General features: G+C 72.2%; 207 protein-coding genes, 4 pseudogenes and 1 riboswitch (2 of these 212 cut by a window edge). Of the genes and pseudogenes, 131 read left to right on the forward strand and 80 right to left on the reverse strand.

Annotated features, from left to right (window positions below; all coding sequences use genetic code 11):
* Positions 1–1,381: the beginning of an AAA family ATPase gene (locus AB5J73_RS26295; RefSeq protein WP_370961339.1), read on the reverse strand. Its footprint begins 1,619 nt before the window's first position; 1,381 of the gene's 3,000 nt are visible here — the first part of the coding sequence; its start codon is at positions 1,379–1,381; the stop codon falls past the left edge of the window.
* Positions 1,382–1,471: 90 nt separating this feature from the next.
* On the opposite strand from AB5J73_RS26295, the gene sthA reads away from it, so the two are divergent.
* The 7 genes from sthA (at position 1,472) to AB5J73_RS26330 (ending at position 11,042) form a co-directional block, all read left to right on the forward strand.
* Positions 1,472–2,884, forward strand: a complete 1,413-nt coding sequence (gene sthA / locus AB5J73_RS26300) for a Si-specific NAD(P)(+) transhydrogenase (protein ID WP_370961340.1) — start codon at positions 1,472–1,474, stop codon at positions 2,882–2,884.
* A 73-nt stretch (positions 2,885–2,957) separates the two neighbouring features.
* Positions 2,958–4,853 (forward strand): intein-containing Rv2578c family radical SAM protein, encoded by a 1,896-nt coding sequence (locus tag AB5J73_RS26305; RefSeq protein WP_370961342.1) that lies wholly within the window; start codon positions 2,958–2,960, stop codon positions 4,851–4,853.
* A 166-nt stretch (positions 4,854–5,019) separates the two neighbouring features.
* Positions 5,020–5,622, forward strand: a complete 603-nt coding sequence (gene merB, locus AB5J73_RS26310) for an organomercurial lyase (RefSeq protein WP_370961343.1) — start codon at positions 5,020–5,022, stop codon at positions 5,620–5,622.
* 96 nt (positions 5,623–5,718) lie between these two features.
* A complete protein-coding gene (gene aspS, locus AB5J73_RS26315) occupies positions 5,719–7,494 on the forward strand; it encodes an aspartate--tRNA ligase (RefSeq protein WP_370961344.1) in 1,776 nt (591 codons plus the stop codon).
* Positions 7,494–8,441: a DUF389 domain-containing protein gene (locus AB5J73_RS26320; RefSeq protein ID WP_370961346.1), complete on the forward strand. Its 948-nt coding sequence runs from the start codon at positions 7,494–7,496 to the stop codon at positions 8,439–8,441. The genes aspS and AB5J73_RS26320 overlap by 1 nt, the downstream gene beginning before the upstream one ends.
* Positions 8,442–8,520: 79 nt before the next feature.
* Positions 8,521–9,705: a phosphotransferase gene (locus AB5J73_RS26325; RefSeq protein WP_370961347.1), complete on the forward strand. Its 1,185-nt coding sequence runs from the start codon at positions 8,521–8,523 to the stop codon at positions 9,703–9,705.
* Between the two features lie 482 nt (positions 9,706–10,187).
* A complete protein-coding gene (locus AB5J73_RS26330; RefSeq protein WP_370973339.1) occupies positions 10,188–11,042 on the forward strand; it encodes an SGNH/GDSL hydrolase family protein in 855 nt (284 codons plus the stop codon).
* Here AB5J73_RS26330 and AB5J73_RS26335 read toward each other — a convergent pair.
* From AB5J73_RS26335 to AB5J73_RS26345, 3 genes are all read right to left on the reverse strand, one after another.
* Positions 11,014–11,742: a metallophosphoesterase gene (locus AB5J73_RS26335; RefSeq protein ID WP_370961348.1), complete on the reverse strand. Its 729-nt coding sequence runs from the start codon at positions 11,740–11,742 to the stop codon at positions 11,014–11,016. The genes AB5J73_RS26330 and AB5J73_RS26335 overlap by 29 nt on opposite strands.
* Positions 11,743–11,804: 62 nt before the next feature.
* On the reverse strand, positions 11,805–13,016 hold the full coding sequence (locus AB5J73_RS26340) for a cytochrome P450 (protein WP_370961350.1): 1,212 nt from the start codon (positions 13,014–13,016) through the stop codon (positions 11,805–11,807).
* Between the two features lie 34 nt (positions 13,017–13,050).
* The gene (locus AB5J73_RS26345) at positions 13,051–13,746 is read right to left on the reverse strand and encodes a TetR/AcrR family transcriptional regulator (protein WP_370961351.1); all 696 of its coding nucleotides are present in this window, start codon (positions 13,744–13,746) and stop codon (positions 13,051–13,053) included.
* A 140-nt stretch (positions 13,747–13,886) separates the two neighbouring features.
* Between AB5J73_RS26345 and AB5J73_RS26350 the strand changes: the two genes are divergently transcribed.
* From AB5J73_RS26350 to AB5J73_RS26360, 3 genes are all read left to right on the forward strand, one after another.
* Positions 13,887–15,263, forward strand: coding sequence for a replication-associated recombination protein A (locus AB5J73_RS26350; RefSeq protein WP_370961352.1), 1,377 nt, complete (start codon positions 13,887–13,889; stop codon positions 15,261–15,263).
* 129 nt (positions 15,264–15,392) lie between these two features.
* Complete coding sequence (locus AB5J73_RS26355; RefSeq protein ID WP_370961353.1) at positions 15,393–15,770, forward strand: VOC family protein; 378 nt, start codon at positions 15,393–15,395, stop codon at positions 15,768–15,770.
* 26 nt (positions 15,771–15,796) lie between these two features.
* Positions 15,797–16,642, forward strand: coding sequence for an NAD(P)-dependent oxidoreductase (locus AB5J73_RS26360; RefSeq protein WP_370961354.1), 846 nt, complete (start codon positions 15,797–15,799; stop codon positions 16,640–16,642).
* Positions 16,643–16,739: 97 nt separating this feature from the next.
* Here the strand turns inward: AB5J73_RS26360 and AB5J73_RS26365 are convergent, their stop codons facing one another.
* Positions 16,740–17,624: a hypothetical protein gene (locus AB5J73_RS26365; RefSeq protein WP_370961355.1), complete on the reverse strand. Its 885-nt coding sequence runs from the start codon at positions 17,622–17,624 to the stop codon at positions 16,740–16,742.
* Between the two features lie 129 nt (positions 17,625–17,753).
* Here AB5J73_RS26365 and AB5J73_RS26370 point away from each other — a divergent pair, with 129 nt between their 5' ends.
* The 7 genes from AB5J73_RS26370 (at position 17,754) to AB5J73_RS26400 (ending at position 26,232) form a co-directional block, all read left to right on the forward strand.
* Positions 17,754–18,140 (forward strand): DUF948 domain-containing protein, encoded by a 387-nt coding sequence (locus tag AB5J73_RS26370; protein ID WP_370961356.1) that lies wholly within the window; start codon positions 17,754–17,756, stop codon positions 18,138–18,140.
* Complete coding sequence (locus tag AB5J73_RS26375; RefSeq protein WP_370961357.1) at positions 18,137–18,439, forward strand: hypothetical protein; 303 nt, start codon at positions 18,137–18,139, stop codon at positions 18,437–18,439. The genes AB5J73_RS26370 and AB5J73_RS26375 overlap by 4 nt, the downstream gene beginning before the upstream one ends.
* A 168-nt stretch (positions 18,440–18,607) precedes the next feature.
* The gene (gene alaS, locus AB5J73_RS26380) at positions 18,608–21,268 is read left to right on the forward strand and encodes an alanine--tRNA ligase (protein WP_370961358.1); all 2,661 of its coding nucleotides are present in this window, start codon (positions 18,608–18,610) and stop codon (positions 21,266–21,268) included.
* Between the two features lie 64 nt (positions 21,269–21,332).
* On the forward strand, positions 21,333–21,761 hold the full coding sequence (gene ruvX, locus AB5J73_RS26385; protein ID WP_315863291.1) for a Holliday junction resolvase RuvX: 429 nt from the start codon (positions 21,333–21,335) through the stop codon (positions 21,759–21,761).
* Complete coding sequence (gene mltG, locus AB5J73_RS26390) at positions 21,758–24,097, forward strand: endolytic transglycosylase MltG (protein WP_370961359.1); 2,340 nt, start codon at positions 21,758–21,760, stop codon at positions 24,095–24,097. Before ruvX ends, mltG begins: the two co-directional genes overlap by 4 nt.
* Positions 24,098–24,113: 16 nt before the next feature.
* Positions 24,114–24,941 (forward strand): shikimate dehydrogenase, encoded by an 828-nt coding sequence (locus AB5J73_RS26395; protein ID WP_370973342.1) that lies wholly within the window; start codon positions 24,114–24,116, stop codon positions 24,939–24,941.
* A 43-nt stretch (positions 24,942–24,984) separates the two neighbouring features.
* Positions 24,985–26,232: a GrpB family protein gene (locus tag AB5J73_RS26400; RefSeq protein ID WP_370961360.1), complete on the forward strand. Its 1,248-nt coding sequence runs from the start codon at positions 24,985–24,987 to the stop codon at positions 26,230–26,232.
* Here the strand turns inward: AB5J73_RS26400 and AB5J73_RS26405 are convergent.
* From AB5J73_RS26405 to AB5J73_RS26415, 3 genes are all read right to left on the reverse strand, one after another.
* A complete protein-coding gene (locus tag AB5J73_RS26405; RefSeq protein WP_370961361.1) occupies positions 26,216–28,966 on the reverse strand; it encodes an NACHT domain-containing NTPase in 2,751 nt (916 codons plus the stop codon). The genes AB5J73_RS26400 and AB5J73_RS26405 overlap by 17 nt on opposite strands.
* Positions 28,967–29,038: 72 nt before the next feature.
* Positions 29,039–29,698 carry a TetR/AcrR family transcriptional regulator gene (locus tag AB5J73_RS26410; RefSeq protein ID WP_370961362.1) on the reverse strand — a complete coding sequence of 220 codons (660 nt, stop codon included), beginning with the start codon at positions 29,696–29,698 and terminating at the stop codon, positions 29,039–29,041.
* Between the two features lie 25 nt (positions 29,699–29,723).
* Entirely contained in the window at positions 29,724–30,128 is a 405-nt protein-coding gene (locus AB5J73_RS26415; RefSeq protein ID WP_370961363.1) for a hypothetical protein, read from the reverse strand.
* A gap of 79 nt (positions 30,129–30,207) precedes the next feature.
* Between AB5J73_RS26415 and AB5J73_RS26420 the strand changes: the two genes are divergently transcribed.
* Both AB5J73_RS26420 and AB5J73_RS26425 read left to right on the forward strand, forming a co-directional pair.
* A complete protein-coding gene (locus AB5J73_RS26420) occupies positions 30,208–31,401 on the forward strand; it encodes an endonuclease/exonuclease/phosphatase family protein (RefSeq protein WP_370961364.1) in 1,194 nt (397 codons plus the stop codon).
* Positions 31,402–31,405: 4 nt separating this feature from the next.
* Positions 31,406–32,338: a D-2-hydroxyacid dehydrogenase family protein gene (locus AB5J73_RS26425; RefSeq protein ID WP_370961365.1), complete on the forward strand. Its 933-nt coding sequence runs from the start codon at positions 31,406–31,408 to the stop codon at positions 32,336–32,338.
* A gap of 190 nt (positions 32,339–32,528) precedes the next feature.
* Here the strand turns inward: AB5J73_RS26425 and AB5J73_RS26430 are convergent, their stop codons facing one another.
* The 5 genes from AB5J73_RS26430 to AB5J73_RS26450 form a co-directional block, all read right to left on the reverse strand.
* Complete coding sequence (locus AB5J73_RS26430) at positions 32,529–34,007, reverse strand: alpha/beta hydrolase (RefSeq protein WP_370961366.1); 1,479 nt, start codon at positions 34,005–34,007, stop codon at positions 32,529–32,531.
* Positions 34,004–34,819: a serine hydrolase domain-containing protein gene (locus tag AB5J73_RS26435; RefSeq protein ID WP_370961367.1), complete on the reverse strand. Its 816-nt coding sequence runs from the start codon at positions 34,817–34,819 to the stop codon at positions 34,004–34,006. Before AB5J73_RS26435 ends, AB5J73_RS26430 begins: the two co-directional genes overlap by 4 nt.
* A gap of 76 nt (positions 34,820–34,895) precedes the next feature.
* Positions 34,896–35,162 carry an HPr family phosphocarrier protein gene (locus tag AB5J73_RS26440; protein ID WP_086856385.1) on the reverse strand — a complete coding sequence of 89 codons (267 nt, stop codon included), beginning with the start codon at positions 35,160–35,162 and terminating at the stop codon, positions 34,896–34,898.
* 41 nt (positions 35,163–35,203) lie between these two features.
* Entirely contained in the window at positions 35,204–36,439 is a 1,236-nt protein-coding gene (locus tag AB5J73_RS26445; RefSeq protein ID WP_370961368.1) for a PTS transporter subunit EIIC, read from the reverse strand.
* Positions 36,436–37,224 (reverse strand): GntR family transcriptional regulator, encoded by a 789-nt coding sequence (locus tag AB5J73_RS26450; RefSeq protein WP_247011673.1) that lies wholly within the window; start codon positions 37,222–37,224, stop codon positions 36,436–36,438. The genes AB5J73_RS26445 and AB5J73_RS26450 overlap by 4 nt, the downstream gene beginning before the upstream one ends.
* A 244-nt stretch (positions 37,225–37,468) precedes the next feature.
* On the opposite strand from AB5J73_RS26450, the gene AB5J73_RS26455 reads away from it, so the two are divergent.
* Together AB5J73_RS26455 and AB5J73_RS26460 are read left to right on the forward strand one after the other, a co-directional pair.
* Complete coding sequence (locus AB5J73_RS26455) at positions 37,469–37,708, forward strand: glucose PTS transporter subunit EIIB (RefSeq protein ID WP_247011672.1); 240 nt, start codon at positions 37,469–37,471, stop codon at positions 37,706–37,708.
* Complete coding sequence (locus AB5J73_RS26460; protein WP_370961369.1) at positions 37,705–38,160, forward strand: PTS glucose transporter subunit IIA; 456 nt, start codon at positions 37,705–37,707, stop codon at positions 38,158–38,160. Before AB5J73_RS26455 ends, AB5J73_RS26460 begins: the two co-directional genes overlap by 4 nt.
* 70 nt (positions 38,161–38,230) lie before the next feature.
* Here AB5J73_RS26460 and AB5J73_RS26465 read toward each other — a convergent pair whose 3' ends face one another.
* On the reverse strand, positions 38,231–38,668 hold the full coding sequence (locus tag AB5J73_RS26465; protein WP_370961370.1) for a ubiquinol-cytochrome c reductase iron-sulfur subunit: 438 nt from the start codon (positions 38,666–38,668) through the stop codon (positions 38,231–38,233).
* Positions 38,669–38,773: 105 nt separating this feature from the next.
* Between AB5J73_RS26465 and AB5J73_RS26470 the strand changes: the two genes are divergently transcribed.
* The 9 genes from AB5J73_RS26470 (at position 38,774) to AB5J73_RS26510 (ending at position 46,297) form a co-directional block, all read left to right on the forward strand.
* Positions 38,774–39,142, forward strand: a complete 369-nt coding sequence (locus AB5J73_RS26470) for a hypothetical protein (RefSeq protein ID WP_370961371.1) — start codon at positions 38,774–38,776, stop codon at positions 39,140–39,142.
* 3 nt (positions 39,143–39,145) lie between these two features.
* Entirely contained in the window at positions 39,146–39,658 is a 513-nt protein-coding gene (locus tag AB5J73_RS26475) for a sigma-70 family RNA polymerase sigma factor (protein WP_370961372.1), read from the forward strand.
* On the forward strand, positions 39,655–40,296 hold the full coding sequence (locus AB5J73_RS26480) for an anti-sigma factor (RefSeq protein ID WP_370961373.1): 642 nt from the start codon (positions 39,655–39,657) through the stop codon (positions 40,294–40,296). The genes AB5J73_RS26475 and AB5J73_RS26480 overlap by 4 nt, the downstream gene beginning before the upstream one ends.
* 178 nt (positions 40,297–40,474) lie before the next feature.
* A complete protein-coding gene (gene aroC / locus AB5J73_RS26485) occupies positions 40,475–41,662 on the forward strand; it encodes a chorismate synthase (RefSeq protein WP_370961374.1) in 1,188 nt (395 codons plus the stop codon).
* Complete coding sequence (locus AB5J73_RS26490) at positions 41,659–42,180, forward strand: shikimate kinase (RefSeq protein ID WP_370961375.1); 522 nt, start codon at positions 41,659–41,661, stop codon at positions 42,178–42,180. Before aroC ends, AB5J73_RS26490 begins: the two co-directional genes overlap by 4 nt.
* An 8-nt stretch (positions 42,181–42,188) precedes the next feature.
* Positions 42,189–43,298 carry a 3-dehydroquinate synthase gene (gene aroB, locus AB5J73_RS26495; protein WP_370961376.1) on the forward strand — a complete coding sequence of 370 codons (1,110 nt, stop codon included), beginning with the start codon at positions 42,189–42,191 and terminating at the stop codon, positions 43,296–43,298.
* Positions 43,295–43,726 (forward strand): type II 3-dehydroquinate dehydratase, encoded by a 432-nt coding sequence (gene aroQ / locus AB5J73_RS26500; RefSeq protein WP_370961377.1) that lies wholly within the window; start codon positions 43,295–43,297, stop codon positions 43,724–43,726. Before aroB ends, aroQ begins: the two co-directional genes overlap by 4 nt.
* Entirely contained in the window at positions 43,723–44,652 is a 930-nt protein-coding gene (locus tag AB5J73_RS26505; protein WP_370961378.1) for a GNAT family N-acetyltransferase, read from the forward strand. Before aroQ ends, AB5J73_RS26505 begins: the two co-directional genes overlap by 4 nt.
* A gap of 169 nt (positions 44,653–44,821) precedes the next feature.
* Positions 44,822–46,297 (forward strand): beta-xylosidase, encoded by a 1,476-nt coding sequence (locus tag AB5J73_RS26510; RefSeq protein ID WP_370961379.1) that lies wholly within the window; start codon positions 44,822–44,824, stop codon positions 46,295–46,297.
* Between the two features lie 69 nt (positions 46,298–46,366).
* Here AB5J73_RS26510 and AB5J73_RS26515 read toward each other — a convergent pair whose 3' ends face one another.
* A complete protein-coding gene (locus AB5J73_RS26515; RefSeq protein ID WP_370961380.1) occupies positions 46,367–46,786 on the reverse strand; it encodes a B-4DMT family transporter in 420 nt (139 codons plus the stop codon).
* A gap of 62 nt (positions 46,787–46,848) precedes the next feature.
* Here AB5J73_RS26515 and AB5J73_RS26520 point away from each other — a divergent pair, with 62 nt between their 5' ends.
* Genes AB5J73_RS26520 through nusB form a run of 3 tightly spaced genes read left to right on the forward strand, consistent with a single transcriptional unit; the run spans position 46,849 to position 49,001 of the window.
* A complete protein-coding gene (locus AB5J73_RS26520; protein ID WP_370961381.1) occupies positions 46,849–47,937 on the forward strand; it encodes a M24 family metallopeptidase in 1,089 nt (362 codons plus the stop codon).
* Between the two features lie 45 nt (positions 47,938–47,982).
* Positions 47,983–48,546, forward strand: a complete 564-nt coding sequence (efp, locus tag AB5J73_RS26525) for an elongation factor P (protein ID WP_370961382.1) — start codon at positions 47,983–47,985, stop codon at positions 48,544–48,546.
* Positions 48,546–49,001 (forward strand): transcription antitermination factor NusB, encoded by a 456-nt coding sequence (gene nusB, locus AB5J73_RS26530; RefSeq protein WP_086856367.1) that lies wholly within the window; start codon positions 48,546–48,548, stop codon positions 48,999–49,001. Before efp ends, nusB begins: the two co-directional genes overlap by 1 nt.
* 100 nt (positions 49,002–49,101) lie before the next feature.
* Here nusB and AB5J73_RS26535 read toward each other — a convergent pair whose 3' ends face one another.
* Positions 49,102–49,590, reverse strand: coding sequence for a transcriptional regulator (locus AB5J73_RS26535; protein ID WP_003096372.1), 489 nt, complete (start codon positions 49,588–49,590; stop codon positions 49,102–49,104).
* Positions 49,591–49,839: 249 nt separating this feature from the next.
* Between AB5J73_RS26535 and pyrR the strand changes: the two genes are divergently transcribed.
* From pyrR to AB5J73_RS26600, 13 genes and pseudogenes are all read left to right on the forward strand, one after another.
* Positions 49,840–50,439, forward strand: a complete 600-nt coding sequence (pyrR, locus tag AB5J73_RS26540) for a bifunctional pyr operon transcriptional regulator/uracil phosphoribosyltransferase PyrR (protein WP_370961383.1) — start codon at positions 49,840–49,842, stop codon at positions 50,437–50,439.
* On the forward strand, positions 50,436–51,368 hold the full coding sequence (locus tag AB5J73_RS26545) for an aspartate carbamoyltransferase catalytic subunit (protein WP_160703076.1): 933 nt from the start codon (positions 50,436–50,438) through the stop codon (positions 51,366–51,368). The genes pyrR and AB5J73_RS26545 overlap by 4 nt, the downstream gene beginning before the upstream one ends.
* Positions 51,365–52,651 (forward strand): dihydroorotase, encoded by a 1,287-nt coding sequence (locus AB5J73_RS26550; RefSeq protein ID WP_370961384.1) that lies wholly within the window; start codon positions 51,365–51,367, stop codon positions 52,649–52,651. The genes AB5J73_RS26545 and AB5J73_RS26550 overlap by 4 nt, the downstream gene beginning before the upstream one ends.
* Positions 52,651–53,145: a transporter gene (locus tag AB5J73_RS26555; RefSeq protein WP_370961385.1), complete on the forward strand. Its 495-nt coding sequence runs from the start codon at positions 52,651–52,653 to the stop codon at positions 53,143–53,145. Before AB5J73_RS26550 ends, AB5J73_RS26555 begins: the two co-directional genes overlap by 1 nt.
* Complete coding sequence (carA, locus tag AB5J73_RS26560; RefSeq protein ID WP_370961386.1) at positions 53,142–54,263, forward strand: glutamine-hydrolyzing carbamoyl-phosphate synthase small subunit; 1,122 nt, start codon at positions 53,142–53,144, stop codon at positions 54,261–54,263. The genes AB5J73_RS26555 and carA overlap by 4 nt, the downstream gene beginning before the upstream one ends.
* Positions 54,263–57,577: a carbamoyl-phosphate synthase large subunit gene (carB, locus tag AB5J73_RS26565; protein WP_370961387.1), complete on the forward strand. Its 3,315-nt coding sequence runs from the start codon at positions 54,263–54,265 to the stop codon at positions 57,575–57,577. Before carA ends, carB begins: the two co-directional genes overlap by 1 nt.
* A complete protein-coding gene (gene pyrF, locus AB5J73_RS26570) occupies positions 57,574–58,422 on the forward strand; it encodes an orotidine-5'-phosphate decarboxylase (RefSeq protein WP_370961388.1) in 849 nt (282 codons plus the stop codon). Before carB ends, pyrF begins: the two co-directional genes overlap by 4 nt.
* 107 nt (positions 58,423–58,529) lie before the next feature.
* Complete coding sequence (gene mihF / locus AB5J73_RS26575) at positions 58,530–58,847, forward strand: integration host factor, actinobacterial type (protein ID WP_003096398.1); 318 nt, start codon at positions 58,530–58,532, stop codon at positions 58,845–58,847.
* Positions 58,844–59,495 (forward strand): annotated as a pseudogene (gmk, locus tag AB5J73_RS26580) (guanylate kinase). The gene mihF and the pseudogene gmk overlap by 4 nt, the downstream one beginning before the upstream one ends.
* Positions 59,492–59,761 (forward strand): DNA-directed RNA polymerase subunit omega, encoded by a 270-nt coding sequence (gene rpoZ / locus AB5J73_RS26585; RefSeq protein ID WP_072480291.1) that lies wholly within the window; start codon positions 59,492–59,494, stop codon positions 59,759–59,761. The pseudogene gmk and the gene rpoZ overlap by 4 nt, the downstream one beginning before the upstream one ends.
* A complete protein-coding gene (gene coaBC / locus AB5J73_RS26590) occupies positions 59,754–60,974 on the forward strand; it encodes a bifunctional phosphopantothenoylcysteine decarboxylase/phosphopantothenate--cysteine ligase CoaBC (RefSeq protein WP_370961389.1) in 1,221 nt (406 codons plus the stop codon). Before rpoZ ends, coaBC begins: the two co-directional genes overlap by 8 nt.
* Positions 60,975–61,067: 93 nt before the next feature.
* Complete coding sequence (metK, locus tag AB5J73_RS26595) at positions 61,068–62,270, forward strand: methionine adenosyltransferase (RefSeq protein ID WP_370973344.1); 1,203 nt, start codon at positions 61,068–61,070, stop codon at positions 62,268–62,270.
* A gap of 104 nt (positions 62,271–62,374) precedes the next feature.
* A complete protein-coding gene (locus tag AB5J73_RS26600) occupies positions 62,375–64,471 on the forward strand; it encodes a primosomal protein N' (RefSeq protein ID WP_370961390.1) in 2,097 nt (698 codons plus the stop codon).
* Positions 64,472–64,478: 7 nt separating this feature from the next.
* On the opposite strand, the gene AB5J73_RS26605 is transcribed toward AB5J73_RS26600, so the two are convergent.
* Positions 64,479–65,357, reverse strand: a complete 879-nt coding sequence (locus AB5J73_RS26605; protein ID WP_370961391.1) for a PaaX family transcriptional regulator C-terminal domain-containing protein — start codon at positions 65,355–65,357, stop codon at positions 64,479–64,481.
* A gap of 128 nt (positions 65,358–65,485) precedes the next feature.
* Between AB5J73_RS26605 and AB5J73_RS26610 the strand changes: the two genes are divergently transcribed.
* Positions 65,486–66,814 carry an MFS transporter gene (locus AB5J73_RS26610; protein WP_370961392.1) on the forward strand — a complete coding sequence of 443 codons (1,329 nt, stop codon included), beginning with the start codon at positions 65,486–65,488 and terminating at the stop codon, positions 66,812–66,814.
* A gap of 34 nt (positions 66,815–66,848) precedes the next feature.
* Here AB5J73_RS26610 and AB5J73_RS26615 read toward each other — a convergent pair whose 3' ends face one another.
* Positions 66,849–68,198 (reverse strand): hypothetical protein, encoded by a 1,350-nt coding sequence (locus AB5J73_RS26615; RefSeq protein WP_370961393.1) that lies wholly within the window; start codon positions 68,196–68,198, stop codon positions 66,849–66,851.
* Positions 68,199–68,277: 79 nt separating this feature from the next.
* On the reverse strand, positions 68,278–69,093 hold the full coding sequence (locus tag AB5J73_RS26620; RefSeq protein ID WP_370973346.1) for a lysozyme: 816 nt from the start codon (positions 69,091–69,093) through the stop codon (positions 68,278–68,280).
* Between the two features lie 204 nt (positions 69,094–69,297).
* Between AB5J73_RS26620 and ggt the strand changes: the two genes are divergently transcribed.
* The 4 genes from ggt (at position 69,298) to AB5J73_RS26640 (ending at position 74,521) form a co-directional block, all read left to right on the forward strand.
* The gene (ggt, locus tag AB5J73_RS26625) at positions 69,298–71,097 is read left to right on the forward strand and encodes a gamma-glutamyltransferase (protein WP_370961394.1); all 1,800 of its coding nucleotides are present in this window, start codon (positions 69,298–69,300) and stop codon (positions 71,095–71,097) included.
* Positions 71,098–71,679: 582 nt separating this feature from the next.
* Positions 71,680–72,606 (forward strand): methionyl-tRNA formyltransferase, encoded by a 927-nt coding sequence (gene fmt, locus AB5J73_RS26630; RefSeq protein ID WP_370961395.1) that lies wholly within the window; start codon positions 71,680–71,682, stop codon positions 72,604–72,606.
* Positions 72,603–74,027 carry an RsmB/NOP family class I SAM-dependent RNA methyltransferase gene (locus AB5J73_RS26635; RefSeq protein ID WP_370961396.1) on the forward strand — a complete coding sequence of 475 codons (1,425 nt, stop codon included), beginning with the start codon at positions 72,603–72,605 and terminating at the stop codon, positions 74,025–74,027. Before fmt ends, AB5J73_RS26635 begins: the two co-directional genes overlap by 4 nt.
* Positions 74,024–74,521 (forward strand): flavoprotein, encoded by a 498-nt coding sequence (locus tag AB5J73_RS26640; protein WP_370961397.1) that lies wholly within the window; start codon positions 74,024–74,026, stop codon positions 74,519–74,521. Before AB5J73_RS26635 ends, AB5J73_RS26640 begins: the two co-directional genes overlap by 4 nt.
* Before the next feature lie 420 nt (positions 74,522–74,941).
* Here AB5J73_RS26640 and AB5J73_RS26645 read toward each other — a convergent pair whose 3' ends face one another.
* From AB5J73_RS26645 to AB5J73_RS26665, 5 genes are all read right to left on the reverse strand, one after another.
* Entirely contained in the window at positions 74,942–76,066 is a 1,125-nt protein-coding gene (locus AB5J73_RS26645; RefSeq protein WP_370961398.1) for a serine hydrolase domain-containing protein, read from the reverse strand.
* A gap of 36 nt (positions 76,067–76,102) precedes the next feature.
* A complete protein-coding gene (locus tag AB5J73_RS26650) occupies positions 76,103–77,203 on the reverse strand; it encodes a serine hydrolase domain-containing protein (RefSeq protein ID WP_370961399.1) in 1,101 nt (366 codons plus the stop codon).
* Positions 77,204–77,306: 103 nt separating this feature from the next.
* Positions 77,307–78,701 carry an alkaline phosphatase gene (gene phoA, locus AB5J73_RS26655; RefSeq protein ID WP_370961400.1) on the reverse strand — a complete coding sequence of 465 codons (1,395 nt, stop codon included), beginning with the start codon at positions 78,699–78,701 and terminating at the stop codon, positions 77,307–77,309.
* A 157-nt stretch (positions 78,702–78,858) separates the two neighbouring features.
* Complete coding sequence (locus AB5J73_RS26660) at positions 78,859–79,518, reverse strand: response regulator (protein ID WP_370961401.1); 660 nt, start codon at positions 79,516–79,518, stop codon at positions 78,859–78,861.
* Positions 79,515–80,714 carry a sensor histidine kinase gene (locus AB5J73_RS26665; protein ID WP_370961402.1) on the reverse strand — a complete coding sequence of 400 codons (1,200 nt, stop codon included), beginning with the start codon at positions 80,712–80,714 and terminating at the stop codon, positions 79,515–79,517. The genes AB5J73_RS26660 and AB5J73_RS26665 overlap by 4 nt, the downstream gene beginning before the upstream one ends.
* A 122-nt stretch (positions 80,715–80,836) precedes the next feature.
* Between AB5J73_RS26665 and rpe the strand changes: the two genes are divergently transcribed.
* The 5 genes from rpe (at position 80,837) to AB5J73_RS26690 (ending at position 84,500) form a co-directional block, all read left to right on the forward strand.
* Positions 80,837–81,508, forward strand: a complete 672-nt coding sequence (rpe, locus tag AB5J73_RS26670; protein WP_370973348.1) for a ribulose-phosphate 3-epimerase — start codon at positions 80,837–80,839, stop codon at positions 81,506–81,508.
* Positions 81,509–81,587: 79 nt separating this feature from the next.
* Positions 81,588–82,217 carry a riboflavin synthase gene (locus AB5J73_RS26675; RefSeq protein WP_370961403.1) on the forward strand — a complete coding sequence of 210 codons (630 nt, stop codon included), beginning with the start codon at positions 81,588–81,590 and terminating at the stop codon, positions 82,215–82,217.
* Positions 82,214–83,542 (forward strand): bifunctional 3,4-dihydroxy-2-butanone-4-phosphate synthase/GTP cyclohydrolase II, encoded by a 1,329-nt coding sequence (locus AB5J73_RS26680; RefSeq protein ID WP_370961404.1) that lies wholly within the window; start codon positions 82,214–82,216, stop codon positions 83,540–83,542. The genes AB5J73_RS26675 and AB5J73_RS26680 overlap by 4 nt, the downstream gene beginning before the upstream one ends.
* Entirely contained in the window at positions 83,539–84,045 is a 507-nt protein-coding gene (gene ribH / locus AB5J73_RS26685; RefSeq protein ID WP_086862982.1) for a 6,7-dimethyl-8-ribityllumazine synthase, read from the forward strand. The genes AB5J73_RS26680 and ribH overlap by 4 nt, the downstream gene beginning before the upstream one ends.
* Positions 84,042–84,500, forward strand: a complete 459-nt coding sequence (locus AB5J73_RS26690; RefSeq protein WP_370961405.1) for a PH domain-containing protein — start codon at positions 84,042–84,044, stop codon at positions 84,498–84,500. The genes ribH and AB5J73_RS26690 overlap by 4 nt, the downstream gene beginning before the upstream one ends.
* A 41-nt stretch (positions 84,501–84,541) precedes the next feature.
* On the opposite strand, the pseudogene AB5J73_RS26695 reads toward AB5J73_RS26690, so the two are convergent.
* From AB5J73_RS26695 to AB5J73_RS26705, 3 genes and pseudogenes are all read right to left on the reverse strand, one after another.
* Positions 84,542–84,814 (reverse strand): annotated as a pseudogene (locus AB5J73_RS26695) (protein translocase subunit SecD); the annotation flags it as partial.
* A 258-nt stretch (positions 84,815–85,072) separates the two neighbouring features.
* Positions 85,073–85,849 carry an exodeoxyribonuclease III gene (locus AB5J73_RS26700; RefSeq protein ID WP_370961406.1) on the reverse strand — a complete coding sequence of 259 codons (777 nt, stop codon included), beginning with the start codon at positions 85,847–85,849 and terminating at the stop codon, positions 85,073–85,075.
* 68 nt (positions 85,850–85,917) lie between these two features.
* Complete coding sequence (locus tag AB5J73_RS26705) at positions 85,918–86,640, reverse strand: trypsin-like serine protease (protein WP_370961407.1); 723 nt, start codon at positions 86,638–86,640, stop codon at positions 85,918–85,920.
* Between the two features lie 164 nt (positions 86,641–86,804).
* Between AB5J73_RS26705 and uvrC the strand changes: the two genes are divergently transcribed.
* Genes uvrC through whiA form a run of 4 tightly spaced genes read left to right on the forward strand, consistent with a single transcriptional unit; the run spans position 86,805 to position 91,645 of the window.
* On the forward strand, positions 86,805–88,760 hold the full coding sequence (uvrC, locus tag AB5J73_RS26710; RefSeq protein ID WP_370961408.1) for an excinuclease ABC subunit UvrC: 1,956 nt from the start codon (positions 86,805–86,807) through the stop codon (positions 88,758–88,760).
* 41 nt (positions 88,761–88,801) lie between these two features.
* On the forward strand, positions 88,802–89,659 hold the full coding sequence (gene rapZ, locus AB5J73_RS26715; RefSeq protein ID WP_014466867.1) for an RNase adapter RapZ: 858 nt from the start codon (positions 88,802–88,804) through the stop codon (positions 89,657–89,659).
* Position 89,660: 1 nt separating this feature from the next.
* Positions 89,661–90,653, forward strand: coding sequence for a uridine diphosphate-N-acetylglucosamine-binding protein YvcK (gene yvcK, locus AB5J73_RS26720; protein WP_370961409.1), 993 nt, complete (start codon positions 89,661–89,663; stop codon positions 90,651–90,653).
* Positions 90,653–91,645, forward strand: a complete 993-nt coding sequence (gene whiA, locus AB5J73_RS26725; protein ID WP_370961410.1) for a DNA-binding protein WhiA — start codon at positions 90,653–90,655, stop codon at positions 91,643–91,645. Before yvcK ends, whiA begins: the two co-directional genes overlap by 1 nt.
* 76 nt (positions 91,646–91,721) lie before the next feature.
* Here whiA and AB5J73_RS26730 read toward each other — a convergent pair whose 3' ends face one another.
* Positions 91,722–92,252 (reverse strand): hypothetical protein, encoded by a 531-nt coding sequence (locus AB5J73_RS26730; protein WP_370961411.1) that lies wholly within the window; start codon positions 92,250–92,252, stop codon positions 91,722–91,724.
* A 136-nt stretch (positions 92,253–92,388) separates the two neighbouring features.
* Between AB5J73_RS26730 and AB5J73_RS26735 the strand changes: the two genes are divergently transcribed.
* Entirely contained in the window at positions 92,389–93,363 is a 975-nt protein-coding gene (locus tag AB5J73_RS26735; RefSeq protein WP_370961412.1) for a glucosyl-3-phosphoglycerate synthase, read from the forward strand.
* Positions 93,364–93,366: 3 nt separating this feature from the next.
* Here the strand turns inward: AB5J73_RS26735 and AB5J73_RS26740 are convergent, their stop codons facing one another.
* Positions 93,367–94,227, reverse strand: a complete 861-nt coding sequence (locus AB5J73_RS26740) for a sterol desaturase family protein (RefSeq protein WP_370961413.1) — start codon at positions 94,225–94,227, stop codon at positions 93,367–93,369.
* A gap of 70 nt (positions 94,228–94,297) precedes the next feature.
* Here AB5J73_RS26740 and AB5J73_RS26745 point away from each other — a divergent pair, with 70 nt between their 5' ends.
* Entirely contained in the window at positions 94,298–94,906 is a 609-nt protein-coding gene (locus AB5J73_RS26745) for a TetR/AcrR family transcriptional regulator (protein WP_370961414.1), read from the forward strand.
* Here AB5J73_RS26745 and AB5J73_RS26750 read toward each other — a convergent pair.
* Positions 94,881–95,411, reverse strand: coding sequence for a hypothetical protein (locus AB5J73_RS26750; RefSeq protein WP_370961415.1), 531 nt, complete (start codon positions 95,409–95,411; stop codon positions 94,881–94,883). The genes AB5J73_RS26745 and AB5J73_RS26750 overlap by 26 nt on opposite strands.
* A 162-nt stretch (positions 95,412–95,573) precedes the next feature.
* On the opposite strand from AB5J73_RS26750, the gene AB5J73_RS26755 reads away from it, so the two are divergent.
* Complete coding sequence (locus AB5J73_RS26755; RefSeq protein WP_370961416.1) at positions 95,574–95,942, forward strand: hypothetical protein; 369 nt, start codon at positions 95,574–95,576, stop codon at positions 95,940–95,942.
* A 48-nt stretch (positions 95,943–95,990) separates the two neighbouring features.
* On the opposite strand, the gene AB5J73_RS26760 is transcribed toward AB5J73_RS26755, so the two are convergent.
* The 3 genes from AB5J73_RS26760 to AB5J73_RS26770 form a co-directional block, all read right to left on the reverse strand.
* Positions 95,991–98,552, reverse strand: a complete 2,562-nt coding sequence (locus tag AB5J73_RS26760; protein ID WP_370961417.1) for a PQQ-dependent sugar dehydrogenase — start codon at positions 98,550–98,552, stop codon at positions 95,991–95,993.
* A gap of 251 nt (positions 98,553–98,803) precedes the next feature.
* Positions 98,804–99,619: a coproporphyrinogen III oxidase gene (locus AB5J73_RS26765; protein WP_370961418.1), complete on the reverse strand. Its 816-nt coding sequence runs from the start codon at positions 99,617–99,619 to the stop codon at positions 98,804–98,806.
* A gap of 38 nt (positions 99,620–99,657) precedes the next feature.
* Positions 99,658–100,095, reverse strand: a complete 438-nt coding sequence (locus tag AB5J73_RS26770; protein ID WP_370961419.1) for a PPOX class F420-dependent oxidoreductase — start codon at positions 100,093–100,095, stop codon at positions 99,658–99,660.
* A 62-nt stretch (positions 100,096–100,157) separates the two neighbouring features.
* On the opposite strand from AB5J73_RS26770, the gene AB5J73_RS26775 reads away from it, so the two are divergent.
* Genes AB5J73_RS26775 through AB5J73_RS26795 form a run of 5 tightly spaced genes read left to right on the forward strand, consistent with a single transcriptional unit; the run spans position 100,158 to position 108,057 of the window.
* Entirely contained in the window at positions 100,158–101,633 is a 1,476-nt protein-coding gene (locus AB5J73_RS26775; RefSeq protein ID WP_370961420.1) for a hypothetical protein, read from the forward strand.
* Positions 101,633–102,433 (forward strand): hypothetical protein, encoded by an 801-nt coding sequence (locus AB5J73_RS26780; protein ID WP_370961421.1) that lies wholly within the window; start codon positions 101,633–101,635, stop codon positions 102,431–102,433. Before AB5J73_RS26775 ends, AB5J73_RS26780 begins: the two co-directional genes overlap by 1 nt.
* Before the next feature lie 11 nt (positions 102,434–102,444).
* Positions 102,445–106,905 (forward strand): hypothetical protein, encoded by a 4,461-nt coding sequence (locus tag AB5J73_RS26785; RefSeq protein WP_370961422.1) that lies wholly within the window; start codon positions 102,445–102,447, stop codon positions 106,903–106,905.
* 37 nt (positions 106,906–106,942) lie between these two features.
* Complete coding sequence (locus tag AB5J73_RS26790; protein WP_370961423.1) at positions 106,943–107,734, forward strand: TIGR03620 family F420-dependent LLM class oxidoreductase; 792 nt, start codon at positions 106,943–106,945, stop codon at positions 107,732–107,734.
* Positions 107,731–108,057 (forward strand): ArsR/SmtB family transcription factor, encoded by a 327-nt coding sequence (locus tag AB5J73_RS26795; RefSeq protein ID WP_370961424.1) that lies wholly within the window; start codon positions 107,731–107,733, stop codon positions 108,055–108,057. The genes AB5J73_RS26790 and AB5J73_RS26795 overlap by 4 nt, the downstream gene beginning before the upstream one ends.
* On the opposite strand, the gene AB5J73_RS26800 is transcribed toward AB5J73_RS26795, so the two are convergent.
* The gene (locus AB5J73_RS26800) at positions 108,038–108,682 is read right to left on the reverse strand and encodes a LysE family translocator (protein ID WP_370961425.1); all 645 of its coding nucleotides are present in this window, start codon (positions 108,680–108,682) and stop codon (positions 108,038–108,040) included. The genes AB5J73_RS26795 and AB5J73_RS26800 overlap by 20 nt on opposite strands.
* A gap of 71 nt (positions 108,683–108,753) precedes the next feature.
* Here AB5J73_RS26800 and AB5J73_RS26805 point away from each other — a divergent pair, with 71 nt between their 5' ends.
* From AB5J73_RS26805 to AB5J73_RS26830, 6 genes are all read left to right on the forward strand, one after another.
* Entirely contained in the window at positions 108,754–109,935 is a 1,182-nt protein-coding gene (locus AB5J73_RS26805) for a winged helix DNA-binding domain-containing protein (RefSeq protein WP_370961426.1), read from the forward strand.
* 925 nt (positions 109,936–110,860) lie between these two features.
* A complete protein-coding gene (gap, locus tag AB5J73_RS26810; RefSeq protein ID WP_370961427.1) occupies positions 110,861–111,862 on the forward strand; it encodes a type I glyceraldehyde-3-phosphate dehydrogenase in 1,002 nt (333 codons plus the stop codon).
* A gap of 5 nt (positions 111,863–111,867) precedes the next feature.
* Positions 111,868–113,082, forward strand: coding sequence for a phosphoglycerate kinase (gene pgk / locus AB5J73_RS26815; RefSeq protein ID WP_370961428.1), 1,215 nt, complete (start codon positions 111,868–111,870; stop codon positions 113,080–113,082).
* Positions 113,082–113,867 carry a triose-phosphate isomerase gene (tpiA, locus tag AB5J73_RS26820; protein ID WP_370961429.1) on the forward strand — a complete coding sequence of 262 codons (786 nt, stop codon included), beginning with the start codon at positions 113,082–113,084 and terminating at the stop codon, positions 113,865–113,867. Before pgk ends, tpiA begins: the two co-directional genes overlap by 1 nt.
* Positions 113,868–113,994: 127 nt before the next feature.
* A complete protein-coding gene (gene secG / locus AB5J73_RS26825; protein WP_003071471.1) occupies positions 113,995–114,225 on the forward strand; it encodes a preprotein translocase subunit SecG in 231 nt (76 codons plus the stop codon).
* A gap of 104 nt (positions 114,226–114,329) precedes the next feature.
* The gene (locus tag AB5J73_RS26830; protein WP_086856717.1) at positions 114,330–114,674 is read left to right on the forward strand and encodes an RNA polymerase-binding protein RbpA; all 345 of its coding nucleotides are present in this window, start codon (positions 114,330–114,332) and stop codon (positions 114,672–114,674) included.
* 99 nt (positions 114,675–114,773) lie between these two features.
* Here AB5J73_RS26830 and AB5J73_RS26835 read toward each other — a convergent pair whose 3' ends face one another.
* Both AB5J73_RS26835 and AB5J73_RS26840 read right to left on the reverse strand, forming a co-directional pair.
* On the reverse strand, positions 114,774–115,973 hold the full coding sequence (locus tag AB5J73_RS26835; RefSeq protein WP_247011520.1) for a sensor histidine kinase: 1,200 nt from the start codon (positions 115,971–115,973) through the stop codon (positions 114,774–114,776).
* A 291-nt stretch (positions 115,974–116,264) separates the two neighbouring features.
* Positions 116,265–117,335 carry an FAD-dependent oxidoreductase gene (locus AB5J73_RS26840; protein WP_370961430.1) on the reverse strand — a complete coding sequence of 357 codons (1,071 nt, stop codon included), beginning with the start codon at positions 117,333–117,335 and terminating at the stop codon, positions 116,265–116,267.
* Between the two features lie 125 nt (positions 117,336–117,460).
* Between AB5J73_RS26840 and AB5J73_RS26845 the strand changes: the two genes are divergently transcribed.
* Positions 117,461–118,024 carry a TetR/AcrR family transcriptional regulator gene (locus AB5J73_RS26845; RefSeq protein WP_370961431.1) on the forward strand — a complete coding sequence of 188 codons (564 nt, stop codon included), beginning with the start codon at positions 117,461–117,463 and terminating at the stop codon, positions 118,022–118,024.
* A 72-nt stretch (positions 118,025–118,096) separates the two neighbouring features.
* On the opposite strand, the gene pgl is transcribed toward AB5J73_RS26845, so the two are convergent.
* The 6 genes and pseudogenes from pgl to tkt all read right to left on the reverse strand — a co-directional run bounded on the left by pgl (position 118,097) and on the right by tkt (position 126,242).
* On the reverse strand, positions 118,097–118,876 hold the full coding sequence (gene pgl / locus AB5J73_RS26850; RefSeq protein WP_370961432.1) for a 6-phosphogluconolactonase: 780 nt from the start codon (positions 118,874–118,876) through the stop codon (positions 118,097–118,099).
* Positions 118,873–119,868 carry a glucose-6-phosphate dehydrogenase assembly protein OpcA gene (gene opcA / locus AB5J73_RS26855; RefSeq protein ID WP_370961433.1) on the reverse strand — a complete coding sequence of 332 codons (996 nt, stop codon included), beginning with the start codon at positions 119,866–119,868 and terminating at the stop codon, positions 118,873–118,875. Before opcA ends, pgl begins: the two co-directional genes overlap by 4 nt.
* Positions 119,865–121,388 carry a glucose-6-phosphate dehydrogenase gene (zwf, locus tag AB5J73_RS26860; RefSeq protein WP_370961434.1) on the reverse strand — a complete coding sequence of 508 codons (1,524 nt, stop codon included), beginning with the start codon at positions 121,386–121,388 and terminating at the stop codon, positions 119,865–119,867. The genes opcA and zwf overlap by 4 nt, the downstream gene beginning before the upstream one ends.
* An 818-nt stretch (positions 121,389–122,206) precedes the next feature.
* Positions 122,207–123,007: pseudogene (locus AB5J73_RS26865) on the reverse strand (glucose-6-phosphate isomerase); the annotation flags it as partial.
* Between the two features lie 8 nt (positions 123,008–123,015).
* Positions 123,016–124,128, reverse strand: a complete 1,113-nt coding sequence (tal, locus tag AB5J73_RS26870; protein WP_370961435.1) for a transaldolase — start codon at positions 124,126–124,128, stop codon at positions 123,016–123,018.
* 14 nt (positions 124,129–124,142) lie between these two features.
* On the reverse strand, positions 124,143–126,242 hold the full coding sequence (tkt, locus tag AB5J73_RS26875) for a transketolase (protein WP_370961436.1): 2,100 nt from the start codon (positions 126,240–126,242) through the stop codon (positions 124,143–124,145).
* A gap of 285 nt (positions 126,243–126,527) precedes the next feature.
* Between tkt and AB5J73_RS26880 the strand changes: the two genes are divergently transcribed.
* The 4 genes from AB5J73_RS26880 to AB5J73_RS26895 all read left to right on the forward strand — a co-directional run bounded on the left by AB5J73_RS26880 (position 126,528) and on the right by AB5J73_RS26895 (position 130,988).
* Positions 126,528–127,508, forward strand: coding sequence for a heme o synthase (locus AB5J73_RS26880; protein WP_370961437.1), 981 nt, complete (start codon positions 126,528–126,530; stop codon positions 127,506–127,508).
* A gap of 194 nt (positions 127,509–127,702) precedes the next feature.
* Complete coding sequence (locus AB5J73_RS26885) at positions 127,703–128,104, forward strand: hypothetical protein (RefSeq protein WP_370961438.1); 402 nt, start codon at positions 127,703–127,705, stop codon at positions 128,102–128,104.
* 57 nt (positions 128,105–128,161) lie between these two features.
* Complete coding sequence (locus tag AB5J73_RS26890; protein ID WP_370973350.1) at positions 128,162–130,411, forward strand: ATP-binding domain-containing protein; 2,250 nt, start codon at positions 128,162–128,164, stop codon at positions 130,409–130,411.
* 10 nt (positions 130,412–130,421) lie between these two features.
* Positions 130,422–130,988, forward strand: a complete 567-nt coding sequence (locus tag AB5J73_RS26895) for an FKBP-type peptidyl-prolyl cis-trans isomerase (protein WP_370961439.1) — start codon at positions 130,422–130,424, stop codon at positions 130,986–130,988.
* A gap of 61 nt (positions 130,989–131,049) precedes the next feature.
* Here the strand turns inward: AB5J73_RS26895 and AB5J73_RS26900 are convergent, their stop codons facing one another.
* Positions 131,050–132,018, reverse strand: coding sequence for a quinone oxidoreductase (locus AB5J73_RS26900; RefSeq protein WP_370961440.1), 969 nt, complete (start codon positions 132,016–132,018; stop codon positions 131,050–131,052).
* A gap of 140 nt (positions 132,019–132,158) precedes the next feature.
* Between AB5J73_RS26900 and AB5J73_RS26905 the strand changes: the two genes are divergently transcribed.
* Together AB5J73_RS26905 and AB5J73_RS26910 are read left to right on the forward strand one after the other, a co-directional pair.
* Positions 132,159–132,458, forward strand: a complete 300-nt coding sequence (locus AB5J73_RS26905) for a hypothetical protein (protein ID WP_370961441.1) — start codon at positions 132,159–132,161, stop codon at positions 132,456–132,458.
* Positions 132,455–133,315 carry a RimK family alpha-L-glutamate ligase gene (locus AB5J73_RS26910; RefSeq protein WP_370961442.1) on the forward strand — a complete coding sequence of 287 codons (861 nt, stop codon included), beginning with the start codon at positions 132,455–132,457 and terminating at the stop codon, positions 133,313–133,315. Before AB5J73_RS26905 ends, AB5J73_RS26910 begins: the two co-directional genes overlap by 4 nt.
* On the opposite strand, the gene AB5J73_RS26915 is transcribed toward AB5J73_RS26910, so the two are convergent.
* On the reverse strand, positions 133,316–133,492 hold the full coding sequence (locus tag AB5J73_RS26915) for a hypothetical protein (protein WP_370961443.1): 177 nt from the start codon (positions 133,490–133,492) through the stop codon (positions 133,316–133,318).
* A gap of 101 nt (positions 133,493–133,593) precedes the next feature.
* On the opposite strand from AB5J73_RS26915, the gene AB5J73_RS26920 reads away from it, so the two are divergent.
* Positions 133,594–134,757: a hypothetical protein gene (locus AB5J73_RS26920; RefSeq protein WP_370961444.1), complete on the forward strand. Its 1,164-nt coding sequence runs from the start codon at positions 133,594–133,596 to the stop codon at positions 134,755–134,757.
* 214 nt (positions 134,758–134,971) lie between these two features.
* Here AB5J73_RS26920 and AB5J73_RS26925 read toward each other — a convergent pair whose 3' ends face one another.
* The 5 genes from AB5J73_RS26925 to mptB all read right to left on the reverse strand — a co-directional run bounded on the left by AB5J73_RS26925 (position 134,972) and on the right by mptB (position 140,417).
* On the reverse strand, positions 134,972–135,889 hold the full coding sequence (locus AB5J73_RS26925) for an acyl-CoA desaturase (RefSeq protein ID WP_370961445.1): 918 nt from the start codon (positions 135,887–135,889) through the stop codon (positions 134,972–134,974).
* A 64-nt stretch (positions 135,890–135,953) separates the two neighbouring features.
* On the reverse strand, positions 135,954–136,919 hold the full coding sequence (locus AB5J73_RS26930) for a heme A synthase (RefSeq protein ID WP_370961446.1): 966 nt from the start codon (positions 136,917–136,919) through the stop codon (positions 135,954–135,956).
* 160 nt (positions 136,920–137,079) lie between these two features.
* Positions 137,080–137,862 carry an ABC transporter permease gene (locus AB5J73_RS26935; RefSeq protein WP_370961447.1) on the reverse strand — a complete coding sequence of 261 codons (783 nt, stop codon included), beginning with the start codon at positions 137,860–137,862 and terminating at the stop codon, positions 137,080–137,082.
* Entirely contained in the window at positions 137,859–138,785 is a 927-nt protein-coding gene (locus AB5J73_RS26940; protein ID WP_370961448.1) for an ABC transporter ATP-binding protein, read from the reverse strand. The genes AB5J73_RS26935 and AB5J73_RS26940 overlap by 4 nt, the downstream gene beginning before the upstream one ends.
* Positions 138,786–138,791: 6 nt before the next feature.
* Positions 138,792–140,417 (reverse strand): polyprenol phosphomannose-dependent alpha 1,6 mannosyltransferase MptB, encoded by a 1,626-nt coding sequence (mptB, locus tag AB5J73_RS26945; protein WP_370973352.1) that lies wholly within the window; start codon positions 140,415–140,417, stop codon positions 138,792–138,794.
* Positions 140,418–140,582: 165 nt separating this feature from the next.
* Between mptB and AB5J73_RS26950 the strand changes: the two genes are divergently transcribed.
* From AB5J73_RS26950 to AB5J73_RS26980, 7 genes are read left to right on the forward strand one after another with little or no spacing between them, the layout of a single operon-like run.
* Positions 140,583–141,359 carry a helix-turn-helix transcriptional regulator gene (locus AB5J73_RS26950; protein ID WP_370973353.1) on the forward strand — a complete coding sequence of 259 codons (777 nt, stop codon included), beginning with the start codon at positions 140,583–140,585 and terminating at the stop codon, positions 141,357–141,359.
* A complete protein-coding gene (gene sufB, locus AB5J73_RS26955; protein WP_370961449.1) occupies positions 141,356–142,804 on the forward strand; it encodes a Fe-S cluster assembly protein SufB in 1,449 nt (482 codons plus the stop codon). Before AB5J73_RS26950 ends, sufB begins: the two co-directional genes overlap by 4 nt.
* Positions 142,805–142,806: 2 nt before the next feature.
* Positions 142,807–143,979, forward strand: coding sequence for a Fe-S cluster assembly protein SufD (sufD, locus tag AB5J73_RS26960; RefSeq protein ID WP_370961450.1), 1,173 nt, complete (start codon positions 142,807–142,809; stop codon positions 143,977–143,979).
* A gap of 32 nt (positions 143,980–144,011) precedes the next feature.
* Entirely contained in the window at positions 144,012–144,782 is a 771-nt protein-coding gene (gene sufC, locus AB5J73_RS26965; protein ID WP_370961451.1) for a Fe-S cluster assembly ATPase SufC, read from the forward strand.
* A gap of 43 nt (positions 144,783–144,825) precedes the next feature.
* On the forward strand, positions 144,826–146,115 hold the full coding sequence (locus tag AB5J73_RS26970) for a cysteine desulfurase (protein ID WP_370961452.1): 1,290 nt from the start codon (positions 144,826–144,828) through the stop codon (positions 146,113–146,115).
* Positions 146,112–146,561, forward strand: a complete 450-nt coding sequence (gene sufU / locus AB5J73_RS26975; RefSeq protein ID WP_086856744.1) for a Fe-S cluster assembly sulfur transfer protein SufU — start codon at positions 146,112–146,114, stop codon at positions 146,559–146,561. The genes AB5J73_RS26970 and sufU overlap by 4 nt, the downstream gene beginning before the upstream one ends.
* Entirely contained in the window at positions 146,558–146,959 is a 402-nt protein-coding gene (locus AB5J73_RS26980; RefSeq protein ID WP_013224702.1) for a metal-sulfur cluster assembly factor, read from the forward strand. Before sufU ends, AB5J73_RS26980 begins: the two co-directional genes overlap by 4 nt.
* On the opposite strand, the gene AB5J73_RS26985 is transcribed toward AB5J73_RS26980, so the two are convergent.
* The gene (locus AB5J73_RS26985; protein ID WP_370961453.1) at positions 146,949–147,734 is read right to left on the reverse strand and encodes a DUF4184 family protein; all 786 of its coding nucleotides are present in this window, start codon (positions 147,732–147,734) and stop codon (positions 146,949–146,951) included. The two genes, AB5J73_RS26980 and AB5J73_RS26985, sit on opposite strands and share 11 nt — an antisense overlap.
* A 17-nt stretch (positions 147,735–147,751) precedes the next feature.
* On the opposite strand from AB5J73_RS26985, the gene AB5J73_RS26990 reads away from it, so the two are divergent.
* Both AB5J73_RS26990 and lepB read left to right on the forward strand, forming a co-directional pair.
* Positions 147,752–148,084 carry a YnfA family protein gene (locus AB5J73_RS26990; protein ID WP_370961454.1) on the forward strand — a complete coding sequence of 111 codons (333 nt, stop codon included), beginning with the start codon at positions 147,752–147,754 and terminating at the stop codon, positions 148,082–148,084.
* A 29-nt stretch (positions 148,085–148,113) separates the two neighbouring features.
* Positions 148,114–148,884, forward strand: coding sequence for a signal peptidase I (lepB, locus tag AB5J73_RS26995; RefSeq protein ID WP_370961455.1), 771 nt, complete (start codon positions 148,114–148,116; stop codon positions 148,882–148,884).
* Here lepB and AB5J73_RS27000 read toward each other — a convergent pair.
* On the reverse strand, positions 148,808–150,742 hold the full coding sequence (locus AB5J73_RS27000) for an ABC1 kinase family protein (RefSeq protein WP_370961456.1): 1,935 nt from the start codon (positions 150,740–150,742) through the stop codon (positions 148,808–148,810). The two genes, lepB and AB5J73_RS27000, sit on opposite strands and share 77 nt — an antisense overlap.
* Positions 150,743–150,911: 169 nt before the next feature.
* Here AB5J73_RS27000 and AB5J73_RS27005 point away from each other — a divergent pair, with 169 nt between their 5' ends.
* Entirely contained in the window at positions 150,912–151,445 is a 534-nt protein-coding gene (locus tag AB5J73_RS27005) for a snapalysin family zinc-dependent metalloprotease (RefSeq protein WP_370961457.1), read from the forward strand.
* Here AB5J73_RS27005 and AB5J73_RS27010 read toward each other — a convergent pair.
* Entirely contained in the window at positions 151,442–152,125 is a 684-nt protein-coding gene (locus AB5J73_RS27010) for an SDR family NAD(P)-dependent oxidoreductase (protein ID WP_370961458.1), read from the reverse strand. The genes AB5J73_RS27005 and AB5J73_RS27010 overlap by 4 nt on opposite strands.
* 103 nt (positions 152,126–152,228) lie before the next feature.
* Between AB5J73_RS27010 and AB5J73_RS27015 the strand changes: the two genes are divergently transcribed.
* Genes AB5J73_RS27015 through AB5J73_RS27030 form a run of 4 tightly spaced genes read left to right on the forward strand, consistent with a single transcriptional unit; the run spans position 152,229 to position 155,206 of the window.
* Positions 152,229–152,582 carry a winged helix-turn-helix transcriptional regulator gene (locus AB5J73_RS27015; protein WP_370961459.1) on the forward strand — a complete coding sequence of 118 codons (354 nt, stop codon included), beginning with the start codon at positions 152,229–152,231 and terminating at the stop codon, positions 152,580–152,582.
* A gap of 50 nt (positions 152,583–152,632) precedes the next feature.
* Positions 152,633–153,856, forward strand: coding sequence for a sensor histidine kinase (locus AB5J73_RS27020; RefSeq protein WP_370961460.1), 1,224 nt, complete (start codon positions 152,633–152,635; stop codon positions 153,854–153,856).
* Positions 153,853–154,497 carry a response regulator gene (locus AB5J73_RS27025; protein WP_370961461.1) on the forward strand — a complete coding sequence of 215 codons (645 nt, stop codon included), beginning with the start codon at positions 153,853–153,855 and terminating at the stop codon, positions 154,495–154,497. The genes AB5J73_RS27020 and AB5J73_RS27025 overlap by 4 nt, the downstream gene beginning before the upstream one ends.
* A gap of 4 nt (positions 154,498–154,501) precedes the next feature.
* Entirely contained in the window at positions 154,502–155,206 is a 705-nt protein-coding gene (locus tag AB5J73_RS27030; protein WP_370961462.1) for a class I SAM-dependent methyltransferase, read from the forward strand.
* On the opposite strand, the gene cysC is transcribed toward AB5J73_RS27030, so the two are convergent.
* Both cysC and cysD read right to left on the reverse strand, forming a co-directional pair.
* Positions 155,203–157,011, reverse strand: a complete 1,809-nt coding sequence (gene cysC, locus AB5J73_RS27035; protein WP_370961463.1) for an adenylyl-sulfate kinase — start codon at positions 157,009–157,011, stop codon at positions 155,203–155,205. The genes AB5J73_RS27030 and cysC overlap by 4 nt on opposite strands.
* On the reverse strand, positions 157,011–157,943 hold the full coding sequence (gene cysD / locus AB5J73_RS27040) for a sulfate adenylyltransferase subunit CysD (protein ID WP_370961464.1): 933 nt from the start codon (positions 157,941–157,943) through the stop codon (positions 157,011–157,013). Before cysD ends, cysC begins: the two co-directional genes overlap by 1 nt.
* 39 nt (positions 157,944–157,982) lie before the next feature.
* On the opposite strand from cysD, the gene AB5J73_RS27045 reads away from it, so the two are divergent.
* From AB5J73_RS27045 to AB5J73_RS27060, 4 genes are read left to right on the forward strand one after another with little or no spacing between them, the layout of a single operon-like run.
* Positions 157,983–158,462 carry a nuclear transport factor 2 family protein gene (locus tag AB5J73_RS27045; protein ID WP_370961465.1) on the forward strand — a complete coding sequence of 160 codons (480 nt, stop codon included), beginning with the start codon at positions 157,983–157,985 and terminating at the stop codon, positions 158,460–158,462.
* Positions 158,459–159,649, forward strand: coding sequence for a hypothetical protein (locus AB5J73_RS27050; protein ID WP_370961466.1), 1,191 nt, complete (start codon positions 158,459–158,461; stop codon positions 159,647–159,649). The genes AB5J73_RS27045 and AB5J73_RS27050 overlap by 4 nt, the downstream gene beginning before the upstream one ends.
* Entirely contained in the window at positions 159,646–160,434 is a 789-nt protein-coding gene (locus AB5J73_RS27055; protein ID WP_370961467.1) for an SDR family oxidoreductase, read from the forward strand. The genes AB5J73_RS27050 and AB5J73_RS27055 overlap by 4 nt, the downstream gene beginning before the upstream one ends.
* An 8-nt stretch (positions 160,435–160,442) precedes the next feature.
* Entirely contained in the window at positions 160,443–161,600 is a 1,158-nt protein-coding gene (locus AB5J73_RS27060) for a sulfotransferase (protein WP_370961468.1), read from the forward strand.
* Here AB5J73_RS27060 and AB5J73_RS27065 read toward each other — a convergent pair.
* Complete coding sequence (locus AB5J73_RS27065) at positions 161,591–162,178, reverse strand: helix-turn-helix domain-containing protein (RefSeq protein ID WP_370961469.1); 588 nt, start codon at positions 162,176–162,178, stop codon at positions 161,591–161,593. The two genes, AB5J73_RS27060 and AB5J73_RS27065, sit on opposite strands and share 10 nt — an antisense overlap.
* Positions 162,179–162,428: 250 nt before the next feature.
* Between AB5J73_RS27065 and AB5J73_RS27070 the strand changes: the two genes are divergently transcribed.
* Positions 162,429–163,016, forward strand: coding sequence for a class I SAM-dependent methyltransferase (locus AB5J73_RS27070; RefSeq protein WP_370961470.1), 588 nt, complete (start codon positions 162,429–162,431; stop codon positions 163,014–163,016).
* Positions 163,016–163,450 (forward strand): DinB family protein, encoded by a 435-nt coding sequence (locus AB5J73_RS27075; RefSeq protein WP_370961471.1) that lies wholly within the window; start codon positions 163,016–163,018, stop codon positions 163,448–163,450. Before AB5J73_RS27070 ends, AB5J73_RS27075 begins: the two co-directional genes overlap by 1 nt.
* On the opposite strand, the gene AB5J73_RS27080 is transcribed toward AB5J73_RS27075, so the two are convergent.
* Positions 163,447–165,117 (reverse strand): GGDEF domain-containing protein, encoded by a 1,671-nt coding sequence (locus AB5J73_RS27080; RefSeq protein WP_370961472.1) that lies wholly within the window; start codon positions 165,115–165,117, stop codon positions 163,447–163,449. The genes AB5J73_RS27075 and AB5J73_RS27080 overlap by 4 nt on opposite strands.
* A gap of 146 nt (positions 165,118–165,263) precedes the next feature.
* On the opposite strand from AB5J73_RS27080, the gene AB5J73_RS27085 reads away from it, so the two are divergent.
* From AB5J73_RS27085 to AB5J73_RS27115, 7 genes are all read left to right on the forward strand, one after another.
* Positions 165,264–165,614 carry an ArsR/SmtB family transcription factor gene (locus AB5J73_RS27085; RefSeq protein ID WP_370961473.1) on the forward strand — a complete coding sequence of 117 codons (351 nt, stop codon included), beginning with the start codon at positions 165,264–165,266 and terminating at the stop codon, positions 165,612–165,614.
* Positions 165,611–166,249 carry an SRPBCC family protein gene (locus AB5J73_RS27090; protein WP_370961474.1) on the forward strand — a complete coding sequence of 213 codons (639 nt, stop codon included), beginning with the start codon at positions 165,611–165,613 and terminating at the stop codon, positions 166,247–166,249. The genes AB5J73_RS27085 and AB5J73_RS27090 overlap by 4 nt, the downstream gene beginning before the upstream one ends.
* Before the next feature lie 141 nt (positions 166,250–166,390).
* Positions 166,391–167,953: a deoxyguanosinetriphosphate triphosphohydrolase family protein gene (locus tag AB5J73_RS27095; RefSeq protein ID WP_370961475.1), complete on the forward strand. Its 1,563-nt coding sequence runs from the start codon at positions 166,391–166,393 to the stop codon at positions 167,951–167,953.
* A gap of 297 nt (positions 167,954–168,250) precedes the next feature.
* Positions 168,251–171,121 (forward strand): S8 family serine peptidase, encoded by a 2,871-nt coding sequence (locus AB5J73_RS27100; RefSeq protein WP_370961476.1) that lies wholly within the window; start codon positions 168,251–168,253, stop codon positions 171,119–171,121.
* Between the two features lie 73 nt (positions 171,122–171,194).
* Positions 171,195–171,845 (forward strand): acVLRF1 family peptidyl-tRNA hydrolase, encoded by a 651-nt coding sequence (locus AB5J73_RS27105; protein ID WP_370961477.1) that lies wholly within the window; start codon positions 171,195–171,197, stop codon positions 171,843–171,845.
* Between the two features lie 135 nt (positions 171,846–171,980).
* Complete coding sequence (locus tag AB5J73_RS27110; RefSeq protein ID WP_370961478.1) at positions 171,981–173,609, forward strand: ABC-F family ATP-binding cassette domain-containing protein; 1,629 nt, start codon at positions 171,981–171,983, stop codon at positions 173,607–173,609.
* A 178-nt stretch (positions 173,610–173,787) separates the two neighbouring features.
* Positions 173,788–173,997 (forward strand): helix-turn-helix domain-containing protein, encoded by a 210-nt coding sequence (locus AB5J73_RS27115; protein ID WP_003071237.1) that lies wholly within the window; start codon positions 173,788–173,790, stop codon positions 173,995–173,997.
* Here AB5J73_RS27115 and AB5J73_RS27120 read toward each other — a convergent pair.
* Both AB5J73_RS27120 and AB5J73_RS27125 read right to left on the reverse strand, forming a co-directional pair.
* On the reverse strand, positions 173,984–175,324 hold the full coding sequence (locus AB5J73_RS27120; RefSeq protein WP_370961479.1) for a glycosyltransferase 87 family protein: 1,341 nt from the start codon (positions 175,322–175,324) through the stop codon (positions 173,984–173,986). The genes AB5J73_RS27115 and AB5J73_RS27120 overlap by 14 nt on opposite strands.
* A gap of 33 nt (positions 175,325–175,357) precedes the next feature.
* On the reverse strand, positions 175,358–176,167 hold the full coding sequence (locus tag AB5J73_RS27125; protein WP_370973355.1) for an LLM class flavin-dependent oxidoreductase: 810 nt from the start codon (positions 176,165–176,167) through the stop codon (positions 175,358–175,360).
* A 113-nt stretch (positions 176,168–176,280) separates the two neighbouring features.
* Here AB5J73_RS27125 and AB5J73_RS27130 point away from each other — a divergent pair, with 113 nt between their 5' ends.
* Both AB5J73_RS27130 and AB5J73_RS27135 read left to right on the forward strand, forming a co-directional pair.
* On the forward strand, positions 176,281–176,721 hold the full coding sequence (locus AB5J73_RS27130; protein ID WP_370961480.1) for a MarR family winged helix-turn-helix transcriptional regulator: 441 nt from the start codon (positions 176,281–176,283) through the stop codon (positions 176,719–176,721).
* Positions 176,722–176,819: 98 nt separating this feature from the next.
* Complete coding sequence (locus tag AB5J73_RS27135; protein WP_370961481.1) at positions 176,820–178,691, forward strand: ABC transporter ATP-binding protein; 1,872 nt, start codon at positions 176,820–176,822, stop codon at positions 178,689–178,691.
* Between the two features lie 102 nt (positions 178,692–178,793).
* Here the strand turns inward: AB5J73_RS27135 and AB5J73_RS27140 are convergent, their stop codons facing one another.
* Together AB5J73_RS27140 and AB5J73_RS27145 are read right to left on the reverse strand one after the other, a co-directional pair.
* Positions 178,794–179,960, reverse strand: coding sequence for a serine hydrolase domain-containing protein (locus AB5J73_RS27140; protein ID WP_370961482.1), 1,167 nt, complete (start codon positions 179,958–179,960; stop codon positions 178,794–178,796).
* A gap of 124 nt (positions 179,961–180,084) precedes the next feature.
* Positions 180,085–180,813, reverse strand: coding sequence for an SIS domain-containing protein (locus tag AB5J73_RS27145; RefSeq protein ID WP_370961483.1), 729 nt, complete (start codon positions 180,811–180,813; stop codon positions 180,085–180,087).
* 117 nt (positions 180,814–180,930) lie between these two features.
* Between AB5J73_RS27145 and AB5J73_RS27150 the strand changes: the two genes are divergently transcribed.
* From AB5J73_RS27150 to AB5J73_RS27165, 4 genes are all read left to right on the forward strand, one after another.
* Positions 180,931–181,623, forward strand: a complete 693-nt coding sequence (locus AB5J73_RS27150) for an alpha/beta hydrolase (RefSeq protein WP_370961484.1) — start codon at positions 180,931–180,933, stop codon at positions 181,621–181,623.
* Between the two features lie 88 nt (positions 181,624–181,711).
* A complete protein-coding gene (locus AB5J73_RS27155; RefSeq protein ID WP_370961485.1) occupies positions 181,712–182,965 on the forward strand; it encodes a class I SAM-dependent methyltransferase in 1,254 nt (417 codons plus the stop codon).
* Positions 182,966–183,060: 95 nt separating this feature from the next.
* Positions 183,061–184,266 carry an LCP family protein gene (locus AB5J73_RS27160; RefSeq protein WP_370961486.1) on the forward strand — a complete coding sequence of 402 codons (1,206 nt, stop codon included), beginning with the start codon at positions 183,061–183,063 and terminating at the stop codon, positions 184,264–184,266.
* Positions 184,267–184,307: 41 nt separating this feature from the next.
* A complete protein-coding gene (locus AB5J73_RS27165) occupies positions 184,308–184,838 on the forward strand; it encodes a GNAT family N-acetyltransferase (RefSeq protein WP_370961487.1) in 531 nt (176 codons plus the stop codon).
* 195 nt (positions 184,839–185,033) lie between these two features.
* Here AB5J73_RS27165 and AB5J73_RS27170 read toward each other — a convergent pair whose 3' ends face one another.
* The 4 genes from AB5J73_RS27170 to AB5J73_RS27185 all read right to left on the reverse strand — a co-directional run bounded on the left by AB5J73_RS27170 (position 185,034) and on the right by AB5J73_RS27185 (position 190,092).
* Positions 185,034–185,495: a peroxiredoxin gene (locus AB5J73_RS27170; RefSeq protein WP_370961488.1), complete on the reverse strand. Its 462-nt coding sequence runs from the start codon at positions 185,493–185,495 to the stop codon at positions 185,034–185,036.
* A gap of 89 nt (positions 185,496–185,584) precedes the next feature.
* Complete coding sequence (locus AB5J73_RS27175; protein WP_370973357.1) at positions 185,585–187,402, reverse strand: putative bifunctional diguanylate cyclase/phosphodiesterase; 1,818 nt, start codon at positions 187,400–187,402, stop codon at positions 185,585–185,587.
* A gap of 237 nt (positions 187,403–187,639) precedes the next feature.
* On the reverse strand, positions 187,640–189,100 hold the full coding sequence (locus AB5J73_RS27180) for a cytochrome P450 (protein WP_370961489.1): 1,461 nt from the start codon (positions 189,098–189,100) through the stop codon (positions 187,640–187,642).
* 17 nt (positions 189,101–189,117) lie between these two features.
* Complete coding sequence (locus tag AB5J73_RS27185) at positions 189,118–190,092, reverse strand: AraC family transcriptional regulator (protein ID WP_370961490.1); 975 nt, start codon at positions 190,090–190,092, stop codon at positions 189,118–189,120.
* Between the two features lie 75 nt (positions 190,093–190,167).
* On the opposite strand from AB5J73_RS27185, the gene AB5J73_RS27190 reads away from it, so the two are divergent.
* Entirely contained in the window at positions 190,168–190,572 is a 405-nt protein-coding gene (locus AB5J73_RS27190; protein ID WP_370961491.1) for a pyridoxamine 5'-phosphate oxidase family protein, read from the forward strand.
* Between the two features lie 354 nt (positions 190,573–190,926).
* Here AB5J73_RS27190 and metE read toward each other — a convergent pair whose 3' ends face one another.
* The 5 genes and pseudogenes from metE to AB5J73_RS27215 form a co-directional block, all read right to left on the reverse strand.
* Entirely contained in the window at positions 190,927–193,167 is a 2,241-nt protein-coding gene (gene metE, locus AB5J73_RS27195; RefSeq protein ID WP_370961492.1) for a 5-methyltetrahydropteroyltriglutamate--homocysteine S-methyltransferase, read from the reverse strand.
* Positions 193,168–193,264: 97 nt separating this feature from the next.
* A riboswitch (cobalamin riboswitch) is annotated at positions 193,265–193,462 on the reverse strand.
* 244 nt (positions 193,463–193,706) lie between these two features.
* Positions 193,707–194,783: pseudogene (locus AB5J73_RS27200) on the reverse strand (ribonucleotide-diphosphate reductase subunit beta); the annotation flags it as partial.
* Positions 194,784–194,796: 13 nt separating this feature from the next.
* Positions 194,797–197,700 carry a ribonucleoside-diphosphate reductase subunit alpha gene (locus tag AB5J73_RS27205; protein ID WP_370961493.1) on the reverse strand — a complete coding sequence of 968 codons (2,904 nt, stop codon included), beginning with the start codon at positions 197,698–197,700 and terminating at the stop codon, positions 194,797–194,799.
* Positions 197,701–197,968: 268 nt separating this feature from the next.
* Positions 197,969–198,574 (reverse strand): acetoacetate decarboxylase family protein, encoded by a 606-nt coding sequence (locus tag AB5J73_RS27210; protein WP_370961494.1) that lies wholly within the window; start codon positions 198,572–198,574, stop codon positions 197,969–197,971.
* Positions 198,571–199,410: an enoyl-CoA hydratase-related protein gene (locus AB5J73_RS27215; RefSeq protein ID WP_370961495.1), complete on the reverse strand. Its 840-nt coding sequence runs from the start codon at positions 199,408–199,410 to the stop codon at positions 198,571–198,573. The genes AB5J73_RS27210 and AB5J73_RS27215 overlap by 4 nt, the downstream gene beginning before the upstream one ends.
* A 141-nt stretch (positions 199,411–199,551) precedes the next feature.
* Between AB5J73_RS27215 and AB5J73_RS27220 the strand changes: the two genes are divergently transcribed.
* From AB5J73_RS27220 to AB5J73_RS27255, 8 genes are read left to right on the forward strand one after another with little or no spacing between them, the layout of a single operon-like run.
* Positions 199,552–200,343, forward strand: a complete 792-nt coding sequence (locus AB5J73_RS27220; protein WP_370961496.1) for a TIGR03084 family metal-binding protein — start codon at positions 199,552–199,554, stop codon at positions 200,341–200,343.
* Complete coding sequence (locus AB5J73_RS27225) at positions 200,340–202,028, forward strand: acyclic terpene utilization AtuA family protein (RefSeq protein ID WP_370961497.1); 1,689 nt, start codon at positions 200,340–200,342, stop codon at positions 202,026–202,028. Before AB5J73_RS27220 ends, AB5J73_RS27225 begins: the two co-directional genes overlap by 4 nt.
* The gene (locus AB5J73_RS27230) at positions 202,025–203,173 is read left to right on the forward strand and encodes an acyl-CoA dehydrogenase family protein (RefSeq protein WP_370961498.1); all 1,149 of its coding nucleotides are present in this window, start codon (positions 202,025–202,027) and stop codon (positions 203,171–203,173) included. Before AB5J73_RS27225 ends, AB5J73_RS27230 begins: the two co-directional genes overlap by 4 nt.
* Positions 203,170–204,768 carry an acyl-CoA carboxylase subunit beta gene (locus tag AB5J73_RS27235; RefSeq protein ID WP_370961499.1) on the forward strand — a complete coding sequence of 533 codons (1,599 nt, stop codon included), beginning with the start codon at positions 203,170–203,172 and terminating at the stop codon, positions 204,766–204,768. Before AB5J73_RS27230 ends, AB5J73_RS27235 begins: the two co-directional genes overlap by 4 nt.
* 7 nt (positions 204,769–204,775) lie before the next feature.
* On the forward strand, positions 204,776–206,725 hold the full coding sequence (locus AB5J73_RS27240) for a biotin carboxylase N-terminal domain-containing protein (RefSeq protein ID WP_370961500.1): 1,950 nt from the start codon (positions 204,776–204,778) through the stop codon (positions 206,723–206,725).
* Complete coding sequence (locus tag AB5J73_RS27245) at positions 206,722–207,888, forward strand: acyl-CoA dehydrogenase family protein (RefSeq protein WP_370961501.1); 1,167 nt, start codon at positions 206,722–206,724, stop codon at positions 207,886–207,888. The genes AB5J73_RS27240 and AB5J73_RS27245 overlap by 4 nt, the downstream gene beginning before the upstream one ends.
* A 10-nt stretch (positions 207,889–207,898) precedes the next feature.
* Positions 207,899–208,732: an SDR family oxidoreductase gene (locus tag AB5J73_RS27250; RefSeq protein ID WP_370961502.1), complete on the forward strand. Its 834-nt coding sequence runs from the start codon at positions 207,899–207,901 to the stop codon at positions 208,730–208,732.
* On the forward strand, positions 208,729–209,340 hold the full coding sequence (locus AB5J73_RS27255) for a TetR/AcrR family transcriptional regulator (RefSeq protein ID WP_370961503.1): 612 nt from the start codon (positions 208,729–208,731) through the stop codon (positions 209,338–209,340). Before AB5J73_RS27250 ends, AB5J73_RS27255 begins: the two co-directional genes overlap by 4 nt.
* Here AB5J73_RS27255 and fxsT read toward each other — a convergent pair.
* The 3 genes from fxsT to AB5J73_RS27270 are packed head-to-tail and all read right to left on the reverse strand — an operon-like array spanning position 209,324 to position 213,974.
* Positions 209,324–212,503, reverse strand: a complete 3,180-nt coding sequence (gene fxsT, locus AB5J73_RS27260) for an FxSxx-COOH system tetratricopeptide repeat protein (protein ID WP_370961504.1) — start codon at positions 212,501–212,503, stop codon at positions 209,324–209,326. The two genes, AB5J73_RS27255 and fxsT, sit on opposite strands and share 17 nt — an antisense overlap.
* On the reverse strand, positions 212,500–213,240 hold the full coding sequence (locus AB5J73_RS27265) for a purine phosphorylase (protein ID WP_370961505.1): 741 nt from the start codon (positions 213,238–213,240) through the stop codon (positions 212,500–212,502). Before AB5J73_RS27265 ends, fxsT begins: the two co-directional genes overlap by 4 nt.
* Positions 213,237–213,974: an NUDIX domain-containing protein gene (locus AB5J73_RS27270; RefSeq protein ID WP_370961506.1), complete on the reverse strand. Its 738-nt coding sequence runs from the start codon at positions 213,972–213,974 to the stop codon at positions 213,237–213,239. The genes AB5J73_RS27265 and AB5J73_RS27270 overlap by 4 nt, the downstream gene beginning before the upstream one ends.
* Positions 213,975–214,180: 206 nt before the next feature.
* Here AB5J73_RS27270 and AB5J73_RS27275 point away from each other — a divergent pair, with 206 nt between their 5' ends.
* Entirely contained in the window at positions 214,181–215,749 is a 1,569-nt protein-coding gene (locus AB5J73_RS27275; RefSeq protein ID WP_370961507.1) for a helix-turn-helix domain-containing protein, read from the forward strand.
* A gap of 226 nt (positions 215,750–215,975) precedes the next feature.
* Positions 215,976–216,233 (forward strand): hypothetical protein, encoded by a 258-nt coding sequence (locus AB5J73_RS27280; protein ID WP_370961508.1) that lies wholly within the window; start codon positions 215,976–215,978, stop codon positions 216,231–216,233.
* Positions 216,234–216,261: 28 nt separating this feature from the next.
* Here the strand turns inward: AB5J73_RS27280 and map are convergent, their stop codons facing one another.
* Positions 216,262–217,047: a type I methionyl aminopeptidase gene (map, locus tag AB5J73_RS27285; protein WP_370961509.1), complete on the reverse strand. Its 786-nt coding sequence runs from the start codon at positions 217,045–217,047 to the stop codon at positions 216,262–216,264.
* A gap of 122 nt (positions 217,048–217,169) precedes the next feature.
* On the opposite strand from map, the gene murJ reads away from it, so the two are divergent.
* Together murJ and AB5J73_RS27295 are read left to right on the forward strand one after the other, a co-directional pair.
* A complete protein-coding gene (murJ, locus tag AB5J73_RS27290) occupies positions 217,170–218,951 on the forward strand; it encodes a murein biosynthesis integral membrane protein MurJ (RefSeq protein WP_370961510.1) in 1,782 nt (593 codons plus the stop codon).
* A 127-nt stretch (positions 218,952–219,078) separates the two neighbouring features.
* The gene (locus AB5J73_RS27295; RefSeq protein ID WP_370961511.1) at positions 219,079–219,567 is read left to right on the forward strand and encodes a hypothetical protein; all 489 of its coding nucleotides are present in this window, start codon (positions 219,079–219,081) and stop codon (positions 219,565–219,567) included.
* Here the strand turns inward: AB5J73_RS27295 and AB5J73_RS27300 are convergent.
* Together AB5J73_RS27300 and AB5J73_RS27305 are read right to left on the reverse strand one after the other, a co-directional pair.
* Positions 219,531–220,904 carry a cytosine permease gene (locus tag AB5J73_RS27300; protein WP_370961512.1) on the reverse strand — a complete coding sequence of 458 codons (1,374 nt, stop codon included), beginning with the start codon at positions 220,902–220,904 and terminating at the stop codon, positions 219,531–219,533. The genes AB5J73_RS27295 and AB5J73_RS27300 overlap by 37 nt on opposite strands.
* A gap of 163 nt (positions 220,905–221,067) precedes the next feature.
* A complete protein-coding gene (locus AB5J73_RS27305; protein WP_370961513.1) occupies positions 221,068–222,018 on the reverse strand; it encodes a chitinase in 951 nt (316 codons plus the stop codon).
* A gap of 240 nt (positions 222,019–222,258) precedes the next feature.
* Between AB5J73_RS27305 and AB5J73_RS27310 the strand changes: the two genes are divergently transcribed.
* Entirely contained in the window at positions 222,259–223,539 is a 1,281-nt protein-coding gene (locus AB5J73_RS27310) for a diguanylate cyclase (RefSeq protein WP_370961514.1), read from the forward strand.
* Positions 223,540–223,636: 97 nt separating this feature from the next.
* Positions 223,637–224,095 (forward strand): hypothetical protein, encoded by a 459-nt coding sequence (locus AB5J73_RS27315; RefSeq protein WP_370961515.1) that lies wholly within the window; start codon positions 223,637–223,639, stop codon positions 224,093–224,095.
* A 3-nt stretch (positions 224,096–224,098) separates the two neighbouring features.
* On the opposite strand, the gene AB5J73_RS27320 is transcribed toward AB5J73_RS27315, so the two are convergent.
* Entirely contained in the window at positions 224,099–225,061 is a 963-nt protein-coding gene (locus AB5J73_RS27320) for an isopenicillin N synthase family dioxygenase (protein WP_370961516.1), read from the reverse strand.
* A gap of 25 nt (positions 225,062–225,086) precedes the next feature.
* The gene (locus AB5J73_RS27325; RefSeq protein ID WP_370961517.1) at positions 225,087–225,545 is read right to left on the reverse strand and encodes a nucleoside deaminase; all 459 of its coding nucleotides are present in this window, start codon (positions 225,543–225,545) and stop codon (positions 225,087–225,089) included.
* 111 nt (positions 225,546–225,656) lie between these two features.
* Between AB5J73_RS27325 and AB5J73_RS27330 the strand changes: the two genes are divergently transcribed.
* A complete protein-coding gene (locus AB5J73_RS27330) occupies positions 225,657–226,613 on the forward strand; it encodes a helix-turn-helix transcriptional regulator (protein ID WP_370961518.1) in 957 nt (318 codons plus the stop codon).
* On the opposite strand, the gene AB5J73_RS27335 is transcribed toward AB5J73_RS27330, so the two are convergent.
* The 3 genes from AB5J73_RS27335 to AB5J73_RS27345 form a co-directional block, all read right to left on the reverse strand.
* A complete protein-coding gene (locus tag AB5J73_RS27335) occupies positions 226,610–227,698 on the reverse strand; it encodes a winged helix DNA-binding domain-containing protein (RefSeq protein WP_370961519.1) in 1,089 nt (362 codons plus the stop codon). The genes AB5J73_RS27330 and AB5J73_RS27335 overlap by 4 nt on opposite strands.
* Positions 227,695–228,258, reverse strand: a complete 564-nt coding sequence (locus AB5J73_RS27340) for a DinB family protein (RefSeq protein WP_370961520.1) — start codon at positions 228,256–228,258, stop codon at positions 227,695–227,697. Before AB5J73_RS27340 ends, AB5J73_RS27335 begins: the two co-directional genes overlap by 4 nt.
* 69 nt (positions 228,259–228,327) lie before the next feature.
* Positions 228,328–228,871: the 3' portion of a TetR/AcrR family transcriptional regulator gene (locus tag AB5J73_RS27345; RefSeq protein WP_370961521.1), read on the reverse strand. Its footprint extends 86 nt past the window's final position; only the last 544 of its 630 coding nucleotides appear in the window; its start codon lies off the right edge, out of view; its stop codon occupies positions 228,328–228,330.

The raw sequence follows: 228,871 nt of genomic DNA on the forward strand, positions 1-228,871 counted from the left end.
CGAGGCGGGCCGTTCCGCCGGCGTCGAACGGGCGCAGTGGCAGCTCGGTCAGCTTGCCTTCGTCGCGCAGGTGCGCGGTCCACGACTCGACGCGGGGGTCGACGTCGCCGTCGCGCAGCGTGCCGGCGACCAGCAGCGGCGCGTCCGGCAGGAGACCGAGGCAGAAGGCGAGGAAGGCGCCCGTTTCCTCGTCGCACCACTGGACGTTGTCGAGCACCAGCAGGACCGGCCGCCCGCCGGCGGTCAGCGCGCGGGCCAGCCCTTCGAAGAACCGCAGGCGCTGCCACGCGTCGACCGTCGGGTGCCCGCCCGCGGCCGGGCCCGGCGCGGGCCCCAGCCGGTCGACCTCGGCGCGCCACACCGGGTCGAGGGCCGCCGCCGCGCGCTGCACCGCGGGCGTGCGCAGCCAGTCGGCGACCGGGGCCAGCGGGAGCCGCCCGGCCGAGCCGAAGCAGCGTCCGGTGGCCACCACGGCGCCTTCCGCGCGCGCCAGCCCGGCGAGCTCGGTGACCAGCCGCGTCTTGCCGACCCCGGCGTCGCCGCGGACGAGGACGACCCCGGCCCGGCCCGCCGCGGCCGCGCGCCACGCGTCGCTCAGCCGGGCCAGTTCGGCGGCCCGGCCGACGAGCCCGGGTGCCGCCGCGCGGCGGACCTCGGGTCCGGACCGGGCGAGCAGCCGCCGCAGCGCCGCGCGGGTCGGCTCGGCCGGGCCGACGCCGAGCTCGCGCTCGAGGACCGACGCGCACCGGTGGTAGGTGCTCACCGCGCCCGCCCGGTCGCCGGCGTCGGCCTGCAGCCCCATCAGCGTCCGGTAGCCGGTCTCCTCCAGCGGCCGAAGCCGGATCCGGCGGCGGGCCGCGGCGAGCGCGGCGGCCGGGGCGCCCGACGGCGTCCGGCAGATCAGGTCGCACAGCTCGACGCACTGGCGGTCGAGTTCGGCGCGGGCCGCCAGTACCCAGTCGTCGGCCAGGCCCGGCAGCAGCTCGCCGCGGTAGGCGGCCAGCGCGGCGTGGGCGTTGGCGAGCGCGTCCCCGGCGTTCCCGGCGGCCAGCGCGGCCCGGTGGGCGGCGGCGAACTCCCGCACGTCGACCCGGCTCGACGGCGTGTCGTGCCAGCACAGGTCGCGCCCGGTCACCGCCAGGGACGGCGGGTCGCCCAGCACCCGGCGCAGCTGGTGCAGCTCGCGGCGGAGGTTGGTGAGCGCCTGCGCGTCGGTGGAGTCCGGCCAGAACAGCCCGGCGATCCGGCGCCGGGGCTGCGCCAGCCCGGCGTGCACGACCAGGTAGGCCACCAGCGCGACCGACCGCGGCGACCGCGTCAGCACGGCGCCGGACTCGTCGTCGGCGATCACCTGCTCGCCCAGCAGCGAAACCCGCAGCACCCGGCCACGCTAGCCCCGGGACGGGGTCGTGCGCGGATCTTCACCGGCGAGGGGTTGCGCCGGGGCGCCCGGGTGCGCAGGCTCGACGTCGTGAGCGAGCACGAGTACGACCTCATCGTCATCGGTTCGGGCCCCGGCGGCCAGAAGGCCGCGATCGCCGCGGCGAAACTGGGCAAACGGGTGGCGGTCGTGGACCGGCACGACATGGTCGGCGGGGTGTGCGTCAACACCGGCACGATCCCGTCCAAGACGCTGCGCGAAGCCGTGCTCTACCTGACCGGGATGAACCAGCGCGAGCTGTACGGCGCGAGCTACCGCGTCAAGCAGGACATCACGATCGCCGACCTGCTCGCGCGCACCCAGCACGTCGTCGGGCGCGAGGTCCAGGTCGTGCGCGCGCAGCTGATGCGCAACCACGTCGACCTCATCCCCGGCACCGGCTCGTTCGCCGACGCGCACACCGTGGTCGTCGAGAGCAAGCACCCGGGCGACCGCCGCACGCTGAGCGGGGACCACGTCGTGATCGCCACCGGCACCCGCCCCGCGCGGCCCGCCCACGTCGACTTCGACGCCGCCCGCGTCCTCGACTCCGACGAGATCCTGCGGCTCGAGCAGATCCCGTCGTCGCTCGTGGTGGTCGGCGCGGGAGTGATCGGGATCGAGTACGCGTCGATGTTCGCCGCGCTCGGCTCGCGCGTCACCGTGGTCGAGCAGCGCGACCAGATGCTCGACTTCTGCGACCCGGAGATCGTCGAGTCCCTCAAGTTCCAGCTGCGCGACCTCGGCGTCACGTTCCGCTTCGGGGAGAAGGTCGCGGACGTCGCGGTGTCCGACGACGCCACGATCACCACCCTGGTCAGCGGCAAGCGCATCCCGGCCGACGGCGTCATGTACTCCGCGGGCCGCCAGGGCCTGACCGGCGAGCTGAACCTGGAAGCGGCGGGCCTGACCGCGGACGGGCGCGGCCGGCTGGTGGTCGACGAGAACTACCGCACCGAGGTCCCGCACATCTACGCGGTCGGCGACGTGATCGGCTTCCCGGCGCTGGCGGCGACGTCGATGGACCAGGGCAGGCTGGCGGCCTACCACGCGTTCGGCGAACCGGCGAACGGCCTGGGCGCGCTGCAGCCGATCGGCATCTACACCATCCCGGAGATCTCCTACGTCGGCGCGACGGAGGCGCAGCTGACGTCGTCGTCGGTGCCGTACGAGGTCGGGATCGCGCGCTACCGCGAGCTGGCGCGCGGGCAGATCACCGGCGACAGCTACGGGATGCTCAAGCTGCTGGTGTCCACGACGGACCGGAAGCTGCTGGGCGTGCACGTCTTCGGCACGGGCGCGACCGACCTGGTCCACATCGGACAGGCGGTGATGGGCTGCGGCGGGACGGTCGACTACCTGGTGGACGCGGTGTTCAACTACCCGACGCTGTCGGAGGCGTACAAGGTGGCGGCGCTGGACGCGACGAACAAGATCCGGGCCCTGGCCCGCTTCTCGTCCTGAACCGCGCGCGCCGTCGGTACGCCTGCCGCGAACCCGTTTGACACCCCGCTAGAACATATGTTCGACTGGCGCCGTGCGATGGGATCGGCAGCGAGCAGGGGAGGGTGAGCCGGCACTGCCCGGGCTGGAAGGCCTGGTGCGGTCCGTGCGGTCACCGGAGTTCGACGGCGTCACCTTCCACGAGGTGCACGCGCGCTCGGTGCTGAACAAGGTGCCCGCCGGCTCCGGCGTTCCCTTCGGCTGGACCGTGAACCCCTACCGCGGCTGCTCCCACGCCTGCACCTACTGCCTCGAAGGCGGCACCCGGATCCTCCTGGCCGACGGCCGCACCAAGGCCCTGTCCGAGCTGAAGGTCGGGGACGCGATCTACGGCACCCGCGGCCACGGCGCGGCCCGGCGGCTGGTGCCGACCCGCGTCGAAGCGCACTGGACCACCCTGCGCGCCGCGTACCGGGTGACCCTGGAGGACGGCACCCGGCTCGTCGCCGGCGGCGACCACCGGTTCCTCACGAGCAAGGGCTGGAAGCACGTCACCGGCAGTAAGTTCGGCGCGGCGCAACGGCCGCACCTCGAGCCCGGCACCGAGCTGATCGGGGCCGGCCGGTTCGAGCCGACGCCGGACGAGACGCTCGGGTACCGCGCCGGCTACCTCTGCGGGATGCTGCGCTCCGGCGGGTTCGCCGCGGAGCCGGACGCCGCCGCCCGCGCGCTCGCATACCTGCCCGATTTCGGGTCGTCCGTCGGCTTCCTGAAGGTGCCGCCCGACCCGGACGCGCACTGGCAGCGCGGCTTCCTCGCCGGCGTCTTCGACCTCGCGGGCGGCTACGGCCGCGGCATCCTCACCATCGCGCACGACGAGCCCGAGATCACCGACGCCGTCGCCGCCGCGCTCGCCCGGTTCGGCTTCGCCCGCCAGCTCGACGAGGTGCCGAAGTTCCCGTCGCGCCAGGAGGTCCGGCTGCTCGGCGGCGCCGGTGAGGTCCTGCGGTTCCTGCACGTGAGCAACCCGGCCGTGGCGTGGAAGCGGTCGCTGGACGGCACCGTGATCGGCGCGAGCCGCCGCCGCGTCGAGGCGATCGAGCCGCTGGGCCTGCAGCTGCCGCTGTTCGACATCACCACCGGCACCGGCGACTTCATCGCCGACGGCATGGTGTCCCACAACTGCTTCGCCCGGAACACCCACACCTACCTCGACTTCGACGCCGGCCGCGACTTCGACACCCAGGTGGTCGTCAAGGTCAACGCCCCGCAGGTGCTGACCGCGCAGCTGAAGAAGCCGTCGTGGCGGCGCGAGCACGTCGCCATGGGCACCAACACCGATCCCTACCAGCGCGCGGAGGGCCGCTACCGGCTGATGCCGGGCATCATCACGGCGCTGGCGCGATCGGGCACCCCGCTGTCGGTGCTCACGAAGGGCACCGTGCTGGCGCGGGACCTGCCCCTGCTGCAGGACGTCTCCGCCGACGTGCCGGTCGGGCTCGCGGTGTCGATCGCGCTGCTCGACGGCGAGCTCCAGCACCGCCTGGAACCCGGGACGCCGAGCCCGCGGGCGCGGCTCGAACTGGTCCGCAAGGCGCGGGACGCCGGGCTGCCGTGCTCGGTGCTGGTGGCGCCGGTGCTGCCGTGGCTGACCGACTCCGCCGAGGCGCTCGACGCCCTGTTCGCGCAGCTCGCCGACGTCGGCGCGTCGAGCGTGACGGTCTTCCCGCTGCACCTGCGGCCGGGCGCCCGCGAGTGGTTCGGCCGCTGGCTGGCCGGCTCGTACCCGGCGCTCGTCCCGCGGTACCGGGAGCTGTACGCGCGGGGCAGCTACGTCCAGAAGGCGTATCGCGAGCGGCTCGCGGAGCGCGTCGCGCCCTTGCTGCGGCGGCACGGGCTGGCCCCGAAGACCGGGTACGACCCGCGCGACCCGGAACCGGCACCCGCCGGGGAACCGGCCGCGCCCGCCGAGCAGCTGCGCCTGCTCTGAAAGTCCATTGTGGACCACCCGGGTGACGCGCTGCGCCGTTCGACGTAATCGCGGGCCCGGCGCACCGCGCTGTCCTGGGCTTGCGGGAAAATGTCCGATCGTGTCGTTGTCGTCCCGCGTCACCGGCGCCTAACGTCGAAGGGATGGACCCGGGAAGGAGCGGACGGTGACGACCTCGCAGACCGATCGCGTCGCGGCCGCCCGGCTCGCCTGGGCCGCGCTGAAGCTGACCCGGGCCGGCCGGCACCCCGTCGGCGTCGACCGGCTGGCCGCGATCGTCGGCGTCACCCCCGGGGAAGCCCGGCGGCTGGTCGAGCTGATCGGCTTCACGCTGCACCGCGACCTCGTCTCGACCGGTCCCGCCCCGCGCGGCGCCCACCACCGGCTGGAGCCCGCCGAAGGCACCCTCGGCGCCGGCCCGGACGGTTCGGTCGACATGTTCCTGCTGGCCATCGCCACCGGCGAGCGCGTGCACGCGGCCGCGGTCTGCCCGGTCACCGGCACCCACATCCGGATCGACCTGATGTCCCACGGGATCCTGCAGGCCGACCCGCCGGCCGCGGTGGTGGCCGCGGTCGACCTCGGCTTCGGCCTGGAGAACGTCGACGCGGTGGCCTGCGCGGGCCAGCCGTTCTTCGCCTCGGCGTCGGCCGCGGCGAGCTGGCTGGTGGCGCACCCGGGTGGCCGGATCTACCAGGTGGCGGCCTACCTGGCGCAGGCGCACCGCCTGGTCGCGGCGCTGGAGGCCCGGCCCAAGTACGTGCTCTGAAGCGAGCGCCCGCCGACGTCGTAGGCTGGGCGGTTCGTTAGCCTTGCGGTGGCGACAACCGCCGCTCGCAGCCCATCTCGAAGGAGAGCAGTCGCAGTGCTCCGCACCCACCAAGCCGGCACCCTGCGTGCCGGACAGGCCGGACAGACCGTCACCCTCACCGGATGGGTGGCCCGGCGGCGCGATCACGGCGGCGTCATCTTCATCGACCTGAGGGACGCCAGCGGTGTCGCCCAGGTCGTCTTCCGCGAAGGCGAGATGGCCGAGCGCGCGCACGCGCTGCGGTCGGAGTTCTGCGTCAAGATCGTCGGCGAGGTCGCGAAGCGCCCCGAGGGCAACGCGAACGCCGAGATCCCCACCGGCGAGATCGAGGTCCTCGCGACCCAGCTCGAGGTGCTCTCGGAAGCCGCGCCGCTGCCGTTCCCGATCGACGACCGCGTCGACGTCGGCGAAGAGGTCCGCCTCAAGCACCGCTACCTCGACCTGCGCCGCAGCGGCCCGGCCGCCGCCATGCGCCTGCGCAGCGAGGTCAGCCGCGCCGCGCGCGAGGTGCTGCACGCGCAGGACTTCGTCGAGATCGAGACCCCGACGATGACCCGCTCGACGCCCGAAGGCGCGCGCGACTTCCTGGTGCCGGCGCGGCTCAAGCCCGGTTCCTGGTACGCGCTGCCGCAGTCGCCGCAGCTGTTCAAGCAGCTGCTCATGGTCGGCGGCATGGAGCGGTACTACCAGATCGCGCGCTGCTACCGCGACGAAGACTTCCGCGCCGACCGCCAGCCCGAGTTCACCCAGCTCGACATCGAGATGAGCTTCGTCGAGCAGGACGACGTCATCGCCATCGGCGAGCAGATCGTCTCGGCGCTGTGGAAGCTGATCGGGCACGAGATCCCGCGGCCCATCCCGCGCATCACCTACCACGAGGCGATGGCCAAGTACGGCTCGGACAAGCCGGACCTGCGCTTCGACCTCGAGATCACCGACATGACGGAGTTCTTCGCCGACACGCCGTTCCGCGTGTTCCAGGCGCCCTACGTCGGCGCGGTCGTGATGGCCGGTGGCGCCGACCAGCCCCGCCGCCAGCTCGACGCGTGGCAGGAGTGGGCGAAGCAGCGCGGCGCCCGCGGCCTCGCGTACATCCTCGTCAACTCCGACGGCACCCTCGGCGGCCCGGTCGCGAAGAACCTGTCCGAGACCGAGCGCGAAACCGTCGCCGCCGCGGCCGGCGCCAAGGCCGGTGACTGCATCTTCTTCGCCGCCGGCAAGGCCGCGTCGACGCAGCCGCTGCTCGGCGCCGCGCGCGACGAGATCGGCAAGCGCCTCGGCCTGATCGACGAGGACGCCTGGTCGTTCGTGTGGGTCGTCGACGCGCCGCTGTTCGCGCCGGTCGAGGACATCGGCGACGACGTCGCGGTCGGCTCCGGCAAGTGGACCGCCGTGCACCACGCCTTCACCTCGCCGACCCCGGAGTGGATCGACAAGTTCGAGCAGGACCCGGGCAACGCGCTGGCCTACGCCTACGACATCGTCTGCAACGGCAACGAGATCGGCGGCGGCTCGATCCGTATCCACCGCGGCGACGTCCAGAAGCGGGTCTTCAGCCTGATGGGCCTCGGCGAGGAAGAGGCGCAGGAGAAGTTCGGCTTCCTGCTCGACGCCTTCCAGTTCGGCCCCCCGCCGCACGGCGGCATCGCGTTCGGCTGGGACCGCATCGTCATGCTGCTGGCCAAGGCCGACTCGCTGCGTGACGTCATCGCGTTCCCGAAGACCGGCGGCGGGTACGACCCGCTGACCGCGGCGCCGGCGCCGATCACGGCGCAGCAGCGCAAGGAGGCCGGCATCGATGCGAAGCCGGCCCCCGCGCCCCAGAACTAGTGCTGCACCTGAGGGCCGTGTGCCCGCCGGACAAGACCGCCGAGGCGCTCGACGTCCTGCGGGCGCACGCCGGCACCGCGCACCTGGTCGTGCACCGCGGGGCCGCCGTGTCCCCGGAAGGCGACCTGGTCGAGGCCGACATCGCGCGCGAGGCCGCGGACGAGATCGTGGCCGCGCTGTGCGGGCTCGAGCTCGACCACACCGGCGGGATCACGCTCGAAGCGCTCGACACCGCGCTGTCGGACGCCGCCGACGAGGCGGAGGAAGCCGCGCCGGGCGAAGGCGCGGACGCCGTCGTGTGGGAGGAGCTGCTCGCCCGCACGGGTGAGGAGTCGCGGCTCAACGTGACGTTCCTGGCGTTCCTCACCATCGCGTGCCTGCTGGCGGCGGTCGGCGTGCTGACGGACTCCGCGGTGACGATCGTCGGCGCGATGGTCGTCGGCCCGGAGTTCGGCCCGCTGGCCGCGCTCGCGGTGGGCGTGGTGCTGCGGCGCTGGGACCTCGTCCGGCTGGCCGGTGCGGCGCTGGGGGTCGGCTTCCCGCTGGCCATGGTCGTCACGCTGGGCGGTGCGCTGCTGGTGCGGGTGACCGACGTCTTCGGGGAGAAGGCGTTCGAGCTGAAACAGCACAGCGAAGTCGACTTCGTCTTCTCCGTCGGCGTACCGTCCCTGGTCGTGGCGATGCTCGCGGGCGCGGCGGGAATGCTCGCCATGACGTCGGCGAAGTCGGCCGCGCTGGTGGGCGTGTTCATCTCCGTGACCACCGTGCCCGCCGCCGGTTACGCGATGGTGGCGGCCGTGGCGGGGGAGTGGGGACGATGCCTCCAATCGGTGGGTCAGCTGCTCGTGAACCTTCTCGGAATCGTTGCAGCAGCGGCCATTGTGTTGATCGTGCGCCGGAATGGGCAACGTTCACCGGTGGGGATGCGTCCGCTTTCACGCGGGTGACCCGTATCCGGGTGGGATGCGTCTTCTTGTCCGGATGTCAGTAGTCATGGTTGCTCAGTCACGAGTAGGGTCGGTGACAATGACAGTCGACACCTCCTCCACCGGCGACGCTGGGGTCGGGGCAGGAGCCGAGCAGCTCGCCGTCGCCGCGGCGGTCGCGGCGGGCGAGTCCGTTCTCTCGCGCCGGTTCGGCAGCGCGATCACCCTGGTCGCCCCCGAGGACCTCGCGGGGAGCGGGCCGGCGACGGTGGTCCGCGCGAGAGTGGTGTCGTCGTCGTTCGCGCTGCCGCGCACGGTGGTCGTCAAGCACTACCCGGACCCGCCGGGCCCGGGCGCCGACCCGTTCGCCCAGGAGGCGGTCAGCTACCAGCTGTTCACGGCGCTGGCCCCGGACGAGCGGATGTGCCCGGAGCTGCTCGCCCACGACGGCCGCGACCGCGCGCTGGTGCTGGAGGACCTCGGCCGCACCCCGACGCTGGAGGACAAGCTCTACGCGCGCGACTCCCGCGCGGCCGAGCGCGCGCTGCTGTCCTGGGCCCGGTCGCTGGGCAGGCTGCACGCGAGCACCGCGGGCCGCGAAGCGGATTTCAACGCCCTGCTGCGGCGCCTCGGCGGCCCGGCGAAGGGTGACGAGAGCGGTGTCGACGAGCTGTGCGCGGGCGTGCCGGCCCTGATCCAGGAGCGCCTGGGCATCCCGGTCCCGGACGCGGTCCGCGCCCAGGTGACGGCGGCGCTGGAGCAGTCCCGCTCGGCGGGCTTCCGCGCGTTCAGCCCGGTCGAGCTCAGCCCGGACAACAACCTGGTGACCGGCGAGGGCGTCCGCTTCCTGGACTTCGAATACGGCTGCGTCCGCTCGGCCCTGGTCGACGCGGCCCACCTGAGGCTCCCGTTCGCGAGCTGGCCGGACGCGCTCGCCCTCCCGGCGGGCATGAGCGAGGCGATGATCGCGGCCTGGCGCGCGGAGGTGGTGGGCGTCTGGCCGGCGTTCGCTGATGACGACGCGCTGGCCGGGCACCTGACGACCAGCGAGTTGTTGCGGGTGTGGCTGATCACGGGCGAGGAGCTGGCGTCGCTGGACCTGTCCCGCCACGCGGCCCCGGTGAGCCGCGAGGCGGCGTTCGTGACGTGGTGGCGGGACCTGGCGAGGCACGCGGGGTACGTGCGCATGACGGCGGTGTCGGAGTTCGCGGCCCGCGTGGCGGCGGCCCTGGCGGCGCGGCTGGGCCCGCACGCGGACCTGGCGTTCTACCCCGCGTTCCGCTGAGCCTGAGCGCCCCGCCCGGTCCCGTCGCGTCGCGTCGCGGGTTGGTGATGGTCGCGAATGACTCATTCGCGTCCTTGGTGGTCCCGAATGAGTCATTCGCGGCTTTCCGTGGCGGTCACCGGGTGCTGGCGGCGGTGGGCGAGCGCGGCGCGAGCTGCTGGGCCCACTCTGCGCTGAACAGGCCATTTCCGGGTTGGTGGCGCGGCTGAGCCCGCACGCTGACCCCCCCGGTCCGCTGACCCCCCGGCCCGGTTGTCCACAGCCGCGCCATGATGGGGACAACTCGGGCGGGCGGCGCGTTTTCCGCCCGGATTTGTCCGACCTGGCCGATACGCTGGACGAGGGCAGCCCCAGGGAGGGCGGGGGAAGGCGCTTCGCCGCCAAAAGGACATTTCCGGCACCTGTGAGGTGAGCGTCAAGAATTAGGCGCCGTGTCGGAGTCGCGTTACCTCGTCCTCACCGGCCGTGAGTCTCCGTGGCCGATGGTCGGGGGCGTGACCGTGATCAGTGTCGAAGTCACTCCCGAACCCTCCCGGCCCGTGCTCGCCGTCGTACCGGAGCCGCAAACCGAGCTCAAGCAGGCGCGGCGGCTCGTCGTGCTCGGCGATTCCACCGCTGTCGGGCTGGGGGATCCGCTGCCCCGGCGGGGTGGGTGGCGCGGGGTCGGGCCGCTGGTGGCCGCCGCGCTGGGGGTGGAAGCCGGTGGGTACCTCAACCCCTCCTTCACCGGCGCGCGGATGCGGTGCGTGCTCACCGAGCAGGTGCCCGCCGCCGTCGCGCACCGGGCGGACGTGGCCCTGCTCGTCGCCGGGATGAACGACACCCTCCGGCCGGACTTCGACGCCGGCCGCATCGCCGGCGACCTCACGGAGGTGATCCACCGCCTCCGCGAAGCCGGGACCACCGTGGTGCCGGTCCGGTTCCACGACCACAGCAAGGTCTTCCGCCTCCCGCCGTCGCTGAAGCGCGCGCTCAGCGCCCGGGTGGCCGAGCTCAACGCGGCCATCGACGAGGTCGTCGCCCGCGAAGGCGTGCCCTGCCTCGACCTCGACCGGCTTCCCGGCGCCTACGAGCTGGCGTCGTGGAGCGTCGATCGCCTGCACCCCTCCGAACTCGGCCACCGCATGCTCGCAGAAGGCTTCACCGGGCTGCTGGCCGGCGCCGGGTTCGCCGTGCCGGAACCGGTGAGCCTCACCTGCAGCGGCGGTGTCGAGCCGAGCGCCGCGGGGCACGTGGGGTGGCTGGTGCTCAAGGGCATCCCGTGGCTCTGGCGCCGCGGCCGCGAGTTCCTGCCCTACGCCGCGGTCATCATGTGGAACTCGTTCCGCGCCCGCTGAACACGCGCAGCGCTTCGGCATCCGAAGCCGGGTTGCGGACGAAGAAGTCCGCCCACTCCTCGATGTCCGGGTACGCGCAGTGCTCCGCGAGGAACCGGCACGCCGCTTCGGCGTCGTACTCCGTGCGCCGCAGTTCGACGCCGTCGCCGAGCAGCGCCCAGTGCGCACCCCGGGCGCCGTAAGGCATTCCGACGCTGCCGGGGTTGACGATCAGCCGCCGGTCGGCCGGCCGCACGAACGGCATGTGCGTGTGGCCGCAGACCACGGTGCCCGCCGTGACGCCGTCCAGCACTTCCGCCCAGCGTTCGAGCGGGCTGTCGACGAGCACGATTTCGCTGTCGTCGCGCGGGGTCGCGTGGCAGAACAGGACGTCGCCCAACGTCACCGTCAGGGGCAGCGCGTCCAGGAACGCCAGGTGGTCCGGACGCAGCTGCCGAGCCGCCCACGGGAAGATCGGGTCCGGGACGAAGTCGCTCGCCCCGCGCGCGGACGCCGCCAGCTCCCGGTCGGCGTTGCCGCGCACCCACACCGCCCGCGAGCCGAGCGATTCCAGGCGCGACAGGGTCTCGACCGGCATCGGGCCGGCGAGCGCGTCGCCGAGCAGCACGATCCGGTCCGCCGCCACGACGTCCGGCTCCGCCAGGACGGCCTCCAGCGCGGGCAGCACCCCGTGGATGTCGGACAGGACCGCCACCGTCATCGGTTCACCATCGGGCACGGCGGCGCCCCGGGCGAGCGGTTTCGCCCAGGGCGCAACCGGCGCTACCCGATGGTGAGGGGCAGCTCGCGCACCCCGGTCATGTTCGGGTTGATCTGGAACTTCGGCGGTTCACCCGGGATCGTGCGCAGCGCCGGGTAGCGGTCGAACAGGATGTCCAGCGCCACGCGCCCCTCCAGGCGGGCCAGCGGCGCGCCGATGCAGAAGTGGATCCCGCGGCCGAACGCCAGGTGCGGGTTGGGGTCGCGCAGCGGGTTGAACGTGTCCGGGTCGGCGAACACCCGCTCGTCGCGGTTGGCGGCCGCCACCCACACCAGCAGCATCTGGTCCGGGGGCACGGTCGCCCCGCCCAGTTCCACCTCGCGGGTCGCCGTGCGGGCCACCGCCGCGAACGGCGAGAGGTAGCGCAGCGACTCCTCGATCGTCGCCGGCAGCAGCGACCGGTCGGCGCGGACCCGGGCGTCCCACTCCGGGTGGGTGTCCAGGCACAGCACCGCGTTGCCGAGCAGCATCGTGGTGGTGATGTGCCCGGCCAGCAGCAGGATGTTCGCGAAGTTGACGACTTCGTTGCGCGTCAGCCGTTCCCCGTCGACCTCTGCCTCGACGAGCTTCGTCAGCAGGTCCTCCCGCGGCTGCTTCCGCCGTTCGTCGACGTGCGCGCCGAGGTATTCGGCAAGCGCTTTCTGGCCCTCCAGGGATTTCGCGACCGACTCCTCCTGGGTCTTCGTCTGCTCCTTCAGCGAGAACTGTTCCGAGGAGTCGAACAGCTTGTCCACCCAGCCCTTGAACAGGTACCGGTCGCTCGCGGGGACCCCCAGCAGCTCCGCGATCACGATCACCGGCAACGGGTAGGCCAGGTCTTCGACCAGTTCGAGCCGGCCGTCGCCGCCGGCCGCGTCGAGCATCTCGTTCGTCACCGCGGCGATGCGCGGCTCCAGGTCCGCGACGACCTTCGGGGTGAACGCGCGGCTGACGAGCTTGCGCATCTTGTTGTGCAGCGGCGGGTCCAGCTGCAGCAGGTTGCCCGCCTGCATTTCCTTGAGGTCGGCGTCCTTCATCATCTCCTGCGGCACCAGCCGGGTGGTGTCCGAGGAGTACGTCGCCGGGTCGCGGAGCACCTCTTCGGCCTCCGGGTGCCCGTAGACGCTCCAGAAGCCGAGCTCGGGCGCGTGCTGCACCCGCGCCTCCGGTTGCTTCCCCCGCAGCCAGAACTGGGATTCGTGGAGGCCCCAGGTGTCGGCGAGTGTGGTGGTCATGTCCGCCCCTTCTTTCCCCTGTGCGGCCCCGGGATCAGCCGGGTGCCCTGGTGGGATCGTGTGCGTAGATCCCTTTCCGGTAGCCCGAGACGAGCGCCTCGAGCGCCGAACTCAGTTCCGCGGCCACGTCCGCGACCGCCAGGGGATCGGGTTCCCCCGCCGGCTCGAACGCGGTGCGGATGATGTGCGCGAGGACGGCCGCCTTCTCCTCGAGGGCGATCCCCTCGAACTCGTCGGACAGCGTGTCGCCGAGGTAGAAGCCGAGCGTCGCGGCGTGCAGCGCGTAGGTCACGTTCGGGACGTCCGCGCGGATCAGCCCGCGCCGGAGCATCGCGTCCTCGAACTGCCCCCGCAGCTCGTCCTGCTGCTTGCGCAGGGCGAGGTCGCCGAGCGAGCCGAACATCTCGGCGTTGCCGCGCAGCATCGCCATCACCAGCGGACGGCGGTGCGTGACGAGGAACGACGACGAGATCATCTTGTGCGGCAGGATCATCGCCGGGTCGGCCTTGATCGCGGCCAGGATCTCGTCGGTCAGGTCGGCCGACTCGCGCATCATCAGCGCCTGGAACAGCAGTTCCTTGTTGCGCCAGTGCAGGTAGACGGTGCCCTTGCCGATGCCGACCGCGCGCGCGATGTCGTCGATCGCCACCTTGCGGTAGCCCATGCGCAGCAGCAGCTCGCCCGCCGCGTCCAGGATGCGGTCGGCGCGTTCGCGGTTCGGATGACTCATGCGGTTCACCTGCGGATTCGTTGAGCGTTTGACCTATTGACCAGAATCGCACTTTCGGTCAACCGGTCAGCACGACGGTAGCGCGGCCGCCGGTGCCACGGCAAGCGGTCTTGTCGGTGCCGTCGGTTAACGTCATCGGTGTGGCACAGGACGAGCTCTTCACCGTGAACGCCGATCTGGCGCCCCCGCCGGAACCGACGGGGGCGAACACGGGCGAACCGCAGGCGGACCCGGCGAGCTCGCCCCTGGCGGTCCGGATGCGGCCGCGGTCGCTCGACGAGGTCGTCGGCCAGCAGCACCTGCTCCGCGAAGGTGCCCCGCTGCGGCGCCTGGTCGAAGGGGCCGCGCCGGCTTCCGTGCTGCTCTACGGCCCGCCCGGCACCGGCAAGACCACCCTGGCCAACCTCGTCTCCATCGCCACCGGCCGCCGGTTCGTCGCGATGTCCGCGCTTTCGGCGGGGGTCAAGGAGGTCCGCGGGGTCATCGAGGAGGCCCGGCGGCGGCGCCAGTACAACGCCGAAAACACCGTCCTGTTCATCGACGAGGTGCACCGCTTCTCCAAGAACCAGCAGGACGCGCTGCTCGGCGCGGTCGAGGACCGCACCGTGCTGCTGGTCGCGGCGACCACCGAAAACCCGTCGTTCTCGGTCGTTTCCCCGCTGCTGTCGCGGTCGCTGGTGCTGCAGCTGCGCCCGCTGACCGACGAGGACATCACCGAGCTGATCGAGCGCGCGCTGGCCGACGAACGCGGCCTCGGCGGCGAGCTGACGCTGAGCGAGGACGCGCGCGCCCACCTCGTCCGGCTCGCGGGCGGGGACGCGCGCCGCGCGCTGACCGCCCTCGAAGCGGCGGCGGACGCGGCCTCGGCCACCGAGGCGAAGGCGATCGACCTCGCCATCGTCGAGTCCACTGTGGACAAGGCGGCGGTGCGCTACGACCGCGACGGCGACCAGCACTACGACGTGATCAGCGCGTTCATCAAGTCCATCCGCGGCTCCGACGTCGACGCGGCGCTGCACTACCTGGCCCGGATGATCGAGGCGGGGGAGGACCCGCGGTTCCTCGCCCGGCGGCTGGTCGTGCACGCCAGCGAGGACATCGGGATGGCCGACCCGACGGCCCTGCAGGCGGCCGTCGCGGCCGCGCACGCCGTGCAGTTCATCGGCATGCCGGAGGGCCGGCTCGCGCTGGCGCAGGCGACGATCCACCTGGCCACCGCGCCGAAGTCGAACGCGGTGATCACGGGCATCGACGCCGCGCTGTCCGACGTCCGGGCCGGGCTGGCGGGCGCGGTGCCGCCCCCGCTGCGTGACGGGCACTACGCGGGCGCCAAGAAGCTCGGCAACGCCCAGGGGTACCGCTACCCCCACGGCGTCCCGGAAGGCGTGCTGGCGCAGCAGTACCCGCCGGACGAGCTGGTCGGCCGGGACTACTACGAGCCGACCCAGCGCGGGGCCGAACGGACGCTCGCCGAACGCGTCCCCAAGCTGCGCCGGACGATCCGCGGGGAAAAGTGACCGCGGCGGAACAAAACCCGGGTGGTTGATCACCGGACGGGCCGGGGTGTTCGAGATCATCGGGTTTCGTAAGCTTCGCGCCTCGACGTGACCCGAACCCGGGTCCCGGTGACGGCAGGAGGCGAACCCGTGCCCGCGACGCTGCAGTGCATCGTCCTGGATTGCCCGGAACCGGTCGCGCTCGCCCGCTTCTACCAGGCTGTGGCCGGCGGCGACGTGGACCGGCCCGATCCGCGGTGGCGGGTCGACGAAGACTTCGCGACCCTGCACCTCGACGGGCTGGTCCTGGGCTTCCAGCGGTCTTTCGACCACCGGCCGCCGCGCTGGCCGGACCCGGCGTTCCCGCAGCAGTTCCACCTCGACTTCGAGGTGGACGACTTCCGGGAGTCCCACCACGTCGTCCTGGCGAACGGGGGCCGGCTGCTCGACCCCGACCTCGGCGGCCGCGGCTGGCGCGTCTACGCCGACCCGGCGGGTCACCCGTTCTGCCTCCTCGGCGATTACTGAGCGCGCCCGCTGGGCACGATGAGGGCATGACTGTCGCTTTCCTGGGAACCGGGATCATGGGCGCCCCGATGGCGGCGAACATCGCGAAGGCGGGCCTCGACGTCCGGGTCTGGAACCGCACCCGCGCCAAGGCCGAACCCCTCGCCGACGTCGCCACCGTCGCCGATTCGGCGGCCGCGGCCGCGGCGGGCGCGGACACCCTCGTCACGATGCTCGCCGACGGGCCCGCGGTGGCCGAAGCGTTCGAAGCCGCTTCGCCCGCCTCAGGGACGTTGTGGCTGCAGATGAGCACGGTCGGCCTCGACTGGACCGACCGCCTCGCCGCGGCCGCCGGGAAGGCCGGCGTCGTGTTCGTCGACGCCCCCGTGCTCGGCACCCGGCAGCCCGCCGAGCAGGCGCAGCTCCAGGTCCTGGCGTCCGGCCCCGAGGAAGCCCGGCCCAAGGCCACCCCGGTGTTCGACGCGGTGGGCAGCAAGACGCAGTGGCTGGGGCCGGCGGGCGGGGGCAGCCGGCTGAAGCTGGTGGTGAACGCCTGGGTGCTCGCGCTGACCAACGCGACCGCCGAGAGCCTCGGCCTGGCCAAGGCACTGGGCCTCGACCCGGCGCTGTTCCTGGAGACGATCTCGGGCGGCGGCCTCGACGTCGGCTACGCGCACGTCAAGGGCGGCGCGATGCTGTCGGGCGAGTACCCGCCGTCGTTCCCGGCCGGGCTGGCGGCGAAGGACGCCCGCCTGGTGGTGGCCGCGGCGGGCGACGACGTCGACGTGGCGGGCGCGAAGGCGGTCCTCGCGCACTTGGAGGCCGCCGTCGAATCGGGCCACGGCGACGAGGACATGGCGGCCCTCTACCGCGCGGTGCTCAAGGAAGCTTGACCCGGCCCCGAGCGCCCCAATGTGGCGTTGGTTGCGTCCAGCGCACCGAACGCCACATTGGGTGCGCTGGACGCACCGAACGCCACATTGGGGTGCTTCAGGCCGGGAGGAGCGTTGCCAGGCGGTCCACGCCCAGGCCGCTCGTCATCAGCCGCTCCTTCGCGTTGCCGAGCAGCCGCCGCGTCCACGGCGTGAAGCCGCCGTCGCCGACCTCGGCCAGGTCGCCGCCGAAAGCCGCGTACACCTTGAAGCAGAGGCCTTCGTAGTAGCCGCCACGGCCGCCTTCGCGGTCCGGGAACGGGTGGACCGGCACGCCGGCGCCGTCCAGCAGGCCCTCGAACCGCGGATCCAGCACCGTGACCCCGAGCGAGACGTCCGTCGCGCCCAGCGCCCGGCAGCCCGCGGCCAGCAGCCGGGCGTGCTCGGCGGCGTGCTCCCGCTCGAACCCCAGGTTGCCGCGGTCACGGCCCGCCGTCACCGCGCCGAACAGCGAGAAGTGCGCGAACAGCCCCGCGGTGACCTGCTGGGCGCGCACCACCCGCTGCACCGTCGCCAGGCGGACCGGGCCGGGGCCGGTGCGCCGGACGGCCGCCTCCAGGGCCAGGCCCGCGGTGGGGTCCGCGGCGACCTCGGTGCCGCGGCCGGTCGGGACGACCCGGTGCTGCGCGAGGCCGGTCACCGCCGAGTGCGTGCCGAGCGGCGTCAACGGCGAGAGCGTGACCAGCTCGAACGACGAAGCCGCGGCGAGCAGGGCGTCCTCGACGCGCCGCAGCAGCCCGGCCGGCAGCGGGCTCGGTGCCACGAACCGGTCGGCCCGGTGCCGGCGAAGCACGTCGGGACCGGCCAGGCGGGCCGCGCGGCGGCGGGCCACCTCCAGCTGCACCGTGGTCAGGTCGGCGCCGGGCAACGCGGCCAGCACGTCGGCCGCCGCGCCGCCCGGCCCGGCGAGCACGCGGCGGCCGGGTCCGTCGTCGTCGGCCATCGCCCAGGTGTACCGCCCCGCGGCGGCCCGGCGCGAGGCGTTTTCCGGGCGCGGCGGGGTGACACGGTCGGGGACCCGGCCAGGCGGTAACCTCACCAGCACCCAAGACCTGTGAACCGAGGAGGGCCCGTGTCGGCAGGGCAGATCGCCGCGTTGATCGCCGCAGGAGCATTCGTGGTGCTGGTCGTCCTGCTGGCGATCCCGCTGATCAAGCTCGGCAAGACGCTGGACGCGGCCACCGAAGCGATCGAGCGCACCAACAGCAACACCGACCCGCTGCTGATCGGCGCGAACCAGACGATCACGCACGTCAACACCCAGCTCGAGCGGGTGGACGGGATCACGTCGAACGCGCAGGCCGTCACCGGCAACGTCTCCGCGCTGACGTCGGTGTTCACCGCGACGCTGGGCGGCCCGCTCGTCAAGACCGCGGCGCTGTCCTACGGCCTGTCCAAGGCGATCCGCGCGCGCAAGAAGAAGAGCGCCGCGAAGGCCGCGAAGAAGGCCGCGAAGTGAAGCGGCTGTTCTGGCTCGGCGTCGGCGTGGTCGCCGGGGTCGTGCTGTCGCGCAAGGCCGCCGAAACGGCTCGTCAGGCCACTCCCGCGGGGTTAGCATCGAACCTGGGCGACGCCGTGCGCGAGCTGGCCGGCGCCGTGGGTTCGTTCGGCGCCGAAGTGCGCGCGGGCATGAACGAGCGGGAGCAGGAGTTGCACGACATGGTCGAGGAGCGGACGGGCGTCACGGCGCCCCGCGCCGAAGGACGGCACGCCGCCGCCCGGCGCCCGGTCCGGCGAGCTCGCCGGGCGGAGGGCTGATCCGGGCCCGCCCGGAACCCTTCCGCCGCCGTCGTCCCCCTCTTCGCCACCACTCACCAATCCGACCAAAAGCAGGCCGCCCCTCGAGCGGAAGCAACCGTTGCCGCGAAAGCCATCGGCCGTGACTGTGGTTGGATTGGTGACGAACAGCACAGCAAGGACTGACCCGTGGACACACACGAAATCACCGATCGTTTCCTGCGCCATTTCGAGGCCAAGGGCCACACGCGCGTGCCCAGCGCGCCGCTGATCCTCGACGACCCGAACCTGCTGTTCGTCAACGCCGGCATGGTGCAGTTCAAGCCGTACTTCCTCGGTGAGGCGCCGCCGCCGTACCCGCGCGCGACCTCCGTGCAGAAGTGCGTGCGCACGCCGGACATCGACGAGGTCGGCAAGACCACCCGGCACAACACGTTCTTCCAGATGGCCGGCAACTTCTCCTTCGGCGACTACTTCAAGGAAGGCGCCATCGAGAACGCCTGGGAGCTGATCACCAAGCCCCAGAGCGAAGGCGGCTACGGCCTCGACCCGAACCGCATCTGGGCGACGGTCTACGAGGACGACTCCGAGGCCGCGGGCCTGTGGCGCAAGCTCACCGGCCTGCCCGGCGAGCGGATCCAGTCGCGCGACGGCAAGGACAACTACTGGGACATGGGCGTGCCCGGTCCCGGCGGCCCGTGCTCCGAGATCTACTACGACCGCGGCCCGGCGTACGGCCGCGAGGGCGGCCCGGTCGCGGACGAGGACCGCTACATCGAGATCTGGAACCTCGTCTTCATGCAGGACGTCCGCGGCGACCTGAGCCCGAAGCTGGGCCACAAGCCGATCGGCGAGCTGCCGAAGAAGAACATCGACACCGGCATGGGCGTCGAGCGCGTCGCGACGATCCTGCAGGGCGTCGAGAACGTCTACGAGACCGACCTCGTGCGCCCGGTCATCGGCCGCGCGGAGGAGTTCTCCGGCCGCCGCTACGGCTCGAACCACGCCGACGACGTCCGCTTCCGCGTCATCGCCGACCACGCCCGCACCGGCGTCCTGCTGATCGGTGACGGCGTCACCCCGGGCAACGACGGCCGCGGCTACGTGCTGCGCCGCCTGCTGCGCCGCATCATCCGCTCCTCGCGCCTGCTGGGCGTGCACGAGCCGGTGCTGCAGGCGTTCGCGGCGGTCGTGCGCGACACCATGGGCCCGACCTACCCCGAGCTGGTCGACGGCTTCGACCGGATCAACGAGGTCGTCCGGATCGAGGAGGAGGCCTTCCTCTCGACCCTGACCAGCGGCTCGCGCATCTTCGACCTCGCGGCCGAGGAGACCAAGCGCGGCGGCGGCGACGTGCTGGCCGGCGACAAGGCGTTCCAGCTGCACGACACCTACGGCTTCCCGATCGACCTGACCCTCGAGATGGCGGCCGAGCAGGGCCTCTCCGTCGACGAGGAGGGCTTCCGCACGCTCATGAACGAGCAGCGGACCCGCGCGAAGGCGGACGCGGCGGCCCGCAAGACCGGCCACGGCGACCTCTCGGAGTACCGGAAGGTCCTGGAGCAGCACGGCGAGACCGAGTTCCTCGGCTACACCGACCTGCAGGCCGAGGCGAAGGTCGTCGCGCTGCTCGAAGACGGGCAGCCGGTCCGCAGCGTCGCCGCGGGCAAGAAGGCGGAGCTGGTCCTCGACCGCACGCCGTTCTACGCCGAAAGCGGTGGCCAGGTCGCCGACACCGGTGTGCTGCTGGGCGACGGCGTCGAGCTGAAGGTCCTGGACGTCCAGAAGATCGTCCCCGGCCTGTTCGTGCACCGCGTCGAGGTCGTCGACGGCGAGGTCGGCCTCGACACGAAGGTCACCGGCTCGGTCGACGCGCACCGCCGCCTGTCGATCGAGCGCTCGCACTCCGCGACGCACCTGGTGCACGCGGCCGTCCGCGGCGCGTACGGCAAGCGCGCGGCGCAGGCGGGTTCGCTGAACTCGCCCGGCCGCATGCGGTTCGACTTCACCACCCCGGGCTCGGTGTCGGCGGACGTGCTGACCGAGGTCGAGCAGGAGGTCAACGACTACCTGCAGACCAACGTCGAGGTGCAGAGCTTCACCACGACCAAGGACAAGGCCCTCGAGCTGGGCGCCGTCGCGCTGTTCGGCGAGAAGTACGGCAACGACGTCCGCGTGGTCGACATGGGCGAGTACTCCCGCGAGCTCTGCGGTGGCACGCACGTCGACCGGATCGGCCAGCTCGGCCTGGTCAAGCTGGTCTCCGACGCCTCCATCGGCTCCGGCGTGCACCGCGTCGAGGCGCTGGTCGGTTCGGACGCGCTGAAGTACGTCCGCAAGGAGCAGCTGCTGGTCTCGCAGCTGGCGAACACCTTCAAGGTGCCGTCGGAGGAGCTGCCGGGCCGCATCGAGGACGTCCTGACCCGGCTGAAGAACGCCGAGAAGGAGATCACGCAGCTCAAGACCCAGCAGGTGCTGGGCTCGGCGGGCTCGCTGCTCGACAAGGCGCAGGAGATCGGCGGCGTCACGGTCGTCGCCGAGGTCGTCCCGGACGTCGACGGCAACGGCCTGCGCGCGCTCGCGTCGGACATCCGCGGCCGGCTCGGCGCGCGACCTGGCGTGGTGGCGCTGTTCTCGCCGGCCGGCGAGAAGCTGAGCTTCGTCGTCGCGACGACCAAGGCAGCCCAGGACAAGGGCATCGCCGCGGGCAAGCTCGTGCCGTCGTTCGCCGAGAAGATCGGCGGCCGGGGCGGCGGCAAGCCCGACATGGCCCAGGGCGGCGGCACCAACCCGGCCGGTGCGGCCGAGGCGGTCACCGCCCTGCGTTCGGCGATTGCCGGCATTGGTTAACCGCGGAAACCGCGGCCCGGACCGGCCTGGCGAAGGCGATCCGGGCCGCGGCCGTCGGCTCGGGGTGGATGTCGGATCCGTCCGGGTCGGGGTGGCGCTCAGCGATCCGGCCCCCGTGCTCGCCTCGCCATTGGTTACCCTCTCCCGCGATGCGACCGACGACAGTGATCTGGACCAGCTGGCCGCCCTCGTCACCGAGCACGAGGTGGTCGAGGTGATCGTGGGGTTGCCGAGAACGCTCGCCAACCGGCAGGGTCCGGCGGCCGAGCTGGCGATCGCGTATTCTGAACGCCTGGCCGGGCGGATAGCGCCCGTGCCGGTCCGGCTGGGCGACGAGCGGCTGACCACGGTCACCGCATCCCGCATCCTCTCCCAGCGCGGGGTCAAAGGCCGCAAGCAGCGTGCGGTGGTCGACCAGGCCGCCGCCGTCGAGATCCTGCAGGCCTGGATCGACGCCGCCGCTGCGCACCGCGCCCGGGAGGGAGACCGATGAACGAGCAGCACCCCGAGCTGCCCCGCGGGCGCAGGCGCCTGCGCGAACCGGGACCGGCCACCCCGCCGCCGTCCCGTCCCGCACCACGCCGCGAAGACCCGCGCGCGAGCGGGTACCACGAGCTCCCGCAGGCTTCGCGGCACAGCGGCGAGTACGACCTGCCGCAGCCGTCCCGCCGCGGCCGCCCCGCCGACCCGGGCCAAGACGCCCCGCCGACCGGCCGGCGTCGCCGGCTGGAACCCCCGGCCGCGCTGCCCCCGGCCGAAGCCGACTTCGACCCCCGTGACGCCGAGCGCGCCGGCCCGGCCCGCGCCCGCCACGGCCTCGACGCGGGCGCCGACACCCCCGCCCCGCGCCGCCGTCGCGCGGCCCCGGACCCCGCCGAGCCCCGTCGCCGTCCCGCGCCGGACGAGGGCGCGCCGCCGCGCCGCCGCCGGCCGAGCCCGGAGGAGCTGGTCGAGGCCGAGGCTGCTCGTCGTCGCCGGCCGAGCCCGGAGGAGCTGGTCGAGGCCGAAGCTGCTCGTCGTCAGGCGATGCCCGAGCCGGAGCCGGATGAGGGGCGCCGTCGCCGGCCGAGCCCGGAGGAACTGGCCGAAGCCGAGGCCGCGCGCCGGCACCAGGCGATGCTCGACCTCGAAGAAGCCGCCGAAGCGCAGGCCGCCCGGATGCGGAGCGGCCCCGTCGACGAGGGCGCCGAGGCGCCGGTCGCCCGCTTGCGCGGCGTGCCCGACGAACCTCCGCGGCGCCGCCGCCGCGGCGAACCCGAGGCCGGGGAGCTTCCGCCGGGGCGCCGCGGTCCGGCACCCGACCCGGCCGAAGGCGCCGATCCGCGCCGCCGGCGGGCCGCCGATCCCGACGTCGAGTCACGCCGGCGGCGGGCGGCCCTCGATCCCGAGGCCGAGTTCGACCCCCGGCTCGCGGCTCCCGAACCCCCGCGGCGGCCCCGCCAGCCGGGTGACCGCTCTGTCGGCGTGCCCGAAGCCGGGGCCGAGCCGCCGCGGCGCCGCCGTCCGCCGCCCCCGCCGGTGCGCGACGACCCGCCCACCGACATCATTCCCGCGCAGGCCCCGGCCGAGCCGGCCCACGAAGAACCCGACGAGTTCTTCGCCGAGGACGACGAGTACGCGGACTACGACGAGTACGAAGACGGCTACGACGAGTCCGAGTACGACGAGGAGTACGACGACTACGAGGACGAACCGGCGAAGCCGCGCAAGAAGAAGGGCAAGCGCTTCCTGGGCTGGGTCGCCGCGATCGCGGTGATCGCCCTGCTCGCCGGTGGCGCCTACTACGGCTTCACCAAGTTCTTCGGCTACGAGGACTTCGACGGCGCCGGCGACGGGGACGTGCTGTTCCAGGTCGACGACGGCGACTCGACGTCGGCGATCGGCGCGAAGCTCGCCACCGCGGGCATCGTCGCCAGCGGCAAGGCGTTCGTGAAGGCCGGCGAGGACAACCCGAAGCTGGCCCGGATCCAGCACGGCTTCTACGTGATGAAGTCGCACATGTCCGGGGCCAGCGCGGTCGACCGGATCACCGCGCCGGCGTCGCGCGTGGGCCAGCTGGAGATCCGGCCGTACACGCAGTTCGACGACATCACCCAGCCCGACGGCAAGGTCACGCCCGGCGTGTACAGCCTGATGGCGAAGGCGTCGTGCGCGCAGCTCGACGGCAAGAGCACCTGCGTCTCCGCCGACGACTTCCGCAAGGCCGTCGACGGGGCGGACCTGAAGACGCTGGGCGTGCCGGACTGGGCGATCGAGCCGGCGAACAAGGCCGACCGCAAGGACCGCAGGCTGGAGGGCCTGATCGCGCCGGGCCTCTACGACGTCAAACCCGGGGCGAACGCGCAGGAGATCCTCGGGCAGCTGGTGAAGAGCTCGACCGAGGCGATCCAGAACGCCGGGCTGAGCCCGCAGTCGACCGGTCCGGGCATGACGCCGTACCAGACGCTGATCATCGCGTCGATCATCGAGCGCGAGGCGGTGAAGGCCGACTTCGGCAAGCTCTCGCGGGTGATCTACAACCGGCTGGCGATCAACATGCGCCTGCAGATGGACTCCACGGTCAACTACGTCCTCGACCGGCCGACGCTGCTGACCAACGAGGGCGACCGCGTGAAGTCCGGCGCGTACAACACGTACAAGAACGCCGGGCTGCCGCCGACGCCGATCTCGGTGCCGAGCGCGGACGCGATCCAGGCCGCGGTGCACCCGGTGGCGGGGGACTGGGTCTACTTCGTCAAGTGCGAGAAGAACGGCCTGTCCTGCTTCGCGGTCACCAACGACGAGCACAACAAGAACCGCGACCTGGCCAGGGAACGCGGTGTCATCTGAGCCCCGCAAGGCCGGCGTGCTCGGCAAGCCGGTGGCGCACTCGCTGTCCCCGGTGCTGCACGGCGCCGCGTTCGCCGCGCTCGGCCTGACCGGCTGGACGTACGAGCGGATCGAGACGGGCGCCGACGAGCTCCCGGCGCTCGTCGACGGCCTCGGCCCGGAGTGGGCGGGGCTGTCGGTCACCATGCCGGGCAAGCGCGCGGCCCTGGACCACGCCACCGAGGTGACCCCGCGCGCGGCCGCCGTCGGCGCGGCCAACACCCTGGTCCGGACGTCGAAGGGCTGGCTCGCGGACTGCACGGACGTCGAAGGCGTCACCGGAGCCCTGCGCGCGGCCGGCGGCTACGAGCCGGCCGCCGGCGACACGGCGGTGGTGCTCGGCGCGGGCGGCACCGCGGCGGCGGCGGTCGTCGGCCTGGCGGCGCTCGGCGTCCGCCAGCTCCGCCTGGTGGTGCGCGAACCGGCCCGCGCGGCGGAAACCCTCGACGCGGCGAAGCGCGCTTCGCTCGACGTCGATGTCCTTCGCTGGGCCGAGACGGATTTCGCCGCGCTGGCGTCGTCGGCGGTCCTGGTGAACACCGTCCCGCCCGCCGCGGTGGCCCCGCACGTGGCGGAGCTGGCGGCGATCGCGCACGTCCTCGACGTCATCTACCACCCGTGGCCGACCCCGCTGGCCGAAGCGGTGGCGGCGCGGGGAGGCCGCCTCGCGACAGGGCTCGACATGCTGCTGCACCAGGCGTTCGGCCAAGCGGAGCACTTCACCGGCCGCCCGGCCCCGCGCGCGGCCATGCGGGACGCGCTGCGCGAAGCGACCGGAAACCTGCTGCCGCTGCCGATCGACTGACGCTATTCTGGCGGACTGCCCAAAAGAAGGGGGTCTGCACGGGATGAGCAGCCAGGAAGCGCAGAGCGAGGCCGAGATCGCCGCCGCGTGGGTCGGCGAGCCGCCGAAACTCGACTCCACCGTCACGCTGGTGGACTACGACCCGGAGTGGCCGGCGCTCTTCGAGCGCGAAGCCACGCGGATCAGGGAAGTGCTGGGGGATCGGGTCGTGGTGCTGGAGCACGTCGGCTCGACGTCGGTGCCCGGCCTGTGCGCGAAGCCGATCGTCGACATCCTCCTGGAGGTCCCGGATTCCGACGACGAGGCCGCGTACGTCCCGGCCCTGGCGGCGGCGGGGTACCGGCTGGTGATCCGCGAGCCGGATTGGGAGAAGCACCGGTGCTTCAAGGGGCCGGACACGAACATCAACCTGCACGTGTACTCGCCGGGCAACGGCCAGACGCCGCGCTACCGCCTCTTCCGCGACCGCCTTCGGGCACATCCGCCGGAACTGGAGCTGTACGCGGCGAAGAAGCGGGAGCTCGCGGCGAAGACGTGGAAGTACATCGGTCAGTACGCCGACGCGAAGACGGAGGTGGTGGAGGAAATCCTCGGCCGGGCCCGCGCGGCGCAGTACGACGCCTTCAGCGAGGCTTACGCGGCGCACGCGGAAAAGTCGGTGACGAACGCTTACTACGACCGGCCGGCGATCGTGTCCCTGGCGGGTGAGGTGTCGGGCCGGCGCGTACTGGACGTCGGGTGCGCCGCCGGGCACTTGAGCGGGTTGCTGGCCGCGCGGGGTGCGGACGTCCTGGGCGTGGACGCGAGTGCGGGGATGGTCGCGGTCGCCCGCCGCGAATTCGGTGCGGTGGCGCGGTTCGAGGTCGCCGACGTGACCCAGCCGCTGTCGTTCGAGTCCGGTTCCTTCGACGTGATCACGGCTTCGCTGGTGCTGCACTACGTGAAGGACTGGGGCCCGACGCTGGCGGAGTTCCGGCGGGTGCTCAAGCCTGGTGGGGTGCTGGTGTTTTCGGTGCACCACCCGGGTGAGGATTGGCGGTGGTTCTCGAAGGAGAACTACTTCGAGCTGGAGCTGCTGGAGGACGAGTTCCCGGCGGGTCAGGTGGTGCGTTTTTACCGGCGCCCGTTGAGCTGGACGTTCACAGCGGTTCGGGAGGCGGGGTTTTCGGTGGACCGGCTGGAGGAGCCGATGCCGACCGCGGAGGCGGAGGAGGCCGACCCGAAGTGGGCGGCGAACCTGCGGACGAAGCCGCGGTTCCTGTACTTCCGGGCGGTCAGCCCCACGGCGTGACCGGTTGCGGGAGGGGGCTTCGCCCGTAGTCCCCCTCCGCGATTTCCGGTTCTTCCCCATCCACCTCCAGCGCGACCATGGCCGGTTGCACCATGTCGAAGAGGTCGAGCCGGGTGACGGGGTTCAGCGTCATGAAGGTCGGAAGCGGAAGACGGAACCGCTGCAGGAAAGATCTGATCACCGCCTGGTGTTCGCGGCCGGACCTGCGTGCCATGACCGCGAGTTCGTACGTGCTCGACTCGGGGTCCCGGACGACTGTGTCGATCAACTGCCGGGCGGCCGGAAGCGAGGTGTTCCGGGAAACGGCTCTGAACGCGTCACGGAACTGCCAATCCATGTGGTCGAAGCGTCGGGGCAGGAAGGAGAGCAGGTAGGTGATCGAAGCCAGGCCCGCGGACACCGCCGACACCACCGGACCGACGAAGCCGAACCACGCGAGCAGGTGAGCGACGATCACGATGAAAACCAGGGTCACGAGGGAGGACAGCGAAAGGGCGTTGCGGATCCTCGTGCTGCGGACTGAGCGGTAGATCGGCATGGTGCCGAGGAATTTGAGGCAGGCTGACGACCCCGGCCACCGGCAGCCGGCTTCGAACACGGCACCGGTGATGGCTCCGCGGTCGATGTAGCTGGTGTGCCAGCACCGTTTCTTCCCCTCCCTGGGCGGGAGCCACTCGGAGACCGGGAACGTCGCGGCGGTCGAGGTGAGCCGGCGGCTCACGCTGGCGTGGTAGAGCGTCCCGAGCGCCAAGATCCGGGCCCAGTCCCGCATGCCTTCCCGGCTCGCCTGGAATTCGGCGAGCGCCTGAGCCAGCACCGCCGGTTCGTCGAGGACCTTGATCAGCAGCTCCGGGCGCACCCTGGCGATCTCGAGCCCGAGCGAGCCGGCCAGTTCGAGGGCGGCGGCGGGGTCGAGCCGCAGGTACGAGAGGAAGAGCGGGTCGAACCCGCCCTCGGCGCCGGCTGTGACGTCGACGAAGAACGGTTCGAGGTAGCTGGGTTTGGCGCCGGTGATCGAGCTTTCGGCCAGCTCCCGGTCGCGCAGGGCGATGGCGGCCAAGCGGAACAAGTGGAACCAGTTCTCGTCGCGCTTCGTCCCGCGGGCGATGGAGCCGGTGAGTCCGGCCAGTTCCGCCATCACGACTTCGTCGTCGTAGGGCTGGCAATCCGCGATGGCACGCAGACCCAGTTCGAGGCCGCTGCGGATGGCCCAGAGCAGGCATTCCCGGCGGACCCGGTCGTTCTTCTGCAGTGCCACGGAGAAGACGATCACTTCCGCCAGCCGTTCGCCGAACCGCAGGCGGTCCGCGCCTTCTTCGTCGCCGCCGTCGACGGCCGTGGCGATCCGCTGCCAGGCCTGGTCGTCGCCGCGGTCGACCGCGTCCGCGGCGAGGAACTCGCAGAAGGTCAGGTGGACGAACCGGAGGGTTTCCTCCCGGCGCTCCTCGGTGAACAAGCCGGTGTCGCGGGACAGTTCGCGGAGGCGCTGGCCGGCCGCGGCCTCCGAAAGCCCTTCCTCCTCTTGGACGATGGTCACCGCCTTGCCCCAGTCCAGCGCATTCCGGGACTGGCTGCCGTCGAGCAGGTGCTCGAGCGCGACCCGGCCGAGTACCTGCCGGCGGGTCCGGCGCAGGACGTTGAGCCCGGTCGTCAGACCGAGCTGGCGGCCTCGGCGCCGCACGAGCAGCTCGTCGACCACCGCGCGGTAGAAATCGGGCCGCGTTTCCGGCAGGCCCTCCCCGCCGGTGATCTGGTCGGTCGCCACGTACATCGCGAGGATCAGCGGTGTCTCGCACATGCTCCGGATGTTCGGCTGCGCCGCGAGATTGCCGAAGATGCGCGACAGGTGGCGTTCCGGCGTCGCCCGATAGGGCCACTTGCGCAGGAACTCGTACATGTCGTCGGCGGTGAACGGTTCCAGCGTCAGGTGCGCGTCGAAGGTCTCGGTGAACTCGGGTGCCAAGTTCACGTAGAGCTGGCGCCGGGTCGTCACGATCACCTGGTTTCGCGCGTGCCGCTTCGCCAGGTGATCGCAGAGTTCCGTGATCTGCGCGGAGACCGCGTCGAACTCGCTGGTGTTGACTTCGTCCAGGCCGTCCAGCAGGACGGTGATCCGGCCGGTGTCGGCGAACGAGTCGTAGAGGTCCTTGCTCGCGTAGGTGTTGATCGAGGTGACCTGGTGTTCGACCGACTCGACCAGTCCGGTGCCGCCGGTCTTCACCGACGTGAGGTTCTTGAGCTCGACCACTACGGGGATGCGGGCGGAGGGGGCGTCGGCCGCGATGGCCGCCCGGCAGATGTCGCGGTAGATCCGCTTCACGAGGGTCGACTTGCCCGAACCCGGGTCACCGACGAGCAGGATCCGGCGGTGTTCGCCGTCCCGGATCGCGGCCGCCGAAATCCGGCTCCGGTCGGAGGCGAGCGCCGTCAACGGCACGAACATGTCGTCCAGCACCAGCTCGACCGGCACCGCGGCCGGGACGAGGAGCCGGTTCGAGCTCGCCGCCAGCCGGTTCAGTGCGAAGTCCCGCAAGCTCAGGCGGGCCGCCACCGCCGGTCGCAGCCGGCGGACCAGCCGTGAGCCGATGCCGCGCACGATGTACTGCGGGAACGTCTCCAGTCCGAGGTCCCGCGTCAGTGACTTGAGGTACTTCCGCTTCTGGTAGACGTACCCGGTCACCGCGACGGCCAGACCGGCGACGATGCTGACGATCTGGGTGAGACTCAGCGGCACCCGAGCCACCTCTCCGCGGGCGTACAAGGCCGTGAGAAGGGTCGCGCGCCGACCGCGGAGTGTTACGGCAAGTCAGTCCCGCCGTGCCAGGTCCTGGATCAGCTCCACGATCTCGCGGCTCACCGGCCGGAAGATCCGCAGCCGCGACAACGCCGCCACCCGCGCCAGCAGTGGCACGCTCCGCTCCACCAGCATCCGGCTGCGCTTGGTCCCCGCCGACCGGTCGTGGACCCAGAACAGCACCACGCCCATCTGGTAGAGCCACAGCAACTCCGGCAGCTGCTCCCGCAACTCCGGGTCCAGCTTGACGTCCGAACCGTCGACGACCTCGCGCATCAGGCCGATCGACGCCTCCCTCGCGGCCGACGAGTCGTCGCTGAAGGGGCTCAGCGGCGACTCGGGGTCGGCCGCGTTGACGAAGAACTGGGTGCCGAAGCGGTGGTAGGGCTCGGCGACGTCGAGCCAGCAGAGCAGCACCGCGCGCAGGCGGGCCGCGAAGGCCGGTTCGGCGTCCAGCAGAGGGCGGGCCTTCGCCAGGTGCTGCCGCGCGATCTCGTCGTAGAAGCCCTGGATCAGCTGTTCCTTCGACGAGAAGTAGTAGTACGCGTTCCCGACGGAGACGCCCGCCTCGGCGGCGATCGCGCGCATCGTCGTGCGGTCGTAGCCGTTCTCGGTGAACAGCCGCATCGCGGTCGTGACGATCAGGGACCGCGTTTCCTCGCTCTTGGCCACAGACTGCACGTTAGCGCCGGTTCCGTCAGTGCTGGGGGAAGGGCGGCATCCCTGGATAGGGGACGGGCGCCGGCACGGGCTTCGGGGCCAGGTGGCGGCGGCGGATGCCGTTGAAGACCAGCACGTTCGTCAGGTGCATCGCCCCGAGGATGAGCGCCACCGTGCCGACCTTCACCGAGAGCAGCTCGAACACCTCGCGCGCGCTGAGCACCGTCGCCCGGCTGGTCAGGAACAGCGTCACGAACCCGAGGCTGATCAGGTAGAAGCCGACGACCAGCAGCTGGTTGACGGCGGTGGCGAGGCCCGGGCTGTCGGCGAAGACCTCGGCCAGGAAGGTGCGGCCGTGCTTGCTCAGCGTCCGCGCCACGAGGACGGTCAGCGGGATGCTGATCAGCAGGTAGAGCGCGTACGCGAGGACTATCCGGTCCATGGTTCCTCCAAGTTTTGAACGTGTTCAAGGAGACGGTAGCGCGCTTTTTGAACACGTTCAAGAGGGTAGGGTCACCACCGTGAAACGCATCGCCGCCGGGCTGTCGATCGCCGCCCTCGCCGCGCTCTTCGTCCCCGCGACCGCCGACGCCGGCTTCGGCACCGACGTCCGCTTCGCCACCTTCAACGCCTCGCTGAACCGCGCCACTGCCGGCCAGCTCGTCACCGACCTCTCGACGCCGGGCAACGCCCAGGCGCAGGAGGTCGCCGAGGTTGTCCAGCGCAACCGCGCCGACGTCCAGCTGATCAACGAGTTCGACTACGTGCCCGGCAACGCCGCCGCCGACCTGTTCCGGAAGAACTACCTGGCCGTCGGCCGGCACGGCGCGAAGCCCATCGACTACCCGTACGCCTACACCGCGCCGGTCAACACGGGCGTGCCGACCGGCTTCGACCTCGACCGCAGCGGTACCGTCGGCGGCGGCAACGACGCACAGGGCTTCGGCGCCTTCGAGGGCCAGTACGGGCTGCTCGTGCTGTCGAAGTACCCGATCGACCTCGCGCACGTCCGGACGTTCCAGCACTTCCTGTGGCGGGACATGCCCGGCGCCCTGCTGCCCGACGACCCGGCCACGCCGGCGCCGCACGACTGGTACAGCCCCGCCGAGCTGGCGGTCCTGCGGCTGTCCTCGAAGTCGCACTGGGACCTGCCGCTGAAGATCGGGCGGTCCACCGTGCACTTCCTGGTCTCGCACCCGACGCCGCCGAGCTTCGACGGCCCGGAGGACCGCAACGGCACCCGCAACAACGACGAGATCCGCTTCTGGGCCGACTACGTGACGCCGGGGCAGGGCCGCTACATCCACGACGACCGCGGCCGCCGCGGCGGGCTCACCGCCGACGAGCGCTTCGTCGTGGCCGGCGACAACAACTCCGACCCCCTCGACGGCGACAGCGTTCCCGGCGCCATCGACCAGCTGCTCGGCGCGCGCCGGGTGCTCGAGACGCACCCCGGCAGCCGCGGCGCGGTGCTCGCCGCCCAGGCCCAGGGCGGCACCAACGCGACCCAGAAGAGCGACCCGTTCTTCGACACCGGCGACTTCAACGACGTCGCCCCGGGCAACCTGCGGACCGACTACGTGCTGCCGTCGAAGGGCCTGCGGCCCGGGCACGCGGAGGTGTTCTGGCCGGTGCCGGCCGACCCGCTGGCCCGGCTGAACGACGCCTCCGACCACCACTTGGTCCGCGTGGACGTCTTCGTGCCACTACGGTGAGATCATGCGCATCGCGATCCTCGACGACTACCAGAACGTCGCGCTCACCTTCGGCGACTGGGATTCGCTGAAGGCCGACATCACGGTCTTCACCGAGCCCCTCGCCGACGTCGTGGCGCAGCTCCAGGGCTTCGAAGTGATCGTCGCGATGCGCGAGCGCACCCGGTTCCCGGCGGACGTGCTCGACCGGCTGCCGGACCTGAAGCTGCTGGTCAGCACCGGCCCGCGCAACGCGGCCATCGACGTCCCGGCCGCGCGGCGCAACGGCGTCGTCGTGTCCCGGACCGGCTACCTGGGCGAGCCGACCGCCGAGCACACCTGGGCGCTGATCCTCGCCGCGGCGCGGAACCTGCCGCGCGAGTTCCGGTCCATGCGGGAGGGTGGCTGGCAGACGACCGTCGGCACCATGCTGCACGGCAAGACGCTGGGCCTGCTCGGCCTCGGCAGGCTCGGCGCGGGCGCGGCGAAGATCGGGCAGGCCTTCGGGATGGAGACCATCGCCTGGAGCCAGAACCTGACCCAGGAGAAGGCGGACCCGCACGGCGTCACGGCGGTGTCCAAAGCGGAGCTGTTCGCGCGGTCGGACGTGCTGTCGATCCACCTGGTGCTCAGCGACCGCACCCGCGGCCTGGTCGGCGCGCCCGAACTCGCCGCGATGAAGCCGAGTGCGATGCTGGTGAACACCTCGCGCGGCCCCATCGTCGACGAGGCCGCGTTGGTGGATGCGTTGCGGCGCGAGGAGATCCGGGTCGCGGCGCTGGACGTCTACGACGTCGAGCCGTTCCCGGCCGACCATCCACTGAGGACGCTCGACAACGCCGTCCTGACGCCGCACCTCGGTTTCGTCGCGCGCGAGACCTACGAGATCTTCTACGGCGACGCGGTCGAAGACATCGCGGCTTACCAGGCGGGGGAACCGATCCGGCTGATGGAGTAGCTTGGCGTGCGGCCCGCCGGGGCCCGAGGTCCCCGCACCGGCCCGGCGGCGGGCCCGCACGAGAACCATGACACCACCCGCGTGGCGCACCCGGCAGGGTCCAAAGACCCTGCCGGTGTCGGCCGTTCGGCTGAACGACGAGCGCGCCCGGGTCGTGAGTGAGAAACAGGGTCGGAATACTGTTTCCCGCTCACGAGAACGGGACCACGTCCGGCGCGCACGTGGTCCCCTCGGCCGGCGCCGCCAGTTCCGTCAGGTACCGCACCACCGCCGCCGAAGCGCACGCGCTGGGTGCGTCGAGCGACGTGTGGCCGTACCCCTCGACGACGAGCACCCGGCCGTCGCCCAGTTCCGCCGCTGTCGCCTCCGCGTTGTGCAGCGGGGTGGCCGGGTCGAAGCGGTTGTTCAGGACCAGGACCGGGTTCTTCCGCGGCCGGTTCCACGGCCCGGGGTAGCGGTCGGCGTCGTGCGCCGGCCAGCCCACGCACTGGGCCATCGAAAACACCGGCCCCAGCCCGAAATACGGCTGACGCGCGCTCTCGCGAGCGGCCAGCGAGGTGTAGTCGGCGACCGACGAAGGGTTGTCGCTGTCGACGCACTGGACGGCCAGGAACCCGGGGGAGTGCGTCGGCACGTACGGGTCCAGGACCGGCGCCGCGGGACCCGGATCCGCCGGCATCGCCGCCAGCGTCTGGGCCAGCCGCTTCCACCGGCCCGACTGGTACAGCGCGCTGTCGACCGTCCGCATCAGCGAACCCACGCCCGGCCCGTGGGAAGCGCGGGAGAAGATCCCGGCGAACCGCTGCTTCGGGTCGCCCGCGGAGAACGCGCACTTCGGCCCGGCCGCGGCGCACGCGGCGAAGAACTGGTCCAGCTCGAGCTGCTGCGCCCCGGCGACGTCGGCGCGGACGTCCACCGGCTGCTTCTCCTGGCCGGGTTTCCCGGTGGCGTTCGCGACGAGGTCGAGGGTGCCGTCAAGGGTCATCGCGCGCACCTTGTCCGGGAACAGGTTCGCGTACGTGCCGCCCAGGTACGTGCCGTAGGAGTAGCCGTAGAAGTTCAGCGCCGGGTCGCCGACGGCCTGGCGCAGCAGCTCCAGGTCCCGCGCCACGTTCGCGGTCGACAAATGGCTCAGCAGGGCACCGGAAGCGGCGCAGGCCCGGCCGGTGGCCGCGCTCGCGGCGAAGAACGCGTCCGGCTGCCGCAGCGGCGACCCGGCGGGCGGCAGGTGGTCGGCGCCGGGGCAGCTGACCGGGGACGACCCGCCGATCCCGCGCGGGTCGAAGCTCACCAGGTCGAACCGGGCGCGCAGCTCTTCGGGGTAGCGGGCGGCGAACCGCGTCAGCTCACCGACGCCGTCGGCGCCCGGGCCGCCGAAGTTGAAGAACAGCGAGCCGAGCCGCCGTCCGGGGTCGCTCGCCGGCAGCCGGATCACCGAGAGCGTGATCGAGGCGCCTTTCGGCTCGCGGTAGCTCAGCGGCACGGCCGCGCCCGCGCACTGGAACTGCCCGTGGCACGGCGTCCAGCGCAGCGCGGGCACGGCGGCGCCGTTCGTGCCCAGCGCCGGGGGAGCCTCGGCGGCTTTCGGTGGGGCTACGGGCGCCGGCGCGGCTTGGGGCGCGCTGCAGGCGGCGGCCAGCAGGACGGCCGCGAGGAGGACCCGCTTCACGCGCTCAATTCCGCCAGCACGGCGTCGGTGTAGCGCGGCCAGACCTCGGCGGCCCACGGGCCGAACGCGCGGTCGGTCAGCGCCACGCAGGCCGCGCCCGCGTCGGGGTCGACCCAGAGGAACGTACCCGACTGGCCGAAGTGCCCGAAGGTGCGCGGCGAGCTGTTCGCGCCGGTCCAGTGCGGGCTCTTGTGGTCGCGGATCTCGAAGCCGAGGCCCCAGTCGTTGGGCTTCTGGTGCCCGAACCCGGGCAGCACGCCGGACAGGCCGGGGAAGACGACGTTCGTGGCCCCGGCCACGGTCGCGGGGTCGAGCAGCTTGGGCGCCTGCAGTTCGGCGGCGAAGGCCGCCAGGTCGTCCACAGTGGATTCCGCGCCGGAGGCGGGCGAACCCGTCAGCGTGGTCGAAGTCATGCCGAGCGGGGCGAACAGCGCTTCGGCCTGGTACTGCGCGAAGGGGATGCCGGAGTGCTCGGCGAGCGCGTCGGCCAGCTGCTCGAACCCGGCGTTGGAGTAGAGCCGCCGCGTGCCCGGCTCGGCCATCGCCTTGTGCGCGTCGAACGCGAGCCCGGAGGTGTGGGCCAGCAGGTGCCGCACGGTCGAGCCTTCGGGCCCGGCCGGGGTGTCGAGCTCGACGACGCCCTCTTCGATCGCGATCAGCGCGGCGTAGGCGGTCAGCGGCTTGCTGACCGAGGCCAGCCGGAACTTCCGGGCGGTGTCGCCGTGGCGGCCCGCGACGGTCCCGTCGGCGGACACCACGGCCGTCGCGGCGTTGTCCACCGGCCACTCGTCGATCAGGCGCAGGCTCTCCATGCCCCCACCCTACGAAACGAAGGCCCCCGCACCGGTGTCGGGGACCGGTGCGGGGGCCTTCGCGGGTTTCGCCGTCTCAGGCGTCGAGGTCGGTGGCGACGAGCTCCGCGACCGCTTCCACGGCCGCTTCGGCACCCTCGCCCTCGGCGCTGATGATGACCTCGTCGCCGTACCCGGCGGCGAGCGTCATCAGGTTGAGCACGCTGCCGGCGGCCACCGGGCTCCCGCCGGCCTTGGCGATCTGCACCGCGACGGGTTGCGCCGCGGCCGCCTTCGCCACCAGCGCGGCCGGCCTGGCGTGCAGGCCCACCTTGCTCGCCACGGCGACGCGTTTCTCCGGCATGTTCGTCCTCTCGCTAACGGGGTTCTACGTCGGTACGGATGTTACGCGGCGGCGGTCCGGTCGAGGTCGGCCTCGATCGAGTCGTCCTCGCGGCCGGGGGTGCGCAGGTTGAACTTGACGATCGCGAACCGGAACACGAAGTAGTAGATCACCGCGTAGACGAGGCCGATCGGGATGAGCAGCCACGGCTTCTGCGCCGCCGGGGCGCCGAAGTTGAGCAGGTAGTCGATCGCGCCGGCCGAGAAGTTGAAGCTCTGGTGGATGCCCAGCGCGTTGCAGATCGCCAGCGAGGTGCCGGTCATGATCGCGTGGAACAGGTACAGCGGCCACGCGACGAACATGAACGAGAACTCGATCGGCTCGGTGACACCGGTGAGGAACGAGGTCAGCGCGCCGGCGATCATCACACCGCCGACGACCTTCTTCTGCGCCGGGCGGGCCGTCTGCCAGATCGCCAGCGCCGCGGCGGGCAGCGCGAACATGAAGATCGGGAAGAAGCCCGTGGTGAACGCACCGGCCGACATCTTGCCCGCGACGAAGTTGTTGATGTCGCCGCCGTCGAAGATGAACCAGACCGGGACGTTCAGCAGCTGGTGCAGACCGACCGGGATGAGCAGCCGGTTCAGCGCGCCGTAGATGCCGCCACCGACGACCGGGGCGGCGGTGACCGCGTCACCGGCGGCCTCGATGCCGCTGTTGACCCAGTGGAAGACCAGGCCGAAGAGCACGCCGAGGATCACCATGACGCCCGCGGTGATGATCGGGACGAACCGGCGGCCGCCGAAGAACGCCAGGTAGGCGGGCAGCTTGATGCGGTGGTACTTCTGCCACAGCAGCGCCGCCACGACGCCGACCACGACACCCGCGAGCACCGAGTACGGCCACTTGATCGGCTGGAGCTCGGTGACCCCGGCCGTGTACTTCGGCAGGTCCGCCAGCGGGGCGAACACCTGGACGACGGAGCTGAAGACGAAGAAGCCGACGACCGCCGCGACGGCCGTGGAGCCGTCGCCCTTCTTGGCGAAGCCGACCGCGATGCCGACCGCGAACAGCAGCGGCAGCCAGTTGAACAGCGTGCCGCCCGCGGCGCCCAGCACCGAAGCGACCTTGTTCCAGCCGAGGCCGTCCTTGCCGAGCATGTCGTCCTGCCCGAACCGGAGCAGGATGCCCGCCGCCGGGAGCACGGCGATGGGGAGCATGAGGCTACGGCCGAAGCGCTGAAGACCGGCGAGACCGCTGCCGCTCTTCTTCGCCCCCTCCGCGGTGGTGGAGCTCATCTGGATCCTCCATAGTGGGGTGGTTGACCGGGTTCCGGGGTGTTCCGGTCCAACTGCATGGTCACCTGGTAGTGATCTCCCCGGTACCAGGAAGTGATGTCTTCGATCGGGTCGCCGTTCGCGCTGGAGACCCTGCGGAACACGAGCAGCGGGCTGCCGGCGCGCATGCCGAGCAGCCGGGCCGTCTCGCGGTCCGCCCCTTCCGCCCAGACCGTCTGCCACGCCTGGTCGGGACGCACGTCGTACGTCTCGGCCAGCTGCGCGTAGAGCGACTGGGTCAGGTCGAGCTCGAGCAGGCCGGGAGCCCGGCCCGCGTGGTACCAGCCGCGCTCGACGGCCAGGGGCACGCCGTCGGCGTGGCGCAGCCGCACCAGGTGGTGCGCGGGAGTGCCCTCGGCCAGGCCGAGGGCGTGCGCGGAGGCGGTGGGCGGAACCTCGGTGGCGGCCGACACCACCTCGGTCGTCGGGGTCAGCCCCCGCCGCCGCATGTCGTCGGTGAACGACATGAGGTAGAGCTGCAGTTCCATCCGCCGGGCCGCGGTGAAGGTGCCCTTGCCGCGGACCCGGGCGAGCAGACCCTCTTCGACCAGCTTGCCGATCGCCGATCTGACCGTGAGCCGCGACACGCCGTAGCGCTGGGCCAGCTCGCGTTCCGACGGGATCGGCGCACCCGGCGGGAGCTCCCGCTCCACCGTGCGGCGGAGGATTTCCCGCAGCTGGGCGTGCTTGGGCGTGGGCCCGTTGACGACCCGGTCGGGTGGCGGGACGTGCGCGGCCGCGCTCATCGGCGTCACCCTCCTCGTTCTCGTGTCACCGGGGGACCGGTGCTCGCGTCCGGCCCGGAACATTGGTACGTTCCGGTCTAGACCAATGATCTGATGGGGCAGGATGCTCCGCCGCGCGGACGGGTGTCAACCCACCGTTATCCGTTCGTGGCCCGCGGCGGGGTGCATGCCGACGAACGGCGTAGTACAGGTGGACACGCGGTTCGCGTCAGGTTGGGAACAAACAGTGATCAAGGAGACCGCGATGGCGGATGACAGGCCCGAAAAGATCCTCGCGGCACTCGGCGGCGCGGGCAATCTCACCGAGGTCGAGGGGTGCATCACGCGGCTGCGTTGCGAGGTCGAGGACATGAGCCTCGTCGACGAAGCGGCGCTGAAGAAGGCCGGCGCGATGGGCGTCGTCAAGATGGGGTCCTCGGCCCTGCAGGTGATCGTCGGGCCGGAGGCGGACACGATCGCCAGCGACATCGAGGACCTGCTGTGAGCCTCGAGGTCCTCAGCCCGGTCGCCGGGCGCGTGGTGCCGATCACCGAGGTCCCCGACCCGGTGTTCGCGCAGGCCATGGTGGGCCCCGGCATCGCGGTGCAGCCCTCGGGCGGGCGTTCGGACGCGGTCGCGCCGGTCGACGGCACGGTCGCCACGTTGCACCCGCACGCCTACGTCATCGCCACCGAGGACGGCAAGGCCGTGCTGGTCCACCTCGGCATCGACACGGTCAAGGAGAAGGGCGAGGGCTTCACGCTGCACGTCGTCAAGGGCGAGCAGGTGCGGGCCGGCCAGCCGGTCGTCAGCTGGGACCCGGAGGCGGTGACCGCCGCGGGCTACTCGGCGATCGTCCCGGTCGTCGCACTGGACGCGTCGGCGGACGTGCTGTCCGCTTTGGACGCCGAGCGCGACGTCGAGGCGGGCGGGAAGCTGTTCGCCTGGGACGCTTGAGTTCTTTTTGTCACGCGTTGGGCCCTTGCGGACGACCGTCCACAAGGGCCCTTCGCGTGCGCCCGGCTCGTCAGCCGGTCACGACCTTCCCGTTCTCCACCTTCACCGGCACGCTGGGCAGCGGCTTGTTCGCCGGGCCCTGCTTGACCTCGCCGGTCAGCGCGTTGAAGACCGAGCCGTGGCAGGGGCAGACCAGATCGGCGCCCTTGGGGGTGACGGTGCAGCCCTGGTGCGTGCAGATCGCGCTGAACGCGGCGCAGGCCGACTCGGACGGCCGGGCCACGATCACGTCGGAGCCGTCCGGGGCCTTGGCGGCCTTCGCCTCCCCGACCGGGACGTCGGCGAGCGCGACCAGTGGCGTCCCGGCGGCGATCGGGGCCTGCGCGGTGCCGGACTTGGCGTCGTCGGAGGAGCCGCAGGCGGTGAGCGCGACGGCGCCGACGGCGGCACCGGCGACGGCGGCACCCGTGGTGAGGACGGTGCGGCGGGAGTGCAGTTCGGCAGTCATGCCCTTATCAACGAGATCGACACCGCTTCGGTTCAATCCGCGGTGAACCGGATCGGCCCCTGTTCCGTGTATCTACCCGAGTGGGTGTGGAGTGGAGGAACGATCATGGTGGGTTGGGTTCTGCGCATCGTCGTGGCGGCCGCGTTGCTGGGCTCGGCGGGCGTGCACTACTTCCTGTGGACCGAGGACTACCCGGGCATCGTCGGCCCGCTGTTCCTGCTGGACGCGATCGGCGGCCTGGTCATCGCGATCGCGGTGCTGGCCTGGCGGCACTGGCTGCCGGCCCTGGGCGCGATCGGGTTCGGCGTGCTGACGCTCGGGGCGTACGTGCTCGCCGCGACGGTCGGGTTCGCCGGCAACCACGACCAGTTCAACAGCCAGCCGGAGTACTGGGGCGTCATCACCGAGGCGGTCTGCATCCTCGGCGGCCTGGCCCTGCTGTTCGTGAAGGACCGGCGCCGGGTCACGGCCTAGTCCGTGGGAGAAGTCGCCGAAGAAGCGCTGATGCGCGCGCTGCACGAGGAACACGCGGCCGCGCTGTGGTCCTACGCGCTCCACCTGACCTCCGGCGACCGGATCCGCGCCGAGGACGTCGTCCAGGAGACGCTGCTGCGCGCCTGGCGCTCGACGGCGGTGCTGGACCAGTCGCAGGGCTCGGCCCGCGCGTGGCTGTTCACGGTGGCGCGGCGGATCGCGATCGACGGCTGGCGCTCGGCGTCGGCCCGGTCGGAGGTGGTGACGGATGAGCCGCCGGAGCTCGCCGTCGCCGACGGGACGGACCGCGCGGTCCAGGGCTGGCTCGTGGCGGAGGCGCTCGCGGAGCTGTCCGAACGGCACCGCGAGGTCCTGCTGCTGTGTTACTTCCAGGGCTATTCCGTAGCGGACGCCGCACTGCGCCTGGGTGTGGCCGAAGGAACGGTGAAGTCGCGCACGCACTACGCGTTGCGCGCGTTGCGGCTGGTGCTCGAGGAGAGGGGGGTGACCCAGTGAGCGAAGACCCGTTCGCGACGTTCGACGCCGCGTACGTGCTGGGAGCGCTGGCTCCCGAGGACCGCCAGCGCTTCGAGGAGCACCTGCGCACGTGCGACCGCTGCGCGGCGTCGGTCCGCGAGCTGGCGGGGCTGCCGGGGCTGCTGGCCAGGGTCGACACCCCGGCGGTCGTGCCCGATCCCGGGCCGCCCCCGCCGGACCTGCTGCCCGCGGTGCTCGCCCGGGTCCGCCGCGGCCGCCGGATCCGCCTCGCGGTGACGTCGGTGTCGGCGGCGCTGGCGGTGTCGGCGTGCGTGGCGCTGGCGGTGGTGGCGTCGTGGCCCGCGCCGGCCCCGCCCCCGTCGATCGCGATGACGGCGCTGGGCCAGTTCCCGGTCCGCGCCGACGCCCGCCTGGACGCGTTCGAGTGGGGCACGCAGGTCGACATGTCGTGCAGCTACACGGGCGGCCGCAGCGGCGGGGACTACGTGCTGGTGGCGATCTCCCGCACGGGCACGGAGACGCAGCTGGCGACGTGGAAGGCGGTCCCGGACAACACGGCCCGCATCGTGATCGGGACGGCCCTGCGGCGCTCGGACCTGGCGGCGCTCGAGGTGCGCGGGGGGAGCGGGCGGGCCCTGCTGCGGCTGACGCTGTGAGGGCTCGTCCGGGCCGCAGGGGGTCCCGGACGAGCCACCCGGAGAAGGGCGGGGCGCAGATGTCGCGAATGACTCATTCGGGACCTCCGACGCCCCGAATGAGTCATTCGGGACCCCGGGCGCGGGCCCACCGGAGGCACGTCCCGGCCCGCCCCGCGCCCGTGACAGGATTGAGCCCATGTTGCGCTGGATCACCGCAGGTGAATCGCACGGACCCGCGCTGGCCGCCGTGCTCGAAGGGATGCCCGCCGGCGTCGCCGTCACCACCGCCGACGTCACCGAGCAGCTGGCCCGGCGCCGCCTCGGCTTCGGCCGCAGCCCGCGGATGGGCTTCGAGACCGACCACATCGAGTTCCTCGGCGGCGTGCGGCACGGCCGCACCCAGGGCGGCCCGGTCGCCGTGCAGATCGAGAACGCCGAGTGGCCCAAGTGGGAGCAGGTCATGGCGGCCGACCCGGTCGACCCGCAGGTGCTCGAGGGCCTCGCGCGCAACGAACCGCTCACCCGGCCCCGCCCGGGCCACGCGGACCTGCCCGGCATGCAGAAGTACGGCTTCGACGAGGCCCGTCCCGTCCTGGAGCGCGCCAGCGCCCGCGAGACGGCGTCGCGGACCGCACTCGGCACCGTCGCGCGCAACTACCTGAAGCAGCTGCTCGGGGTCGAGATCCTCAGCCACGTCGTCTCGATCGGCGGCGCGGACGCCCCCGAGGGCCCGCTGCCGGTCGCGGCCGACCTGCCCGCCATCGACGAGAGCCCGGTGCGCGCCTTCAGCCAGGAAGGCACCGACGCGATGGTCGCCGAGGTCGACGCCGTGCGGAAGGCGGGCGACACCGTCGGCGGCGTGATCGAGGTCCTCGCCTACGGCCTCCCGCCGGGCCTCGGCTCCCACGTCCACTGGGACCGGCGGCTCGACGCGCGGCTGGCCGGCGCGCTCATGGGCGTCCAGGCGATGAAGGGCGTCGAGGTCGGCGACGGCTTCACCACCGCGCGCCGCTGGGGCAGCCAGGCGCACGACGAGATCGACCGCGGCACCGGCCCGGTCGGCGTCACCCGCCGGTCCAACCGCGCGGGCGGCCTCGAAGGCGGCATCACCAACGGCGAGCCGCTGCGCGTGCGCGTGGCCATGAAGCCGATCTCGACCGTCCCCAAAGCACTGTCCACAGTGGACGTCAAGACGGGCGAGCCCGCGGTGGCGATCCACCAGCGGTCCGACGTCTGCGCCGTGCCGCGCGCCGGGGTCGTGCTGGAGTCCGTGGTGGCGCTCGTCCTCGCCGACGCCGCGCTGGAGAAGTTCGGCGGCGACTCCCTCGTCGAGGGCAAGCGCAACGCCGAGGCGTACCTGAAGGCCCTCGAGGAGCGGTGGTGAGCCCTCGCGCGGTGGTCGTCGGCCCGCCCGGCTCGGGCAAGAGCACCGTCGGGCCGCTGCTGGCGGCCGCGCTCGGCGTCGCGTTCCGGGACAGTGACGACGACATCGTCGCGCGGGCCGGGCGCAGCATCTCCGACATCTTCGCCGACGACGGCGAACCCGCTTTCCGCGCGCTCGAAGAAGAAGCGGTCGCCACCGCGCTGGCGGAGCACGACGGCGTGCTCTCCCTCGGCGGCGGCGCGCCGCTCACCCCCGGCACCCGGGCCCGGCTGGCCGGGCACACCGTCGTGTTCCTCAACGTCGGCCTCGCCGCGGGGGTGCAGCGCACCGGCCTGTCGAGCGCGCGGCCGCTGCTGGCCGGGGTGAACCCCCGCGCCACGTTCAAGAAACTGCTCGACGAGCGGGTGCCCGTCTACCGCGAGGTCGCCACCGTCGAGATCGTCACCGACGAGCGGACCCCGGCCGAGATCGTCGCGGATCTCGCCGCGCGGCTCGCCCCCGCCGAAGCCAAGGAGTGAGTCACCCCGTGTCCGATCCGGTGCGCATCCCCGTCGCCACCGCCCACCCGTACGACGTCGTGGTCGGCCGCGGCCTGCTCGGCGACCTGACCGCGCAGCTGGCCGACGCCTCGAAGATCGCGCTGATCCACCCGCCGACGCTGACCACCACGGCCGAGGCCATCCGCGAGGAGCTGATCGCGGCGGGCCTGGACGCGCACCGCGTCGAGATCCCGGACGCCGAGGACGGCAAGGCGCTGACCGTCGCCAGCTTCTGCTGGGAGGTGCTCGGCCGGATCGGGCTGGACCGTCGCGGGGTCGTCGTCGGCCTCGGCGGCGGCGCCGTCACCGATCTCGCCGGGTTCGTCGCCGGTACGTGGATGCGCGGGGTCCGGCTGGTCAACGTGCCGACCACGCTGCTCGGCATGGTCGACGCGGCGGTCGGCGGCAAGACCGGCATCAACACCGAGGCGGGCAAGAATCTCGTCGGGGTGTTCCACGAGCCGAGCGCGGTGTTCGTCGACCTCGCGACGCTGGAGACGCTCCCGCCGAACGAGCTCGTCGCCGGCATGGCCGAGGTCGTGAAGACCGGGTTCATCGCCGACCCGCGGATCCTCGAACTGATCGAGGCCGACCCGGCCGCGGCGCTCGACGCGACCGGCGACGTGCTGGCCGAGCTGGTCCGCCGCTCGATCCGGGTGAAGGCGGACGTCGTCGCGGCCGACCTGCGCGAATCCGACCTGCGGGAGATCCTCAACTACGGCCACACCCTCGGCCACGCCATCGAACGCCGCGAGCGCTACCGGTGGCGCCACGGCGCCGCGGTCAGCGTCGGGCTGGTGTTCGCGGCCGAGCTGGCGCGCCTGGCCGGCCGGCTCGACGACGCGACGGCCGAGCGCCACGCGTCGGTGCTCAAGCTGATCGGCCTGCCGACGACGTACGACGCCGACGCCCTCGCCCAGCTGCTCGAGACGATGAAGGGCGACAAGAAGACCCGGTCCGGGGTGCTGCGGTTCGTCGTCCTCGACGGGCTCGCGAAACCCGGCCGGCTCGAAGGCCCGGACCCGTCGCTGCTGGCGGCGGCCTACTCGGCGATCGCGGCGGACGCCCCTTCGAGCGGGGGGAGCGTCCTGCTGTGAAGGTGTTCGTGTTCAACGGCCCCAACCTGGGGCGGCTCGGCAAGCGCGAGCCGTCGGTCTACGGCTCCACCACCCACGACGACCTCGCCGCGCTGTGCGTCGAGACCGGCGAGGAGCTGGGGATCGAGGTCGAGGTCCGGCAGACCGACCACGAGGGCGAGATGGTCGGCTGGCTGCACGAAGCCGCGGACGGCGGCACCCCGGTGGTGCTCAACGCCGGCGCGTGGACGCACTATTCGATCGCGGTGCGCGACGCCGCCGCGCAGCTGTCCGCGCCGCTGATCGAGCTGCACATCTCGAACGTGCACAAGCGGGAGGCGTTCCGGCACCACAGCGTCCTGTCGGACATCGCGACGGCGGTGATCGCGGGCCTCGGCGTCGACGGCTACCCGCTCGCGCTGCGCTGGCTCGCCGCGCACCCGGGGTGACGCTGCCGGCCACCCCGCGCTTGACGCTGCGGCCGCTGACCGAGGCGGATCGCGAGGCCGTGGTGAAGGTGTTCGCCGACCCGGAGATGAGCCGCTTCTTCGCGGCGGACTTCTCGGACCCGGCGGCGGCGAGCGCGATGGTCGATCGGCGCCTGGCTTTTCACGGCCCGCCCGGCCAGGGCCACTGGGTGATCGAGCGCGACGGCGAGGTGATCGGCGTCGCGCACCTGCGCCCGTCGTCGGAACTGCCCGGCGGGGTGCCGGAGCTGGGCTACTACGTGGCGAGCGCGCACGCCGGGCAGGGCCTGGCCACCGAGGCCGCCCGGGCGGTGCTGGACCACGGCTTCGGCACGCTGGGCCTCCCGGCGATCTGGGCGCTGGTGCACGAAAACAACGCGGCGAGCCGCAAGGTGGCCGCCCGCCTGGGTTTCCTCGACGTCGGCACCGGCGTCCACTACGGCGACCTGCACCGGGTCCTGGTCGCGCTGCCGTCCGGCCACGGCCGCCCGCACCACCTCGAGCTGTGGGTCCCGGACCTCGCCGAGGCGGAGCGGAGCTGGGGCTGGCTGCTGGGCGAGCTGGGCTGGCGGGAGTTCCAGCGCTGGCCCGCGGGCGTCAGCTGGCGCCTCGGCGGGACGTACCTGGTGGCGGAGGCTTCACCGGCGCTGAGCGCGGCGGAGCACGAGCGCACCCGACCGGGCCTCAACCACCTGGCCCTGCACGTGGCCACCCGCGCGGAGGTCGACGACCTGGCGGCCCGGGCCGGTGCCCACGGTTGGCGGCCGTTGTTCGCGGACCGGTACCCGTACGCGGGCGGAACCGCGCACTACGCGGCTTACCTCGAGAACGACGCGGGCTTCGAGGTGGAGCTGGTGGCGCTGGAGGGCCCGCCACCGCCGGGAGTGACGCCGGGCCGCCACCGCTGAGGGTGACACCCGGTAGCCGGTTCTCGATCTTCCTCGCCCGCAACGCATCCCGCCTTTGCGCGATCGGGGGACCGTCGACCGGAGCGCCGTCACCCGGGTGGTGTTGCTCTCGCTACACTCCGATGTCGTGCGCCCGTTTCGTCGTGGGGGTCGGCGACCCGCTCGTGCCTTGCTCGCCAGTGTCCTGGCGGGGCTGCTGGTCGCGGGCTGCACCGAGGGGTACGCGCAGCCGCAGGCGGCGGGGGAGCAGCCCGCCATCGCGGGTGGCGAAACCGCGCCGCGGCCGGCCGATGTCCAGCTCGCTTCCGGTGAGCCGCGGCAGAGCGGCGGGGTGGTCGCCGCCGGGGGTGCCGACGCCGTCTACAACTACGGGCCCACCGTGATGCTCGACCGCGGGCAGACCCGGATGTGGTGGTGCAGCCAGTACGGCGGGGCCGGGCCGGCGGGCGACGACATCCTCTACGCGCAGGCGCAGTCGATGGACGGCCCGTTCACCGGGCCCGGCGGCGGGATCCCGGCGGCCGTCTTCTCCGGCGCGCCCGGGCAGTTCGACGGCATGCACACCTGCGACCCGTCCGTGCTGCGTGTCGGCTCGACCTACTACCTGTACTACACCGGCGCGGCGGGCGACCACGCGCTCGGCAACGCGATCGGGCTCGCGACCAGCCCCGACGGCGTGCACTGGACCCGCGCGGCGGGCGGGAAGCCGATCCTCGGCCCGTCGCACGACGTGCACCGCGCGAACGTCTACGGCGCCGGCCAGCCGTCGGTGGTCTACCTCGACGGCTGGTTCTACCTGATGTTCACCGACACCACCGGCCGCGCCGCGGGCTGGAACGGGGCCGGCCAGTTCGTGCTGCGCTCGCCCGATCCGGCGTTCGGCTCCGGGGTGCAGGCGCTCGACGTCGGCGGGTTCGTGCCGGTGGCGTCGACGTCGGCGCCGCGCGGGCGATCGGTCGTCGACGGGTTCAGCGCGGACCTGATGTGGGTCGGGGCGCTGGACGCGTTCGTCGTCGCGCACGAGACCGACGGCGGCACGACCCTCACGTTCTGGACGCCGGACTTCACCGAGAGCCCGTTCCGGCCGGTGCTGATCCCCGGGCCGTGGAAGGAAGGGCCGGGCCTGGTGCGCCGGGCCGACGGCCACGCGCCGCTGTCGTCGGCGGACCCGTGCGACCGGGTGCCGTTCGACGTGGTCCGCGCGACCGCGATCGGCGGCGCGAACGCCCCGACCGACCTGCGCCACTTCGGGCTCGACCTGCTGGGCAGCCAGGCGTGCGGCAACCCCGGCCGGACGGCGGCGACCTTCGACGGCGTCACGATGCCGTCGCCGGAGCGGACGATGGACCTGGTCCGCGCGGGCGTGCGGGTCCGGGTGGACCGGCGCGCCGTGGCGGTGGCGCTGGCCGGCGAGGTCCTGGAGAAGACGCCCCCGGCGGTGACGGCCCTGCCCCTCGCGGCGCGGCTGCGCTCCGGCGCGGAGGCGGTGCAGGCGCCGGGCAAGGGGTTCGCGTTCGTGCTGGACGACAAGAAGCGCTGGCGGGTCCCCGACGGCGGCATCGTCGGCAACAACGGCTCGGCCGCCCACCCGGTCACGACGGCCCAGTGGGACGGCTACCCGAAGGGCCGCTCCCTGGTGGGCTGAAGGGGACGTTCCTCGCATCAGATGCGAGGAACGTCCCCTTCAGCCCACGACATGCGCTGAACGTCCCCTTCAGCCCGCGCCGTTCTCGCCCGAAGACCGGGAGTGCCCGATCCGGCCGCCCACGAAGAGCCCGAGCCCGGCCGGGACCAGCACCAGCAACGCCGAGAACGCCGCGCCGCCGGTCAGCGCGCCGCCGAGCTCCGACACGCCCGTCTGGTCGACGAACACCGCCCGCCCGATCACGTACAGGATCCCCGACACGACCCCCGTGACCAGCGCGGCGATGAACCACGCGCGGCCGCGGTCGGGCACGCCGCGCCAGGCGTCGAGCGCGCTCCACAGTGCCGCCGCGCCGACCAGGACGGCCAGGGTCAGGGACACCACCAGGGTCTGGTCCGTCGGGTGGTAAACGGCGTACTTCGCCAGCAGCGTCAGCGCGACGCCGTGCAGCACCGCCATCCCGAGTCCGCGGATCACCCAAGCGCTCATCCTGCGGAGTGTAGGCCAGGTTACTGACGAGTTGCTCGGCCAGCGCGCACTAGGCTGGGCCCGTGCCTGAAACCCATGGACGACGTCGCGCGGCGCTGCGTGGGCTCCTGACCGGAGCCGGCGTGGACGCGCTGCTGGTCACCGATCTGCTGAACATCCGCTACCTGACCGGGTTCACCGGTTCCAACGCCGCCGTGCTGCTGCACGCGGGCGGGGACGGCCAGACCCTCTTCTGCACCGACGGCCGCTACACCACGCAGGCCGCGGGGGAGGTGCCCGACCTCGAGACCGTCGTCGACCGGGCCAGTGCCGCCGCTCTCGTCGCGAGGGCCGCGAAGGATCCCAAGACGTATTCGCGGGTCGGGTTCGAGAGCCAGCACGTCAGCGTCGAAGAGTACGAAGCGCTCCAGCGGCGGGTGAAGCTCGAACGCACCCCCGGCCTGGTCGAGCAGCTGCGGGTGGTCAAGGACGAAGCCGAGATCGAAGCGCTGCGCCAGGCGTGCGCCGCCGCCGACCGGGCGCTGGACGACCTGGTCGCCGCCGGCGGCCTCCGGCCCGGGCGGACCGAGCTGGAAATCGCCCGTGACCTGGAGAACCGGATGCTGGAGCACGGCTCGGAGGCGCTCAGCTTCGCCTCCATCGTCGCCGCCGGCGCGCACTCGGCCATCCCGCACCACCGGCCCACCCACGCCACCCTCGAGCGCGGCGACTTCGTCAAGCTGGACTTCGGTGCCACCGTCGACGGCTACCACTCCGACATGACCCGCACGTTCGTCCTCGGCGAACCCGCGGCGTGGCAGCGGGAGGTCTACGACCTCGTGCACGCGGCCCAAGCGGCCGGGGTCGGCGCCGTCGTGCCGGGCGCCGAGGTGTCCGAAGTGGACGCCGCGGCGCGGACGGTGATCGCGGACGCGGGGCACGGCGAGCACTTCGCCCACGGTCTCGGCCACGGCGTCGGCCTGCAGATCCACGAGGCGCCCAGCTTCGCCGCGACGGGCGTCGGTACACTGTCCGCCGGTATGGCGGTCACCGTCGAGCCCGGCGTGTACCTCGCGGGGCGCGGTGGCGTGCGCATCGAGGACACGCTCGTCGTGCGGGCTGGGGAGCCCGAACTCCTCACCCTGAGCACCAAGAACCTCGTGGTCGTCTGACAGCGGCCCCGAACCCGAAGATTCGACACAGGAGACTGCAAGCTCGTGGCCACGACCAACGACCTGAAGAACGGGCTCGTCCTCAACCTCGAGGGCCAGCTGTGGACCGTCACCGCGTTCCAGCACGTCAAGCCGGGCAAGGGCGGTGCGTTCGTGCGCACCACGCTCAAGCACGTGCTCACCGGCAAGGTGGTCGACAAGACGTTCAACGCGGGCACGAAGGTCGAGACGGCCACGGTGGACCGCCGGAACATGACCTACCTGTACAAGGACGGCCAGGACTTCGTGTTCATGGACGGCGACACCTACGACCAGATCACCGTGCTGGCCGCGGTCGTCGGCGACAACGCCAACTACATGCTCGAGAACACCGAGGTCCAGGTCGCGGTGCACGAGAACGAGGCGCTCTACGTCGAGCTCCCGACCTCGGTCGAGATCATCATCCAGCACACCGACCCGGGCCTGCAGGGCGACCGCTCGACCGGCGGCACCAAGCCGGCGACGCTGGAGACCGGCGCGGAGATCCAGGTCCCGCTGTTCCTGTCCACCGGCGAGAAGATCAAGGTCGACACCCGCGACGGCCGTTACCTGGGCCGCGTCTCCAGCTGATGCCGACTTCGAAACCCCACCCGAACCGCGGCGGCGCGATCAGCCGCAGGCAGGCACGCCGCCGCGCGGTGGAAATGCTGTACGAGGCCGCGCAGCGCGACACCGACGCGGTGACGCTGCTGGCCGACCGGGTCGGCGCGACCGAGGTCGACCCGATCGCGGACTACACGATCAGCCTGGTCGAAGGCGTGACCGGCCGGAAGCCGCAGATCGACGAGCTGCTGGCCGAGCACGCGCAGGGCTGGACCCTGGAGCGGATGCCGAAGGTCGACCTCGCGGTGCTGCGGGTCGGTGTCTACGAGCTGCTCTGGGCCGAGGACGTGCCGGACCCGGTCGCGATCGACGAGGCCGTCGGCCTGGCGAAGGAACTGTCCACGGACGATTCGCCGCGGTTCGTCAACGGCGTGCTGGGCCGGATCGGCACGATCGCCGACCGCCTCCGCGCCGTTCTCTGAGTCGCTGTTCTCCCGTACTGCAAGCCCCCCGACGGCTCAGTGAGCGTCTCCAGGTGCCCCACTGGAAACGCTCACTGCGTCGGTGCAGTACATCGTGCGATCAGTCTTCCTTGGAGGGACGCGCCTCCGGCGGCAGGACACCCCAGTCGATGAGCTGCTCGGTGAGCTCGCCCGGGGTCATGTCGTAGATGATCGCCAGGGACCGCAGGTCCTCGGTGCGGATCGAGAGCACCTTGCCGTTGTAGTCGCCGCGCTGGCTCTGGATCGTCGCCGCGTAGCGGGCCAGCGGTCCCACCTTTTCGGCCGGCAGCTGCTGCAGGCGCTCGAGGTTGATCACGATCTTGGTGGCGGGCTCCGCACCGGAGGGGACCCGGCCCTCGGGCAGCAGCTCGACCACCGGCACGCCGTAGAAGTCGGCCAGCTCGGCCAGCTTCTGCACGGTGACGGCACGGTCGCCACGCTCGTACGAGCCGACGACGACGGCCTTCCAGCGCCCACCGGACTTCTGCTCGACCCCGTGCAGGGACAGGCCCTGCTGCTGGCGGATCCCGCGGAGCTTGGCCCCGAGCGCCTTGGCGTAATCGCCCATCTGGTCGTTCTCCGTTCTTCACCCCCCGACCGGTCGGGGTGACCGGTCCAGGGGACTCGCTGAGTCGAATACTCAGAGTAATGGTTACGCATTGTTGTCACCAGGTCAAGCAGAAGCTTGCCGCGAATCACGCCACACCACCCGTAAGACTGAGCAAAGTGCCTGCTACTGTCGGTGGGAAAGCCCCGACCAGCAGGGGAACAGACGTCCTTTAAGGACCCGTCCGGTGAGGCGGGGAAGGAGTCCGAAGTGTCGTCACGTCCGCGTGGCGCGGCTGGTTCGGCCGGGGAGCGCGAGCTCCTGACGGCCGGCGATGTCGCGCGCACGATCGCCCGAATGGCCCATCAGGTCATCGAAAAGACCGCGAACGGTGCGGAGAGCACTACCCCGCCCGTGTTGCTCGGCATCCCGTCCCGCGGAACGCCGCTCGCGGCCCGCCTGGCCGACAAGATCGGCGAGTTCTCCGGGGTCCGCCCGCCGACCGGCGCCCTTGACGTCACCCTCTACCGGGACGACCTCCGCCGCCGCCCGCCGCGCGCGCTCGAACAGACGCAGCTGCCCGCCGACGGCATCGACGACCGGGTGGTGATCCTGGTCGACGACGTCCTCTTCTCCGGCCGCACGATCCGGGCCGCGCTCGATGCCCTCCGTGATCACGGCCGCCCCCGCGCGGTGCAGCTGGCCGTCCTGGTCGACCGCGGTCACCGCGAGCTGCCGATCCGCGCCGACTACGTGGGCAAGAACGTGCCGACCGCGCGCACCGAGGGCGTGTCCGTCCTGCTGGCCGAGATCGACGGCCGCGACGCGGTTCTGCTGCGCCCGTCCGACGCACCGGGAGAAGAGTCTTGAAGCACCTGCTCGCCACCGACGGGCTCGACCCGGCGCTGGCCACCGCCGTGCTCGACACCGCCGACGAGCTCAAGCACACGCTGCTCGGCCGCGAGGTCAAGAAGCTGCCGACGCTGCGCGGCCGCACGGTGATCACCCTGTTCTACGAGAACTCGACGCGCACGCGGGTCTCGTTCGAGATCGCCGGGAAGTGGATGAGCGCCGACGTGATCAACGTCTCCGCGTCCAGCTCCTCGGTGAACAAGGGCGAGTCGCTGCGGGACACGGCGTTGACGCTGGCCGCCGCGGGCGCCGACTGCGTGATCGTCCGGCACCCCGCCAGCGGCGCCGCCCAGCGGCTCTCGGAGTGGCTCGCCGAGCCCGGCACGTCCGTGGTCAACGCCGGCGACGGCACCCACGAGCACCCGACGCAGGCGCTGCTCGACGCGGCCACGCTGCGGGAGCGCCTCGGCTCGCTCAAGGACCGCCGGATCGCGATCGTCGGGGACGTCCTGCACAGCCGCGTCGCGCGCTCGAACATCCACCTCCTCGCCGCCCTCGGCGCCGAAGTGGTGCTCGTCGCGCCGCCGACGTTGCTGCCTTACGGAGTCGAAAGCCTGCCGGTGACCGTTTCGCACGACCTGGACGCCGAGCTGCCCGCGGTCGACGCGGTGATGATGCTGCGCGTGCAGGCCGAACGGATGCACGGCGGGTTCTTCCCCTCCGCCCGCGAGTACTCGATCGCCTACGGGCTCTCGGAAAAGCGGCAGAAGCTGCTGCCGGACCACGCGGTCGTACTGCACCCCGGTCCGATGCTGCGCGGGATGGAGATCGCGAGCGCGGTCGCCGACTCCCCGGCCTCGGCCATCACCGAACAGGTCCGCAACGGCGTCCACGTGCGCATGGCGGTCCTCTACCACCTCCTGGCCAGTGAAGGAGCCGCCGCGTGACCACCGTGATCAAGGGCGCCCGCCCCTACGGCGAAGGCGACCCGGTCGACGTCCTGGTCGAGGACGGCGTGATCACCGCGATCGGCGCCGTCGACGTCCCGGAAGACGCCGAAATCGTCGAAGCGAACGGCCAGGTGCTGCTGCCGGGCTTCGTCGACCTGCACACCCACCTGCGCGAACCCGGCCGCGAAGACACCGAGACGATCGACACCGGCTCGGCCGCGGCGGCGCTCGGCGGCTACACCGCGGTGTTCGCCATGGCCAACACCGACCCGGTCGCCGACAACGCCGTGATCGTCGAACACGTGTGGCGGCGCGGGCAGGAGGTCGGCCTGGTCGACGTCCACCCGGTCGGCGCGGTCACCGTCGGGCTCAAGGGCGAGAAGCTCGCCGAGCTGGGCACGATGGCGAACTCGCAGGCGCGGGTCAAGGTGTTCTCCGACGACGGCCTCTGCGTCGCCGACCCGCTGCTGATGCGCCGCGCGCTCGAGTACTCGACCGCGCTCGACGTCGTCATCGCGCAGCACGCCGAGGAGCCGCGGCTGACCGTCGGCGCTCAGGCGCACGAGGGCGAGCGCGCGGCCCGGCTCGGCTACACCGGCTGGCCGGCCGCGGCGGAAGAGTCCATCGTCGCCCGCGACTGCCTCCTGGCGCGGCACGCGAACGCGCGGCTGCACGTCTGCCACGTGTCCACTTCGGGCACCGCCGACGTGCTGCGCTGGGCGAAGGACCGCGGCACGAAGGTGTCCGCCGAGGTCACGCCGCACCACCTGCTGCTCACCGACGAGCGCCTGGCCACCTACGACCCGATCAACAAGGTGAACCCGCCGCTGCGCACGGAATCCGACGCCGAGAAGCTGCGGGCGGCACTGGCCGACGGGACCATCGACTGCGTCGCCACCGACCACGCGCCGCACGCCGTGCAGGACAAGGACACCGAGTGGAGTGCGGCCCGGCCGGGCATGCTCGGGCTCCAGACGGCACTGTCCATCGTGGCCGGGACCATGGTCCGCACCGGCCTGCTCGACTGGCGCGGCGTCGCCCGCGTGATGAGCGAGCGCCCGGCGGAGATCGGCAACCTGGCCGACCAGGGCCGGCCGATCGAGGTCGGCGAGCCGGCGAACCTGACGCTGGTCGACCCGGACGCCGAGTGGACGGTCCGGGGCGCGGAGCTGGCCAGCATCGCCGCCAACACCCCGTACGAGGGAATGCGGCTCCCCGGTGTGGTGACCGCGACCCTGCTGCGCGGGCGGCTCACCGCGCGGGACGGGAAGGTCTGCTGATGGAGCGCTTCTGGCTCGTGCTGGCGATCGCCGCCTTCTTCCTGCTCTGCCTCTGGGGCATGTACGTGGGCTGGCGGCGCAAGGCGCGCACGCAGAGCGTGCAGGTGCCGCCGTTCCCCGCCATCCCCGAAGACGCGGGCGAGGCGCTGCTGGAGTCCACCGGCGTCTACGTCGCCACGACGTTCGCGGGGCAGTGGCAGAACCGGGTCGTCACCCGCGGCGCGGGGCTGCGCACCGGCGCGGTCCTGCGGCTGCACGGCGGCGGCGTCGCGGTCGAACGCGGGGGAGCGCCCGACTTCTGGATTCCCCGCGACGCGGTCACCGGTGTCCGGCGCGACTCGAAGATCGCCGGGAAGGTGATGGGCACCGACGCGCTGCTGGTGCTCACCTGGCGGGCCGGGGAGACCGAGCTCGACACCGGCTTCCGCGGCGACGACCTCGACGACTACCCACAGTGGATCGAACAGCTCAAGATCAAGGGAGGTGCCCAGTGAACGCGCGCGCTCAGGCCGCACTGGTGCTCGAAGACGGCCGGGTGTTCCGCGGCGCTGCCTACGGCGCGCAGGGGCGAACCCTCGGCGAGGCGGTGTTCTGCACCGGCATGACCGGCTACCAGGAGACGCTGACCGACCCGTCCTACCACGGGCAGATCGTGGTGCAGACCGCCCCGCAGATCGGCAACACCGGCTGGAACGACGAGGACGACGAGTCCTCGAAGATCTGGGTCAACGGCTACGTCGTCCGCGACCCCGCGCGCACGCCGTCCAACTGGCGCTCGAAGCGCACGCTGGACGAGGAGCTGGTGCGCCAGGGGATCGTCGGCATCGCCGAGGTCGACACCCGCTCGCTGACGAGGCACCTGCGCGAACTCGGCGCGATGCGCGCCGGGGTGTTCTCCGGCGACGCGCTGGGCACCGTCGACGACATGGTCGCCGAAGTCCTCGCGAGCCCGAAGATGGCGGGCGCCGACCTGGCCGGTCAGGTCAGCACGCCGAAGCCGTACGTGGTGTCGCCCTCCGGCGAGGTCCGCTTCCGCGTGGCCGCGCTGGACCTGGGCATCAAGTCCAACACCCCGCGCCAGATGGTCAAGCGCGGCATCGAGGTGCACGTGCTGCCCTCTTCCGCGTCGCTGGAGGAGGTCTTGGCGATCGAGCCGGACGGCGTGTTCCTCTCGAACGGCCCCGGCGACCCGGCCACGACGACGCACGCCACCGAGCTGACCAAGCAGGTCCTGGGCCGCGAGATCCCGCTGTTCGGCATCTGCTTCGGCAACCAGGTCCTCGGCCGCGCGCTCGGCCTGTCGACGTACAAGATGCGCTACGGCCACCGCGGCATCAACATCCCGGTGATCGACGTCGCCACCAAGCAGGTGGCGATCACCGCGCAGAACCACGGCTTCGCCCTCGAAGGCGAGCCCGGCCAGCGCTTCGAGTCGCCCTTCGGCGCGGCTCAGGTCAGCCACTACTGCGCCAACGACGGCGCGGTCGAGGGCCTGCGGGCCTTCGACGTCCCGGCGTTCTCGGTCCAGTACCACCCCGAAGCCGCGGCCGGCCCGCACGACGCGGCCCCCCTGTTCGACGATTTCGTTTCGCTCATGGAGAAGAAGGCCTGATGCCGAAGAGGACGGACATCCAGCACGTGCTGGTGATCGGCTCCGGGCCGATCGTGATCGGGCAGGCCGCGGAGTTCGACTACTCCGGTACCCAGGCCTGCCGGGTGCTGCGCAGCGAAGGCCTGCGCGTGTCACTGGTGAACTCGAACCCGGCCACCATCATGACCGACCCCGAGTTCGCCGACGCGACCTACATCGAGCCGGTGACGCCGGACTTCGTCGAGAAGGTCATCGCCGAAGAGCGGCCGGACGCGATCCTGGCGACGCTCGGCGGGCAGACCGCGCTCAACTGCGCCGTCGCCCTGCACGAGCGCGGCGTGCTCGACAAGTACGGCGTCGAGCTGATCGGTGCCGACATCGACGCCATCCAGCGCGGCGAGGACCGGCAGAAGTTCAAGGACATCGTCCGCACCGTCGGCGCCGACGTCCCGCGCTCCCGCGTCTGCCACGACATGGACGAGGTCCGCGACACCGTCAAGGAGCTCGGCCTGCCGGTCGTCATCCGGCCGTCGTTCACCATGGGCGGGCTCGGCTCCGGCATGGCGCACACGCCCGAGGACCTCGAGCGGCTCGCGTCGACCGGGCTCACCGAGTCCCCGGTCACCGAGGTGCTCATCGAGGAGAGCGTGCTCGGCTGGAAGGAGTACGAGCTCGAGCTGATGCGCGACAAGAGCGACAACGTCGTGGTCGTCTGCTCGATCGAGAACGTCGACGCGATGGGCGTGCACACCGGCGACTCCGTCACCGTCGCGCCGACCATGACGCTGACCGACCGCGAGTACCAGGTGATGCGCGACGTCGGCATCGCCGTGCTGCGCGAGGTCGGCGTCGACACCGGCGGCTGCAACATCCAGTTCGCGATCAACCCGGCCGACGGCCGGATGGTCGTCATCGAGATGAACCCGCGGGTGTCGCGAAGCAGTGCCCTCGCGTCGAAGGCGACCGGCTTCCCGATCGCCAAGATCGCCGCGAAGCTCGCGATCGGCTACACCCTCGACGAGATCACCAACGACATCACCGGCGAGACGCCGGCGGCGTTCGAGCCCACTTTGGACTACGTCGTCGTGAAGATGCCGCGGTTCGCCTTCGAGAAGTTCCCGGGCGCGGACCCGACGCTGACCACGACCATGAAGAGCGTCGGCGAGGCGATGTCGTTCGGCCGCAGCTTCCCCGAGGCGCTCGGCAAGGTGATGCGGTCGATCGAGACCAAGGCGACCGGCTTCTGGACCCTGCCCGACCCCGATGGCGCCACGCTGGAGTCCACTTTGGACGCTCTGCGCGTGCCGCACGAGGGCCGGCTGTACGAAGTGGAACGCGCGCTGCGCCTCGGCGGCACCGTCGAGCAGGTGCACGAGGCTTCCGGCATCGACCCGTGGTTCATCGACCAGATCGCCCTCATCGGCGAGGTCGGCGCCGAGGTCCGCGACGCGCCGGTGCTGAACGAGGACCTGCTGCGCCGCGCCAAGCGCACTGGCCTGGCCGACCGCCAGATCGCCGCCCTGCGGCCGGAACTGGCCGGCGAGGACGGCGTCCGCGCGCTGCGCCACCGCCTCGGCGTGCGGCCGGTGTTCAAGACCGTCGACACCTGCGCGGCCGAGTTCGCCGCCAAGACGCCGTACCACTACTCGGCCTACGAGTCCGACCCCGACGCGCAGTCCGAAGTGGCCGCCCAGTCGGACAAGCCGAAGGTGCTCATCCTCGGCTCCGGCCCGAACCGGATCGGGCAGGGCATCGAGTTCGACTACTCCTGCGTGCACGCGGCGATCGCGTTGCGGGAGGCCGGGTTCGAGGCCGTCATGGTCAACTGCAACCCGGAAACCGTGTCCACCGACTACGACACGTCCGACCGGCTGTACTTCGAGCCGCTGTCCTTCGAGGACGTCCTCGAGGTCGTGCACGCCGAGCAGGCGTCCGGCACGGTCGCCGGCGTCATCGTCCAGCTCGGCGGGCAGACCCCGCTGGGCCTGGCGAAGAAGCTCGCCGACGCCGGTGTCCCGGTGGTCGGGACGCCGCCCGAGGCCATCCACCTGGCCGAGGACCGCGGCGCGTTCGGCGAGGTGCTCACCGAAGCCGGCCTGCCCGCGCCGCGCTACGGCACGGCGACGTCCTTCGAGGGCGCCAAGCGGATCGCCGACGAGATCGGCTACCCGGTGCTCGTCCGCCCGTCGTACGTGCTCGGCGGGCGCGGCATGGAGATCGTCTACGACGAGGAAACCCTGGCCGGCTACATCCACCGCGCCACCGAGGTCACCCCCGAGCACCCGGTGCTGGTCGACCGCTTCCTCGACGACGCCATCGAAATCGACGTCGACGCGCTGTACGACGGCGAAGAGCTCTACCTCGGCGGTGTCATGGAGCACATCGAGGAAGCCGGGATCCACTCCGGCGACTCCTCGTGCGCGCTGCCGCCGATCACGCTCGGGCACACCGACCTGCAGGCCGTCCGCCGCTCCACCGAGGCGATCGCCCGCGGGGTGGGCGTCCGCGGCCTCCTGAACGTCCAGTACGCGCTCAAGGACGACGTCCTGTACGTCCTGGAAGCCAACCCGCGCGCGTCGCGGACGGTGCCGTTCGTGTCCAAGGCGACGGCCGTGCCGCTGGCCAAGGCCGCCGCGCTGATCATGACCGGCTCGACGATCAAGGACCTGCGCGACACCGGCGTCCTCCCGGCCGAAGGCGACGGCGGGCAGATGCCGGCCGACTCGCCGGTCGCGGTCAAGGAAGCGGTGCTGCCCTTCCACCGCTTCCGCACCCCCGAGGGCCACGGCGTGGATTCCTTGCTGGGCCCGGAGATGAAGTCCACCGGCGAGGTGATGGGCGTCGACGTCTCCTTCGGCAAGGCCTTCGCCAAGTCGCAGAGCGGCGCGTACGGCTCGCTGCCGACTTCGGGCCGCGTGTTCGTCTCGGTCGCCAACCGCGACAAGCGCTCGCTGGTGTTCCCGGTGAAGCGCCTCGCGGACCTCGGGTTCGAGATCCTCGCCACGTCCGGCACCGCGGAAGTGCTGCGGCGCAACGGGGTCGCGTGCACGGTGGTGCGCAAGCACTACGAGGGGTCGACCGAAGCCGAGCCGAACATCGTGGACGTGATCCTGAACGGCGACGTCGACATGGTGATCAACACGCCCTACGGGAACAGCGGTCCGCGCGTCGACGGCTACGAAATCCGCACCGCCGCGGTGTCCCGCGACATCCCCTGCGTGACGACCGTGCAGGGCGCCGCGGCGGCCGTGCACGGCATCGAGGCGCTCATCCGGGGTGACATCGGGGTCAAGTCCCTGCAGGAGCTGCAGGCGGCGCTGAAGGCGAAGTCGTGACGGCGGGGGAGCGGTTCGGGGCGCGGCTGGCCAAGGCCGTCGCGGCCCGCGGCCCGCTGTGCGCCGGCATCGACCCCCACCCGGGCCTCCTCGAGGCCTGGGGGCTCCCGGTGGACGCTTCGGGCCTGGAACGGTTCGCGCTGTCCGCCACGGAGGTCCTGGCGGCCCGCACGGCGATCGTGAAGCCGCAGTCGGCGTTCTTCGAAAGTTTCGGGTCCGCCGGTGTCCGCGTGCTGGAACGGGTGGTGGACACCGCCCGGGACGCGGGCGCGCTGGTGCTGCTGGACGTCAAGCGCGGCGACATCGGCTCCACGATGGCGGCGTACACGGCCGCCTACGTGGCCGACGGCGCCGCGATCGCGGCCGACGCCATCACCGTCTCGCCGTACCTCGGGTTCGGCTCGCTGGAGCAGTGCGCCGCCACGGCGGTCTCGGCGGGGCGCGGCATCTTCGTGCTTGCTCGGACTTCGAACCCCGAAGCGGCCGCGGTGCAGAACGCGAAGCTGCCCGACGGGCGCACGGTGGCGCAGGCGATCGTGGACTCGGCGGCGGCGCTCAACGACGGAGCGGAACCGCTCGGCGATGTGGGTGTGGTCGTCGGGGCCACCATTTCGCCGGGGGAACTCGATCTCTCGCGGCTGAACGGACCGGTGCTGGCGCCCGGTTTCGGGGCCCAGGGAGCCACTGCGGCCGATTTGAAGGCCCTTTTCGGCCCTTCGCTGCCCGGCGTGCTGCCCGCGTCGTCCCGCGACATCCTGAAGCACGGTCCGGAGCAACAGGCTTTGCGCCAAGCGGTCGAACGGGTCGCCGAAGTGCTGGCCGACCCGCAGGAAAACGGCCAATAGCAGGGCCCGGAACGGGGTCCCACCAGGCACCCCCGCATTGTGGCCGGTGCTCACGGGTGGGTACCGTCGCGTCACCCACCCAGATTTGAGAACTACCGGAGGAAAACGTGGCACTTCCCCAGCTGACAGAGGAACAGCGCGCTGCGGCGCTGGAGAAGGCCGCCGCCGCTCGCCGCATCCGTGCTGAGCTGAAGGAGCGGCTGAAGCGGGGCGGTACCACTCTGGTCGACGTGCTGAAGCAGGCCGAGGAGAACGAAGTCCTCGGCAAGATGAAGGTTTCGGCTCTGCTCGAGGCCCTTCCGGGCGTCGGCAAGGTCCGCGCGCAGCAGACCATGGAACGACTGGAGATCGCCCCCAGCCGTCGCCTCCGCGGCCTCGGCGACCGGCAGCGCAAGGCGCTGCTGGCCGAGTTCAGCGGCGAGTGAACGGCGCCGGTCGTGACTACCCGGTGAACCGGGGCGCCGACCGCGGCAGTGAGCCGGTGCCGGGGACCTCCCCGGCACCGGCTCACCGTCGTATCGGGGCCTTCGGGGGTCGGGAAGTCGAGCGTGGTGGGCGAGCTGCGGAAGCTGGAGCCCGACATCTACTTCAGCGTCTCGGTCACCACGCGCAAGCCCCGCCCCGGCGAAGTCGACGGGGCGCACTACCACTTCGTCGACCGCGCCGAGTTCGACGCGATGGTCGCCGACGGCAGGCTCCTGGAGTGGGCCGAGTTCGCCGGCAACTGCTACGGCACCCCCCGCGAGCCGGTCGAGAAGGCGCTCGCCGAGGGCCGCCCGGCCATCCTGGAGATCGAACTGCAGGGCGCCCGCCAGGTCCGCGCGGCGATGCCGGAGGCCCGGCTGGTGATGCTGATGCCGCCGTCCTGGGAGGAACTGGTCGGCAGGCTCACCGGGCGCGGCACCGAAAACGAGGCCGCCGTGCAGGCCCGGCTGGCCGAAGCGGAGCGCGAACTGGCGGCGGCGGGGGAGTTCGACCACCGCGTCGTCAACGCCGACGTGCGAGAGGCCGCCGAGCACTTGCTAAACTTGGTCACTGATCAGTCTTCCGAAGATGCGGAGCACCACGCGTGACCAGCCAGGTAGCCTTGACCGAAGAACTCGAGGGCATCACCAACCCCCCGATCGACGACCTGCTCGAAAAGGTCAGCTCGAAGTACGCGCTGGTGATCTACTCGGCCAAGCGCGCCCGCCAGATCAACGACTACTACGCCCAGCTGGGCGAGGGTCTGCTCGAGTACGTCGGCCCGCTCGTCGAGCCGGGCCCGCGCGAGAAGCCGCTCTCGATCGCGCTGCGCGAGATCCACGGCGGCCTGCTCGAGCACACCGAGGGTGAGTAAACCCCGCGTCGTCCTGGGCGTGGGCGGTGGTATCGCCGCCTACAAGGCCTGTGAGGTGCTGCGCGGGCTGACCGAATCCGGTCACGACGTCCGCGTGGTCCCCACCGAAGCCGCGCTGAACTTCGTCGGCGCGGCGACCTTCGAGGCCCTCTCGGGGCACCCGGTGCACACCGGCGTGTTCACCGAGGTGCCCGAGGTCCAGCACGTCCGCGTCGGCAAGGAAGCCGACCTCGTCCTGGTCGTCCCGGCCACGGCGAACCTGCTCGCCAAGGCCGCCCACGGCCTCGCGGACGACCTGCTGACGAACACCCTGCTCACCGCCCGGTGCCCGGTCGCCTTCTTCCCGGCGATGCACACGGAGATGTGGGAGCACCCCGCGACCCGCGCCAACGTCGCCCTGCTGCGCTCGCGCGGCACGATCGTCGCCGAGCCCGATTCGGGCCGGTTGACCGGCGCCGACACCGGCAAGGGCCGCCTGGCGAACCCGGCCGAGATCGTCGACCTCGCCAAGCTGCTGCTGGCCCGCCCGGACGCCCTCCCGCGCGACCTCGAAGGGGTCCGCGTCGTGGTGTCCGCGGGCGGCACGCGCGAGCCCCTCGACCCGGTCCGCTACCTGGGCAACCGCTCCTCGGGCAAGCAGGGCTACGCGCTGGCCCGCGTCGCCGCCCAGCGCGGCGCCGACGTCACCCTGGTCACCGCGCACACCGTCGCGCTGCCGGACCCGGCGGGCGCGACCGTGCAGCACGTCTCGACCGCCGAGGAGCTGCGGCAGGCCGTGCACGCGGCGTCCCAGTCCGCGGACGTCGTCGTGATGGCCGCCGCCGTCGCCGACTTCCGGCCGGCGAACCGGGCCGACCACAAGATCAAGAAGTCCGACGACCAGCCGGACCCGGTGATCACCCTGGACCGCAACGCGGACATCCTGGCCGAACTGGTGCGGAACCGGCGGGCCGGGCAGGTCGTCGTCGGGTTCGCCGCCGAAACCGGGGACGAGCGCGGCAGCGTCCTCGACCACGCCCGCACGAAGCTCAAGCGCAAGGGCGCGGACCTGTTGGTCGTCAACGCCGTCGGGGACGGCAAGGCGTTCGGCACCGAGGACAACTCGGGCTGGCTCCTAGGGGCCGATTCCACTGAAAAACCCCTACCTCTTGTGCAGAAAGCGGAACTGGCGTCCATGGTGTGGGACGCTGTTGTGAGCTTCATGAAGCGTTGACCGTCCCTGGAGCGATAGTCAGTACGCTTGCACTGGTAAGGGGTGCCTAACTTTCCGGGCATCCGACGTCTAGGTGAGGAAGTGACGGCCACCGTGACCGCGTCTAGCAGCAGATTGTTCACCTCGGAGTCGGTGACCGAAGGGCACCCCGACAAGATTTGCGACGCCATCAGCGACTCGATCCTCGACGGCCTCCTGTCGAAGGACCCGCGCAGCCGCGTCGCGGTCGAGACCCTGATCACCACCGGCCAGGTGCACGTGGCCGGCGAGGTGACGACCGAGGCCTACGCCGACATCCCCACGATCGTCCGCGACGTCATCCTGAAGATCGGCTACGACTCCTCCGCCAAGGGCTTCGACGGCAACTCCTGCGGCGTCAACGTCGCGATCGGTTCGCAGTCGCCCGACATCGCGCAGGGCGTCGACACCGCGTACGAGTCGCGGGTCGAGTCCGACGAGGACGAGATCAACCGCCAGGGCGCCGGCGACCAGGGCCTGATGTTCGGCTACGCCTGCTCGGACACCCCCGAGCTGATGCCGCTGCCGATCGCGCTGGCCCACCGGCTCTCCAAGCGGCTGACCGCGGTCCGCAAGGACGGCGTGCTGCCGTACCTGCGCCCGGACGGCAAGACCCAGGTGACCATCGAGTACGCCGGCGACCAGCCGGTCCGCCTCGACACGGTCGTCGTGTCCTCCCAGCACGCCGACGGCATCGACCTGGAGAAGATGCTCAGCGTCGACGTCAAGGAGCACGTCGTCGGCCCCGAGCTCGAGGGCCTCGGCATCGACACCTCCGGCGCGCGCCTGCTGGTCAACCCGACCGGCCGGTTCGTCATCGGCGGCCCGATGGGCGACGCCGGCCTGACCGGGCGCAAGATCATCGTCGACACCTACGGCGGCATGGCCCGCCACGGCGGCGGCGCGTTCTCCGGCAAGGACCCGTCCAAGGTCGACCGCTCTGCCGCGTACGCGATGCGCTGGGTGGCCAAGAACGTCGTCGCCGCGGGCCTGGCCCAGCGGACCGAGGTGCAGGTCGCGTACGCGATCGGCAAGGCGGCCCCGGTCGGCCTGTTCGTCGAGACGTTCGGTACCGAGACGGTCGACCCGTCGAAGATCCAGCAGGCCATCACCGAGGTCTTCGACCTCCGGCCGGCGGCGATCATCCGCGACCTCGACCTGCTGCGCCCGATCTACGCCCCGACCGCGGCGTACGGCCACTTCGGCCGGCCCGAGCTGGGCCTCCCCTGGGAGAGCACGGCCCGCGCCGAGGCACTGAAGGCCGCCGCGGGCGCCTGACGCGTTCGTCATGAAGGGCACCCTCATGGTCTTTACGGCCATGAGGGTGCCCTTCACGGCGTTCGGCGTCGGGGCTGTCGGAGGGGTCTGGTAGAGATCACGGCGTGAGTAGTCCCGAGCCCGCCGCTCTCTGGGATCTTCCGGAGAAGCCGCCTTCGCCGAAGGCGGCGCCCTCGCGCGCCCGGAAACCGCCGAAGCCGGGCCAGAAGGCCAAGGGCGCCCAGTCGCCCGCGCCGGAGAAGCCGGTCGCGCGGATCGTCGTCGACATCCCCCTGGCGCACCTGGACCGCACCTTCGACTACCTCGTGCCCGAGAAGCTGCACGAGACGGCCGTGCCGGGCTGCCGCGTCCGCGTCCGGTTCGCCGGCCAGCTCGTCGACGGCTACCTGGTCGAGCGCGGCGAGTCCAGCGAGTACGACCGGAAGCTGGCGTTCCTGGACCGCGTGACGTCGGCCGAGCCGGTGCTGCCGCCGCCGTTGCACGCGCTGTGCCGGGCGGTGGCCGACCGCTACGGCGGCACGCTGTCGGACGTCCTGCGCCTGGCGATCCCGCCCCGCCACGCGAAGGCCGAAGGCGAGCCGCCGCTCGCCCCCTCAGCCCCGCCGGACGCGCCGGACACCGAAGCCTGGGCGCGCTACCAGCGCGGTCCGGCGTTCCTGGAAGCCCTCGCCGAGGGGAAGCCCGCGAACGCCGTCTGGCAGGCCCTGCCGGGCGAGGACTGGCCGCGCCGGCTGGCCGAGGCGGCCGGTACGGTCGCGGCCGCGGGCCGCGGCGCGGTGCTGGTCGTGCCGGACCACCGCGACCTGACCCGCGTGCACGACGCGTGCGCCGCGCTGCTGGGCGAAGAAGCCGTGGTGGCGCTGATCGCCGGGCTCGGGCCCGCGGAGCGCTACCGGCGCTGGCTGGCGGTGCTGCGCGGCGCGGTGCGGGTGGTGGTCGGCACGCGCGCGGCGATGTTCGCGCCGGTCCACGACCCCGGCCTGTTCGTCGTCTGGGACGACGGCGACGACCTGCACCTCGACCAGCACGCGCCGTACCCGCACGTCCGGGACGTGCTGATGGACCGCGCGCACACGACGAAGTCGTCCCTGCTGGTCGGCGGCTTCGCCCGCACGGCCGAGGCCCAGCTGCTGGTCGAGTCCGGCTGGGCCGCGCCGGTCCTGGCCGACCGCGCGACGCTGCGCTCGGCCGCCCCGCGCGTCACCCCGGTCGGCGAGGACTTCGACGTCGCCCGCGACGAGGCCGCCCGCGTGGCGCGCCTCCCGGCGGTGGCGTTCGAGGCCGCGCGCCAGGCGTTCGCGGCGGGCCACCCGGCGCTGGTCCAGGTCCCGCGCCGGGGGTACGTCCCGGGCCTGGCCTGCGGCAACTGCCGCACCCCCGCCCACTGCCGCCGCTGCGCGGGCCCGCTGTCGTTGCCGGGCGGCTCGATCGACGGCCGCCCGAAACCCCCGGCGTGCAGCTGGTGCGGTGTCCCGGAAACGGCGTTCCGCTGCACGGCGTGCGGTTCGGTGCGGTTGCGCGCGGTGGTCGTCGGCGCCAAGCGCACGGCGGAGGAGCTCGGCCGCGCGTTCCCGGGCATCCCGGTCCGCACCTCCGGGGCGGCGGAGGTCCTGACCACGGTCCCGGCCAAGCCGGCCCTGGTCGTCTGCACCCCGGGCGCGGAACCGGTGGCCGAGGACGGCTACGGCGCGGCGCTGCTCCTGGACGGCTGGGCGTTGCTCGGCCGCCAGGATCTGCGAGCGGCGGAGGAAACCCTGCGCCGCTGGATGGCCGCGGCCGCCCTGGTCCGGCCGTCCTCCGAGGGCGGCCGGGTCATCGTCGGCGCGGAGGCCGGCCTCCCGGTGGTCCAGGCCCTGGTCCGCTGGGACCCGGCCTGGCACGCGAGCCAGGAGCTGGCCGAGCGCCGCGAGCTGGGCTTCCCGCCCTCGATGCGGATGGCGAGCGTGGAGGGCACCCCGGACGCGGTCGCGGGCTTCCTGGACGACCTGCCGCTGCCGGAGTCCGGTGAGGTGCTGGGCCCGGTCCCGCTGGGCGAGGTCGACGAAGAGGGCAACGCGGAGCGGGAGCGGGCACTGGTCCGGGTGTCCCGCGCGGACGGCAAGGCGTTGTCGGCATCGATCCACGCGGCCGCGGCCCGGCGGGACGCGAAGAAGGCGACGGAACCGATCCGCATCCAGGTGGACCCGCTGAAGCTCATCTGACGGGCCGTCAGCCGTCCTGCCCGGCCGGCTCTTCGGGGATCGTGTCGAGGATGCCGGCGGCGATCTCCCGGGCCGCGCGCTTCAGTTCGGTGCTCGCGCCGCGGAAGAGGTCCTGGGCCGGTTCCGCGGGCCAGCCGGGCGGCAGCAGGTCGCGGGGGAGCCGGGGGTCGGTGCGGATCGTCTGCAGCCAGTCGGCTTCCAGCCGGAGGTGGCGGGCCAGGCTGTCCGGGGCCTGCGCCGCCGCTTCGCCGGTTTCGTTCCAGCGGCCCAGGAAACCGCGGTAGTGGCTCGCGATGCGCTCGAGGTCCCACGCCTCCTGCACGAGCTCGGCGACCTCCGTCGGCGGCAGGGCGCGGGCCTGGAACACCTTGACGTGGCCGTCGGTGCCCAGGCCGTCCAGCAACGGCGTCGTGTCCACTGTGGAGGGTGCGATCCACAGGCCGCTCTGGAGGCTGCCGAACCCGGCCCACAGCAGGCGTGAGCGCAGCACGTGGCGCTGGCGCTGCCACGACTCCGGCATCGAAAAGCCGAGCAGGGTCCAGGTGCCGTCCCAGTGGTGGTTCACCGCGCCGAGGTGCCAGATGCGGTGCGCGCCGTCGAGCAGGATCGCCCGCGACCGCTCGGTCAGTCCGATGTAGACGTTGCGGCCGCGGCGGGTGCGCCGCAGCAGGTCGCGCCGGGCCATCCGGCTCAGCGTCGAACGGGCCGCGTGCTCGGAGACGCCGGCCCGGCCCAGTACCTCGAGCACGCTCGCCGTGGCCACCTGGACGTCGTGGCCGAGGACGTGCGCGCCGAGGAACGCGAGCAGCAGGGCCTGCGGGCGCGGTGCCCCGCCGGGGGAGAGGTCGTCGCCCTCCTCGGTCGCGTGCTCGGCCACGGTGGTCACCGAGCCAGCATAAGCGAGTCGATGTTGGGCACAGTATTGACCGCGGTCATCGATGTGCTTAATGTTTGCGCCGGATGTGGCGCAGGCCACGTCCGCATCCGGCGGTCGGCGACGAGGCGGGACACGCGATGACGGACACCCACGGCCCCCACCATTCGCCCGTGCAGCTGCGCAGGGCGGTGCTGTCCAGCTACCTGGGCAGCGTGATCGAGTACTACGACTTCCTGCTCTACGCCACGGCGTCGGCCGTGGTGTTCTCCAAGGTCTTCTTCTCCGGCTTGGACCCGGTGGTCGGCACGATCGCGAGCCTGGGCACCTTCACCACCGGCTACCTGGCCCGCCCGCTCGGCGGGATCGTGTTCGGGCACTTCGGGGACCTGCTCGGCCGCAAGCGGATGCTCGTGATCACCATGACGATGATGGGCATCGCGAGCACGCTGATCGGCGTGCTGCCCACCTACGCCCAGGCCGGCGCGCTGGCGCCGATCCTGCTGGTCGTGCTGCGCGTGCTGCAGGGCATCGCGGTCGGCGGGGAGTGGGGCGGCGCGGTCCTGATGTCGGCCGAGCACGCCACCACCCGCCGCGGCCTGTGGGCGAGCTTCACCAACGCCGGCGCCCCCAGCGGCATGGTCGTCTCCACGCTGATGCTCACGCTCATGGCCGCGGTGACGACCGACGCGCAGTTCCTGGCGTGGGGCTGGCGGATCCCGTTCCTGCTCAGCGTGGTGCTGCTCGCCATCGGCCTGTTCGTGCGGCTGAAGGTGACCGAGACACCGGTCTTCGCGGCGGCGACCCGCCCGTCGCGCGCCCCGCTGGTGGAGGTGCTGCGGCGGCACCCGAGGAACCTGCTGCTGGCGGTGGGCGTCGGCTTCGGCGCGTTCGTCGCGCAGGGCACGCTCACGACCTACGTGCTCGCCTACGCGGTCGGCCAGGGCTTCTCGCGCCAGACCGTGCTCAACGCGATCACCGTGTCGTCGGTGGGCGCGGTGTTCGGGATCATCGGGTTCTCGGCGTTGTCGGACCGGATCGGGCGCCGCCCGGTGGTCGTCGGCGGCGCGGTGGCCACGGCGATCGTCGGGTTCCTGTTGTTCCCGATGGTCGACAGCCGCTCGGCGGGGCTGCTGGTCCTGGCACTCGTGCTCGGGCAGTCGATCGCGCACCCGGCGATGTACGGGCCGCTGGCCGCGCTGTGCACCGAACTGTTCGGCACCCGCGCCCGCTACACCGGCGCGTCGCTGGGCTACCAGGTGGCCGGGCTCGGCGCCGGCGTCGCCCCGGTCGTGTTCGCGAGCATCGCCGGCGCCGGCACCCTGCTCATCTCCGTGGTGATCGCCGCGTGCTGCCTGGTCACCGTGCTCAGCGTGCTCGCGCTGGCCGAAAGCCACCGCACCGACCTGACCGACGACCCGGACGGCGTGGTGGCGCCCGCGCCGGAGGGGATCCGCGGGACCACGTGAGCCGGGAGCGCGGGAAAAGGAGCCCGCGCCGTGCTCAGCGGCTCACCACCGTGCCCGGCAACGACTCCAGCGCCGCTCGCGGGGATTCCGCCTGCCGCGGCGGGATTCCCGCGGCCGGGCCACCCGCCGCCGCTGTCGTCAACGCGATCACCTGGGCCGCGATCGCCTGGCGGCGGGACTCGAACGCCGGGTCCGTCAGCGCTGCCGGGTCGGCCGGCTGGCCCAGCACCGGCGTGTGCAGGTGCCCGCCCGCCACCGACGTCAGGCCCAGTCCCAGCCGGAGCCGGTTCGCCCGGAACATGGACTCGTTCGACAGGTAGTTCCCGCCGCCGCCCGAAGCCGCGATTTCGCCGGGGGCCGGGGCGTCCGAACGGCACACCGGCGTCCCGGTGCCCCGCTGGGAAGAGTCCGGCCACACGCAGAACGCCTGGTTGAAGTTCACCGGGTACGCGCCCGGCACCGCGAGCATCCGCGAGTACGGCAGCGTCGTCTCGATGAACTGGACGGCCGGCTGCGGCCAGCCCGCGGCGGGCGGGATCCCGCCGGTCACCGAAGCGTTGTCGTTGTCCGGGAAGCCGCCGCGCCAGGCGCCCGCCCAGCGTTCGACGTCGAAGCGGCCCGGGCGGCCCTGGCTGATCGTCAGCACGACATCAGGCCGCCGCGCGCGATCACGCAGCGCCGAGCCGTACGCCGCTTCGACGATGCCGTCGTCGAAGTAGCCCCACACCACCGGGAAACTCACCGCTCGGACCACCGCGGGGCCCGCCGGGGTGTCGAGGACGCGGCCGTCGAGCTGCAGCGCCGATGCCCCCGCCGGGTTCGAAATCGAGAGGCCGCGGCCGTCCAGCTGGAACGGGTCGAAGCCGCTCACCATGACCCGCCGCGTTTTGCCGAGCGGGAAGCGGACGTCGTCGAGGCCGCGGGAGCCGCGGTCGAACGCCGTGAGCAAGGCCGCGCGGTCGGGCAGTCCGAACGCCGGCCGCCACTGCCGGATCGCGCTGCTCAGCTGCAGCCTCGCCCAGTACAGCGGCCGGTCGTCGAAGCGGTCGAGCGTGCCCAGGCCGGGGCGGCGGCCCTGCGCGCGGTCGACGGCCGTCCGCCACAGCCGGTCGCCCGCCTGCGTGACCAGGCGCTCGGCCCGGCGCGGGGTGCGCGCCGCGCAGAGATCGTGCTTCACCTCGGCGACGAGCGGGTCGAGCCCGGCCAGCCGGACGAGTTCGGGACCGGCCGCGGGGCCGCCCGCCGGCAGGGTCGCGGTCAGGCGTTGTTCTTCCACGGTCAGCGTCGCGGCCGGGTCGAAGCAGCCGGGCGCGGCCACCGCCGTGCCGGGGAGCGCGAAGAGCGGGACGGTGGCGAGCAGGGGGAGCAGGGCGGTCAGGCGCACGGGTTTCCCTCCACGGCGTGGGTGACGCGGTCGAGTCTTCCGCCGACCGCGCCACCCGCGTAACCCGCGTAAGTCGGGATCAGCCGGTCGCGAGCACCTTCAGGCGCGAGATGTCCGCGCTGAACGTGTCCTGGTCGATCGGCGAGGAGCTGTACTGCCAGAACGTGTAGAAGCCCCAGTTGTACGGCAGCGTGCCCGCCGAAGACGCGTACCGCGCCACCCACAACGGGTTCGTCGAGCTGAAGTCGCCCGTGTTGCCGGTGCACTGGCTCCACCAGCTCGTCGCCGTGTAGATCACCGGCCAGCGGGTCGTCTTCGCGTGGTATTCGTCGCTGAACGCCTTGATCCACGCCACCATCTGCGCCGGCGTCTTGCCGTAGCAGGCGTTGTTCGGGCCCCACTCGATGTCGAGCGTGCCGGGGAGCGTCTTGCCGTCCTTCGACCAGCCGCCGCCGTGGGCGACGAAGTAGTCGGCCTGGGCCGCGCCGCCGGCACCGTCCGGGCGGCCGTAGTGGTAGGCCCCGCGGATCATGCCGACGTTGTACGAGCCCGTGTACTGCTGGCTGAAGTACGCGTTCTGGTAGCTGGTGCCCTCGGTCGCCTTGACGTAGGCGAACTTCTTGCCCGCGCTCCAGTACGACGCCCAGTTCACGTTGCCCTGGTAAGCGCTTACATCGATGCCGGGGACGCTCGCGTCCACCGACGCCGGCGCCAGGCCGGCCGGTGGCACGCCGTCGTGGGCGCGGATCGCCGCCCCCATTTCGTGGTTGCCGGTGGCGTCTTGCTGGGGGAGCGGCGGCGAGGCTTCGGCGCCGGGGGCGGTCGCGACCAGCAGGGAGGCCGAGACCGCGAGTGCGGCGCCGAGCAGGCGGCGCCACCGTCGTGGTGCGTTCATCTTGAGTTGTTCCTTCCGATTGCCCTCGCGGTGCGCGGTGTGCAGGCCGCGCCGCACGATTCTGTTACAGGGAGACCGGTAACGTCACTGCTCCATGTGATTTAATTTCCGGAACCCCTGAACTGTGTGAAAAGCTGACGAAACGGGTGTATCGGCCCTGTTGGCGTCTTGTTACGGGGGAAGCCAAGAGGCAGACTCGCCCGCATGCCCGCGCTCAGATGCCGCCGAACCCTCGTCATCGCCGCTGCCGCCGCGCTCGTCACCACCGTCGCGAGCGGGCCCGCCACCGCGGCCACCCCCACCCCCAAGTCGCCGGTCGCCGTCGGCTTCGGCGGGGCCGTGGCCAGCATCGACGCCGACGCGACCGCGATCGGCACCCAGGTCCTGCGCGACGGCGGGAACGCCGTCGACGCGGCGGTCGCGGTCGCCGCCGCGCTCGGGGTCACCGACCCGTTCTCCGCCGGGGTCGGCGGCGGCGGGTTCTTCGTCTACTACGACGCCCGAACGCACCGCGTGCACACCTTGGACGGCCGCGAGACCGCGCCGAAGACCGCCGACGAGAACCTGTTCGTCGAGAACGGCAAGCCGCTGCCGTTCGCCGACGCGGTCACCAGCGGGCTCAGCGTCGGGGTGCCCGGCACGCCGGCGACCTGGTCCGAGGCGCTGCGCAAGTGGGGGACGCGCTCGCTGGCGAAGTCGCTGAAGCCGGCGGAAAACCTCGCGCGGAACGGCTTCGTCGTCGACTCGACGTTCCAGACGCAGATCGCGAACAACGCCGCGCGGTTCTCGGCGTTCCCGTCGACGCGCTCGCTGTACCTGCCGGACGGCGCCCCGCCCGCGCCCGGCACCGTCTTCAAGAACCCCGACCTGGCCGCGACGTACGCGCAGCTCGAACGCCAAGGCGTCGGTGCGCTGTACCGGGGCCCGATCGGCGCGGACATCGCCAAGACCGTGCAGCGGCCGCCGGTCGACCCGGCCTCGACGCTGAACGTCCGGCCCGGCCAGCTCACCACCGGCGACCTCGCCGCCTACGACGTCATCGAGCGCCGCCCGACGCAGACCAGCTACCACGGCCTCGACGTCTACGGCATGCCGGCGCCGTCGTCCGGCGGGCTGACGGTCGCCGAGGCGCTCAACGTCCTCGAGAACTTCGACCTGAAGCACGCGAGCAAGGCCGACTACCTGCAGTACTTCCTGGAGTCGACGCGGTTCGCCTTCGCCGACCGCAACCGCTGGATCGGCGACCCGGCGTTCGTCGACGTCCCGGCCAGGGAGCTGCTCAGCCAGCGCTTCGCCGACTCGCGGGCCTGCCTGATCTCGAAGGACAAGGCCGCGACCAGCCCGGTCGCCCCGGCCGACCCCCGCCACCCGGCACCGTGCGCCGCCGGGACGACGGCCGCGCCGACGCCGTACGAGGGGGAGAACACCACCCACCTGACGGTCGCCGACAAGTGGGGCAACGTCGTCGCCTACACGCTGACGATCGAGCAGGAGGGCGGCAGCGGCATCGTCGTGCCGGGCCGCGGGTTCCTGCTCAACAACGAGCTGACCGACTTCTCGTTCACGCCGGTGACGCCGGGCGTGCCCGACCCGAACCTGCCCGGCCCCGGCAAGCGGCCGCGCTCGTCGATGGCACCGACGATCGTCCTGGACCACGGCCGCCCGTTCTTCGCGACCGGATCGCCGGGCGGCGCGTCGATCATCACGACGGTCCTGCAGGTGATCCTCGGCCGCCTCGACCGGGGCCTGTCCCTGGAGGACGCGATCGCGGCCCCGCGCGCATCCCAGCGCAACTCGGCGGCCGCCCAGGTCGAGCAGGCGTTCCTCGACCAGCCCGAGACGGCGGAGCTGCGGGCTCGTGGCCAGGGCTTCTCGACGGCGCCGGCGGAGATCGGCGCGGCAACGGGCGTCGAGCGCTTGCGCGACGGCCGCTGGCTGGCCGCGGCGGAACCGGTGCGGCGCGGCACGGGAGCGGCGCAGGTGGTGTGGCCCACGCGCTGGTAGGTCGCTCGATCGCGGGTTCGGCGGGCGGGTACCGAGGTGCCTGCCGCCGGAACCCGGACCGGCCGCGCCACTCGCCCGGTCGCCCGCGCGAGTGGTGGGCGGCACCGCGGCCCGGTGAAGGCACCTTCACCGGGCCTGGTGCCGGATCCGGCAAAGTGGCCTGGCCAGGCGACTCCGTCGCCGATGATCGGCTCGCCCGCTGTCTCGAATGAGTCATTCAGGTCTTCGGAGGTCCTGAATGACTCATTCAAGACGTCCGCGGACTGCGCCGGCGCGACTTTGCTGCAGCCCTGGCACCTAGTTGCCCTGAAGGTGGCCTTCAGAGACTTCCGACTCGCCCCGAGGTGCAGCTCCCGGTCCCCAGCGCAGCCCCCGCCCTCCCTGGGGGCGTGCCCTTGTCCAGCCTATCGGCGCCGCCCGACGAAATGGCGGGGAAGTGGGCGGCCGGGGCCTGGTTGTCCACATCGCGGCCGTGCTGTGGACAACCAGGCCGAGCTGAGCGCGCCCGGGGGGAGGGGGCCTTCTAGACTCGGGCCCGATGTTCCAGCCACCTGAAACCCCGCTCCCGCCGGGGGTGGGCCGATGAAGCTCGTCTTCGCCGGCACGCCCGACCCGGCGGTCCCCGCGCTGCGCGCCCTGCTCGACTCCGGACGGCACGAGGTCGTCGCGGTCGTCACCCGTCCCGATGCGCAGGCCGGGCGCGGCCGCCGCGTCGTGCGGTCGCCCGTCGGGGCGCTCGCCGATGAGCACGGCATCGAGGTCCTGACGCCCGCGCGGGCGTCCGATCCCGCCTTCCTCGCCCGGCTCGCCGAGCTCGCGCCCGACGCCTGCCCGGTCGTCGCCTACGGGGCGCTGCTGCCGCAGGCCGCCCTCGACATCCCGCGGCTGGGCTGGGTCAACCTGCACTTCTCGCTGCTGCCCGCCTGGCGCGGCGCGGCGCCGGTGCAGGCCGCGATCCGGGCCGGTGACGAGATCACCGGGGCCTCGACCTTCCGGATCGTCAAGGAGCTGGACGCTGGCCCGGTCTACGGCGTCGTCACCGAGGCCATCGGGTCCACCGACACGGCGGGCGGGCTGCTCGGGCGGCTCGCGGAGTCCGGGGCGAAGCTGCTGCTGTCCACCATGGACGGTCTCGCCGACGGCAGCCTGGTCGCGCGCGAGCAGCCCGCCGAGGGCATCAGCTACGCGCCGAAGGTGACGGTCGAGGACGCGCGGGTGTCCTTCGCGGACCCGGCGTCGGCGGTCGACCGGCAGATCCGGTCGGTCAGCCCGGACCCGGGCGCGTGGGCGGAGTTCCGCGGCGAGCGGTTCAAGCTCGGCCCGGTCACGGTGCTCGACGAACCCGGCCCGCCGCCGGGCGAGATCGTGGTCGAACGCAAACGGGTGCTGGTCGGGACGGCGACGAAGCCGCTGCGGCTCGGCGAAGTCCAGGCACCCGGCAAGAAACGGATGGCGGCCACCGACTGGGCGCGCGGTACGAGGATCGACCAGGGAGAGCGCCTCCGGTGAACGACCACAGGGAACGACGTCCGTCACGACCGCAGCGGGGCCGCCCGGCACCGCGCAAGGAAGGCCCGCGCCGCCCGCCGGCGGTGGACCCGGCCCGGCAGGCCGCGTTCGACGTCCTCGCCGCCGTGCGGACCAAGGACGCCTACGCCAACCTCGTCCTCCCGGACCTGCTGCGCGAGCGGCGGATCACCGGCCGCGACGCCGCGCTGGCCACCGAACTCGCGTACGGCGCTTCGCGGGCCCAGGGCCTGCTCGACGCCGTCATCGAGTCCTGCGCCGAGCGCCCGCTCTCGCAGACCGACCCCGCGGTGCTCGACGCGCTGCGCCTCGGCGTCTACCAGCTGTTGCGCACGCGCATCCCCGAGCACGCCGCCGTGACGTCCACAGTGGACCTCGTGCGCGCGGAAGGTGGTTCGTGGGCAACGGGTTTCGCGAACGCCGTCATGCGCAAGGTGTCCGAAAAGGACGAAGCGGCGTGGCTCGACGAGCTCGCGCCGGACGACGCGGCCGACCCGATCGGCGCCTACGCGCTGCGGACCGCGCACCCGCGCTGGATCGCCCGCTCGTTCGCCGAAGCGCTGGGTGACAAGGGCGCCACGCTCAAGGCGGCTCTGGAAGCCGACGACGCGCGGCCCGAGGTGCACCTCGTCGCCCGGCCCGGCGAGATCAGCGCCGACGAGCTCGCCGCGATCACCGGCGGCGACCCGGCGCCCTACTCGCCCTACGGCGTGCGCCTGCCCGCCGGCGCCGGCGACCCGGCCGACGCCGAGCCCGTCCGCGAGCGGCTGGCCGCGGTCCAGGACGAAGGCAGCCAGCTCTGCGCGATCGCCGCGACGAAGGTGCCCGTCGAGGGCACCGACGAGCGCTGGCTCGACCTGTGCGCCGGACCCGGCGGCAAGGCGGCCCTGCTCGGCGCGCTGGCGGCGTTGAGCGGGGCGAGCGTCGACGCCGTGGAGAAGGCGCCGCACCGCGCGAAGCTCGTCGAGAAGGCCACGAGCGGTTTGCCGGTGAAGGTGCACGTCGCCGACGGCCGCGAGTCCGGGCTGGAGCCCGGCTACGACCGGATCCTCGTCGACGCGCCGTGCAGCGGCCTCGGCGCCCTGCGGCGGCGGCCCGAAGCGCGCTGGCGCCGCAAGCCCTCGGACGTCGCGGACCTGACCAAACTGCAGGGCGAGCTGATCACCGCGGCGTACGGGCTGCTGCGGCCGGGCGGCGCGCTCACCTACGTCGTCTGCTCGCCGCACTTGGCCGAGACGGAAGGCGTGATCGGCGAGACGGCGCGGCGGCTGAAGGCCGAGGTGCTGGACGCGCGCGAGCTGTTCCCGGGTGTGCCGGAGCTGGGCGACGGGCCGTACGTCCAGCTGTGGCCGCACCGCCACGGCACCGACGCGATGTTCTGCGCCGTGCTGCGCAAGCCGTGAAGGACCTCGGGCTGGTCGCCGGCTCGTGCGGCGGGCTGGACACCCGGTTCGCCGCCGAGCTGGTCCGGCCCGCGGCCGAGCGCGGCTGGCGCCCGGCGATCACGCTGACGCCGACGGCGCACCGCTGGCTGGAGTCGACGGGCGGCCTGGCCGAGGTGGCGGCGTGCACCGAGTTGCCGGTGCGCAGCGTCTCGCGGCTGCCGGGGGAGCCGCGGCCGCACCCGGACCCGCCGGTGTTCCTGTTCGCGCCGGCTTCGGCCAATTCGGTGGCCAAGCTGGCGCTGGGCATCGCGGACAACCAGGCCCTGACGGTGGTCGGCGACGTGCTGGGCGCACCGGGGATCACGATCGTGGTGGCGTACCAGATCCAGGACACGCGGGTGCACCACCCGGCGTGGCAGCGCCACCTCGACACCCTCGCGGGCGCCGGGGTGACGCTGCACCGGCTGGACGTCCGGCGCCCGTGGACCGAGGCCCTGGACCTGCTGCCCTGAGCGGGCGGCCGGCCGGTCGGCCGGTCGGCTCGCCGGTTGGTCGGCCCGGCGGCCGGTCGGTCGGTCGGCCGGTCGGCTGAGCTGCCCTGAGCGACCTGCTGCCCTGAGCGGGGGTCGGCCAGCCGGCCGGTCGGCTCGCCGGTTGGTCGGCCGGTCGGCCCGTCGGCCGGTCGGCCCGTCGGCCGGTCGGCCCGTCGGCCGGTCGGCCCGTCGGCCGGTCGGTCAGTCGGGCGGCCGGTAAGTCGGTTGGGCGGTTGGGTGGTCGGCTCGCCGGTTGGCCAGCCGGTTGGCCAGCCGGTCGGCTCGGCGGTCGGTCGGTCGGGCGGCCGGTAAGTCGGTTGGGCGGTTGGCTCGCCCGCGGGGGCGCCCCCCGTTTTCCACGTTACCGGGCGGCACCGACAGTTCCGGCCTGCCGCGCGCCTACCTCCGGTCCAGCGCGACCTCGAACGCCGTTTCGGTGGCCTCCCGCGCCGCGTCGGGCAGCGGGTCCTCGTTGGCCGAGACCGTGGCGCTCCGGCCGCTGTCGGTGGCTCCGGACAGGGTCGCGAAGCCGAAGATGTCGCCGCCGTGGCCCCAGTACCGCGTGCCGTCCGGCAGGGTCCGGTGGAACAGTCCGAGGCCGTAGTCCGTGCCGGGCTCGCCCGGCACCGGGACCGTGCGCTGCATCTGCGCGAGCTGCGCGGGGCGCAGCAGGCGGCCCCCGAGCAGTGCGCCGAAGAACGTGTCCAGGTCCCGGCCGGTCGACACCAGCGCGCCCGCGGCGCCGGCGATCGACGGGTCGAACTCGGTGAAGTCGACCAGCTTCTCCGCACCCGGCACGTACCCGCGCGCGTGCGGCGCGGGCAGCCGTTCCTCGCCGCGGCCGGGCAGCGACGTGCCGCGCAGGCCGAGCGGCCGCGTGATCCGGTGGGCGATCTCGGTCGCGAGGCTGTGCCGCGTGACCTTCTCGACGAGCATCCCGGCGACGATGTAGTTGGTGTTGGAATAGGACCAGGAGCTGCCGGGCGCGAACAACGGCGGGTGGTCCAGCGCCAGTGCGACGAGTTCGCCGGGTTCGGCGCCGCGGTGGCGCAGCGGCTCGAGGTCGCCCGTCGCCAGCAAGTCGTCGGTGTAGCTGTAGAGCCCGCTGGTGTGCTGCAGCAGGTTCCGCACGGTGATCTGCCGGCCGTCGTTGCCGTTCCCGGTGATCAGCCCGGGCAGGTAGCGCCCGATCGGCGCGTCGAGGTCGACCTTCCCCTCGGCGACGAGCTGGAGCACCACGGTCGCGACGAACGTCTTCGTGATGCTCCCGGCGCGGAACTTCGCGTCCCGCGGGTACGGCGTCCCGGTGGTCACGTCGCCGGTGCCGCTGCGCGTCTCGGTGACGCGTCCGTGGTCGGTGACCACCGCCGCGGCACCGGGCGCGCCGCCCTGGGCGGTGACCCGGTCCAGCGCCCGCTGCAGCGGGTTCGTGGTGGCGAGCGCCGGTGCCGCCGTGGTCGCCGCGAGGAGCGCGACGAGCGTGCCGCAGGCGACGATCCGCCTGCCGCGCAAGGATTTCCGCATGAACAACCCCCTGGGGTTCTCGGTGTTTCCGTGGACCTACTGCCCTGAGCAGACCGCCGCGTCGGTGGCGGCCAGCAGGTGTTCGTTCGCCGCGACCGGCGTGGGGTTCTCGTTCAGCACCACCGTCACGCGACGGCCGCCCGGACCCACGCCGGCGAGGTTGGTGAAGCCGAGGATCCCGCCTTCGTGACCCCAGAACTCCCCGCACGACAACGGGATGCGGCCCACGCCCAAGCCGTAGCGGGCGCCCGGGACGCCGAGCTCGGCCGGGACCGTGCGCCGCATCTCGGCGAGCTGGGCCGGGCGCAGGAGCTGCCCGCCGAAGAGCGCGCCGTAGAACCGGTCGAGGTCGGCCGGGGTCGAGACGAGCCCGCCGGCCGCCCACGCCATCGTCGTCTCGTAGTCGCTGAAGTCGGCCGGTTCCCCGCCGATCGGCACGTAACCGACGGCGTGCGGCGCGGGCAGCTCCTCGTCGCCGCGGCGGGGCAAGTACGTGTCACGCAAGCCCAGCGGCCGGGTGATGCGGTGTGCGATCGATGCGTCCAGCGGAAGTCCCGTGACGCGTTCGGCGAGCATCCCGGCGACGACGTAGTTCGTGTTGGAGTACGACCAGCTCGTGCCGGGCGCGAACAGCGCGGGGTGCTTCAGCGCCATCGCCACCAGCTCGGCCGGGGCCGCGCCGCGGTGGCGCAGCTGCTCCGGATCGTCCAGGGGCAGGTCGTCGGTGTAGTTGTAGAGCCCGCTCGTGTGCTGCAGCAGCTGACGCACGGTGATCCGCCGGTCGGGCAGCAGCCCGGGCAGGTACCGCTCGACGGGGGCGTCCAGGTGCACCCGGCCCTCGCCGGCGAGCTGCAGGACGACGGTCGCCACGAACGACTTGGTGACGCTGCCCGCGCGGAACGAACCGTTGCGCGGGAACGGTTTCCCGGTCGTGACGTCACCCGCGCCGCTGCGCACCACCCGCGTCCGGTGGCCGTCCTGGAGCACCGCTTCGGCGCCCGGCACGCCGTCCTGCGCGGTGAGCACGTCCAGGCTCGCTCGCACCGGATCGGCGGCCGCGAGCGCCGGTGCCGCGGTGGTCGCCGCGAGCAGCACGACCAGCGTGCCGGCGGCGACGGTCCGCACTGACTTCCGCATGGGAAAACCCCCTGGTGTCTCGGTCTTCCCCACGCTAGGGAGCCGGGACGCCAGGGGGCATGGGGCAGGCCGCCGGACCGGACCGGGGGCCTGCCCTACCGGGTCAGCGCAGCTTCAGGGCCCGCTTCAGGGTCCCGAACAGGTCGGTCTGGTTGGTCAGCCCGACGATGTTGGCCGCCTGCGGGCCGAGACCCGCGATGCGCACCTGGGTGCCGGTGTGCGACTGCGAGCCGCCGGTCTCCGCGGTGCCGTAGGCCAGGGTCATGTTCGCGCCCTCGTTGGTGACGAGCGTCGCGGTCAGGCCCGGGGTGGCCGTGGGCTCGACGATCTGGCTGCTGTGGCCGTGGTCGGCGGTCACCAGCACCAGGGTGTCGGGGTGGCTGCGGGCGAACGCCGTGCCCGCCGCGATCGCCGCGTCGAAGTCGACCGTCTCGCCGATCTGGCCGCACGGGTCGGCCGCGTGGTCCTGCTTGTCGATGCTCGCGCCCTCGACCTGGAGGAAGAAGCCCTTGTCCGCGCGGCGGTCGTCGAGCAGCTCCAGCGCCTTGCGGGTCTGGTCGGCCAGCTTCGGCTGGGCCGCCGGCAGCTTCGGGTTCGGGGTGCAGCGGGCCGGCGCGGTGCCGCCGTGGACGGCCGCCGGGCCGGTCCAGTTGACCGGCATGTTGCCGTCGGCGAACAGGCCGAGGACCGGCTTGCCCTTCGGCGCCTTCGCCAGGTCGGCCGCGGTGTTGACGACGGTGTAGCCGGCCGCCTTGGCCTGGTCGAGGACGGGCTTGCCCTTGAACTTGCCCGCCGTCACCGGCTGGTTGAAGTACTTCGCGCCGCCGCCCAGCAGGACGTCGGGGCGGGTCTGCACCAGCTGCTCGGAGATCGAGCCGAGGCCGCCGTTCTCCTTGGCGTTCTTCGCGCACTTCGCGGTCGTCTCGACCGGGCCCTTGCAGTCGCGGTTGACGACGTGCGAGCCGAGCACGGCCGGGGTCGCGTCCTGGACCTCGGCGGTGGTGACGTCGCCGGTGCGCAGGCCGTTGCGCTTGGCGATCTCGAGGATCGTCGGGACGTCGTTGCCGTACGCGTCGACGGAGATCGCGCCGTTGTAGGTCTTGGTGCCGGTGGCCCAGCCGGTGCCGGACGCGGCCGAGTCGGTCACGTAGTTCGGCTTGGCCGGGTTGTTCTGCTCCACGGCGTACGTCGTGTAGTCGCCGGTCAGCGGCAGCTCGTCCATCGCGAGCCGGCCGGCGGCGCCGCGCTCGTAGTTGCGGGCCGCGGTGATCTCCGACTGGCCCATGCCGTCGCCGATGAACAGGATCACGTTGCGGGCGTGCCCGCCCTGGATCGCCGAACGGACGTCGTTCGTGCGGTCACCGGTGCCGGCGGACGAGCGCGCGTCGGCGTTGTCGGAGCCGTTGGTGGCGAGGGCGACGGGGGCGGCGGCGACCAGCGCGGCGCCGAGTGCGCCCGCGACCAGCCACCGGCGGCGGCCGGTGAACAGCGAAGCCATGTTTCTCCTCATTGGGGGACTTCGGGAGGTAAGCGCCCGGATTCCGGACACGCGCTATTAGTCCTTCCGCATGTGTGGTGCGCAGGGACTGAAGGTGACGGCCGGGTGTCCGCTGGCCGAACTCCTGACTTCCCGCGGGTGACCGGGCGCACGTCGGTTATTGACCGGCGAGGTGTCCCGGCCGCACGACGCCCGATTCGTACGCTATGACCACTGCTTGGCTGCGGTTGCCCGCGCCGAGCTTGGCGAAGATGTTGCCCACGTGGGTCTTCACCGTCTCCAGGCTGATCACCAGCGCCGCCGCGATGTCCTGGTTGGACAGTCCGCCGGCGATCAGCCGGAGCACTTCGGCTTCGCGCCGGGTAAGCGTTTTCGCCGCCCGCGCGTGCTTCCCGCCCGGCGGCCGCGCGGTCACCAGCCGCCGGATCGCCTCGGGGAACAGCAGCGAATCCCCGGCGGCGACGGTCCGGACCGCGTGCGCGATCTCCTCCTTGCGCGCCCGCTTCAGCAGGAACCCGCTGGCCCCGGCCAGCAGCGCTTCGCGGACGTAGTCGTCGTTGTCGAACGTCGTGACGACCAGGATCTTCGGCGGGTCCTCGATCGCGGCGAGCACCTGCCGGGTGGCTTCGATGCCGTCGGTACCGGGCATCCGGACGTCCATCAGCACGACGTCCGGGCGGCTCCGGCGCACCTCGGGCAGCACGGCGGCGCCGTCGGCCGCTTCGCCGACCACGGGCAGGCCCTGCTGCTCCAGCAGCGCCCGCAGCCCGGTGCGGACCAGCGGTTCGTCGTCGGCCAGCAGCACCGTCGGCGTCATGCGCCGGCCCGCAGCGGGATGGTCGCGCGCAGCCGCCACCGCTCGCCGTCCGGGCCCGCGGCCAGCTCGCCGCGCAGGGCTTCGACGCGCTCGGCGAGCCCGGTCAGCCCGTGCCGCCCGGTCCGCGGCTGATCACCGGCCAGCGCGTTGACCACGGCGATGGCGAGGTGGTCCGGCCCGGCCTCGACGCGGACGTCCACCGCGCCGGGACCGGCGTGGCGCAGCGCGTTCGTCAGCCCCTCCTGGACGATCCGGTAGCCCTCGCGCGACACCGCGGCGGGCAGCGCGGTGACCGGCCCGGTGACGGCCAGGCGGACGTCGAGCCCGGCCTCGCGGGCACGCACGGCGAGGACGTCGACTTCGGCCAGCGTGCGCTGCGGCTCCTTCGCCGCCGGTTCGTCTCGGAGCAGGCCCAGCACGTGGTCGAGGTCCTCCAGCGCGGTGCGGGAGGCTTCTTCGATCGTGCCGAGTGCGCGCCGCGCCTGCGCCGGGTCGGTCTCGACCAGACCGGCCGCGGCCGCCGCCTGGATCGTCGACGTCGTGAGCGTGTGCCCGATCGAGTCGTGCAGCTCGCGGGCCAGCCGGTTGCGCTGGGCGAGGACGGCCGCGCGGCGCTCGGCCAGCGCCGCGCGTTCGGTGTCGGACGGCCCCAGCAGCGCTTCCGCACCGGCGCGGAAGGCGCGGGTGGCGCCCGCGACCAGCACGAGCGCGCCGAAGAGCAGCACGACGCCGAACGGGACGGTCCACGCGCCGAGCGGGACCTCGTCCCAGAACAGGCTGATCCGGTCCTGGCCGCCGGCCAGCCAGACCGCGGGCACCAGCAGCCCCAGCCCGAGGAAGGCGAGCACGGTCAGCAGCACCCCGCTGAGCAGCGTGTGCAGGGCGAGCCACAGCCCCGAGCGCAGCCGCGCGCCGGTGCCGGGACGCCCGGTGGGGGCGGGGACGGTGGTGCCGAGCAGCAGGTTCGCCAGCCCGATGCCGCCGCGCCGCACCGGTCCCAGCAGACCCAGCAGTCCCGTGAGCACCGCGAGGGCGAGCAGGGCGAGCAGCGCCCGCACCCGCGAATCGGTTTCGACGGACACGGCCGCCGCGAACGCGAACGGGGACACCGGCACCATGAGGAGGGCGCCCGCGACGGCGAACGGAAGGCCGCGGTAGCTGCCGATCCGCGCCAGGGACGGGAAGAATCCGGACATGGCGGCGAGCCTATTGCGGCCGGAGTGGCGCACACCTCCCTCCGCGGAGCCAGATCCTGGTCACAACCGGTTAGCGACCGTTAGCACCGGCCTCCTACACTCGGGACGTGGCAGACCGACCCCTGATCGCCCCCAGCATCCTGTCCGCGGACTTCGCCCGGCTCGGCGAGGAGATCGCCGCCGTGGCCGGTGGCGGGGAGACCCGCGCCGACTGGGTCCACGTCGACGTGATGGACGCGCACTTCGTGCCCAACCTGACCCTCGGCCTGCCCGTGGTGAAGGCGCTGCTGAAGAGCACCGACGTGCCGATCGACTGCCACCTGATGATCGAGGACCCGGACCGCTGGGCGATCGGGTACGCCGAAGCCGGCGCCTACAACGTCACCGTGCACGCCGAAGCCGCGAAGGACCCGATCGCGCTCGCGAAGAACCTGCGCGCCGCCGGGGCGAAGGCCGGCCTGTCGATCAAGCCGGGCACCGCCCTCGAGCCGTGGCTCGACGCGCTCAAGCACTACGACACGCTGCTGGTGATGTCGGTCGAGCCGGGCTTCGGCGGGCAGTCGTTCATCGCCGACGTGCTGGAGAAGGTCCGCACCGCGCGGCGGCTGGTCGACACCGGCCACCTGAAGCTGGTCGTCGAGATCGACGGCGGCATCAACACCGACACCATCGAGCAGGCCGCGGCGGCGGGCGTCGACTGCTTCGTCGCCGGGTCCGCCGTCTACGGCGCCGGCGACCCGGGCAAAGCGGTCGCCGCGCTGCGCGAGCGGGCGGCCCGCGGCCGGGCCGGCTGACCTGCCGGGCGGCACCGGAGAAGCCACCGGGCCGCGGCGGGTGTTGGATGGGGAGCAGCGGCTCACAAGGAGGCAGGACGTGTTCACCGGCATTGTCGAGGAGATCGGCGAGATCACCTCGGTCGAGCAGCTGACCAACGCGGCGCGGCTGCGCGTCCGCGGCCCGCTGGTCACCAGCGACGCCGGGCACGGCGACTCCATCGCGGTCAGCGGCGTGTGCCTCACGGTCGTCGAGGTGGCCGGCGGTGAGTTCACGGTCGACGTCGTCGACGAGACGCTGCAGCGTTCGAGCCTGGCCAAGGTCGCGACCGGCGACCGGGTCAACCTGGAACGCGCGACGCCGGCGGGCGGGCGGCTCGGCGGGCACATCATGCAGGGCCACGTCGACGGGACGGGCGTGTTCCTCTCCCGCGACGACAACGGCGTGACGACGTTCTCGCTGCCGGCGCACCTGTCCCGGTACGTGGTCGAGAAGGGCTCGATCGCGGTCGACGGGATCTCCCTCACCGTCGCGGCGGTCACCGCCGACCAGTTCAAGGTGGCGTTGATCCCGACCACGCTCGAGGCGACCACGCTCGGCGGGCGGGAAGCGGGCGACCTGGTCAACCTCGAGGTCGACGTGGTCGCGAAGTACGTGGAGAAACTGGCCGAAGCGCATATCCGCGACCAGGTGCACAATCGGGACGGCGGCACGGAGGAGCGGTCATGAGTGAGACGAGTGCGGCAGAGCCCGAGGCGGGCTGGACCCCGTGCGGCGCCGGGGCGGTGTTCGACGCCGACGCCATCGAGCGGGCGATCTCGGACATCGCGGCCGGCCGCCCGGTCGTCGTGGTCGACGACGAAGACCGCGAGAACGAGGGCGACCTCATCTTCGCCGCCGAGAAGGCGACGCCCGAGCTGCTGGCCTTCATGGTCCGCTACACCTCGGGGTACGTCTGCGTGGCGCTGACCGAGTCCGAAGCGGACCGGCTGGACCTGCCGCCGATGTACCACACCAACCAGGACGCGCGGGGCACCGCGTACAGCGTCACGGTCGACGCCGCCGACGGCATCACCACCGGCATCTCGGCCGCCGACCGCGCGCACACGATCCGGCTGCTGGCCGACCCGGCGTCGACGGCGAAGGACTTCCGCCGCCCCGGCCACGTCGTGCCGCTGCGCGCCAAGGAAGGCGGCGTGCTGCGCCGCCCCGGGCACACCGAAGCGTCGGTCGACCTGTCCCGGATGGCCGGGCTCGCCCCGGCCGGCGTGCTCTGCGAGATCGTGTCGCAGAAGGACGAAGGCGACATGGCGCGCCGCGACGAGCTCGAGGTGTTCGCGGCCGACCACGACCTGGCGATCATCACCATCGCCGACCTGATCGCCTACCGCCGCCGCACCGAGAAGCAGGTCGAGCGGGTCGCCGAGGCCCGCATCCCGCTCGCCGCGGGCACGTTCCGCGCGGTCGGCTACGACTCGCTCCTGGACGGCATCGAGCACGTCGCGTTCGTCTACGGCGAAATCGGCGACGGCCAGGACATCCTGGTGCGCGTGCACTCCGAGTGCCTCACCGGCGACGTCTTCGGCTCGCTGCGCTGCGACTGCGGCCCGCAGCTGGAAGCGGCGCTGGAAGCGGTGGCCACCGAAGGCCGCGGCGTCGTGCTCTACATCCGCGGCCACGAGGGCCGCGGCATCGGGCTGCTGCACAAGCTGCAGGCCTACCAGCTGCAGGACGACGGCGCCGACACGGTGGACGCGAACCTCGCCCTCGGGGTCCCGGCCGACGCCCGCGACTACGGCACCGGCGCGCAGATCCTCTGCGACCTCGGCGTCCGCACCATGCGGCTGCTGTCGAACAACCCGGCCAAGCGGATCGGCCTCGAGGGCTACGGCCTGCGCGTCACCGGCCGGGTGCCGCTGCCGATCTCGCCGAACCCGGAGAACCTGCGCTACCTGCGGACCAAGCGCGACCGGATGGGCCACGACCTGGCCCAGCTGGAGCACTACGACCAGGTCGGCGCGGGCACCGAGCACCCCGACGGAGGAGCACTGTGAGCGGCGAAGGCCGTCCCGACGTTTCCCTGGACCTGACCGGCTGCAAAAGCCTGAAGCTCGGCATCGTGGCGACCCGCTGGAACGCGGACATCACCGACGTCCTGCTGGAGCGGGCCCTGGTCGCGGCGCGCGAGGCGGAGCTGGAGGAGGACCCGACCGTGGTCCACGTCGCGGGCGCGGTGGAGCTCCCGGTGGTGGCGCAGGCGCTGGCCCGCAACCACGACGCGGTGGTCGCGCTCGGCGTGGTCATCCGCGGCGGCACCCCGCACTTCGAGTACGTGTGCGACGCGGTGACGGCGGGCCTGACCCGGGTGGCGCTCGACGAGAGCACGGCGGTCGGCAACGGCGTCCTGACGTGCGACACGCATGAGCAGGCGGTCGACCGGTCGGGCCGGCCGGGCGCCAAGGAGGACAAGGGCTACGAGGCGACGGTCGCGGCCCTCGACACGGCGCACGTGCTGAAGAGCCTGCGCCAGCCGTGGACCGAGCGGGGTTTCGTGTGACCGTGAAGACTCTCCTGGTGATCCGCCCGCGGCGCGCCCTGATCATGTGCAGCGTGCTGTCGGTGGCGCTGCTGGCCGTGTTCGTGGTGGTGGCGGTCCTGCTGCGCAACGGCGACACGGGCGTCCGCTTCCAGCGCTCCGACCAGGCGGCGATGGTCGGCATCGGCATCCTGCTGGCGTGCGGCGTGATGCTGTTCGCGATCGCCAGGGTCCGCGCCGACGAAACGGGCATCGAAGTCCGCAACGTCCTGGTGACCCGGCGCTTCGAGTGGAGCGAGGTCCTGTCGGTGAGCTTCCCGGACGGCGCTTCGTGGGCCCGGCTGGAGCTGCCGGACGACGAGTACCACGCGGTGATGGCGGTGCAGGCGGTGGACCGGGACCGGGCGGTGGAAGCGGTGCGGGCACTGCGGAAGCTGCACCGGGCCGCGACCGGAGGCTGGCCGCCCCTGAGCTGACGGGCCAGCTCGCGAGCGCGCTCTTCGGTGAACTTCCCGGTGATCTGGGTGTTCCCGTCAAGGATCGCAACCTGGATGGCGGGCGCCGACAAGACCTGGCTGTCCAGGACGAACGCGGCTTGCTGACCGGTGTTCTGGCTCGTGAAGCCGGCCCAGACCTTCGTACCCTCCGCGTTGAACGTGAGGCTCACGACCCATTGCCCGCGCTGCTGGTCGTAGCCGGCCGCAGCGTCGGTCACCTGGCTCCCGGGGAGGAACTCGGGTTCGAGGACGTAGGCCGTGTTGTCGGTCTGCCCGCAGGTGACCAACGGCATGGAACGGTCATCGTGTCCCGCAAGCGGGTCGGGCCTTCCGGGCGTGCAGTCGATCGCCTGCACGGCCGCGGTCTGCCGGGCGGTGTCCCGGCTTTGCCGGTCCGCCTGCGAGAGGGCGCGCCGCTCCCGGTACCGCCGACCCGCGATACGCCGGTCACGACTTTGCGAAACTCCAGCGACTTCGCGCCGCTGACCGGTGCGGCGGACGACGGCGTCGCCGGTACGGGCATGGCCTGTCCGCCGATGACGCCGCCGGGCTCAGAGGTCCAGGTCCACCACGATCGGCGCGTGGTCCGAAGCCCCCTTGCCCTTCCGCGCCTCCCGGTCCACGTAGGAATCCGTGACGGCGGCGGTGAACGCCTCGTTCCCGTACACCAGGTCGATCCGCATCCCCTTGTTGTTCGGGAAGTTCCCCGCCCGGTAGTCCCAGTACGTGAACGGGTGGTCGTACTTCAGCGGCCGCGGGAAGACGTCCGACAGCCCCAGCTTGCGCAGCCGGGCCAGTGCCTCGCGTTCCGGGGGAGTCACGTGCGTCGACTCCGCGAACACCGCGATGTCCCACACGTCGGCGTCCGTCGGCGCCACGTTGAAGTCGCCGAGCACCGCGAACGGGCCGGTGGAAAGCTCCGAGGAAACCAGCGCCCGCAACGCCTCCAGCCACTCCAGCTTGTACGCGTAGTGCGGGTTGTCCGGCTCGCGCCCGTTCGGCACGTACACCGACCACACCCGCACGCCCCCGCAGCCGGCGCCGATCGCCCGGGCCTCCGCGGCGCCGTCGAACCGCGGCTCGCCGGGCAGCCCGCGGACCACGTCGGAAAGGCCCACGCGCGACACGATCCCCACGCCGTTCCAGCGGCCCAGCCCGTACGCGGCCACCTCGTACCCGAGCGCCTCGACCTCGGCGAAGGGGAACTTCTCCGTCGTGTTCTTCAGCTCCTGCAGGCACAGCACGTCCGGCGCCGTCTTCTCCAGGAAGCCCAGCACGCGCGGGAGGCGGGGGACGATGGAGTTCACGTTCCACGTGGCGATCCGCATGCCCGCGAGCATCCCACACCCCACCGACGGAAACGGGGCGGCGCCGGAGCGCCGCCCCGCCGGAAGCCTCAGACGCCCGCGGTCGTCCGGATCCAGGAGCGGCTCGAAGCCACGCTCGCGTAGTTGTTCGTGCCGCGCGTGTTCGACCCGCTCTGGTTCTGGACCGTCGACGCGACGCCGACCTGGACGCCGTTGGCCACCTCGGGGCCGCCCGAGTCGCCCTTCCACGCCGAGCCGTTGATGCCGACGCTCTGGATCGCGCGGCCGCCGTAGGCGTCCGTGGACCGGCCGGTCACCTGGACGTTCGCCGTCTTCAGCGCCGTCGCCGGCGGGCCGGTCGGGGTGGTGCGGCCCCAGCCGTAGATCTGGTTGGTGCTGCCGGTGGCCGGGTCCGAGCTGCCCAGCGAGATCGGCGAAGCGCTCGTCGCCGACGCCAGGTGCAGCAGCGCGATGTCGCCGTTCGGGGACTCGTACTCGTTGTCGACGGCGATCTTCGTGCCCGAGAGCAGCGTGTTGCTGCCGACCCGGACGAACATGCCCGAGCCGTCCTGGTCGAGGCAGTGCACCGCGGTCAGCACCCAGCGCGCCGCGATGACCGTGCCCGAGCAGTTGAAGCCCTGGTAGTCGCGCCCGGGGGTGTTGACGTACACCTGGGCGCCCCACGACACGGTGGGGGCGGTGGTGCCGCCGACGATGTTCGGCTGGACGCCGGCGGAGGCCACGGCGCCACCCGCGAGAGTCAGCGCGACGGCGGCCGCCGAGGCGGCGCCGAGGAGACGAAGAGAGCTCACGGTGGTGATCCTTTCGGACGGGGGCCGGATCGGCCGGTCGGAAAGTAACCACCGGCTCACCCCGGGCGACACCTACCGAAGTCGGAACCGGACTAACACCCTACTTCCGGCGGGGCGCTCGGGGGCGCGCGAGAACTGTCGGTGCCGACCCATAGTCTTGGGAGGTGGCTGACCCGACCACCTACCGTCCCTCGCCGGGGAGCATCCCGGATGCCCCTGGCGTGTACAAATTCCGCGACGCGACCAAGCGGGTCATCTACGTCGGCAAGGCGAAAAGCCTCCGCAGCAGGCTGAACTCCTACTTCGCCGACCTCTCCGGCCTGCACCCGCGCACGCGCCAGATGGTCACCACGGCCGCGAGCGTCGAGTGGACCGTGGTCACCACCGAGGTCGAGGCGCTGCAGCTCGAGTACAACTGGATCAAGGAGTTCGACCCCCGGTTCAACGTCCGCTACCGCGACGACAAGAGCTACCCGGTGCTCGCGGTGACGCTGAACGAGGAGTTCCCGCGCCTGCACGTCTACCGCGGCGCGCGCAAGAAGGGCGTCCGGTACTTCGGCCCGTACGCGCACGCGTGGGCGATCCGCGAGACGCTCGACCTGCTGCTGCGCGTGTTCCCGGCGCGCACCTGCTCGGCCGGGGTGTTCCGGCGCCACGGCCAGATCGGGCGGCCCTGCCTGCTCGGCTACATCGACAAGTGCTCGGCGCCGTGCGTCGGGCGCGTCTCGGCCGGCGAGCACCGCGACATCGTCGAGGACTTCTGCGACTTCCTGGCCGGCAAGACCGACGTCATGATCAAGCGGCTCGAAACCGAGATGGCCACGGCCGCCGAGGAGCTCGAGTTCGAGCGCGCCGCCCGCCTGCGCGACGACCTGGGCGCGCTGCGCCGCGCCATGGAGAAGCAGGCCGTGGTGCTCGGCGACGGCACGGACGCCGACGTCGTCGCGTTCGCGCACGACGACCTCGAAGCCGCCGTCCAGGTCTTCCACGTGCGCGGCGGCCGGGTCCGCGGCCAGCGCGGCTGGGTGATCGACAAGGCCGAGGAGATGGACGTCCCGGCGCTGGTCGACCACTTCCTCACGCAGTTCTACGGCGACGAGGCCGACCTCGACGCGCGCGACGAGGTCGACGCCGGCCCGGTCGTCCCGCGGGAGGTGCTGGTGCCGGAGCTGCCGGCGGACGCCGAAGCGGTCGCGGAGTGGCTGAGCGGGCTGCGCGGCTCGCGCGTGCAGCTGCGGGTGCCGCAGCGCGGCGACAAGAAAGCCCTGGCGGAGACCGTGGAGCGCAACGCGGGGGAGGCGTTCACCCAGCACAAGCTGCGGCGCGCCGGCGACCTCACGGCCCGCTCGGCGGCGCTGACCGAGCTGCAGGAGTTCCTGGCCCTCGACACCGCGCCGCTGCGCATCGAGTGCATCGACATCAGCCACATCCAGGGCAGCGACGTCGTGGCGTCGCTGGTCGTCTTCGAGGACGGGCTCGCGCGCAAGTCCGAGTACCGCCGCTTCGCGCTGCGGGAGGCGGCCACCGAGGGCGACGTCGCTTCGATCGCCGAAGTCGTGCGCCGTCGGTTCCACCGCTACCTCAAGGAAACCGCGGAGGAGTCGAGCCGGCCCGGCCTCGACCCGGAGACCGGGCGGCCGAAGAAGTTCGCCTACCCGCCGAACCTGCTGGTCGTCGACGGCGCGGGCCCGCAGGCCACCGCGGCCGCCGACGTGCTGGCCGAGCTGGGCATCACCGACATCGCGGTGGTGGGGCTGGCGAAGCGGCTCGAAGAGGTGTGGCTGCCGGCGGACCCCGACCCGGTGATCCTGCCGCGCACGTCGGAGGGGCTGTACCTGCTGCAGCGGCTTCGGGACGAGGCCCACCGGTTCGCCATCGCCTACCACCGCGAGAAGCGCTCCAAGCGGCTGGTGACGTCCGAATTGGACAGTGTGCCGGGGTTGGGGCAGGCTCGCCGGACCGCGCTGATCAAGCACTTCGGCTCGGTGAAGAAGCTCAAGCAGGCCAGGGTCGAGGAGATCGAGGCGGTGCCCGGCTTCGGCAGGCGCACCGCGGAGGCCGTGGTCGCCGCGCTGGCCGGGGAGTCCGGCGCGAGCAACGGCACGAAAGCAGGGGAGTAGGGAACACAGTGAGTGCGCAAGAGGAGATCCGCGGGTCCGGCATGGAGGTCGCGGTCGTGTCCGGGTTGTCCGGGGCGGGCCGCAGCACGGCGGCCAAGTGCCTGGAGGACCTGGGCTGGTTCGTCGTCGACAACCTGCCCCCGGAGCTGATCGCCACCATGGTCGAGCTGGGCGCGCAGGCGCGCGGCGCGATCACGAAGGTGGCCGTCGTCATGGACGTGCGCTCGCGCGCGTTCACCGACGACCTCGCCTCGGTCATCAAGGACCTGGACGCGCGGGGCTACAAGCCGCGCGTGCTGTTCCTCGAGGCGACCGACGCGGTGCTGGTGCGCCGCTTCGAAGCCGTCCGCCGCGGCCACCCGATGCAGGGCGACGGCCGGCTCGCCGACGGCATCACGGCGGAGCGGACGCTGCTGGAGCCGCTCCGCGAAGAGGCCGACCTCGTGCTGGACACGTCGTCGCTGTCGGTGCACGACCTGCGCGCCAAGATCGAGGACGCGTTCGGCTCCGAGGCGAGCACCCAGACCCGGGTCACGGTGCTGTCCTTCGGCTACAAGTACGGCCTGCCGATGGACGCCGACCTGGTGATGGACGTCCGGTTCCTGCCGAACCCGTTCTGGATCCCGGAGCTGCGCGAGCACACGGGCCTCGACGGCGAGGTCCGCAACTACGTCCTTTCGCAGGAGGGCGCCGAGGAGTTCCTGGACCGCTACCACCAGCTGCTGCGGCTGATCGGCGCCGGCTACAAGCGTGAGGGCAAGCGGTACCTGACGCTGGCCGTCGGCTGCACCGGCGGCAAGCACCGCAGCGTGGCGCTGTCCGTGGAGCTCGCCGAGCGTCTGTCCAAAGAGGACGGAATGGCCGTGAAGGTGGTGCACCGCGACCTTGGTCGTGAATAACGTGCGCGCGGTCGCCCTCGGGGGCGGCCACGGGCTGCACGCCACGTTGTCCGCGGTGCGGCGGGTGACCCCCGACGTCACCGCGATCGTGACCGTGGCCGACGACGGCGGATCGTCCGGCCGGCTGCGGCGCGAACTCGGGCTGCTGCCACCGGGCGACCTCCGGCAGGCCTTCGCGGCCTTCGCGGCGGAGGACGGCGGCACGCTGTGGGCCGAGGTCTTCCAGCACCGCTTCGGCGGGGACGGCGCGCTGGCCGGGCACGCGGTCGGGAACCTGCTGCTCGCCGGGCTGTTCGAGGTGCTCGGCGACCCCGTCGCCGCGCTCGACGAGGCCTGCCGCCTGATGGGCGTCTCGGGCCGCGTGCTGCCGATGTCGCCGGAGCCGCTGGAGATCGAGGGCGAGGTCAGCGGCCTCGACAGCGAGGACCCGTCGGCGCTGCGCCGGATCCGCGGCCAGGTCGCGGTGGCCTCGACCCCGGGGCAGGTGCGGCGGGTCAGCCTGCGCTCCCCGGGCGCCTCCGCGCGGCCGCCGGTGGCGTGCGAGGAAGCGGTCGAGGCGGTGCTCGCCGCCGACGTCGTCTTCCTCGGACCCGGCTCGTGGTTCACGAGCGTTTTACCGCACCTGCTCGTGCCGGGGCTGCACGACGCGCTGGTGCGCACGACCGCCACGAAGGCGATCGTCCTCAACCTTGTCCCCCAGCCGGGGGAAACCGCGGGATTCTCTCCCGAGCGGCACCTGGACGTACTCTCCGAGCACGCGCCCCTGCTGCGGGTCGACGCGGTGATCGCGGACCGCGATTCGGTGCCCGACCCGGCGAATCTCCGGCGCGCGGCGGCCCGGCTGGGCGCGCGGGCCCACCTGGGGGCGGTGGCCGACCCGGAAGTGGCGGGACGGCATGATCCTGATGCGCTCGCGCGGTGCATGCGGGAGGCTCTCGGTCTCGGCAGGGACGGGGAGCACGGGGGAGGAGCGAAAGGCAGGGAGGGGCAGTAATGGCGATGACCGCCGCGGTGAAGGACGAACTGAGCCGGCTGGAGATCACGAAGATCGGGCCGCGCCGGGCGGAGATCGCGTCGCTGCTTCGCTTCGCCGGCGGGCTGCACATCGTGGCCGGCCGGGTGGTCGTCGAGGCGGAGCTGGACACGGGCTCGGTCGCGCGACGGCTGCGCAAGGAGATCCACGAGCTGTACGGGCACCATTCCGACGTCCACGTCATCACCGCCAGCGGCGGGCTGCGCAAGGGCACCCGGTACGTCGTGCGCGTGGTGAAGGACGGCGAGGGCCTGGCCCGCCAGACCGGGCTGATCGACCAGCGCGGCCGCCCGGTGCGCGGGCTGCCCGCGGCCGTGGTGTCCGGCGGCGTGGCCGACGCGGAAGCGGCGTGGCGGGGCGCGTTCCTCGCGCACGGGTCGCTCACGGAACCCGGGCGTTCGTCGTCGCTCGAGGTGACCTGCCCGGGCCCGGAGGCGGCACTGGCGCTGGTCGGCGCGGCCCGCCGGATGGGCATCCAGGCGAAGTCGCGCGAGGTCCGCGGCGCGGACCGGGTGGTGGTCCGCGACGGCGACGCGATCGGCGCGCTGCTGACCCGCCTGGGCGCGCACACGAGCGTCCTGCAGTGGGAAGAGCGCCGGATGCGCCGCGAGGTCCGCGCGACGGCCAACCGCCTGGCGAACTTCGACGACGCGAACCTGCGCCGTTCGGCCCGCGCGGCCGTGGCGGCGGCGGCCCGGGTGGAGCGCGCCCTGGAGATCCTCGGCGAAACGGCCCCGGACCACCTGCTGGCGGCGGGCAAGCTGCGCCTGTCGAACCGGCAGGCGTCGCTGGAGGAACTGGGCCAGCTGTCCGAACCGCAGATGACGAAGGACGCGGTGGCCGGCCGCATCCGCCGCCTGCTGGCGATGGCGGACAAGCGGGCGAAGGACCTGAGCATCCCGGACACCGAGTCCGCGGTCACCCCGGAGATGCTCGAGGAAGAAGACGCCTGACCGCGCGAGCCCCAAGCGCCCCAATGTGGCGTTGGGTGCGCTGGACGCACCGAACGCCACATTGGGGTGCGGTGGGTCAGCTGTCGTCGGTGGTGTGGCGGGGGTGCTCGCAGCCGGCCGCGTGCCGCGCGTTCGAGGCCTGCCGCATCGACTCGTGGCGGGCGCTGTCCTGCGCGTCGCGGCGGGCCTGCCAGACCGACGGCGTCAGGCGGCGGGTCACCAGCAGTTCGCCGGGTGCGTAGTCGTTGCCGCTGCTGCCGACCTCGAGGCCGGCGGCGCTCAGGATCTTCCGCATCGCCTCGCTCATCGCCGTGTCGATCTCGCGGAACAGCCGTGAGAACGCGGCGGCTTCGGCGCCTTCGCGGTGCGGGTCGTCGCCCCAGGCCTGCTGGCCCAGGTCTGCGAGCACGGTGTGCTCGCGCCACTCGACCAGCACGCCGCGCAGGTCCGGCACATCCACCGACACGAGGGCACCGGCCACACCGACCGGGCGCTCGCCGGGACCGACCGGCAACCCGGCCGCGGCCAGTTCCGCCTGGACGACCCCCAAGAGGGCGTCGAGCCGGTAGCGCAGTTCCGGGTCGTGCCCGGGGGATTCCGCCGTCATGTTCCTCCCCTTTCGAACGGCGGCAGCGTACGCGGTTAACGAGAACCGCCATCTCGTAACACCGCGGTAGCACCGGGGAGCGGTGCCCGAAACGCGGCGCCTCGAACCTCGGAAGCGACCGAGGGAAGGGGAAAGCATGCGCAACGCACGCCTGCAGGTGTCGCCTGAGGTCGGCACCTGGCTCGACCGGCGCAGCAGCAAGGCCGGGGACCGCACGTTCGCGGAGCTGGCCGCGGCGAAACGCGGCACCACCGTCTCCGTCGTCATCCCGGCGCGGAACGAGGAAGCCACCGTCGGCGCGATCGTCGGCGCCATCCGTGACGAGCTCGCGGGCACGCTGGTCGACGAAATCCTCGTCGTCGACAGCCATTCGACCGACGCCACCGCCGAAGTCGCCGCGGCCGCGGGGGCCGACGTCGTCGCGCAGGACGCCGTCTTCCCGGGGCTCGCCGGCCTGCCGGGCAAGGGCGAGGCGCTCTGGAAGGGCGTCGCGGCGACGACCGGCGACCTCGTCGTCTTCGTCGACGGTGACCTGCACGACTTCACCACGGACTACGTCACCGGGCTGCTCGGCCCGCTGCTCACCGACCCGTCCGTGGCCTACGTCAAGGGCTTCTACCACCGCCCGCTCGGCGCCGAAGCCGACGGCGGCGGCCGCGTCACCGAGCTCGTCGCGCGGCCGCTGCTCAACATGTTCTGGCCGGAGCTGGCCGGCTTCGTCCAGCCCCTCGCGGGCGAGTACGCCGGCCGCCGCGAGGTGCTCGAGAGCATCCCGTTCGTGGTGAACTACGGCGTCGAGATCGGGCACCTCATCGACCTGCTCGAGCTGCGCGGCCTCGACGCGCTCGCCCAGGTCGACCTCGGCCACCGCGTCCACCGGCACCAGAGCACGCAGGCGCTGGGCCGGATGTCCGGGCAGATCATGCAGACGCTGTTCGACCGCTTGCAGCGCTACGACCGCCTGGTCACCGCGGTCCCGCCCGCGACGATCCTCGCCCAGTTCCAGCGGGGCTCGTCGGACAGCGGGGTCGAGCGCGAACTCGTCCTGACCGACGTGACCTCGCCGCAGCGCCCGCCGTTGAACAGCCTCGCGCTGCGGCACACGGCGTAGGCCTCAAGCGGGTACGTGTTCCGGCTGCCACCCGGGCGGCCCGAACACGTACCCCGCCCGCTCGCGCCAGGTCCGCGCGCCGCGGAGGTCGCGCAGGATCGAGCCGTACTCGTGGAAGCCGACCCGCAGCAGGTTGTACGTGCCGATGTTGGTCGTCAGCCCGTACGTCGGCCGCTTCCCCTCGGGGACGAAGCTGCCGAACAGCCGATCCCAGATGATCAGGATCCCGCCGTAGTTGGCGTCCAGGTATTCGGCGTCGCTGCCGTGGTGGACGCGGTGGTGCGACGGGGTGTTGAAGACGTACTCGAACCAGCGCGGCAGCTTGCCGACCTTCTCCGTGTGCACGAAGAACTGGTAGACGAGGTCGATCGAGAGGCCGGTCAGGATCATCCACGGCGGGATCCCGCACAGCGCCAGCACCGACCAGAACGGCAGCTGGAAGTACGGGGTCCACTTCTGGCGCAGCGCCGTCGAGAAGTTGTAGTGCTCGCTGGAGTGGTGCACCTGGTGCCCGGCCCACAGCAGCCGCACGCGGTGGCTGGCCCGGTGGTAGGCGTAGAAGACCAGCTCCTGGCCGAGCAGCATGAGCACCCACGTCCACCAGTCGCGCGGGTCGAACTTGACCGGGGCGAGCTCGAACAGCGCGGCGAAGACGACGAGCATCACCAGCCGGAACAGCGCGTTGACCCCGACCGCGACGGTGCCCATCAGCATGCTCGTGCGGGTGTCGGCCGGGCTGTAGCCGATGACGTTGTCGTCGTGCCCGAGCACGTGCACCGCGACGATCTCGATCGCCACGAACAGCACGAACACCGGGATCGCGAACAGCACGGGGTCGCGCAGGTGCGCCAGGAACTCGGCCACGTCGCCTCCTTCTATCTGACCATGCGGTAACTTACCCAAGGGTCACTTTACGCACGGTAGGCTCTCGGGCGTGACGGAGTCAAGGGCGGTCGGGACCAAGGGGATGCCCCGCGAGGAACGCGAGGCCCAGCTCGTCGTGGCCGGCACCGAGGAGTTCGGCCGGGCCGGGTACGCGGGCGCGTCGATGGTCGAGATCGCGCGCCGCGTCGGGGTCACGAAGCCGTTGCTGTACCAGTACTTCGGCTCGAAGGACGGGCTCTACCTGGCCTGCCTGCACCGCGCGGGCGACCGGCTCACCGAGGGCGTCGCGACGACCATGGCGGGCGGCGGCGAGCCCGAGAAGATGCCGCTGAAGGTCCTGGCTGCGATCTTCACGACGTTCGACCACGACCGGTACGCGTGGCGCCTGCTGCGCGACGCGACGGTGCCGGCGACGGGTGACATCGCCGCCGCGGCCGCGGACTACCGGCGCCGCCTCGACGCCTTCGCCCTGCTGGGCGCGACGGAGCTGATGACCTCCCGCGGCCTGGCCGACCCGGCCGACATCGAAGCCATCGCGCAGGTCTGGACCGGTGTGGTCGACTCGCTGATCAGCTGGTGGATCGACCGCCCGGACGAGGACGCGGCGGCGATGACGGTGCGCTGCGCCCGCATCATGGGCGGTTTGTTCGGCTGGTGACCCCGTCCGGCGCGGGCAGCTTGCGCGCGAAGTCGTGCCAGTACGCGGCGGCCGCGCTGCGGTGGCGGATGACCGCGTCGGGTGCGGGTGGCGCGGCCCAGAACTGGAGCAGGTAGTGCTCCGGCCCGGGACCGTCGCCGGCGTCCATGCCCGTCCCGCTGTAGCGGACGCGGTAGTCGCCGGGGGTCAGCTCCAGATCCCACCAGTCCTCGCCGCCCCAGGTCACGAGCCTCGCCGGGCCCGCCACATGGAACGGCGCCTCCACGACGTCCGCCCCGCCCGCGTCCGGCGGCTCGGTCTCGTGCACCTCGGCGGTGAACCCGACCTCCCCGGTGTGCAAGCCGGTGAGCAGGAACAACGTCCCCGCCACGGCGGCGCCGCACAGCCCGTTGCGCTGACCGGCGAAGCACGCCGAAAGATCGCCTTCGAACGGATCGCCGCCCGCGCTGTGGACGTAGATCTGTCCATAGTGGACGGGAACCTCGCCGTGGACCACGGTTCGCATGCCGGTCATCATGGCAGGGGACACCGACAGTTCTCATTTACCCCTTTTGTCCGTTATTCTCGCCACGGAGAGTGGTATTTCCAGATTGCCTTCCCGAACGGCGTAGCGAAACGGGTGCCGTTCGCGATTAATCAGGGAAGCCGTCCCGTCGAGAGGTGCCTGATGCCCGAACCCGCCACTCCCGTCCCGGCCGATCCCCGCCTCGCCGCGCGGTTCACCGAGGACCTGCTCGACGGCTGCCGGGTCCTGGCCAAGGATTACGGCTACCGGCCCGCCCAGTTCGAGCGGATGGTGCGCGAGCACGGCGGGGTCGAGGCGGCCCGCCTGCTGCTGCGCGGCGCCGGGACCGCCGGCGGGTTCACCGTGCTCTGGGAGAAGAACCAGCTCGGCCGCAGCTCGGAGGCGACCATGCTCCGCGCGGAGTACTCGGAGCTGTTCACCTCGGACGAGCTCCTGCTCGCCCGGCGGCGGCTGGAGGAACACGGCTTCGACGTCGACGCGCACCTGCGCGGCCTCGCCGAACAGGCGTGAGGGCGGCAGGGGTGACCGGCGCCGCTCCGGTCACCCCCGCCGCGGCTTCTAGGCGGCCGCGCTGGACTTGCCGCGCAGCACCACACTGGCCGTCGAGGCGCCCTTGATCGCCGTTTCGATCTGGGCCATCGTCGAGGACGACGAGAGGCCGGGGACGGTCGCGGTGTTCAGTGCGTAGAGCGTGAACGCGTACGGGTGGCTGGAGCCGCCCGGGCAGGGACCGAAGTACTTCTGGGCGTTCGCCCCGCTGCCCATCGCCTTCTGCTTCGCGCCGCCCTGGTCCGGCACGCTGTACCCCGCGCCGAGGCCTTCGGGCAGCGACGCCGCCGACGCCGGCACGTCCCAGATCGCCCAGTGCAGCTTGGTGCCGCCGTTCGCGGTGTCGGCGAAGACGATCGCGTAGCCCTTGGCGCCCTGGGCGGCACCCCACGCCAGCGGCGGCGACGGGTCCTGGCCCGCCGTGCCGTCCCCGGCGCAGGTGTACTTGTCCGGGATGGTGGCGTTGTCGGCGAACGCGGAGCTCGTCAGCTTGAAGGCGCCCGGGGTGCTGCCGCCCGGGAACTTCAGCCGCACGATGACGTTGTCCAGCACCGACGGCGTGCCGCCGTTCTTGTCGTTGTTGGTCGAAGTGAGCCACAGCCCGCCGTCCGGGGTCTTCGTGACCGAGCGGAGGCGGCCCCAGCGGCCGGAGAACAGCGTCGACACCGTGCCGATGCCCGTGCCCGCCGCGTTGATCTGCGTGGCGAACATCTGCTGGCCGGTGACGCCGGCGATGTAGATCCAGTCGTTGACGATCTCCAGCCCGCTCGGCCCGGCCTGCGAAGTCGGCCAGGTCTTCTTCGGGGCGATGAAGCCGCTGCAGCTGCCCTGCGTGCCTTCGCAGCTGGGCCAGCCGAAGTTGCCGCCCTTCTGGATCAGGTTGAGCTCGTCCTGGCTGCTCTCGCCGAACTCCGCCGCCCACAGCTGGCCGCGGGAGTCCCAGGCCAGGCCCTGCGGGTTGCGGTGGCCGTAGCTCCAGACGTACCGGGCGTTGCCGCCGGTGGCGTAGAACGGGTTGTCGCTCGGCGCCGAGCCGTCCGGGTTCAGCCGCAGGATCTTCCCGTTGAGGGAGCTCTTGTTCTGCGCGTTGTCGCTGTTCTTCGCGTCGCCGACGGTGGCGTACAGCTTGCCGTCCGGACCGAACTTGATCCGCCCGCCGTTGTGGTAACGGTTCTTCGCGATCCCGGTCAGCACCGGCGTCGACGTCGGGGACAGCGTGGTGCCGTCGTAGGTCATCTTCACGATCCGGTTGTCCCCGGACGCGGTGTGGTAGAGGTAGATCGCGTGGTCGGTCGTCCAGTTCGGCGAGATCGCGAGGCCGAGGAGGCCGCCTTCGCCGCTGGTCGTGACCGCGCCCGGCACCTTGCCCAGCGTGGTCTTCTGGCCGGACGGCGTGACGAGCACGAGCTCGAACCGGTCCCGCTCGGTCACCAGCGCGTTGCCGTTCGGCAGGAAGTCCACCGACCAGCCGAGGTCGACCTTCGCGATGTCCTTGTCGTACTCGGGGATCCCGCCGCCCCCGGTCGCCGCGGTCTTCGCTGTGACGGCGTTGCTCGCGGCCGAGCTGTTGCCGTCGGGGTCGCGTGCCTTGACGGTGAACGTGTACGACGTGTTCGGGGCCAGACCGGTGATCGTCGTGCCCAGCGACGTCGTCGTGGCCACCTTCGCGGTGCCCTGGAAGACGTCGTAGCCCGCGACCGTGCCGCTGTTGTCGGTGGCCGCGTTCCACGCCAGCGAAACGCTGTTCGCGGTGACGCCGGTGGAGCGCAGGTTGCCCGGGACGGAGGGCGGGGTGGTGTCGTCGCTCGGCGGCGTGGTGAAGGTGACCACGTTGCTCTGCTGCGACGGGTTGCCGGCGGCGTCGAACGCGCCGACCGAGATGTCGTAGGCCGTGTTCGGCGTCAGGTTGTCGACGGTCGCGCTCGTCGTCGTCCCGTCCACGGTCTTGAGGATGTTCCCGCCGCGGTTGATCTCGTAGCGGACGACGCCGACGTTGTCGGTCGCGGCGGTCCAGCTGAAGGTCGCCGCGGTCGGCAGGACGTTGCTCGCCTTGAGGTCCGACGGCGGCGACGGCGGCACGCTGTCGGACGGCGCGGTGAAGGTGTCGGTGAGCTTGTCCGCGTTCGGGCCGCCGTTGGCGGTGGTCGCGGTGGTGCGGACCTTGTTGATCCCGGCGGTCAGCTGCACGGTCGCGGTGGCGGTCTTCCACGTCGTCCAGGCGCCGGTGCCGGGGAAGTCGACGGTGCCCTTGTCCCCGCCGTCGACGGTGAGCTTCACCGGCCGGTTGTCGGCGGTTCCGTTGGCGTAGCGGAAGGTCAGGGTGTGCGTGCCCGCCTGGGCGGCGTTCACGGCGTACTCGACGTAGCTGCCTGCGACGTTGTCGAAGTTGACGAACCCGGTGCCGGAGTACCCGGCGTGGTTCGACTCGACGGCGCCTTGGGAGATCACGGCGGATTCGGACTCGTAGTCGGTGTCCGCGGCGAAAGCGCTTACCGGGCTGAGCGCGGTGAGGCCGAGCGCCGCGGCTGCGGTACCGGCCAGTACCACGCGCCACGGTGGACGGGGTGCCACTGGGAGCCTCCTGCGTGGGTCGGGGGACAGGGGGTGACCGGGGCGGGGATGGTTCGGCGGACCACCGGTGTAAATAGTTAGGAAAGTTTCCTATCTATGGGACAGATCACACACCCTCCGGGCGCGGTGTGTCAATACTCGACCCGGTCACTCACCCTTGGTGAACAAGGGTTTCCCGCTGACCGGTGCGCTTTCGCCCTCGGCCGGCTCCGGACGTGGTGAAAGGGTCGTTCATGACGTCCGGGCCGGGGTCAGCTCGCCGCCACCGCGGTCTCGGCGGCCCAGTCGCGGGGCACCAGGAACGAAGCCAGCTCCGCCTCCGCGCTACCCGGCTCCGGCGGGCCGCCGGTTTCCCACCGCGCCAGCGGCGGCAGCGTCAGGAGCACCGCCTCGGCGTCGGCCGCCGGGGTGGGGACGAGGGCGGACTCCACGTACCGGCCGCGGCGGTGCAGCTGCCACTGCCGTTCGCGGTCGCCGTGCTGCAGGTCCTTGCGGCGCCGCACGATCGGGAGGTAGGCGGGCGCGAGGGCGGCGATGCCCGCCGCGGTGAACGCGGCCGCGCGCCGCCAGCCGTCCGGGCCCGGCGGGCGCAGGTGGTCGAACGCGATGCCGCCGATCCCGCGCGGCTCGTCGTGGTGGGGCAGCCGGAACAGGTCGTCGCAGGCGCGCTTCGCCTGCGCGTGGAACGCCGGGTCGAGCGTGTCGCAGCAGGCTTTGAGCGTCCGGTGGAAGTGGGCCGCGTCCTCGGCGAAGCCGTAGCAGGGCAGGAGGTCCGCCGCGCCACCGAACCACCACGACCCCGCGTAGTCGCAGTACCGGAACCGGGCGTGGAACGCCGGGACGTACGGGTTGCGCGGGTGGACCGCGACGGTCAGCCCGACGGTCTCGCCGCCCTCGGCCACGACGACGCAGGCCCGTTCGAAGACGGCACCGTTCTCCAGCAGCCGCGCCCCGCCCGACCGGCCGAAGCGGGCTTCGCCGTCGAGGCGTTCCAGCTCGGCCACGAGCTCACGCTGCCCGGCCCGCACCATCGCCTTGACGGCGTCGCGTCTGTCCCCTGAAGGCATGCCCCCACCCCCGGGGGCAGATTACCAGCGAACGGCGCTCAGCCGGCGATGTCGGCCCGCGCGATCACCTTGGTGATCTTCGCCCGGACGAGGGATTCTTCGGGCACGGCGTTGCGCTTCCCGTACTCCTCGGCCCGCTCGGCGCCCATGTACCGCGCCCCCAGGCGAGTCGCCCACTCGAGCATGTCGTCGAAGTCGTGGGTGAGCCGGGCCTCGGCGGTGAACTGGACGTACGAATACGGCGGCCGCTGGTCGTCGACGGCGAGGGAGATCCGCCCGTCGCGGGCGATGGCCTTCCCCTTCAGCGTCTCGGTGCCGGTGGTGAAGATCAGCTCGTCGCCGTCCGGGCCCTCGTTCAGCAGGAACCAGATCGGCGTCACGATCGGCGCGCCGTTGGCCCTGACCAGGCCCAGCATGCCGGTGCGGGTGCCTTCCGAAGCGAACTGCCACCATTCTGAACGGCTCATCTCACGCATGTGAGCGACGTTAGACCGTCACCCGCGCGTGCGCAGAGGGTGGCCGACTAGCCTGGCCTGCTGTGCGAGACGACGAGACCGGCGGCCCGGGCCTGGCCGACGAGGGGCTGACGCGCCGCCTCAAGGCGCTGGCCTGCACCGCGCCGCTGCACGACCTGGACGCGCGGAAGGCGAAGCTCGACTGGGCCGACGCCACGATCTACCAGATGGCCGAGATCGCGCTGCACACGATCGACCAGGTCACCATCGCGATGGACTTCGACACCGGCGCCGGCCACGACGAGGTCATCGACCGGCTGCTGCCCTTCATCGCGCAGCAGGCGCCGTCGCGGATGCCGGAGGAGCACGTCCGCGTGGCCAAGTGGGTCCTCGACAACCTCATCAACGTCGGCACCACCGAACGCGGCTTCCGGCGCGTCTACGGCTCGATGGGCCCGGGCGGCTACCAGCGCCGCCAGTTCGACTTCAAGCTGCTCGTCGAGCTGGCCGCCCGCGACGGCGAGGTCTACCTCCGGGCCACCGACGAGGCCATCAACGTCCTCGTCGGCGCCCTCGACACCGACGTCGAGTCGGCGCAGATCGCCGCCGAGGTCAAGCTCGAGAACCTCATCAACCGCGGCCGGCTGGCCGACGCGAAGCTCGCCGCCGAGCAGGCCCGCTACCGGACCGTCCAGTACGGCGAGACGCTGCGCGCGAAGCTCGACGCGACCCGCCGCGACGTCCGGTCGGTCGACTGGGAGCGCGAGGTCCCGGAGCTCCTGGACAGCGCGCTCAGCCACATCGAAGCCCGCTTCCGCGCCGAGAACGCCATCCTCAAGAACATCACCACCGCCCGCGACGAGACCGAGGACCTCGACCGCAAGCGCCGCGCCGCCGAGCTCGTCGACATCGTCGGCGACTGCATCCGCCGCCACACCCGCCTGCAGTCCCGGCTCGCCGACGCGGGTGCGGTGTTCCGCGCCGAGCAGGACCGCCAGCAGTTCTCCGGCCCGCCCCAGCGCGCCACCCTCGACCTCTTCGGCCAGCTCCTCGTGCCCACCCTGGGCCTGCCGCTGGCCGACGCCATCGCCCCGGCCGAGCACTTCTTCCACGCCGTCGCCGGGATCACCCCGCCGGTCGTGCCCTCGCTGTCGTCGCTGGTCTCGCTGCTCCTGCGGCCCGCGCCCGAGCGCGACCAGCTGATCGGCGAGGTCCCCGAGCCCGAGCTGATGCCCGCCGAGGTCACCGACAAGTTCGGCGACGACGTCTGGCGCGCCGCCGACGAGCTGCTCGACCTGCCCGAGGTGCCGCGGCGCCTCTCCGGCCTCCTGGAAGAGGCCCGCCGCAGCCGCCAGCCGGGACTCGCCGCCCTGGTCGCGCTGCGCGCCGTGCACGCCTACAGTCCCGGGGTCGGCGCGGCCCGCCGCCAGGGCGACCGCCAGGTGCTGCTCGCCGTCGACGACGGCACCCTCCTGGACGACCCGGACTTCGGCGGCGCCGACCTGCTCCTGTCCACCGCCGCCGTAGAGCGGGCCGACGAAGAAGAGGAAGTCGCGTAATGGCGCTGTCCCACAGCAGCGTGGACGCCGAAGCCGCGGCCCGGCTGGTCGCCTTCGGCATGCGGCCGAAGCAGCTGCCCGCCCGCGACGTCGTCTACGGCGACCTCGTGCGCCGCTACGGCGAGGACAACGCGTTCAAGGCGCTCACCCACGCCGTCGCCGCCGGGCTCGGCCTGATGGTGCTCGAGGTCAACCAGCAGGCCGGCGCGGTGCTGGCGGCCACCGACGAGTCCGTCTTCGAGATCAAGATGGACTCCTACGCCCGCCAGGCCAAGATCCGCGAGCGCCGCGAGACCGAGAAGGTCCTGCACGGCCTGATCCACCTCGCCGCCGCGGCGCTGGGCTACCCGCGCCCGGACGACCTCGCCAACGACACCTACATCGGCCGCGTCAGCGTCGAGCAGGTCGACGCGATGGTCCGCGAAGCCGCCCGCATGCTCGACGAACGCGCCGCGGCGGCCGAAGCCAACAACGACCCCCTCGCCGACGCGCCCGAGCTGGAACAGGCGTGGCGCGCCTACGCCCGCCGCCCGGCCGCGGCCGCCACCAAGGACGGGCGCCTGGCCGCCGACACCACCCGCGGCATGGTCAGCCGCGCCCTGCGCTTCCTCGCCGACCAGGGCTTCCTGGTCCCGGTGAGCGACGAGCAGGGCGGCACCTACCGGACCACGCCGCGCTACCAGATCCAGGTCCGCGAGCTCGCGGCCGACGCCGCCTTCGACGACCTGCTCGCGCTCGACGTCGTCGCCGTCGCTAACGCCGGGGGAACGCTGCGCGCGACCTCGTCGGACACGCTGTAAAAGGGGAGTAGATGTACGAGCTTTCGCGGGTCCGCCTGCATTCGGTGGGCCCGGCGGGTGCCCGCTACCAGGACGTCGTGCTCGACTTCAGCGGCGTCGGCGCCAAGATCACCGCGCCCCAGCAGGACGCGCTGTTCAGCGCCGGCATCCACGCGACCGGGCCGGCCGAGCTGCGCCGCCCGTCGCCGGCGAGCGTGCTGTTCCTGGAGAACGGCGGCGGCAAGTCCGTGCTCATCAAGCTGATCTTCTCGGTCATGCTGCCCGGCCGCCGCCAGGTCGTCGGCACCACGAGCACGAAGGTGCTCGAGAAGTTCGTCGCCGCCAAGGACGTTTCGCACGTCGTGCTGGAGTGGCTGCACGTCGAGAGCGGCCACCGGATCATCACCGGCAAGGTCTCCGAGTGGCGCGGGCACGTCGTGTCCGCCGACTCCGAGAACCTCGTCGACTCCTGGTACTGCTTCCGCCCGACGTCGGCGCTGGGGCTCGATTCCCTGCCGATGACCCAGGACGGCCGGCTGCTCACCATGTCCGGCTTCCACGACAAGCTCACCGCCGCGCAGCTGGCCGAGCCCGAGCTGGAACTGTCCTGGACGCGGCGCCACCACGAGTGGACCGGCCGGCTCGACGGCCTCGGCCTCGACACCGAGCTGTTCCGCTACCAGCGCGCGATGAACGCCGGCGAAGGCGAAGCGGCGGACGCGTTCGCCTTCGGCACCGACGACGCGTTCGTCGAGTTCCTGCTGCGCGCGGTCGTTTCCGAGGACGAGCCGAAGGACCTCGCCGAGGTCGTCGCGACCTACGCGCACAACCTGGCGCAACGCGGGGACCTGTTGTCCGAGCGTGACTTCGTGGCGGGGGCCTTGGAGCTACTCGGGCCGCTGGCCGCCGAAGAAGGCGTCGCCGCGGAGTCGCGGAAGATCGCCGAATCGGCGAAAGCCGACATGGCCGCGCTGGCCGGGCGCGTCGTCGCGCGCAACGAGCTGGAGAACGCGCGGCTGTCCGGGCTCGAAGAGCACGTCACCGAGGTCAAGTCGGCGGAGAAGCTCGCCGAGGGCGACCACCGGCGGCTCGCCGCGGCCGTCACGGAGCTGCGCCGGCTGGTCGCCGTGCTGCGCCTGGACGAAGCCCAGGAAGCCCGCAAGCGCGTCGACGCCGAACTGGCCGCGGCGAAGACCGAGGCCGAGGCCTGGCGCGAGACGGCGACGGTGCTCAACCAGCTGAACGCGGCCCGCAAGGCGAAGGACCTGCGCGAGCTCGTCGGCAGCCGCGAAGAGAAGGCGCGGCCGGCGCTCCAGGCGCGCAACGACGCCGCGTCCGCGCTCGCCCGCGGGTTGCACGCGCTGGCGCAGGACGCCCAGCGCCAGGCGGACAAGGCCGAGGCGCACGCGGGCGCGTTGCGCGCCGAAGCCGAGAAGGCGCAGACCGAACGCGACGAAGCCGCCAACCTCGCGGCCGCCCGCCGGGCCGAGGCACGCGGGCTGACCACGCGGATCACCGAGCTGCGCGAAGAGGTCCAGAACGCCGTCCGCGCCGGGCTGCTGCCGTCGGGCGCCGACGTCGCCGAGGCTTCGCGGACGGCGCGGTCGGCGGCCGAGCAGGCCGCTTCGGAGCTGACCCGGCGCGAACAGGAACTGGACCGCGCCGCGACGGACCTCCAGGCGGCGCAACGGGCCGTCAACGAGGCCCACCAGCTCGCGGGCACCACCCAGGACCGCTTCGAGCGCTCCACCGAGGACCTCGACCGGGCGCACCGCCGCACGGACGCGCTGGCCGCCGAGGGCCGCCTGGTCGAGCTGCTCGGCGCGGACGACGTCGCCCTCGAAAGCGACCTGCCGGTGCTGCTGGAACGGCTGCGCGAGGCGAGCGCGGCCGTCGAGAAGGAGCAGACCGCGCTGCGGATGGAGGAGTCCGCCGACGAGCGGGCCCTCGCGGCGTTGGGGTCGGGCGGGCTGCTGCCGCCGCCCGAAGACGTCCAGGCCGCGCTGGACGCCCTGGAAGAAGCCGGGATCACGGCGTGGTCCGGCTGGCGTTATCTGTCCAAATTGGACTCCGACCGGCGGGCCGAAGTGCTCGAAAGCCTGCCGCAGCTGGTGTCCGGCGTCCTGCTCAACGACGCCGCGCACGTGGACCGCGCCCGCGAAGTGCTCACGAAGCGGCGGCTGCTGCCGTCCGCGACCATCGCCGTCGGCACCACCGAAGCGCTCCTGGCCGAGGCGCCCACCGCGCCCGGCGTCGAGTTTCTCGTGCCGCCGAACCCCGCGATGTACGACGAAGAAGCCGCCGACGCCGAGCGGGAAGCCGTGGCGCGGCGGCACACCGAGCGGCAGCGGCGGCTGGAAGCGTTGTCCGCCAAGCTGTCCGCCGACGGCGCGCTGACGTGGAAGCTCACCACCTGGCGCGAGGACTACCCGCCCGGTGCCGTCGCGACGCTGGCCGAGCAGGCCCAGGCGGCCCGCACCGCGCGGGAGACCGCCCGGACGGCGCTGGCGCAGGCCGACGCGGAATTCGCGCGGCTGAGCGAGAAGGCGGCGTCGCTGCGCGAGCGCGTCCCCGAGCTGCGGGCGGCCGCGGCCGAAGCGGAAGAACGCGCGCGGCGGCTCGGCGAGCTGGGCGCCCGCAGCGCGCGGATCGCGGAGTGGACCGAGGAGGTCGAACGCGCGACCGAGATCGCCGAGCGCGCCGACCTCCAGGCGTCCGACGCGGCGGGCAAGGCCGCGCGGCTGCGCGAGCAGGCGGGGGAGGAGCAGCGCACCGCCGACGGGCACCGCCGGACCGCGACCACCGCGCGGGCGGAGCTGGCCGAGGTGCCGGGCGCGGCCGAAGCGGCCGACGGCCCGGTGCCGTCCGAGCCGGTCGACGCGCTGCGGCGGACGTACCTCTCGGCGTCCGAGTCGTACGCGAAGGTCGAGGTCGGCAGCGACCTGCGGGCCGAGCTGGAGCAGGCCGAGTCGGCCGAAGCGGCCGCGGGCTCGGCGGTCGAGTCGCTCGACGCGGCCGTCCGGGCGCGCGCGGCCGAACTGCTGGAGACGCCCGACGGCTCCGACGCCTCCGCCCGCGCGGCGGCCCTGGCGCGCGCCCGCCGCGTCGTCGACGGGTGCGAAGACGAGCGCACCGAGGCCATCGGGCTCGTCTCGACGCGGCGCGCGGAACTGGACTCGCTGCCGACGCAGACCGGCGCCACGGGGGAGAAGCCGCGCGACATCGAGCACGGCCTGGAGCTGATCGACGCGGCCGGGCTGGAGGCGTCCGCGGCCGCCCGGAAGTGGGAAGAGCTGCAGGAACGCCGGGCGGCGGCCGAAGCGACGCTGGAGTCGGCGCGCACTTCGGCGTCCGGCTTCTCGCTGCTCGCGGAGTCGATGGCGCACCTGGTGACCGACACCGACGCGGCCGCCTACGACGGCGACGTCGACACCGCGCGCGCCCAGCACACCCGCCTGAACGCGACGTTCACCGAGGCGCAGGATGCCGCCGACGCGGGCGACCGGCGGGTGCGCGCGGCCGCGGACCAGCTGGCGCAGTACGCGACCGAGAAGCGGTTCGAGAAGCTGAGCACGCCGGTGCGCCAGCAGGTCATCTCGGTCAAGCGCGACCAGCTCCCGGCGCACGCCGGGGAGTGGGCCGAGGCGCTGCGGCCGCGGCTGCGATCGCTCACCGACGACCTCGCCCAGATCGACCGGCACCGCGGCGGCATCATCACCCGCCTGCAGGGCATGGTCGACGGCGCGCTCCGGACGTTGCGCTCGGCCCAGCGCGTCTCGCGGCTGCCCGACGGCCTCGGCGACTGGTCCGGGCAGGAGTTCCTCCGCATCCGCTTCACCGAGCTGGAGGACAACGCGCTCACCGAGAAGCTCGGCGAGGTCGTCGACGAGGCCGCCGTCGGCAAGACCGCGGACGGCCGCGACGTCAAGCGCGACGGGCTTTCCCTGGTGCTGCGCGGGGTCCGGGCCGCGGCGCCCAAGGGATTCCGCGTCGACATGCTCAAGCCGGACTCGGTGCTGCGGACCGAACGCCAGCGCGTCTCGGAGATCCGGGACGTCTTCTCCGGCGGCCAGCAGCTGACCGCGGCGATCATCCTGTACTGCACGCTGGCGGCGTTGCGCGCGAACAACCGCGGCAAGGTCCGCAACCGGCACTCGGGCGTGCTGTTCCTGGACAACCCGATCGGCCGCGCGTCGGCCGGGTACCTCCTGGAGCTGCAGCGGGCGGTGGCCGAGGCGCTGGGCGTGCAGCTGATCTACACGACGGGCCTGTTCGACGCGGGCGCGCTGTCGGAGTTCCCGCTGATCGTGCGGCTGCGCAACGACGCGGACCTGCGCGCGGGCCGGAAGTACCTGTCCGTCGACGCCACGATCCGCACCTCGCTGGACGACCTGGGCGACCCGGACGGCGTCGCGCGGCTCTCGGCCACGCGGATGTTCACGCGGCCGGCCGAAGAACCCGCGGATTCCGCTGAGGACGAACAGCCGGCGTGACGGGAACATCCGGCGGCGCCCGGTGGTTCCCCCGCGCATGACGAAGCTGGGGCCGCTGGGGGCCACCCACACCGCACTGGACACCGACGCCGCCGTGGCGACCGCGGCCGAGCTGGAGGAACTGGGCTACGCCACGCTGTGGCTGCCCGGCGGGCAGGGCAACAACCTGCCCCGCATCGCCGAGGTGGTCCGCGGGACCTCGCGGGTCCAGGTGGCGAGCGGGATCCTGTCGGTCGACCGGGTGCCGGCCGCCGCGGTCGCCGCGACGTACGCGGACCTGCCCGCCGGCCGGTTCGTCGTCGGCCTCGGCGGGGCGCACGGGGCGCGTCCGCTGGCGGCGCTGAACGACTACCTCGACGAGATCGAGGACGTCGTGCCGCCGGCCGCGCGGATCCTGTCGGCGCTCGGGCCGCGGATGCTCGGGCTGGCGCGCGACCGCGCTTCGGGCGCGTACCCGTACCTGGTCACGACGGACTACGTCGCGTCGGCGCGGGAGATCCTCGGTGCCGGCCCGCAGCTGTCGGTGCTGCTGAACGTGGTGGCGGAGACCGATGTCGCCGCGATGCGGGAAACCGTGCGCGGCGGGTCGCTGAAGTTCCTGGCCGGCGTGCCGGGCTACGCGGCCAACCTCCGGCGGATGGGCTTCTCCGACGCGGACGTCGCGGACCTGTCGGACCGGCTGGTCGACGGCGTCACCGTGTGGGGCGACTTCGACGCGGTCGTGGCGCGGCTGCGGGAGTTCCGGGCCGCGGGGGCGGACCAGGTGGTCGTACCCCTCGCCGAGCTGCCGCGCGAGTGGTGGCCGGAGCTCGTGGCGGCGGTCCGGTGAGCACGGCCCGGGCCCGGGGGCTCTCGCACGCGCCCCCGGCGGAGGTCTCGCTGCAGGACGCGCTGGCCGCGGTCGCCGATCCGGTGCGCCGCAGCATCCTGCGCGAGCTGGCCGCCGTGCCCGAGTGGACGAAGGCGTGCGGCACGTTCGACCTGCCGGTGGCGAAGGCGACCCGCAGCCACCACTTCGCGGTGCTGCGCGCGGCGGGCCTGATCGAGCAGCGCGACGACGGGCCGCGGCGGCTGAACCGGTTGCGGCGTCCCGAATTCGACGCGGCCTTCCCCGGTTTGCTCGACCTGGTGCTCAGTCACCCCGGCCGGTGAACGCCAGTCCGGTGCCGAGGCCGATCATGACGAGGCCGCCGGTGCCGCCGACCAGCTCGAGGCGCTTCGGCGAGCGGGCGAACCAGGCGCGCGCGGTGCCGGCGACCAGCGCCCACGCGCTGTCGGTCGCGAGCGCGATCGCCGGCAGGCAGAGCCCGAGGACCAGCATCTGCGCGGGCACGGACCCGGCCTCGGGGTCGACGAACTGGGGGAGCAGCGCCGCCAGGAACACGATCGACTTCGGGTTCGCGAAGCCGACGACGAAGCCGTCGCGCAGGACGGCGAGCACGCGGCCCGGCGTGGCGCGCACCTTGGCGGCCATCGCGTCGGTCAGCTTCCGCCGGTGCCGGACCGCCTGGACGCCCAGGTAGACGAGGTAGGCGGCACCGGCGATCTTGACCGCGGTGAACACCGCGGCCGACGTCGTCACGAGCGCGCCGAGCCCGAACGCGACCGCGACGACCTGCGTGTACACGCCCGCGGAGTTGCCGAGGACGGTGAGCAGCGCCTCGCGGCGCCCGACGGTGAGCGCGCGGCTGATGGTGAACAGCACGCTCGGCCCGGGGACCACGACCATGAGGAACGTCAGCGCGGCGAACGCCGCCAAGTGCGCACCGGAGACCATGGCGCGAGGCTATCCCGTGGTCGCGGGGACGACCAGGCGTTTTTGTCGGTGCCGGGTGGTAGGAAAACGGGGTGCCTCCGAAGATCAGCACCGAGCAGCGCCGGGCCCGCCTCGCGGTCCGCCACCACCTCGCCGCGCCCGCCCCGACGGTGGCGGACGCGGTGGCGGGGATCGTCGCCCTGCACGCCACCGACCCGGCGACCGTCCACCTGTCGGCGTCGGCCCGCCTCGCGGCACCGGCGGTTTCCGGGGTGGAGCAAGCGCTTTACGACGACCGTTCGCTGCTGCGGCTGCTCGGCATGCGGCGCACGGTGTTCGTGACGGATCTGGAAACGGCGGCGCTCGTGCAGGCCGGGTGCGCCGCGGACATCGTCGTCAAGCAGCGGAAGCTCCTGGAGCAGCACCTCGGGGCGCAGGGGCACCCGGAGAACGTGCCGGAGCCGGCGAAGTGGCTGGCTTCGGTCGAGGCCTCGGTCGAGGCGGCGCTGCGGGCCCGCGGTTCGGCGACGGCGCAGCAGCTGAGCGAGGACGAGCCCCGTCTGCGCCAGCAGCTGCTGATGGCGGCGGGCAAGCCGTACGAAGCGATCGGCAACGTGACGAGCCGGGTGCTGTTCCTGCTGGCGGCGGGCGGCCGCATCGCGCGGGGGAGGCCGCGCGGGAGCTGGCTCAGCACGCAGTACGTCTGGCACCCCCTGGACGAGTGGGTCACCGGCGGCCTGCGCGCATGGGAGCCGGCCGCGGCGCGAGCCGAGCTGGCCCGGCGCTGGCTGCGCGCGTACGGCCCGGCGCCGGTGTCCGACCTGAGGTGGTGGACGGGCTGGACGGCGGGGCAGGCGAAGCAGGCGCTGGCCGCGGTGTCCCCGGTCGAGGTGGACCTCGACGGCGTGCCGGGGATCGCGCTGCCGGCCGACCTGGAGCCGGTGCCGCCACCACCACCGTGGGTGGCGTTCCTGCCGGCGCTGGACCCGACCCCGATGGGCTGGCAGGAGCGCGACTGGTTCCTGGGCCCGCACCGGACAGCGCTGTTCGACCGCAGCGGCAACGTCGGCCCGACGATCTGGTCCTCGGGCCGCGTGGTGGGCGGCTGGGCCCAGCGCCCCTCGGGCGAGATCGCCTGGCGGCTGCTGGAGGACGTGGGCACGGAGGTGACGAGCGCGGTCGAGACCGAGGCGGAGAGGTGCGCGTCCTGGTTCGGCGAGGTGCGAGCGGTGCCGCGGTTCCGGACACCGCTGGAACGGGAGCTGTCGGCTTAGCGCGGAGGGTTGGTGGGGTCGCTCCGTGCTCCGTGCTCCGTGCTCCGTGCTCCGTGCTCCGTGCTCCGTGCTCCGTGCTCCGCGGGCCCCGTGCCCCGCGGGCCCGCCGGCTCGGGCCGGGATGGCGGGCGCCTGCCCGGCCGCTCTGCGGCTTCCGCATCCTCCGGCACCCCGGGAGCCTTCGGTACCCAGATCCTGCGCCGCTGGATCCGGCCCGCTGATCCGGCGGCGACGCTGGGATCCCCCGGCTCGGGATCCCGCGGCCCTCACGTCCTGCGACCTCGCAGCCCATCTCGCTCCCGGCTCCCGGCTCCCGGGTGCCCTGTGCCCGCGCCCCTCATGCCCCGCGCCATGCGCATGCGACCCCGGCTCCAGGCGACCCTCGCCCCCGCGGCCTCTCAGCACGCCCGCGACCCGTCGCGCCCCGCGCCCGCCGACCCCGGGCTCCCGGCAACCTCCCGAACCGCACCCGGCCGCGAGCCGACCGGCGCAGTGAAGGCCGCCCACCCGGGTGCAACCGCCGCGACCGCCGTCGCTGGATCGGTCGAGCCGCCGACCTCACACCCGACCCGGAAGCCGCCCCACCCGCCCCCGGAACCACCCCCGCAAGCCACAGTCAGCTGAATCGTTCCAGCAGCCAAACCGGCCCCGCCGAAGATCACCCGACGGCACCCGCCGCACCCCGCACTCCCAGCCGGAACCGGTCCCGCGCCCCGAACCTCCCACCCCCACTGGTCCGCCGTGGTCCGCCCCCGAGAACTCCAGCAAAAACACCAGGCTTCTTAATCGATTCTTGACCCGTTCGCCAAGTGGTGGAAGTCTCGTCAGGGCAGTCAGGGACGCGCATGCCCGCACGCTAGGGTGACCGCGAGCCCGCAAGTCACGGCCGGGGGTGTTCCGGCCGATCCTCAGAGGAGTGGCAGCAGTGACCGTTCGCGTAGGTGTCAACGGCTTCGGCCGCATCGGCCGCAACTTCTTCCGCGCCGTGCAGGCCAGCGGCCACGACATCGAGGTCGTCGCCTTCAACGACCTCGGCGACGTCGCCACCATGGCCCACCTGCTGAAGTACGACTCCATCCTGGGCCGGTTCCCGGGTGAGGTCAGCGTCAGCGACGAGGGCATCGTCGTGGACGGCAAGACCATCAAGGCCCTCGCCGAGCGCGACCCGGCCAACCTGCCCTGGGGCGACCTGGGCGTGGACGTCGTCGTCGAGTCGACCGGCTTCTTCACCAACGCCGACGCCGCCAAGGCGCACATCGCCGGCGGTGCCAAGAAGGTCATCATCTCCGCGCCCGCCAAGGGCGAGGACCTGACCGTGGTGCTCGGCGTCAACGACGACAAGTACGACGGCTCGCAGGTCATCATCTCCAACGCGTCCTGCACCACCAACTGCCTCGGCCCGCTGGCCAAGGTGCTGAACGACGAGTTCGGCATCGAGCAGGGCCTGATGACCACGATCCACGCGTACACCCAGGACCAGAACCTGCAGGACGGCCCGCACAAGGACCTGCGCCGCGCCCGCGCCGCCGCCCTGAACGTGGTGCCCGCCTCGACCGGTGCCGCCAAGGCCATCGGCCTGGTGCTGCCGGAGCTGCTGGGCAAGCTGGACGGCTACGCGCTGCGCGTCCCGGTGCCGACCGGCTCGGCCACCGACCTCACCGTGACCCTGAAGAAGTCCGCCACGGTCGACGAGATCAACGCCGCCTACAAGGCCGCCGCCGAGGGTCCCCTCGCCGGCATCCTGCGCTACTCGGTCGACCCGATCGTGTCCTCGGACATCGTCACCGACCCGGCGTCCTGCATCTACGACTCGCCGCTGACCAAGGTCATCGGCAACCAGGTCAAGGTCGTCGGCTGGTACGACAACGAGTGGGGCTACTCCAACCGACTCGCGGACCTGATCAAGCTCGTCGGCTCGAAGCTCTGAGCCGGATGACCGTCAAGAACCTCGACGACCTGCTGGGCGAGGGCGTTCAGGGCCGGTACGTGCTCGTGCGGTCCGACCTGAACGTCCCGCTCGACGGGGAGCGCATCACCGACGACGGCCGCGTCCGCGCGGCGCTGCCGACGATCAAGAAGCTCGCCGACGCGGGCGCGAAGGTCGTCGTCACCGCGCACCTCGGCCGCCCCAAGGGCGAGCCGGACCCGAAGTACACCCTCGCGCCCGTCGCCAAGCGGCTCACCGAGCTGCTCGGTGCCGAGGTCGCGCTGGCCGGTGACCTGGTCGGCGAGTCCGCGAAGGCGCTGACCGGCGACCTGGTCAGCGGCAGTGTCGTCCTGCTGGAGAACGTGCGCTTCGACGCGCGCGAGACCAGCAAGGACGCCGTGGACCGCTCCGAGCTGGCCGCCGAGCTGGGCGCGCTCGTCCCGGGCGGCGCGTTCGTCTCCGACGGCTTCGGCGTCGTGCACCGCAAGCAGGCCTCGGTCTACGAGGTCGCGTCGGTGCTCCCGGCGTACGCGGGCGGCCTGGTGCTGGCCGAGCTGGACGTGCTGAAGAAGCTGACCGACGACGTCCAGCGGCCCTACGTGGTCGTGCTCGGCGGCGCGAAGGTGTCCGACAAGCTCGGCGTCATCGCGAACCTGCTGACCAAGGTCGACCGGCTGCTCATCGGCGGCGGCATGGCGTACACCTTCCTCAAGGCCCAGGGCCACGAGGTCGGCCAGTCGCTGCTGCAGGCCGACCAGCTCGACCAGGTCAAGGGCTTCCTCGCCGAGGCCGAGAAGCGCGGTGTCGAACTGGTCCTGCCGGTCGACGTGCTCGCCGCGACGGAGTTCTCGGCCGGCGCCGAGCACGAGGTCGTCGAAGCCACCGCCATCCCGGCCGACCGCCAGGGTCTGGACATCGGCCCGCGCAGCCGCGAGCTGTTCGCGAGCAAGCTGGCCGACGCCAAGACCGTGTTCTGGAACGGCCCGATGGGCGTGTTCGAGTTCGAGGCGTTCTCCGGCGGCACCCGTGCCGTCGCCGAAGCCCTGGTCGCGAGCGACGCGTTCACCGTGGTCGGCGGTGGCGACTCGGCCGCCGCGGTGCGGCAGCTGGGCCTGCCCGAAGACGGCTTCTCGCACATCTCCACCGGCGGCGGTGCCTCGCTGGAGTACCTCGAAGGCAAGGAACTGCCGGGCGTCGTGGCCCTGGAGGAGAAGAACTAGTGGCACGCAAGCCGTTCATCGCCGGCAACTGGAAGATGAACCAGAACCACCTCGAGGCGATCGCGCTCGTCCAGAAGATCGCCTTCGCGCTGCCGGAGAAGTACTACGCGAAGGTCGACGTGGCGGTGCTGCCGCCGTTCACCGACATCCGCAGCGTGCAGACCCTGGTCGACGGCGACAAGCTGTCGCTCACCTACGGCGCCCAGGACATCGCGCCGCAGGACTCGGGCGCCTACACCGGGGACATCTCGGGCCTGATGCTGGCGAAGCTGGGCTGCAAGTTCGTCGCCGTCGGGCACTCGGAGCGGCGCGAGTACCACGCCGAGACCGACGAGCTGGTCAACAAGAAGGTCAAGGCCGCGCTCAAGCACGGCATCACGCCGATCCTCTGCATCGGGGAGAAGCTCGAGGTCCGCGAGGCCGGCGAGCACATCCACCACACCACGACGCAGCTGATCGAGGGCCTGAAGGGCCTCAAGGCCGAGCAGGTCTCGGGCGTGGTCGTCGCGTACGAGCCGGTCTGGGCGATCGGCACCGGCAAGGTCGCGTCGTCGGCCGACGCCGAAGAGGTCTGCAAGGCCATCCGGGCCACCCTCCAGGAGAAGTACGGCGACGAGGTCGCTTCGTCCGTCCGGGTGCTCTACGGGGGATCGGTGAAGTCGGGCAACATCAGCGAGCTGGTGGGCTGCGAGAACATCGACGGTGCCCTGGTCGGCGGAGCGAGCCTCGACGGCGAGGAGTTCACGAAACTCTGCGCACTCGCCGCGGGCGGGCCGCTGCCCTGATCGAGGCCACGACCGGGTAACCTGTGTATCCGGTCCGTCACACAGCAGTGGACGAGTCCAGGGGTACGGTGGGGGTCGGAAACGACCATGCCGTACCCCTGCATTCTCCTAGAGCCCAGAGGATGACATGAAGCTGTTCCTGCAAATCCTGTTGATCGTCTCCAGCGTCCTGCTGGTGGTCGCTGTGCTGCTGCACCGTGGCCGGGGCGGTGGCCTGTCGTCGCTGTTCGGCGGTGGGATGCAGTCGAGCCTGGCCGGGTCGAGCGTGGCCGAGAAGAACCTCGACCGGATCACCCTGCTGCTGGGCGCGGTCTGGCTGATCAGCATCGTGGGCTTGGGTCTGCTGCTCAAGGTGTGAGGCGTCCGGCGTCCCGCCGCGATCGCGACCGGATCCGACGGCGGAACGCGCGATTCGGCGTGCCTATAGGGGGGCGCGCCGCCGATTCCTAGGTGTGAGGATTCATGGTTGGCGGTAACGCGATTCGGGGCACCAGGGTGGGTGCCGGACCTACGGGCGAATCGGAACGGGGTGAGTCGGCGCCACGGCGCCGCGTAGCTTATTGGTGTGCCAACGGCCACGAGGCCCGGCCGTCGTTCGCGCTCGACGCGGAAATCCCGGACGAGTGGGACTGCCCACGCTGCGGGCTTCCGGGCGGGCAGGACGAGAAGAACCCGCCGGCCGCGCCGCGGACGGAGCCGTACAAGACGCACCTGGCCTACGTGAAGGAGCGCCGCAGCGACTCCGACGGCGAGGCCATCCTGGCGGAGGCGCTGGAGCGCCTGCGCAAGCGGCGGGAAATCCTCTAAGGGCTCGAACCGGAAACCACCCCGAGGGAAAGCGGACCCCTCGAGGTGGTTTTTCGCGTGTCCGGCGGGGTCGCCCCGGTGGGATGACCCCGTCCGTCCTCAGCGGTCCAGCGGGTACCGGGCCCGCACGCGGAACCCGCCGTCCTTCGACTTCGACGTCTCGAAACTGCCGCCCAGCAGGCGCGCCCGCTCGGCCAGGCCGGTCAGGCCGTGGCCACCCGAGGGGAGCGATTCACCGGGCCGGCTCGCCCGCTCGTTCCGGACCTCGATCTTGAGCGCGCCGTGCTCACCCTGGATGCGGATCGTCGCGGTGGCGCCCGGGGCGTGCTTGTGGACGTTCGTCAGGCACTCCTGGACCGTCCGGTAGGCCGCCGCCGAGACCTGGTTGGGGAGGGCCTCCGGGAGGTGCTCCACGGACAGGTGCACCGGGACCTCCGACGTCCGGATCAGCCGGTCGAGGTCGTTGATCCCCGGCCGCGGGCCGTCGTCGTCCGCGCCCGCGCGCAGCACGCTCAGCAGGGAGCGCAGCTCCTCCAGCGTCCGCTTCGACAGCGTCCGGATGACCTGCGCGGTCTCCTGGGCCCGGTCGTCGGTCGTCTGGGCCTGCAGCGCGCCGGCCTGCATCGCGATCAGCGTGATCTGGTGGGACACGACGTCGTGCATCTCGCGGGCCAGCCGGGCGCGCTCTTCGGCGCGGACGGCGTCGGCGTGGAAGCGGCGCTCGCGGTCGCGGCTCGTGGCCAGCTCGGCGAGCTTGTTCGCGACCTCGGCCCGCGCCCCGATGAGGAGGCCGATCGCGATCGGCATGCCGGCGACGAGGACGCCGTAGATGCCGTCGAGGATGTGCTCACGCCAGCTGAGCTCGGCGAAGTCCTCCAGGGGCCACTGCACGAACCGGCAGATCCACACCAGCGCCGCGCCGACCCAGACCTGCCAGTGCAGCTGACGGCGGGTGGCGAGCATGCCGAGCGTGATCATCGACGCGAGCTGCGCCCAGCCGGCCAGGAAGCCGGGGACCGCGACGAGCACGGCGAGGAACGGGAACTTCCGCCGGAACACCACCGCGAGGCAGGCGGCGCCGGAGAGCCAGATCGAATAGGGCTGGGCCTTCTCGGGGATCACCAGCCAGACGTCGAGCACCGCCAGGATGACCGCGGCCGCCTCGATGGCGAACGTGACCACGGCGGGCCGGGGTACCGAGCCGAACACGCTCAGCCCCCGCTTTCGCACCCGCTCGGCGGCCGACGGCCCCGAGCTCGCGATCGAGATGCCTGGAATCGAGAGTCCCTCTGTACTCATCGCTGGCGACCCCATTCGTCTTGTGGACTTGTTGGTGAGAGGTGCTCAGGGCCCGATCGGGACGCGCAGCAACGGACAAATGTGCGGATGCTAACGAGGTCGCGTACGAAGACGGTAAGTTTCACCCGCCGTCGGTGTTCCGGCGTCCGGATTTCGCAACGGCTTGGTCCGAAAGGGGGATAGCCGTGTGAGGGTGCTACTCAGAGTGGGAGTGGTGTTCCCCTGCGTGTACCCGGACGACCACATCGTGGGAATCATGTTACCCACGTGTGGCCGCCCGGCGGTAGTTCTTCAGGCCGCCATCGAGTTGAGGTCGTCGCTGAGCAGGTCGTCGAGACCGCTCTCGCACGCCTTCGCCGTTTCGATCGACCGCGGCAGCATCCCGGCCTCGTACGCCATGACCGCCTCGTCCACGCTCGGCGCCGTCGCCAGCGCGGTCGCGAGCTCGGTGCCGTCGAGGAGGGCGAGGTTCGCGCCGACCCCGAGCGGCGGCATCAGGTGGGCCGCGTCGCCGAGCAGGGTGACGCCCGGCGTGTGCGTCCACGCGTGGGGGACCGGCAGGACGTGCAGCGGCCGGTGGGTGAACCCGCAGTCGACGTCGGCGAGGAACCGGAGCACGTCCGGGTGCCAGCCGGCGTAGCGTTCGAGCAGGTTCGCGCGCACGGCGGCGGTGTCGGCGAAGTCGAGGCCGGCGTGCCAGTCCTCGGGGGCGTAGAACACGGCGTAGCAGCGGACGTCGCCGTTGCTCGTGCGCTGCGCGAAGAGGGCGCGCCCGCCCGTCTTGGTCACCATCGTGCCCCGGCCGGTCAGCGCCGCGAGGTCCGAGGAGGCGGCGTGGCCGAACTCGACGAACGTGACCCCGCTGTAGACCGGCCGGACGCCGGTCAGGGCCTGGCGGACGCGGGACCAGGCGCCGTCCGCGCCGACGACCAGGCCGAAGTCCCGGGTGTCGCCGTTCCTGAACGTCAGCCGGGCGCCGGTGACGCCGGTGATCGCCTGTCCCCACCGGACGGTGCCCGGCGCGAGTGAATCGAGGAGGAGGCCGCGGAGCTGGCCGCGGTCGATTTCGGGGCGGAAGTCGCCCTCGGGGGTTTCGTCGATGACGACTTGGGCGGTGTGCGGGTCGAGGGCGCGCATCTGCTGGCCCTCGGGCCGGGCCAGTTCGCGGAACCGCTCGTGCAGGCCGGCGGTGCGGAGGGCGACCTGGCCGGTGTCGCCGTGCATGTCGAGCGTGCCGCCTTGGGGGCGGGCCTCGGCCGACGCTTCTTGTTCGAAGACGGTGACGTCGAGGCCGTGGAGCTGCAGGACGCGGGCACAGGCGAGGCCGCCCAGGCCGGCGCCGACGATGGCGATGGAGTTCATGACTTCCCCCTGGAAGTTCGGTGCCCCCGGCTGGTCCGGCGGCCTGAAGCCAGAAAAGCACAGTGACTCAAAAAGTGCAACGACTCAACTTTTGAAGTGAGTCCACCATCACGTAGGCTGGCGGCATGACCGAAGTGATCGGGCGCCGCGAGCGCAAGAAGGCGCAGACGCGGCAGGCACTGGCCGACGCCGCGCTGAAGCTGTTCCTCGAACGCGGCTACGACGAGGTCGGGGTGAAGGAGGTCGCGGACGCGGCCGACGTCTCGGTGACGACGTTGTTCAAGTACTTCCCCAGCAAGGAAGCGCTGCTGTTCGACCAGGACGACGACATCGAGGCGGCCCTGGTCGCCGCGGTCCACGGCCGCCCGCCGGGCCACACGATCGTGGACGCGCTGCGCAAGCACATCCTGCGAGACGTCTCCGACGGCGGCCCGGACGAGGAGTTCCTGCGCCTGATCGAGAGCACCCCGGCGCTGCGCGAGTACGGCAGGCGCATGTGGATGCGCCACGAGACGGCGCTGGCCCAGGCGATCGCGGAGGAGTCGGGCGCCCCGGCAGGCGACGTGCGGTCCGCGGCGCTGGCGAGGTTCGCGCTGGCCTCCCGCGACCTGATCACGGTCCACGAAAACCCGCGCTGGGCCGCGGAGGAGATCTTCGGCTGCCTGGAGCGCGGCTGGCGCACGGAATGAGCCCGGAAACACGTGAAGGCCACCTCGAGGAACTTCAAGTTCCTCGAGGTGGCCTTCACGAACCACCGGAAGCTAGGCCGTGGGTGGCTGGTAGACCTTCGTCAGCTTCCCCGCCGCGGCGCGGTCCAGCAGCCACAGCGTCCGCCGGTGCCCGCGGGCCCCGGCCACCGGCAGCTGGACCTCCCCGGCACCCGACAAAGCCAGCGCGACCGCGTCCGCCTTCGCTTCGCCGGCCGTCAGCAGCCACACGTCACGGGCGCGGCGGATGGCCGGGAGCGTCAGCGACACGCGGGTCGGCGGGGGCTTCGGGCAGCTGCGCACCGCCACCACCGGACGCTCGGTCTCGTACACCGCCGGGGACTCCGGGAACACCGAGGCCGTGTGGCCCTCGCCGCCCAAGCCCAGCAGCATGATGTCGAACGTCGGCACGTCGCCGTGGTCCTCCGGGCCCGCGTTGTCCGCCAGCACCGAGGCGTACGACGCGGCGGCGGCGTCGGGGTCGTCGCCGAACTCGCCGTCCGACGCGGCGATCGCGTGGACGCGCTTCGGGTCCAGCGGGACGTGGTCCAGCAGCGCCTCGCGGGCCTGCTTCTCGTTCCGCTCGTCCGAATCCGCCGGGACGAACCGCTCGTCGCCCCAGTAGATGTCCAGGCGGGACCAGTCGATCGCGTCGCGGGCCGACGAAGCCTGCAGCTCCGACAGCACCGCGATGCCCGTTCCGCCGCCGGTCAGCACCAGGGACGCCGTGCCCTTGGCCGCCTGGACGTCCACCAGCCGCGTGACCAGCCGGGCGGCCGCCGCGGCCGCCAGCAGGTCCTGGTTCGCGTAGACGACTACTTCCGTCTTGCTCATTTCTTGGCACCGGCCGCGGCGGCGGCAGGGGATGTGACGTCGGCCTTCGGCGGGGCTCCCGTCTTGCCGTTCGTGCCCGTCGCGATCTTGCCGAGGCCGTGCAGGGCCGCCTCGTAGATCTCGTCCGGGTCGAGCCGGCGGAGCTCCTCGATCAGGCAGTCCTGGTTGTTGCGGCGCTGGAGGGCGATGCGGCGGGTCGGCTGGCCCGGCTGGGTCAGCGTGCCGACGCGGCCGTCCGGGCGGTGCAGCTCCACCGGGCCGGACCGGCGGTCCAGGGTCACCGAGATGATCCCGGCCGCGCCCGCGCTCTTCACGCGCTTCACCGGCGCCTTCAGGTACTCCGCCAGCCAGCCGGCGAGCAGCTCGGTGGACGGCGAGTCGGCCTCGCCGGTCACCGTCGCGCCGGTGATCTTCTCGAACGGCGGGAGGTCCAGCGCCGACACCAGCTGCGCCCGCCAGCGGGTCAGCCGGGTCCACGCCAGGTCGGTGTCGCCCGCGGTGTACGCCTTCGCGCGCGTCGTCAGGGCCCGGACCGGGCTCTTCTCCGCGGCGGAGTCGGTGATCCGGCGCTGCGCCAGCTGACCGAGCGGGTCGTTCGCCGGGTCCTTCGGGCCGGCGCCCGGCCACCAGCAGACGATCGGCGCGTCCGGCAGCAGCAGCGGCACCACCGCGCTCTGGCCCTGCGCGGCCAGCGGGCCGTAGAGCCGCAGCACGATGACCTCGCTCGCGCCGGCGTCGCCGCCGACGCGGATCTGGCCGTCGATGCGCGGGGCCGCGGTGCGGGCGCCCTTGGCCACCACGATCACCCGCGACGGGTGCTCCCGGCTCGCGCCGTTGGCGGCTTCGATCGCCTCTTCGAGCTTGGCGTCGTCGTCGGCCACGATCACCAGCGTCAGGACGCGCCCGAGCGCGACCTGCCCGCCCTGTTCGCGGATCTCCACCAGCTTCTTGTTCAGGGCCGACGTCGTGGTGGACGGCAGGTCGATGATCACGGGCGCCTCCATTTCCGGCCGGTGCGCTCCAGCATTTCGTCGGCGGACGGCGGGCCCCAGGTACCCGGCGGGTACTGCTCCGGCGACCCTTCCTTGGCCCAGTGCTCGAGGATCGGGTCCAGGATCTTCCAGGACAGCTCGACCTCTTCGTTCACCGGGAACAGCGACGGCTCGCCGAGCAGGACGTCGAGGATCAGGCGCTCGTAGGCCTCGGGGGAGGACTCGGTGAACGCGTGCCCGTAGCCGAAGTCCATCGTGACGTCGCGGACCTCCATCGTGGTCCCCGGTACCTTCGAGCCGAACCGCAGCGTGATGCCCTCGTCCGGCTGGACCCGGATGACCAGCGCGTTCTGCCCCAGCTCCTCGGTCGACGTCGAGTCGAACGGCAGGTGCGGCGCCCGCTTGAACACGACGGCGATCTCGGTGACGCGGCGGCCGAGCCGCTTGCCGGTGCGCAGGTAGAACGGCACCCCGGCCCAGCGGCGGTTCTGCACCTCGAGGGTCACCGCGGCGTAGGTCTCGGTCTTCGAGTCCTTCGCGAAGCCCTCTTCCTGCAGCAGGCCCGGCACCTTCGTGCCGCCCTGCCAGCCACCCGCGTACTGGCCGCGCGCGCTCGTCTTGTTCAGCGGCCCGAGCGGCTTGGTGCCCGAAAGCACCTTGATCTTCTCCGCGCGCAGGGCCCGCGGCTCGAACGACAGCGGCTCCTCCATCGCGGTGAAGGCCAGCAGCTGCAGCAGGTGGTTCTGGATGACGTCCCGGGCGGCGCCGATGCCGTCGTAGTACCCCGCGCGGCCGCCGAGGCCGATGTCCTCGGCCATGGTGATCTGCACGTGGTCGACGAAGTTGGCGTTCCAGATCGGCTCGAACAGCTGGTTCGCGAAGCGCAGTGCCAGGATGTTCTGCACCGTCTCCTTGCCGAGGTAGTGGTCGATGCGGAACACCGACTCCTCGGGGAAGACGTCGTTGACGATGGCGTTCAGCTCTTCGGCGCTCTTCAGGTCGTGCCCGAAGGGCTTCTCGATGACCACGCGCCGCCACGTCTTTTCGTCGGCGTTCGCCAGCCCGGAGCGGGCCAGCTGCTTGGTCACCACCGGGAACGCGCTCGGCGGGATCGACAGGTAGAACGCGGTGTTGCCGCCGGTGCCGCGTTCCTGGTCGAGGTCCTTCACCGTCTGCGCGAGCCGGTCGAACGCGTCGTCGTCGTCGAAGGTGCCCTGCACGAAGCGGATGCCTTCGGCGAGCCGGTTCCACACCGACTCCTTGAACGGCGTCCGCGCGTGCTCCTTGACCGAGTCGTGCACGAGCTCGCCGAAGTCCTGGTGCTCCCAGTCGCGGCGGGCGAACCCGACGAGCGAGAAGCCCGCGGGCAGCAGGCCGCGGTTGGCCAGGTCGTAGATGGCGGGCATCAGCTTCTTGCGGGCCAGGTCGCCGGTGACACCGAAGATCACCAGGCTGGAGGGCCCGGCGATCCGGGGGAGCCGCTTGTCCCGCGGATCGCGAAGGGGGTTGCTCCACGTCATGCGCCGACCTCCTGTACCGCGCGGACGACCGCCGCGAGACCCGCGGCCCGGTCGGTCAGGTGCAGGCGCAGCACCGGGCGGCCGTGCTCGGCGAGGACCTGCCCGTCGCCGAGGGCCTGCGCGTGCTGCAGCTGGCCCAGCGTGTAGGGCCGGTCCGGCACGTCGAGGTCCTGCTCGACGGCGCCGGTCAGCTGCAGGAACACGCCGTTCTGGTGCCCGCCCTTGTGGTACTGGCCGGTGGAGTGCAGGAACCGCGGGCCCCAGCCGAACGTCGTCTGCTTCCCGGTGCCCTTGGCGATCTCGCCGCGCAGCAGCTCGGTCGAGGCGTCGTCGAGGCGGTCGAGGTAGGCCTGCACCGCGATGTAGCCCGCGTCCGGCGCCGAAGCGAAGAACGCGCGTAGAACGTCGGTGAGGCTGCCGTCGGTGGAAACCCCGTCGCTGCCGAAGATCTCGACCGGACCGTCCACAGTGGCCGGTTCCTCGCCGCCCTTCAGCTTCTCCGGGTCGTCCAGCAACGCGCGGGCCGCCTTCTTGGCCGCCTCGACGTCGGGCTGGTCGAACGGGTTGATCCCGAGCAGCCGGCCGGCCAGCGCCGTGGCGAACTCCCAGAGCAGGAACTGCGCGCCCAGCGAGCCGGTCACGGAGATCTTCGCCGCACCCTGCGGGGCGCCGACCGCGGTGGGGGTGGCGTCGGTCTTGGCGTCGGCGAAGCCGGCCGCCTCCGCACCCTCGACCGCGACCGGCAGCAGGCCGGTGCCCTGCTTGCCGGTGGACTCGGCGATCAGCTGCTCCGCCCAGTCCGGGAAGCCCTTGATGCCGGAGCCGGTGTCGGCCAGCACGACCTTCTCCGCGCCCGCCTCGTGCGCGGCGGCCCACGCGGCGGCCAGCTTGACCGCCGGGTTGGCCGCGTCGTCCGCGGCGAGCTCTTCGGCCACCGAAGCGGCCTGGTCGAGCAGCCGGGCGACGTCCGCGCCGGCGAGCCCGGCCGGGACGAGCCCGAACGCGGTCAGCGCCGAGTAGCGGCCGCCGACGTGCGGGTCGGCGAGGAAGACCTTGCGGTAACCCTCCTTTTCGGACAGTTCCTGGAACGGCGAGCCCGGGTCGGTGACGACCACGATCCGCCGCGCCGCGTCGATGCCCGCGTCGGTGAAGGCCTTCGCGAAGATCCGCCGGTGGCTGTCGGTTTCGACGGTGCCGCCCGACTTCGACGACACCACGATCACCGTGCGCTCGAGGTCGCCGGCGAGCGCGTCGGCGACCTGGCCGGGGTCGGTGGTGTCGAGGACGGTCAGCGGGACGCCGTCGGTCGCGGTGATCACCTCGGGTGCCAGCGACGAGCCGCCCATGCCGGCCAGCACGACGCGGTCGACGCCCTCGGACCGCAGCTCGGTCCGCAGCGCGTCGATCTCGCCGATCAGCGGCCGCGACGACTTGTGCAGCGTCGTCCACGACAGCCGGATCGACGCCTCGGGCTCGGCGTCCGGGCCCCAGAGCGTCGCGTCCTGCGCCGCCAGCTTCGACGCGGCCCGGTCGGCGACCAGCCGGTCGGCCAGCGGCGCGGCGCGCTCCGCCAGTGCGGCGTCCACGATCTCGACGCCGGTCTTTTCCCCTGTCGTCATGTCGTGCTTCAGCCCTTCGCCTGCTCGAGCTGCCCGTTCACGGTCTCCAGAAGCTCGGTCCAGGACTTCTCGAACTTCTCGACGCCTTCGTTCTCCAGCACCAGGAACACGTCGGTGATGTCGATGCCGACGGCCTCGAGCTCGTCGAAGACCTCCTGCGCTTCGGCGCCGCGCCCGGTGACCTGGTCGCCCTTGAGGTCAGCATGCTCCGCGACGGCGTCCAGGGTCTTCTCCGGCATGGTGTTGACGGTGTCCTTGACCACCAGGTCGTCGACGTAGAGCGTCGGCGAGTAGTCCGGGTTCTTCACCCCGGTCGAAGCCCACAGCGGGCGCTGCGCGTGGGCGCCGTCGGCCGCGAGGGCCTGCCAGCGGTCGGAGGCGAACAGCTCCTCGAAGGCCGCGTAGGCGAGCCGGGCGTTGGCGACGGCGGCCTTGCCGCGCAGGGCCTTGGCCTCGTCGGTGCCGATGGCGTCCAGGCGCTTGTCGATCTCGGTGTCCACGCGGGAGACGAAGAACGACGCCACCGAGTGGATGCCGCGCAGGTCGTGGCCGTTGGCCTTCGCCTGCTCCAGGCCGGCGAAGTAGGCCTCGATGACCTTCTTGTACCGCTCGACGGAGAAGATCAGCGTGACGTTGACGCTGATGCCCTCGGCGAGCGTGGCGGTGATCGCCGGCAGGCCCTCTTCGGTGGCCGGGATCTTGATCAGCACGTTCGGCCGGTCGACGGTCTTCCACAGGTCCTTCGCCTCGGCCACCGTCTTCTCGGTGTCCTTGGCCAGGCGCGGGTCGACCTCGATCGAGACGCGGCCGTCGACGCCGTCCGTGGCGTTGTAGACCTCGCGGAACAGGTCGGCGGCGTTGCGCACGTCGGTCGTCGTCAGGTCGCGGATGGTGGCCTCGACGTCGGCGTTCTGGGCGGCGAGCTCGCGCGTCCGCTCGTCGTAGGCGTCACCCTTGGACATCGCGTTGGCGAAGATCGTCGGGTTGGTCGTGACGCCGACGACGTGCTTGTCGCGGATCAGGCCGGCGAGGTTGCCGGTGTTCAGGCGTTCGCGCGAAAGGTCGTCGAGCCAGATCGATACGCCGGCGTCGGACAGCGCGGCGAGCTTGTCGGTGCTCATTACTGTCATCCCCTTCAGTTCTTGGTGTTGGCGATCGAGCGGCGGGCCGCGTCGACGACTGCTTCCGCGGTGAACCCGAACTCACGGAACAGTGTGGCGGCATCGGCGGAGGCGCCGAAGTGCTCGATCGAAACGTTCACCCCGGCGTCACCGGTGAAGCGGTGCCACGACTGGGCGATGCCCGCCTCGACGGACACGCGGGCCTTCACCGACGGCGGGATGACCGAGTCGCGGTACTCCTTGTCCTGCGCGTCGAACCACTCGACGCACGGCATCGAGACGACGCGCGCCTGGACGCCGTCGGCCTCGAGGGTCTTCTTCGCCTCGACGGCGAGCTGGACCTCGGAACCGGTGGCGATGAGCACCACGTCCGGCGTCCCGTCGGAGTCGGCCAGGACGTACCCGCCCTTGGCGACGCCCTCGGCGCTGGTGCCCTCGAGCACCGGCACGTTCTGGCGGGTGAGCGCCAGGCCGGACGGGTGGTGGATGTCCTCCAGCACGGCCTTCCAGGCGTACGCGGTCTCGTTGGCGTCCGCCGGGCGGACGACGTTGAGGCCCGGGATCGCGCGCAGCGCGGAGAGCTGCTCGATCGGCTGGTGCGTCGGGCCGTCCTCGCCGAGGCCGATCGAGTCGTGCGTCCACACGTAGGTGACCGGCGCCTTCATCAGCGCGGCCAGCCGGACCGGCGGGCGCATGTAGTCGGAGAAGATGAGGAACGTCGCGCCGTACGGGCGGGTGCCGCCGTGCAGCGCGATCCCGTTGAGGATCGAGCCCATGGCGTGCTCGCGGACGCCGAAGTGCAGCGTCCGGCCGTACGGGGTGGCCTGCCACATCTCGGTGGCGGCCTTCTCGGGACCGAACGAGTCGGCGCCCTTCATCGTGGTGTTGTTGCTCTCGGCCAGGTCGGCCGAGCCGCCCCACAGCTCCGGCAGCGGCTCGGCGAGGGCGTTGAGCACCTCACCGGAGGCCTTGCGGGTGGCGATGCCCTTGGCGTCCGGCTCCCACTTCGGGAGGTTGTCGGCGAAGCCCTCGGGCAGCGTGCGGGTCGAGAGCCGGTCCGCCAGCTTCTTGCGCTCCGGGTTCGCGGCGCCCCACGCCTCGAACTTCTTCGTCCACTCGGCGTGCTCGCTCTTGCCGCGGTCGAGCGCCTGGCGGGTGTGCTTGAGCACCTCGTCCTCGACCTGGAACGACTGCTCCGGGTCGAAGCCCAGGATCTTCTTGACCCCGGCGACCTCTTCGGCGCCCAGCGCGGCGCCGTGCGCCTTGCCGGTGCCCATCTTCTTCGGGGCCGGGTAGCCGATGACGGTCCGCAGCGCGATGAACGACGGGCGGCCGGTCTCGGCCTTGGCGGCCTTGATGGCCTCCTCGATCGCGACGACGTCTTCGCCGCCCTCGACGACCTGGGTGTGCCACCCGTAGGCCTCGTAGCGCGCGACGGTGTCCTCGGACAGCGCGATGTTGGTGTCGTCCTCGATCGAGATCTTGTTGTCGTCCCAGAAGACGATGAGGTTGCCCAGCTCCTGGCGGCCCGCGATGGACGAGGCCTCGGAGGTGACGCCCTCTTCGATGTCGCCGTCGGAGGCGATCACGAAGATGTGGTGGTCGAAGATGCTCTCGCCGGGCGCGGTGTCCGGGTCCAGCAGGCCGCGCTCGCGGCGGGCCGCCATCGCCATGCCCACGGCGTTCGCCAGGCCCTGCCCGAGCGGGCCGGTGGTGGTCTCGACGCCGTCGGTGTGGCGGTACTCCGGGTGCCCCGGGGTCTTGGAGCCCCACTTGCGCAGCTGCTTGAGGTCCTCGAGCTCGAGGCCGTAGCCGGCGAGGAACAGCTGGATGTAGAGGGTGAGGCTCGAGTGGCCCGCGGAGAGCACGAAGCGGTCGCGGCCCGGCCAGTTCTGGTCCGCCGGGTCGTGACGCAGCGTGCGCTGGAAGAGCGTGTAGGCCAGCGGCGCCAGGCTCATGGCGGTGCCGGGGTGGCCGCTGCCACAGTTTTCGACCGCGTCGGCCGCGAGCACCCGGACGGTGTCCACGGCGCGGGTGTCGGCGTCGGTCCAGTCGGCGGGCGTGTTGCGCCGGAGGAGTGGGTTGTTCTCGCTGGTAGTGGCGGTTTCGGACACTGAACTCCAACTCCCGGTCATGATGGTTGCGGCTGGTCTTCCTCGTTCCGGTTACCCGTGCGCACGGCTACCTATCTCAATCGATCCCGAAGGGACGATATTCCTGCTCGCGGCCATGCGCAGGGGCAATCGCGGCCCGTCGCGGCCAGCCTAGTGCTTCGGCCGGTCGAGGACCCGCGATCACCCACGGGATTCACCACGTCTAACATCGTTCGAGGGTTCAGACCGGCGTTCCACCACGGCCTTCCGGCACCGGACCCGCCCGAACCTGACGCAGGGAGTGAAATGTCGTTGGTGAACGCTGCGCACGGACGCAGTGAAGACACCAGCGCCGTGCACCCGACCGGTGAACGACCGCACGGTGACCGGCGAAGCATCCGCCGGGTCGTCGGCGCCTACGCCGCGCTGGCGAAGCCGCGGGTGATCGAGCTCCTCCTGGTCACCACCATCCCGGCGATGTTCCTCGCCGGCCGTCAGATCCCCTCGCCGTGGCTGGTGCTGGCCACGCTGGTCGGCGGGACGATGGCCGCGGGCAGCGCGAACGCGCTCAACTGCGTGATCGACGCGGACATCGACAAGGTGATGAACCGCACGAAGCGCCGCCCGCTGGTGAAGGACTCGGTGCCCCGCCGCGGCGCGCTGGTCTTCGGCCTGGTCATGGGGGTCGCCTCGGCCGCCGTGCTGTACCTCACGGTGAACCTGCTGTCGGCGATCCTCGCGGTCGCGACGATCCTCTTCTACATCTTCGTCTACACGCTCGGCCTCAAGCGGCGCACGTCGCAGAACGTGGTCTGGGGCGGCGCGGCCGGCTGCATGCCGGTCGTGATCGGCTGGGCCGCCGTCACCGGCACCGTGCAGTGGCCGGCGTTCGTGATGTTCGGCGTCATCTTCTTCTGGACGCCGCCGCACACCTGGGCGCTGGGCATGAAGTACCGCGACGACTACGAGCGCGCCGGCGTCCCGATGCTGCCGGTGGTCGCCACCGCCCAGCACGTCGCCCGCCAGATCGTCATCTACTCGTGGGTGATGGTGGCGTGGACGCTGCTGCTGCTCCCGGTGACGTCGTGGCTGTACGGCACCTTCGCGATCCTCGCCGGCGGCTGGTTCCTCTTCTACGCGCACAGCCTGCAGGCCGCGGTGCGGCGCGGGGAAGAGACCAAGCCGATGGCGCTGTTCCACCGCTCGAACACGTACCTGATGATCGTGTTCGTCGCGCTGGCCGTCGACTCGGCGATCGGCCTGCCCACCCTCGGCCTGCCGTTCTGAGACGGATCGGGACCGCGGTCGCCGCGGTCGTCGTCCTGGGCCTGCTCGTCCTCCTCGGCCGCGGCAAGCTGCCCGCCCTGGACGAGTCCCTGCTCACCGGCGGGTGCGCCATCCCGTCCCGGATCACCGCGCTCCCGGGCCCGGCCCCCGACGGGGGCGCCGTCCGCGTCACCGAGCAGGGACCGGGTGTCGCGGTGCTCGAGAACACCGGCACCCTCGCGGCGTACCGGATCCCCGTGACCGCCGGTTCCCGGACCGTCGAAGTGCCGCTGCTCACGCCGGGGCAGCGGGTCGGCGTCGTCCTCGACCGGCCCGTGGTCGGCCCGGTGATCTGGCTCGCGCCCGAAGCGCTGGGCGGCTTCACCCCGGTCACCGCCACCGCCGTGCCGGGCGGTGTCCGCTACCGCTCGGCCAACTGCCGCGCGCTGACCAGCCGGGGTGGCGCGGTGCTCGTGCGCGACGCGGCCGGGCGCCTCGCCGGCGGCGAGCAGCTGCCGCCGCCGGGCGTGTCGTGCGCGCCGGGCGAGCGGGACCTGCCCGGCGCTCTCCCGCCCGGCGGTGAGGTCTTCCCGTACTGCGCCCTCGGCGCGGAATGATCGCGCCGCGGCGGCCGTTAGACTGATTCGGCTCTTTTTCCTTGAGGCGAAAGCAGGATCCTCTTGTCCTCGTCTTCGGACGGCTTCTCCGCCGAGCTCGCCCGCGAGCAGGCGTACGTCACCACCCTCTTCGCGAAGCTCGACGCCGAGCGCGCCGACGCCCAGCGCCGCCTCGACGAGACGCTGCGCCAGACCGGCGGCACCCCGCAGGCCCGCACCGAACGCGACGTCGCGACCACCACGTACACCGACCGGCTCGCCCAGCTCGGCTCCGTCGAGCAGGGCCTGGCCTTCGGCCGGCTCGACTTCGTCCCCGAGAGCGCCGAAGAGACCACCTACATCGGCCGGCTCGGGCTGTTCGACGAGGACGACGACTACAAGCCGCTGCTCGTCGACTGGCGGGCGCCGGTCGCGCGGCCGTTCTACCTCGCCACCGCGGCGTCGCCCGAAGGGGTGCGCCGGCGGCGGCACCTGCGGTCGCTGACCCGCAAGGTCACCGGGTTCGACGACGAGGTCCTCGACCTCACCGCCGCCGACCAGGGCCAGGACCTCGGGCTGGCCGGCGAAGCCGCGCTGCTGGCAGCGCTGGAGCAGCGGCGCACGGGTGAGATGAGCGACATCGTCGCGACCATCCAGGCCGAGCAGGACCGCATCATCCGCGCGCCGCTGGGCGGGGTCATGGTCGTGCAGGGCGGGCCGGGCACCGGCAAGACCGCCGTCGCCCTGCACCGCGCGGCCTACCTCCTCTACACGCACCGGCAGCAGCTCACCACCCGCGGCGTGCTGGTCGTCGGGCCGAACAGCACATTCCTGCGCTACATCGGCCAGGTCCTGCCGTCGCTCGGCGAGACCGGCGTGCTGCTCGCCACCATCGGGCAGCTCTACCCGGGCCTGGACGCCGACGGCGTCGAATCCCGCGAGACGGCCGAGGTCAAGGGCCGGCTGGTGCTGGCCGACGTGCTCGCCAACGCCGTCCGCGACCGCCAGCGCGTGCCGGAGCCGGTGCTGGAGATCGAGTACGAGCACGACGTGCTGCGGCTGGACCGCAAGACGTGCGCCGACGCCCGGACCCGGGCCCGCCGCTCGCGCCGCCCGCACAACCCGGCGCGGCGCCTGTTCGTCTCCGACGTCCTCGACGCGCTGACCCGGCAGGCCGCGCGGAAGCTGGGGGAGGACCTGCTCGACGGGCAGGACCTGGCCGACATCCGGGCCGAGCTCGCCGCGGACCAAACCGTCGCGGCGGCGATCGACTCGCTGTGGCCGGTGCTGACCCCGGAAGGCGTGCTCGACGACCTGTTCGCCGACCGCGAACGGCTCTCGAGCGCGGCCCGGAAGCTGCTGTCCGCCGAGGACCGCGCCCTGCTGGAGAGCGGCCGCGACGCGAAGTGGACGCCCGCCGACGTGCCGCTGCTCGACGAGCTGGCCGAGCTGATCGGCGTCGACGACACCGAGGCCCGCGTCGAGCGCAAGCGCCGTGAGCGCGAGGACCGCGCGTACGCCGAGGGCGTGCTCGACATCCTCGAGCAGGACGAAGAGATCATCGACGAGGAGCTGCTGCGCGTCTCCGACGTCCTCGACGCCGAGCTGTTCGCCGAGCGCCAGGTCGCGCGCAGCGAGCTGACCGCGGCCCAGCGGGCGGCGCAGGACCGGACCTGGACGTTCGGGCACGTGATCGTCGACGAGGCCCAGGAGCTCTCGGCGATGGACTGGCGGCTGCTCATGCGCCGCTCGCCCAACCGCTCGATGACGCTGGTCGGCGACGTCGCCCAGACCGGCGCGGCGGGCGGGGCGCGGTCGTGGGGCGAGGTGCTCTCGCCGTACGTCGCGGACCGGTGGCGGCTGGAAGAGCTGACCGTGAACTACCGGACGCCGGCCGAGATCATGGCCGTGGCCGCGCGGGTGCTCGCGGAGATTTCGCCGGAGCTGGCGGTGCCGTCGTCGGTGCGGGAGACTGGGGTGCCGCCGTGGTCGGTGCGCCCGGCGTCGCCGGCGTCTGCGCTGCCGGAACTGGTGGCGGCCGAATTGTCCGCTGTGGACGGTGGCACGGTCGCGGTACTGGTGCCCGCGTCCCGGCTCGACGAGGTCTCGGAGCTGCTCGGGGCGCCGGACGAACGGCTGAGCGTGCTGACCGTCGAGCGGTCGAAGGGGCTGGAGTTCGACTCGGTGGTGCTGGTGGCGCCGGACGAGGTCGTGGCGGGCTCGCCGCGCGGGCTCAACGACCTGTACGTGGCCCTGACGCGCGCGACCCGGCGGCTCGGCGTGGTCCGGACCGGTGACGAGGTACCGGCACTCTCCGTGCTTGGCTAGGGTGCCTCGCATGCAGAAGATCGGGAAGTTCGTGGTCGTCGCCGCGGCGGCGCTGTCCCTGGCCGCGTGCGGCCAGGACGCCAAGACCGAAACGGCGGCCCCGGCGGGCCCGGCCGTCCCCTCGTCCGACGCCGCCCAGGCGACCCGGAGCAAGGGCCGCGAGTGCACCGCGGACGACATCAAGACGACGGGGAAGTTCGGCGAAAAGCCCGAAATCACCATCCCGGACGACTGCGACCCGCCGAAGAAGCTGATCACCAAGGACCTGTCCGAGGGCACCGGCGGCCCGGCCAAGGCCGGCCAGCAGCTCAAGATGAACTACCTGCTGGTGACGTGGTCGGACAAGAAGGTCCTGGACAACTCCTACGACCGCGGCGAGACGTTCGACCTGAACCTGGGAGCGGGCGAGGTCATCCCGGGCTGGGACCAGGGCCTGGCCGGCATCAAGCAGGGCGGCCGCCGCCTCCTGATCATCCCGCCCGACCTGGCCTACGGCGAGGGCGGCCGCGGCATCAAGCCGAACGAGACGCTGGTCTTCGTCACCGACGCCGTCACGGTGCCCGCCAACCAGGGCTGAAAGGCGGCACTTTCACGTGAAAGTGCCGCCTCCAGGTGGGCACTTTCACGTGAAAGTGCGGTCAGGGGATGAGCAGGAGCTTGCCGGTGGTGCGCCGGGCTTGGAGGTCCTCGTGGGCCTTGCGGGCGTCGGCGAGGGGGTACTTGCCGCCGATCCGGACGGTCAGCTCGCCCGCGAGGATCGCGTCGAACAGCTCCTTCGAGCGCCAGTCGATCTCCTCGCGCGTGCGCGTGTAGTGCACCGACGTCGGGCGGGTCAGGTACAGCGAGCCGCCGGAGTTGAGGCGCTGCGGGTCCAGCGGCGGGACCGGGCCGCTGGAGGCGCCGAACAGCGCCAGCAGGCCGCGGACCTTGAGGCTGGCGAGGCTGCCGTCCACGGTGTCCTTGCCCACGCCGTCGTAGACGACGTCGACACCCTCCCCGCCGGTCAGCTCGCGGGTGATCTTGGCGAAGTCGTCGCGGTCGTAGCGGATCACCTCGTCGGCACCGGCCTCGCGGGCGAGCTTCTCCTTCTCCTCGGTCGACACCGTGCCGATGACCCGGGCCCCGCGCGCCTTCGCCAGCTGGACCAGCAGCAGTCCGACGCCGCCGGCGGCCGCGTGCACCAGCACGACGTGGCCCGCCTTGACCTCGAAGGTCGAGGCGACGAGGTAGTGCGCGGTGATGCCCTGCAGCATGGTCGCGGCGGCGGTCTCGAGGGAAACACCCTCGGGCACCCGGACGGCCACCGACGCCGGCACGAGCTTGCGGGCCGCGTAGCTGCCGATCGACCCCTGCCAAGCGACGCGGTCCCCGGCCGCGAAGCCCGTGCCGGCACCCGCCTCGACGACCGTGCCGGCACCTTCGAGGCCGAGCACGAACGGCAGCTCCATCGGGTAGATGCCCTGGCGCTGGTAGGTGTCGATGTAGTTCACCCCGGCCGCGGCGACGTCGACCAGCAGCTCGCCGGCCTGCGGGGCCGCGACGTCCACTTCGGCCGGTTCGAGCACTTCCGGGCCGCCGGTCTTCGTCACCTGCACTGCGGTGGGCATGCGTCCTCCTCGGGTCGGGTTCTCCCGGTGCAACTATGGCCGACGCCACGCTGTTCCGCGTTCCGGCGGGTTGTTGCTCCACCTTCCTCCCCGCCACCGCCCTCAAAGGAGGAGCTTCGCTCCGCTGTATCGTCGGGGACGTGGCTGAAACTTCTGAGACCGTGGCCCCCACGTCGTCGCAGCTGAGCGCGGCACGCAAGTTCGTGAAGGCGCACGGCAAGCCGTCCCGCGCGGTGGTGGAGAACATCGGCCGGGCGGGCGCCCGCGTCGTGCTCGTCGGCACCGACGGCGCACTCGGCGACGTCGTGGTCCCCTCGGTCGAGACCGGCGAGGCGCTGATCGAGGCCGTCGAGGACCTCGAAGCCGCTGCCTGGGACGCGGAGACGGTGAACCAGGCGAAGATCGGTCCGGAGCACCGCCGCAAGATGGCGGGCCGGTGAGCCCCACCGCGGTCCTGGTCAGCTGTTCGGAGCTTCCTTCGGGTGACGGCGACGACGACGCCGTGGTGCCGGCGCTGTCCGCGCTGGGCTTCTCGGTGTCGTGGGCACCGTGGGACTCTTCGTTCGACTTCTCGTCGGCGGACGCGGTGATCCTGCGCGCGACGTGGGACTACGCGTCCCGGCGCCCGGAGTTCCTGGCGTGGTGCGAATCGGTGCCTTCGCTGCTGAACTCCGCGGATGTCGTCCGGTGGAACACGGACAAGTCGTACCTGGGCGAGCTGCTCGACGCGGGCCTGGCCGTGGTGCCCACTGCGCTGGTCGCGCCCGGCGACGAGGCTCGTTTCCCGTCGTCGGACTTCGTGGTGAAGCCGTCGGTGGGCGCGGGTTCTCGCGGCGCGGCCCGGTTCTCTGCGGCGGAGGATGCTTCCGCACACGTGGCCGCCTTGCATGCCGAGGGGCACACGGCGCTGATCCAGCCGTACCAGTCCAGTGTGGACACCGCGGGCGAGCTGGCTCTGGTCTACCTGGGCGGGATCTACTCGCACGCCTTCTCGAAGGGTGCGATGCTGGGCTCCACAATGGACGCTTCGGGGCTGTACCTGTCGGAGGAGCTGGCCGCGGCTTCGCCACCGGCGGACGCGGTGGCGCTGGCCGAGGACGTCCTGGACGCGGCTTCGGCGTTGCTGGGGATCCTGCGGGCGGAGCTGCTGTACGCGCGGGTGGACCTGGTGCGCGGCGCGGACGGGAAGCCGCTGCTGCTGGAGCTGGAGCTGACGGAGCCGTCACTGGGCTTCCGCCAGACGGACCCGGCCGCGGCGACGCGTTTCGCGTCGGCGGTGCGGCAGCAGCTGGCGTAGTCACCTGGCGGCTCGCTGCACGACGGCGAGCACCAGGGCGACGACCGCCCCGATCGAGGTCACGGCGATCGAGCCGGTGATCAAATAGAGCCCGCCGATTCCGGTGAGTCCGGCTTTGATCAATTTCCGCAGGCCTCGGGAATCGTCCCGGCCGGGCGAAAGCTCGCCATTGCCCACTGTACTACCCCTCTCTATGGTGTACTAGTACGCCTGTCTTCAGGGTGCCGCGCGGGGGCGGTGATCGGAAATGATCTTTGGTGGTGCGGAGGTGTTTCTGCTTGCCGGACTTTTCTGCGGATTGTCGATCTTTACCGGGGCTTCCCGAAAAGGCGGCGCTGGGATCGCTGGCCCGGCGCCGGGACGAAGACCTGCTCGGAGCGCTCCGGCGCGCGGCCGAATCGTCGCCGGGCGGCCCCGCGACCGTGCTCGGCTGCCTCGTCGGACCGACCGCTTCCCTGCCGTCGGCCACTCCGGATTCGCGCGCGTACGCGATCTGGGGACTCGTCGTCGACGAAATCGGAAAACTGGGCTCGGTGGTGGAACCGCGGGAGCACTTCGTCCTGCTGGCGGCGTTCCGGCTGCCGCCCGTTCCGGACAGCGGCTGGGCGTCGACCCTCGGCGAGCGGTTCGGTCAGCTGGCCGAAGTGCGAGGTCTTTTCGGGGGCCGGAAACCGCTGTCGAACACGCCGATGAACAAGGCCTGGGCCGGCGCGCTCGAGATGCTCGCCGCCGCCGTGGCGGGCAAGCTCGAGCACCTGAAGGGCGAAGACTGGCTGCCCTACGTCGAAATCGGGCGATCGGCGATGGCGGGGACGTTGCCCGGCGACGCAGACCGGGACGGCTTTCGCGCGCCGTCCGAAGGCGCGCAGCCGGTGTTCGTGGAGCGGATGCTCGTCACGGTCGTCATGCACCGGCGGACGGCGTTGCGCCGCATCACCGAGCGGGACGTCGTTGCTCGGAAGGAAGGTGTCGACGGGTACGACGTCCACGCGGAGACGGGGTGGACCGGGAACCTGGCCGAGCTGCCCGTGGTCGCCCTCTGGAACTGCCGCCTGGTCGCGGTGCCCGGCGAGGACCCCGGCGACCCCGTGCTGGCCAGACTGCGCTTCCGGCGGAAGCTGCGGCTGGACGAGCCCTATGCGTTCGTTTCCGAGGCGCTGGACGGGAAACTCGACGAAGAGCGGAGGTGGATCAGCGTCAAGGTCGATCACCACGGGGTGGCGCCGGGCGGGCTGACGATCCGGGTCAAATTCGACGAGATGTGCTTGCCGGCGACCTGCTGGTGGTTCGCCGAGCAGCTCGAAGTGGAGCGGCTGCGGCGGCCGGCGGCGGGTGACCCGCGCTCGCTCGACGTCGGCGACGGGTTCGTGCAGCACACCTTCGAAGGGGGCTGCCAGCCGAGGGAGGAGTACGGGATCGCGTTCCGGTGGCCGCGGGGGTGAAAACGAAGCCACATCACGCCAACGTGGCTTCATTCCCTTCCCTGGAGAGCGCCTGGCGCCGAGCCAGATCAGTTGCCGGTGTTGCCGCCGCCTTCGCCGCCGCCACCAGCGTGGTCGTGGTGCACCACGCGCTCTCTCCCTCTATGTATTTGTTCGGACGTGCGAGTCACGATCCGCGAGAGAAGATTACCCTGGGTGAACGGTGGGCCTGCACTCAGGCTCGCTTCGCCGCCAGCCGGTCCGCCCGCGGCCACCGCACGTCCGTCGCCCAGCCCAGCTGCTCGAACGTCCGGATCACCCGTGCCGAGATATCGACCTGCCCCCGCAGCACCCCGTGCCGAGCGCAAGTCGGGTCCGCGTGGTGCGAGTTGTGCCAGGACTCGCCCATCGAAAGCACCGCCAGCGGCCAGAAGTTCGCCGCCTTGTCACGGCTCGCGAACGGCCGCTCGCCAATCAGGTGGCACACCGAATTCACCGACCAGGAAACGTGGTGCAGGAACGCGATCCGCACCAGCCCGGCCCAGAAGAACGCCGTCACGAAGCCCCACCACGACCACGAAAGCAGCCCGCCCAGGACCGCCGGCAGGGCCAGGCTCAGCGTGATCCACAGCCAGAAGTACCGGTTCACCCACCGCAGGTCGTCGTCCGCCACCAGATCCGGGGCGAAGCGGTCCGCGTTGGTCACCTCGCGGCCGAACATCCAGCCCATGTGCGCGTGCCAGAAGCCGCGCAGCAGTGCTGACGGCGACGTGCCGAACAGCCAGGGGGAGTGCGGGTCGCCCTCGCGGTCGGCGAACGCGTGGTGGCGGCGGTGGCTGGCCACCCAGAAGATCACCGAACCCTGGACGGCCATGCTGCCCGCGATGGCCAGCGCCACCCGCAGTGGGCGCGAGGCCTTGAACGCGCCGTGGGTGAAGTAGCGGTGGTAGCCGACCGTCACGCCCAGGGTCGCGAAGACGTAGAACACCGCGGCGAGGATCAGGTCGAGCCAGGTCATGCCCCAGCCCCAGACCAGCGGGACCGCGACGAGCAGCGCCGCGAACGGCACGAGCAGGAACGTCTTGAGCACGATCATCTCGCCCGTGCCGCGGCGATGGGAGATCAGCGGCTTCGGGGCGGCGCGCGAGGTCATGGCGCGAACAGTAACCCACGGGCGTAAACGGGCACGCCGACGCGGAGTTAAGCCCGCGTTGCGCTCAGGCGGCCGCGAGTTCGCGCGGAGCCGGTTCCAGCGAGACCGCCGGGCCGCGGTCGCGGCTGCCGGTCCACAGGGACGCCGTCGCGACGATGACCGCCATCGCGCCGAGGACGTGGAACGACACCATCGCCTCCGGCACGCCCAGCGCGTACTGCAGCGAACCGAGACCGCCCTGCGCGAGCGCGACGACCCAGACCACCGTGTAGCGCTGCCACAGGTTCTTCGGCGCGCCGACGCGCATCAGCTGCAGGCCGAACACCGCGAGCAGCAGCAGGTAGAGCACCAGGAGTCCGCCGTGGACCTGGGCGAGCGCCTCGACCGGGGCGTTCAGGCGGTGGGTGTTGATGTCGCCGCTGTGCGGGCCGGCGCCGGTGACCGTGGTGCCCGCCGCGAGGACGAGCCACATCACGACGGCGAGCGCGACCAGGATGCCCCGGCCGGAAGCGGGGACCAGCGGCCGCGCGGGCTCGTCGCCCTCGCGGAAAGCGCGCAGCAGCAGGACGGCGAGCCAGACGAGCGGGGTCGTGGCGAGGAAGTGGATCGCGACCGTCCACCACTCCAGCTTCGCGAGCACGGTGAGGCCGCCGACGACGGCCTGCAGCACGACGCCGCCGGGCATCGTCCAGGCGAGTTTCACCAGGCGCTTGCGGCCCGGGTGGTCGATCTGCACGCGCCACGCGGTGACGACGGCGACGGCGGCGACCAGGATGACCACTCCGGTGAGCAGCCGGTTGCCGAACTCGATCCACTGGTTGAGCGCGTCGATGCCGGAGTCGTGCTTCGGCACGAGGCTGCCGGCGACGCACTGCGGCCAGGTCGGGCAGCCGAGCCCGGACCCGGTGACGCGCACGATGGACCCGGTGACGCCGATCAGCGCCTGCGCGAGGACCGCGGCGATCCCGACGGCCCGCTGCACGGCGGCGGACGGAAACGGCAGACGGGCGACGAGGCTGGTGAACGGCACCCAACGATGGTAGAGCGCACCGAAACGCGGCTTTCGGCAGGTCCCGGCGCCCAGAACGGCGCCGCGGCCGCAAGGGACCTAGGTCACGCGCGCCCCGGGACTCGTGAGTGTTCAGGGCGGTTAGAACCGCCCTGAACACTCACGACAACCTGCGCCGGACTCAGGTGAGTTTCGTGGTCCGCGAGGCCAGCCCGCCCGCCAGCAGTGCCCAGACGGCCAGGACCGCGAGAGGACCGGGCGCGAACGACCCATCCACCAACGCCGCCCGCATGCCCTCCGCCAGGGCTCCCGAAGGGAGCAGCTCGACGACCGTCGCCAGCCCCGGAGGCAGCGACGACGGCGCCAGCAGGATGCCGCCCGCCAGTAGCAGCACGAACCACACCACGTTCGCCAGCGCCAGCACCGCTTCCGCGCGCAAAGCGCCGCCCAAAAGAACCCCGAGCGCCCCGAACGCCAACGTCCCCAGCACCAGCAGCAGCACCGCCGAGAACAGGCCGGAGAGCGAGGGCGACCACCCCAGGAAGGCCGCCACCACGCCGATGATCACCGACTGCAGCGCCACCACCAGGAGAGCAGCCGCAAGGCGGCCGGCCACCAGCAGCCACCGCGGCAACGCCGTCGCCGACAGCCGCTTCAGCACCCCGTAGCGCCGGTCGAAGCCCAGCGCGATCGCCTGGCCCGTGAACGCCGACGACATCACCGCCAGCGCCAGGATCCGGGGCGTGATCCAGTCCACTTTGGACGTCGAGCCCAGCGACGACGCGGGCAGGATGTCCAGCAGCGACAACCCGATCAGCAACGCCAGCGGGATGAGCAGCGTGAGCAGCACCTGCTCGCCGTGGCGCAGCGTCAGGCTCGCCTCGACGCGGGCGTGCGTCCGCAGCATCCGGCCCAGGGAGCCGCGGCCGGGGGCCGGGGTGAACGTCCCAGGAGCGAAAGTCATGCCCGCAGCTCCCGTCCGGTCAGCTCGAGGAAGACCTCTTCGAGCGTTCGCTTGCCCACCTGCAGCTCCTCGGGCAGCACGCCCTGCTGCGCGCACCACGCCGTGACCGTCGAGACCACCTGCGGGTCGATCGAACCGACCACCACGTACGTCCCGGGCGCCGACTCGCGGACCGTGTAGCCCTCCGGCAGCGCCGCCGTCAGCAACGCCGTGTCGAGCCTCGTGCGGGCCTTGAAGCGCAGCCCGGCCGCGCCGGTTTCGTCCGTCGTCAACGACTGGGGAGCCCCGGAGACGACGACCTTGCCGTGGTCGACGATCACCACCGTGTCGGCCAGCGCCTCCGCCTCCTCCATCAGGTGCGTGGTCAGCAGCACCGAGACGCCGTCGCGGCGCAGGGCCGCCAGCAGGTCCCACACCAGGCGGCGCGCTTGCGGGTCCATGCCCGCCGTCGGCTCGTCGAGGAACACCAGCTCGGGGCGGCCGATCAGGGCGCACGCCAGTGACAGCCGCTGCTGCTGGCCGCCGGAGAGGCGCTTGAACGGGGTGCGGCGCACCGACGACAACCCGAGGGTCTCCAGGAGCCAGGCCGGGTCCAGCGGGGACGCCGCGCAGGAAGCCACCAGGCGCAGCATCTCGTCGGCGCGGACGCCGGGGTACGCGCCGCCGCCCTGGGGCATGATCCCGACGCGGGGGCGCAGCGCCGCGGACTCGCGCACGGGGTCGAGGCCGAGCACGCGCACCTCGCCCGCGTCAGGCTTCAGGAAGCCTTCGCAGACCTCGACGGTGGTGGTCTTGCCGGCCCCGTTCGGGCCGAGCAGGGCGAGCAGGCCGCCGCGCTCCATCCGCAGGTCGAGACCGTCGACCGCGCGGGTGGAGCCGTAGCTTTTGACCAGCCCGGTGATCTCGACGGCGGGGGCACTCACATCGGGTCACGATACGGCGTCGGCCCGCGCGGGCAGCCGCGGGGACGGCCTGGAGAGCAGCACGGGCGCCAGCCGCCGCACGATCAGCATCCCGCCGCCGCAGACGACGATCGCCGCGACGTAGGCGAACGGCAGCACGTACGGGCGGCCGTCGAAGGTGCTGCCGGTGGGCGGGAGCAGGAACGGCAGCGCCGCGCTGACCACCGTCGCGGCCACCCGGAAGCGGGACGTCCCGGCCGCGGCGGCCAGCGGGATCACCGCCCACAGCAGGTACCACGGCTGCAGGTTGATCTGCAGGATCATCACCGCGCCCAGCGACACGCCCAGCCCGATGATCGGCCGGTAGCGCCACTTGAAGCTGTCCCACAGGAACTTGAAGGTGATGGCGACGGCGACGAGGTAGCCGAGCGCCCCGAGGATCGGCACCAGGGCGCTGGTGTGGTTGCCGAGCCCGAGCGCGATGCCCAGGACACCGGACAGGTTGGCCAGCTCGGCGGTGGGGGAGATCCAGGAGCGGACCAGGCCGGGGGTGTTGAACGTCGCCCCGAACCAGCCGAAGCCGAGCCCGGTGCCGAAGCAGACGGCGACCAGCACGACGCCGAACCACGCGGCCATCGGCGCGCCCGCCAGGAACAGGTCCTTCAGCCGGCCGTGCCAGCGCCGCGCGACCATCACGGCGAAGAACGGCAGCGCGAACACCGCGGGCAGCTTCACCGCCACACCGAGCGTGATGATCGCCACCCCGAGCCCGATGTAGAGCAGTTCGCCCCGCGCCAGCGGCGGGGGCGTGTCGCCCTTCACCCGGATCGGCAGCTTCCGGATGCCCACCTCCAGCCCGGCGAGCATCAGGCCGACCGCGAGCGCGTCGTTGTGGGCGCCGGCGACGAAGTGGAAGATCAGCAGCGGGTTCAGCGCGCCGAGCCACAGCGCGGTCGCGGGCTGGACCCCGAACCGGCGCGCCAGCCGCGGCAGCGCCCAGACGATGAGGACGACGCCGGCCAGCGCGAGCACGCGCTGCAGCAGCACGCCGACCGCGATGCTGTTGCCCGCCAGGGGCGCCAGCCAGCCGCCGAGGCGCAGCACCAGCGGCCCGTACGGCGCCGGCGTCTCGCGCCACATGTTGGAGACGCCCGACGTGTACGGGTCGGCGACGCCGAGCGCCTGCGCCGGGCCGAGCACGTACGGGTCCATCCCGCGGTGCACGATCTCGCTCTGCGCGAGGTAGCTGTAGACGTCGCGGGAGAACAGCGGCGGGATCACCAGCAGCGGCAGCACCCACAGCGCGATGGTGCGCGCGAGCTGGCCCTGCGACGCGAGCCGGGCGCGGTCGGGGCGGGCGAACCGGCCGAGCATCAGCCAGCTCAGCACCAGGATGCCCATCCCGGAGATGGCGATGGCCAGCGACACCGTCGGGATCCGGGTGAACAGCCGCAGCACCGGGATCTCCTGCACCGGGTTGATCACCGGGGCGGCGCCGGCGCCGAGCGAGCCGAGCGCGAGGAAGAGCGAGCCGACCGTGCCGAACCGGCGCACGACGTTCAGCCCGCGCTGCTCGTCGGCCTCGAGGGGGAGCGGTTCGCGGGGGTGGACGGGCGAAAGCGTCACGGGGTGGGCACGTTCGGTCGCGATCACCGTCGCCTGCTGATCCTGTTCACCCACTGCCACGGATGCAGGGTATCGGTCCGCCCCGGAGTGAGTCGGGTCACTGCCGGACACCCCGCCTTTGCCGACCGCGGGGAAATAAGACACACTTGTGTTGTGAAAAAGACGGAGGCGGGTGACCAGGCGGGCGGCGACATGCCCCGCGCCACGCACCCGCACGTCCCGTCGCAGGTCAGCGCCGACGGCAAGACCCGGCAAGAGGTCGCCCGGCTGCTCCTGGAACAGGGTCCCATGACCGCCGTCGTGGTCGCCGAGCAGCTCGGGATCAGCCCGGCGGCCGTCCGCCGGCACCTGGACGCGCTGCTCGCGGACGGCGAAGCCGAGACGCGCGACGCGCCCCGCCGAGGACCCCGGGGCCGGGGTCGTCCGGCGAAGCTGTTCCTGCTCACCGAGCCCGGCCGCGCCCGCTTCGGCCACGCCTACGACGACCTCGCCGTCTCCGCCATCCGCTTCCTCGCCGAGCACGCCGGCGAAGACGCCGTACGCGCCTTCGCCGAGCAGCGCGTCGAGAAGCTGGTCGGCCCGCACCGCCCCGCGATCACCGGTTCGAGTGATCCGGCGGCACGCGCGGAGGCCTTGGCGACCGCGCTGAGCAGGGAGGGCTACGCTGCGTCGACCCGTCAGGTCGGCGCGCCGGCTCCTGGCCAGAACGTAGGAGCGCAGCTCTGTCAGCACCACTGTCCCGTCGCCCACGTCGCCGCGGAGTTCCCGCAGCTGTGCGAGGCCGAGACGGAGGCGTTCGCGCGGTTGCTGGGCACCCACGTCCAGCGGCTGGCGACCATCGCACGCGGTGATTCCGCGTGCACCACACACGTGCCCGTCACGACGGGTAACCCGGCCCATCCCGAGCCGGGAAGCACGGTGCCCACAGGGCGCGAAGCACGGATCCCGAATGGAGGGAAACCCGCATGACTGCCGCTGCCGAGCAGCGCACTCCCACCACCGCGCCACTGAGCCAGGAAGAGACCATCGAGTCCCTTGGCAAGTACGCGTTCGGCTGGGCCGACTCCGACGAGGCGGGCTCGACCGCCCGCCGCGGGCTGAACGAGGACGTCGTCACCGACATCTCCTCGAAGAAGTCCGAGCCGGAGTGGATGCGCGAAGCGCGACTCAAGGCGCTCAAGCTCTTCGAGAAGAAGCCCATGCCCAACTGGGGGGCCGACCTCTCCGGGATCGACTTCGAGAACATCAAGTACTTCGTGCGGTCCACGGAGAAGCAGGCCACCTCCTGGGAGGAACTGCCCGAGGACATCAAGAACACGTACGACAAGCTCGGCATCCCCGAGGCGGAGAAGCAGCGCCTCGTCGCCGGTGTCGCCGCGCAGTACGAGTCCGAGGTCGTCTACCACCAGATCCGCGAGGACCTGGAGGAGCAGGGCGTCCTGTTCCTGGACACCGACTCCGCGCTCAAGGAGCACCCGGAGCTGTTCCAGGAGTACTTCGGCTCGGTCATCCCGGCCGGCGACAACAAGTTCTCCGCGCTGAACACGGCGGTGTGGTCCGGCGGCTCGTTCATCTACGTGCCGAAGGGCGTGCACGTCGAGATCCCGCTGCAGGCCTACTTCCGGATCAACACCGAGAACATGGGCCAGTTCGAGCGCACCCTGATCATCGTCGACGAAGACGCCTACGTGCACTACGTCGAGGGCTGCACGGCGCCGATCTACCAGTCCGACTCGCTGCACTCGGCGGTCGTGGAGATCATCGTCAAGAAGGGCGCCCGCTGCCGCTACACGACCATCCAGAACTGGTCGAACAACGTCTACAACCTGGTCACCAAGCGCGCCAAGTGCGAAGCGGGCGCGACCATGGAATGGATCGACGGCAACATCGGTTCCAAGGTGACGATGAAGTACCCGTCGGTGTTCCTCATGGGCGAGCACGCCAAGGGCGAGGTCCTGTCGGTCGCGTTCGCGGGCGAGGGCCAGCACCAGGACGCGGGCGCCAAGATGGAGCACCTCGCGCCGTACACGTCCTCGACCATCGTGTCGAAGTCGGTCGCGCGCGGCGGCGGCCGGACCTCCTACCGCGGCCTGGTCAAGGTCGCGAAGCGGGCGCACCACTCGCGCTCCAGCGTGGTCTGCGACGCCCTGCTCGTCGACACCATCTCGCGGTCGGACACGTACCCGTACGTCGACATCCGCAACGACGAGGTGTCGATGGGCCACGAGGCCACGGTGTCCAAGGTCAGCGAGGACCAGCTGTTCTACCTGATGTCGCGCGGCCTCGACGAGGCCGAAGCGATGGCGATGATCGTGCGCGGCTTCGTGGAGCCGATCGCCCGTGAGCTGCCGATGGAGTACGCGCTCGAGCTGAACCGCCTGATCGAGCTCCAGATGGAAGGGTCCGTCGGCTAGTCATGTCGGTTACCGAGAACAACGTTTCCGAAGCTCTTCGCGAGGGGGCCGTCATTCCGGCGGCCTCCCGCGCGGAGCGCTTCACCTCCTACGACGTCGAGGCCTTCGAGGTCCCGGGCGGCCGTGAGGAGAACTGGCGCTTCACGCCGATGAAGCGCCTTCGCGGCCTGCACGACGGCAGCGCGACCGCCACCGGCGAGATCACCCTGGACGCCGACGCGGCGGACGAGCTGAAGATCGAGTCGGTCGGCCGCGACGACTCGCGCCTCGGCGAGGCCGGCGTCCCGAGCGACCGGATCGCCGCGCAGGCGTACTCGGCGTTCACCACGGCCACCGTCGTGACGGTGCCGAAGGAGACCAAGGCGTCGAAGCCGTCCGTGCTGCGGATCCACGGCCCGGGCGAGGGCGAGGTCGCCTACGGGCACCTGCAGGTCCGCGCCGAGGCGTTCGCCGAGGCCGTCATCGTGCTCGACCACGTCGGCTCCGGCACCTACGCCGACAACGTCGAGTTCGTCATCGGCGACGGCGCCAAGGTCACCGTGGTCAGCGTCCAGGACTGGGCCGACGACGCGGTGCACGTCTCCGAGCAGCACCTGAAGCTGGGCCGCGACGCCGCACTGCGGCACACCGTGATCACCCTCGGCGGCGACCTCGTCCGGATCTCGCCCACCGCGACCTTCGCGGACAAGGGCGGCGACGTCGAGATGCTCGGCGTCTACTTCGCGGACAAGGGCCAGCACCAGGAGCACCGCCTCTTCGTCGACCACGCGGTGCCGAACTGCAAGTCGCGCGTGATGTACAAGGGCGCGCTGCAGGGCGAGGGCGCGCACGCGGTCTGGATCGGCGACGTCCTGATCCGCGCCGCGGCCGAGGCCACCGACACCTACGAGCTCAACCGCAACCTGGTGCTCACGCCCGGGGCGCGCGCGGACTCGGTGCCGAACCTCGAGATCGAGACCGGCGAGATCGAAGGCGCCGGCCACGCGAGCGCGACGGGAAGGTTCGACGACGAGCAGTTGTTCTACCTCCAGTCGCGCGGGATCGCCGAAGAAGCCGCGCGGCGCCTGGTCGTGCGCGGGTTCTTCCACGAGATCCTGGTGAAGATCGACGTCCCCGAGGTGCGCGAGCGCCTCGAAGCCGCGATCGAGGCCGAGCTCGAAGCCGTTGGCGCCTGACGCCGTCCACCACAGACTTTAGGAAACGAAGAATGGCTACCCTGGAAATCAAGGACCTCCACGCTTCGGTCACGACCGACGAAGGCGCCAAGGAGATCCTCAAGGGCGTCAACCTGACCATCAAGTCGGGCGAGACGCACGCGATCATGGGCCCGAACGGCTCGGGCAAGTCCACGCTGTCCTACGCCATCGCCGGCCACCCGAAGTACGAAGTCACCTCGGGCGAGGTCCTGCTCGACGGCGAGAACGTCCTCGAGATGAGCGTCGACGAGCGCGCCCGCGCCGGCCTCTTCCTGGCCATGCAGTACCCGGTCGAGGTGCCCGGCGTGTCCATGTCCAACTTCCTCCGCACCGCGGCCACCGCGGTCCGCGGCGAGGCCCCCAAGCTTCGCCTGTGGGTCAAGGAGGTCAAGGAGGAGATGGGCAAGCTCGAGATCTCGCAGGAGTTCGCCGAGCGCTCGGTCAACGAGGGCTTCTCCGGTGGCGAGAAGAAGCGCCACGAGATCCTGCAGCTGGCGCTGCTCAAGCCGAAGTTCGCCATCCTCGACGAGACCGACTCCGGTCTGGACGTCGACGCGCTGCGCGTCGTCTCCGAGGGCGTCAACGCGTACAAGGCGTCGAGCGAGGTCGGCGTCATGCTGATCACGCACTACACCCGGATCCTGCGGCACATCACGCCGGACTTCGTGCACGTCTTCGCCGGCGGCAAGATCGTCGAGTCGGGCGGCAAGGAGCTGGCGGACGAGCTCGAGGAGCACGGTTACGTCAAGTACGCGGGCAAGCCCGAGCCCGCCGCGCTCTGACGTTTTTCCCAGCACCACACCGAGAACGAGAGGAGTCGGCCCGATGACCACCACCTCGGCCAGCTCTGTGCCACTGGACGTGGCGGCCCTGAGGGCCGACTTCCCCATCCTGTCGCGCACCGTCCGCGACGGGAAACCCTTGGTGTACCTGGACTCCGGCGCGACCTCGCAACGCCCGACGGCGGTGCTCGACGCCGAGCGCGACTACGTCGTGACGTCGAACGCCGCCGTCCACCGCGGCGCGCACCAGCTGTCCGAAGAGGCGACCGACGCCTACGAGTCCGCCCGGGCGAAGATCGCCGAGTTCGTCGGCGCCGACCCCGAGGAGCTGGTGTTCACCAAGAACGCCACCGAGGGCATCAACCTGGTCGCCTACTCGTTCGGCAACGCCGCCACCGCGGGCCCGGAAGCCGCGCGCTTCGTCGTGGGCCCGGGTGACGAGATCGTCGTCACCGAGATGGAGCACCACGCGAACCTCGTGCCGTGGCAGCAGCTGTGCCAGCGCACCGGGGCGACGCTGAAGTGGTTCAAGGTGACGCCGGAAGGCCGCCTCGACCTGTCCGATGTGGACGAGCTGATCACCGAGCGCACGAAGGTGGTCGCGTTCGCGCACCAGTCGAACGTGCTCGGCACGGTCAACCCGGTCGAGCTGCTCGTCGAGAAGGCCAAGGCCGTCGGCGCGTTCACCGTGCTCGACGCCTGCCAGTCGGTGCCGCACTTCCCGGTGAACTTCCACGCCCTCGGCGTCGACTTCGCCGCGTTCTCGGGCCACAAGATGCTCGGCCCGTCCGGCATCGGCGTCCTCTACGGGCGCACCGAGCTGCTGGCGGCCATGCCGCCGTTCCTGACCGGCGGGTCGATGATCGAGATGGTCCGCATGGAGGGCTCGACCTTCGCGCCGCCGCCGCAGCGGTTCGAGGCGGGTGTCCCGATGACGTCGCAGGCCATCGGCCTCGGCGCGGCCGTCGACTACCTCTCGGCCATCGGCATGGACCGCATCGCGGCGCACGAGCACGAGCTCGCCGCGGCCGCCATCGAGGGCATCTCCGCCATCCCGGGCGTCCGGATCATCGGGCCGACCGACCTGAAGGACCGCGGCGCGACCGTGTCGTTCGTGATCGACGGCGTGCACCCGCACGACGCCGGCCAGGTGCTCGACAGCCTCGGCATCGCCGTCCGCGTCGGCCACCACTGCGCGTGGCCGCTGCACCGGGCCTGCAACGCGCAGGCGACCGTGCGCGCGTCCTTCTACCTCTACAACGACCTGTCCGAAGTGGACGCCCTGGTGGCCGGGGTGCGTGAGGCGCAGAAGTTCTTCGGAGTGGCGCAGTGAACCTGGAGAGCATGTACCAGGAGATCATCCTGGACCACTACAAGCACCCGCACGGGCGCGGCCTGCGCGACCCGTTCGACGCCGAGTCGTTCCAGGTCAACCCGACCTGCGGCGACGAGGTGACGCTGCGGGTGAAGCTCGACGACGGGAAGGTCACCGACGTCTCCTACGACGGCCAGGGCTGCTCGATCAGCCAGGCCTCGACGTCGGTCTTGACGGATCTCGTCGTCGGCCACACGCTTGAGGAGGCGTTCACCACCATGGACGCCTTCGTGGAACTGATGCAGGGCAAGGGAAAGATCGAACCGGACGAGGACGTGCTGGAGGACGGGGTCGCCTTCGCGGGCGTCGCCAAGTACCCGGCCCGGGTCAAGTGCGCCCTCCTCGGCTGGATGGCTTTCAAGGACGCCGTCGCCCGGACCACCAACGGAGCTGAGAAAGCATGACCGAAGACACCGCCACCGACGCTCGCGAGGGCCGGACCGCCGCCGACCTCGACGCCGAGACCACGGCCACGCAGGACCTCGACCTCGCCAAGCTCGAGGACGTCGAGGAAGCCATGCGCGACGTCGTCGACCCGGAACTCGGCATCAACGTCGTCGACCTCGGCCTCGTCTACGACATCCGCGTCGAGCCGGACAACACCGCCACCATCGACATGACGCTCACGTCCGCGGCCTGCCCGCTGACCGACGTCATCGAGGACCAGACGTCGGCCGCGCTGACCAGCGGCGGGCTGGTCAAGGACTTCCGGATCAACTGGGTCTGGATGCCGCCGTGGGGCCCGGAGAAGATCACCGAGGACGGCCGCGAGCAGCTGCGCGCCCTCGGCTTCACCGTCTGAGTACCTTCGCGCCGAGCGGGTCACCCTCCGGGGTGGCCCGCTTTGTGTATAACGCCCTATACCAGGCGGCCGCGTAGAGGACGAGCGCGGCGAGGAACCCGCTGCCGGCGCCGGTGACCGCGAGGTAGGTCGCGTTGCCGAAGACGCCCGCCCCGGTCATCGGGTCGTGGTGGGCGAGGAACGGCACCACCTCGATCGCCACGCCGGCCACCGCGCCGGCGGCCAGGAACGTGAGCACGGGCTTGCGGTGCCGGGTGCCCCGCGGCGCCGGTCCGGTGGGCGCGGTGCGGTACCAGCGGCGCAGCCACCAGGCGAGCACCGCGGCGCCGGCGATCGTGCTGACCAGCTGGATCAGGCGCCCGACGTCGACCCCGGTGACCAGCGGGATCCGCAGAAACGGAAAACCGCCGCTTTCGTGGGTGAAGGCGTCCCACCCGACGTGCGTGGCGGCGCCGAGCACGAGTGAGAGGGCGATCCACCCCGGCCGCTTCCAGCTGAAGTGGCGGGGTATGCGTTCGGCCAGCGGTCGTGGAGCCAGCGCGAGCAGCGGCCGCTTCAGGAAGCCGTGGAAGACGGCCAGGATCGCCAGGGCGAGAAGCGGGTCGAGCCAGAGGACCGAAGCGAGCTCGTGGGTCTTCGTCAGCCCGATCCCGGGCAGCCGCGGCACGAACCAGAAGACGTCGGGAGCGACCGACCCGGCGACGAGCGCGGAGGGCACCAACGGCCGTTTCGCCAGCGGCAGCACGGCGGCGGGATGACTCAGCGTGAACGGCACCCGGTTAGTATCCCGGGGTGGTCCTGCGGTCGATCCTCCTGTTCCTCGCGGCCGCGATCTGCGAGATCGGCGGCGCGTGGCTGATCTGGCAGGGCGTCCGCGAGAACCGCGGCTGGCTCTGGATCGGCGGCGGCATCGTGGCCCTGGGCGTGTACGGCTTCGTGGCGACGCTCCAGCCGGACGCCCACTTCGGCCGCATCCTGGCCGCTTACGGCGGGGTGTTCGTCGCGGGTTCGCTGGCGTGGGGGATGGTGGCGGACGGTTACCGGCCGGACCGGTACGACGTGATCGGGGCGTTGCTGTGCTTGGCCGGGGTCGCGGTGATCATGTACGCGCCGCGGACGGGGTAACGGCGCAGGTCGGGACTCGATAGATCACCGTGACCGAACCCGCGTTCCCCGCCGCGCCGCCGAAGCGCCGCCGGATCCCCCCGGTCCTCGTCGGGTGGCTCGTCGTGCTGCTGCTCGGGTTCGGGGCCACCGGTTACGGCCTGGGCACGGATTTCCGCGACTACCGGGCCTACCGGGTCCCGGGGATGGCGATGAGCCCCACCCTGAAGCCGGGGGATTCGGCCGTCGTGCGCGTCCGCCACGGCGAGGACGTCCACCGCGGGGATCCGGTCCTGTTCGACCGCGGTGCGTTCGCCCACCCGGATTCCGCCGGGCCCTCGGCGTTTCGGGTCGTCGCGGTCGCCGGGGATGTCGTCGCGTGCTGCACCGGCGGGCGGCTGTCGGTCGACGGCGAGCCGATCACCGAGACCTACCTCAGCCAGGACGAGTACGCGCACGATCCGGCCGCCACCACGCCGTACCTCACGCGCCTGCACGAGGGCACGGTGTTCGTGCTCGGGGACGAGCGGGGGCGGGCCCGCGATTCACGCTTCCTCGGGGTCGTCCCGCTTTCCGCGGTCACCGGGTTCGTGGTCGGCACCGGATCGGTGCTGCGCCCGGCACCGCTGGCCCGCACGAACGCGTTCACCGACGCGGGCCTGCCGGGAACCCCGTACGCCGACGGAACCCTGACCGGTTTGCGGTGGTGGGTCGTGGGCGGGGCGGCGCTGTCCGTCGCCGGGCTCACCGGGCTGATCGTGGCCGCCTTCCGGCGCGCCGGAAGACGACGAAGAGCAGTCGCAGGCCCACCAGTGCGCTGATCACCAGCAGGTTGTAGCCGAACACCTGGTGCAGCGTCAGGTCCGGCAGGATCCGCGGCCCGCCGCTGCCGCTCAGCAGCAACACCGCCATCAGGCCCGTCGCCGCGCCCACGAAGGCCAGCAGGACCTCGTGGACCAGGCCCGTCACCACGTCGCGGTCGCGCTCGTCCGAGAACAGCCGGACGTTGACCGACAGCCGGCCTTCCTCCAGGGCCGCGCCGATGCGGTCGACGCGGCGGGGGAGGCGGCGCAGCACCGGCAGCAGCGCCAGCACCTCGTTGACCGCCGTGCGGCGCAGGGGTTCCGGGCGCAGGCCCGCGCCGACCTGCTCGGCGGCGAACGCGCGGGACTCGGCCATCACGTCGAAGCCGGGGTCGAGGGCGGCGAGCGTGCCTTCCACCGTCGCCAGCGCGCGGAAGACCGCGGCCACCGGGGGTGGCACGCTCAGGCGGAAGTCCGCGACGACCCGGAACAGGCTGGTGAACAGGTCGATGCCGGGGGTGCGGCCGGGGCCGAAGTGGCGGGCGACCAGGGCACCCAGCGCGCGTTCGAGGCGCTGCTCGTCGATGTCGCCGGTGCGGTCGACGATCTCCAGCAGCCCGTCGCTCAGGGCCGCCGGGTCGCCGCGGTCCAGGGCCAGCACCAGGTTCTGCAGGCCGCCGCGGAGACCGGCGTCGAGGCGGCCGACCGAGCCGAAGTCGAGCAGGCCCAGGCGGCCGCCGGGCAGGAGCATGAGGTTGCCCGGGTGCGGGTCGGCGTGGAAGACGCCGCCGATCATCACCTGGTCGAGCAGGCAGCGCAGCAACGACCGCGCGAGCCGCTTGCGTTCGGCGGGCGGCGCCGTCTCCACGGGCGCGCCGGCCAGCCGGGACATGACCAGGACGCGCTCGGTGGACAGTGCTTTGTGGACGGACGGCAGCACGACGTCCGGGCCGGAAGTGGCGGCCACGGCGGCGATGTTGCGTGCCTCGATGGTGAAGTCGAGCTCCTCGGCCAGCGCCTCGGCGAACCCGTCGGCCAGCTCGGCGACGCCGAGCGAGCGCGCCCAGTCCGCGCGTTCCTCCAGGGCCGCGGCCACGCGCCGGACGATGTCGATGTCGCGCTCGGCCTGCTCCCGCACGCCGGGGCGCTGGACCTTCACCACGACGTCCTCGCCGCCGCGCAGTTTCGCCCGGTAGACCTGCGCGACCGACGCGGCCGCGAGCGGTTCGGGGTCGAACTCGGCGAAGACTTCGTCGGGGGAGCCGCCGAGTTCGGCGGTCAGCACGGCCCACACGGCGTCGGCGCGGGCGGGCGCGACCTTGTCCTGCAGCTTCGCGAGCTCGTCGACGAACACCGGCGGCAGCAGGTCCGCACGCGTCGAAAGCAGCTGGCCGAGCTTCACGAACGTCACGCCGCCCTCTTCCAGCGCCTGGCGCAGGGAGCGGGCGAGCTTGGCGTGCCGCCCCGGCGCGAGGTCGGGGTCGCGGCGGCCGGCCAGGAAGCGGCCGAGGCCGTGCTTGATGGCGATCCGGCTGATCTGCGAGTACCGGCGGGCGCGCGTGGTCTTGGCGCGCAGGGCGCGCAGCCGGAGCCCGTCCGGCAGCGCCATCTCCGCGACGAAGAGGAACAGCAGCGTCGCGAGGAAAGCGCTGCCCGCCAACGGGATCAGCAGGCCGAGGGCCGCGCCGCCGTTGCGCAGCAGGGAAACCGGGAACGCCTGCGCGATCCCGCCCGCGACGAGCCAGCCGAACGCGGCGCCGCACAACGCCCGCGCGGTGCCGATCCGGACGCCGAGCACCCGCCGCGACGCCACCACGAGCGGCCACAGCACCAGCGCGTACAAGGGGAGGGTCAGCAGCCCCAGCAGGATGTCCACGCCGGAGAGCAGACCACGCCGGCGGGGCCGGGCGGCTCACGCGGCGGCGGGACCCGGCTCCCTCCCGCGAGGGAACTACTTTCGGCCGTGGCCGCCGCCGTTGGTGGACTTCTAACCTGATCGCTCGAACCACGGTGAAGTGTTCTCTGAATCGGACGAAGGAGACACGATGGACGCACGCGTGATCGCCCGGATCGCGGCACTGGCCCTGGCGGCCCCGCTGGGCCTGGGGCTCGCGGCCGCGCCCGCTTCGGCGGCCGCAGTCACGACGTTGTACTACAGCTCGTCGGGCGCGCCGGACTACCTCGCCCAGATCGACCAGGGCGCGGCCAACTGGAACGCCGCCGTCACCGACGTGAAGCTGGTCAAGCGGAACACGAGCGCGACGATCAAGTTCCACGAGATCCACAGCGGCGGCTCGTACACCACCACGAACGGCCACGGCCGCGGCGACATCTACCTCGACACGAGCCAGGTCGCCGAGGGCTACGACCCGACCCGGATCGCGGCGCACGAGCTCGGCCACAACCTCGGCCTGCCCGACCACTACAGCGGCCCGTGCACCGAGCTGATGTCCGGCCACGGCCCGGGCACGGCGTGCAAGAACGCCAAGCCGGACGCGACCGAGGCGGCGAAGGTCCAGTCCCTGTGGGTGAACGGCTTCGCCGCGGCCCGCGCGGAAACCCGCGCGGTCGCGTTCTAGCCGGACCGGGCGACCAGCGCGCGGAAGGCGTCGAGATCGCCGACGACGTCTTCCGCGCGCCCGGCGTCCCGGTGCAGGCGGTAGTAGCGCTCGCCGATGACGTCCGGGTCCGCGAGGGGGTCGCCGGGAATCACCCCGGACGCGATCGTGACCGCCGCCGCGTGGATCCCGGCCGGGGCGAGTTCGCGGTGCAGGCCGAGCGCCCAGTTGCGGAGGCCGGCCATCGCCAGGCCCACGTTGGCCAGGAACGGCGCCGAGACCGTGGACGACACGCCCGTCGTCAGCAGCAGCGTGCCCGTGCCGCGGGCGCGCATGTCCGGCAGCACCGCGCCCACGGCGGTGATCGCGCCCAGCACGTGGAGCTCGAACTGCGCGCTCGCCGAGGCGACCGTCGTCCGCGCGGCGCCGGTGATCTCCCCGGTCGGGCTGGGGCTGTAGCTCAGGACGTCCGCCGGGCCGAAGGCGCGCTTGGCCGCGGCGAGGGCGCCGGTCAGGGCGGCGCGGTCCCGGATGTCGGCTGAGAACGCTGCGGCGGTCACACCGGCGCCGGTCAGCTCGGCGACCAGCTTTTCCGCGGTGCGGGCGACGAGCCCGACCCGGTAGCCGCGCCGGCCGAACGCCCGGGCCACCCCCAGGCCGAGCCCCGGCCCGGCGCCCACGACGACGAGTGTTCCGGACATCCGCGGTCCTTCCCGTTGGTTACTGTTCGTCCGCAGTCTCGTGACCGGTGCCCGCCGGGACAAGACGGCACATTCCTGTCGGTCACGCACACGGAGGTAACCCATGGCAGGCGAAGCGGCGTGCCGCCAGGTGCTGCGGAACCTCGCGCTGCTCGGGGACAAGTGGAGCCTGCCGGTCCTTGGGCACCTGCGCGCCCGGACGCTGCGGTTCGGCGAGCTCCACCGCGCGGTCGCCGGCATCTCCCAGCGCATGCTGACCTTGACCCTGCGGCAGCTGGAGCGCGACGGCCTGCTCACCCGCACCGTGCACGCGAGCGTCCCGCCGCGGGTGGACTACGCGCTCACCTCGCTCGGCACGAGCCTGCTGGACTCCGTCGCGGCGCTCGGCGGGTGGGCCGAAACGCACCAGGGGGAGATCGCGGAGAACCGGCGCCGCTACGACGCCGCCCGGTCCTGATCCACCGCGAGAGGGAGGCGCGCGCGGGGCGTGGCTGCGAAGATCGGCCGGTGCGCGTACTCCGCCCCCTGACGGCCAAGGCGACCTACCGCCGCTGGGTCTACCTCGTCCTCGGCGGCGCGATCAGCGTGCCCTACCTGCTGTTCTCCGCGATCGCCGTGCCGTCGGTGCTGCCCTTCGTCACGACGATGGAGCGGGCGACCGTGATCGGCGGCGGGCTCACGCTGCTCGTCCTGGCCGGGACGGCGTTCCTGCCCGCGGTGCACGTGCTCGAATCCACCGCCGTCCGCGAGCTGCTGGACGACCCGGTGCCGGACGCCCCGGCGAAACCGCACACCCGCCGCGGCCGGTGGCAGGCCGCCGGGATGTTCGTGCTGCACGTCGTCGCCGGGTTCGTCGTCAGCTTCTTCAGCCTGCTCGCCCCGGTCGCGATCGGGCTGTCGGTGAGCGCGGTGTTCACCGGGCGGCTCGTCGAGACCACCGAGGGCGGGATCGCGGTGCCGGTGGGCTGGGCGTCGGCGTGGCTGCCCGCGGTGTTCGTGCTCGGCGGGGTGCTGCTGGTGTACGCGGTCTGGGCGGTCGGTGGCCTGCTGCGCCGGGCCGCGGCGGGCCTGCTCGGGATGAGCGCGGCCGACCGCATCGCCCGGCTCGAACGGCGGACTGAGCAGCTCGCCGAGCGCAACCGCCTGGCCAGGGAGCTGCACGACTCGGTGGGGCACGCGCTGAGCGTCGTCACGCTCCAGGCGGGCGCGGCCCGCCGGACGCTGCGCACCGACCCGGCCTTCACCGAGCGCGCGCTGGGCGCGATCGAGGACTCGGCCCGGACGGCGCTCGACGACCTCGACCATGTGCTCGGCCTGCTGCGCGAGGAATCGGCGAGCCGGACGCCGCAGCCGCTGCTGACCGAGCTCCCTACGGTGCTGGAGACGACCCGGCTGGCAGGCACCCCGGTGACGGCCGAGATCGACGGCGACCTGGCCGCGGTGCCGGCGGTGGTGTCCCGGGAGGTGTACCGGATCCTGCAAGAATGCCTGACCAACGCGGTGCGGCACGCCGCCGGTGGCCCGGTGGCGGTGGTCGTCGGGGTCGCGGCGCACGGGCTGGTCGCGCGGGTGGCGAACCCGCTCGGTGCCGGCGCGGGCCGTGCGGGTGGCGGCCGGGGCGTGCGCGGGATGGCCGAGCGGACGGCGGTGCTCGGCGGTGAGCTGTCGGCGGGACGGGTGGACGAGCGGTGGGAGGTCGTGGTGCGGGTGCCGTGGGGGAGCGGGCGATGAGCGTCGGGGTGCTGCTCGTCGACGACGAGCCGCTGATCCGGGCCGGGCTGCGGGCGATCGTCGACAGCGAGGACGGCCTCTCCGTGGTCGGCGAGGCCGCCGACGGCGCCGAGGTGCCCGGGCTCGTGGCCCGGCTGCGGCCGGACGTCGTGCTGATGGACGTGCGGATGCCCGCCGTGGACGGGATCGCCGCCACCGCGCACCTGATGTCCACTGTGGACCCGCCGAAGGTGGTCGTGGTGACCACCTTCGAGAACGACGACTACGTCTACGACGCCTTGCGCGCCGGGGCCAGCGGGTTCCTGCTCAAGCGGGCCCGGCCGGAAGAGATCGTGACGGCGATCCGGACCGTGGTGGCAGGGGAATCCCTGCTGTTCCCGGCGGCGATCCGCCGCCTGGCCGCCGGGCGCGCCCCGGCCGGTGACGGGCTGGCGGGTGTCAACCTGACCGAGCGGGAACGCGAAGTCCTGCGCCTGATGGCCGCCGGACTGTCCAATGTGGAGATCGCGGGACAGCTGTACCTGGGCGTCCAGACGGTGAAGACCCACGTGGGCAACGTCCTGGCGAAGCTGGGTGCCCGCGACCGGACCCAGGCGGTGATCCGCGCGTACGACTCGGGCTTCGTGATTCCGGCAGGATGAACGGATGACCGCCGAATACGACGACTTCGCCGGGGCCTACGCGGCCGAGAACGAGACCAGCCTGATGAACGCCCACTACGAACGGCCCGCCGCGCTGGAGCTGGCCGGGGACGTCGCCGGGCGGCGGGTGCTCGACGCCGGGTGCGGCTCCGGTCCGCTCTTCGCCGCGCTGCGGGACCGGGGTGCCGTCGTGTCCGGGTTCGACCAGAGCGCCGGGATGGTCGCCCTCGCCCGGGAGCGGCTCGGCGACGACGCCGATCTGCGGGTCGCCGATCTCGCCGAGCCGCTGCCCTTCCCCGACGGGGAGTTCGACCTCGTCACCGCCTCGCTCGTGCTGCACTACCTGCGCGATTGGGCGCCTCCGCTGGGTGAACTGAAAAGGGTGCTCAAGCCCCGGGGCCGGCTCGTCGCCTCGGTCAACCACCCGCTCATGGTCAACCTCACGCACCGCCAGGAAGGACCGCGGCCCGACTACTTCGCGCACTACACGTGGACCGACGAATTCCCGATGCACGGCCGGATCGCCCGGATGACCTTCTGGAACAAGCCGCTGCACGCGATGACCGACGCCTTCACCGCGGCGGGGTTCCGGATCGCCGTCGTCCACGAACCCCGGCCCACGGCGGCGGCGCGCGAGCTGTTCCCGGACGACTTCCCGATCCTCGACACCTTCCCGAGCTTCCTGTTCTTCGTGCTCGAAGCCGGTTAGCCGAGGTCGTCCAGCAGGGCCTGGATCGCCGCCGCCATCGCGGCCGGGTCGCCGTCACCCGGGCGCAGCACCAGATCCGGCGACGACGGACGCTCGTAGGGCGCGTCGATGCCGGTGAACCCCGTGATCTCCCCGGCGCGCGCCTTCGCGTACATCCCCTTCGGGTCGCGGGCCTCGCAGACCTCCAGGGGCGTGTCCACGAAGACCTCCACGAACGGCAGGTCCGCGTGCACCTCCCGCGCGCGAGCCCGGTCCGAAGCGTACGGGCTGATCAGGGACGCGATCGCCACCACGCCCGCGTCCGCGAACAGGCGGGCCACCTCCGCCACCCGACGCACGTTCTCGGCGCGATCCGAAGGGCTGAAGCCCAGACCGGCGTTGAGGCCGTGGCGGAGGTTGTCGCCGTCGAGGAGGTACGCCGGGCGGCCGGCCGCGACCAGGCGGCGCTCCAGTTCCACCGCCACCGACGACTTGCCCGACGCCGAGAGGCCGGTGAGCCACACCGTCGCGCCGCGGGTCGGACGGTCCTCGCGGCGGACCGCCGCGGTGTGCCAGACGACCGGGGACGCGACCGCGCCGGTGATCATGCCCGCCGCGACCGTGTCGCCGGTGTGCTCGTCCACCAGCAGGAAGCCGCCGGTGGCGCGGTTGCGGCGGTACGGGTCGAACAGCAGCGGCGCGCGCGTGCGCAGCCGGATGCGGCCGATGTCGTTCAAGGACAGCGAATCCGCCGCGGAGCGGTGCAAGGTCGTCACGTCGAGGCGGTACTCCAGCCGTTCCACCGAACCGCGCGTCTCGGTCGTCGTGTGCCGGACGGCGAACGTGGCACCCGGTGTCAGCGACGACCGCTCGGAGAACCAGCACACCAGCGCGTCGACTTCGCGGGCCGACTCCGCGCGGTTGCCCGGGCGGCACAGCATCGCGCCGCGCCCCAGATCCAGGTCGTCGGCCAGCTCGACCGTCACCGCCTGCCCGGTGAACGCTTCCGCGAGCGGCGTTCCGCCGGGGCCCCGGACCGCCCGGACGCGGGACGTGAACCCCGACGGCAGCGCCACGACCTCGTCGCCCGGCTTGAACACCCCGCCCGCGATGGTGCCCGCGTAGCCGCGGAAGTCCGGCCGGCGGATCACGTACTGCACCGGGAACCGGGCGTCGATCAGGTTGCGGTCGGAGGCGACGTGCACCTCTTCGAGCTGGTGCAGCAGGGAAGTCCCTTCGTACCACGGCATGCTCGTGCTGCGGTGGACGACGTTGTCGCCGTGCAGCGCCGAAACCGGGACGAACGTCAGGTCGGCGACGTCGAGCTTCATCGCGAACCGCCGGAAGTCCTCGCGGATCTCGTCGAACCGCTCGCGCGACCAGCCGACCAGGTCCATCTTGTTCACGCACACCACGAGGTGGCCGATCCCGAGCAGCGACGCGAGGAACGCGTGCCGCCGCGACTGTTCCAGCACGCCCTTGCGCGCGTCCACGAGGATCAGCGCCAGGTCCGCCGTCGACGCGCCGGTCACCATGTTCCGCGTGTACTGCAGGTGGCCCGGGGTGTCGGCGATGATGAACTTCCGCCGTGGTGTGGCGAAGTAGCGGTGGGCGACGTCGATCGTGATGCCCTGCTCGCGTTCGGCCCGCAGGCCGTCGGTGAGCAGCGCGAGGTCCGGGTAGTCCTCACCGCGTTCGCGGCTGGCGCGTTCGACGGCGGCGAGCTGATCGGTGAAGATCGCCTTCGAGTCGAACAGCAGCCGCCCGATCAGCGTGGACTTCCCGTCGTCCACGCTGCCCGCCGTGGCGATCCTCAGCAGCTGCATCAGAAGTAGCCCTCCCGCTTGCGATCTTCCATGCCCGCCTCGGAAATCCGGTCGTCCGCGCGCGTCGCACCGCGTTCGGTGACGCGGGTCGCGGCCACCTCGGCGACCACTTCGGCCGGGGTCGCCGCCGACGACTCGACGCAGCCGGTGCACGTCGCGTCGCCGACGGTCCGGAAGCGCACGGTCGCCTCGTACGGCGTCTCGCCGTCCACAAGGGACAGGTGCCGGGTCGCCGCCAGCAGCATGCCGTCGCGCTGCACCACGGACCGCTGGTGCGCGTAGTACAACGGCGGCAGCGCGATCCGTTCGTCGAGGATGTACTGCCAGATGTCCAGCTCGGTCCAGTTCGACAGGGGGAAGACGCGGATGTGCTCGCCGCGGCGGTGCCGCCCGTTGTAGAGGTTCCACAGCTCCGGACGCTGGGCCCGCGGGTCCCACTGGCCGTGCTCGTCGCGGAAGCTGAAGACGCGTTCCTTCGCGCGGGCTTTCTCCTCGTCGCGGCGCGCCCCGCCGAACACGGCGTCGAACCCGCCCTCGCGGATGGCCCGCAGCAGTGTCACGGTCTGCAGCCGGTTTCGGCTGGCGCCGGGGCCGGTCTCTTCGACGACACGGCCGGCGTCGATGTCGTCCTGCACGCTCGCGACTTCGAGGCGCAGGTTCAGCGCGGCGACGGTCTCGTCGCGGAAGCGCAGCACCTCGTCGAAGTTGTGACCGGTGTCGACGTGCAGCACCGGGAACGGCAGCGGCGCCGGCCAGAACGCCTTGGCGGCGGCGTGCAGCATCACCACGGAGTCCTTGCCGCCGGAGAACAGCAGGACCGGGCGCTCGAAGGTCGCCGCCACCTCGCGGAAGACGTGCACGGCCTCCGCTTCGAGCGCGGCCAGGTGCGAGAGCTCGTACGAGGTCACGGACACCGGAAAAAAGTAGAACATGTTCTTGTCATCGGTCAAGCGGTGCGGGACCCTAGGACGATGGACCTGGTCGTACTCGAAGAGATCCGACGGCTGAAGTACCGCTACCTCCGCGCGGTCGACCTGAAGCAGTGGGACGAGGTGGCGGACACGTTCACCGCCGACGCCACCGCCGACTACGGGACCCGCGCGACCGGGGCGGACGGGAAGCACTTCGAGGGCCGTGACGCCATCGTCGCGTTCCTCACCGAGAGTCTCGGCAACGGCATCATCACCGTGCACCACGCAGGTCAGCCCGAGATCGAAGTCGACGGCGACACCGCGACCGGGCGCTGGGCGTTCACCGACAAGGTCATCGTGCCCGAGCACAAGGTGATCATCGAAGGCGCCGCGTTCTACGAGGACACCTACCGCCGCGAAGCCGACGGCGCCTGGCGGATGACGCACATCGGGTACGTCCGGACCTACGAGTCGATGGTTTCCTGGGCTGACAACCCGGGCTTCCGGCTGCTCGCCAACCGCTGGGCCGTGTCGGCATGATCGAGAACGAGTTCTCGTTGACTCGGCCGTTCGCCGATGCCATCGCCGAAGCCGAGAAGCTGATCGCCGGAGCCCCGCACGTGAAGACCGAGCAGGACCTCCTCGAGGGCTACGACTACCTGGCCGGCAGCATCCGCGCGTCCCTGCAGATGGCCTGGGCCTACCAGCGCGACTTCCCGTACTTCACCGCGTCCACGGGGCCCTACACGAAGATGGGCCTGGACAACCCGGACACCCTCTACTTCAACGCGAACATCCGCGACGACCGCGAGTACCTGGTCACCGGGGTCCGCGGGACGACCGCCGACCTGAGCTTCCAGGTCCTCAACGGCGACTACTCACCCGTCGTGGTGCCCGACAGCCTGACCGCGTTCGACGACCGGGCCCTCGAAATCGGCGCCGACGGCCGGTTCGAGCTGCGCTTCGGCCCGGCTCGCGAGAACCCGGGCCCGAACTACTTCACCCTCGGCCAGGGCTCGTCGATGCTCGTGGTCCGCGAGGTGCACAGCGACTGGGCGACCGAACGCCGCGGCGAAATCCGCATCCAGTGCGTCGACACGGCCGGGCAGGCGCCGCCGGTGCCCGGCCGGGCGGCGCTGGCCAAGCGCTACGGCGTCACCGGCAAGATGCTGCTGAGCCGGCTCAAGACGTTCCTGGCCTTCCCGAAGTGGTTCTACTACGACCTGCCGGTCAACACGATGACCGAGCCGCGGTCGACACCCGGCGGGCTGACCACGCAGTTCTCCTCCGCCGGCCACTACGAGCTCGGCGACGAAGAGGCGATGATCGTCACCGTGCCGCGCTGCGCGGACGCGCCCTACCAGGGCATCCAGCTCGGCAGCCTCTGGTACGTCTCGCTCGACTACATCAACCACCAGACGAGCCTCACCGCCGACCAGGCGCGCGTCGACCCGGACGGCAAGATCCGGTTCGTGATCAGCGAGCGCGACCCGGGGCTGGCGAACTGGCTGGAGCGCACCGGGCACGACCGCGGGTACGTCCAGATCCGCTGGCAGCGGCTCGACCGGGACCTCGGCGCGGCCGACGGCCCGGTCGTCGAGGTCGTCAAGGTCGACGAGCTGCCGGACCGGCTGCCCTACCACGAGGAAGCACGCGTGACGCCGGCCGAGTGGTCGGCGCGGATCGCGGCCCGGCAGGACGCCGTCGCCGCCCGGATGCTGGGGTGAGCGTGGAGAACCTGTTGCGGGACAAGGTCGTCGTCGTTTCGGGCATCGGCCCCGGCCTCGGCCGGTCGATCGCCGTGCGCAGCGCCATGGCGGGCGCCGACGTCGTGCTCGCCGCGCGCACCGCGTCACGGCTCACCGAGGTGGCCAAGGAGGTCACCGACCTCGGGCGCCGCGCGGTCGCGATCCGGACCGACATCGACGACGCGGACTCCGCCGAGAACCTCGTGAACGAGGCGAGGGAAGCGTTCGGGCGGGTGGACGCGGTGGTGCACAACGCCTTCGCCGTGCCGCCGCTGACCGATCTGGCCACTGTGGACCTCGACGCCGTGCGCAAGGGCTTCGAAACCGCGGCGATCTCCGTGCTCCGGCTGACCCGGCTGTTCCTGCCCGCGCTCAAGGAGAGCAAGGGCTCGCTGGTGATGATCAACTCGGCCGTGCTGCGGCATTCCCGGCGCACGTTCGGCGCGTACAAGATGGCGAAGTCGGCGCTGCTGTCGCTGTCGCAGAGCCTGGCCAGCGAGGTCGGCCCGGACGGCGTCCGCGTCAACACCGTCGCGCCCGGGTACATCTGGGCACCGAACCTCAAGTGGTACTTCGGCTACCTGGCCAAGGAACGCGGGATCACGCCCGAAGAGGTCTACGCCGAAACCGCGTCCACAATAGACCTGCGCAAGCTGCCCGAGCCCGACGAGATCGCCGACGCCGTGGTGTTCCTCGCCTCGCCGATGGCGCGCGCGATCACCGGGCAGTGCCTCGACGTCAACGGCGGCGAGTACCACCACTAGGAGGTTCGATGCTCCCCGGCCGCGAAGACGTCGGCACCGTCGAGGACCTGCACGCTTCGGCGTCGAAGCTCACCGGCCTCGACGACTTCGGCACCGACGAGCACGTCGAGGGCCTGCGCGTGCTGCTGGAGTCGTACGAGGCCGACGAGGACCTCACGCCGTTCGGCAACAAGGTGCACCGGGCGATGCTGCGCGGCGCCCTCGTGGCGCGGCTGCTGAGCGAGGCGTCCTGGAAGCAGCACCCGGCGCACGCGGACGTCCGCGTCGAACGGCCGATCTTCGTGACCGGCCTGCCCCGCACCGGCACGACCGCGCTGCACCGGCTGCTCGTCGAGGATCCCGCGCACCAGGGCCTCGAGGTGTGGCTCGCCGAGGTCCCGCAGCCGCGGCCGCCGCGCGGGACGTGGGCGGAGAACCCGATCTTCCAGGGCATCCAGGCCGGGTACGAACGCCACCACGTCGAGCACCCGGAGTTCATGGGCGTCCACCACATGTCCGCCGACCAGGTGGAGGAGTGCTGGCAGCTGCTGCGGCAGTCGATGCGGTCGGTTTCGTTCGAGTGCCTCGCGCACCTGCCGCGCTACTCGCGCTGGCTGGCGAAGCAGGACTGGACCGATGCCTACGCCCGGCACCGGCGCAACCTGCAGCTGATCGGGCTGCCGGACGCGGGCAAGCGCTGGGTGCTCAAGAACCCGAGCCACCTCTTCGCACTGGACGCGCTGATGGCGAACTACCCGGACGCGCTGGTGATCCAGACGCACCGGGCACCGCGGACGATCATGGGCTCGATGTGCAGCCTCGCCGAGAAGGCCGCGGACGGCTGGTCCACGAAGTTCCGCGGCGAGGTGATCGGCCGCGGGCAGCTGGACCTGTGGGCCCGCGGCGCCGACGAGTTCCGGCACGCGCGCGGCCGGTACGACCCGGCGCAGTTCTGCGACGTGGCCTACGAAGACTTCGTGGCCGACCCGATCGGCACGGTGTCCACTGTGTACGACCACTTCGGACTGCCGCTGACGGACGAAGCGCGTACGGCGATGACCGCGGTGCACGAGCGGAGCCGGACCGGGGAGCGGAAACCGGTGCACCGGTACCGCCTCGAAGACTTCGGCCTGACCCCGGAAGAGGTCGACGAGCGGTTCGCGGGTTATCGGGCCGTCTACGGCTGATCGTCGTCGCGCGGCCGGACGTGGACGCGCTCGCCCTGCAGGCCGAACAGGATGAGCAGCTCGACCGCGCGGCCGTCGGCCGAGCCCAGCCAGTGCGGCGCGGTGGTGTCGAACTCCGCGGCTTCGCCCGGCGGCAGGACCAGGTCGCGGTCGCCGACGACCAGCCGCAGCGTCCCGTTGAGGACGTAGAGCCATTCGTGACCGCTGTGCGTCTGCGGCGTCGGCTCGGCGGGCTCGCCGCTGGCGGGGATCAGCATCTTGTACGCGTGCACGCCGCCGGGACGGCGGGTGAGCGGCACGAACGTCATGCCGTACCGGTGGACCGGGTGCAGGTGGACGCGCGGGTCGCCGGTGTGCGGGGCGCCGACGAGGTCGTCGAGCGGGACGTCGTAGACGCGCGACAGCGGCAGCAGCAGCTCCAGGTTCGGCCGCCGCTGCCCGCTTTCCAGCCGGGACAGGGTGCTTTCCGAGATCCCGGTCTCGGCCGAGACGCCGGCCAGGGTGCCGCCCCGCTGCCGCCGCAGCGCGCGCAACCGCGGCCCGACCGCGGCCAGGACGGTGTCGATCTCGTCGCTCATACCCCCAGTCTTGCCGGTCCGGCAACTTTTCGTGCGCCCGGAGGCCACTCCGCCGCCGGCGTCCGGCTCGCCCAGAGGTCTTGAATGACTCATTCAGGTCTTCGGAGGTCCTGAATGACTCATTCAAGACCCGCGCGGACGCGCTCTTCGCGGAACTTCGGCTCGCGTCTTGCCGGTCCGGCAAGTTTCCGTGCGCCCGGCCGGGCCCGCGCGGCACGGTGAACGCCGTAACCCGGCACGAAGGAGAACCATGGACGCCGTCCGCTTCTGGGACGACCACTACCGCGAGCCCCGCACCACCGGAGTGAACCCCGTGCTCGCCGAGATCGCCGCGGACCTGCCCGCGGGTCGCGCGCTGGACCTGGGCTGCGGCGCCGGTGGCGACGCGCTTTGGCTGGCCGCGCGCGGCTGGCGGGTCACCGCCGTCGACATCTCGGCCAACGCCGTGGCCCGCCTCGCCGAGCACGCGCGCGACCTGCCGGTGTCCGCGGTCCGCGCCGACCTGGGCGCGGAGTTCCCCGAGGGGGAGTTCGACCTGGTGTCCGCCCAGTACTTCCACACGCCGTTCGAGCTGCCGCGGGCGCGGGTCCTGCGCACCGCGGCGCACGCGCTGCGGCCCGGCGGGCGGCTGGTCGTCGTCGACCACGGCTCGGTCGCGCCCTGGTCGTGGAACACCGAAGGCGACTTCCCCACGCCCGAGGAGGTGTTCGCCGAGCTGGCGCTGGACGCCGGGTGGCGGGCCGAGCGCGCGGACGCGCCACGGCGGGTCGCGACCGGGCCGGGCGGGCAGACCGCCACCGTGACCGACCACGTGCTGGTCGTCCGGCGGGCCGCCTGATGGCGCGGGACGCCGGGCCGCCGAAGACCGGGCCTGGGGAGCGGGAGGTGCTGCTCGGCTTCCTCGACTACCTGCGCGCTTCGGTGATCGCGAAGGTCGAGGGCGTCGCCGAGCCCGCCGTGCGGACGCCGGGGGTGGCGTCCGGGACGAACCTGCTCGGGCTGGTCAAGCACCTGACGCACGTCGAACGCCACTGGGTGCTCGGCGAGCGCACGACGAAGTGGGCGGCGACCTTCCGCGCGAATCCGGGCGAAGGCGCCGAGGACATCGTCGCCGCCTACCGGGAGACGGCGGCCCGGGTGAACGCGCGGGTGGCCGAGGCCGACGTGGCCGACCTGCGGTGGACGCTGACGCACCTGATCGAGGAGACCGGGCGCCACGCCGGGCACATGGACATCCTGCGCGAGCTGATCGACGGGGCGACCGGTCGTTAACCGGCGGCGGCCTGCAAGCCGCGGGTGCCGATGCCGCGCAGGACCTCGACGCGGTCGGAGCCCGGGCGGCCGAGCACCCAGCTCGACCCGGGTACCGACTTCGCGCGCTTCTTCAGCGGCGCCAGCAGTCGCGAAACCTCCTGGTACGAGCGGATCGCGTCGCTCGCGCAGACCAGCGTGGCCAGGGAGACCGTCACCGGCAGGCCGTCGGCCGACCAGTGGCGGTCCAGCAGGGCGCCGGCCACCGTGGCGATCTCGTCGACGTCGCAGACCACCAGGAAGTCGTCGCCGCCGACGTGGCTCACCCGCATCCGGCGGAGGCCGCCGGACAGCTCGGTGAGGGCCGCGCCCAGTTCGCGGATCAGGTTGTCGCCCGCGGCGAAGCCCGCGGTGTCGTTGACCGCCTTGAAGCTGTCGATGTCGAGCCACGCCGCCACGAACGGCTCGCCGATGGTGATGCGGCGGGTGACGTCGCGGGCGACCGTGTCGCTGCCCGGCAGCCGGGTCAGCGGGTTCAGCGCCGCCGCGGCCTCGACCTTCGCCTCGGCCACCCCGCGCACCACCTCGGTCACCAGCACGACGCCGAGGCAGCGCCCCACCTCGTCGACCACGACGACGTCGTCGCCGGTGCGGCCCCAGTCGGCGTCGGTCACCAGCTCGAGGAACTCCATCGCGCCGGCGCGGGCTTCGATCGTGTGCGGGGTGTCGGCGAGCCGGGCCGCCGGGCGCTTGGCGTGCAGCGCGTGCCCGTACGGGCCGGTCACGGCGACCAGGAACCGCGTCCGGTCGACCGACCAGCGCGGCCGGTTCAGCTCGTCCACCCCGACCACGCCCGAAGGCGCGTCGGCCGCCGCGAGCACTTCGCGGACTTCGTCGCACGTCGCGGTTTCCGGCAGCGTCGTCGCCGGGCGCAGGAAGTCGCCGACGCACTTCGCCGGACCCGGCGCGACGGCCGCGCGCGGGCGGGTCAGCAGGGCCGGGGCGGGGCCCTCGGCGGTGGGCGGGGCCAGCAGGCCGCCCTGCGCGATCCGGACGCCGAGCCCGCGGACCGCCTCGAGCTGGGCGTCGGTCTCCAGCCCGGTCGCGACCAGCCGGGTGCCGGTGCGGTTCGTGAAGTGCAGCAGGGCCTCGACGACGGCGACCGCGGCCTGGTCGTCCGGCAGCCCGCGCTGCACCGTGCGGTCGAGCTTGACGACGTCGACCGGCGCGTCGACGAGCAGGCCCAGCGGGAGGTCGCCGCGGCCGAGCCCGTCGAGCGCGAGCCGGAAGCCCAGCTCGGTCAGCGCCCGCATCCCGGACAGCGCGCGCTCGCCGGGCACCGCCGCGAACGGCGGGCCGATCTCCAGCACGACGTCCCGGGTGCGGCGGCCCGCGTCGCCGAGCTCTTCGAGCAGGTCGTCGAACATCGCCAGCGGCGCGGCGAGGGTGCGGGCGGAGAGGTTGAGGTGCAGGGGGAGCGCGGTCGGCGCCTCGGCGTCCTGGCGGACGGCGGCGACGGCGAGGCCGAGGTCCGCCTCGGCGAGCCGGCCTTCGCGGCGGGCCTGCGCGAGGAGCTCGGGGACCGTTCCGTGGCCGGGCCTGGCCAGCGCTTCGTGCGCCACCACGCCCCCGGTCTGGAGGCTGTACAGCGGCTGGAAGGCGAAGCGGACCGCGCGTGGCGACTTCACGACCCGATCCTCGCCGGTGGGGCCGGGCGAGCGGAACCGATGTCGTCTGATGTTCACCGGCGTTACTCACATCGGAGTAACTGCGGGTGACGGGCGCCACTTGTTCAGCCTTGACTTATATAAGCGGCAACTTGTAGCTTGACCGGGTGCACGCGTTCGACGTCCTCGGCGATCCGGTCCGCCGCCGGATCCTCGAAGTGCTGGCCGACGGCGAACGGGCCGCCGGCGCGGTGACCGAGGTGATCCGGGCCGAGTTCGGCATCTCGCAGCCCGCGGTGTCGCAGCACCTGAAGGTGTTGCGGGACAACGGCTTCGCGGTCGTCCGCCAGGACGGCACCAGGCGGCTCTACGCGGTCGGGCACGCCCCGCTGCGTGACGTCGACGACTGGCTCGACCGGTTCCGCCGGTACTGGGCACCGCCCTTGGCCGCCCTGGCCACCGAAATCGCCCGCGGCAAGCGCGCCCGGCGCGCCACCGGAGAAGGAGAAAGTTCGTGATCGACGTCAGCCACCAGATCAGCGCCGTCCGCCGGACGGTCGGCGAGCGCGTCCTCGAAGCCGGGGAGGCGCGCGTCATGACCATCAGCCAGGTCTACGACACCGGCACCGACGACATGTGGGACGCGGTCACGAACCCCGAACGCATCCCGCGCTGGTTCCTGCCGGTCAGCGGCGAGCTGCGGGTGGGCGGGAAGTACCAGCTGGAGGGCAACGCGGGCGGCACGGTCGAGCGCTGCGACCCGCCGAAGAGCTTCGCCGCGACCTGGGAGTTCAACGGCGGCGTCAGCTGGATCGAGGTCCGCCTGGCCCCCGAGGGCGACGGCACCCGGTTCGAGCTGGAGCACGTGGCCCACGTCGACGACCACTGGGAGCAGTTCGGCCCCGGCGCGGTCGGCATCGGCTGGGACATGGCGCTCACGGCGCTGGTCCGGCACCTGGCCGCCGATCCCGGGTACGTCGTCGACCCGCAGGAGGCGATGGCCTGGATGGTGTCGCCGGCGGGCGTCGAGTTCGTGACGAAGGCCGGGGAAGCCTGGTACGAGGCGCACGTCGCCGGTGGCGAGGACCAGGCCGTGGCCCGCGCGCAGGCCGACCGCTGCCTGGCGGCCTACACCGCCCAGCCGGAGGCTTAGCGCCGGTCCCGCCCCGGTCCCGCCAGGATCCCCGGCGTCATGAAAGGGTCGTTCACCGCGTCCGGCGAGGTGAACGACCCTTTCATGACGTCCGGGAGCGCCTGGCCGCCGCCGGGGTGACCGCCGGATAGGGTCGGGCGCATGGATCAGGAGACCGACCCGCGGGCGGCCCGGCGCGACCCCCAGGCCGGCGCCGGCGGGTTCACCGACCTGGCGACCAGCCCGTTCCGGATCGACCGCGACCGGATCGCCGCGTCGCCGTTCTTCGCGCGGCTCGGCGGGGTGACGCAGGTGGTCAGCGCCGGCGGGGCCGGGCTGCTGCACAACCGGCTCACCCACAGCCTGAAGGTCGCGCAGGTCGCGCGCGCCATCGCCGAGCGCATCGCCGCGGGGCCCGACGCCGCCCTCGCCGACAAGCTGGGCGGCTGCGACCCCGACGTCGCCGAGGCCGCCGCGCTCGCCCACGACCTCGGGCACCCGCCGTTCGGGCACCTCGGGGAGCAGACGCTCGACCGGATCGCCCGGCACCGCTTCGGCCTCGCCGACGGCTTCGAGGGCAACGCGCAGACGTTCCGGATCATCACCACGACCGACGTGCGCGGGCCGTCGGCGGTCGGGCTCGACCTCACCGCGGCGGTGCGCGCCGCCGTCCTCAAGTACCCGTGGCTGCGGCTGCACCACCCCGCGCCGCACCCGTCGGCGATGGGCGTGCCGCCGCGCGGGGCCGCCGAGCCGGGCGAGGTGCCCGGCACCGGCGCGGCCAAGTTCTCCGCCTACGCCACCGAACTCGACGACTTCGAGGACGCGCGCGCGGCCTTCGCGGGCCGCGTCGAAAGCTGGCAGCAGACCGTCGAGGCGTCCGTGATGGACACCGCCGACGACATCGCCTACGCCATCCACGACCTCCAGGACTTCCACCGCATCGGGGTGCTGCAGCACGCGCCGGTCGCCGCGGAGCTGGGGGAGTGGCTCGAGCACGCGGCCGAGCTGGCGGGGCTGCCCGACGAGGCGCTGCACGCCGGCCTGCGCCGCCCGGGCCGCTCCCTGGAACGCCTGCGCCGCCGCATGCACGCCAAGGACGCGTGGATCGTCGACGACGACGCGTTCGCCGCCGCCGTCGCGCGGGTGCGCGCGGAGCTGGTCGACGGGCTCCTCGCCGGGGAGTTCGACGGCTCGATCGAGGCCGAGCAGGCGACGGCGGCGTTCTCGGCGAACTGGACCGCCCGGCTGGTCGACGGCGTGTACGTGCTCGCCTCGCCGTCCACGCGGACGGGGCACGTCTCGCTGCGCCCCGCCCAGTGGCACGAGGTCCAGGTGCTCAAGTTCGTGCACCGCCGGTTCGTGCTGCTGCGCCCCGACCTGGCGCTGCACCAGCGCGGGCAGGCCGGGCTGGTGACGAGCCTGGTCGACGCGCTCGACGCGTGGCTGCTCGACCGCGACGAGGTCTCGCGCCTGCCGCGCCGGCTGCACGACCTGGTCGAGCTGGCGCACGCGGAGTACGCCGGGCTCGCGCGCACGGCACCGGAGCTGCTCGTCGGGGCGACCGGGGAGCGGGTGTCCGGTCCGGACGCCGTGCGGGGGCTGGCCCGCGGCCGCGCGGTGGTCGACTTCGTCGCTTCGCTGACCGACAAGCAGGCAGTGACCCTTTTGGACGCTCTGTCGGGACGGGCCGCGCAGCCGTGGTCGGATTCGTTCGTGCTCTGACCGGACGGTCGCGCTAGCGGGCTTCCCAGCGGGTGGTCGCCCTTGCCGTGACGCGGTTGTCCCGCCGTTGTCCGGTGGGAAGACCGCCGCTGAGCTGAACGGCCTACGACATCCGTCCGGTTCCGGAAATTACCCGTCCTTTGTCACTCGAACGGCGGGTATTTACACCGTACGCACCGTACTTAGCTTGATCCTGCCGGTGATCACCGGCGTTCGGTCAGCGTGAGTCGGGGCACGCGCCTGGAGATTCGGAGGGCGCCCGTGCGTCGTACCCGTTCCACGAGATCGAGATCCACTGTGCTCACCGCCGGAGCCGCGGCCCTGCTCGCCGCGCTCGGCCTGGTGTCCCCGCCCGCGGCGGGGGCCGCCACCGCGTCCACCCCGGACGCCTTCACCGAAACCGCGCAGCAGCAGATCGCCGCCCTGCAGGCGGTCAAGGCGGGCCGCACCGCCACCGAGTCCAAAGTGGACAGCAAGCTGCTCGTCGCCGAAAAGGGCGTCACCAAGCAGCTGAACGCGCTCCAGTCCGGCGTCGCGGCGGCGGGGACCGCCCTCGTCGACATCCGCGTGAGCAAGGTTTCGCCGGACCTCATCGCCGGGCTCACCAAGGCCGGCGCGGGCATCCGCGCGGTGTCCGACCGCTACGGCAGCGTCCGGGCCGAAGTCCCCGTGGCGAAGGTCAGCGAGATCGCCGCCCGCGGCGACGTCAAGCGCGTCGAGCAGGCCGACGAGGCGCTGACCGCCCGCGAGCTGGCCACCCCCGCGACGACGCCGGGGAAGACCGAGACCAAGCAGCAGAAGGCCGACCGCATCGCCGGCGAGCTGCAGAAAGCCGTGAACGCCAAGGCGCAGCGCAGCGCCGCCGCGGCCGCGACCCTCACCAGCGAGGGCGACCGCGCGCACAACGCCGACCTCGCCCGCCAGCAGTTCGGCGTCACCGGCGTCGGCGTCAAGGCGTGCGCCCTGTCCGACGGCGTCGACTCCCTGGCCGCTTCGGTGGCCAAGGGCGAGCTCCCGCCGGACGTCGACGTCATCGCCGGCCAGGAAGGTGACGGCGACGAGGGCACCGCGATGCTCGAGATCATCCACGACCTCGCGCCCAACGCGAAGCTGGGCTTCGCCTCGGCGTTCAACTCCGACGCCAGCTTCGCGGACAACATCCGCAAGCTGCGCTTCGAGTCGCACTGCGACGTCATCGTCGACGACGTCATCTACTTCAAGGAATCGCCGTTCCAGGACTGGATCATCGCCCAGGCCGTGAACGACGTGACCGCGGACGGCGCGCTGTACTTCTCGTCGGCGGGCAACGAAGGCAACGTCGCCAGCGGCACCGCCGGGCACTGGGAAGGCGACTTCGTCGACTCGGGCAAGTCGGTCGGCAAGTTCGCCGGCACCGCGCACAACTTCGCCGGCGCGGCGGGCAACCAGATCTACGAGCCCATCTCCAACGCCTCTTCGGCCGGCGTCCCGGTGACGCTGCACTGGTCCGACCCGCTGGGCGCCTCGGCGAACGACTACGACCTCTACCTGCTCAACTCCGCGGGCGCGGTCGTCAGCTTCAGCCAGGACGTCCAGACCGGCACCCAGGACCCGTACGAGCGCGTCACGACGCCGTCGTTCGGCGGCACCGGGCTGCGGCTGGCCATCGTGAAGTTCTCCGGCCAGGCCCGCTACCTGTCGCTGTCCGCGCTGCGCGGCCGGTTCTCCGACTCGGCGGACGGGCTCAAGGCCTACAACACCCCGGGCGTGACGGTCGGCCACTCGGCCGCGCGGGACGCCTTCAGCGTCGCGGCGGCCCCGGCGGCCAAGGCGTTCGGCCGGCTCCTCGAGCCGGGTGACCCGGCCAACCCGGCCGGCCCGTACCCGGGCTCGTTCAGCGGCGTCACCAAGGCCGAGCGGTTCAGCTCCGACGGCCCGCGGCGGGTGTTCTACGAGGCCGACGGCACGCCCATCACGCCGGGCAACGTGTCCTCGACCGGCGGCGAGGTCCGGAACAAGCCGGAGATCACCGCGGCCGACGGCGTCACCACCAGCGTGACCGGCTTCAACCCGTTCTTCGGCACCTCGGCCGCCGCGCCGCACGCGGCCGCGATCGCTTCGCTCGTGCTGTCCGGCAACCCCGGGCTGCCGCCGTCCGAGGTCCGCGAGGCGCTCATCAACACCGCGATCGACATCGAAACCCCGGGCCGCGACAACTTCACCGGGGCCGGCGTCATCCTCGCGGACAAGGTGCTGGCCTACACCGGTGCCAGCCCGCAGCCGCTCGCGGTGGCCAAGCAGCCGACGGTCACCCCGGCCGACGGCGGCTCGGCGCTCGACCCGGGCGACACCGCCAAGGTCACCCTGCCGGTGACCAACGAAGGCGACGGCACCGCCGTGTCCACCAGCGTCGTGCTCACCAGCCCGACCCCCGGGGTCACGGTCGCGCCGCGGTCCAAGTCCTACGGCACCATCAGCCCGGGGCAGACCGGCGTCAACGACTTCACCATCACCGTCCCGGCGAGCCAGCAGCTCGGCGTGCCGGTGGTGCTGAACGCCCGCGTCACCTTCGCCGGCGCGCACTCGCCGACGACGCAGACGTTCTCGCTGCCGGTCGGCACCCCGTCGCCGGTCGCGCAGGACTTCGCCTACGCCGGCGCGCCGGTGGCGATCCCGGACAACAGCCCGGTCGGCGCGTCGGTGACCATCCCGGTCACCGGGGTCGGCCGCGCGTCCAAGGTGACGTTCTCCGTGGACGGCACCACGTGCAGCACCGACCCGGCCTCGACGACGGTGGGCCTGAACCACTCCTACGTCGGTGACCTGGTCGGCACGCTGACCGCGCCTTCGGGGGCGAAGGCGACGGTGTTCCAGCGCAACGGCAGCTCGGGCAAGAACCTGTGCAAGGTCGTCTTCGCCGACAACGCGGCGGCGGCGTTCAGCACGGTGACCTCGGCGAACGCGCCGTTCACCGGCACCTGGCGGCCGACGCAGTCCCTGACCGGCGGCCTGACCGGCGCGGCCGCGGACGGCACGTGGACGTTCGGCGTGGTGGACGCGGCGGGCGGCGACGCCGGCTTCATCCGCTCGGTCGCGCTGCACATCAACGGGTTCGTCCAGCCCCCGGCGGCCGGCGCGCCGTCGAACGTGCGGGGCGTGACCAACAACGGCCCGGTGCACCCGCTGTAATCCCAAGCGCCCCAATGTGGTGTTGGGTGCGCTGGACGCACCCAACGCCACATTGGGGCGCTACCGTTTTCCCATGGCGAAGGCGCGGCAGGTCGAGGGCGGCGGGCGTGCCGTCGAGGTCCCGCCGGAGCGGCTGCGCGGCTGGTTCGAGCGGTTTTCGGCTTCGCACGGCGGGATCGCCGCCACCGATGCCGGGCCGCTCGAGGTCCGCGTCACCGCGGCCGACGGCACCACCGCGACCGCGACCGTCCCTTTCGGACCGCTCGGCGAGCCGTCCCTCGACGCCCTCCTCGCGCACGTGCTGGTGCCGCGGCGGATCGCGCTCCTGCTGGTGCGGCTCGGCGGCCACAGCGCCGGGATCGCCGGCGCCGGGCGGGTCGAGGTCTCGCGCACCGACCGGCACCTGGTGCAGGGCCGCTCGGCCGCGGGCGGCTGGTCCCAGCAGCGTTTCGCCCGGCGTCGCGCGGGACAGGCGCGGCACGCGCTCCAGGACGCGGCGAAGGACGCCTTCGAGGTGCTCGTGCCGCGGTTGTCCGAAGTGGACGCCGTCGTGCTCGGCGGCGACCGCCGCGCCCTCGACGAGCTGCGCGGCGACCGCCGGCTGGCACCGCTGTTCGCCCGGGCGGAGCCCCGCGTGCTCGAAGTCGCCGAGCCGAGCTTCGCCGTCCTGGAAGAAGCGGCGCGACGTGCGCTTTCGGTGGAGATCACGCTGCGCGACGGGTGAGACCGCACACGTCCGGAAAAACCCGTGGACCCCGCCCCGTACACTGGTCTCCGTGGATATCCAGCTGGAGTGACGCCGCGGCCCGAGTGGCCGCCTGTCGCTGTCCTCCGTTCACCCCCGTCCACGGGAGTTCCCTTGATCACGGCCACCGGCCTTGAGCTGCGCGCGGGTTCGCGCATCCTGCTCAACGGCGTCACCCTCCGCATCCAGCCCGGCGACCGCATCGGTCTCGTCGGCCGCAACGGCGCGGGCAAGACCACCTCGCTGAAGGTCCTCGCCGGCGAGGGCGAGCCGCACGCGGGCGACGTCCGCCGCAGCGGCGAGCTCGGCTACCTGCCGCAGGACCCGCGCGAAGGCGATCTTTCGGTCACCGCCAAGGACCGCGTGCTCTCCGCGCGCGGCCTCGACAAGCTGATGCGGGACATGGAGAAGGCCCAGGCCTCCATGGCCGAGCTCGTCGACGAAGCCGCGCGCGACAAGGCCATCAACCGCTACGCCCGGCTCGAAGAGCGCTTCGCGTCCCTCGGCGGGTACGCGGCGGAGAGCGAAGCCGCGCGGATCTGCTCGAACCTCGGCCTCGCCGACCGGATCCTCGCCCAGACCCTGCAGACGCTCTCCGGTGGCCAGCGCCGCCGCGTCGAGCTGGCACGGATCCTGTTCGCCGCGGCCGAAGCGGGCGCCGGCGGCAAGTCCGAGACGATCCTGCTGCTCGACGAGCCGACCAACCACCTGGACGCCGACTCCATCAACTGGCTGCGCGGCTTCCTCAAGCAGCACGACGGCGGCCTGGTCGTGATCAGCCACGACGTCGAGCTGCTCGCCGACGTCGTCAACAAGGTCTGGTTCCTCGACGCCACCCGCGGCGAGCTCGACCTGTACAACATGGGCTGGCAGCGCTACCTCGACGCGCGCGCCACCGACGAGAAGCGCCGCCGCCGCGAGCGCGCCAACGCCGAGAAGAAGGCGTCGGCGCTGCAGCAGCAGGCCGCGAAGCTCGGCGCGAAGGCGACGAAGGCCGTGGCGGCCAAGAACATGGCGCGCCGCGCCGAGCAGATGCTGTCCTCGCTCGACGAGACCCGGGTGGCCGACAAGGTCGCCCGGATCAAGTTCCCGGACCCGGCGCCCTGCGGCCGCACGCCGCTGACCGCCGAGGGGCTGTCGAAGTCGTACGGCTCACTGGAAATCTTCACCGGCGTCGACCTCGCCATCGACCGCGGTTCGAAGGTGGTCGTACTCGGCCTGAACGGCGCGGGAAAGACCACTTTGCTCCGGCTGCTCGGCGGAATGGAAACCCCGGACACCGGTGAGATCGTGCCGGGTCACGGAATGCGTTTGGGCTATTACGCACAGGAACACGAAACTCTTGATCATGATGCGTCGGTGTGGGAAAACATCCGACATCTCTCTCCGGACACCGGGGCGCAGGAGTTGCGGAACCTGCTGGGTTCGTTCCTCTTCACCGGCGAACAACTCGACCAGCCCGCCGGCACGCTTTCCGGCGGCGAGAAGACCCGGCTCGCGCTGGCCGGCCTGGTCTCCAGCGCTGCCAACGTCTTGCTGCTCGACGAGCCGACGAACAACCTCGACCCGGCCAGCCGTGCGCAGGTCCTGGACGCCTTGCGCAGCTTCTCCGGCGCCGTCGTCCTGGTGACCCACGACCCGGGCGCGGTCGAGGCCCTGGAGCCGGAGCGGGTCATCCTGCTGCCCGACGGGACCGAGGACCACTGGTCGGCGGACTACCTGGAACTTGTCCAGCTCGCCTGAGGGGTGCGTCCATTCGGGTGCAAGATCACTCCCGGTGAGGCACTGGAATGGCCCAATGTGATCGCAATTTCGGTCGTTTTACGGCTGTCGTCTGGCAATCCGGCGCTCAGTGTTCGATCATTGCCCCGGCAGGGGCCGATATGTGGCCCAGAACACTCTCGGCGGGAAGGCGATCGACGTGGCTGATCTCAAGAAAGGCGCGCGGATCACCGGCAACACGCGCGACAAGCTGGCCGCTGACCTGAAGAAGAAATACGAGAAGGGCTCGAGCATCCGGGCCCTCGCGGAGTCGACGGGCCGGTCCTACGGGTTCGTGCACCGGGTGCTGTCGGAGTCGGGAGTCCAGCTGCGGGGGCGCGGCGGGGCCACCAGGGTCAAGAAGAAGTAGTCGCGGACTGCTGCGCGGGGGGCGCAGCGGGATCTTCGGCCACGCGGAACACCAGGTGGGCCCCGAGCAGGACCAGGGGATACACCAGGTAGCCGTAGCGGGTGGCCGGGGTGAGCAGGATCAACGCGCCGAGTCCGACGGCGATGCGCAGGAGTGCGCCGGAGCCGTTCGCGGGGGGCCGGCGCACCAGCCAGACCAGCATCGCCACGGCGGCGGCGCCCACCAGCACGAACGCCGTCACCTGGCCGACCACGCCGAGACCGGCGATCAGGTGGCCCGGCAACGGGCTCGCCGCGGGCGACCGCACGGCGCCCATCCCGAGGGGGAACCGGAAGACGTGTTCGACGAACGCGGCCGGGTCCACGAGGTACACGGGCAGGTGCAGCGCGGCCGTCGTCGCCACCAGTGCCGCCAGGAACCGCGCCAGCGCGGGCTTTCCCCGGCGTACCAGCACGAACACCGCCAGCACCGCGGCCGCGGGCGCGACGATGAGCTTCGCGCTGATCACCAGCGCCAGCACGAGTCCCGACCAGGCGACCCGTCCGGTGGCGGCGAGCGCGCAGGCCAGCACCAGCAGGCCGACGATCGCCAGGTCCGGCCCGGCGACGGCCCAGGTGAGCGCGGTGAGCGGGCAGGCGAGCGCGAGCTGCGCGGCTCCGACCGGCACCTTCGGCCACTTCAGCAGCTTGAGCGTGCCCAGCACGCACGCGCAGGCGGCCAGCGCGAACACCCAGCGGGCGTCGGTCAGCGCGTCCGCCACCGGTGAGCCGCCGAACAGCGCGCGCGGCAGGCCGAAGAGCGCCATCACCGGGCCGTAAGGCGTGTAATCGTTTACCTCGGGGGCCCGGCCGAGCGCGGTGACGTCGACGTACGGGGTTCCGTGGTGCAGCAGCAGATCCGCGGACCGCTCGATCACCCAGACCTCGGGCTGCGCGGCCCAGGAGAACGGCGTGATCAGCCAGTCCACTCCGGTCAGTCGGCGAATCACCAGGAGTGCCAACGGAAGGATCATGGCCAACAGGCCGACGGCGGCGATGCCGCACCAGCGCGAGCCGAGCACGCCACGCGGCTCGCGGCCCCGGCGCGCGGACCACAGCAGCCAGCCGCTGTGCAGCACGCCGAAGCCGTACGCCGCCGTCGCGAAGTTGCCCCAGACGCGGTAGCCGTAGAACTCCGACTTGAGCGCGGTCGGCAGCGCGAAGGCCAGGCAGGCGAGGTAGAACCCCAGGTCCCACCGCAAGGGGGCGGCTTCGGGAGTGCGCGAGGGTGCGGTGAAGAGCCGTGCCGCGCGCCGCCATGCGGGCGCCCGGCCCACCTCCGTTCCCACCCGGCCAGGCTACCGAGGGGCCCGCCGCCCGGTTCAGCCGACGTCTCGCAGGCGGGGCAGGAGCTTCGCCGCCGTTTCGCAGGCCGCGACGACGCCGCCCGGCCCGGTGGGCATCAGGACCAGCTCGGTGAACCCCGCTTCGACGTGGTCCCGCGCCAGCCGCAGCGCCGCGTCCGCGTCGGCGGGCAGCCGGAACTGCACGGCGCGGCGGATCGCCGCCGGATCGCGGCCGGCGGCGGCGCAGTGCTCGTCGAGGACCCGGGAAAGCCGGCGCAGCTCGGCGATCGGGGTGCCCGGCAGGGCCGCGCTGAGCCAGACGTCGGCGTGCTCGGCGACCACCCGCAGGCCGAGCTTCTCGCCGCTGCTGCCCAGCCAGAGCGGCGGTTTCGCCTGGTGCGGCTTCGGATCGCAGACCGCGCCGGTCAGCTCGAAGTGGCGGCCGCGGAAGTCCGTCACCGGCCGGGTCCACAGCAGACGGAGGATTTCGCAGGCCTCGGCGAGTCTTTCGACGCGTTCGACCGCCGGCGGGGTCGGTGTGCCCATCATCGCGTCGGTGTGGGTGTCGCCGCCCGCGCCGAGACCGACGTCGAGGCGGCCACCGGAGAGGTGGTCGACGGTGGCCGCGATCTTCGCGAACGTGCCGGGGTGGCGGTGGGTGTTGCCGGCCACCAGACATCCGATGCGCACCCGTTCCGTCGCTTCGGCCATCGCGGCCAGGAGGCTCCAGCCGTCGAAGACGTCGCCGGTGCGGTCCGGGCCCAGCGGGGCCAGGTGGTCGAACACCCAGCAGCCGTCGAACCCGGCGTCGTCGGCGATCGCCCACGTCTCGCGGAGCTCGGCGATGCCGACGTGCTGCTGGGGGGCTTCAGGCCGATCGTGGTCATGGTTAGCTCCTGATTATCAGTAAAACAAATCGTCAGCACAACTGACGATCAGCGTAGAGGTAGAGTCCATCCGTGTCCAGCGACCTCGAAGCGCCCCCGGCCGTCACCCGGCGGCTCGGTTACCTGCTCAAGCACGCCCAGCTGCGGCTCGTCGAGCTGGCCGAGCCGCTGTACGAGCCGCTCGGCGTCACCGGGCGGCAGCTCGCGCTGCTCGCGCTCTTCGGCGACGGGCCCGGGCAGTCGCAACAGGACGGCGCGGCGCGGCTCGGCGTAGACCGGACGACGATGGTCGCGCTCGTCGACGAGCTCGAGGCCAAGGGCCTGGTCCGGCGCGAGGTCGCGCCGGGCGACCGCCGCAAGCGCCTGGTGACGCTGACCGCCGAAGGCGAGCGGGTCCGCGAGGCGGGAGAAGCGGCCACGCGGCGGGCTGAGGCACTGTTGCTGGCACCGTTGTCCGCCGACGGCGCCGAAGGGTTCCGCGCCGCGCTGCTCCGGGTTGTTCTCGCGGAGTGAACGGTGGCGGGAAGGAAACGGGCGATGGTGGCGTTGTCCAGGTCATATCCGGAGAAAACCTCAGCTAAGGTAGAGGTTTAGAGACTGGAGGTTTTCCCATGGACAACATGTGGGGGCTGTGGAGTTCGGCGATGCGCGCCGACGACGTGCCGAAGGGGCTCGGCCGCGGCACGCTCAAGCGCGTCGCGCGCTTCGCCCGGCCGCACTGGCGGCGGCTGCTGGCCTTCCTCGTCCTGACGGTCGTCTCGGCCGTCCTCGCCGTGACGACGCCGGTGCTGGCGGGCAAGGTGGTCGACGCGATCGTCGGCGGGCACGACCTGCCGGTGGTGATCTGGCTCGCCGTCGTCATCGCCGCGCTGGCGATCGCCGACGCCGGGCTCGGCCTGATCGAGCGGTGGCAGTCCGCGCGCATCGGCGAGGGCATCATCTTCGACCTGCGCCGCGCGGTGTTCGAGCACGTGCAGCGGATGCCGGTCGCGTTCTTCACCCGCACCCGCACGGGTGCACTGGTCTCGCGGCTCAACAACGACGTCATCGGCGCGCAGCGGACGTTCACCGCGACGCTGTCCGGGCTGGTCACGAACGTCATCCAGCTGACGCTGTCGCTGGCGGTCATGCTCACGCTGTCCTGGCAGGTCACGCTGCTGGCGCTGGTGCTGCTGCCGATCTTCGTCATCCCCGCGCGCCGGCTCGGCCGCCGGATGGCCGGGCTGCAGCGCGAGGCCGCGAACCTCAACGCCGGCATGACCACGCAGATGACCGAGCGCTTCTCCGCGCCGGGCGCGACGCTGGTGAAGCTCTTCGGCCGCCCGGTGCAGGAGGCGGACGACTTCGCGCTGCGGGCCGGGCGCGTGCGGGACATCGGCGTGCGCACCGCGATGCTGACCCGCTGGTTCATGACGAGCCTGACCCTGGTTTCGGCGCTGGCGCAGGCACTCGTCTACGGCCTCGGCGGCTACCTCGCGCTGACCGGCAAGCTCGCGCCGGGCACCGTGGTCGCGCTGGCGCTGCTGCTGACCCGGCTCTACGCGCCGCTGACCGCGCTGGCCAACGTCCGCGTCGACGTCATGACCGCGCTGGTGTCGTTCGAGCGGGTCTTCGAGGTCCTGGACCTGGAGCCGATGATCAAGGAGAAGCCGGCCGCGCGGGCCCTGCCGTCCACCGGCGGGGTTTCGGTCGAGTTCTCGGACGTCCGGTTCGGCTACCCGGCCGCGGACCGGTACTCGCTGGCGTCACTGGAAGACGTGGCCACGCTCGACCACCGCGGCGGCGAAGAGGTGTTGCACGGCATCTCGTTCCGCGCCGAGCCGGGCCAGATGGTCGCGCTGGTCGGGTCGTCGGGCGCGGGGAAGTCGACGATCGCGTCGCTGCTGCCGCGGCTCTACGACGTCGACGCGGGTGCGGTGCGGCTGTCCGATGTGGACGTCCGGGACCTGAGTTTCGCTTCGCTGCGGCAAACCGTCGGCGTGGTGACCCAGGACGGGCACCTCTTCCACGACACGATCCGCGCGAACCTGGCGTACGCGCGCCCCGGTGTCACCGACGACGAGATCTGGGAAGCCCTGGATCGCGCTCGCCTCGGCGAGCTGGTGCACTCCCTGCCCGACGGCCTCGAAACCACGGTGGGCGAACGCGGCTACCGCCTCTCGGGCGGCGAACGCCAGCGGCTGACGATCGCCCGGCTGCTGCTGGCCCAGCCCAAGGTGGTGATCCTCGACGAGGCGACGGCCCACCTGGACTCCGAGTCCGAGGCGGCGGTCGGCGAAGCGCTGACCCACGCGCTGGCGGGCCGCACGGCATTGGTCATCGCCCACCGGCTGTCGACGGTCCGGGCGGCGGACCAGATCCTGGTCCTGGAGCACGGCGAGATCGTCGAACGCGGCACGCACGACGAGTTGCTGAGCCGCGGCGGGCGATACGCGACGTTGCACGCGACGCAGTTCGCGGACGAGGAGCCCGTGGTGGCGTGACCGGCGGGGCGCGCGGGCTGAAGGGGACGTTCGTCTCATCAGACGCGCTGAAGGGGACTTTCCGCGCATCCCGTGCGGGGAAAGTCCCCTTCAGCGCACCGGTCAGGCGGTTTGCCCGGCCAAGCTCGCGTACACCGCCTGCACCAGGGCCATCTTGCGGGGGTCGTCGCGGATGAGCGGGCCGAGCTGGTTGAGCGTGTAGCCGAACGAGATGCCGTTCTCCGGGTCGGCGCCGCCGGTGGAGCCGCCGAGGCCGTCGTGGCCGAAGGCGGCCGGGTTCGGGCCGAAGCCGCGGGCGTCGCTGCCCAGGTAGAAGCCCAGGCCCCACTCGTTCGGCAGGCCCAGGACCGCGTCGACCTCCTTGCCCTGGCTCTCGCGGGCCTTCGCCAGCGCCGGCGCGGACAGCAGCCCGCCGGTGGCCAGGGCGCCGTAGATCGTGGCGATCGCGCGGGCCGTGCCGTGGCCGTTCAGCGCCGGCAGGACCGCGCGGCGGAAGGCCGGCTCGTTCGCGTCGTGGCCGGACAGGCGCGGGTTGGCGAGCGCCGCCTGTGCGACCGGTCCGGCGCTCGCGAAGGCCGCGGCCAGCGCGTTCGCCACCTCCTCGGTCATGACCGGGTCGACGAGGGTCGCGCACCGGGCCAGGTCGGCGTCGTCGGCCAGGCCGATCGAGAAGTCGGCGCCGAGCGGGGCGGCGACCTGCTCGGCGAAGAACTCCCGGACGCCCTGCCCGGCGACCCGCCGCACGACTTCGCCGACGAGCCACCCGTACGCCAGCGCGTGGTAACCGCCCGCGGATCCGGGTTCGCAGAGCGGTTCCTGCGCCGCCAGCAGCGACGTCATCAGGTCCCAGTCGTAGAGCTCCTCGATCCGGACCGGCCGGTCGATCCCGATGCCGGGCACGCCGGAGCGGTGCGAAAGCAGCCACCGCACCGGCACCTCCGCCTTGCCCGCCGCGGCGAACTCCGGCCAGTACTTCGCGACCGGCGCGTCGATGTCGAGCTCGCCGGCGTCGGCGAGCCGGTGCGCGCAGATCGCGGTCATGCCCTTGGTCGTCGACCACACGTTGGCGAGGGTGTCCGGCTGCCAGGCGGCGGCGCGCTCCGGCCCGGTCCAGCCGCCCCACAGGTCGACGACGACCTCGCCGTGCCGGGTGGCGGTGAACGCGGCGCCCAGTTCGCCGCGGGAGCGGAAGTTCTCCTCGAAGGCTTCGCGCACCGGCTCGAACCCGGGCGCGCACTCGCCGTGCACCGTCGCCGTGGCGCTGTCCATCGGACCTCCTCGGGGAGCGACCGATCCACACCGACCAGTCGGTATGTCGACGTTAAAGCGGCCGGGCACGCCCGTCAAGGCGTGCCCGGCCGGTGCTTTTTCACGGACTGGGCGACCGGCCCGGCTACCGCAGCCGGGGGACGATCGCGCCGTACTTCTCCAGCAGGGCCGCGTTCGCCTCGTCGCCGCCTGCCACATTGGAGCTGCGCCACAGCGGGATGTCGAGGCCCTCGGCCGCGCCGCGGTCGTAGACCTCGGCGAGCACCAGGTTCCACAGGAACGCGTTGACCACAGTGGACAGCGGCGCGGTGCGCGGGGCGTCCGGCGGGTAGCTCGCGTCGCCGGGGATGACCAGCGAGTCCAGCACCACCGTGCCCTGCTCGACGAGGGTGCTCGACGACCGCTTCGGCGCCGCCGCCACGCACGCCCGTGACGTCACCGCGATGACCGCCGCGCCGCGCTCGCGGGCTTCGATGCACAGCTCGACCGGGTACGGGTTCGAGCCGGACGTCGAGAAGACCACCAGCACGTCGTCCGGCCCCGGCGCGCGCTCGGCCAGGACTTCCGCGGCCAGGCCGGTGCGCCGCTCGGTCTTCGTGCTGTGCACCGCGCCGTGCAGCGGGAGCAGCTCCGGGTGGTAGAGCGGGTAGACGCAGGCGAGCCCGCCGGCCCGGTAGAACGTCTCGGCGACGGCGGCCAGCGAGTGCCCGGCGCCCGCGGTATAGACCAGTGCGTCGGCCCGGATCACCCCCAGTACCAGCTCCGCCGCTTCGCGCACCGCTTCGGCGTTGGCCTGCTCGACGTCCGCCAGTTGCTTGGCGACACTGCCGGAGATGTCCGTGGCGCTCACCACACCCACCCTTCCGTCGGGGATCGGGCGCCGAATCTACCGCGAAGATGGTGGTGCGCGGTGGAATAGCCGGGTGGCCGATCAAGGTTGACCCGGATGCGGGCGAGTAGGAGGACGTGGGTGAGCGAGGCGGAACCGGCCGTGTCCGTGTGGCCGGCGCGCGGGCGGACCGAGGCGGTCGTGCTCGTGCTGCACGGCGGCGCGGAACGCGGCACCGGCGCGGTGCCGCCGTGGAAGCTCGCCTACCTGCGGATGGTCCCCATCGCGCGTGCCCTGCACCGGGCCGGCCGCCGCCGCGGCGTCGAGGTGCGGCTGCTGCGCAACCGGCGCTACGGCTGGAACGCGCCCGCCATGGACCCCCTCGACGACGCCCGCTGGGCCCTCGACCGCGTCCGCGCCGAGCACCCCGGCGTCCCGGTGGTGCTGGTCGGGCACTCCATGGGCGGCCGGGTGGCGCTGCGCGTCGCCGACGACCCCGCCGTGCGCGGGGTCTGCGCGCTGGCGCCGTGGACCCCGCGCGGCGAGCCGGTCGAGGCCGTGGCCGGGCGGTCGGTGCTCATCGTGCACGGCACCCGCGACCGGATGACCAGCCCGGCGGAGTCGCACGCCTTCGCCGAACGCGCCGAGCGCGTCGCCGCCCGCGTCGCCCGGTTCGAAATCGCCAACGAGGGGCACGCGATGCTGCGCCGGGCGTCCGTGTGGACCCGGCTGACGATTGCTTTCACACTGGACGTGCTCGCTGGGGACGTCGGTGACGAGCTGCGCGGCGCGTGGGCCGCGCCGGGGCCCGAGCGGCTCCGAATACCCGTGTGAGACCGCCCCGAACAGGGCAGATGGCGAAGCGCGCCGCGGGGTGCGGCACTAGGATCGATCACCGGCGTAGCCGGCCGGAGGGAGCATTGTGACCACTTCGAGCGTTGACCGGGCGTCGGCCGGGGGCGTGCCGGAAGAGTCTCGCTGGCCGGGGCTGGCCAGCCCGCCGCATTCACCGCTGCGCGCGCGGATCGCCGCCGCGCTGTTCCGCCGCGCGGTCCGCCCGCTCGACGTGCGGGTGACGTTCCCGGACGGCACGGTGCTCGGCGCCGGCGGCCCGGAATCACCCGAAATGCGGATTTTGCGGCCGGAGTCCTTCTTTCACCGCCTCGGCGCCGACGCCAAGATCGGCTTCGGCGAGTCCTACATGGCCGGTGACTGGACCGCGTCCGACCTCGCCGAGGTGCTCACGCCGTTCGCCGAGCGGATGGGCACCCTCGTGCCGCCGGCGCTGCAGAGGTTCCGGCGGATCGCCGAGCGCACGCAGCCGCCGTCCGAGGAGAACACCCTCGAGGGCGCGCGGGCCAACATCCACCGGCACTACGACCTGTCGAACGACCTGTTCGGGACCTTCCTCGACGGGTCGATGATGTACTCCTCGGCGCTGTTCGGCCCCGGCGACGACCTCACCGCGGCCCAGTACCGCAAGATCGACAGTGTCCTCGACTACGCGGGTGTCCGCGACGGCAGCGAAGTCCTCGAAATCGGTACCGGATGGGGTGAACTCGCGATCCGGGCCGCCGCCCGCGGCGCGCACGTGACGTCACTGACCATCTCGGAGGAACAGCGCGCGCTGGCCACCGAGCGGATCGCCGCGGCCGGGTTCTCCGACCGCGTCGAGGTGAAGCTGTGCGACTACCGCGAGTCGAGCGGCCAGTACGACGCCGTGGTCAGCGTCGAGATGATCGAGGCCGTCGGCGCGTCCTACTGGCCGGCGTTCTACGAGACGATCGGCGAGCGGCTGCGCCCGGGCGGCCGGTTCGGCCTGCAGGCCATCACCATGGACCACGACCGGATGCTGGCGTCGTCGCGCGCCTACACCTGGATCCACAAGTACATCTTCCCGGGCGGCATCATCCCGTCGGTGCGCTCGATCGAGGAGGGCGTCAAGGCGAACACCCGGCTCAAGCTGGCCGGGATGCGCGAGTTCGGCCAGGACTACGCGCGCACGTTACGGTTGTGGCGCGAACGGTTCCTGCACCGCTGGGCCGACATCGCCGGGTTCGGGTTCGACGACGTCTTCCGCCGGATGTGGGAGTTCTACCTGGCCTATTCGGAGGCCGGGTTCCGCTCCGGGTACCTCAAGGTCCACCAGTTCGGCTACGAGGCGACCGGCGAGTAACCCCACGTCGCAACCCCACCCCGGTGCCGGACGTCCTCTTGGTGGACGCGTGCGGTGTACTGACGAAGACAGTTTGTCCGGATCGGGATTGGGTGATGGCGATGACGTACCGAGGCGACGACGGCGGGCGCCGGATGCCGCCGCCCCGGCCGCCCGCCGGGCGCTCCCGGGAGCACCAGCGCGCGCAGATGATGCCGCTGCCCGGGCGGGGCCGCAGCCCGTACGACGAGCGCACCCGCCCGATGGGCGAGCCGGAGCCCCAGTACGCCCCGCCCCCGCCGCCGCGCCGCGAGCCCCCGCGCCCGGCCGACGACTACCCGCCGTCCCGGCCGCCGCGGCGGCGCCGCCGGTGGAGCTTCGGCAAGGTCCTGGGCGCGCTGGTGCTGGTCTTCGTCGTCTTCCTGGCCGGCATCTGGGTCTACCTGGAGTTCTCGATCAAGCGCGTCGAGGCGCTCGCGGACTACTCGGGCCGCCCGGTCGCCGAGTCCGGCACCAACTGGCTGATCGTCGGCTCCGACAGCCGGGAAGGCCTCACGGCCGAGGACGAGGAGCGGCTCGCCACCGGCGACGTCGCCGCGGCGGGCGGCGGCCAGCGCACCGACACGATCATGGTCGCGCACATCCCGGACAACGACACGAAACCGACGCTGCTGTCGCTGCCGCGCGACTCCCAGGTGAAGATCCCGGGCCACGGCACGAACAAGATCAACGCGGCGTTCTCCCTCGGCGGCCCGAAGCTGCTCGCGCAGACCGTCGAAGGCGCCACCGGCCTGCACCTCGACCACTACGCGGAAATCGGCTTCGGCGGGTTCGCCAAGATCGTCGACGCGATCGGCGGCGTCGACATGTGCATCGACAAGGACATGAACGACACGATGACCGGCATCAGCATCAAGGCGGGCTGCCAGTCCCTCGACGGCCGCTCCGCGCTGGGCTTCGTCCGCATGCGCCACAGCGACGCGACCCCGCGCTCGGACCTCGACCGCGTCGCCAACCAGCGCAAGTTCATCGGCGCGCTGGTGAGCCAGATCGCGAGCCCGGGCACGCTGCTCAACCCGTTCGACTTCTTCCCGCTCCTGTCCTCGGCCCCGGACGCGCTGACGATGGACTCGGGCGACCACGTCCACAACCTGGCGGGCCTGGCGATCGCGATGCGCGGCATCTCCTCGGGCGGCGTGGTGACGACGACGGTGCCGGTGACCAGCGGGTCGGCGGAGAACTGGGACAAGAACAAGTCGAAGCAGCTGTTCGACGCGCTGAAGAGCGACAGCGCGGTGCCGGACAGCGTCATCGTCAATTAATTCGGACGCGCTCGATCCTCGGCCGGGGCACCATGGGAGCCATGGAGACCCCGGCCGAGAAGTACCACGTGGACGAATTCACCTTGGCCCGCTGGCAGTTCGCCGACGGGCCGGAGCTCACGGCGGTCGTCGGCGGGTCCCTCGGCCACATCGGCGCGTGGATGATCTGGGCGGCCGGTGGCTACTCGGCCGACGACTCCGCCGAGTTCCTGAAGCGCACCAGGGACAACTGGGCGACCGGTGAAACCCACGACTTCGCGATCCGCGTCGACGGCGCGATCGCGGGCGCCATCGGCACGATGGCCCGGGACGGCGGCATCGAGATCGGCTACTGGCTCGCGGACGGCTACACCGGCCGCGGCCTGGTCACCCGGGCCGCCGGGTTCCTGACGGCGGAAGCCTTCCGGCTCGGCGCGGGCTACGTCGAGATCAAGCACGACGAGCGGAACGTCCGAAGTGGAGCGGTGCCCGCGCGTCTCGGCTTCGCGAAGGTCCGCGAAGAGCCCGCCGGGAAGCCGCTGGCCCCGGCGTGCGCGGGCACCAACCACGTCTGGCGCAAGGAGAAGCCGTGAACTGGGGATGTGTGAGCGATCGGTGGCTGTGCGAGCGAAGCCAGGTCGCGAACCGGGCCGAGCGACGCGGGAACCGCGCCGAGGCCCATGAGTACACGATCCGGCGACGCCGGCGCGACCGGCCGCGGGGGTGGCCGGCGGCCGGTGTGCGCCGGCCGCCGGGCTGGCCACCGCGCGGGTGGCGCCGCTGATCGCTCAGGACACCTTGTTGCGCTCCCGCAGCACCTTGAGCGCCTGGTCGGCGTGGACGGTGAAGTTCAGCTCGCTCTTGATCTTCTCGAGCACCTTCCGGTCCTCGCCGATCACGAAGGTGACGCGCTTGGCGTGCAGCGGCAGGAGCTTGCGCCAGACGCCGAACTGCTTCGCGACCTCGCCGTCCACATCGGACAGCAGCGGGTAGTCGAAGCCGTTGGCCTCGGAGAACTGCCGCTGCTTGGTGACGCCGTCCGGGCTGATCCCGATCCGGTGCGCGCCGACCTCGGCGAACTCGGCGGCGAGGTCGCGGAAGTGGCAGCTCTCGGCGGTGCAGCCCCCGGTCATCGCGGCGGGGTAGAAGAACAGCACGACCGGCCCGGTGGCCAGGAAGTCCGACAGCGTGCGGTCGGCTCCCCGGTCGTCGGGCAGCGTGAAGTCGGGGGCGAGGTCTCCGGCGTCCATGGACGTCCCTTCTCATCGGCGGCAGAACCCATCCTGCCGGTCCTTCGGAGCCACCCCGCGACCGGCTTGGTCCCGCGCCCGACGCGGGGTCAGGGGACCGGGTGGCGGGCGATGAGTTCGTCGACCTCGTCGCCGGTGGCCGAATCCGACACGAACGGGCCCCGCGCCGCCAGGACGCCCAGCTGCCGCAGCCGGGCCGCCTGTTCGTGCGTGCGGACGCCCTCCGCGCCCACGCGCAGCTTCAGCTCGCGGGCGCGGGTGATCAGCTGGGTCAGGTGCCGGATGTCCGCCTCCGCCGGTTCCACCGCGTCGAGCGCGTCGACCACCGGCCCGGACAGGATCACGTGACGGATCGGCAGGTCGTGCTGGGGGATCAGCTCCAGGTCCGCCGAGCCCGAAATCGTCAGGACGAGCTGCGCGCCGAGGTCGGACAGCACCGCGAACGACTCCAGGACCTCGCCGCCCGGGTCGAGGACCGAGTCGCGGTCCGTGCACAGGCGAAGCGCCTTCGCCGGCAGCTCGTGCTTGTCCAGCTGCTCCTTCACCAGCAGGACCAGGTCCGGGTCGATGGCCAGCCGCGCCGGGAGGCGGACGCAGACGTCCGGGGCCGCGTCGCCGAAGCGGGCGCGCCAGCGGGCCGTCGCCGCCAGGGACTCGGCCAGGAGCCAGCGGCCCAGCGGCACCGTCATGCCCGTCGTCCGGGCCAGCGGGTAGAACTCGTCGGAGCTCAGCTCGCCCTTCTCCGGGTGGTTCCACCGCAGCCCCGCGTTGACCGCGGCCAGCTCTTCGGTGCGGGCGAGCCGGACCGTGGGCTGGTAGACGAGCGAGAACTCGCCGTTCTCCAGCGCGCCGGCGATCACCGCGCCGAGCTGGTAGCGGCCGCGGTCGCGGGCGTCCAGCTCCGGGTCGAACAGCATCCACTGCGCCTTGCCGGCCTCCTTGGCCCGGTGCAGCGCGATCTCCGCCGCCCGCAGCAGCTCCGCCGCGCCGCCCTCGACGGCCGCGCGCACCACGATGCCCGCGCTCGCGCTGACGCCGATGCCGTGCCCGCCCAGGTAGATCGGCTCGTTGAGGTCCTCCAGCGCGCGCTCGACCAGGCCGACGACCTCGGTGGCGGCCAGCTCGCCGCGCAGCAGCACCGCGAAGCCGTCGCCGGACAGCCGGGCGACGAACCCGTCGTGGTGGCCGGTGAAGACCGCCGACAGCTTGGCCGCCACCCCGCGCAGCACCTGGTCGCCGACGCCGGCGCCGAGGCCGTCGTTGATCACCTTGAAGCCGTCGACGTCGAGGTAGATCAGCGCGATGTCGTCGCGCGCGCCGGCGCCGAGCGCGGCTTCCAGCTTGGTCGTGAACGACGACGCGTTCGGCAGCCCGGTCAGCGGGTCGTGCACGTTCTGGTGCAGCAGCCGTTCCTGCAGCAGGTGCAGCTCGTTCGCGTCGGACACCATCAGCACCGGGTAGACCGACCCCGGCTTGTCGCCGGGCAGCCGGGCGAGCGTGACGTCGGTCCAGAGCTGCCCGTCCTCGGCGTGGTCGAGCAGCATCCGCTCCTGGTACCGCTCGCGCGCGGTGCGCACCTGCTCGAGCCCCGCCTTGAGCCGCGAGACGTCGTGGTCGGTCGAGCCGAGGTCGGTGAGGTGCCGGCCCCGCAGCTTTTCCGGCGAGCAGCCGAGCAGCTGGCCCAGCGCGAGGTTGGCCTCCACGATGTCGCCGTCCGGGTCGGCGAGCGCGATCCCCATCGGCGACGCGGCGTAGAGCGCGGAGAACCGCAGCAGCGCGCCGTCGTGCCGGGAGCCGGCGTGGTCGGCCGCCTCGGTCGCGACCTCCAGCAGAAGGGGTTCGAGCTCCTCCGGGGGAAGTGTTACTCCTTTGGTGTCGGCCAAGGTCGCCGCCCACCGGCGGGCCACGTCCAGCAGTCCTGGCGCGGCTCCGGGTTCAGGCACACTCCACCTCTTCACGCACAGGTCAGGCCAGTTCAGACGGGGTGTCGGCGGGCACGAAGCCACACTAGGTACCCCTCGCCCGCGACCGATGCCACGCCATCATGCGAGTAACGGGGTGTCTACCGGCTGAACGAGTGAACGACTGTCCACATGAGGTGACATCTTGTCACGGCGTGTATGCCGTGGTAGACGCCGGCCGGGTCAGCGCGGCGTCAGCCGCACCGGCAAACCGTCGGCCGGGACCGGCAACGAGACGTAGTCCCACTTCGCGGTGTAACTCTCCGGAACCGACCAGCGGTAGGCGCGCAGCATTTCGTGCATCAGCAACTTCACCTCGAGCCCGCCGAAGTGGAGCCCGATGCACTTGTGCGCGCCACCGCCGAAGGGCATCCACGCCATCCGGTGCGACTTGTCCTCGCGGCGCGGCTCGGCGAACCGCTCCGGGTCGAAGCCGAAGGGGTTCGTCCAGCACTCCGGCGTGAAGTGGTTGATCGTCGGGGAGACGCCGACCAGGGTGTTCGCCGGGATGTAGTGCCCGAGCACCTCGGTGTCCTTCACGGTCTGGCGGGTCAGCGACGGCACCGGCGCGACCAGCCGCAGCGCCTCCTTCATGACCAGGTCGAGCGTCTCGAGCTCGTCGACGGCGTCGATGTCGAGGACGTCGTCGCCCAGCGCCAGTGACTCGGCGCGGGCGCGGTCCTGCCACTCGGGGTACTTCGCCAGGTAGTAGGCCATGGCGCTGCTGGTGATGGTCGTCGTGTCGTGCGCGGCCATCATCAGGAAGATCATGTGGTTGACGATGTCGGTGTCGGTGAACCGGTCGCCGTCCTCGGTGGTGGCGTGGCAGAGCGCGGAGAACAGGTCGTCGCCGTCGGAAGCCCGCTTGGCGGGGAGGTTCTCGCCGAAGTAGCGCTCGAGGACGCGCCGCCCGTGCAGGCCGGCGGACCAGCGCCCGCCCGGCACCGGGAACCGCACGAACGCGGTGCCGGCGCGCACGGAGTTGACGAACGCGCGGTTGATCCGGTGCGCGTCGGCGCCGCTGCGCATGCCCATGAACACGCGCGTCGCGACGTCGAGGGTCAGCTGCTTGAGCGCCCAGTACAGCCGCGGCCGCCCGCTCGACTCCCAGCTCGCGACGCCTTCGCGCAGCGCGGGGCCCATCTCGTTGACGTAGCCGGTCAGCCGTTGCCGGGTGAAGGCCTCCTGCATGATCCGGCGGTGCAGGTGGTGCTCGCCGAAGTCCATCAGCATCAGGCCGCGCTCGAAGAACTTCTCGATGAAGAACTTCCAGCCCTCCTGGGAGAACGCCTTGTCCTTGTTGACGAGCGCGATCTGCGTCGCCTCCGGTCCGGAGAGCGCGACGATCCGGCGCCCGAAGCCGGCGGTCCACGAGACCGGGCCGTAGAGCTCGTGGCGGCGGAGGCCGAACGCGGGGCCGAACCGCATCATCTCGAGCATGTGCCCGACCACCGGCGGGCCTTCGTCGCCGAGGACGGGCTTGAGGCCGCTGCCCGCGGGCGGCGTCGCGAGTTCCTTGACCGGCCAGCGCGACCGCAGCCAGCGTTCGTCGACCCCGCGGGGGAGGGGGAGCGCCGTCAAGGGCGGCACCCGTTCACGCAGTGCTTCGGTGGCTCGGCTCACGGTGCCCGGCAAAGTGACCATCTCCCCGCTGAGATCGGCTACCCCTCCACGATGCACCCTTGTTGACGGTCTGACAACACCTGGGTCGCCGTCTTTTCGGGTGGTCGATGGTTCCGGAACCCGCTCGGGTTGACGCCGCGGACGCGCTTGAAGGCGGCGCTGAAGGCGAAGGGGTCGGCGTACCCGACTTCGCGCGCGACCGCCGCCACACTGGCGCCGTCGAGAAGGAGATCGGCGGCGAGCGTCATGCGGCGGCGGGTGAGGTAGGTCAGCGGCGGTTCGCCCATGAGGCCGGTGAAGCGCTTGGCGAGCGTCGAACGCGACACGCCGGCCCGCCCGGCCAGCGCACCGACCGTCCACGGCGCCGCGGGCTCGTCGTGCAGCAGCCGCAGCGCGGGGCCGACCACCGGGTCGCGCTGGGCGGTCCACCACGCCGGGGGCTCGCCGCCGGGCCGGTCGAACCACTCGCGCAGCGTGCAGACGAGCATCCAGTCGAGCAGCCGGTCGAGGACGACCTGCTGCCCAGGGGTGTCGGCGGCGACTTCGGCGGCGAGGTGGTCGAGGACGGCGTCCCCGGTGCCGCCGCCGTCCACGCGCAGCACGACGGGCAGCGCGTCCAGCAGCGGGCGGCTGATCTCCCCGCCGACCGGGTAGGCCCCGACGATCAAGGTCGTGGCGCCGGCCCCGGGGTCGTACCAGCCCCGCCGGTGCCGGGTCCCGCCCAGCTCGGGCTCGGCGCAGAATTCGCCGCACGCGACGGGTTCCGCGCGGGTCCCGACCTCGTCGACGAAGCGGAAGGTCCCGGGCCCGCGCACGACGACGGTCTCGTACGCCCGCAGCGGCTCCGGCGGACCTTCCTCGGGCACGATCCACCCGGCGCCGTCGAGGACGGTGCAGAGGGTCAGCGGGGCGCCGTCGACGAAGTGCAGCGACCAGGGCGGCGACAGGGCGGAGCTGCCGAACAGCGAGCCGTGGGCCCGCACGCCGCGGAAGAGGTCACCCAGAACGTCCACCCCTCAGACGATCGCACAGGTTTTCCGGCTTTTCACCCATGGGATCGTCCGAGCCGGGCGGGTTGAATCGGGGGCATGGACACCCTGACCCCCGCGGACCTCGAGTTCCTCCGCCGCCCGCTGCACGGCTTCCTGACGGTGGCGGGCGGCCAGCCGCGCCCGATCTGGTTCGAGGCCACCGAGGCGGGCACGCTGCAGCTGTTCTCCGAACCGGACGCACCCAAGGTCCGCCGCCTCCGCCGCGACCCCCGCGCATCGATCGTCGTGGCGGCCCCGGTGGGCGAGCGCGAACGGTGGATTTCGGCCTCGGGCGAGGTCTCTCTGGAGCCCGACGGCGCCCACGCCTTGGCGGAGCGCCTGGCGGCCCGCTACTGGGACCTCGACGACCCGTCCCGCGCCGCGGACCTGAAGGAAATCCTGGCCGCGGACCAGATCCGGCTGGTCCTGCACCCGGAGCGGGTGCGCCGCTACGCGTACTGACCCCAGCAGGGCCGAAGTCGCGGTTTTCGGGGGTCGTTCCCACGTTTCTTCCCACGCGGAGCCGCCCCGGCTCGGCCGGCGGCGACCACTTCACGCCGCGTCGCCGGGCGCTCGCGGGAGTCTTCTCCGCCGGCCGCGTGGGAAATGTTCCCCGAGCGGCCTCCGCGGTCAGGGGATCGAGGTGCCCTTTCGAGCCCCTGACCTGCGGCCGGGCTGCTCACCGCGGCGCCCGGTCCACGACTCGCCCGTAAGCCACCTCGAGGAACGCCGAGTTCCCCAAGGTGGCCTTCACGAACTTCGCGCCGGGAACTGTCGGACCCCGCCGCTAAACTGGAGACCGGGGGGCGCAGCCCATCACGCCAGCTCGGCCCGCACCTCCGCCGCCGCGGCCACCAGGTTGCGCAGCGCCGGTTCCACCTCCGCGTACCCGCGCGTCTTCAGGCCGCAGTCCGGGTTCACCCACACCCGCGAAGCCGGCACCGCACCCACCGCCGTTCGCAGCGAAGCCGCCACCTCGCCGGCCGGAGGCACGCGGGGCGAGTGGATGTCGTACACCCCCGGGCCCACGCCGCGGGTGAAGCCGGCCGCGTCGAGGTCCGCCAGCACCTCCATCTTCGAGCGGGCCGCCTCGATCGACGTGACGTCCGCGTCCAGCGCGTCGATCGCCGGCAGGACCTCGCCGAACTCCGAATAGCACATGTGCGTGTGGATCTGGGTCGCGTCGGCGATCCCCGACGTCGCCAGCCGGAACGCCGAAACCGCCCACGCGAAGTACTCCGAGTGGGCAGAACGCCGCAGCGGCAGCAGTTCCCGCAGCGCCGGCTCGTCGACCTGGACGATCCGGATGCCCGCCGCCTCCAGGTCGTGGACTTCGTCGCGGATCGCCAGCGCCACCTGCCGCGCCGTCTCGGCCAGTGGCTGGTCGTCGCGGACGAACGACCACGCCAGGATCGTCACCGGGCCGGTCAGCATCCCCTTGACCGGCTTGCGCGTCAGGCTCTGCGCGTACCGGGCCCACGAAACGGTCATCGGCGCCGGCCGCGAGACGTCGCCGTAGAGGATCGGCGGGCGGACGCAGCGGGAACCGTAGGACTGCACCCAGCCGTGCGCGGTCGCGGCGAACCCGCTCAGCTGCTCGGCGAAGTACTGCACCATGTCGTTGCGCTCCGGCTCGCCGTGCACCAGCACGTCCAGTCCGAGCTCCTCCTGCAGCCGGACGACCCGCTCGACTTCGCGGCGCATCGCGGCGTCGTAACCGGCGTCGTCGAGCGTCCCCGCCCGGTGCGCCGCCCGCGCTCGGCGCACCTCCGGAGTCTGCGGGAACGAGCCGATCGTCGTGGTCGGCAGCGGTGGCAGGCCGAGCGCGGCCCGCTGCGCGGCGGCACGCTGTTCGTAGGGCGCCCGGGGTGCGGGCTCGAGCGCGGCCAGCCGGGCCCGGACGGCCGAATCGGCCAGGTCGGCCGCCGCCGCCCGGTCCGCGACCGTCGCCCGCGCCGCGGCCAGGTCCGGGGATTCGCCGCGCAGCGCACGCCCGAGCAGCACGACCTCGTCGACCTTCTGCCGCGCGAACGCGAGCCAGCTCTTCAGCCGCGGGTGCAGGTCTTCGCGCGAGACGTCGTAGGGCACGTGCAGCAGCGAGCACGACGTAGAGACGCTCACGGACTTCGCGACGCCGAGCAGCGTCGCAGCCTTGCTCAGCGCCCGGTGCGGGTCGGTCCGCCAGACGTTGCGCCCGTCGACGACGCCGGCGACGACCTCCTTGTCCCGCAACGCCGGCTCGGCCGCCACAGCATCCACAAAGGACTCGTCGCTGACCAGGTCGACGGCGAGCGCGTCGATCGGCGCGCGGGCCAGCGCGCCGAGCCCGCGGCCCAGCCCGCCGAAGTAGCCGGCCACCAGCAGCTTCGGCCGCGCCGTCGCCTTCCCGAGCCGGTGGTACGCGCGGATCAGCGCGTTCAGCTCGGCTTCGGTGCGGTCGGCGGCGAACGCGGGCTCGTCGAGCTGGACCCACTCCGCGCCCGCGTCGTGCAGCTTCGCCAGGAGATCGACGTAGCGGGGGAGCAGCGCGTCGAGCAGGTCCAGCGGGGCGAACCCGCCGGTGCCCTTGGCCAGCAGCAGGAACGTGACCGGGCCGAGGAGCACCGGCCGCGTCTCGATCCCGAGCGCGCGGGCCTCCCGGTACTCGTCGAGGGGCTTGGTCCCGGCGAGCGTGAACTCGGTGTCCGGGCCCAGCTCGGGGACGATGTAGTGGTAGTTCGTGTCGAACCACTTCGTCATTTCCAGCGCCGGCGCGTCCTGGACGCCCCGCGCGGCGGCGAAGTACGTGTCGAGCGGCGAAAGACCCGGCCGGGCGGGCAGCGCGCCGAACAGCTCGGCGGTGTCGAGCACGTGGTCGTAGTGCGAGAACGTGTTGGACGGGATCGAGTCCAGCCCGGCGTCCCGCAGTTCGCGCCAGGTGCGTTCACGCAGGTCCCGGCCGGTGGCGAGCAACGCGCCCGCGTCGATCCTGCCCGCCCAGTAGCGCTCGAGGGCGCGTTTGAGCTCCCGGTCCGGGCCGATCCGGGGGTAGCCGAGCACAGTGGTGCCGATGGTCACAGCTCTCTCCTCGCGAGCTAGTCCGAAGAGCCCGGACGCGCGCGAAGGCGAGCGTTTCGGTCGTGCCCATCCCGCGAGGCCCGGACTCGCGCACGCCGTCGGCGTCCGCACCACGGGCAGGTCTTCGGACTCGTGGGCGAACCGCTCGCGCCTACCGGCCGTCGCTTCCCAAGCTCACGCTCAGTGCTTCTTGACGGCTTTCGTTCCCACTCACCGCTGCGGGGCAGTCCCGGATTCGCACCGGGTTCCCTGTTGCCTCCCCGGGACGTCGACAGCCCGGCCCGGGGAACCAGTGGCGCGGCCGAGTCTAGGACATCGCCCGGGCGGGCGGTACCGGGCGAGAGCCCGGGTTCGGATCGGCACCGCGGTGGCCGAAGGCGGGCGTCCGGCACGAGGTGTGCGGCCGGACCGGTGAAGTCCTCCTCGCGAGTGGCGGGCCCGAACCGCCCGCCGGTCGTGACGCCGCCCGCAAGTACGCCCCGGGCATGAAAAAGCCCGGCCACGCCGACAGCGGCGTGACCGGGCTCAGTACGGGGGACTCAGTCCCAGTCGAGGGCGCCGCCCGACTGGTACTCGATGACGCGGGTCTCGAAGAAGTTCTTCTCCTTCTTCAGGTCCATCGCCTCGGACATCCACGGGAACGGGTTCTCGGTCTCACCGAAGATCGGGGCGAGGCCGATCTGCTGCGCGCGGCGGTCGGTGATGAAGTGCATGTACTGCTCGCACAGCTGCGCCGAGAGGCCGAGCATGCCGCGCGGCATCGTGTCGCGCGCGTAGTTGACCTCGAGCTCGCACGCCTCCTTCAGCATGCCGCGCACCTCCTCCTGGAACTCGGGAGTCCACAGGTGCGGGTTCTCGATCTTGATCTGGTTGATGCAGTCGATGCCGAAGTTCAGGTGGATCGACTCGTCGCGCAGGATGTACTGGTACTGCTCGGCGATGCCGACCATCTTGTTCCGGCGGCCCAGCGACAGGATCTGCGCGAAGCCGGTGTAGAACCACATGCCCTCGAAGATCACGTAGAACGCGACGAGGTCGCGCAGGAACGCCTGGTCGGCCTCCGGCGTACCGGTCTCGAAGTCCGGGTTCTCCAGGTTCTGCGTGTACTTCAGCGCCCACGCGTCCTTGTCCGAAATGGACGGGACCTCGCGGTACATGTTGAACAGCTCGCCCTCGACCAGGCCGAGGCTCTCGCAGATGTACTGGAAGGTGTGCGTGTGCACGGCTTCCTCGAACGCCTGGCGCAGCAGGTACTGGCGGCACTCGGGGTTGGTGATCTGCCGGTACACCGCGAGCACGATGTTGTTGGCCACCAGGGACTCCGCGGTCGCGAAGAAGCCCAGGTTGCGCTTGAGCATCTGCCGCTCGTCCTCGGTGAGGCCGTCCGGCGACTTCCACAGCGCGATGTCGGCCTGCATGGCGACCTCGGTCGGCATCCAGTGGTTGTTGCAGCCGGCCAGGTACTTCTCCCACGCCCACTTGTACTTCATGGGCAGCAGCTGGTTGACGTCGGCGCGCGCGTTGATCATGCGCTTGTCGTCGACGTTGATCCGGGCGGCGCCGACCTCGATCTCCCCGAGGCCGGTCGCGTCCGTCGTCTCCACGTTGGTCATCTGTGCAGGGGTTCCTTTACTGGCAGGCTTCGCAGTCGGGGTCGTCGATGCGGCAGGCGGCGCCTTCGGTGGCGACGAAGTCGACGTCGGGCTCCGGCGTCGGCGCCGGGGCGGGCGCGGGCGTCGGAGCCGGCGCGGGGGCCGGGACGGCCGCGGCGGGCGCCGGGGCCGGGGTGGCCGAGACGGCGTTCAGCTTGCCGTCGGTGCCGCGCAGGGTGCTCTTCTCCACGTGCGTCGCGGACTGCGCGCGCAGGTAGTACGTGGTCTTGAGGCCCTTGTGCCACGCGTAGCGGTACAGCTGGTCGAGCTTGCGGCCGCTCGGCGCCGCGATGTACAGGTTCAGCGACTGCGCCTGGTCGATCCACTTCTGGCGCACCGAACCGGCGTCGACGATCCACTTCGACTCGATCTCGAACGCCGTGGCGTACAGCGCCTTCAGGTCGTCCGGCACGCGGTCGATCTGGCCGAGGCTGCCGTCGAAGTACTTGAGGTCGCTGACCATGACCTCGTCCCACAGCCCGCGCTGCTTGAGCGAGCGGACCAGGTGCGGGTTGACCACGGTGAAGTCGCCGGACATGTTCGACTTGACGAACAGGTTCTGGAACAGCGGCTCGATCGACTGGCCGACCCCGGAGATGTTGGAGATCGTCGCGGTCGGCGCGATCGCCATCACGTTGGAGTTGCGCATGCCGACGGTCTTGACCCGCTCGCGCAGCGGCGCCCAGTCCAAAGTGGACGAGGTGTCGACGTCGAGGGCGTCACCCTGGCGGGCGTCGATGAGCAGCTGCAGCGAGTCGATCGGCAGGATGCCCTTGCTCCACAGCGATCCCTCGAACGACTGGTACTGGCCGCGCTCCTCGGCGAGGTCGGTCGACGCCGAGATCGCGTAGTAGGAGAGGTGCTCCATCGAGACGTCGGCGAACTTCACGGCCTCTTCGGACGCGAAGGGGACGCCGATCTCGAACAGCGCGTCCTGGAAGCCCATGATGCCCAGGCCGACCGGGCGGTGGCGCAGGTTGGAGCGGCGCGCCTCCGGGATCGTGTAGAAGTTGATGTCGATCACGTTGTCCAGCATGCGGACGGCCGTGCGGACGGTCTTCTCGAGCCGCGCGGTGTCCAGACCGGACGGGGTGACGTGCTTGAGCAGGTTCACCGAGCCCAGGTTGCAGACCGCGACCTCTTCGCTGTTGGTGTTCAGCGTGATCTCGGTGCACAGGTTGGACGAGTGCACGACGCCGACGTGCTGCTGCGGCGAGCGCAGGTTGCACGGGTCCTTGAACGTGATCCACGGGTGGCCGGTCTCGAACAGCATGGTCAGCATGCGGCGCCACAGCTCCACCGCGCGGATCTTGCGGAACACCTTGATCTCGCCGCGCTCGGCCTTCGCCTCGTACTCGCGGTAGCGGGCGGCGAACTCGTTGCCGTAGAGGTCGTGCAGGTCCGGGGTCTCGTTCGGCGAGAACAGCGTCCACTCGGCGTTCGCCTCGACGCGGCGGAGGAACTCGTCGGGCACCCAGTTCGCGGTGTTCATGTCGTGCGTGCGCCGGCGGTCGTCACCGGTGTTCTTGCGCAGGTCGAGGAACTCCTCGATGTCCACGTGCCACGTCTCGAGGTACGCGCACGCCGCGCCCTTGCGCTTGCCGCCCTGGTTGACCGCGACGGCGGTGTCGTTGGCGATCTTGAGGAACGGCACGACGCCCTGCGACTGGCCGTTGGTGCCCTTGATGTGCGCGCCGAGGCCGCGGACCGGGGTCCAGTCGTTGCCGAGGCCGCCCGAGTACTTCGCCAGCAGCGCGTTGTTCTTGTACGCCTGGAAGATCGAGTCCAGGTCGTCGTCCACCGTGGTCAGGAAGCAGGACGACAGCTGCGGGCGCGTGGTGCCCGAGTTGAACAGCGTCGGGGTGGACGCCATGAAGTGGAAGCTCGAGAGCAGTTCGTAGAACTCGATCGCGCGGGCTTCCTTGTCGGCCTCGCGGATGGCGAGCCCCATCGCGACGCGCATGAAGAACGCCTGCGGCAGCTCGAAGCGGGTGCCCTCGTGGTGCTGGAAGTACCGGTCGTACAGCGTCTGCAGGCCGAGGAACCCGAAGTCGAGGTCGCGCTCGGGCCGGATCGCGGCGGTGATCTTGTCCAGGTCGAAGCGCAGCAGCTCGGCGTCGACCAGCTCCAGCTCGACCGCGCGGCGCAGGTAGGCGCGGAAGTACGGCGCGTACTCGCCCGTCATCTCGTCCTGGCTGGCCTGGCGCGGCTTGCCGGCGAGGTAGCTCAGCGCCTCGCCGCGCAGCTTGTCCAGCAGCAGGCGGGCGGAGACGTAGGAGTAGTTCGGCTCCTGCTCGACCAGCACGCGGGCGGCCAGGACCTGCGCCAGGGCCAGCTCGTCGGCGCTGATGCCGTCGTAGAGGTTGCGCTTGGCCTCGGCCAGCACCGGCTCCGCGGAGACGTCTTCGAGGCCGGCGACGGCTTCGCCCACGACGTGGGACACGCGCGCCCAGTCGAGCGGGCGCAGCACGCCGTCGGTGCCCTTGACGTTCAGCGTGGCCTCGGTGGTGGCGGGCTTGGCGGCCTCGCGGGCCTTGCTGCGCTCCTCGCGGTAGAGGACGTAGGCGCGGGCGACCTTGTGGTGCTCGCCGCGCATCAGCGCGAGCTCGACGATGTCCTGGATCTGCTCGATGTGCAGGGCGGTCTCGGGGCCGGCGTGGCGCAGCAGCGTCGTCTCGACCTGCTGGGTCAGCTCCGCGACGACGTGGTGCACGCGGGAGGACGCGGCGGCGTCGCCGCCCTCGACCGCGAGGAACGCCTTCGTCAGCGCGACCGAGATCTTCCCGGCGTCGAACGGCGACACGCTGCCGTCCCGCCGGATGACCCGGATCGCGGTGGGTGTGTCGGCGGCGGCGGGCCGCTGACCGGTTTCGACTGACATGCGTGTCTCCAAATTTGGGCGCGTTGGATCGCCACACGGCCTCACGAGGCCGTGCGCAGGTCTTTCTCCAGGCTGCTTGGCAGGTCTTGCGCAGCGGTCTCCCCGTCGCTGGGGCCTGCCGGTTCCCAGAGACTACATGTAGGGGTGCCTGCCCGCACGGGCCCCCAGATGGCGTGTCGCGAGTTCACTCTGACGGGATTGCGTGATCACCCAGAGAAGCACTTCAACGCGCGATCGCAGGGTCTCGCGGGTAGGTTTTCGCGGCCGCTCAGGCGCCGAAGCGCAACTGCGAGCCCGGGAGTTCCAGGCTCGCCACCGGGCGGCGCCCGTCGAGGTAGCCCAGCGGGCCGTCCGGGTTGAAGCTCCAGTCCGCCGACGCCGGGCGCGGGCGGATCTTCGCGCCCACCGGGGTGCGCAGCAGGCCGTCGCGCTCCTGGACCACCTCGAACGACGTCGGCACCCGCAGCGGCAGGCCCGGGCGGCGCTTGAAGGCGGCCGTCGCGATCCAGTCGCCGGACGTGGCCGCGGTCGCGGTGAAGGTGGGGCCGCTCGTGAAGTCCAGGGTGGCCAGGCCCTTCGGGATCGCCCACAGCTCGCGCCCGCCGGCCATCGACGCCTCGCTGTCGACCCAGATCTCCGTGATGGAGCACGAAACGCGCCGCGCCTTGATCGACACCGCGGCCAGCAGCTCGTGGTAGGCCAGCTGCCCGGGCGGGGTGTAGTCGATCCACGCCGTGAACACCGACGCCTGGCCCGCGACGAGCAGCGGTGCCGCACCGGGGGGCAGGGAAGGCAGCCGGGACGGCGGCACCCGCCAGATCGAGACGCGCGCGTCGGCGGTCAGGTGCCAGGGCTGCGGGGGGTAGAGGCTCATTTGTCCAACCAGGGGAGGTACGAAGGCAGGTCCTTGTCGACGCGCATGCCGAACTCCGGCGGCCGCTTCTGCAGGAACGACATGACGCCCTCGACGGCGTCGGGGCTCGCGCCCAGGCCGCCGATCAGCTTCGAATCGAGTTCGTGCACCGGGAACGGCGATTCCGCGCTCGCCATCCGGTAGAGCAGCTGGCGGGTCACCGCGACCGATACCGGCGCGGTCGTCGAGGCGATCTCGCGGGCCAGCGCGTAGGCCTCGTCGAGCACGGTGCCGTTCGGGAAGACCTGGTGCACCAAGCCCTTTGCGAGAGCTTCGGACGCGGGGAACACCCGGCCGCTGATCATCCAGTCCAGCGCGGTCCCCATCCCGACCAGCCGGGGGAGGAACCACGCCGACGCGCCTTCGGGGTAGATTCCGCGCCGCGTGAACACGAAGCCGAAGCGCGAGTCCTCCGAGGCGAGCCGGTAGTCGCACGAGAGCGTGATCGTGACGCCGCCGCCGACCGCCGCGCCGTGCAGCGCCGCGATCACCGGCTTGTTCATCGTGAAGATCCGCTTCGAGCACCGGCCGGCGGGTTCCTGCCACGCCGCGTCCGGGCCGGTCGACGGGTCGAAGTCGAAGCCGCCCTGCGAGAGGTCGGCGCCCACGCAGAAGTCCTGGCCCGCGCCGGTCAGCACGACCACGCGGACGTCCTCGTCGCGGTCCGCGCGGTCCATCGCGTCGCCGAGCTCGTCGGCCATCCGGATCGTGTAGCCGTTGCGCGCCCCGGGGCGGTTCAGCGTCACCGTGGCGATCCGCTCCGCGACGGCGTAGGTGATCTCGGCGTAGTCGGCCATGGCGACGAACGTATTGCAGACCGGCACTACTGGCAAGATGTCAATAGTGTGTCCGCAGCGTCCCGGGCGAAACAATCAGGCGTGCTTGATTTTTCCGGCGGCCGGTGCGACGCTGGGCGCCAGGACGCAAGGAGGCGGCGGATGGCGGATCTCGGCGTGATCCTCGGGGATCTCGACGCGGAGACACGGACGATCGACGACGTGGTGGCGGACCTGCCGGCGTCGGACTGGGCGCGGGCGACACCGGCGGCGCGGTGGACCGTCGCGCACCAGATCGCGCACCTGGCCTGGACCGACCGCAAGGCCCTGATCGCGGCCGCGCACCCGGAAGACTGGCAGGCCGAGGTCGAGGAGCTGCTCAAGGCGGGGGAGACCTACGTCGACGACGGCGCCGCGGCCGGGGCCGAGCGGCCGCCGCGGGAGATCCTCGAAGACTGGCGTGCCGGGCGCGCGGCACTGGCCGAAGCCCTCGCGGCCGTGCCGGACGGGCAGAAGGTGCCCTGGTACGGCCCGCCGATGAGCGCCGCCTCGATGGCCACCGCGCGGCTGATGGAGACCTGGGCGCACGGCCAGGACGTCTTCGACGCGCTCGGGCTCACCCGTGAGCCGACCGCCCGGATCTGGCACATCGCACGCTTCGGCACGCGGACCCGCGACTTCGCCTACAAGGTCAACTCGCTCGCCCCGCCGGCCGGGGAGTTCCGCGTCGAACTCGCCGCCCCGGACGGCACGACCTGGGCGTTCGGCCCGGAGGACGCCGAGCAGAAGCTCACCGGGAGCGCGCTGGGCTTCTGCCTCGTCGTCACGCAGCGGCGGCACCCGGCCGACACCGACCTCGTGGCGCACGGCGCCGACGTCGAAGAGTGGCTGACCATCGCGCAGGCCTTCGCCGGGCCGCCCGGGGAAGGCCGGAAGCCGGGGCAGTTCGCATGACCTACCGCATCGGCAACGCGTCCGGGTTCTACGGCGACCGGTTCTCCGCGGTCCGCGAGATGCTGACCGGCGGCCCCCTGGACGTCCTGACCGGCGACTACCTGGCCGAGCTGACCATGCTCATCCTCGGCCGCGACCGCATGAAGGACGCCAACCGCGGCTACGCCAAGACGTTCCTGCGCCAGATGGAGGAAAACCTCGGCCTGGCGCGGGAAAAGGGCGTGAAGATCGTCGCCAACGCGGGCGGCCTCAACCCCGCCGGGCTCGCCGACGCCCTCCGCGAACTGGCGGCCAAGCTCGGGCTCGACGTGAAGATCGCGCACGTCGAAGGCGACGACCTGGTCGCGCGCGCCGAGGAGCTCGAACTCGGGAAACCGTTGACCGCCAACGCCTACCTCGGCGCCTGGGGCATCGTCGAGTGCCTGAACGCGGGCGCCGACGTCGTCGTCACCGGGCGCGTCACCGACGCCTCGGTGATCGTCGGCCCGGCCGCCGCGCACTACGGCTGGGCCCGCGACGACTTCGACGCGCTCGCCGGCGCGGTCGCGGCCGGGCACGTCATCGAATGCGGCGCGCAGGCCACCGGCGGCAACTACGCCTTCTTCACCGAGCATTCCCTGGGCGTGCCGGGCTTCCCGATCGCCGAGATCGAGGCCGACGGCTCCAGCGTCATCACCAAGCACCCCGGCACCGGGGGCGTGGTGAACACCGGCACCGTCACCGCCCAGCTGCTGTACGAGATCACCGGCGCGCGGTACGCCGGGCCGGACGTCACGACCCGGTTCGACACGCTCTCGCTCACCGAGGACGGACCCGACCGCGTCCGCATCTCCGGCGTGCGCGGGGAGGCGCCGCCGCCGACGCTGAAGGTCGCGCTGAACACCCTCGGCGGGTTCCGCAACGAGACGACGTTCGTCCTCACCGGACTCGACGTCGAGGCGAAAGCCGCGCTGGTGCGCGAACAACTCGAGGCGGCGCTCAAGGACCACCCGCCCGCCGACGTCCGCTGGACCCTCGCGCGCACCGACCACGCGGACGCCGACACCGAGCAGACCGCGAGCGCCCTGCTGCACGTGGCGGTGAAGGACGCCGACCCGAAGGTGGCCGGGCGGGCCTTCACCGGGGCCGCGGTCGAGCTGGCGCTGGCCAGCTACCCCGGCTTCCACGTCACCGCGCCGCCTTCGGACGCTTCGCCGTTCGGGGTCTACACCGCGGCCTACGTGGCCGCGGGGAAGGTGCCGCACGTCGCCGTGCTGCCGGACGGGATGCGGGTCGACACAGCGCCTTCGACGTCCACCCAGGACTTGTCCGATGTGGACGAGCCCGCGCTGCCCGAACCCCTGGACCACGGGCCGGTGCGCCGCGTGCCCCTGGGTGCGATCGTCGGAGCCCGCAGCGGGGACAAGGGCGGCAACGCCAACCTCGGCGTCTGGGTGCGTTCCGAAGCGGCGTGGCGCTGGCTCGTGCACCGGCTCACCGTCGCCGAGTTCAAGCTGCTGCTGCCCGAGACCGCGGACCTGCCGGTGACGCGGTACCTGCTGCCGAACCTGCGGGCGGTGAACTTCGTCGTCGAGGGCATCCTCGGGCAGGGCGTCGCGTCGCAGGCGCGGTTCGACCCGCAGGCCAAGGCGTTCGGCGAATGGCTGCGCTCCCGTGAAATCGACGTCCCCGAGGTGCTCCTGTGACCGATCCGTTCCGGACGCCCGAACGCGCCGAGCTGCGCAAGACCGTCCGCAGGTTCGTCGAGCAGGAAGTCCTGCCGCACCTCGACGACTGGGAGCGCGCCGGCGAACTGCCCCGCGAGCTGCACCGCAAAGCCGGCGAGCTGGGCCTGCTCGGCGTCGCCTTCCCCGAGGAGATCGGCGGCGGCGACGGCAACTACCTCGACGCGCTGGTCGTCGCCGAGGAGATGCACTGCGCGGGCGGGTCCGGCGGGCTCTTCGCGTCGCTGTTCACCTGCGGCATCGCCGTCCCGCACATCGCCGAGGCGAACGACCCCGTCCAGCTCGAACGCTGGGTCCGGCCGACCCTCGCCGGCGACAAGATCGGTTCGCTCGCCGTCACCGAGCCGGACGGCGGCTCGGACGTCGCCGGGATCCGGACGACGGCGGTGCGCGAAGGCGACGAGTACGTCATCAACGGCGCCAAGACCTACATCACCTCCGGCTGCCGCGCCGACTTCGTCACGACGGTCGTGCGCACCGGTGGCGACGGTGCCCACGGGCTCTCGCTGATCGTCGTCGAGCGCGGGACGCCCGGGTTCACCGTGTCGCGCAAGCTCGAGAAGATGGGCTGGCTCTGCTCCGACACCGCCGAGTTGTCCTACGTGGACGTCCGGGTGCCGGTCGAGAACCTGGTCGGTGCCGAGAACAGCGGCTTCGCGCAGGTCGCCACCCAGTTCGTCACCGAACGGCTCTCGCTGGCCGTGCAGGCGTACGCGCACGCCCAGCGGGCGCTCGACCTGACGCTGGACTGGTGCCGGCTGCGCGAGACGTTCGGCCGGCCGCTCATCTCGCGGCAGGTCGTGCAGCACAAGCTCACCGAGATGGCGCGCAAGGTGGACGTGGCGCGGACCTACACCCGGCAGGCCGCGGTCCGGCACGTCTCGGGCGAGGAAGTCATCGCCGAGGCCTGCTTCGCCAAGAACACCGCCGTCGAGGCTGCCGAGTGGGTGGTCAACGAGGCCGTCCAGCTGCACGGCGGGCTCGGCTACATGCGCGAGTCCGAAGTGGAGCGCCACTACCGCGACGTCCGGATCCTCGGCATCGGCGGCGGCACCACCGAGATCCTCACCGGCCTGGCCGCGAAGCGATTGGGATACACCTCGTGACTACTCTGAGGTCCACAGTGGACACGCGGGCCGCCGAGTTCGGCGCGAACCGCGAGGCGATGCTGGAGAAGCTCGCCGAGATCGACGCCGAGCAGGCCAAGGCCGTTGCCGGCGGCGGCGAGAAGTACGTCGAACGCCACCGCAAGCGCGGCAAGCTGCTGGCCCGCGAGCGGATCGAGCTGCTGCTCGACCAGGACTCGCCGTTCCTGGAGCTCTCGCCGCTGGCCGCGTGGGGCACCGACTACCGCGTCGGCGCCAGCCTGGTGACCGGCATCGGCGTCGTCGAAGGCGTCGAGTGCCTGATCTCGGCGAGCGACCCGACGGTCAAGGGCGGCGCCAGCAACCCCTGGACGACGAAGAAGAGCTTCCGGGCCGCGGACATCGCCGCGCAGAACCGGCTCCCGTCGATCAACCTCGTCGAGTCGGGTGGCGCGGACCTGCCGACGCAGAAGGAGATCTTCATCCCCGGCGGCCGGATCTTCCGGGACATCACGCGGGCCTCGGCCGCGGGCTGCCCGACGGTCGCGCTGGTCTTCGGCAACTCCACCGCCGGTGGGGCGTACCTGCCGGGCATGTCGGACTACGTCGTGATGGTCAAGGAACGCGCCAAGGTGTTCCTCGGCGGGCCGCCGCTGGTCAAGATGGCCACCGGCGAGGAGTCCGACGACGAGTCGCTCGGCGGCGCCGAAATGCACGCGCGGACGTCCGGCCTGGCGGACTACCTGGCCGTCGACGAGCAGGACGCGATCCGCCTGGGCCGCAACATCGTCAAGCGGCTGAACTGGACCAAGCAGGGCCCCACGCCGAAGCCGGACTACGCCGAGCCGCTGTACGACGCCGAGGACCTGCTCGGCATCGTGCCGACCGACCTCAAGGTGCCGTTCGACCCGCGCGAGGTGATCGCCCGCGTCGTCGACGGCTCCGACTTCGACGAGTTCAAGCCGCTCTACGGCTCCTCGCTGGTGACGGGCTGGGCGAGCATCCACGGCTACCCGGTCGGCGTGCTGGCCAACGCCCAGGGCGTGCTGTTCGGCGAGGAGTCGCAGAAGGCCGCGCAGTTCATCCAGCTGGCCAACCAGATCCACACGCCGCTGGTGTTCCTGCACAACACGACCGGCTACATGGTCGGCAAGGAGTACGAGCAGAGCGGCATCATCAAGCACGGCGCGATGATGATCAACGCCGTCTCGAACTCGAAGGTGCCGCACCTGTCCGTCCTGATGGGAGCGTCCTACGGCGCCGGGCACTACGGGATGTGCGGCCGCGCCTACGACCCCCGGTTCCTGTTCGCCTGGCCGAGCGCGAAGTCCGCGGTGATGGGCCCGGCACAGCTGGCCGGCGTGCTGTCCATCGTGGCCCGCGCGGCGGCCGAGAGCCGGGGCCAGGAGTACAACGAGGAGCACGACAAGGCCATGCGCGCCATGGTGGAAGGCCAGATCGAAGCCGAGTCGATGCCGATGTTCCTCTCCGGCATGCTCTACGACGACGGCATCATCGACCCGCGCGACACCCGCACCGTGCTGGGGCTGAGCCTGTCCGCGATCCACAATGGACCAGTGAAGGGCGCCGAGGGCTTCGGCGTCTTCCGGATGTGAGTGAGCGATGATCCAGAACCTGCTGGTCGCCAACCGCGGCGAGATCGCCCGCCGCGTCTTCCGCAGTTGCCGCGACGCCGGGATCGGCACGGTGGCGGTGTTCTCCGACGCCGATGCCGACGCGCCCCATGCCCTGGAAGCCGACGCGGCCGTCCGGCTGCCCGGCAACGCGCCGAGCGAGACGTACCTGCGGGCCGAGCTGCTGGTCAAGGCCGCGGCCGACACCGGCGCCGACGCCGTCCACCCGGGTTACGGCTTCCTGTCCGAGAACGCCGCGTTCGCGCGCGCCGTGCTCGACGCGGGGCTGACCTGGGTCGGGCCGCCGCCGGCGGCCATCGAGACCATGGGCTCCAAAGTGGAGTCCAAGCGGCTGATGGCCGCCGCGGGGGTCCCGGTGCTGGCCGAACTGGACCCGGCGTCGGTCACCGAAGACGACCTTCCGCTGCTGGTCAAGGCCTCCGCCGGGGGTGGTGGCCGCGGGATGCGCGTGGTCCGCTCGCTCGACGAGCTGGCCGAGGCGGTGGAGGGCGCCAGTGCGGAGGCCGGGTCCGCGTTCGGTGACCCGACCGTCTTCTGCGAGCGGTACCTGGAGACCGGGCGCCACATCGAGGTCCAGGTCCTGGCCGACACCCACGGCACGGTGTGGGCGGTGGGGGAGCGCGAGTGCTCGATCCAGCGCCGCCACCAGAAGGTCGTCGAAGAAGCGCCTTCGCCGTTCGTCGACGACGCCTTGCGCGCGGAGCTGTTCGACGCCGCGCGCAAGGCCGCCAAGGCGATCGACTACGTCGGCGCGGGCACGGTCGAGTTCCTCGCCGGGCCCGACGGCCGGTTCTACTTCCTCGAGATGAACACGCGGTTGCAGGTCGAGCACCCGGTGACCGAGAACGTCACCGGCCTCGACCTGGTCGCGCTGCAGCTGCGCGTCGCCGAGGGCGAGCACCTCCCGGCCGATCCGCCGCCCGCGGTGGGCCACTCCATCGAGGTCCGGCTCTACGCCGAAGACCCGGCCGCGGGCTGGCAGCCGCAGAGCGGCACGCTGCACACGTTCGAAGTACCGGACGTCGACCGGCAGTTCACCCAGGGCGCCGGGCTCCGGCTCGACTCGGGGTTCGAGAGCGGTTCGGTGGTGGGCGTCCACTACGACCCGATGCTGGCCAAGGTGATCACCTGGGCGCCGACCCGCGCCGAGGCCGCCCGGCGGCTCGCGAAGGCCTTGGCGGCGGCGAAGGTCCACGGCGTCGTCACCAACCGCGACCTCCTGGTGAACATCCTGCGGCACGAAGCCTTCCTCGCCGGGGAGACCGACACGGCGTTCTTCGACCGCCACGGTCTCGACACCCTGGCCGCGCCGCTGGCCACGCCCGACACCGAGCGGCTGTCCGCGCTGGCCGCGGCGCTGGCGGACGCGGCGGGCAACCGCGCGTCGGCGACCACGCAGGGCAGGCTGCCGAGCGGCTGGCGCAACGTGCGCTCGGCCGGGCAGCGCAAGGTCTTCACCGTCGCCGGCCGCGAGCACGAGGTCGTCTACTCGCTCACCCGGGACGGCCTGCGGGCCGAGGGGTTCGAGGCGGACCTGGTCAGCGCCGCGCCGGGCCGGGTCGTGCTGGACGTCGCCGGGGTGCGGCGCACCTTCGACGTCGCCCGCCGCGACGGGGTGTCCTACGTGGACTCGGCGCTCGGGTCGGTGGCGCTCCGGGCCGAGCCGCGGTTCGCCGACCCGGATGCCGCGCTGGCCGCGGGGTCGCTGGTCGCGCCGATGCCGGGCACCGTCGTGCGGCTCGCCGTGCAGGCCGGGGATCCGGTCAAGGCCGGTGATCCGCTGCTGTGGCTCGAAGCGATGAAGATGGAACACCGGATCGCCGCCCCCGCCGACGGCGTGGTGGCGGAACTGCCGGTGACAGTGGGACAGCAGGTCGAAGTGGGCACGATCCTCGCGGTGGTGGGAGAAGCGGAATGAACGCCATGAACTTCATCGAGCCGGAAGAGCGGATCGCGCTCCGCAAGGCCGTCGCCGAGCTCGGGGCCAAGTACGGGCACGAGTACTACGCGCGCAAGGCCCGCGCGGACGAGAAGACCCACGAGCTGTGGGACGAGGCCGGCCGGCTGGGCTACCTCGGCGTCAACATCCCCGAGGAGTACGGCGGCGGGGGCGCGGGCATCGCCGACCTCGCCGCGGTGCTCGAAGAGCTCGCCGCCGCGGGCTCGCCGCTGCTGCTCATGGTCGTCTCGCCGGCCATCTGCGGCACCGTGATCTCCCGCTTCGGCACCGAAGAGCAGAAGAAGCAGTGGCTGCCCGGCATCGCCGACGGCAGCAAGCGGATGGTCTTCGCGATCACCGAGCCGGACGCCGGGTCGAACTCGCACAAGATCACCACCACCGCCAAGCGCGACGGCGACGGCTGGGTCCTCAGCGGACGCAAGGTCTACATCTCCGGCGTCGACGAGGCCGACGCGGTGCTCGTCGTCGGCCGCACCGAGGACGCCAAGACCGGCAAGCTCAAGCCCGCGCTGTTCATCCTGCCGACCGGCACCGAGGGCTTCGAGTACACGAAGATCCCGATGGACATCGTCGCGCCGGAGAACCAGTTCTCGCTGTTCCTCGACGACGTCAGGCTCCCGGCCGAGGCGCTGGTCGGCGAGGAGGACGCGGCCATCGCGCAGCTGTTCGCCGGCCTCAACCCGGAACGCATCATGGGCGCGTCGTTCTCCCTCGGCATCGCCCGGTACGCGCTGGCCAAGGCCGTCGGCTACGCGAACGAGCGGCAGGTCTGGGGCGCGCCGATCGGCACCCACCAGGGGCTCGCGCACCCGCTGGCCGAGATCAAGATCGAGCTGGAGCTCGCGAAGCTGATGACGCAGAAGGCGGCGTCGCTCTACGACTCCGGCGACGACTTCGGCGCCGGCGAGTCGGCCAACATGGCCAAGTACGCCGCCGCCGAGGTCGCGATCCGCGCGACCGACCAGGCCGTGCAGACCCACGGCGGCAACGGCCTCGCCACCGAATACGGCCTCGGCACGCTGGTCACGGCGGTGCGGCTGGGCCGGATCGCGCCGGTCAGCCGCGAGATGGTGCTCAACTTCGTCGGCCAGCACAGCCTCGGCCTGCCCAAGTCCTACTAGGAGGGTCGACATGTCCACTCTGGACGGCAAGACCGTCATCATGTCCGGCGGCAGCCGGGGCATCGGCGAGGCGATCGCGCTCCGGGCGGCGAAGGACGGCGCGAACATCGCCCTGCTGGCGAAGACCGCCGAGCCGCACCCGAAGCTGCCCGGCACGATCTACACCGCCGCGGAGGCCATCGAGAAGGCCGGCGGGCACGCGCTGCCGATCCTCGGCGACGTCCGCGACGACGACGGTGTCGCGGCCGCGGTGGCGAAGACCGTCGAGCAGTTCGGCGGCATCGACATCGTCGTGAACAACGCGAGCGCCATCGACCTGACGCCGACCGAGCAGGTCAGCATGAAGCGCTACGACCTGATGCAGGACATCAACGCGCGCGGCACGTTCCTGCTGTCCAAACTGGCCATCCCGCACCTGCGGGCGTCGGCGAACGCGCACATCCTGACGCTGTCGCCGCCGATCAGCCTCGACGAGAAGTGGTTCACCGCCGGGCACCTCGCGTACAGCATCGCGAAGTACTCGATGAGCCTGGTGACCGTCGGGCTCGCCGCGGAACTGAGGAAGGACGGCGTCGCGGTCAACTCGCTGTGGCCGCGCACGACGATCGACACCGCGGCGATCCGCAACGTCGTCGGCGCCGAGCTGGCCGACCGCAGCCGCACGCCGGAGATCATGGCCGACGCCGCGTACGCGATCCTCACCAAGCCGAGTGGCGCGGCGACCGGGAACTTCTTCCTGGACGACGAAGTGCTGCGCGGCGAGGGGATCACGGACTTCTCGCGGTACCGCATCGGCGGCTCGGAGGAAGACCTGCAGCTGGACTTCTGGGTGGACCCGGCTTGACCGGCGTCCGCGAACCCCAGCAGGAACGCAGCCGCACCACGCGGCGGCGGCTGATCGAGGCCGCGCTCGACAGCTTCGGCGAGCGCGGCTGGCACGGCGTCACGGTGGCCGGGATCGCCGAGCGGGCCGGCGTGTCCCGCGGCGCCGCCCAGCACCACTTCCCGGCCCGCGAGGACCTCGTGGTGGCGGCGGTCGACCTGCTCGGCCAGTCGCAGATCGACGAGCTGCGGGCCCAGGCCGCAGACCTGCCGACGGGCGCGTCCCGGATCGAGCGCGTCGTGGAGATGGTGCTGAACCTCTACACCGGGCCGCTGTTCCGCGCGGCCCTGCAGCTCTGGTCGGTCGCGGCGACCGACGACGCCCTGCGGGACGTGCTGGTCCCGCTGGAGGCGAGGGTCGGCCGGGAGGCGCACCGGGTCACGGTGGAACTCCTGGGCGTCGACGAGTCCCGGCCGGGCGTGCGCGAACTGGTCCAGGCCACCCTGGACCTCGGCCGCGGCCTGGGCCTGGCGAACCTGCTGACCGACGACACCCGGCGGCGCAAGCAGATCGTGCGGGAGTGGGCGCGGGCGCTGGAACTGCGGCTCGCGGTCACCGGAAGCGCCTGAGGTCTTCGCGGGCACCCGTGGTTTCGAGGTGCTCGGGTCCGAGGACGCGGTCCAGGTCCGGCAGCAGGAGTTCGAGCGCCGCCACGGCGCCCGTCCGGTCCCCGGTTTCGCCGCGCAGGGTGGCGAGGGTGTGGCGAGCCGTCAGCGTGGTGGGGTGCTCCGGCCCGAGAACGCGGTCCAGTTCCGGTACGAGGTCCGCCGAGGACGCCAGCGCTCCCGCCGGATCCCCGGCCCAGCTCCGGAAGCGCGCCAGGTTGTGGCGGGCGGTCAGCGCGTACGGGCTCCCGGGCCCGAACACACGGCCCAGGTCCGGCAGCATCCCCTCGACGACCGCCACCGCGCCCGCCGGGTCGCCGGCCTTCGCCCGCAGTGCCGCGAGGTGGTGCCGAGCGGTGAAGGTGTCGGGGTGATCGGGGCCCAGCACGCGCAGCTGGTCCCGGAGCACCGCTTCGGCCGCCGCCGCGGCCGCTGCCGGATCCCCGCTGATCCCCCGGAACCAGGCGAGCTTCAAACGGGTGCTCAACGTGACCGGGTGCTCGGGGCCGAGCACCCGCCGCAGGTCCTCCGACAGGGGTTCGAGGTCGGCGAGGCCGGCGGGGTCGCCGGAGCCGGCGCGCAGCTCGGCGAGCGCCCCGCGGGTGATCAGGGTCGTGGGGTGCTCGGGCCCGAGCACCGGCAGCAGGTCCGGCAGCAGGTTTTCGTAGGCCGCCACCGCTGCGGCGACGTCCCCCGCCTCGCCCCGCAAGCTGGCCAGCGTGCCGCGAGCGGTCAGGGTGTCGGGGTGGTGCGGCCCGAGCGCGGCCTGGCGCTCCCGGACGGAACGCTCCAGCATCGCGATGGCCCCGGCCGAGTCACCGGTGCCGTCCCGCATGACGGCCAGGTTGAGCCGGGTGGCCGAAGTGGCCTGGTGTTCGGGACCGAGCACCCGCTCCAGTTCCGGGAGCAGGGTTTCGTAGACCGCCGCCGCCCCGGCGAAGTTCCCCGATTGGCCCAGGTACCGGGCCAGGGTGCTGCGGGCGGTCAAGGTGAGCTGGTGCGGCCGCCCCGGCGTCGCGTCGAGGTCGGCCAGCAGGGCGCTCAGCGCGGCCACCGCCGCCCGCGGATCGCCCGCGGTGCCCACGGAATCCGCCAGGTCGTGCCGGGCGATCAAGGTGTCGAGGTGGGCCGCGCCGAGCCGGTCCGCGGCGGTGCGGGACAACTGCCGGAAGTACGCGACCGCCGCCCCGGCCTGCCCGCTCTCGCGGAGACTCCGGCCCGCTTGGACCAGCACCACGTGGTACCCCCGGCGCCAGAGCTGCTCGACGTCACCGGTGGCCTGCAGCGCGAAAGTGCCGCGCCGCAACGCCTGCGCCAGCGTCCGGTCCGACTCGATCTCCGGCCACGCCTGCGCCAGCGCGTCCGCGGCGGCCCGCGTGATCCGGGAAAGGTGCTTCGGGCGCAGGTCGTCCCGGGCCGCGCGCTGGACGAGCGCGTGGACGCGGACCGTCTGCGGGTCGAGGGTGACGAGGTTCAGCCGGTGCAGGCAGCCCAGCGCGTCGCGGGCGTCGTCCGGGGTCACCCGCCGCCGGGCGGCTTTGCGCAGGAAGTCCAGGACGGCCGGTGCGGTGAGCACGGTGTACGGGATGCCGTGGGGATCGAGGACGCTCGCGAACCGCAGCAGCGGGCCGGCCAGCCGGGCGGGTTCGAGACGGTCTGCGTGGGCGATCGACAGGGACCAGGTCGCCGTCACCGTCGCCTGGTGGTCGTCGGGGAGGCTGCGCCGCTCGGGCAGGACCGCGGCCAGCTTGCGCTCCCGGAACCGCAGCCGGTACGCCGAGCAGGGGAGGTCGCGGTCGAGGACGTACGCCGTGGCCTGGGCCAGCGCCAGGGGCAGGTGCCCGAGGTCGTCCGCCAGCCCGGCGACGTCGTCGGCCAGGTGCGGCCGGCCGGCGAGCTTGCGGTTCAGGTACGCGCGGGACTCCGCGAGGGTGAACTGGCCGACGTCGACGATCCGCCGCCGGTCGCCGGCGAACGCGGCGTCGCGCCGCCGGGTGGTGAGCACGACCCGCCCGGCTTCGGCCGGCGGTGGCCAGAGTCCGTGCAGGTCAGCGGGGTGCTGCACGTCGTCGAGCACCAGCAGCCAGCGCTTCGGGGTCGTGGCCAGCCAGTCCAGGAGGCGGCGCGCGCCCTGCGCGGGGTCCGGGTCCTCGATGCCGGTGAGCGTCTTCGCCAGCTGTGCGTAGGCCGTCAGGAGCGCGTCACGGGACTCCGCCGTGATCCAGGCCAGCAGGTCGACTTCGCGGGCGGCCCACGCGCGTTCCGCCAGGTCCGCGGCCAGCTGCGTCTTGCCGACGCCGCCCAGCCCGGACAGCACCGTGGTGCCGGCGAACGTGACTTCGCGGTCCTGGAAGCCGTCCGCGCGGACGGGGACCACGCCGGACCGGTGCGGCCAGCTCAGGCCCGTCGTGACCCCGCCCGGCCGGGCCGGGATTTCGACGGCGACGGCCAGCGCGAACGCGGCGGCGTGCGCGGCCGCGGCGGCGTGCGCGCCCCCGTCGCCGATGCCCCGGACGGTCAGCACCGGCAAGCCGTGGTTGAGGTGGCCGGCCTTGGCGACGCCCGCGCTTTCCAGCTCGATCGCGGCGGCGTCGTCGTAGGTGGTGCGCAGCTGTTCGGCCAGCGGTGCGGTGCGGGAGCCGAGCACGACTTCCCCGGCGGCGATCGGCCGGAAGTGCACCGACGGCCGCGGTGCGGGGGAGTCCGGGAGCCAGCTCTCCTCCCGGGCGACGTGCCGGGCGAGCTGGTCGAGGTGGTGCGGGATCTCCCAGGCCTGCGGCCGGGTCCGGAAGCCGTCGTCGTCGGCCTTGCCGCCGTGGTAGCCGTAGACCTTGGTCGCCACGACGACGTCCCCGGGGGCGAGGTCGTCGTGGAGCGCCCCCGCGATGCCGGCGAACACCAGCGCGCTGGGCGCGAAGGTGGCGATGGCGCGTTCGGTGAGGACGGCGGCGCCCTGGTTGCCCTGGCCGGTGAGCGCGAGGACGATCGTGGCTCCGCCGGTGATCGGTTCGCCCACTTCGAACCGCGTGCCCGAGGGGTGCGTCGTCACCCGGCGGCCGGTCAGCAACGCCCGCACCGCCGCGTATTCCACCTCCAGCGCGGTCAGCACCACGACGGTGGTGGTCACGGGAGTTCGGCCGCGAGGGCGAAGGCGAAGGCCGCCGCGTTCGCCGCCGCGACGGGCTGCCAGCCGGCCTGGTCGGCGGCGTGCTTGTGGCCGTCGGCCTTGTCGCTGATGCCGCGGATCGCGACCACCGGCAGGCCGCGGTTGAGGTGGCCGGCCTTGGCGACGCCGGCGCTTTCCATCTCGATCGCGGCGGCGTCGTCGTAGGTGGCGCGCAGCTGTTCGGCCAGCGGGGTGGTGCGCGAGTTGAGCACGACCTCCCCGGCGGCGATCGGCCGGAAGTGCACCGGCGGCCGGCGCCCGGCCGGGAACCAGTCCTCTTCGCGCGCGACGTGCCGGGCGATCTGGTCGAGCTCGTACGGGATTTCCCACGCCTGCGGCCGGGCGCGGAACCCGCCGTCCTCGTCCTTGCCGCCGTGGTAGCCGTAGACCTTGGTCCCCACGACGACGTCGCCGGGCTCGAGGTCGTCGTGCAGGGCCCCGGCGACGCCGACGAACAGCAGCGCCCGCGGCGCGAACGAGGTGATCGCGCGCTCGGCGAGGATGGCGGACGCCTGGTTGCCCTGCCCGGTCAGCGCGACGACGGCCGAGCCCCGGCCGCGCGGCGGCCGGCCCACTTCGAAGCGGGTGCCCGACGGGTGGGTCTCCACCCGGCGCTCGGCCAGCAGCGCCCGGACGGCCGCGTACTCCACCTCCAGCGCGGTCAGCACCACGATCGTGGGTTCGGGAACGCTGTTCACGCGGTCTCGCTTTCTGCGTCGTCCAGGTTGTGCCCGCGCAGGATCGGCGGGTGCAGGACCGTCGCCGGGCCACGCCGGTAGAGCGCGGCGGGCCGGCCGCCGTCCCGGGTCGTGCGGTCGCCGGTGGGCACGAGGAACCCGGCCACCCCGGTGATCTTGCGGTGGAAGTTGCGGTGGTCGAGGCGGTGTCCCCAGACGATCTCGTAGACGCGCCGCAGCTCGCTGATCGTGAACTCGGCCGCGCAGAACGCCGCGGCCAGCGTCGTGTACTCGAGTTTGCCGCGCGCCCGCTCGACCGCGTCGGCGATGATCAGCCGGTGGTCGAAGGCGACCGGAGCGCCCGCGCGTTCGACGTCGGCGACCGGTTCCCAGCGCGCGGCGCGCGCGTCCCCGCCCGCCGACGGGATGGGCAGGTCCGGCACCAGCGCCAGGTAGCACACGGTCACCACCCTCCCCCGAGGATCACGGTCCGGCCCGCCGTAGGTCCGCAACTGTTCCAGATGCAGCCGTTCGGACGCCAGGCCGGTCTCCTCGGCCAGCTCGCGGGCCGCGGCGACGTCGATGTCCTCGTCCTCGGTGGCGATGAACCCGCCGGGGAGCGCCAGCTGCCCGCGGTAGGGCTCCTCGGCCCGCTCGACGAGCAGGATGTTCAGCCGCTCTTCGCGGACGGTGAGGATCGCGAGGTCGACGGCGACCGCGACCTTCGGGATCTGCCATGTCGTCTCCTGGGGCACGGCACCAGCCTAGCTTCATGTCAGCTTGACGCAAAGTCGGCTCGGGTCTTAACCTGATCGCAGTTAGTGTCAAATCGACGAAAAGGGCTGTGATGTGTGTGCACCTGCCGGTCCCGCTCGCCTTCGAGCCGGCCGCCGTCCTCCTGCTCGCCGGGCCGGCCCGCGGGTTCCGCCTCGCCCCCGCCTGCCCGGGAGGCCGGTGAGCCATGCCGCGCGCTGAGAACCCCCTCGACCTCGACGGCTCCCCGCTGACGGCGTTCGCGGCCGGCCTGCGGGCGCTGCGGGAGCACGCCGGGAACCCGACCTACCGCGAACTGGCGCGGCGGGCGCACTTCTCCGCCACCACGCTGTCCGACGCCGCGGGCGGGCGCCGGCTGCCGAGCCTGGCGGTGACCCTCGCCTACGTCCGCGCTTGCGACGGCGACGACGCCGAGTGGGAACGCCGCTGGCGCGCGACGGCGGCCGAGCTGACCACCCCGGCCCCGGCGGGCGAAACCGCGCCCTACCGCGGGCTCGACGCCTACGACCGCGAGGACGCCGGGTTCTTCTTCGGCCGGGACCGGCTCCTCGACACCCTGACCGCGCTGCTCCCGTCGCACCGGTGCGTGGTCGTGACCGGCCCGTCCGGTTCCGGGAAGACGTCGCTCCTGCGCGCCGGCCTGCTCCCGCGGCTGAGCGGCCCCGTCGTCTTCACCACCCCGGCCACCGCCGGGGACCTGCTCGCCGGGCCGGAAGCGGCGGTGGTCGTCCTCGACCAGTTCGAAGAGCTGTTCGCGCTCGGCCGCGACGACGAGCGGGCGCGGTCCGTCACGGCGTTGCTCGCGGCCCGCGGCGGGCCGCGGGTGGTGCTCGCCGTGCGCGCGGACTTCGAGGACCGCTGCGCCGGGCTGCCTGGCGTGAGCGCCGCCCTCGCGCGGGCCCGGGTGGTGGTCGGGCCGATGACCGCCGACGAACTGCGCCGGGCGATCACCACCCCGGCGGCACGCGCGCGGTGCATGGTCGAGACGCCGTTGCTGACCACGGCCGTCGCGCTCGCGCACGGCCGGCCCGGGGCGCTGCCGTGGCTGTCGCACGCGTTGCTCGAGACGTGGCGGCGCCGCAGCGGCAGCCGGTTGACCCTCGCGGGGTTCCAGGCGGCGGGGGAGCTCGGCGGGCCACTGGCCGGCGCGGCGGAAGCCGTGTTCACCGGGCTCGGCACGGCCGGGCAGGCCGTCGCACTGGACCTGTTCCGCCGGCTCGCCGACCCCGAAGAAGGTCCCACGGCCGTCGCCGACGGCGAACTCGACGACACCCCGCTCACCGCCGACGTCGTCGGCCGGTTCGTCCGCGCCCGGGTGCTCGTGCGCGACGCCCACCGGCTCCGGCTCGCCCACGAGGCGGTGCTCGACGCCTGGCCGCGCCTCGACGGCCGGCCCGGCGGCGCGGGGTGGCGCACCCACCGCGACCTCACCCGGGCGGCCGCCACCTGGCGGCTCCACCACCGCGACCCGAGCCTGCTCCTGCGCGGCGCGCACCTCGCCGCCGTCCGCGCGTGGGCCCGGCACCCGCGGTACCTCACCACCCACGAGCGGGCCTACCTCGACGCCAGCACCGCCGCCGGGACCCGGCCCCGCCCGGGCTGGCCGGGACGGCACATCGCGGTGCTCGCGGCCGCGCTCCTGCTCTCGGTCCCGGCCCGGGTGGACAGCGGCGTGGCCGGCTGCGGGCCCCCGTCGGCCACCGCGGTGTCGTCCGGACCTTTGTCGTCCGGCGCGCCGGACAACGCCGAGCGCTGAACCTGTGCTCACCGGAACCGGGGAGGGACCGCTGAAGGGGACTTTCCTCCGATGTGACGGGAGGAAAGTCCCCTTCGGCACGTCAGATGAGCGCAACGTCCCCTTCGGCCGCACCGGACCCGGTGGAACCTCGGCCGCACCCGAAACGTCATAGTGCCGTAAGTAACACAATCGGCCCAACGGGCGAATGACTATGCGTAGTGGTTCCGAGGAGAAAGGCAATCCGGTGTCCGGTTCAGGAGTCGAGCTCACCCACCGCGCCATGGCGATGCTGAAGGCGGTGGCGGCGGGACGCGCGCAGATGTCGTGCAGCTGCGAGCCCGACCTCTTCATCGACGGATTCGCCTGCTGCGATCAGATGACCGCGCACGCGCTCGCCCACGGCGGCTACCTGCGGCCCGCCGTCGAAGCGGGCGCCGGGCGCGTGCCGGCCGAGCTCACCGAAGCGGGCCGGGCCGCGCTGGAGATCACCGTCGCCGCCTGAGGCGGGTCACGCAGCGTCGCGGATTCGCTCAGCTGTTCCCGAGCTCCGCTTCGCGCCGGGTGAGCACGCGGGGAGCGTCTTCGGTGACGGCGACCGTGTGCTCGGAGTGGGCGGTGCGGGAGCCGTCGGCCGAGCGGATGGTCCAGCCGTCGGGGTCGAAGACGATCCGGTCGGTCGTGCGCGCGAACCAGGGCTCGAGCGCCAGGGTCAGGCCCGGCCGCAGCTTCATCCCGCGCCCGGCCGTGCCCTTGTTGGGGACGTGCAGGTCCTCGTGCATGGTGCGGCCGATGCCGTGGCCGCCGAACTCGGTGTTGACCGGGTAGCCGTACTCGCGGGCCACCGCCTCGATCGCCGCCGAGATGTCGCCCAGCCGGTTGCCGGGGCGGGTCACCTCGATCGCCGCTTCCAGTGCTTCCTCGGTGGCGCGGACGATCCGCAGGTCTTCCTCGGCGGGCGTGCCGACGATGACCGTGCGCGCCGAGTCGGCCGCCCAGCCGTCGATGCTGACCGCGAGGTCGGCGGTGAGCACGTCGCCGTCGCGCAGCACGTAGTCGTGCGGCAGGCCGTGCAGGACGGCGTCGTTGACCGACAGGCAGATGACGTTGCGGAACGGGCCCTTGCCGAAGGACGGCGCGTAGTCCCAGTAGCACGACTCCGCCCCGCGCCGCTTGATCATGCCGCGGGCGTGGTGCTCGAGGTCCATGAGGTTGACGCCCACGTCGGCGAGCCGGCCGACCTCGGTCAGCACCTCGGCGACGAAGCGCCCGGTCACGTGCATGCGGTCGATCTCCGCCGGCGACTTCAGTTCGATCACGAAAACCTCGCGTCACAAGGGTCGGTATAGTTATACCGGGACCGTAGCACGTTTCCGGTATAGGAATACCAGTCGGGTCCGGAGCGGGGACGGAAACCGGTCCGACCTGGCAGGCTTGGGCCATGGCGGAACCCCCACCACCCGTGGACGACGACGCGACGGTCTTCCTCCCGAGCGAACTGCGCGGCCCGCACTGGCCGACCCGCGACCCGGACGTCTCCCGGCGGCCCTACGACGAGTTCGCCACCCAGATCGTCGCGCGCCCGCCCGCGTCCCCGGTCAGCGCGGGCCGCGGCGAGGGCGCCGGTTCGTCGCTGGCGCGCTCGAGCGGGCGGATGGCGGTCGCCTCCGCGGTCAGCCGGGTCACCGGGTTCGTCGCCAAGCTGCTGCTGGCCGCGGTGGTCGGGACCGGGGTCGTCAACGACTCCTTCACCGTCGCGAACACGCTGCCCAACATCGTCTTCGAACTGCTCTTCGGCGGCGTGCTCGCCAGCGTCGTCGTCCCGCTGCTCGTCCGCTCCCACGACGACCCGGACGGCGGCCGCGCCTACACCCAGCGGCTGATCACGATGGCGCTGGTGCTGCTCACCGTCGGCACGGCGGTCGCGGTGGCGATCGCCCCGCTGTTCACCGCGCTCTACGTCGACAAATCGTCAGCGGAGGCCAATTCCGGGCTGACCACCGCGCTGGCGTACCTGCTGCTGCCGCAGATCCTCTTCTACGGCCTCTTCGCGCTGCTGTCCGCGATCCTCAACGCGCAGAACGTCTTCGGCCCGCCGGCCTGGGCGCCGGTGCTCAACAACGTCGTCGTCACCGGCACGCTCGTGGTGTTCGCCGTGGTGCCGGGGGAGCTGACCCTCGACCCGGTCCGGATGAGCGACCCGAAGCTGCTCGTGCTCGGCCTCGGCACCACGCTCGGCATCGTCGCCCAGGCCGTCGTGCTGATCCCGGCGTTGCTGCGCACCGGGTTCCGGTTCCGCTGGCGCTGGGGCTTCGACCCGCGGATCAAGGAGTTCGGCGGCCTCGCCGCGTGGATCCTCGGCTACGTCGTGGTCAGCCACGTCGGGTTCGTCGTCACCACCCGGGTGCTGACCGGTGGCACTCGCGGCGGGGTCACGGCCTACAGCTACGCGTCCCTGCTTTTCCAGCTGCCGTACGGGATCCTCGGCGTTTCGCTGCTGACCGCGCTGATGCCGCGGATGAGCCGCGCCGCCGCGGACGGCGACACCGGCTCGCTCGTCGGCGACCTTTCGCTCGCTTCCCGGATGTCCACGGTGCTGTTCGTGCCCATCTCGGCGGTGCTGGCCGTGGTCGGCACCCCGATCGGGATCGCGATCTTCACCTGGGGCCGCGGCACGCTGGCGGACGCCGAGCGGCTCGGCCAGACCCTCGCCGTCTCGGCCGTCGGGCTGCTGCCGTTCGCGCTGGTCATGTTGCAGCTGCGGGTGTTCTACGCGATGAAGGACGCCCGCACGCCGACGCTCATCATGCTCGTGATGACGGCGGTGAAGATCCCGCTCCTCCTGCTCTGCCGGGGATTGCTCGACGGCGAGCACGTCGTCTACGGCGTGATGCTCGTCAACGGCGCCGGGTTCGTGGTCGGCGCCGTGCTCGGCCAGGTCTGGCTGTGGGTCCGGCTCGGGCACCTGCGCAGCAAGCGGTCGCTGCGGGTCGGCCTGATCGTGCTCGGGGCGAGCGCCCTCGGCGTCGGGGCCGCGGTGCTGGCCGGGTACGCCGTGCCCGGTTCGCTCGGCGCGATCCCCGCCGCGTGGGTGAAGCTGCCGGTCCAGACCTTGCTCGGGATGGCCGTCCCGTTCGGGTTGCTGGCGCTGCTGAAGCTCCCGGAGTTCACCCCCGTGACGCGGCGCGTGGGCGCTCTCCTGCGGCGGCTCGCTCCTCGTTGACGACTACGGCCGGGAACGCGATCCGGATGTCTCGAAACGATTACGAGACCGCTGCGATCAGCGCGTTTACAATTCCGGCGCGGCTTCCTACGATCCACCCGGACCAGTCATGGGGCGGAGGTCGTGGATGACGCGCAGTGCGCGCAGGCGGCGGGATCGGGTCACGGTCGACGAACTGCTGCGGGCGGCCGGTGCGCGGCCGCGCAAACCCGGTTCGCGCTCGGCCGAAACGGCGGCGCGGCGCGGCATCGAGCCCGGGCCGCGCGGTTCGGGCGGCCGGATCGCGCTGGCGCTGGCGGTCGTCGTCGTGCTGGGCGGGCTGGCGCTCGCGCTGGCGGCGCGGCCGGAACCCGTGCCGGGCTCGACGCAGTTCCCGCAGCTGCAGCCGGCCACCGGCGTCCCGTCGTCGAGCGCCGTCGCGGCGCCCACGACCACGACGACGCCGTCGCCGGTCGTGATGCACGCGCGCCAGACGCCGACCGCCACGCCGACGCCGACCGTGACGGTCGAGCTGCCACCGCCGTCGACGGCCACGGTCACCCTCCCGCCGCCCACGTACGACTGGGGCCGGTGCTACCCCTACGGCTGCCGCCGCGACGGCACGCCGGTGCGCTGACGGCGCAGGAGCAGGTAGGTCCCGGCGGCGAGCACGAACCCGGCCGCGAAGGTCAGATCACCGGTGCCGGGAACCGCTTTCGGGATCGGCGCGGTGTAGAGCGCCTGGTTCGCGAACAGGCCGACGGACACCACCAGGCCGACGAGGAACGCGGTGAACCCGGCGGTGTTGCGGTGGCTCCTGTCGGCCAGCAGCGCGCCGAAGTCGGTGCCGCGCCGCAGGTGGTGGTCGGCCAGCAGCACGCCGAGCCACGGGCCGATCCAGTAGGCGATGACCAGCAGGAAGTTCTCGTAGGCGTGCCCGGCGTCGGCGAGCCCCAGCCAGGCCAGCACGAACCCGACCGCGCCGAAGGCGAGCGCGACGGCCGCGCGGCGCCAGGCCAGCGGCAGCCGGACGCCGAGGGCGAGGAAGGCGAGCGCTCCCGAGTAGACGTTCAGGACGTTCGCCGCGACCGCCCCGAGCGTGATGGCCAGCAGCGTCGCCGCGGCGAGGAACCCGGGCAGGTGCCCGGTGAACGCCGTCGCCGGGTTGGCGTCGCCCGCCCCGCCGATGGTCGTCGAGGCCGCGCCGGCGAGCATCAGCACGGTCGTGGAGAGGAACAGCCCGAGCCCGGCGTAGCGGCCGATCGCGCGTTTCGACGCGGTCTTGGGCAGGTAGCGGGTGTAGTCGGCGGCGTACGGGTTCCAGCCCGCGGTGTAGCCGAACGCGGTGCCGACGGTGAGCAGGAACCCGCCGACGCTCCCGGTGTTCGCGGTGGCGCCGGACTTCGTGAAGATGACGACGCTCGCCACGGCGAACACGACGGCGAGGATCGCGAAGACGTACTTTTCGTAGGCCTGCACGAGGTTGTGCCCGAAGAAGGCGATGGCGATCTGCAGCGCGACGACGAGCACGAGGCAGGCGAGCACGGGCAGCCCGGTCAGGCCGGCGAGGGCGAAAGCGCCGCTGACGCTGTTGACCGCGAACCACCCGATGCCCGCCATCACCGACATCAGCGCGGCCGGCAGGAGGTTGCCGCGGTAGCCGAACGCGGCCCGCCCGAGCACCATCTGCGGCACGCCGTAGCGCGGCCCGCGCGCGGACAGGACACCGTGCGCGAGCGCGCCCAGCCCGTTCCCGACGACGGCCGCGAGCGCGGCTTGCCAGAAGGTCAGCCCGAAGGCGGTGACGGCGAGGACGCCGACGAAGACGGTGGCGAACTCGAGGTTGGGGGAGGCCCAGGTCCAGGCCAGCTGCCGCGGTGTCCCGTGCCGGTCGGCGTCGGCGACGGGTTCGACCCCGCCGGGCTCGACGGCCACCACCTTGTCGCCGTAGCCGGCCGCTTCGGTGCTCGTCATGGGAGGACGGTAAGCGGTGAACGTTGCGCCGGTGTGACGGTTCCGCGGTTCCCGGTGAGCGGCACGGTTCCCGCTCAGCGGTACCCGAGAACCCGCGAAGGCCCCCTCACCGGCCCCGATGCCGGCGAGAGGGCCTCCGACAGCCCCACTACGGGATCGAGGGTCAGCCGGTGTAGCCGGCGACGATCTTGGTGAACGCGTACTTGTCCTGCGTGATGCCGCTGCACTCGCCGCCGCCGCTGCAGTCGCGGTTGGTGGCCCAGAACGTGAAGCGGGCCAGGTGGTGGCTCGTGGCGTAGCTGCGGATGGAGGTGAAGTTCGCGACCGTGACGGTCTCGCCCGCGTTGTCGGTCTTGCCGTTCATCGAGGAGAGGCCGCTGTGCCGGTAGGCGGTGTCGTCCGTCCAGCCGAACGTGGTCTTGAGCTGGTTCTTCAGCCCGTCGACCGCGGACTTCGTCATGGCGGCCATGTCACCGCCGCTGGAGAAGTCGAACGGCATGACCGACCAGACGTCGACGCCCGCGCCGATCGCCTTGGCCTGGTTGATCAGGCGCTTGCCCCACGAGTCGGGGCCGGTCGTGGTGGTGCCGATGGTGATGACGACCTTGAGGTTCGGGTTCTTCTGCTTGGTCAGCTTGACCGCGTTGAGGATGCGGTCCTGCACCGTGTTGTTCTGGAACTCGTCGGTGTTCTCGATGTCGAGGTCGATCGCCTTGAGGCCGTAGGCGTCGATCACCTTCTGGTACGCGCCCGCCAGCGCCGAGGCCGACGTGCACTTCGAGCCCAGCTTCGTGCCGGACCAGCCGCCGAAGGAGGGGATCACGTCCCCGCCCGCGTTGCGGATGTTCTGGATCATCGTCTTGTCCGAGCCGGTCAGCGAACGGCTGCCGTCCCACTTCGGGTTGCAGGTGCCGTCCGACAGGACGAAGGCGAGGGTAAACGCTTTCACGCCGGTCGCGGACATCGCCGCGGTCGGGCTGGTCTGCCCGCCCCACTGGTACAGGTACGGGGAGGCGAGCACCGGATCCACCGCGGCCATGGCCTGCGGGGCGAGGCCGACCGCCGTCGCCATCGCGGCTCCGGCCGCGAGCGCGAGGGTGACCAGACGGCGCATGGATTTCATGATGGGGTCCTCCAAACGAGCAGGTTGGAGCACCTCCGGTTTGAGGCGGCGGGATCATCCCGGGAGGAGCGCTGTGTGCCACCACACAGTGGACTAGACCAATGTTGTGTGTCAACCCTCCTTCGGCCGGAAAATGACACACGGTGCGCGTCCGGCTCCCGAGCGTCGGCGGCTGTGAGATTCCCCTGAAGGCGGATCGACAGCGCCGGGCATTCCGGCTACTTTGCCGAAATGGTGGGGGATTCGGTCGCCGCCGGCGGGGGACGCCGCCGCCCGGGCCGGTTCCTGCCCGCCGTCGCGCTGGGGCGCTGGGCGCTGTGGCGGCTGCCGCGCCGCGGCCAGGTCCTCTACCTCGTCGCGGTCGACGTCCTCGCCGTCGCCGCCGTCGTGCTCGCCGCCGTCCGGTTCCCGCCGCTGACGGCGATGCTGGGCCCGTTCGCGCTGCTCCTGGGCGGGATGGTGGTCTCCGCCGAGCTCGCGCGGCCGGTCGAGCGCCACCGCGAGGACACCCTCCTCGGGCCCGGCGTCGACACCGCGTGGATCTTCGCCGGGGTGCTGGTGCTCCGGCCCGGCCTCGCGGTCGCCCTGATCGTGCTCTCCGCGCTGCACCAGTGGTTCCGGGTCCGCAGAAGACCCGTCTACCGGCAGGTGTTCGGCGCCGCGGCGACGGCGCTGGCCGGTCTCGTCGCGGGCGCGTTCCTCACCGCGACCGGCGTCCGGCCGCTCGGCGCGGTCCTCGACTCCCGCACCGTCCTCCTGCTCACCGTCGCCGGCGTGGTGTTCCTCGCCGTGAACGCCGCGCTCGTGACCGCCGCCGACGGCCCCCGCAGGCCGCGTGAAGCCGCGCCCGGCCACGCTTTCGACGCCGCGATGACGGCGTTCGGCCTGCCGCTCGCCTGGGCCGCCGGGGCCGCCCCGCTCCTGGTGCCGGTGCTGGCCGGCGCCACCGTGGTGCTCCACCGCGGCGGCCTCGGCCGCGGCCGCCGCGACCACGTCACCCTCGACCCCGGCACCGGCGTGCTGACCGCCGCGTCGTGGCGCGGCGCCGCCGAAGCCCAGCTCGACCGGCTCGGCGGGCACGGCCCCGGCCCGGCCGTGCTGCTGCTCGACCTCGACCACTTCCGCCAGCTCAACGACCGCTACGGCGTCCGCATCGGCGACGCCGTCCTGCGCGCGGTCGCCGACACGCTGCGCGACGAGGTCCGCTCGGCCGACCTGGTCGGCCGCTCCGGCGGCGAGGAGTTCGCCGTCCTGCTGGCCGGCGCCGGCCGCTTCGACGCGATGGCCATCGCCGAACGCATCCGCCTGCGCATCGCCTCGACCCTGGTGGCGCTGAAGGCCTCGGGCGACGGCCCGCAGTTCGTCGGCGTCACGGCGTCGATCGGCGTCGCCGCCTGCCCGGCCGGTGGTGGCCTGGCGGGTGCGCTCCTGGCGGCGGAAGCGGCGTTGCTGCGCGCGAAGGCGGCCGGCCGGAACCGGACGCTGTGCGCGGAGCCCGAGCCGGAGCCGTGATCCGACCGTTGGGAACGGCTCGCAACCGGTAATACCGCAGAGCGTCTTGATGGCAGGAAAGACGGTGAGGGGCCGTCAATGAACTCAGGGGGATCGAATGTCCGTACTTCGTCGTGTCGCGGGAGCGGGAGCCATCGCGTCGGCGGCAATTGTCCTGTCGGCTTGCAGCGCTCCGCAGAATGCCCCGGGCGGCGCGCAGAGCACGACTGCGGCACCGACGGTGACGGCGACGACGGCCACCTCGGCCGCCACCCGTCCCACCCCGGCGGCCGAGGTGAGCGCGCCGGTGGACGCTTGTGCCTCGGCTACCAAGGCCAAGCTGGACGCGGCGCTCAAGGCCGACAAGCGGGCTTCCGGCGCGCTGCTCGTCGACGGCAAGGGGCTGCAGGGCATCGAATGCGTCGCGCCGTGGGCTTTCGCGCACTTCTCCAATGAAATCGACGGTGGCAGCGTTTTGTTCGCACACCGGAACGGCGCTTGGGCGCCGGTGAATTGGGGCACCGGTGAATTGTGCGAAAAGGTTCCGGTCGCGACCGCGAAGCGGATTTGCGGCTGAGGGTCAGCCGACGGTGATCGCGGTCAGCTTTTCCCGCAGGTAGTCCGCCGCGATCACCTCGGGGTAGGTGCGCTTGCCCAGCGGCGGCGCGAGCGACGTGATCCGGGCGTCGTGGTCGGTCTCGTAGAAGAAGATCAGCGAGACCAGGTCTTCGTCCGGGGCCGCCACCGCGGGTGGGAGGACGCGGTGGCGGGTCGACCGCCAGCGGTCGCCGGTCCAGCGGGCCATCAGGTCGCCGATGTTCACCGTGAACGCCTCCGGGTGGAACGGCGCGTCCTCCCACTCGCCGTCGGCCGTGCAGACCTGCAGCCCGCCGACGCCGGCCTGGCGGTCGAGCACCGTCACCGTGCCGAAGTCGGTGTGCGGGCCGATCCGGAACTGGTCCGGCTCCGGCGCGCCGACGTGCGTCATCGGCGGGTACCAGTTGATGTTGAACGTGTACGTCGGGTGCGCCGTGTGCCGCGTGAAGTGGCTCTCGGCCAGGCCGAGCGCCGCGGCGAAGATCTCCAGGAGGTGGTCGGACAGCGCGCGCATCCGGCGCATGTACTCCGTCGCCACCTCGGCGAAGCCGGGCACCTCGCCGGGCCAGACGTTGGGCTGGAACCAGAACCCGTCGACGTCGGCGACGCCCACACCCTCGTCCGCCCCGGCGGAATAGGACTCCTTGAGGTCCGGCGGGGTCTCGGTGCCTTCGGCGTAGCCGTTGGCCTCGACCCCGGGCGGCAGCCAGCCGCGGCCGCCGACCGTGACCGCGTAGCGCTGCTTGACGTCCTCGGGCAGCGCGAAGAACTCCCGCGCCAGCTCCCGCGTCCGGCGGCGCAGGTCGTCGGGCACGCCGTGCCCCGTGACCAGCAGGAAGCCGGACTCCCGCAGCGCGCGGTCGATCTGGCCGGCCACGTCGGCGCGGCCTTCGGACGTTCCCCCGAACCACGGCGAAAGGTCCACGAGCGGAACGGTTGACGGCATACCGGCTCCTCGCAACAGCACTGTCCTATTCGGACTTCTCGACCCCGATGTCCTCGAACCACAGGTCCGGGCGCGCGGCGATGAACTCGGTCATCAGCGCCGTGCAGGCGGGATCGTCGAGCAGGGTGATCCCCACGCCGAGCCCGGCGAGCCAGTCGTGCCCGCCGTGGAACGTCGTGGCCTCGCCGATGACGACGCGCCCGATCCCGAACTGACGGACGAGACCCGAGCAGTACCAGCACGGCGAGAGCGTCGTGACCATGATCGTGTCGCGGTAGTGCGGGCGGCGGCCGGCGTTGCGGAACGCCGCGGTTTCGGCGTGCATCGACGGGTCACCGTCCTGCACGCGCCGGTTGTGCCCGCGGCCCAGCAGGGTGCCCGCGCTGTCGAACAGCGCGGCCCCGATCGGCACGCCGCCTTCGGCCTTGCCCAGCTCGGCTTCCTCGCGGGCGACGGCGAGCAGGGCGTGCGGGTCGATCGGCATGCGTCACTCTTTCCGGCCGGGGTGGTGCCTGGCAAGTGTTTGACCGCACGGCTGCACCATCCGGCGGATCGCGGACCGGAACTGTCCTCGATGTCTGGCACACTGCGTGCCATGTACGGCACTTCGGAACGCTTGCTCCGGCTGCTCTCGCTGCTGCAGGCGCGGCGCGACTGGCCGGGCGCGGACCTCGCTTCGCGGCTCGAGGTCGACGTCCGCACGATCCGCCGCGACGTCGAGCGGCTGCGGTCCCTCGGCTACCCGGTGCACGCCACCCCGGGCGTGGCCGGCGGCTACCGGCTCGGCGCGGGCGCCGCGCTGCCGCCGCTGCTGCTGGACGACGACGAAGCCGTCGCGGTCGCGGTCGGCCTGCGCACGGCGGCGAGCGGCACGGTCAGCGGCATCGAGGAGACGTCGGTGCGCGCGCTGGCGAAGCTGGAGCAGGTGCTGCCCGCCCGGTTGCGGCCGCGCGTCGGCGCTCTGCAGGCGGCGACGGTCTCGCTGGCCGGCGCCGGGCCGATGGTGGACGCGTCGGTGCTGACGGCGATCGCCGCGGCCTGCCGGGACCACGAGCGCCTGCGCTTCGGCTACGGCGACCGGTCCGGCGCGGAGACGGAACGCTCGGTCGAGCCGCTGCGCCTGGTCCACACCGGCCGCCGCTGGTACCTGGTCGCCTTCGACCTCGACCGCGCCGGCTGGCGCACCTTCCGCGTCGACCGGATCACCGGCGTGCCGGCCGCGAGCTTCCGCTTCACCCCGCGCGAACCGCCGGCCGACGACCTGGCGGCGTACGTCTCGCACCAGATCTCCTCGGCGCCGTACCCGCACCAGCTCGTGCTGCGCGTGGCCGCCTCGGCCGAGGTGCTCGCGCGGCGCATCCCGCCGACGACCGGCGCCGTCGAGCCGATCGACGAGCACAGCTGCCGGGTGCGGACCGGGGCGAACACCCTCGACACGGTCCCGTACTACCTGGCGCAGTGGGGGTACGACTTCGTGGTCGAGGAGGCGCCGCCGGGCCTGGTGGAGCGGCTGCGGGAGGTGGCGGAGCGGTTCGCCCGGGCGGTCGGTTAGCCCGCTTCGAGCCGGACGCGATCGCTTTCGCCGTCGGACCGGAACGACGCCAGCTCGCCGCCTTCCGCCGCGACCTCGGTGCGTTCTGCTTTCGTGAGCCGCCGAAGGGGCTTCACGACCACCGTCTCGTCCGTCGCCTGCCACGTCGCCGCCACCCGGCCGTCGACCAGCACCACCCGCTCGCCGGCCACCGAAAGCCCGCGGTGGGCGTCGTCGATGATCCGGCTCCGGTCGTCGTAGCCGAGGATCGCGTTGTCGAACGCGGGCAGGAACCGCACCGGCGCCGGTGTGTCCGGATCAGGGCGCGGGGCATCCGGCAGGTCCAGCAGCTCGCGGCCGCGCTCGTCGCGGAACGCGACCAGCTCCTCGCGTACGGCCTTGACCGCCGCCGGCAGCCCGGCCAGGCCGCTCCACGCGCGCAGGTCGGCCGTGGCCGCGGGCCCGTAGGCCGCCAGGTAGCGCCGGACCAGCACCTGCCCGACCGCGTCGTCCTCGGCGAGCGGGTCGACGTCGCGGCCCAGCCACGCGGGCAGCGGCAGGTTCCGCACGCCGGCCTTCACGCGCCACAGCCCGCGCGGCGGCAGCTGCGCCACCGGGATCAGCGCGGCGATCAGCATTTCCCCGAGCGGCCGCGGCCCCGCGCCGGGCCACCGGTGGGCGACCGCGCGGGCGAGCTCGCCCATCGAGCGCGGCTCGCCGTCGGCCAGCACCGCGCGGCCCGCCGCCGCGAGCTCGCCGAGGTCGACCCCGGCGAGCTCGCGGCGGTAGGTGCCCAGGACGCGCTGGCGCAGCATCGCGTCGAACCGCGTCCGCCAGGCCAGGACGTCGTCGGCGGTGAGCAGGTGGACGGTGCGGCGCATCAGGTGCGTCCGCACCACTCGCCGCCCGGTCAGCAGCTCCGACAGCGCCGCCGGGTCGAACGCGCGCAGCCGCGACCACAACCCGGTGAACGGTTCTTGCGGCTCCTGCGCCTGCAGGCCGCCGAGGTGCGCGACGGCGTCGTGCACCGGCAGGGCGGCGCGGTCGAGCAGCAGCTGGCGGGCGAGCGTGGCGCGGTTGAGCGTGCGCGTGTCCAGGACCGTCACGTCGCCTTCCGGCCGTCCAGCGCCTCGCGGATGATGTCCGCGTGCCCGGCGTGCTGCGCGGTCTCGGTGATGACGTGCAGCACGGCCCGCCGCGCGCTCCACACGGTGCCGGGCCGGTTCCAGGGCGCGTCGGGCAGCGGGTGCGTCACGGACAGGTCGGGCAGGCTCGTGATGACGTCCTCGCTGCGCTTGGCGACGTCCTCGTAGCGCGCGAGCACGCCGGCGAGGGTGTCGCCGGGCTGCATCCGGAACTCGTTCTGGTGGTCGATGGCCCACTGCGGGACCTCGCGCGCGGTGCCGGCCGCCAGGTCCGCCCAGGTCACGCCGTCGGGGAGGTCGTAGCGCATCGCGGCCGGGCCCTCCAGCGCGAAGCGCAGCCAGTTCTCTTCCATGCTGGCGACGTGCTTGAGCAGCCCGCCCAGGCACAGCGCGCTGACGGTCGGCTGCGCCCCGGCCTGGTCGTCGGTGAGGTCGCGCGCCGCCGCGATCAGGGCGGCGCGGGCGGCCGCCAGTTCGGCGATGAGGTCGTTGCGTTCGGTGTCGTTCTGCACGAGGACCACTCTGGCAGGAATAGCGGACAGGGTGTGTCCGCTACTGCGATCGAGATCGGATGGTCGGCGACCGACCGCTTAGTCTGTGACCGGCGTCTCCGGCGTGACACCGAGCATTCGCAGCACCAGGCCGCCGTACTCCTTGCCGAGCGCGGTCGGCGTCTGCCGGGCGCGCTCGCTGTACCAGCGGGCGACGTCGACACCGAGGGAGAGCACCGCGCGGGCCGAGGTGTGCGGGTCCGACACGGTGAACACGCCGTCCTCGACACCGTCCGAGATCACCTTGCGCACGATCCGCTCGATCCGCCGCCGCAGCTCGGCGACGACCTCGAACTCCTGTTCGGGCAGCGCCTGCAGCTCGTACTGGACCACCCGGGCGACGGTGTGCCGCCGCGCGTGCCAGGCGACGAAGTCCTCGACGATCAGCCGGATCCGCTCGACGGGATCGGAAACCTTCGCGACGACGTTCTCCACCAGCGCGAGGGTCTGCTCGTGCCCGTACCGGCTGATCGCGAAGAGCAGCGCGGCCTTCGAAGGGAAGTGCACGTAGAGCGCAGCGGGCGACATCCCCGCGGCCCCGGCGATGTCCCGCGTGGTGGTGGCGTGGTACCCCCGCTTGGCA

Origin of the sequence: Amycolatopsis sp. cg9 (assembly GCF_041346945.1) — a bacterium.
Classification (GTDB): domain Bacteria; phylum Actinomycetota; class Actinomycetes; order Mycobacteriales; family Pseudonocardiaceae; genus Amycolatopsis.

Bases quoted from the DNA above. Each gene is read 5' to 3' on its own strand.
- AB5J73_RS26770 (WP_370961419.1), bottom strand. From the start codon at position 100,095: ATGCGTGAGATGAGCCGTTCAGAATGGTGGCAGTTCGCTTCGGAAGGC.
- AB5J73_RS26800 (WP_370961425.1), bottom strand. From the start codon at position 108,682: ATGGTCTCCGGTGCGCACTTGGCGGCGTTCGCCGCGCTGACGTTCCTC.
- nusB (WP_086856367.1), top strand. From the start codon at position 48,546: ATGCCGACTTCGAAACCCCACCCGAACCGCGGCGGCGCGATCAGCCGC.
- AB5J73_RS26455 (WP_247011672.1), top strand. From the start codon at position 37,469: ATGGCGGATGACAGGCCCGAAAAGATCCTCGCGGCACTCGGCGGCGCG.
- AB5J73_RS27215 (WP_370961495.1), bottom strand. From the start codon at position 199,410: ATGGCCGACTACGCCGAGATCACCTACGCCGTCGCGGAGCGGATCGCC.
- pgl (WP_370961432.1), bottom strand. From the start codon at position 118,876: ATGAGCAAGACGGAAGTAGTCGTCTACGCGAACCAGGACCTGCTGGCG.
- AB5J73_RS26780 (WP_370961421.1), top strand. From the start codon at position 101,633: ATGGCGCTGTCCCACAGCAGCGTGGACGCCGAAGCCGCGGCCCGGCTG.
- AB5J73_RS27170 (WP_370961488.1), bottom strand. From the start codon at position 185,495: ATGGACGCCGGAGACCTCGCCCCCGACTTCACGCTGCCCGACGACCGG.
- AB5J73_RS27210 (WP_370961494.1), bottom strand. From the start codon at position 198,574: ATGAGCCTCTACCCCCCGCAGCCCTGGCACCTGACCGCCGACGCGCGC.
- AB5J73_RS27325 (WP_370961517.1), bottom strand. From the start codon at position 225,545: ATGCCGATCGACCCGCACGCCCTGCTCGCCGTCGCCCGCGAGGAAGCC.
- cysD (WP_370961464.1), bottom strand. From the start codon at position 157,943: ATGTTCTACTTTTTTCCGGTGTCCGTGACCTCGTACGAGCTCTCGCAC.
- AB5J73_RS26925 (WP_370961445.1), bottom strand. From the start codon at position 135,889: ATGACCTCGCGCGCCGCCCCGAAGCCGCTGATCTCCCATCGCCGCGGC.
- AB5J73_RS26535 (WP_003096372.1), bottom strand. From the start codon at position 49,590: ATGGGCGATTACGCCAAGGCGCTCGGGGCCAAGCTCCGCGGGATCCGC.
- AB5J73_RS27240 (WP_370961500.1), top strand. From the start codon at position 204,776: ATGATCCAGAACCTGCTGGTCGCCAACCGCGGCGAGATCGCCCGCCGC.
- AB5J73_RS26650 (WP_370961399.1), bottom strand. From the start codon at position 77,203: ATGCGGAAGTCAGTGCGGACCGTCGCCGCCGGCACGCTGGTCGTGCTG.
- AB5J73_RS27095 (WP_370961475.1), top strand. From the start codon at position 166,391: ATGGATCAGGAGACCGACCCGCGGGCGGCCCGGCGCGACCCCCAGGCC.
- AB5J73_RS26400 (WP_370961360.1), top strand. From the start codon at position 24,985: ATGAGCAGCCAGGAAGCGCAGAGCGAGGCCGAGATCGCCGCCGCGTGG.
- AB5J73_RS26610 (WP_370961392.1), top strand. From the start codon at position 65,486: ATGACGGACACCCACGGCCCCCACCATTCGCCCGTGCAGCTGCGCAGG.
- AB5J73_RS26950 (WP_370973353.1), top strand. From the start codon at position 140,583: ATGCCCCGCGCCACGCACCCGCACGTCCCGTCGCAGGTCAGCGCCGAC.
- AB5J73_RS27160 (WP_370961486.1), top strand. From the start codon at position 183,061: ATGGCGATGACGTACCGAGGCGACGACGGCGGGCGCCGGATGCCGCCG.
- AB5J73_RS26325 (WP_370961347.1), top strand. From the start codon at position 8,521: ATGACAGTCGACACCTCCTCCACCGGCGACGCTGGGGTCGGGGCAGGA.
- AB5J73_RS27165 (WP_370961487.1), top strand. From the start codon at position 184,308: ATGGAGACCCCGGCCGAGAAGTACCACGTGGACGAATTCACCTTGGCC.
- AB5J73_RS27105 (WP_370961477.1), top strand. From the start codon at position 171,195: ATGGCGAAGGCGCGGCAGGTCGAGGGCGGCGGGCGTGCCGTCGAGGTC.
- AB5J73_RS27015 (WP_370961459.1), top strand. From the start codon at position 152,229: ATGGCAGGCGAAGCGGCGTGCCGCCAGGTGCTGCGGAACCTCGCGCTG.
- AB5J73_RS26465 (WP_370961370.1), bottom strand. From the start codon at position 38,668: ATGACTGCCGAACTGCACTCCCGCCGCACCGTCCTCACCACGGGTGCC.
- AB5J73_RS27070 (WP_370961470.1), top strand. From the start codon at position 162,429: ATGGACGCCGTCCGCTTCTGGGACGACCACTACCGCGAGCCCCGCACC.
- AB5J73_RS26980 (WP_013224702.1), top strand. From the start codon at position 146,558: ATGACCGAAGACACCGCCACCGACGCTCGCGAGGGCCGGACCGCCGCC.
- AB5J73_RS26345 (WP_370961351.1), bottom strand. From the start codon at position 13,746: ATGAGTCATCCGAACCGCGAACGCGCCGACCGCATCCTGGACGCGGCG.
- AB5J73_RS27135 (WP_370961481.1), top strand. From the start codon at position 176,820: ATGGACAACATGTGGGGGCTGTGGAGTTCGGCGATGCGCGCCGACGAC.
- AB5J73_RS27250 (WP_370961502.1), top strand. From the start codon at position 207,899: ATGTCCACTCTGGACGGCAAGACCGTCATCATGTCCGGCGGCAGCCGG.
- AB5J73_RS27205 (WP_370961493.1), bottom strand. From the start codon at position 197,700: ATGTCAGTCGAAACCGGTCAGCGGCCCGCCGCCGCCGACACACCCACC.
- AB5J73_RS27225 (WP_370961497.1), top strand. From the start codon at position 200,340: ATGACCTACCGCATCGGCAACGCGTCCGGGTTCTACGGCGACCGGTTC.
- AB5J73_RS26555 (WP_370961385.1), top strand. From the start codon at position 52,651: ATGGAGCGCTTCTGGCTCGTGCTGGCGATCGCCGCCTTCTTCCTGCTC.
- AB5J73_RS27045 (WP_370961465.1), top strand. From the start codon at position 157,983: ATGGACCTGGTCGTACTCGAAGAGATCCGACGGCTGAAGTACCGCTAC.
- fmt (WP_370961395.1), top strand. From the start codon at position 71,680: ATGAAGCTCGTCTTCGCCGGCACGCCCGACCCGGCGGTCCCCGCGCTG.
- AB5J73_RS26730 (WP_370961411.1), bottom strand. From the start codon at position 92,252: ATGACGGCGGAATCCCCCGGGCACGACCCGGAACTGCGCTACCGGCTC.
- AB5J73_RS26660 (WP_370961401.1), bottom strand. From the start codon at position 79,518: ATGACGCCGACGGTGCTGCTGGCCGACGACGAACCGCTGGTCCGCACC.
- AB5J73_RS26515 (WP_370961380.1), bottom strand. From the start codon at position 46,786: ATGAGCGCTTGGGTGATCCGCGGACTCGGGATGGCGGTGCTGCACGGC.
- AB5J73_RS26445 (WP_370961368.1), bottom strand. From the start codon at position 36,439: ATGAGCTCCACCACCGCGGAGGGGGCGAAGAAGAGCGGCAGCGGTCTC.
- AB5J73_RS27065 (WP_370961469.1), bottom strand. From the start codon at position 162,178: ATGAGCGACGAGATCGACACCGTCCTGGCCGCGGTCGGGCCGCGGTTG.
- AB5J73_RS27050 (WP_370961466.1), top strand. From the start codon at position 158,459: ATGATCGAGAACGAGTTCTCGTTGACTCGGCCGTTCGCCGATGCCATC.
- AB5J73_RS26335 (WP_370961348.1), bottom strand. From the start codon at position 11,742: ATGACGGTGGCGGTCCTGTCCGACATCCACGGGGTGCTGCCCGCGCTG.
- AB5J73_RS27315 (WP_370961515.1), top strand. From the start codon at position 223,637: ATGTCCGTACTTCGTCGTGTCGCGGGAGCGGGAGCCATCGCGTCGGCG.
- AB5J73_RS26360 (WP_370961354.1), top strand. From the start codon at position 15,797: ATGACTGTCGCTTTCCTGGGAACCGGGATCATGGGCGCCCCGATGGCG.
- AB5J73_RS26680 (WP_370961404.1), top strand. From the start codon at position 82,214: ATGAGTGAGACGAGTGCGGCAGAGCCCGAGGCGGGCTGGACCCCGTGC.
- AB5J73_RS26830 (WP_086856717.1), top strand. From the start codon at position 114,330: ATGGTTGGCGGTAACGCGATTCGGGGCACCAGGGTGGGTGCCGGACCT.
- AB5J73_RS26330 (WP_370973339.1), top strand. From the start codon at position 10,188: ATGGTCGGGGGCGTGACCGTGATCAGTGTCGAAGTCACTCCCGAACCC.
- AB5J73_RS26440 (WP_086856385.1), bottom strand. From the start codon at position 35,162: ATGCCGGAGAAACGCGTCGCCGTGGCGAGCAAGGTGGGCCTGCACGCC.
- AB5J73_RS26845 (WP_370961431.1), top strand. From the start codon at position 117,461: ATGACCGAAGTGATCGGGCGCCGCGAGCGCAAGAAGGCGCAGACGCGG.
- AB5J73_RS26750 (WP_370961415.1), bottom strand. From the start codon at position 95,411: ATGCGAACCGTGGTCCACGGCGAGGTTCCCGTCCACTATGGACAGATC.
- rapZ (WP_014466867.1), top strand. From the start codon at position 88,802: ATGGAGGTCGCGGTCGTGTCCGGGTTGTCCGGGGCGGGCCGCAGCACG.
- murJ (WP_370961510.1), top strand. From the start codon at position 217,170: ATGGCGGAACCCCCACCACCCGTGGACGACGACGCGACGGTCTTCCTC.
- AB5J73_RS27190 (WP_370961491.1), top strand. From the start codon at position 190,168: ATGGACACCCTGACCCCCGCGGACCTCGAGTTCCTCCGCCGCCCGCTG.
- AB5J73_RS26665 (WP_370961402.1), bottom strand. From the start codon at position 80,714: ATGTCCGGATTCTTCCCGTCCCTGGCGCGGATCGGCAGCTACCGCGGC.
- whiA (WP_370961410.1), top strand. From the start codon at position 90,653: ATGGCGATGACCGCCGCGGTGAAGGACGAACTGAGCCGGCTGGAGATC.
- AB5J73_RS26765 (WP_370961418.1), bottom strand. From the start codon at position 99,619: ATGCCTTCAGGGGACAGACGCGACGCCGTCAAGGCGATGGTGCGGGCC.
- AB5J73_RS26620 (WP_370973346.1), bottom strand. From the start codon at position 69,093: ATGAACGCACCACGACGGTGGCGCCGCCTGCTCGGCGCCGCACTCGCG.
- tal (WP_370961435.1), bottom strand. From the start codon at position 124,128: ATGAGCACCGACAAGCTCGCCGCGCTGTCCGACGCCGGCGTATCGATC.
- AB5J73_RS26365 (WP_370961355.1), bottom strand. From the start codon at position 17,624: ATGGCCGACGACGACGGACCCGGCCGCCGCGTGCTCGCCGGGCCGGGC.
- zwf (WP_370961434.1), bottom strand. From the start codon at position 121,388: ATGACGTGGAGCAACCCCCTTCGCGATCCGCGGGACAAGCGGCTCCCC.
- AB5J73_RS26790 (WP_370961423.1), top strand. From the start codon at position 106,943: ATGACGAAGCTGGGGCCGCTGGGGGCCACCCACACCGCACTGGACACC.
- AB5J73_RS27025 (WP_370961461.1), top strand. From the start codon at position 153,853: ATGAGCGTCGGGGTGCTGCTCGTCGACGACGAGCCGCTGATCCGGGCC.
- AB5J73_RS27275 (WP_370961507.1), top strand. From the start codon at position 214,181: ATGCCGCGCGCTGAGAACCCCCTCGACCTCGACGGCTCCCCGCTGACG.
- ggt (WP_370961394.1), top strand. From the start codon at position 69,298: ATGCCCGCGCTCAGATGCCGCCGAACCCTCGTCATCGCCGCTGCCGCC.
- AB5J73_RS26900 (WP_370961440.1), bottom strand. From the start codon at position 132,018: ATGCCCACCGCAGTGCAGGTGACGAAGACCGGCGGCCCGGAAGTGCTC.
- AB5J73_RS26840 (WP_370961430.1), bottom strand. From the start codon at position 117,335: ATGAACTCCATCGCCATCGTCGGCGCCGGCCTGGGCGGCCTCGCCTGT.
- AB5J73_RS26835 (WP_247011520.1), bottom strand. From the start codon at position 115,973: ATGAGTACAGAGGGACTCTCGATTCCAGGCATCTCGATCGCGAGCTCG.
- AB5J73_RS27320 (WP_370961516.1), bottom strand. From the start codon at position 225,061: ATGCCGTCAACCGTTCCGCTCGTGGACCTTTCGCCGTGGTTCGGGGGA.
- AB5J73_RS26645 (WP_370961398.1), bottom strand. From the start codon at position 76,066: ATGCGGAAATCCTTGCGCGGCAGGCGGATCGTCGCCTGCGGCACGCTC.
- AB5J73_RS27305 (WP_370961513.1), bottom strand. From the start codon at position 222,018: ATGCGCCGTCTGGTCACCCTCGCGCTCGCGGCCGGAGCCGCGATGGCG.
- AB5J73_RS26735 (WP_370961412.1), top strand. From the start codon at position 92,389: ATGCGCAACGCACGCCTGCAGGTGTCGCCTGAGGTCGGCACCTGGCTC.
- pgk (WP_370961428.1), top strand. From the start codon at position 111,868: ATGACCGTCAAGAACCTCGACGACCTGCTGGGCGAGGGCGTTCAGGGC.
- AB5J73_RS26435 (WP_370961367.1), bottom strand. From the start codon at position 34,819: ATGGAGAGCCTGCGCCTGATCGACGAGTGGCCGGTGGACAACGCCGCG.
- AB5J73_RS26470 (WP_370961371.1), top strand. From the start codon at position 38,774: ATGGTGGGTTGGGTTCTGCGCATCGTCGTGGCGGCCGCGTTGCTGGGC.
- AB5J73_RS26700 (WP_370961406.1), bottom strand. From the start codon at position 85,849: ATGCGGATCGCCACGTGGAACGTGAACTCCATCGTCCCCCGCCTCCCG.
- sufB (WP_370961449.1), top strand. From the start codon at position 141,356: ATGACTGCCGCTGCCGAGCAGCGCACTCCCACCACCGCGCCACTGAGC.
- AB5J73_RS26755 (WP_370961416.1), top strand. From the start codon at position 95,574: ATGCCCGAACCCGCCACTCCCGTCCCGGCCGATCCCCGCCTCGCCGCG.
- secG (WP_003071471.1), top strand. From the start codon at position 113,995: ATGAAGCTGTTCCTGCAAATCCTGTTGATCGTCTCCAGCGTCCTGCTG.
- AB5J73_RS26785 (WP_370961422.1), top strand. From the start codon at position 102,445: ATGTACGAGCTTTCGCGGGTCCGCCTGCATTCGGTGGGCCCGGCGGGT.
- phoA (WP_370961400.1), bottom strand. From the start codon at position 78,701: ATGGCTTCGCTGTTCACCGGCCGCCGCCGGTGGCTGGTCGCGGGCGCA.
- AB5J73_RS26450 (WP_247011673.1), bottom strand. From the start codon at position 37,224: ATGAGCGCGGCCGCGCACGTCCCGCCACCCGACCGGGTCGTCAACGGG.
- AB5J73_RS26895 (WP_370961439.1), top strand. From the start codon at position 130,422: ATGCAGAAGATCGGGAAGTTCGTGGTCGTCGCCGCGGCGGCGCTGTCC.
- AB5J73_RS27295 (WP_370961511.1), top strand. From the start codon at position 219,079: ATGACGCGCAGTGCGCGCAGGCGGCGGGATCGGGTCACGGTCGACGAA.
- AB5J73_RS27060 (WP_370961468.1), top strand. From the start codon at position 160,443: ATGCTCCCCGGCCGCGAAGACGTCGGCACCGTCGAGGACCTGCACGCT.
- AB5J73_RS27310 (WP_370961514.1), top strand. From the start codon at position 222,259: ATGGTGGGGGATTCGGTCGCCGCCGGCGGGGGACGCCGCCGCCCGGGC.
- sufC (WP_370961451.1), top strand. From the start codon at position 144,012: ATGGCTACCCTGGAAATCAAGGACCTCCACGCTTCGGTCACGACCGAC.
- AB5J73_RS26935 (WP_370961447.1), bottom strand. From the start codon at position 137,862: ATGACTTTCGCTCCTGGGACGTTCACCCCGGCCCCCGGCCGCGGCTCC.
- AB5J73_RS27005 (WP_370961457.1), top strand. From the start codon at position 150,912: ATGGACGCACGCGTGATCGCCCGGATCGCGGCACTGGCCCTGGCGGCC.
- AB5J73_RS27140 (WP_370961482.1), bottom strand. From the start codon at position 179,960: ATGGACAGCGCCACGGCGACGGTGCACGGCGAGTGCGCGCCCGGGTTC.
- carB (WP_370961387.1), top strand. From the start codon at position 54,263: ATGCCGAAGAGGACGGACATCCAGCACGTGCTGGTGATCGGCTCCGGG.
- AB5J73_RS27030 (WP_370961462.1), top strand. From the start codon at position 154,502: ATGACCGCCGAATACGACGACTTCGCCGGGGCCTACGCGGCCGAGAAC.
- AB5J73_RS26415 (WP_370961363.1), bottom strand. From the start codon at position 30,128: ATGGACCGGATAGTCCTCGCGTACGCGCTCTACCTGCTGATCAGCATC.
- sufD (WP_370961450.1), top strand. From the start codon at position 142,807: ATGTCGGTTACCGAGAACAACGTTTCCGAAGCTCTTCGCGAGGGGGCC.
- AB5J73_RS27075 (WP_370961471.1), top strand. From the start codon at position 163,016: ATGGCGCGGGACGCCGGGCCGCCGAAGACCGGGCCTGGGGAGCGGGAG.
- cysC (WP_370961463.1), bottom strand. From the start codon at position 157,011: ATGCAGCTGCTGAGGATCGCCACGGCGGGCAGCGTGGACGACGGGAAG.
- AB5J73_RS27010 (WP_370961458.1), bottom strand. From the start codon at position 152,125: ATGTCCGGAACACTCGTCGTCGTGGGCGCCGGGCCGGGGCTCGGCCTG.
- AB5J73_RS27300 (WP_370961512.1), bottom strand. From the start codon at position 220,904: ATGACGAGCACCGAAGCGGCCGGCTACGGCGACAAGGTGGTGGCCGTC.
- mltG (WP_370961359.1), top strand. From the start codon at position 21,758: ATGAACGAGCAGCACCCCGAGCTGCCCCGCGGGCGCAGGCGCCTGCGC.
- AB5J73_RS27220 (WP_370961496.1), top strand. From the start codon at position 199,552: ATGGCGGATCTCGGCGTGATCCTCGGGGATCTCGACGCGGAGACACGG.
- AB5J73_RS26970 (WP_370961452.1), top strand. From the start codon at position 144,826: ATGACCACCACCTCGGCCAGCTCTGTGCCACTGGACGTGGCGGCCCTG.
- aroC (WP_370961374.1), top strand. From the start codon at position 40,475: ATGTTGCGCTGGATCACCGCAGGTGAATCGCACGGACCCGCGCTGGCC.
- AB5J73_RS26425 (WP_370961365.1), top strand. From the start codon at position 31,406: ATGCGCATCGCGATCCTCGACGACTACCAGAACGTCGCGCTCACCTTC.
- AB5J73_RS27180 (WP_370961489.1), bottom strand. From the start codon at position 189,100: ATGGTCACTTTGCCGGGCACCGTGAGCCGAGCCACCGAAGCACTGCGT.
- AB5J73_RS27330 (WP_370961518.1), top strand. From the start codon at position 225,657: ATGTACGGCACTTCGGAACGCTTGCTCCGGCTGCTCTCGCTGCTGCAG.
- AB5J73_RS26340 (WP_370961350.1), bottom strand. From the start codon at position 13,016: ATGACCACCACACTCGCCGACACCTGGGGCCTCCACGAATCCCAGTTC.
- AB5J73_RS26880 (WP_370961437.1), top strand. From the start codon at position 126,528: ATGTCGTTGGTGAACGCTGCGCACGGACGCAGTGAAGACACCAGCGCC.
- AB5J73_RS27245 (WP_370961501.1), top strand. From the start codon at position 206,722: ATGAACGCCATGAACTTCATCGAGCCGGAAGAGCGGATCGCGCTCCGC.